Below are 230,686 nucleotides of genomic sequence, written 5' to 3' on the forward strand. Positions count from 1 at the left end.
CGGTACTGAAAACAATTTTACTTGTGTCTTCATTAAGCCATCTTCTATGAGTGATATGAAGATATACTTTATAACCACGGATAGGGAAATCCTGGACTGTTATTTCATCAAAGAATCCTTTTGAACTTAATTTGTTTTGACGATATTCTTTTGGTAGTGAATTAATCTGTTTTGGATAAAGATGGAGAGCTTCATTTTCCTTTTTATAAGAAGTAAGTTCAAAATAGTTTATTATGATCTCAGGTAGTAATAATTTTAGGATCTCATTAAAAGATTCTTGCATTGGGATAAGATTTTAAAATACAAATATCCTTATTTAAATATTTCCCCACAACAATATGTCTTGATCCATAATACCCTTCTCTGCTAACAGATTTATCTCTGCGAGTACTAACTTTTCTCAGGCAATAACCATTAGCATAATCTATTGTGTTCTCTTGCTTCTACAAATGGCGCTCACTTTTCATAAACACGTTATGAGTCATTTGCATGAGTAAATTTGTGTCGTTTTCAGAATTTGCAATCTTCAATAATAATTCCGAAATTTAATTGTGTTTAAGGTTCATAAGCTTATAATTTTATTGATAGTAATTTAAAAACACAACTTTTTTACTTTGCATACTTTTTTAGGACAGTATCCTGCTTCCTCTTTGAAATCAACAATATCAAAATGAAATAATAAATCTTCGGGTAGAAAATATGAAAATATTGAAAAATCCATTTGATTTTTCTTTAATTATAGGACTTATTCCCAATTTTTATTTGAGCCAAAAAAAGACCTCTTTTAATGGAGGTCTTTTCAAATTATAGTAAGCATTAATTTTATTATTCCTCAGTAGATTCTGGATACATTATAGAGATAATTACAGAAAGCACAAGAATTCCACCCACAATTCCTAATGAAATTGGAGAAGGAATATGAAACCATGGAGAAATTAGCATTTTGAATCCAATGAAACTTAAAATTATGGCCAAACCATAAGGTAATTTACTGAACATATGTATAAAATTCGCAAGCAAGAAATATAATGATCTTAACCCTAATATCGCAAAAATATTTGACGTGTAAAGGATAAATGGATCTTTAGATATGGCAAAAATTGCAGGAATGCTATCTACTGCAAATAATACATCTGTAAATTCAATTACCGCTACAACAACCAGTAACGGTGTTGCCATCTTCATTCCATTCTGCAAAGTAAAGAATTTGTCACCGTCGTAATTATCTGAAACTTTATAAAATTTTTGCACAAGTTTTGCACCCGCAGTATCACTAAAATCCTCATCCTCATCACCTTCTCCGCTACCCCAAGATTGTATTCCTGCATATATCAAGAACAAACCAAATATTGTCATTACCAAATTAATTGGAGGTAAATCAAGCTGATTTACGTCAAGAAAATATTTAGCATTAACTCCTCCTAAAATAAATAATCCGAAAATTATTGCTAGAATTAAAAATGCTTTTTCATCCTTTAGGAACTTTATAGCTAATCCAATTAAAGAAAGTGCGATTAAACTCCACACCGCATAAAATGTAGTGCTATCATTCTTTAAAAATGATTCCAAATAAGTTAGATTAATAATACCTACTCCAGCAAATATAAATATGGCTCTAAATAGTAAAGCACCTATAATACCCCAAAATAACACTTTATGATGCAGGTGTTTAGGAACTTTAAAAAATCCAAAAACTAAAATAAAAACAAAGAGATTATCTACTGAAAGTGCTTTTTCAATCCAATATGCTAATTGAAACTGTGTGAATTTTTCTACGGCAACCTCATGTCCACCAGCATCTTGGTTAAAGATATAATATACTACTCCAGAAAACACCATTGAAAGTGAAATCCAAATAACGCTCCAAGTTAACGCTTCTTTTGAAGATACTTCATGTGCTTTTTTGTTAAAGATACCTAAATCTAATAACAGCATTATAAAAATTACTACTGCGAATCCGACTACTAGTCCAGGATGTAAATCGATAATGTTTGTTTCCATTTGTTTAATTAAAGTTATTTAAATTATTTATTTATTTATTGGCCATTGTAATCACTACTACACGTCCACCTTCTTCTTTTGAGAGTAACAATTTTTTTCCATCTGTTAATTCTACCATGCTACCTATAGGGATTTCTTTGTCTTCAGTTACATCTCTTAAAGAGGTCATTTTTTGATTTACTAATACCCATTTATTATTGTGAAAAGTAAAATACCCTACAGGAACCTTTTGCTCAGTACTTAATTTTTCATTTCGAGTGGTATTTCGATTAATATGCCACTGAAAAAGATATTGATTATCATAAACCATTAAACGATGATTCTCTGGTTTCCAAACAGCGTCTTTAAATTGATAATAAAGGTCTAAGATAGGTAATGTTCCTTTATGAGGTGTACCACAAAAGGGACATTTTGGTAAATTTGTGTTATCAAAAACATACCACTTTTGTTCACAAGAACTATTGTAGCATTTTTGCATTAAATCAGTTGTTTTTAATAATCCTATTTCCCATTCCTCAGCAGTTGGTCTTTGCATGGGGTTGTGTAAACCATCTATAAAAACTTTATCAAATAAAGCTTTTAGATAGGGACCTGTAAGTGTGTAAGGCAGTTTATTAACATCGGCCCAAGGTAGATCCCATTTAGAAACTTGGTCTAGTTTGGGTCTATTCATTGCATTGGTAGGGTGTTCAATAAATAGTGCCTTTTCTCCCATTGACAATAAATCATCTTTCTCCGTATCTAAATCGTGCACTTTCCCACCTTTTAAAGGATGTCTATGCAATAAAAACATGTAAATAAGAATAGGCAAAGCGTGCAAGTCCGTTAATCTATTTGGCAGTTTTCTGTTTGGATCGTTTTTATCTAAATGTTTAGATGCTAATACTTCTGGAGCAATAAACTCAGCTGTACCTATTACTTCTGCAGGAAACATACCAGGAACGACCAAACCATCTAAATCAATCATACATGCTGATTTTTCAACTGGGTCAATAAGTACATTATTGTATGATAAATCAGAATGTGCTAATCCCATAGCATGCATTTTTTTTACTCCACGAGTCAAGTTAACACATACTTGAAAATAACTCAACCAGTCACCTAATTCTGATTTTGCAACTTTTAAAGGGAATTTAGGGTTTCTAAATTTTGCACCAGCAAACCATTTACCATTTTTTTCTTTACCTTGGATTAGATCACTTGTTTCATATCCTTTTTTAAAGAAAAATTTAGAATTGTAAATAGGTACAATAATTCCAATTAGACCATTATACTCTACAATATCTGTAGGCCATCTATATACTTCATTTAAATAATAATCACCAGCCTCTTTACTTTGAATTTGAGGCAAATAGTAATTTGTGATTTTTTGAAGGCGTTCTTTTTGATTAAAATCTAATTTGTCTCTAAAAATAGCAACAACATATTTCTTATCAGGACTAAAATATACATCTTTGACACCGCCTCGCATAGGCTCTCCATTATCAACGAATTGATATGATTTAGATTTATCATTAATTGATTGTACCGTAATTGTCTTCATAGCCTAATAGATTATTGCAAGAGTTCTGTCATCATGATTTCCCGGATTCCAAAAATCCATCCAATTGGAAAGTTGGTCTGCTATTTCAGCATTTTCATAGTTAAAATCTACTTTAAGACCCTCTTCATTCTCGCCTTGTAAATCTACTAGAAATTCATTCCATTTTTCTATTTTTTCTAAATTTGCTTCAACTACAAATTTTGGATCATAAATACCGTCAGTCATTAGCATTAAATAAGAGAAATCATCAACTAGCTTAAACCCAAATCTTGTTTGAAATTGTTCACTCTGAAATATTTCAGGCATGGTTATAAAACGTGTTCCACCACCAAACTCGCCTACATCTAACCAGTTCATGAGTTTGATTTCAGTCATATCTTTATTAATTAGTCCAATAGGGCAGTCCCCAACTCCAAAACTTAAAATGGCATAACCAAAATCATATTTTTTTACTAGAGTAAAAATTAAAGTAGCATGAAAATCCTTTAATGGTCTTTCTAGTTTAGTAGCAGTTTTTTCTAATTCTTTATTTACAAACCATGCTGCTTTAGAAAGGTTTTCGTAGACAAAACGGCTTATTTTTTTTGAGGTATTTTCTCCTGTTTTATTGTGATGATTAAACAATGTCTCATCAAATTCTTTTAAGTTTTCTGGCGTAAAATGTTCTTCAAAATAACTAACTATCAAATCACAAGAGATCTTTGAGCCTTCTCTTGATAAACTTGCAGAACCTGCACCGTCCGAAACTGCCACAACGCTCCAGCCACTATCATTAATATTTTTGTACGTAAAATGATCATCTCTAAAAGAACCCACATTAGCATGACTTCTACCTCTTTTTGAAGCAATGACTATTTTCTTGTCTAAAAAATTATCTGAAACTTTTATATTGTCTTCTTTCCAAAAAGGGTCATCTTGATCACTTTTAATATTTTTCCACAATGATTTTGGATCGGGATTTATAATTAAAGTGATTGTTTTTACATTAGGAATAATATTGTCATCTTCTCCTTTAACACGAAATAAAATTTGTATTTTTAGATCACCACTTATTTTTGGGTTTCCAAAAAGTATTTTGTCTTCGGTGTTGAATTCTAAACCAATTTGTTCTAGACCTTGAATTTCAAAAGATATGAAGTCGCTCCAACCAAGTTTGTCAAAGTCAATTTTTGTTTCATAATTTTTATTTACTGTTCCATTAGGTAATGAAATAGATTGCGAAATGATATCATCAATTCTTGTTTTTAATTTCCAATTGACCATAATCTTTCTCTGATTTTCTTGAATTATTTTTACGGAATTAATATTCTCTTCATTTTCAATAAAGGATTTAAAGAGCGCAGCTTTATTAGCCGTAATATCGATCTTATTTTGCGATAAAAATGCTTTGATGTATTTTTCTATCTCTTCCATAGATTAGCCTTGTGTCCTATTAACATCAAAACCACCGCCGCCAGTACCGTATCTACCTTGATTATCACACCAAGGACAGCTACTTATTTCTTCTTCACCAATACAATGTATTTTACCGCAAGTACAAACTGCAAATGCAATTTGATTCCCGCAGCAAGGACAAGTGGGACCACCTATCAACTCATCACTATTGACGGTATTGTTGAAACTAGTATTATCAGCTAATTCAAAATAGGAATTGTCAATTTGATAAGCTCCAACTAATTTATAGCTTTTAGTGCTTAATTCAACACCAGCAAATTGTGAGGGTACGATTGTTTTTCGGTATTTCATTAAATAAGGTCTTTTAGTATTTTGACACTTACCATTAAGAACAACAAAATTATCATCGACCGACTGATTGTTAGTATTTAATTTTTCTAAATTAATTTTAGAAAGCGTTTCACCATCTAATTTTGCTAATTCAAATCCTGTAGTATTATTTTCAACACTAATACTGCTTGTTTTGATAGAATCAGTCACCCATTTAAAAAACTCTTTGTAAGATTGAACATTGGTGTTTTTAAATTCTAATACTGTATCAGTTAATTCAGATAATAATTTAGCATCTGTATTATTTCCAAATGATATAGCGATTAAATTGGCTGCTTTACTCCAGTTTTGTTTCCATTCATTGATAGCTGCTTTACTATCATCAGTAGGCACTCCGTCAGTAAATAGAAAAATAATAGGTTTCCAGTCACCCTTAACTTCATAGGTCGTTTTGACAATGTTAGTTCTTAGTTCATGCATTAAATGTCCTAAACCTTTACTTAAAGAAGTACCACTACCGATAGGGAATTTAGGAGGGTAGAAACTCACAATTTCTTGTAAAGGAACTAAAGTTTTAGGCTGTCCTGCAAAAACTATTATAGATACAAAAACGGTTTCTAAAGCATGGGGATCCGTCTTTAATGCTTGGATAATAGTGGCCAATCCTTCTTCAACTTGTTGAATAGGTTCCCCAACCATTGACTCTGAAATATCAATTAAGAAATATATAGGTAATCTTCTCATTTTAGAAAAATATTAGGAGAGTTAATAAAATAATCAGCAACACTATTTGTGACATATCAATTGATAAACCGTATCCCACTTGGAAAGGTTTTATCATGTTTTTAAAAAAAATAAATATCGGTGAAAAAATGCTATTAAAAAAATCAAAGATTTTCTTGTACTGAGGATTTAATTTGTTTTTGTAGGGTAATAATTTTGAATATAAAAACAGCCCTATAATCAAAATACTTATTAAAATTTTTGCTATCATATTACAACAGTTATTTCACTTGGAGGCGGAGGCAACGTAGTACTTTCTCCTGTTCCTTGGCTTTTATTACCTTGCTCAATAGTTTCAGATACCCACTTGAAAAACTGTTTTAATGTAGCACTATCAGCAGAGTCTAGGTGCACCACATTTTCAGTCAATTCTTTTAAAATTTGATCGTCAGCTTTTGGGCCAGCAGCACAACCAACAACGGCACCAAAGTTTAATTTTTTGATTTCGATAATTTTTTCTCTGTAAAGAGGCATATCGGAGGGTTTACCATCGGTGAAAACAAAAAGTAGTGGTTTCCAATCTCCTTTTTGCGTAGGCGAACTTTTTATTACATTAGTTGTCACTTTTTCAATTACAAATTCTAAACCTGCTCCTGTATTTGTTGGGCCACTTTGAGGACATATTATTTCTGGAAGTTGAAAACTAACTAATTCAGTTAACGGAGCAACTTCAATTACTTCACGGTCGTAAGTTATAATGCTAATCCATAGCGAATCTAATGCCTGAGCATCTGACCGTAATGTATTTATCATGCCACTTAAAGCATTGTTTAATGCTTGTATTGGCTCACCACGCATTGAACCTGATGTATCTAATAAAAAATAAACGGGTAATCTTCTCATGTGTTTTTTTAGATAATAAATTAATTAAAGACTTCCTAAAGTAATTTTTACTGTTATTAAGAACATAAAACCTTCGATTTTCACAAAGGTTTTATGTTTTGTATTCTATATAAGTCACTTTACTGACATTTAAAGCAATGTTTTAAAGAATCATAATCGTTAAACAACAATATTTAATTCCGAGGGTGGTGGAGGCAATTCATCTAATCCAATTACTTCTTTTCCAGATTCCTCCACCTTTGTAGAACTCACTCCAATTGAAGCGGTCACCCATTGAAAGAATTTACCAATACTTGCACTATCAGCAGTATCTAAACTAACTACATTGTCTGTAATTTGTTTTAATATATTTGTATCTGCACCATTTCCTGCTGCACAAGCTACAGTAAACGCCACTTTAGTTTTCTTGAATTCATTTAAACCGCTTTGCCAATCATCAGTAGGTATTCCATCAGTCATTATAAAAACTAATGGTTTCCAATCTCCTTTTTGCTCCGTGGTTGTTTTTTGAACTTCAGTATTAATTTTATTACTGACTAGTTTTAAAGCTTCTCCTAAAGCAGTAACTCCGGTAGCTTTAATATCTACCATTTGGAAAGAAGCTAAATCAGTTAGCGGAATTATTTGCTGTGCCGTAGTATCAAAAGTGATAACGCTTAAAAAAGCAGTTTCAATAGCTTGAGGATTTTGTCTTAATGAACTAATCATTATTTGTACCCCATTTTTTACAGCTTCTATTGGTTCTCCTGACATGGAACCAGAGGTGTCTAATAATAAATATACGGGTAGTCTTCTCATGTTATAAATATTGATTGGTTACAGTATTGACTGTTTGCTCTAATTTTTTATCCTTAGTAGGTTCTCCAATAGCATTGAATTTCCATTCTCCGTTTTTCTTATAAAAAACGCCCATAACCATAGAAACGTGACCAGCAAAACCGGAACCATTTGCAATATCAAATGTTGCGAAAACTTCATTAACTCTTGTTGGTGTTCCTTCATAAATTCTTATTGAAGCAAAAGGAATGGTACCAAAGTCATGTCCTTGAAAGCTATTTAATACAAATGCTACATAACTACAAGAAGCGCTTAATCTTGAAAAATCTACAGTTATAATTTCATTGTCTAATCCATCATCACCCCCCATATCTCCAGTCAAATCATCACCACTATGAGCAATTGAACCGTCTTTAGATCTTAGCTGACCGAAATATATAATGTCTATTAAATTTTTATTATCATCATATAAAGCACATGATGCATCTAAATCTACTGCCTCCTTTGATTTTCCACCGAACCAACCTTTTTTCTCGATTGCCCCCCAGTTTATTCCAACACAAATATTTTGTAATTTATTACCATTACTTTTTTCTAGGTTTATTCTTTGTCCTTTAGTTAAGTTAATTGCCATTTTTTATTGTTTTTTTTAGTTATACTTATTTAAATAATCTTGTAACCCGCCTTTCATACCAATTCCTACGGCTTCAAATTTCCACTCGTCGTTTCTTTTGTAAATTCTACCAAATTCAACCGCTGTCTCAATAGAAAAATCTTCATCTAATTCGTATTTGACTAACTCTGTATTGGTTTGGTCAACAATTCGAATAAAAGAGTTACGAACTTGTCCAAAATTTTGTCTCCTAGTATCAGCATGGTGGATTGTTACCACAAAACAAATTTCTTTGATATCTGCCGCTATTTTAGATAAATCGATTACAACTTGTTCATCATCGCCATCTCCCGCACCAGAAAGGTTGTCTCCAGAATGCGTAACAGCACCATCAGGTGACTTTAAATTATTATAATAGACAAAATGATTTTCATTACTGATTTTACCATTTTCTCCAACAAGAAATACGCTTGCATCTAAATCAAAATCTTCACCAGTACTACTGGAATTACTATCCCAACCAAGTCCTACAGTGAATTTGGGTGCATCGATAGATTGTCTTTGTCCTTTTTCTAAATTAATAGCCATAATTCTAATTAATATTAATGTTTAACATTGCCTTTAAAATATTTGTTTGCTCATCTACATTTTGTAAATCATCTAAGAAATCTACTGATGAAATTTTTTGTAAATATTCATTTAATACTATTTGGACATCATCTGTTAAATCAGTTTTTACTGTTTTTAGTTTTTTATTTAATGCTTTATTCTTTGTTTTTAAATCTTCTACAATTTCATTTTTACCAGAATAATTTTTAGAAATATCAAGACCTTCTCTGTCTTCTTCATTTAAAAAGAAAAAGGATTTATTGTTCATTATGTAAATAAACAAATCATTAGAATCTCTAAACTGGTATACTTCAATTACTTCATTTTTACAAACTAACCCACATAAGTACTTAACTTTGAAGTTTAAAATATTTAAGCGCCCTAAAAGTTTTTTTTCTACAATAGCACTTTTATTCTCATAAGTTTTTCTATCAAAACAAACTAATTCCTGATACTTTTCCAAGGATATTTCTCTATAGTAATCAGATTTGAAATCATTTGAAAAATTTGTAATCTCGTTCCAGTTAAAAGCTTTGTCATCATCAGTTACAAACATTTTATAAAGCTCCTCTAATTTTAGAGACATTGTTTGTGAATGCAACCTTATGCGTTGAGAAATTCTTTTACTATCAATCTCTGAATTTATTTTAGAGATGTAATCATCATTTATATAAATCTCATCAGACAATAATAAATACTGCTGTTCCTTATTTTTCTTTATTTTTTGAAATAAATTGATAAGGGTATCGGTGTACTGAATATGAAAAAGTTCGAGCTTATTGGTGTCGAGATCCTTGTTTTTTTCAAAAAGATTGTGAATGATTTTTGTTCGAATTATTATGCTAATAAAATCCTGATGGTTAAAAAAGTTGGACAACAACTTTAAAACCAACAGTCTTTTTTTACTATCACTAATTATTTGAGCAAAAAACTCTTCGTCATTTTGCATTATTGTCCTTATTGATGTTGTTAACTAACAACAGATTTTTTTAATTCACTTTCAAGACTTTGCAAACCAGCATCAAGTTGTCTTCGCGTTTCAGTACCTTGTTCGTGAATTTGTTTTACCTCTGTTAAGGTATCAATTAATGATTTTGTTGTCATTTTTAAAGTTTCAAGAGATACAATTGTATTTTCATTTTCTCTAGCTACTTCAATACTATTTTGTTTTAGCATTTCTGCATTTTTCTGTAAAATAGTATTTGTTGTTTCTGAAACTCTACGTTGTACTTCAATATTTTGCTTTTGTCTTTGTAAAGCAACAGCAAGCGTTAATTGGTTTTTCCAAACCGGCATTGTTGTCGTTAAAATTGATTGTGCTTTTTCAGCAATAGATACATTATTATTTTGTACAACTCTAATTTGCGCTAAAGACTGCAACATGATAAAACGTACAATTTTCATATCAGCAAGACGTTTGTCTAATCTATTGATGTAAGTTTTCTTGTCAGAGATCTGGTAGTCTTGATACTGGGCACTATTAGCTTCCATTTGAACAAGCTCTTCATTTAATTCAGCAAATCTTATTTGCCCACCAATAATGTGTTTCTCCATCTCTTTAATAAGATTCACATTGCCATCAAACATTGTTTGTAATGAAGTATTGTCTTTAACAGAATTGATCATTCCTGCTTTTACTTTATTACTTATTTTGTCAACATTTACGGTGATTTTATCATATTGCTGAAACAATTTTTTTACGTCTATAACTAATTTATTCAAAATAGGAATTTTAGACATAAACCTTTTCACGGGTCCTTGATCTAATTCATCTACATCTACATAATTAAGTTCAGTCAATAAATCATTGATCAATGTTCCTACTTCTCCAGAATTGTATGTTCTAACATTGTGTAAAAAAGTATCACTTTGTTTTGAAATCGAATTTTGAATTTCAGATCCATAATTTAAAATGGAATTGACATCATTCTCATTTAATTGACTCGTTATTGATTTATAGTTGCCTTTTTCTGATTCAGAAATAGTTTCTAAATTTACATTTCCGTCTTTATCAATCAATTTTTGATTGTCTGAAATTGTTGGTAAATTGTCCATATATTGCTTTTATAGGTGATCTTGTTGAATTGTAATAATGGTTTCTTCTAATTTTCTGTCGGTCGTAGAAACACCGATTGCATTAAATTTCCAGTCGTTATTTTTTTTATAAAAAACACCTAGTACCATTGATACTTTTCCTGAAAATGTAGCATCGTTTGCAATGTCATAGCGAGCAAATTCCTCAGTTACTCTTTTTGGAGTTCCTTCATAAATCCTAATTGACGCAAACGGAATATCTTTAAAATCTTGCCCTCTAAAGCTATTGACATAAAAAGCAACATAACTAGCATTAGGAGATAATTTTGAAAAATCTAATGTTATTACTTCATTATCTAATCCATCATCACCGTTTAAATCTCCAGTTAAGTCATCACCACTATGCAGAATTGCGCGATCGTTTGATTTTAATTTTTGAAAATTTACAGAATCTATATGATTTTTATTTTCATCATAAATGGCACAGCTTGCGTCTAGATCTACAGCCTCTTTCTTTTTACCAAAAAGACCTTTTTTTTCTATTGCTCCCCAATTAATACCAACACAAATATTTTGTAATTTAGTTCCGTTGTTCTTTTCTAAATTAATTCTTTGTCCTTTTTCTAAATTGATTGCCATTCTATTAATTGTATTTGTTTAAATAATCTTCTAATCCACCTTTCATTCCTGCACCAATAGCTTCAAATTTCCATTGACCGTCTTTGTTGTAAATTCTTCCAAATTCAACAGCCGTTTCTATAGAAAAATCTTCTTCTAACTCATAGTTAACTAACTCTACATTATTACTGTCATCAACAATTCTAATGAAAGAATTACGAACCTGACCAAAGTTTTGTTTTCTATTCTCAGCATCATGTATTGTTACTACAATACAAATTTCTTTAACAGATCCGTCTATTTTGCTTAAATCAATTTTAACTTGCTCATCATCACCATCACCATCACCAGTTAAATTATCACCAGTATGAATAACTGATCCATCTGGAGACTTTAAGTTGTTGTAAAATATAAAATGTGCATCAGAAATAATTTTTTTATTATCTCCTAAAATGAATACTGAAGCATCTAAATCAAAATCTACACCTGTCGTGCTACTATTAGTATCCCAACCTAAACCTATTGTAAATTTTGGTGCGTTAATGTTTTCTCTTTGTCCTTTTTGTAAATTGATTGCCATTTTTAAGTTGATTTTATTGTTTTTAAATTATTTAAATACTCGCTAATCTGATGATAATTATTACTTATTGCTAATAGAAAAAGTTCTTCTCGAACCTTAAATGTAATACTTTCTAAAAAGAGGTGTAAATCCTTTTCGTTAAAGTTTAAGATGTACTTTATGATTCGGGTGTTAAATTGAAAATCATCTCGATTAACTACAGTTATTATTTCATTAACACCTTTTACTGAAAAATAGTTCAAATAATTTTCAATATTAGGATGAATTTCTTTATTTGTTAATTCAGCAAAGTAGACAAATAAAAACTTTCCATCAACATTATATTGACTTAAGATTTTATTAATGGTGAATTCATGACTTCCAGTAATTTTAATATCATCAACAAATACACAAAACTTATCGTTTATAAATTCTTTATCAATGTAATATGTATCATTAGAAATTAACTTTACACGCTCTTCAAAATCTAAATTTCCATAATCAGTGACATAGGTTTGGTTTCTAAATATTTTAGATTCGATTGCTGCCTTTCTATCATTTTCAAATAAAAAAATGTTTAAATATTCTTTAAAATAAAAACATAAAAAGTTTGAAGCCGTAGGAATTGATAAATAGGGACTCGGTAAAATGATGATTTCCTCTTGTTTTAAAATTGTATCACCGTGGATGATTATAAAATCATCAAAAAGTTTTTTTGCAAAAGACTTTGCGTAAAATTTATCACCAAATTTAAACCAACTGTAATCTGATGGGTTAAAACTAAAGGCATCTGCCGCGGCTATTTTATGTAAACTGTAACTCTGATTCACGTTCTATATTTATATTAATAATGCACTAAACCCAAATTTTAAAGCACCATCACGGTCTGCTATTGGGTTATCTCCTAAATGTAAAACTCTTTTTTTCTCTACAAATTCTTTTTTACAAACTTGATCATAAACTAGCTTAAACATGTCTTGATTGGGTTTTGAAATTCCAGTTTCGTCTGAATACAATTGGAATGAAAAATAATCATTTAAATCATAATGAGTTAAAAGTTTTCTTAATGTAAACCCTTTTATAAACCCCGTATTGCTTAAAATGTTAATTGTTTTTCCTTTTTCAGTAACCTCTTTAAATAATAAGCCTATGTTAGGGTCAATTAAGTTGGGCTTATACTGCATAAACAATAATTCAGTTTCAGTGTAAAACGCCTCTAATTTGATTGCATCAATTACTTCTATCTTAACATTTAGGGAGTTTAAAATTAAATAATAAATTTCAAACGTATTAAAGTTGAGCCCTGTTTTTTCATTAATACTGTTGCACAATACATCATAATACCGTACTACTTCATTCACTTTTTCTATCGAGTCTTCAATTTCAAAGTAATCTTTAAATAATTTGTTTCTCTTACTTTTAAACTCTGGATTTGACTTTATTAAAGTGAGCCAAAGATCAAAGGAAAGATGGTTGTAATTTGCGTAATCTAATTTCAATTGATTGTATTTAATTAATATATTTTTTTAAAACATCGACAAAATTGTCTGTATGTAGTGGCTCTCCAATTGCTCTAAATTTCCAGCCGTTATTATGACGGTAGGTTTCCCCAAAAACTAAAGAATGTTTGTTTTCTAATTCAGGACTGTTTGAAAGGGTGTATTTCGCAATTTCCTTATTATTACTATCACATGCTCTTATAAAAGCATTTTCTACTTTACCAAATTGTTGGTTTTTTTGAATACCTTGATAAATACACACTAAAAATACTATTTTTTCAATTCTAGCAGGAAGTGATTCTAATTTAATAATAATTTGTTCATCATCACCGTCACCTTCTCCAGTCAAATTATCACCTGTATGAACGATAAGTTCACCATTGCTTAGTAGTTGATTGATTTTTTGTTGTATAGTATATTTTGGTGTTCCTTCAGGAAAAAGCGTATTAGATGTACCTGTTCCAGACGGAAAAGTCATACTGTTAAAAAACACAACGTCTCCACCATGCAGTCCTACTTTTTGACCATTAGAAAACACTAATTCTTTCCCTAAGTTGGCTACTTTCCCATTTGAATCTAATAAAAATGCGATGACATCTAAGTCAAATTCTTCTTCTTTATTTGTTCCAAATAATTTACCTAAAAAACTGCCCTCTTTTTGTTTAACGTCCCAACCTAATCCAATGGTCACTTTCGATAAATCGAATGATTCTCCTTTATCATTTTTACGCAGGTCAATTGTTTGTCCTTTTTGAAGATTTATTGCCATATATTTATTTAATTATTTGTCCACTATAATATTTTTCAAGGAAGAAGCTTAAATCTGCTTTGTAACCAATACCAGAAGCTTCAAATTTCCAGTTTCCATTTCGTTTATACAATCTTCCAAACTCAACACCCGTTTCAATAGAAAAGTCTTCATCTAATTCATATTTTGCTATTTCTTCACCACTGGCATCATCAACAATTCTAATATACGAATTTCTAACCTGACCAAAATTTTGCTTTCTTCTTTCAAAATCTTCAATCGTTACCACAAAAAGTACCTCTTGAACATTACTGTCAATTTTATTTAAGTCAACTCTTATTGCTTCATCATCATCACCATCACTATTTCCACCTGTAGGGTCATCTCCTGTGTGCTCTAAAGCACCATCAGGTGAGTTAAGGTTATTATAAAATATAAAGTAATCTTCCCCTAACAATTTTCTTTCGGAATTAATCATAATTGCTGATGCGTCGAGGTCAAAATCATTGCCTGTTCCTTCATTAGGATCCCAACCTAATCCTACAGTTATTTTGGATAAACCAATATCAATTTTTTGTCCTTTTTGTAAATTTATTGCCATAATCAATTTAAGTTAAGTTTCACACATTTAGCAATGAAACAGGTGTGTTTTTAATAATATTAATTTTTTCACAGCATAAAACTATCAATTTTAATTTTACTGCTTGTATATTTCATCAAATTTATTTTTAATTTAATAATTTTTTTAAGAATATACCGTCAGTTATTTTTATAATTGATTTTGTAAAAATGCTTGGATTAGCTGATTTTAAAGAGATGCTCTTCAAATTTGTCCTTTTGCTGATTGTAAATAAATAGCTATTATTTTAAAATAGCAATACCCACTTTTAGTGATATTATAAAAAGGAGAATTTCTAATGGAAAACTTTATCCAATTCAAAAGTAAATCTTTAAATATCGATTCACTTTAATGAAGTTTTTTAAATCCTCTGTCTATTAGAAGAGTTTCGAATTAAAAGTTGGGCTTCGAGGATGATTTTGTTTAAGGAAACAACTTTTTTAGGGTGCTTGATTCTGTCTAGAAAAGCTAGGGCAGCTTGTTTTCCTATTTCGGCACTAAATTGGTTTATTGTAGAGATTTCAGGTTTGATAATAGTCCCAAAAGGTTCATTACCAAAACCTACTAACGCTATTTCATCGGGAACACGTATGCCTTCTTCTAATAAAACTTGCAAAGCACCTAAGGCAGCGTTGTCACTTGCAGCATAAACACCGTCAGGTCTGTTTTTTGAATCTAATAAGGATTTCATGATGCGCCTGCCGTCTTCAATTTGCAAGTTACTTTCGATAATTAAATCATTTTGTATAGGCAAGCCAAATTTTTCTAATGCATCTTTAAAACCTCGAATTCTGTTTTTAAAAATTCGGGTGTGGCTGAATCCGGTGATGTGAGCAATGCGTTGGCATTTTTGTGCTACTAAATGTTCAACGATCAAATGGCTGCAGTTGTAATCATCAATACCTATATAATCTACCTCTAAATCATTTTCTCCACGGTCAAATAGAATGAGCGGAACGCCTTTGTCTTTAATTTTTTTGTAGAAGTCAAAATCAACGGTTTCATTAGCAATGGAAGCAATGATACCGTCTACTTGAATATTGAGTAAGTTATCAATGCTTTCACATTCTTTTTTGTAGGTATCGTTACTTTGCGCCATAATCACACTGTAACCATTTTCATTTAAAACAGCTTCAATATTCTCAATAACCGATGCGTAGAAATTAGTGTTGATGCGAGGCACAATTAATCCTACTAAATTACTTTTTCCTTTGCGTAAAGCACTCGATAAAAAATTAGGTTGGTATTGCAGTTTAATTGCTGCTTCTTGTACAGCCGCTTTGGTTTTATCACTAATTCTAGGGTGATTGTTTAAAGCTTTAGAAACTGCCGAAGGGGTTAGTCCTAAAGTAGCTGCAATATCTTTTAGGGTTGTTTTTTTCTTTATTTCCAATTTTTTTCTACATTTGTTCCATCGATTGAACAAATGTACTTTCTTTTTCCAAAATAACATAATTTAGGAACAAAGAATATAAAGTACCAGATAAAGTAGGATAAAGGATAGTAATATTCTTTTATTTTTATCGAAAAGTTCAATCGATTGAACTAATCAAAAAACAACTAAAAAAATAGTAAGAAATGGAAAAAATAGTCACTTTTGGCGAAATTCTATTGCGTCTTTCTACCGAAAGGCATTTGCGATTCTCCCAGTCTGAATCCTATAAAGCTACGTATGGCGGTGGAGAATTTAATGTTGCAGTTTCCTTAGCAAACTACGGAATGAATACCGAGTATGTTACCCGTTTACCGGATAATGAATTAGGGATTTGCGCTGTAAAAGAAATGCGAAAACTAAATGTTGGTAATCAAAACGTATTGCTAGATGGAGAACGCATTGGAATCTATTTTTTAGAAACAGGAGCAGGTACACGTGCGAGTAATATAGTTTATGATAGAGCGCACAGTGCGATGGCAACTTTACAAAAAGGAATGTTCAACTGGAGAGAAATTCTAAAAGATGCTACTTGGTTTCATTGGAGTGGTATAACTCCTGCGTTATCCGCATCTGCTGCTGAGGCTTGTTTAGAAGCTATTGAAATTGCCCACGAAATGGGAATTACAATTTCAACCGATTTGAATTACCGTTCTAAACTATGGAAATATGGAAAAGCTCCTAAAGAGATCATGCCAAAAATGTTGCAATACAGCAATATTATCTTGGGTGATATTGATACAGCAAATTTTATGTTAGGAACACCAGATGTAAACCCTAATTATGACGATTTAGAAGCCTTACCTGCTTTGTATGACAAATTATTTAAAGTATGTCCTAATTTAAAATATGCAGCTACAACTTTGCGTTATTCCATAAGTGCTTCGCATCAACGTATTGGCGGAATTTTATATGATGGTGAAACCGTTTATAAAGCATCGGTGCAAGATGTAACTCCTGTAGTGGATCGTGTAGGTAGTGGGGATGCTTTTATGGGTGGTTTAATTTATGGATTAAACGAAAAACCATTTGATAAACAACGCGCTCTTAACTTTTCAGTAGCGGCTTGTTGCCTGAAACATACTATTTCAGGAGATTATAATTTAGTAACGAAGGCAGAAATTGAAAAATTAATTGAAGGTGATTTTTCAGGAAAAGTATCACGATAAAAAATAGCAATATGGCACAATTTACACGAATAGAAGTAGCGCAAGCAATGAATGATACGGGAATGATTCCGTTATTTTTTAGTAATGATATAGAATTGAGTAAAGAGATCTTAAAAGCTTGTTACGATGGAGGGGCTAGGCTAATGGAGTTTACTTCAAGAGGAGATTTTGCACATGAAATTTTTGGGGAACTTACTAAATATGCTATCAAAGAATTGCCTGGAATGATCATGGGAGTAGGGTCTGTTACGGATGCAGCGGCAGCTTCTTTATACATGCAATTAGGAGCTAATTTTATAGTTACTCCAGTATTAAGAGAAGATATTGCTATTGTTTGTAATCGTAGAAAAGTATTGTGGTCACCAGGATGTGGAACTCTTACAGAAATTACCAGAGCAGAAGAACTAGGTTGTGAAGTTGTAAAACTTTTTCCTGGAGATTTATATGGTCCAGAATTCATAAAAGCAATAAAAGGACCGCAACCATGGACTACAATTATGCCTACAGGAGGTGTGAACTTAAGCGAAGAAAATTTGAAAGGATGGTTTGACGTAGGAGTACACTGTGTAGGAATGGGATCGCAATTGATTAGTAAAGATATTATTGCAAACAAAGATTATGCAGGATTAACGCAACGCGTGAAAGAGGTATATGCAATTATTGCAAAACTGAGAGCTTAATTTTGTGTTTTAGAAAATAGAATAGAGATTTTCTCAAATTACTGTGTAAAAAAGGCGATTCAATTAATTTGAATCGCCTTTTTATTATATGTTATGCTTTAGGTTCAGTTAATTGAAACTATGAGCATGAAAATTTAGTTATTTAAACAAATAGTTAAGATACAGTTAGTTTTGTTTTTTTTAGTACAATAATTATTCATAAAAAATATATTTTAATCGCTTTTTTCTTATATTAGCATTATTTTAAATAATTGAACCCCATCTATAAAATGAGTAAAATATTTTACAATGTTCAGCATTCCGTGGCACTTACGCTCAATAATAAAGCTGACACTACTGCTGTTTCATATACTATTTCTATAGAAAAAAATCAAGAATTTGATCATTTGTATAAACTTAATCGTGATGATTTTAAAATAAATGATAAAATAATAGATACTAAATTTAATGAAGTTGCAAATGCTTATTTTGCCTTATTATTTCCTATTATTTTTTTTCATGATGGTAAAAATTGTGCTATTCGTAATCACAAACAAATTTTAGAAAAAATCTATGAAGGGGATAAATATCTTTGTGATCAATACGATGGAGAAGGTATAAAATATATAAGGGAACAGTTTTTAGAACAAGTTAATACTGAAGAAAAAATGGAGCACTTTATTTTTTCTCTGCCACTCTTTCAGCTTTTACAATTAGCAATGCAAACAAAGGAAGACGACTCCTCTTTTTCTCATAAGTGGCAAATAATGCCCGTAGGAGAGGCGCTGTGGGAAGGAGTTAAAAAACATATTCCTATAAACTCTCTTGTAGAATGGGAACTAGAATTAGTTGATAAGTTAGCATTTAAAAGTGACTTAACTCGCTATTTGCAAGATAATAATATAGAAAAAACAGTTGATCCTACAGCCATTGTAAGCTCAAAAATAAGTTCAAGTATGAATTACAATGACACTTATGATAATATAGAAGCAATAAATAGTGAACTGACGGTTTCATGCGAGCCTTATTTTACTTACAAAGAACATTTTTACTTAACCCAATTTTAATATTATGGCAAGTCCAATTCCTTATCTTATACAACAAGGTGATACTTTGAGTAGTGTTGCTCTCAAATTGGGTATCAAAGATGAGTATTACTTAAAAAGGTACCACAATAATAATTGTGAATTAAAAAATCAAACAGGGGGTACGCTAAAAGCGGGTGAAATACTGCTAACACCACCTCCAGATGAGATTGAAGAAATGAACCGGAAAATAGCCATAAGTCAACAGGAAGACGTTGAAGAGAAAGCTAAGAAGGAAGGAGAGTGTACAATAGAAGAAGAAAAAAAAGAAGAAGAAGCTAAGAAGGAAGAGGAAACTAAAAAGGGAGAGCATGAGGGTAAATACTTTGTGGTTCATGGAGCTACTTGTATTTGCGATAAAGCCGAAGACCCCTCAAAAACAGCAAAATTAAAAGTAACAAGTCATGAAAAAGTAGTTTTTAATGATGAAGATGGTAAATATGTAGCAACAGCAGATGATACAACTTTAGATCCTCCTGCAGCTACCTTTGGTAAATGTACTTTAAAGCCCTCTTCTAGTGGGAATCAGCCTTGCGCTTTTTCGCCAGCTGGGAAGTGGCAAAAATTCTATGAAAAAACTAAAATAGCTGATAAGCCTTTGCTTACTGAAATTTCTATTTTACAGTGTACCATAGGTGGAAAAGTTACAATAAAAAAACACGGACAAACTAATACAGTAACTAAAGAACATGCCGAGAATACTACTCCAGTAGAATTAGCCATGATCAATCCAGCTGTAAAAATGCCACTTCAACAGCCTAGTTATCCTGACGTATCCTACATTACCTTAAAAAGTATTGAGAATAGACCGGATTTTAAAGCGCGTAGTTCTAATGAAGCAAAGACAGTTGAAAAGATTTTAGTACGCCCTAATGAAATGTGTAGGTTTGAGGCAAAACTAGGTAAAGGTAATAAGGATTTAACATCATGGTTGGTTTATGATGGAAGTTCAGGGGATAAAGAAAATCGTTTAATGATTAAGGAACAGCACGGTATTGTTCTTGAAGAAGCATTTGGTACGGTAGGAAATTACCGAATCGAAGGGTATGGTAAACCCAAACAAGGAGTTCATGACAAGAATTATGCGTCCTGTTCATTAGATATTGACGTTGTACCTAACACATTAGAAGGTGTTGCACTTGAAACATTAGAAGGTGAAAATTTTGCTAGAAAAAAAGGAAATAAAATGCAATTGCGACAAAATTTTCCAGCAAATTTTGCAGCCAAATTTGTATTGCCACCAACCGATCAAGAGCTAGAGCATTTGCAAATGCAAGTTACCGATGCATCAGGCAATACGGTAGAATCGACCACAGTAAATAGCATCTTGACGTTTATCCCGCTAAACTCAAAAGCCCAATATACCGTTACTGCCCAATACACCTTAGCGACAGGAGCGATCGCGCTACAAACTTTTACAGGCGAAACAGTGGGTAATGCCGTTACAGGGATAACGCACAATGCCGAGAAAATACGTCCAGGAACACCGATGACTTTTGAAATAAAAACGGGTGTGTTTAGCTATTTTATCCCCAATGAAGAATCTGTTAATGAGGAAATAAGTCAGGTAAAGTGGAATTTAAATGGTCGCTTAATGGGCACTGGCAAGAGTATAACCTTACCAGGCCATCAATTCATGACGAAGCAAAAATACGTCGTTGAAGCCTATTCAAAAACGGCAAATGCCTTTGGTACAACGGCCAAAGATGAAGAAGATGACTGGAGATTTGAGGTAGTCGATAATGATGTAGTATCTTTTAAGTGCTTAGGTGTTCCAAAAGTAGGCAAGACGACACGCTTACAAGTTTCGGCTTTTATAATCGATCCGCTTATAGCTACCGAGCAAGTAGTTTGGAGTTTACCAATAAAGCATGCAACTATAGATAAAAAAACCATAGCCATCACACCCACTGTTGCTGGAAAGCAAAGTGTAAAATGCGGTATAAACAACCAACCCGGTAAAATAAGTACTATTGATGTAAAACAAGCCAAAATACACGGTATGCTTTTTACAGACAGCAACGGTATAGAAATACAACGAGCCAGTTGGGGACAAAAAGTAAATATTTGGCTCAAGCAAGAGCATCTTGTTGATGAAGAAATTACGGTTGAAATTTGGGACAAAGATTACTTTTCTTTTAATGATCACGGAGGCTATATTAACAATAAAAGTTATGATGGCAATTTGTTGTCTTTCTCACTTAACAAAGCAATGAAAGACGAAACAGGCAGTTATGCCAAATTGTATATCAAAGTAGTTGCCCCAAAACTTACATTGGCGAATGGGGATAATAAATATGAAAGCAACACTTATCTTGAAGTAGAGGACGAACGAGAAATTTATGGTGCACATATAGGCAGTCAAGATGGCAAAGACAGGCACTATCATGTAGATTATGATAAGATAAGTTATTTTTATGCCAAGTCAAGAGGCATAAAACCCGATGAACAATTAAATTTAAAGATTTACGAAAAAGGCAAAGCTATTCTAGAAGCCAAAAACGTCTATGCAGACGAAAGTGGTATGATAAAAATAAAGCTGGAGTGGAATTTATTAAATCCAAAAACTGCTATGCGTATCGTTTATGCCGTTATAAAAGATAAAGACGAAAATATTTTGTATAACGGAGCTAAAGTTGCCACAGGCCCTCTTGTTATCACCAAAAAAAGCGCTATACTCAAACTTGCTGAATATAAAAGTGCTGTGATGGTGGGGAAAGGAAGTGGTGGTTCTGGGGGCGGAAATGGAGTTTGTGTATGTAAAGAATATGATTTGTTATGGGGTAATAAACTAACTTGCGATGAACGTAAAAAAGTTGTTCAAATTTGTAAAAAATTATGGCCTCAAAAAAATTCTATTGAAATGGCAAATCATTTAATGGTTTGCATCGCAGTTGAAACTGGAGGAACATTTGACCCAGCTGAGGGTCATCCAGCAGCTACTGGATTAATTCAGTGGACAGGTTCTGCAATTAATGGAATGAATGCGAATAACAAATATAATAAAGGTGAAAAATTAACAAAATTAAAATTATCTAAGATGAAAATTTTAGAGCAATTAGATTATGTTGAATTGTACTTTAAAATGTGGATTGATTCAAAAAAGGTAATTAGCGATTCTTTGGATATGTATATGTGCATTTGGTGTCCAGCTGCAGTAGGTAAAAGAGATGATTATATTTGTTATAGTATAGAAAAAGATAAAAAAATAAAAGAAAATGACCCTACAACAAATTATCAGCCTTATAATGCAAACAAAAGTATTGATGGAGAATTTTATCAAGAAAAAGGCAATCTGTCACTATCGGGAAATAAGAATGGAGAACTAAGTAAAGGAGAACTAAGACCTAGATTAAGTGTGAAAAAAGTTGAAGGATTAAATTATAAGGCAAAAATTACTACATGTAAATCTTTGGTTAATGATAATTCAAATGAAGATGGTGTTTTAGCTGAAATGAAAAAACTAGTTGATAAACATATTCCTTATAGTATGGAAGGTATTAGAAATTCACTTTCTGAGGATGGTTTAAAGAATTTAGATTGTTCAGAAACTGTTGGAATTTATTTGTATAAATTAGGAGTTATGCCTAATTTAAAATCTATAGATACTGGAATTATGACTACTGAAACTGCATTTAGAAATACAATTGGCAGTCAGAATATTGACTTAGTGGCTAATAGTGATAAGAAAGATTTTAAACCTCAAAGAGGAGATATTTTTGTTTGGAGAAGAAATAAAAAAGAACATGGTAAAAATGATGGACATACGGGTATTGTATATGAATATGATGAAGCAACCGATATTGTTACTATACTTGAAGCAATAGGTGATACAGGAGCAGTAAGTGAAAAAGATCAAGCAAAAAATGGTGGATATTCTGAAACTGGGTGTTCGAGAACTGCAAAATATAAAAGATTAAAAGGAGCAATGTATGGGCATGATGGCTGGAAAGGTTTTTTTAGACCAAAAAATTATACTAAAAAATTATAAAAAATGAGAAATGTAATCTATTTAATACTATTTATTTTTATTTCATGTAAAGAACATAAAGAAAGCAATGTTATTCAAGACATAAATAGCCCGAAAGAGCAAATAGAAACAAAAGAATATTTATCAAAAGAATTAGATAAATTATTGTTTTGCGGAAAATTTGACATTAGAGAAGAATATTATAGAGTTCCTGATAACGGTTGTCTATATGACTCAGTAAATAATAATTTAGGCAATTCTGATGTAATAATAATACCAAAAACTGAGAGGTTTTCTACGACTTTAATAGATTCAATTTGTTCTGATGACATAGATTGTATTAATAAAACATATAATGAAATAAGTAGTTTATCTCTTAAAGATTTTAAAAACAATTTCAATGCTTTAATATTTATAGTAAATAAAAAATATTTAAAACATACATCTCATTTAGATCAGTCATATAATCCTCAAATTCCATATACTATAACCTCATATGTTTTAAATGATTATATATGGATAGAAAGTTCAAAATTTGATGTAAATAATGAAGACAATATTGGTAGAATAAATGATTGGAAAATGAAGATTATTGAGGATGTAATAAAAACGTCTTCGATAAAAAAAACAATTCCAAATTCAATAAAATCTAATAATAAAATAGAACAAAAATGGATTGGTAATTATGAAAGAGTTTTTAGTGAAAAATTTACAGATGGAACGACTACTTTTTGGAAATATATTTTTTTAATAAATAATGAAAAAATTATTTTTAAAAGTGATGCATATCCTTCAGAAGAAATATACTTAGCAGTAGAAAAAGATAATTTACTTGAATTATATGATAATGTAGCTAATTCAAAAAAGTCAAATCCCAACTTTATTCTTAAAAAAGAAAATGATAAAATTTATATAAAGGGCAGTTCTTTTCAAAATGAAGATAAATGGTTGCTTTTTGAAAAAGAAAAATAATGGCGCCTTCTCATAAAGTCACAATTTTAATAAATACTTTTTAAATGTTATTTTTTGATAATAGATAAATTTATTATCTAACAATGATTTTTTTTGAAAGACACAGTTTGTATCGAATTGGTTAAGTTTATTTTTACGCTAAATCAAGTGGTAAGTAGTCATTACTTAAAAACTCATTTTTTTGATTTATATTAAAAACCGCTTTTTCAAAAATCCGGATCCAAAATTCGAACCAAAGAATAATTTGCTTTTTAATTTGGTTGAATCCTGCAGCGAGAGCATAGCAAATCATGAGATATACTTGGTGGTGGCTTAATGGAGAAAAGTTAAGACAATTGGCAGATAAAAGTTTTGTAAAAGCTAGAGTTTATGAAAGCTATCATGATTATGTAAAGCAGTATAACATTCCTGATTATAGCCCAAAATCTCAAGATATGTTGTGTTTATTAAATATGGAATTTAATAAAAAAGGATTAATACAATTAATAATTGATGGTAAAATAGAGCAAGCAGCTCTTATATCTAGTTTAAGTTGGGCTAGTATGCCAAATAGCCCTTATGGTCAACCTATAAAGTTAAAAACATATGCCGATGTTAAAGCAAAATTTGACGAATATCTTAAAGATGAATTAAATAGAAAATCTGATTTATATATTAAAGATGGATTTTTAAAAGAGTTTGGTTATGATTGTTGTAATGAAGAATCTTCCATAGGTTGTGAAGGTAAAGAAAACATAGATTTAAGAAATGATAATAGTAAATGGCAAACACAGTATGATTCCAAATATGGAACTAAAGTTCAACAAGATGTTGCATGTTGGAAAGCTTGTAAAGATGTTTTATCAAATTTCAATGTAGAAGGAGGAGATTTAGAAAATAATAAGGCATTATATCAAATTGCAAGTGAAAGTAATAATAATTTAGTAATTGACTCTGAAATTGCCAAAAAAGGTATAAAGTATTTGGATGAACAGTTAGAAAATGATAAGCCAATTTTAGTTGGTGTTGATCACACATATAAATATAAGGGAGGATTTAACAATGATCTAACAACAGACCACTTTATTGTAATTATTGGGAGGGGATGTGATAATAATAAACCGTATTATTTATTTTATGATGTTGGTACTTCATATATAAATAAGGGTAGTAGTGATGAAAATAGGTTATATGTTAAAGATGACTACTCATTACATGGCTCTACTAAATATACATCAAAACATACCTATACACTTTCACAAATAAGGAAAAACAAATAGAAAAATATCATGAAAACTATACAAAAAGCAATATTATTTTTAATTATTTTATCTTTATTTCTTGTTTCATGTAAACAAATTAAATCAGAACAATTAAAAGAAGTTAAAAAAGAAATTAGTTTAACACTTAATAATGATAGCATAGTTCTATTAAATAATAATATTAAACAAAGTGAATGGCTAGAAATTGAAAAAAAAGAAGAAGAATATAATTTCCCTTGCTCAGAATGGAATAGAAAAATTATAATAAATGATGATAAGATTTCATTAGATTTAATGGAACCAACTCAATACGAAATATCAAAAATTGAAAAAGTTAATTATGGATATAACATATATATAAAAAATGCCGAATGGTTTTATAGATTTAAGTGGATTGATAAGTCAAAAGGAATTTCAAAATGGGAATACATTTTTAAAAATAAAGTTGATGAAAGTTTTTCATATTTAACTGTAAGAAATACTCAGGAAAACATTGCTTTAATACCCAAAATTGATTGTAATAATGCAAAAAAATCTTTATCCAAATTCAATTTAGATGGCAATTGGGCTTATGATAAAGAATCTTCCTTTGCAAGTATAAAAATTGAAAATAATAAAGGCCTTTTTGTTGTGATGTCTAATCAAATTTATATTAACGTAAAAATAATAGTGGATGATTTGGACAAAAATATTTATAATATTTTTTATGACAATACCAATGACTTAGGAGCTGGTGGAATGAGAATGAGTTGGGATGATTATTCAAAAGACCAACCAATTGCAACCATTAAAAAAATAGTTAATAATTATAATATAGAATTCTTATGGATTGGCTTTTATAATAAAAAAACTAAAATTTTGGAATTTGAAAAATGTGAATTTAATTTACAATCCAATACAAACCCTGTTATTTTACAAAAAATATAAAATAAACAATCTTTTAAAATGTTGAAAAAAAATAGCAGAACCTCGATCAAACAGATATGTAATAGGTCCTCACAAAGAGAATAAACACAGACAATATGTAAAGGATTCTAAAACAAAAAAAGTTTATTCACATATTGAAAAGCAGTGTCCAAGTTAACAAAAATGGCATATTTCTTAGTTAAGGAAATTTTATAAATTATATTTGCGTATATGACAAAAAACTAAAAAGGCTGTGTTCTAAACTATAAAAGTTTGTTAAAAGGAATTTTGACAAATGATCTAATCCATATTTGAAGGTAATGTCTCTTAAAGTTTATAAGTAAAGAAAAGAATTTAGGTTGATATAAATTCGATAGTAATGGTGAAAAATATAGTAATATGAAACAAATGACAAAAACACTATTATTCTGCTTATTAATTATTTCCTGTAATGAGCAAGTTATAAATAAAAATAAGCAGTACATAAAAGAGTATGAAAAACAAATTCAGAATACAAATTCAGAACAACCTCCTGTTAATTTTTTTGATAAAAAATTTGCTACAGAATATAAAATTTCTTTTGGAGATGAGGATATTTCTGAGTACCCTTATAGCATATACTATAATTACAATGATAAAAATGTTCAATGGTTCTCTATAAGCTATATACCTAAGGAAATTATACTTCAAGATTATTGGAAAGATTACCTTCAAGGTAAATCTGATTTAGAATCATTAATGAAAACTTCGGTTATTGGAAAAGCATTAAATAGGGATTTAAGTAAATACAATATATTTGCTACAAAATTAAATCGAATATACTTTGAAAAAAACGAGAGTAATATTGGAGAAGATATTTATTTTAAAAAGAAAAATGAAGCATCGATTTATTATTATAATCAAAATGAAAAAAAATGGGAGTTTAAGAAAAAAATAAATAAAGAAGAATATTATATGGGTTCAAATTTGTTTTTTCTAAAAAATTTCCCAGCATTATTTTCTGAAAAGCTAGCAACTTTAGAATCGTTACAACTACAGTTTAAAAGTTATAAGATACAAAAAGAAGTAAAATGCGATTTAAATAAAGATGGTCTTGAGGATTTAGTAATTGTATTTGAACCACAAAACAACAAAAAAGCTAATGAAAATGATAGACATATAGTTAATTCCCCTTTTTGCGTAATGATAAATCAAGGAAATGGTAAATATTTACAATTTGAAAATAAAAAAATTATTTATACCTCCACGTTTAACTGTCCTGATTTTGTTGTTGATAAATTAGAAGTGAAAGATAATTATGTCATATTACAACAAGGAACTTGTGATGAATTTGATAGAATAATTAAGGACAACATGACTTTTAAATTTAATAGTGAGACAAACGAAATAACTTTAGATAAATATAAACGAAGTTTATTTGAACGATTAGACAAATCTGAGTTCCTTCCTCTTAGTAAAACATTAATTGCTAAAGATTTTGGAAAAGTTTTATTTGAAAATTATGATTCAAAAATTGAATATGATAAAATAAATAGTCAAAATTAATTCTTTTAGATACATTTTTGTATTACTAACATTTATATTAAATCCACTAATTTGGCTACTTTTGATTCTACGGGTTGTTCATTATAGAAAACTACGCAAATGTCTCTGACTTTGCGTATTTTTTTTAGGTTCTAAGAAAAAAGCATTATTACAATCAAAAAAGTTATTTGTATGTAAAATTGTTAGGTATCATAATCGATAATTAGCTGTGTTTAGAGATTTAAAAAAATGATAAAAATGACACACTAATGAAATTGGTACGATAAAAATAAAGCTGGAGTGGAATTTAATAAATCCAAAAACTGCTATGCATATCGTTTATGTCGTTGTAAAAGATAAACACAAGAATATCTTGTACAACGGAGCTAAAATTGCCACAGGCCCTCTTGTTATCACCAAAAAAAGTGCTATACTCAAACTTGCTGAATATAAAAGTGCGGTGATGGTGGGTAGCGCTGCTACGGGTAAGGGGAATAGCAAAGTTAATAAAAATGGAGTTTGTGAAGGAGAGGCAAGGGTTAGAGCATTTATGAGGATGTTGAGGGTTGGAGAAGGTACTGGTGAGTTAGATAAAAACGGAATTAAAAAAGATCCACAAATAGAGTATTCTACTGCTTTTGGAGGGAATAAAATAAATGATTTAAGTACGCATCCAATGAAAGTTTATGGTTGGTCTTCCGCAGCTGGGGCTTATCAAATTATGCAATATACTTACGCTTGGTTGGGAGGAAGTAAATTGGAATGGACAGGAGAATATTTTAAAATTTTAAATATTTACGAAGTAGAACATGATTACCGAAAAAAATATAAAATTTATGATTATAAACCTGAATCTCAAGATAAATTATGTATTTGTTTGATGAAAGACAAGAAAGGCTTTATTGAAATGATAATTGAAGGTCAAATTGAAGGTTCTATAAGAAATTATGGTAGCTTTATTTGGGCAAGTTTACCACATACAGGAGATAATAGTCGTTATAAAAATAATAAAGGAGAACTTCAGCCCGCAACACCGATGAAAACATGTATTGAACATTATAATATTTTTTTAGAAGAAGAATTAAGAGCAGTGAGTAATTTGCATCTTAAAAAAGGATTTCTAAGCGAATTTGGTTATAAATGTTGTAGTGAGAATAATTTAATTCAGGGAGAGATATGTAAACAATGTAAAGATTATCATTATGATGTAGCAAAAAATAAGAATTGGGTTCATCAGAAGCCATCTGAATGTTGGCAAACAAGTATTGATATATTAACAAATTATGGATTAAAGAATAATAGTGGTTATGCTGAAAATCGTATTATTATGGCAGATCAAACAGGGAGCACTTTGATTCCAAAAGATACTAAAATAGCTTTAGATTATTTAGATAAACAATTAAAATTAGGCAATCCAGTTATTGTTGGACTAGATGATAACCTAAGGAGGCAACTTATAATACTCATAAAGCCACAGAACATTTTTTTGTTATAGTGGGTAAAGGGTGTGAAAATAATAAAGTTTTTTATCGCTTTTTTGATGTTGGATCAAAAACTGTAGAAGAAGGTACTGCAATAAAAAACAAATTATATTTATTAGATAATAAATTATTACAAGGTAAGAGTTATGGAGGAACCCATAATTACACAGTAACTGAGGTGAGAAGAAATAAGTAAAGTAAAGTAAAATGAAAAAGAAAATTATATGTATATTAATCCTTATGATCGTCTCTTGTAAAGAGAATAATAAAATTGATATAGAAAAAAATATAGAAGAAGGTTATGCACTAGATTTTAAAGGTCATACTTTTTTTAAAGTTACAGAAACTGATTCTGGAAAAGTATTATACAAACCTTGTGGAGCAAATATAGAGAAATATATAATTTATGATGATAGCATATTTCATAATTTAGGGCAAGAACATTATATGTTTAAAATTTCTTCTAAAGAAACTTTAAAAAATCAAATTAACATTAAATTAATTTATAAGAATAATCTTGAAGTTCCGCAAACTGCTGATAGTCTTGTTAAGATAACTCCTTTAGATAAAACTCACAAATATTTAAAGATTAACAAAGATATATTTATTGATAGTGTTTTTGCTAATACTCTTCCAATTATAAATGAATTACCTTGTGATGAAGATTGTTATGATTGCCCAAAACAAGAAACTATCAAAGAAGAATGCTCTTTAAATAATTTATCAAAAAAACTTAATTTCAAGTTATTAACTGAATATGATAAATTAAATGATGATGATGCAAAAAAATGGAAGGCAAATATAATAATTATGCTTAAAGATAATAATTCAGTCATAGACAATATAGAATTCATTCCTAATTCATGGGCTTTTTTTTCTAATATTCAGTGTGATATCATTTCTGTATCAGATTATAATTTTGATGGTTTAGAAGATTTTACTATCATGCTTGATGTAGGTGGGAATTCAGGGCCTATATTTTCGTATTTTTTTCAAAATAAAAATAATAAGTTTATAAAAGACCAAACATTTAAATTTCAAGACGGCTCTCTTCCTAATAAAATCGATGCTGAAAATAAAACTTTAACATTTGGGTCTATTATATTTCAATTAAAGGACAATAATTGGCAACAGATTAATTAAAATCTTTTTGATAGATAATTATTTATTCATGATGAATCAATTATATTTTTATATTGGAAAATAAATGCGATAAAACTATAGTAAGGATCAAGGTAAAAATGGCAGTATTTATTCATTACAATCCTTACTTAAGGTCAAAGTTATAAATATGTCAAATAAACTACTTCAAATATATCTGTGGCATTAACAAGAGTTTTTTAATAAATTATGCGAATTTCTCAAACTTTGCGTATTTTTTTTACATTTATATTATTTAATAAAGTTGTTTTTATGCTAAGTCAAGAGGGATTAAAAACGATGAGCAGCTGAATCTATGTATTTATGAAAATGGAAAAATAGTACTTAAAGCCAAAAATGTTTATACCGATGAAAGCGGTATGATAAAGATAAAGATCGATTGGGGTTTGATAAATCCCAAATTACCCAACAAAATTGTCTACACAGTAGTTTCTGATAAAGAAGAGAAAATTTTTATAACGGTGCTAAAACGGGTGGTGCTCTAGTAATAAGTAAAAAAAGTGCTTTGCTAGGATTAACTGAGTATAAAAGTGCTGTTTTGGTTGGAAAAGGGGCTCTAAATACTCGTTCTAAAAAAGAAAATAAAAATATTGCTTGTGAGTGTGAGGCTAGAGTGAGAGCTTTTCTGAGGATGTTGAGAGTTGGGGAAGGAACTGGGGAATTAATAAAATCGTATGATTATAATAAAAAAGAAACGATTTATATACATCATGATTTCCAAAAAGGCTATACTATTGCATTTGGAGGTAATAAAATAACAGATTTAAGTAAACATCCAGAAGTAAATTATGGTGGTTCTACTGCTGAAGGTGCATATCAAATAATGAGGTATGTTTGGTGGGAATTAAATGGGAATCAAGTTGTTAAAAATTCAGAGAATGATTATATAAAAACTGGAATTCGCGAGGAATACCATAATTATGTTAAGAAATATAAGATTCCTGATTATAGGCATGAATCTCAAGATAAGTTGTGTGTAATAATAATGAAACACTATTGCAAAAAACTTATAGATACAATTATTGATAATAATATTGAAAAAGCTATTAGAGATTATGCATCGTTAAAATGGGCAAGTCTTCCTCACAAAGGAGACAATAGTTATCATGAATATAAGGGAAAACCACAACCCGCAACACCAATGAAAATATGCATTGAGCATTATGAAATTTTTTTAAAAGATGAATTAAATGAAGTGAGCTGTTTACATTTAAAAAAAGGTTTTTTAAAGGAATTTGAATATGCTTGTCGTTGTAGTAATAATAATAAAGGTTTAACAAAGTGGCAAAACCCTTTAAAAAAGAATCAAATAACAATACATACCTATGGAGGTATAGTAAGACCTTGGCGTTCTGCATTTGGAAGAGTTAGAACAGACATGTCTGGCTCCGATAACGGAGCAAGACCTCATCATGGATTAGATTTATTTGCTGAAATTGGGACAGAAGTATTTGCTTGCTTACCTGGCGAAGTAGTTTCCTTGACACCTGGCAATGGTTATGGCAATGGAATTGTATTTAAAATTGATGATAATTATTTAAGCGAATTTAAAAAACAAAGAAGAAATTATTCACCTTATTACATTAAATCTAATAGAACTTATGATTCTAATAAATATAATATTGATGGTTATGGTGATTTTGAAGAGTATGAAGGTATTAATGAAAGCGTAAGTGTTTATTTAATGTACGCACATCTAAGTGAGATCTCAGTAAAATTAAATGATAAAATAACTGAATCAAATATGAACACAGTATTAGGAAAGACAGGAACTAGTGGTGCAACCAATACAAAAGGACCTCATTTGCATTTTGAAATTAGGAGCAAGCAAAATCCGAGTGGATATGCCGAAAGGTATAACCCAGCCTATTACATAGATTATAAAAATGAAGAACAAATGACTGCCTCTGAAAGAAAAATTCAAGATGATACAGCAGGTAAATAAATTTAAATTTATGAAAAATATTAAATACATCTTATTATTTTTATTGTTATTCTCTTGTAAAGAGAAACAATCAGATTTAACATTGAGTCAACCAGAAATTGAAATCAATTCAACAAAAGACTCATTAATTAATATTAATTATACTCAAATTCCTATAAACTGCGAAGGAAAACAGTTTGCACCTACAAATTGTGAAAATAAAGAAAAATCATTTTTTTGTAAATTTACATTAGACAACAATAAATCATCAGTTGAATTTAATTATAAAAGCAAAATCTTTATACACTCATTTACTGAAACTCCATTTGAACTAGGGTTTAATAGTTATTTATTTGAAAACAAATCAAATATGATTTTAATATTAGATTCTTTTTTAGAATATGGACATACTTTTTATGTTTACCAATTGGATAATGATAAAGACATTGTAAAATTTATTGGGAGTAAAAATTTTGATGCGAAAATTGATAAAAATGAAATTGAATTAAAATATAATTTTGATATATCAGAAAATGATGAAACACTAATTTTAAAGTTAGGTAGTGGATACGATGAGATGAATTTCAATTTAAGTAATTCTTCTGTATTGCCCATAAAAGACATTAATTTATCAAATGTTGATTCAAAAATAGAAAGTAAATGGATTGGAATATATAAAGGGTCTTTTTTACAATTTAAAGAAGAATATAATGACCCAAGAAGTTGGGCAACTGTTTATATAAATTTAAATAAAGACTCTTTAACTTATGAATTGCATAGTTTAAAAGAAGAAAATTCAATATTAGAAATAATTGACAGAGAAACAAATTCACTAACTTTAAAAATGGAGAATGGAAATACTTTAAAAATATCTAATAATAATAATAGTGGAAAATATACATTAGAAGGTTCACAAATAGCTATATTAATTGATAAAAAATCAATTCTCGATTTAACCAAAGAATAAAATCTTAGATTCAATTTATAAATGATAAAATAATAGATACTAAATTTAATGAAGTTGCAAATGCTTATTTTGCCTTATTATTTCCTATTATTCTTTTTCATGATGGTAAAAATTGTGCTATTCGCAATCACACACAAATTTTAGAAAAAATCTATGGAGTAGATAAATATCTTTGTGATCAATACGATGGAGAAGGTATTGAATATATAAGGGAACAATTTTTAGAACAATTTAATACTGAAGAGAAAATGAAGTGCTTTATTTTTTCTCTGCCACTCTTTCAGCTTTTACAATTAACAATGCAAACAAAGGAAGACGACACACTTACAAGTTTCGGCTTTTATAATCGATCCGCTTATAGCTACCGAGCAAGTAGTTTGGAGTTTACCAATAAAGCATGCATCCATAGATGAAAAAAACATAGCCATCACGCCCATTGTTGCTGGAAAGCAAAGTGTAAAGCGGTATAAACAACCAACCCGGTAAAACAGGTACTATTGATGTAAAACAAGCCAAAATAAACGGTATGCTTTTTACAGACAGCAACGGTATAGAAATACAACGAGCCAGTTGGGGACAAAAAGTAAATATTTGGCTCAAGCAAGAGCATCTTGTTGATGAAGAAATTAAGGTTGAAATTTGGGACAAAGATTACTTTTCTTTTAATGATCACGGAGGCTATATTAACAATAAAAGTTATGATGGCAATTTGTTATCTTTCTCACTTAACAAAGCAATGAAAGACGAAACGGGCAGTTATGCCAAATTGTATTGGTTTAGATATATTTATTTGTTTGCTCTTTTACGATCTCTGTAAGATTTCCAAGCACCAGATGACCACAGTGTCCAAATGATAAGTACAGGTTGAAAAAACAATCTTGCTAAACGAGCTCCATCTGAATCTAAAGCGCCAAAAGCATCTTTTTTATCCATATATTGAGCTATATTCCCAGGGAAAACAAGAATAAAAAATACAGCTAAAAACCACCCAATAGTTACGCTTTGTTGTTTCCAGAAAAGGAGAATAAGACCCAATCCTATTTCTACAGCCCCAGATAATAGTACAACTAAATCTTTACTTAATGGAACCCAATCAGGTACTTGAGCCTGAAAATCTATTCGATAAAAAGTTAAGTGACTATAACCAGCAAAAATCATAAATAAAGCCAGTAAGACACGAAATATATTTTGTACTAATGTTGTTTTTACTGTTGCTTTCATTATTTAGTTTTTTAATTAAAGATTTACTTGAATTTAGTGTCAATCCATTCAAATGTTTTTTCATAGACCTTGTCTCTGACTACTTTTTTCGAGAGTATTAAATCATGCAACCCGTTTTCTATTTCGCGTGTTGTAACGTCTCCATTAATAGTATCAGCATAGGATTTAATTTGCTCCACGCTTAAAACAGCATCTCCATTATGTAATTTAATAGACCAATGCTTTTCATAAATTGATTTATCACTAAACAACACCAGTATGGGGACATCAATAGTATTGTGTTTCCTAATATTTTGTTGTGCTTTGTAAATTGCTCTTATAAAACCTAAGTTTATTTTAGGTATAAGCAGTGGTTTCCAAACTAAAGAATAATCCCATTCGCCATGATAGTTTTTATGTAGGCTTTGACCATATAGGGCTGAAAAACCTGCTGGGATTAAAGTCTTTGGAAAATAATGACCTAAAAAAGATAATATTGGAATGCCTATTTTACGTTCAACAAAATTTAAATTATAGTCATAAAATGGACTGTTACCTATCAAACCATTAAATAAACCGCTGTTTAAATGATTTACAGCATAATTAGTTATTATCAATCCTCCTGTCGAGTGGCCTTTTAATAGCACATGATCGTTATGTTCAGACTTAATAATTTGTAAGGCTAGATTTATTTCTTCATCATATTCTATAAGTGAACGAACATTATTCAGTTTTTGATGGGGTAAATAGGAGCGACCGTATTTTCTTAAATCAAGAGCATAAAAATTATAACCATGCTGATTAAGTTTTAGAGCCATTTCTTCCTGAAAGAAATAATCATTAAAACCATGAATGTACAATACCGCTTTATGTGATTCATTATTAGCTTTTCGGCGTATTAACGTAGCGATTACTTTACCTTCATAATCATCGGCCATTGTTAATGTTAATTTTTCAAAACTATTACCAAGAATATCAGAAGTATAATTATTGTAACTCCCGCTTGTGTTTTTTTGATCTTGCATTATTTGTTGTTATATTATTTTGAAAATTGGTTAAAATTAATGTTTCTCAACCATTTGTAAAAAATCACCATCCCCATTAAATACTAAATCATAAAAAAGTGTGCCTCTTATTATCCCAACTTCATAAATAACTTTAGTTTTATTATTAATTGTTTTAGAAACTGATCTTATGGGATTTTTAGGGTAATTAGCACTCATATATTTTTGAATACTAATTGGTAATTGGCTTGTAGTAATACTTGTTTCTAGCGCTTGAAAAATTCCTTCTTTATCATAAATAACAGCATTTTGAATACTATTAATTTTAAATGTTCCAATAAAAACTAATTGTTCATCATCATTGCCTTGATAATTTGAACGCCATTCAGCAGTTGAGTTAGGGAATTGGTTTTGAAAAGCAAAGGAAACTTCGACAGGGATAGTCTCAAGAGTTACGTTTTTAATATCTTGAGCAAATACATTCATTCCTAGAATAAATGCAATTGATAAAATCAAATTTCTCATTTTTTTAGAATTTAGATATTTGATTAAAAGTACAAAAAAATAGCTTTTAAATCTTAAACAGAATTGGATATTTTGTAATACAATATTTTAATTATCGAAAAGTATACTTAGATAAATTAAGAGGCAATTATTAGAGATAATTTTTAAATGATACTAATTCATTTTTTGGCTTTAGCCAAAGTGATTTTTATTGTATTTAAGTTACTACTTAATTGATTTTTGCCAAGGAAATTTTCCTTCTAATTCAACTTGAAGCGAAAGACTTAAAAACGTTCTAATAATTACAATTAAACCCAATATTGAAACAGATAATAATGTAGGTTCAGTTACTACAGTAGCCATAATATCGGCAGCGATCAAGAGTTCAAGTCCTATAAGAATTGATTTTCCTACAGCTTGTCGAAGTTCAATATAGCTCATTCCGTTTTTATTTTTTAGCAAAAAAATAAATTTTGCAAGTGCTATAATTGAGCCTACAAAAATCGTGAGGACACCTATAACTTCCATTATTTTAGCAACATAATCAATGTATTCGTTTATATTTTCCATTTTTTAATCATTTGAATTTTGTAATAAAACTTGTAAAGGAGTTGTTTTCTGAATTTCCTTCGTGAGATTTTTTACTATAATTTTATCGCTAGGTAAATCATTAATCGTGATAATCACTTCTGTTCCAGTTATTGTAACTTCTTTGATAATTAATACATTTTTTTTATCATTTAATATCGTGGACGCTTTTTCAAAAATAGCAGTTTGACTTTGAGACTGAGAAGAAGCTAAATTGTAATTAATCGATAACGGAATTAAAATTAATAAACTAATTAAAAACACGACAACTGTTCCTGAATAAAACCATTTTGTATTGGCGGTATGCTTTGCTCCTAAGAAGAAAAAAACCGTAATAGCTGCTAATGCAATGCCTATAAAGTTAGTAAAAAATAGGAGTAAGGCACCTTTAGCAAGGATAAAATGTTGCGCTTCAAGCATCATTCCGCACGCACATAATGGAGGTACAAGGGCAACTGCTATCGCTACACCTGCAAGTACGCTAGAATATTCACTTCTAAAATAACCATAAGCACCAGCGGCGCCGGCAAAAATGGCGATTCCTAAATCTCTTATATCGGGAGCAGTTCTAGCCAGAATTTGATCATTAGGATTGGCCTCATTTAAGATAAATCCAAACAAAAAACCAACGAGAATTACGGTTGCCGCTCCTAGAAGTATCAATCCTAACATTTTAACACTTTCATTACGCCACCCTAACGCTACAGTACCGCCTAAAGCAACAATAGGTTGCCCTAGAGGAGCAACAATCATAGCACCAATTACTGTGGCAGAGGCGTTCTCTGAAAGACCTAAAGTGGCAATTCCTGATGCAAGGATAAGCATGAACCAAAAAGACATTTTCCAATGTTCTTTGTAATTAAAAAACAAATCTGACATTGCGGATTCTCTTGACTCCTCTGGAATTTCCTTCTTAAAGAAGTTTTTTTCAATATAAATATCGTTATCTGTTGGTTGTAATTTCATTTTATAATTGGTTGTTTATAATAATATCACTTATACTAAATTTTACTTATGATTTAAATTATCTAAGTTTGATAAGGTGTAAAACTGCATGTCATTTTGTTTAATATATTTACATACAAACTCCAATGTTGCTATTGTAGTTTGATAATTCGCAGTTAGATTCTTCACCGGTTTATGACTGCTTAAAATTAAAATTTTATTGTTTTTTTTAGCATCTTCAAGTAATTTTAAAAGATACGGAACAGAAAAATGAATATGATTGTTATCAATATCAAACGCATACAAAAATTTAGAATTTCGATAATAACAGCCTTCTTTTTCAGGAGCGATATCTTCAAAATCTCTTCCTCTAATCATTTTGAACTTGTGGGATAAAGCACTGTCTAATTCACTAGAGCGCTCACCATAAGGATAAGCAAAAGAGGTAACATTAAAATTTTGTTGTTTCATAGATGCCATCATAGGGTTAATTTCTTGTTTAAGATAGGCATCAATTCCATTTTGTTTGACGAATTTTACCGCATTATAATGATGGTATCCATGACCAGCAATTTCATGACCTTCGTCCTGCAGTTGATGTAGTTTTATTAATTGTGGTTGACCTATAGAGTCAATCCGGCACACACAAAATGTTGCTTTCCAATCATATTTATTTAATATTTTATCAGCATCAAGCCATTCATCAACATATGCATCATCAAAGGATATAACAACACCCGCTTTATAGTTATTTGTTTTTTTATCCTGACAAGAAAATAAGCTCAACATTGTTAAAATAAATACTGATTTATAAATAAATATTCTCATTAATAAAAAGGGTTATTAGTTAACCAAATGTAAATATTTTTTAAGAAGTATTGAGAGAAAGAGGCAATTATGAATTAAAAAGTATGGTTTTTGTAAAAAGTAAAATAAATTTGTCTACTCAAAATTATTATTCCATCATGACTTAGTTTCCAGACTCCGTTAAAATCTTTTTTCTTTAGAAAAGAAATTGTAGGAATAGATATTTTTGAAAAAGAATCATTTATAAGTAATTACGCTCGGTTTTTATAGCTGTTGGATATAAGAGATACCAACAGGTTGAAAGTATTAGTTATTTTTAAGCTCAATTTATATCAATAAAATAAAAGAGAGCAATCTTTTTGTTGATTTATATTTTTGGAGAGGAGTGTACTGATTAGCTTAAAAAAACAGAGTAACTAAAAAAAGCAAAACCTAAAGTAAAATTTTACTTTAGGTTTTGCTTTTAAATTCTATAGTGAACAATTATTAGGTTTTATAATACTATTAAAAATTAGTTTTGTTGATTATATTTCAACTGTTTCAGAAATGATATCTTTAATCCATTTTACTTCTTCATTTTCAATAATTACGATCATTTTATCACCATCCTTTACCTCTCCAGAGATAATTTTTTTGGCTAAGGGTCTTCTTAAATGACTTCTAATAATACTCTTTATTGGTCTTGCTCCGTACTTAGCATTATATCCATTTTCAGCAAGGTACAATTTCGCTTCCATTGGAATTTCAACGGTTATATTGATGTTTTTCAATAAATCCATAAACTCTTTTTTGAGATGTATCTCAAATATTTTTAAGGCATTATCTTTGCTAATTGGGGCAAAGGGAACAATTTCAGTTAACCTACCTAGAAATTCAGGTCTAAAATAGTTTCCCATAATCTCCATTAAATTAGACGAAGTAGGAATTTGACCTTTATTAAAAGTGTCTACTATATGATCTGCACCAATATTTGATGTAAATAGAATAATAGCATTAGAGAAATCCCCCTCTTTACCTAATCTATCATGTAACTTTCCTTCATCCATTATTTGTAAAAACACATCATAAACCGAGGCATGAGCCTTTTCTATTTCATCAAATAATACAATAGAATAGGGCTTTTGACGTATTTTGTTTACTAATAAACCTCCTTCTTCATAGCCTACATATCCAGGAGGCGCTCCATAAAGCAAGGCTGCGGAATGTTCCTCTTTAAATTCAGACATGTCAAACCTAATAATAGCATTTTCATCTTGAAAAAGGAATTCGGCTAAACTTTTCGCTAATTCTGTTTTTCCAGTTCCTGTTGGCCCTAAAAAAAAGAAGGATGCAATGGGTTGTCCCGCTTTACTCAAACCTGATCTTGACTCTAATATTGAACCTGCTACAGTAGCAATACAGTGATCTTGACCAATTACTCGTTGGCTCAAAACTTCTTCTATATTATTTAATTTTTGTTTTTCTTCTTCTTTTAATTTTCCAGCAGGAATACCTGTTTTTTTAGCAATGATAAGTGATAAATCAAAAGCCTCAATGTGAACGCGCTTGTCTAATGCTTTATTTTCGATTGCTTTTATCAAGTCTTCAATATGTGTAATTAACGACTCAGATGTTTCGTAAACATAGTTTTCATTTTGTTCATCAACTACCATTAAAAAGGTAGTTTTGTTAATCAAATCAGTAAGGAACCAGTTACATTCTTTAATTAACTGTTCTTCAGGTAAATTGACGTCATTTAGTTTTAAAACCATTAATTTATCAAGAATAGCTTGTTTTTCTTTTAAGAAAGTTTCGCCAGATGTTTTTAATACTGACATGGTATGATCAATAAGATTAATTGCTGATTCAGGTAAACTTTTTTCTTTTAAATACCTTCTAGACAATCGAATAGATTCGGATATGGTTTCATCATCTATTTGGATTTTATGGTGTTCTTGATAGGTTTTTATTGATTCCCGAATCATTCTAAACAAAGTCACATCATCTGATTCTTCAAGTTTTACAATTTCAAACATACCTGAAAGACCTTGTTCTTTTTCAATCCTTTTGGTATATTCATCTATTGTAGATGTGGCTATAATATTCAATCCTTTGGCTAATTCTCCTTTTAAAACATTAGAAACACCAGAGTCTCCACCATTTTTATCTAATAAAGTATGAATTTCTTCAATAATAAGGATTGCTTTAGGGTATTGTCTTAATTCTTGGATACAGTTTTTTAATCGGTCTTCAATTTCGCCTTTGTAGGAAGCACCAGCGATTAAAGTTGATAGATCTAGTTCAAATAACTGTACTTTGTTTAATACGTCAGGAACTTGATTTGAAATCACGTTTTGAACCAGAGTATCAATTAATATTGATTTACCAATACCTCGATCACCAATAAGCAAAACATTAGGTTTAGAAAAGCGACAAAGAATTTCTTTAATAGTATTTAATTCTGTTTCACGTCCTACGGCAATAATTCGCTTCGCTTTTTTCTCAATGTTTTTATGGATGCAATACTTTCCTAAAAAACCTTTTTTAACCTCTTGTTTGCCTATACTTTCATTTTGCGGAATTGTTTCTACATCGAGTAATTCGTTTCGTGAAATAGGAAAAGTTTTCATTTGATCAAAATTAAAACCTACTCCAGGCGAACTTATTGCTATAATTATAGCATAAAGACTAATTTCATCTTCATTTAATAATATTCTAACAGACTCCGCTTCTTTAATAATTTCGTCAACAACATCACTAGGGTCAGCATCTAATACATGAGTAGTTTTTGGTTCTTCTTCAATTCTTACTTCTGCCCATTCGTCAAGAAAATAAACATCTTTTCCCATAGCTTCTAGACGTTTTAAAAGAGATAAATCTCGGTTTAAAATTGCTTTTAGTAGGTGCGATGCTGAGTAATATTTATTTGAATTGGCCTTAGCAATTTTTTTAGCAATTTCTAGAGCACTTAATAATTCTATACTGAATATGTTTTTTTCTTCTTCCATATATTTTTAATCTTTAATCCAGATCATGTATTTTTTTACTTTATAACTGATATTTAACCCTTTAACACAGTTGTTTTGTTTGTCTTTATTAAGTCGTATAGACTCTATTTTTATTTTTTGACCTTTAAGAGCAGTACACAATTCAGAGAATGTTAATAATTTAGTATCGTTTTTCACAACAGGTATGTTAAGATCGTCACATAAGAGATCAGTAAAATCATCTTTTACCTTACTACCCTCAGCTACCTTATTAAGCAATATTTCAAATTGATCTTCAGATATTTTAGGCGCTTTTTTGATTGCTACTACACTGTCCTTGATAGCTTTAGATTTAGGAACAACAGGAACATATTGTAGCATTTCTTCTAATGGGTCTTTTTTTGCACTCCCTCTTGGAAGAGAAAAATCAGCGACATCTTTCTCGTATTCATATGATGTTACATCAAGTGGATTTGTTTTTTTCAATGCTTTAGGATGTACATAAATAACTTTTTTTGCAACAGTACTGAAGTCTCCGTTTATTACAAGTGTAATCGTTTTTTCACCTGGGGATGAAAATGTATATACAGGATCAGGTGAAGTTTCATCAATACCTCTGTTTTCACCAAAAGCCCACTCCCATGTTCTGGCAGTTTTAGACACAGATCTAAAGTAAGTTGGTTGTCCTTCGGTAATTACTTTAGGGATTATAATTTCAGGTGCTCCTAATCTTTCCGAAGCATATTTGTCAGCTACATTAATTTCCTTTGTATGGCTACAATCTCCATTTATTGTTAAGGTTATATAGTACTTCCCAGGGTTTTTGTAGACATGAAAAGTATGTCTTCTTTTGTCAGAATCAGAGCCATCTCCAAAATCCCATTTCCATGATTTGGCATTATCGGTCTTGTCATAGAATTCAATTGCTTCTTCACTTTGTGCATGATCAGCAAAGACATAATACTTTACATCTTCACACTCTACATGATTGAAAAATTGAATTATAAATAACACTATTCCAATTAATAACACTATGGCAAAAAAGAATATAACCCTAATGTCGATGTTTTTTTTATTCATTTTGGTTTTTTAAAATATTTTGGTTAGTCAGATATATTGTATAAAAAATGTAAACAAAAATAGTTTTATTATTTTAAAATCATCAAAAATATTCCGATAAATTTTACAAAAAAAAAATGTCTTTTGTAAGAAATAAATTCATACGTTTGTAACCGTTATATTTTAAATATTGAAAAATAAGATAAAATAGACAGATCAAAACTAACAATACCACTTCAGTTAGTTTTACATTTTATAGGAGCCAATTTTTTGGTTTCCTGTAGCGCTATGCATATTTATATAGAGCAGAACAATTAACAATATTTTTTATGAGGCAGATAGTTTTATTCGCGTTAACACTACTATTACATGCAGAATGTAGTGGTCAAAAATACATAGCTCAAATCCCTTTTAAGTACGACTATTCTTTAGATATATTAATAAAAGACTCACAAATGGAAGCGATTGGACTAAAGAATAAGATAGTTGTAAATGATAATTCTGAGAATTTAAGCGATGTTCAATTGGCTTTTAAAGAGAAGTATTCAATAGTCTTAGGAGTTATGCCTAATAAAGTTACAAATTACAAGCTGTATGCCTTCATAGATCCTTGGTTAAACACACCTTACAAAGAAAAAAGTTTTTCTAGAGACGGAATTGATTGTGCTTATTTTTTGCAGTCCTTATATAGTGAAGTTTACAAAGTTACCTTGTCAAAAGTACCAGCGGGTATGTGGAAGTCTAAATCTATTCAAATTTTTACAGGAAGAAACTTTTTACAAGAAGGGGATTTAGTGTTTTTTAGATATGATAAAGATCATCCTATATCTGATGTAGGTTTGTATTTACAAAATGATAGGATTTTGGCTTGTACAGATAAAGGACTAGCTATATATAATTTTAATGATGAATATTTTCAATTGCGATACATAGGAGCAGGAAGAATCACAGAAGATGCAAAGAAAAAATAAAAAATCACTGGAAGACCTTGCTAATGAAATTAGGGATATTACTAATGATATTAGAGCTGAGGTTATTGCTAATGAGCTTATTGAATGCCATTCAATTGTTCAAGATGAAATTACAATTTCAAACTTAGGACAATTTTCTAGAGCCTACAGGAGTGATGTTTTAGGAGTAACAATTCAGGATGATAATTATGATAAACAGCAATATCTCAATATCCTTTTGTCAAGGGATAGCATTTATGATTCTTTACCAGAGGGATATGTTCACAGTTTAAGTGATAATAATGCCGATAAATCAGTTCGGCAAATGATTAGGGAACACAAGCATCAAAAAAAGCAAGAAGGAGAAGCGCGTAATTTTTTTAAACCTTTTGAAAACGAGATTTTTCATTATAGAACAAAAATTGAAAATGTAGAGCGCGATTTTTTATATAAGTTGAATGGTAGTAAACCATTAGCTTTTTTTTATGATTTTTGGGGTTTATCAACAGTTTTTCCAGCTGTATTGGTATCAAAGTTCATTCAGCTTTTACCTTATGCATATAAAATAGTTGGTGATATTGATTTAGCTTGCCGTTGTTTATCAAATATTATTGAAGAGAAGGTGCATTATACAACAACAACCTCTAAAGAGTACAGTGATGAGGGAGAGCAAATTAAATTAGGCGAGAATAGATTAGGTGTTGATTTTATAAGTGGTAAAAATTATATGGATTATTCTATGAATCTTACCCTTCAAATAGGACCTATAGCAAACAGCCCATTTTATCATTATGTAAATGATGGAGAAATAAAAAATTTTATAGATTGTTTTTGCGAACATTTTTTTCCTATGGAAGTTGAAGTGAAAATAATCTTATTAATGAATAAAGAAACTGAGGAATTTAATTTTAGTAAACAACCTGTGTTAGGGTATACAACACGAATTTAGAAAAGATGAAAAAATATTTTGGAGCACTTGTTGACATTAGGCTTATTGTAGTTTTAGTTGTAATTATAGCGGTAAGCGTTATTCTTACAATGGTATTTAGTGATAAAGTAAAAGAATTTTCTGTAAAGTATAAAAAGAAATTCTACATCTATATTTTTTCGTTTGTTCTTGTTTATGCCTTAGTTGGTTTCTTAGGATACAATAAGTTATTTACTGAATTATCTGATGAATTTCTCTTTTATCAAATAGCATCTGTATTTTTTGGAATGCTTAATGTGTATTTGTATCGTTGGTATTTTGAAGAATTCAAATCAAAATCGTTTGGTATAGAACTTTTGTTTTCTTTTTTGATAATACTTTATTCAAGTGTATTATTTATCATTATTTATACGGCTTTAAACGGACTAGGTCTTACTTATTTAATGTGTTCTCATTTTGTAGCCTTTATTGTTCCTACAGGAGTTTATGCCGCATTTGATTTCATGATGAAAATACCGCCAAAAGAATATGTAACATGGAAAATTCCTGAGAAAAAGAACCCTTTCCCAGAAATTGATAATGTAGAAATGAAAGATTTATTACTCGTTACATTATTAATTCAAAAAAAATCAGATAGTACAAACTATACAACCATTCGATCTAAAGGTCCAGTAAGAATTGATTTTGGGGCATTGTTTTATCATACCGTTACGGGATTTAATGAACACAACGCCGAGAGTAAAATAGAACTGAAACAAAATGGAGAGAATTGCAATTGGGTATTTTTTCTGCAACCTAAGTGGTATCAAACAGCTAAATATGTTGATGCTGACTATACGCTAGGTATGAATGGTATTACTGAGAATTCAGTAATTATTTGTAAAAGACAGAAAGAAAAGGTAGTTAAGTTAAGTAAAAAGAAACAAAAAGAAGCAGAGGGATTTGTTTACGAGCCCAATGTTGATAATAAATAAAACAGCCGACTAAAGTTATAATCTAATAAGTTAAAATTTATCGTAAGTTATGTATTATACTGATAAACCGGAGAAACCATCCTACAACACACACCGTATTTACAATATAAAAAAAGGAGATACGCTAGAAAGTGTTGCTTTTGATCTTGGTATAGATGCGCGTGAATTAAGAAGGTATCACAATACTTATTGTATTATTGCTGATTTAATAGAAGCGGATTTTAAAAGTCATCTAGAAACACTAATTCTAGCTCCAGATAAAAGTGAAAGGACAAACAGCGTAAAGAAAACATTAATAAAAGTTAATTTAAATGATGACTACACACTACCTTTTTTACCTAGTGGGCTCAATAATAATTATAAAGTACATTATACTACCCAAGTAGGAGATCAGCTTGATACTATTACTTTAAAAATAAATGTAAAGTGGCTTGCGGTTGACAAAAACAAGTTCCATCTTTTTGAAATAAATAGAGATCCTAGTATTTATATTAATGGGAAAGCACCTGATACTATGATGGAAGAGTTGGCTGCAAAAACAGCCAAGGTTATCTATCCCTTAGAAATCATTGTAGATGCCACAGGCAAATGGATTGATATTTATAATTATGAAGAAATTATAAGCCGATGGGAAAATATAAAAAAAGAAATTTTAGATTATTATGAAGGAGAGACAATCCACAGATATATTGATCATATAGATATTGGATTAGAGAGCTCAAACAATTTGTTAAAAACTTTAGCCTCGGACTATTTTTTAAGAACCTTTTTTAGTGGTTTGCATTTAAGTTATACTGCAAATAATTCCTTTAGAAACACCATTTATTTTCCTTTAGAAAAAAATGAGGAATCTGAATTTAAAGTTATACAAGAATTAAGTACCTATTTAGACGATTCTGATTTCATAAAAGTGAATCAAAAAGGAGAATATGAAGATACAATTTTTAATGTTGAATTCGGATTTGCACCTTGTATCGGTAATTATAATGCTAACTATTTACTTAATTCAGACACTAATTGTATTGACAGTGTACAATTAGAATGTAGTATTGAATATGATGCTTCTGTTAAAGTAACAATTACAATTGATCTTGAGGAATAATTAGGAATACATATTAAATTTAAACAGCTATTTAAGTAAAATTTATAAATTAAAGAGTTTACAAGAGTCGTTAATTAGCAATAAAAGGGGAAGCCATGAGTGAAAAACATATAGTAGTACAGGGAGCAACAGTAAAATGCAAATTTAGTGTAGAACCTAAGTTAGATATACTTAAAGTAAAAACACAAAGTAAGCATTATGCTAATGACAAAGACGCTGCTGATAAACTTATCGCTACTGATAAAGATATTGGGCAAACACTAGAGAAAAACACATTTGGTAAATGTAAGATGCAACCCAATGGTAGTGGTGATTACCTACCTTGTCAAGCTGTAATAAATAAATGGAGTAATTTTTATGAAAAAGTAACGCTTTCCAATGATGGTAAGGTTTTATTAGAAGATAGTAAAGCAACCTGCCCCATTGGTGGTCCTGATTGTATATCAATTGATAATCACGGACAAAAAGCAGAAGTCAGTGAGCAAAATGTGAAAAATGCAAATCCACAAGTAAACAATCAAATAAATCCTTTAGTTGATGTAAAGGAATTATATGAGATACCATTTACAGATGAAGGAATCATTTACAGTTAGAAAAAGTTTCATAATTTTATAATAGCATATAAATGGAAAAGGGAGTTAAAAAAATAAAATGGATTGTTAATGGCGGTGCTTTAACCGAGTACAGTAGTCCAGATAAGATACTTTGTATTGTACCAAATAAAGAAGCTCAATTTATAGTAGGAGAATGGTACAATGATACAACCGAAGAGGAAAAAAGGCGAGAGCTTACTTGGCTATTGATGGATCAGAAAAAAAGAAACATTTTAAAAAAAACAAGAAAACCGGTATCTGAACCTTATGGTGTAACTTTTCCTAAAAAATTATGCGGTTCCTATGCTTTTTATATAGAAGCTAGTTTGTATGGTGCGCATGACCGAAGCAACACAGGTTTACATGTTTACGGGAAATGTGAAGAAAAAATTACGAAAGCATCTTGGAGCAAAAGTAGTGGAGCTGTAGATACTAGTGAAATAAATTATGGTCACAATTTATTTTTCACAATAGAGACCGAAGGATTAAACGGGGATATCCTTACAGTAGAATTATACAGTGAAAAAAAATCAGATAGTATCAAAACAGTAAAAGCAAAATGTATTAACGGTACAATAGTGGATGCCAAATTTTCTACGATAGGCATTAATTTTTCCATTCCTTTTGGAGTTGGACTCTTACCAGGAGAATTACTAATTGCTGATTTAGAGAGTTTCTATATAAAAATATCTGATATAACGGGGAAACACATTACTGATGCAAGTGGAAAGGAAAATATTCTTTCTTTTACCATAAAAAACAAACAGGTAATACCGGTGTTTGAAAGACCAACTAACACTACTCCTTTAAGAGTTGGTACTGTTACTGTTGAAGAAGTTACTGTTGAAGAAGTTGTGAAAATAGAAGGGATTCTTGAAGCTTATTTTGCTAAAGAAGAATTTACAAAACAAACAATAGAGTTAGATGGCAACTATGAGTATAAATTTGCCAGTGATAACATAGAATACGATAAGAATAAAATTGCAGGGATCATTAAGAGTAAGGTTGATATACAAGTAAAAGCAAATAAGAAATATGCCAAACTGGATGATATTAAAAGTGCACTTACTGCAGAATCGTATGCAAAAGATACTACGATAACCTTTAATTTGTACAAATTAGGAGCTGAATACAAAAAAATTAATAGTGCTCCCCTAGAAGAAGAAGTATTTGTAGTAGCCAAAACCTATTTATTGGATGGTAAAGAAGTATCGATTACAATAAAAGAAAAAGAAGCTATTGTAGTCGATGCCGATGCCGATGTAAACGTTGTAGAAGCTAAAGAAAACGGCGCTGAACTCACCACACTAAAAGCTACGGTTGAAAATGACATAGCTAAAATTAAGATCAAATTGCGCCCAAAAGCCGATGAGGATTTAACAAAATGGAAAGAGAAACTCCTCAAAGGAAAAAAAGAAGGTACGTATAGTTATACTTTTAAAAGTGAAAGAACAACTATTACTGATAACAACAAAAAGGAATTAGCCAGAATTATACTAAAAAATGCAAAAGAAGGCAAACAAGGCAATACAAAAATTGCAGACGGAAAAACAGCTTTTGCTGACGATGTAGAAAAAGTTTTACAAAGTAAAACTTATAGCAGTGGTGACATCATTAGTTTTGACACTTACAAAATCCAAGCCGAAAACCTTTGGCTCAAAGCCGAATGCCAAGGCGATAGTCAGAAATATGAAGAGGAATTCATGAAAAGAGATGGAGAGTATTTTGTGATTGGTAAAGGAAAATGCCCTAGATGTGGAATATTAACAATGGTAGAATTAGACAAAATATTTACAAATGCCACAAGAGAGAAGAAAGAACAATTAATGAATACTTTTAATTTAGCGAATAGCAAATTTGGATTAAATACCTGTCAACAAAAAGCTCATTTCTTTGCTCAAGTTCTAGAAGAGGTTGGGACAAGTATTAATATAAAAGATGGAGAAGGGCTAAATTATGCCGTTGAAAAACTTACTGAACATTATTCACGATTTAGCACAACAGGATTACAAAATGGCCCTCCTAATGATCTAGCTTTTAGTTACGGTAGAATTGATAGTAACAATATTTCTTTTTTAAGAAGTACATATAATAGACATAATTTAACGCAGCATTCTGCAAATGTGCAAATGATTGCAAATATCGCGTATGCGCACAAAGAGGATAATGGAGATGTAACAAGTGGAGATGGCTGGAAATATAGAGGAAGAGGAATTATACAAATCACATATAAAAGAAAATACACAAATATTAATAGAAGAATTACGAGTGATTATCCAGAATACGGAAAAATTATAGATGCAAACAATATCAACAATCTTGATGAAGGAACAGTAGCTAGTATGGCATATTGGAAGGAGTATCGTTGTCAAAAAAAAGCAGAAGATGGGGTATTAAGACCAAATCTAGATGCTATTGTTGACATAATAAATAGTGGAACAAATACTAGAGATTCAAGGTGGGGGCATCTACAAAATATGGTACCTATTTTTAAGGTAACTGATTGTCAAAAAGATGCAGGTAGTTGTACAGATGATAGTTCACAATGCTTTAATTATGCTGATGTATGGGATAATCCAGAAATAAGTAGTGATAATGGAGGAAAAAACAATAACAGATACGGCTATAACACTACTCGTGGTCATAAAGGGGTAGACATATTATCTGGCCCAGAATATAAAGATGTGCATTCTCTAATGTGTGGTACAGTTGGTAAAATTGTAGATACATTTGAAACAAATGAATATAGAGCTAGCAGTCTTGGAAATACTTTGATGATAAAATCTAAAGACAAAGATGGCAAAGAGATTTTTATTTTATATTGTCACTTAGACGAAATTTATGTAATTGAAGGAGCTAAAGTGAAACATGGACAAAAAGTAGCTAAATCAGGTAGTACAGGTAATGCCTCTTATAGTGGACTACCAAATGGAGTTGCTGGGCGTGGAATTGAAAAAGAAAACTGGCATTGTCATATAGAAGCGGCAACAAAAGGAGAAGGCTCAAACAATTTTTATTATTTAGGAAGTTATAGATTAAAAGCGGAAGATTATATGAAGACAAAATTTGATGATAATGGTAATAAAATTTAATAAGATGAAATTAATTTTTAAAATATTAATATTTAGTCTAGTTCTAAGCTCTTGCAATGGGCAAAACAAAACTAAAGTAGCCAAAGAAATAAAAAAGGATAGTAATGATTTGCAAAATGTTGATTATCTAAATGAAAAATATAAAACAGGTTATCAACTAAATATTGACGGCTCTAATTTATCAGACCATCCAATTATAAATTACCTTGATTGTGTAAGCGAGGGATATTTCACTTTACATTTTATACCTAAAAAAGATACGCTAAGAGTTTTCTGGACTGATAAATATTTAAAAATATACAAGTATGAATATGATGATATGGATACAGAAAACAAACATATTGTTAAACTTTTAAAGAATAATTATAATTTATATAATATTTTTAGATACCAAATTAACAAAGAATATTTAGAACTAAATGGAGCTTGTTCGCAAGAGAGTTTATACACTAAAGATAATAGTATTGCAAATATTTACCTATTAGATCAAACTAATAATGAATGGAGTTTAATAAAACGAATAAAAGTAGATACGCTTCCTCCATATCATGATAATAATTATTTTTTAAAACTATTTCCAGAATTATTTTCTTTTGATAAAGTTTTGAAATTTAACGAGAATAAAAATATAGTATGTTTCTATGACTATGATCTAGATCAAGACGGGATAAAAGATAAAATCATACTTTATACAAATAATGAAGAGAAAGGAGAGTTTGAAAAAAAACATTTTGGTCTTTCAATGGAAATAAAAAGAGGATTTCCTAATAATATTTACCAAAATTGGAGTGCCAATGATTTGATAATACCCAAAAATAATTTCAACTGTGCTACTGAGGGATTCAATACAATAGTATTTAAGGACAACTATTTCACAATTGAAAATCAAATCTGTTCCGATTACATTGAAATATCAACTTATACCACTTTTAAAGTAATTGGAAACAAAATAGTACTCCATAAGTACGGGGAAACGTACTTTGATAAAGCGGAACACGAAAGAGTAATACCTTCAAAAACTTGGGGAATTAAGGATTTTAGTATTTTAAATTTTGTAGATGTTACTGATGATTTTTTAAATAAATTAAGACAAACAAAACCAAAAGGCTAAAAGTTAATTAAGATATGGAATGATGATTATAGAAAAAAAAAAGAATGGTTGGGCAAAAATTAATATTAAAAGAAATTTAATATGAAACATTTTTTATATCTGCTTTTTTTAATTCAATTTCAAAATTGCAAATCAGACACCGTCTCAATTCCAACTATTTCATCCAATAAAGAAATAAAGGTAGCAGACACCATTCAAGATAATTATTTGATCAATTCCGTAGATAAAATTGCTATTGGGGAAAAAATTGAAGACAAAAATAAGATATTACAATTAAAAACCACATTGAAGAATGCTCTTAGCAGAGAAGTTATGAAACCTTATATGTGGGATATTTTCGATTCTGACAATGATACTTTATTGCAATTTTATAATTATAAAAAATTCATAATCAATCGCATGGAGTTTAAATCTTATTTTATAAATATAGATTATGAAGATGGTAATTATGAAAGTATTCTCTTGGTTAATGAATCGTTGGATATTGAATATAATAGTTTGTTAGTCTACGAACAACTACGATCTGAAGAAAATCAATCAAGAAACGCCCAAATTATGGGAGATAGAGTTAAAATTACCTTTAAAAGTCCCACTTCATCCGAAAATTTAGATTTTCAGGTGAAGGATGGGATGTTTTTAGATTATTTTGACTCTGTCAGTGTTGATAGAAAATGGGGGGATAAAAAAATATTGATGGGAAATTTGTTTTATGAGTATGAACTTAAGGGAAAAACAACTGATCATCTTAAAATTGGCCCTTGGGTAGAAGTAAGATACTCATCAGAGTACGATAAAATTATAATTGAAAATGGTAATTATATTAATGGATTAAAGGATGGTGATTGGTATTTTTCTCCTGAAGGTCCAGTAGATGTAATAAAGAAGTTTGATAAAGGAAAATTTATTTCAAAATCATATCGTTAATAGAAACTATTGGATGGCTACAATACAGTATTACTTAATGGATAGCTTAAATTTTAATATATAGTAAAATAGACTATATAAAACAACCCGCAAAGGATTTTAAAAATAAAGCAGAGTTCATTGACATATTGATAAAAAAGTTTTAAAAGCAAACAATAGCGTGTCATTTATGAACGATGCGCTATGAGTTTTGAAAAAGATAAAATATAAAGCTAAAAGAGATATATAAATGTAAATTATTTAAATCATTTGAGCTTGCTGCAAAGAAAAAAGCATAAAGATTTTAAATTTAATGAAAATGAAAAACACAATAATTATAGTAGCGCTTTTAGTTATGTTGATTTCTTGTAATAATAAAGCAGATAAAAAAAATATTGAAAGTAGTACTATTGATAATAGTCATGAACAGTATTTTGAAAACACTAAAATGGTAACGAATTTAGATGAAGCGCCTTATAATAAAAGGCATATTAGTAACGGTAGTCAATATAAGTATGATACGCTTTCTTCAAATTATATAAGTGATGTAAAAACAATTCTTCAAACTAAAAATTTTAAATTTCCTGAAGAGCAAAAGTTTAAAGATAAATTGATGCAAGTTTTTAATATAAATGTATATGACTTTAAAAATAAAGTTGTTGTTCTGAGACCGGCTATGTTTACTGAAATTGCAATAAAAGACGAGAAATTTGTTTTAATAGAAGATCCTAAAACTGAACATAGAATTATAAATGATGATTTAGAATTCTATTATAATTCTTATGTATTTTATGGAGACAGAGAAGCATTTAGGTGGTTGCAGATAAAGAATAAAAAACAATTAATAGATTTGGTTTTACTATATGGCTATAATTCAGACAAAGAATTAGTAAAGTTAGTTTTTAAAAATTTCGATTTCAATAATAGCGATTTATTTCATGATTTAATTTTTACAAATGATATTAAATTAAAAAAGTTTGTATTACGGAAAAGCATTTTAGATGATATCGAACAATTAATTTATGAAGGAGCAACAGATGGATTTACTGATATAAAAAAAGCTAATGGTTATAATAGTTTTTCTAATATAATTCAGAAAATTAGAGATGAGCCAAAAAATTATAATGATCCAGAAAAATACATCGCTTTCCTTTATGAAAAAGAGTTAAGAATAGGTATTGTTAGTCATGTTAAATCTAACGTAATTAACGATCCTAATTATAAATCATTTTTGAAAGAGAATAATTATTTTAATTTTAAAAAGTTAAAAAATTATATAGAGAAAGTGTATGTGGGTGGAACTAATTCAGAAGAATAATCTAATTCTTTTTTATTTAAAATTAAGAATAAAAGATTATGTAATAGGGTAATTAAGGACAAAAATAAAAATATTAATAGCTCTTAAAAAGCCACTATTCAAACTAAAATAATACAATTATATAACGTTACTAAGTTTCAAAGGACGGTAAAGTCTTTTATTTTTGGATTAAAATTTTTAACAAGCTAACTAGGATTAATTTAAATTATAATAACAATGAGAATACAATTTTTAATGCTTTTTTTGTTTTTATCAGTAATACAAAATTCTAATGGACAAAATATTTCCATTCAAGTATTATCTGCAGTAGAGAAAGACAAAGTAATTGATAATGCCGAGGTTATGGTGCAACGTAATGGGCAATCATCTACTAAAGTTAAAACGAATAACCAAGGTAAAGTAACAATCAACGGTGGGTTCCAAGATGACTCAAATACGTTATTAATTATTAAAAAACTAAATTATTCCAGTTTAGTTGTCAAATGTCCTTGTAATGATTTGACCTATGCTTTGAGTCCAGTTATGAAAAATTTAGACGGAATGAGAATTGTTTTGAACTGGGGTAAATATCCAAGTGATTTAGATTCCCATTTGAAATTCCCAAATAACCATGTTTTTTTTCAGAGCAAAAAAGGTTCTTCGTCAAATCTAGATGTCGATGATACGGATAGTTATGGTCCTGAAACAATTACCATTGATAAGAAAAAATTTGGAGAAACATACCACTATTTTGTACATGATTATTCAAATAAAGAAAATTTAAGTTCCAATAAATTATCAGCAAGTGGAGCCAAAGTTTTTGTGTATGTGGGACAATCATTAGTAAAAACGTATTACATACCTAAAAATAAAATAGGTAATGTGTGGAATTTATTTAAAATAAATGAAAATGGTGAAATAATAGATATAAACAATGTTATTTCTAAAACTGTCGAGGAGGTAGGAATAGAAACTTCTAATGAAGATAATGAAGAAGATGTTTATGTTAGTAATGAAGATAAAAAAACAGCACTTCTTTTAAATAAAAAAGGTGATTTAGCTTACCAAGCTAAAGATATTGATGGCGCTTTAAATTACTATAAGCAAGCTATAGATTACAATCCAATATTTGGACAAGCTTATGGTAATTTAGGATTAATGTATATAAAGAAAGGGTATAAAGCCGAAGCTATTTATTCAAATAGAAAAGCGATAACCTACGCTTCTGGAAATTCAATAAACACAACTAAAGCTAGCGCTTACTACAATATCGCTAAAATTTTTGAGAATGATAATGACTTAGAAGAGGCGCTAAATTATTATAAATTGGCAAAAGAATATAAGGAAAACACAGTATATGATAATGCCATAAGCCGCGTTAAAAACAAAATGTAATACATACAATTAAAACCTCATTTGAAATAAAATAATTAAATATGATAGAAAAATTAAATCATTTTCCCGTGAACTGGATTGATGGGATGAAGATAAATAAAACTCATTTTTTATCGATGCAGGATAATGTATCTGAATTAGTGAATGATGCTATAGGGATTCATACCACTCCTATGAGTTATGGGTTATTAGACTCTGGTAATAAAAATAAGGGAGCTACAAAAATTACCCTAGGAATTGATAATCATAAATTACTTCGTGTAAGGGTAGAAGAATGTCATGCAATTACTCCCAATGGTTCAAGAATTGAAATTAGTAAGAGTAATACTGATACATTAGATCTTCAAGTAGCCTATCCTGAAGAGGTTTATGAGATAAAAGAAGGAGAGGAATTGGTTTTATTAGCTTGTATATCAGTTAATTCTAAAAAAAGGATCCCTTTTGGAGAGCCAGATCCAGATGAAGTTCCACCAAGATATCCTTACACACAACCAGAATATAAATTGCACTTAATTAAAGCTGAAGAATTTCGTTCAGGAATAGGGTATGGCGGCTTTTACTTAGCAATAGGTAAAGTACGAATAGGAGACACAACTGTTCTTGATGAGGATTACATTCCTTCGTCTATTACGGTCGCTTGTCATCCTAAATTAGTAGACATGCAGGCGCAAATTGCACGTTCTTTTGGTCAAATAGAGATTTATTCAGTACAGATTTCTCAAAAAATAAACCGAATTCAACAATCTGGTTTATTAGCCCATACCGTAATGCAATTAGCAGATAATACTGGATATTATTTAGGAAGTATTCTTACCCAGTTCCGTTGGTTTTCATTGCACCAGCATCCAGCGGCAATGTTGAGTACTGTAGTTTCATTTGCTAGAGTGATGAAAAACTTTATCGATTCAAAATCTGGAGCAGGTAAAGAGGAGTTGTTAAATTATTTTGCTGAATGGTGTGATATTTCACAAGGGGATTTTGAAACGCTGTTTACATCTTTAATCAATACAGGTTATGATCATGTACATATAGATAAAACGGCTACTCTTACCATGAATGCATTAGATAGAATCGAAAGGTTATTTGAGACATTAAGCAAACTAGATTACATAGGTAAGAAAAAAGAAAACATAGAGCTATTTGTTGCTGAAACTGATAAAAAAGATATTGTACATAACCCGAAACGTCATGGTTTCTTTATAAAAGATTAATAAAAATAGAGTAATAAAATTATGGAAGTATTAAACAAACAAGAACGTCAGAAAGCATTTGTAGCTTTTCTTATTGCATTTATCCTCACATTTTCAGTTATGTTAATTGCAGTATCTTTTAATTTTTATATGCCAATGGCAGAAAACAAAATGTTAAAGGCAGAGAATCAAAGAATGAAACGTGAATATGATTATCAAACTAGTTTTTCAGTAAAAATTGATAGTATTAGAACTACTATTGACTCTATTAACTCACCAAAAGTAGATAATGATTTTCAACAACGTCTAGCGAATGTGATGATCGCTAATATGTATCAAAAAATACCAAAAGATACAACGGATAATAAAAAATTATATAACAATGTAATATTAGCATACAAGAATATTATTGATTACAAGAAGCAAATTAGAAGTCTTACTCATAATTCCCATTTGATTGATAGTTTGAATCAATCTGCAAAGACTTATAAAGAAGAGTTAGGAAAAGTAAGTAGGGATTTAGATATCTGTCGTCAGATTTATCAAAATCAATAATGTAAAATAAGAATACAAAACAATTAAAATAATAAAAACCATTTAAATTTAAAATTATGTTATCAAATTATGGAATTGGAGGTAATGAAGTAAAATTAGATGCAGATGAAGCAATCTCTGCAATCCCTCAAAACAGAACACTTATTGCTCAAAAATTGACTGTTGATGCACCTGTAAAACCGGAACTAGTAGAAGGAATTACAAGTATCGAAAAAGCTTTTGAACATTTTAAACCAGTAGTCAAAGTAAACTTTGAAAATGTTGATGGAGCGACTAAAGTAGAAGCTTTAAATTTTAAAAATTTAGGAGATTTTGGAATTAAAGGAATTACTTCACAAAGTAGTTTTTTATCAGATCTAGAAACAGAAAAAGATCAGTATCAAAAAATTATTCGTCAATTAAAATCGAATAAAATTTTAAAAGCTGCACTAGAAGACGGCGAAGCTAAAAAAGCTTTATTAGAAAGTCTAGGTACGCTAATCAATGAGTTAAAAGATAATAAATAAGAAATTTAAAGATATATAATATGTCAAATAAAGAAGCATATAAGAGTAATGAGGTCGATACTGCTGTAGTAGATCGTAAAGTTGCCGGAGGGTCAATTGAAAAAAATATTGAAAAACTAGCTAAGTATGGTGGGTTTGATTTATTAGAAATGTCAATTGAAGGAATTCAAAATCTTAATCCTGATAGAAAAGCAAGAAGAAAAATTTTCCTTGGTGAAGTAAACAAAGCCAAAGAAAGAGAAATTCTAAAAAAGACATTAGAACTTTGGGTTGCTGTATTAAGCAATAATGAGGCTTTGACTGATATGGTTGCTGTAAGTGAAGATAAATGCAAAGAGTCTGAAGCTTTATTAAAAAAGAACTTAATTAAAGCAGTTGAAGATACAAGAGAAATAGAAGCAGCATATAGAACTGTAGCTTTGTTTTTCAAAAACACCGAAACGGATAAAGTTAAAAATGTTACGATAGTAAATGCAGATTTAGAGCAATTAAAAGACCTTGATAATACTCGTTTTATTGATACAATTCACTCAGAATTGGTAAATAATTACGACCGTTTAGATCTTAAAAACAACTACGGTATTCTTGTAATTCCAGGGTATTTGGGTTCTAATAAGGTAATCGAGAAATGGGCTAAAATTGCTCACGAAAACAAAGTCATGTTAGTTACTGATTTTGAACACCTTGATGAGCCAGATGATGTTATGGAAATGTTTGATGCAGCTGCATTAACAGGTGGTGAAATACACCGTTCTAACGTTATCATGACGTGTAACTGGTTAGTAGGTCGTGGTAGATTTGATCAAATAGGGGAGAGTGATGATTTACACATTGCACCATCTGCAGCACTTGCTGGAAAAATCTACAAAACATTAATGTCTCAAGTTACTGCGGGTAAAAAGTTTGGTGGTATAAATGAAGTTGACGGTGTAAAATTTGACCTTAAGAAAAGTGAAATTGCAAATCTTGAAAACTTAGGATTAGTTCCTATGGTAAACGAGTATGGAAAAGTAATGGCCTTTTCAGCAAAAACATTATTTAGTGGAGATAACCTAGGATTACAAACATATTCAGTAGTACGTGTTTTTGACTATGTTACTAAAGTATTAATGGATTTCCTTAACCGTCGTGCATTTGAAAACTTTACTGCAAAAACACGTAAAGATATCATGAACCAGATCGTTAGTTTCCTTGATGGTATTACAGGTCCGGATAAATTGATTGAAAATTTTGAAATTCGTAGATTCGAACAAGATCCAATTCAGAAAGATAGAATATATATGGATATCCATATGAAGCCTTATTTTCCAGCTAAAAACTTCCTTATAAAAATGGATGGTCACAAAGGTGACGATGGAACAGAATGGGATACAGATTACGAACAAAAATAATAATTATAGAGTAATTTAAAAAGGAAGCACATTAACCTGTGTTTCCTTTTTTACACAAAACATTGATCTTTTGAATGATCAAACCAAATAATTCAAATCCCATGAACGCACTTAAAATAGTAGTTTTAATTATATTATTTTCAATTACAAATAATATAAATGCTCAAAAAGTTAATCCTGTTGATACTTTAAATTGTTCTATTTCACAAAGTGAATTATTACTATCAGGAAAACCTTTTGCTAGTGCAGCACCACTTTTATTTCGCGTTTTTAACGAAGATTATGAATATGCTGTTTTTCAACTTGGTAAAAGAAAAAGAAAACTCTTTCTATATTTTAAAATTTTCTCAGAAAACGTTTGTGTAAAACAAAAACAACCGCTTGAACTTTATTTTAAAAATGGAGATAAGTATGTTTTAAAAAATTCATTTGCAGTAAACTGTGACGGAACTGCTGCCTTACAACTTAGAAGAAGAGACATTAAGAAATTAATGAATAACGATATCAACACGATTAGATTTTACACCTTCAATAAAGATTATGAATTTAATCCAAATGAAATTGATAATCAGAATATTAAAGTGTATTTACAATGTCTAAAATTATATAAAATAAAGAAAAAAAAGTAATAGGTACTTTAAAAGTATTTATAAACGTATAAAAATCGAAACTTAATTTATTTAAAAATCTAAATATGCCATTTCCCGAATTAAATTTATCATTAGGACTCACTGACAATGATGGCTCTGTATTCTACTCAGGAAGTGGAGAAGGTAAGATTATTGTTCGCACAGATACTGCTTTAAAAAAGCACACCATTACCATAACTATTTCTGAACAACAAGTTGGATCAGTTAATTTAAAAACTCATTTTGAAGGAGCAGAGATACCAGCTGAAATTGAAGTGCCTACTTATCAAATGATTATTACTGATGATAGGAGCAATGAAAAAGAAGTGTATAAGGTAACACGTGACACCTTCTTTTACAGGGAACAAACAACTAAAAAAGGATTGTGGAGTTTTTTAGGATTAAAGTTCTTAGCGCCCAAAAATTTTCTATTTGATAACATCCCTTTTGAGCCATTATATGAGAATATTGAAACATTTGATATTTCTAAATACCGAACGTTAAATCAGGAACAGCTTACTTACACTTTTCAAAAGGAAGGACAAAATATTCAAATCTTTGCTGGGGATATCAATACACTTAAAGTAAAAAAAGGAACTAGTTATTTTATTATTGTTGACGAAAAAAAAGGACAACGGTTTATAGGTGATATTTTATATCGAGAAAAATTTTTAAAACTGACTCCAAAAGTCACATTAAACATAATTAAGAGAAAACAAGTTTCTAGAAGTATGGAAACAAACAAAGAAGGCCATATAGACAGGTTAATTTATATTTAAAAAACTAACGAATGAAAGGAGCTTTTTATAAACTGCCCATAGATTTTAATAGCGTAATTCAAAAAAAAGAATTAGAAAAAACTTCTATTGAGCACTCTATTGCACAACAAGTAATTTTATTGGCAACTACAACCTTTGGCGAATGTAAATTTGACGAAACTTTTGGCTCTAAAATATGGGAAATCGATTTTGATTTACTAATGAATGAAAATACATTAAAAGAAATTATTTCTAAAACAATGAGGCAAGCGTTACTTTTTCATGAAAAAAGAATTAAGCTAAATGAACTTAAAGTAGAATTATCTGAAAAAATGTATTTGGTAGATGATGTTAGTAGGTCTAAAAAAAAGGTTGATATTATTATAGAAGCCACTATAAAAAGTACCAACAGGGCTTTTGATTTTAGAGGATATTTTTTTGTAGGTCCCTTATCTTATAAGTAATTGATTATAATTAAATTGGCGTCAGGGCTGATGTTTAAAGGGATTACAGTTTAAGTTTAAATTAATAAGTAAAATTTGGTTAAAAAAAAGGTGTTTGTATTGTTTTTATAATTACATTTACGGTATAAATAAATAAATTAATAATTAAAATTTTACAATTATGTCGTTTTTAACATCATTAACAGTTGCAGGAAAAGATTACAAAGTATTAAACGTGAGTTATGATTTAGCTCAAGAGACAGACGCTTCAGGACGTCCATCTACGGTTACACGTGGAGGAAGAGTAATGATTGAAGTAGAGTCTACAGGTGGTACAGAATTGTTCGAATGGATGACAAACAATTTCGAAAGAAAAGACGGGTCAGTAAAATTCATCAAGCGTGATTCTAATGCTACTTTAAAAGAACTAAAGTTTACAGAAGCTTACATGGTTAAGTACAAAGAAAACTTTGATCACAACAGTGCAACTCCGTTAACGGAAACATTTATGATCTCTGCACGTAAAATCTCGATGGGTGGAGGAGAATTTGATAATGCTTGGGTATAATCCTTTGGACTTTATCAAACTTTATTAAGCTTGAAACTAGTAAGGAAGTCCAGTAATTGGGCTTCCTTTTTTTGTTTTAAATAAGCTTAAATTTTCATAAGATAGTTGCAAAGCTGCACTGTTTTTATTTTTTTAACAATCTAATATTTTTACCATGAGTTTTTTATCAAAATTACATATAGACGGAGAAGAATTTAATGTTTTAGAATTTAACATCAATTTTAAACAAGAAGTAGACACTACAAGCAAGCCTACAGGAAATGCCAAAGGTGGCGTTGTGAAAATGATAATAGAAGCGAGTCAAAACAGCCATTTTTTAGCATGGATGCTTAATGGGGATTTGACAAAAGACGGAAAAATTGTTTTTTATAGACGCGATGCTTTAAGCAAAATGAAAGAGCTTACGTTTACCAAAGCATTTTGTATTAGTTATGATGAGCAATTTACGAGCACTACTGATATACCGATGAAGATCACCATGGAGTTAGTAGCTAAGGAAATCACATTTGGAGACGCAACGTTCTCTAATAACTGGATCGCTTTAGACTAAATTGTAAAGTTTACTTAAAAACACGTATGTAATTATGGGACATTTTTCAGACCAAGTACAAATAACTATCGGGAGTTTTACCCAGAATGTTGTATATTATGATTTAGAGCTATCGCAAAAAATGGCTGATCATCATCATTTTTCATTCGTTTGGCAATACACTGGTAAAGCAATCATCAAACCTGCAGATCAAGCCAAAGCTTTACGAAGCTATCTAGGGGATGAAGTAATTTTTACCTTCAAGAGTCTTACTGGCATTAAGTTAATGAGCAAAGGGATCATTACGGAACTTTCCTCTGTAGATCTACATGGTAGCCCTGTAGGATTACATGTAAAAGGAATAAGTCACAGTATCGTTCTAGACGACATGAAAAAATCAAGAACCTTCTTAGAACGCGGAATGGACGATATTGCTTTGGGGATTTTTGCCGAAGGTCCAGGGGAATTTTATCAAAGAGATTCAATAAAAGCTACCTATCTCAAGGAGTTCAAATACATGGCTCAATATAATGAGACCAGTTTTGATTTCTTAAAAAGATTAGCAACTCGTTACGGCCAATGGTTTTATTTTGATGGAATGCGCATGCAGTTTGGACAGACTAAAACCAGTAATATAAAACTCATCAACGGGGCATCATTACATAGTTTTAAGATCCAGACAAACATGTCAGCACATAAAATTTCGTTGGCAGGATATGATTATAATAGTGCAGCCAATACCCGCAGCTCAGCAGCAAGAACCGCCACAGGAAGTAAGGATAGTTTTGCCTCTATTGTAGGCTATAATCAAGGAACAGTAGCGCAATCAGACTTAACAGTAGGTGCTTACACGACCAATGCTCAAAATAAAGAGGAGATAGATGAAATGACCACCTTACAAACAGCAGGTAGTGATGCTAACAGTGTGTATTATAGTGGGATTTCGTATTTTCCGTTAGGAATAGGACAGGTATTTACAATAACAAACCAAACGGTAGAGCATGAACTGATTGTTATAGAAGCCACCCACCACTCTAAAGTACATGGGAATTATGCATGTGAGTTCAAGGCCATCCCAGCAGATGTAGCCGCACCGCATTACACTAATGTGCATGTTTACGCCAAAGCAGATACGCAACCCGCCAAAGTAAAAGACAACAACGATCCAGAAGGATTAGGACGCGTAAAAGTATCCTTCAACTGGGCAAGTGGCAGCACCACTAGCGAGTGGATGCGCATGATACAGCCGCACTCAGGTGCTGGAAAAGGATTTTATTTCATCCCCGAAATAGGCGAAGAAGTTTTAGTAGGATTTGAAGGCAATAATGCCCAGAACCCTTACGTTTTAGGTAGTCAATACAACGGTAGTGAATCTAGTGGGTATGCTGATGGTGAGAACAATGTAAAAGCCATTCACACCCGATCAGGAACTAAAATTATCATGAACGACAGTGAGGGTAGTATTTTAATCGAGGATCCTTCTGGAAATACTTGGCAAATGGACGGTCAAGGAAATATAAGTGTGAATGCGCCTAAGAATTTTACTTTGAATGCTGGAGAGGATGTAAATATTACCGCAGGGAAGAATGTTTCGGTAAGTGCTGGGGAAAGCGTGATTAACTCAGCCAATAAAGATATTACTCAAACAGCGGGACAAGATATTACTCAAACGGCGGTAGGTGATTTTACGGAAAGTGCTAATAATAAGTCGGAAATAGTAGAGAATAATTACAATAGAGGGGCAGGAGAAACGGCAGATTTATTCTCTAAAAAATTTACCGCACATAGCTCCGAAGAAGATATGCTTTTAAAGAGTAAAACAATGGTACAATTGAATAGTGGTGAAAAATCAGTGAATCATTAAAACGAAAAAATAGTATGGCTATTAATAAACAAGCTAAAAACATACACGTAATAATAAAAAAAGCCGATGTTATTTTTGCAGGAAACTTTACAGTGACTGCCAAGAAAGTAATTATCGAAGCTACAAACGATGAGTTAGTGTTTAACGGTATAAAAAAAATTAAAGTAGATGGGAATTAGCTATAATGATTATGAACCAACAGAAAGAAAAGAGAGAGAGGTTGAAGAAACTACCTCTTCTGGAGAAGAATTAGTTTTATTTTTTAGATCAGAAACACAAGCACAAGGTTTCCCGAAAAGAGATAAAAGAGATAAAATTAAAATAAACGGTGTAGAACAATTTAAGCCATTAGAAGATTTAAAATATGCACAATCATTTGGTTTTGATTATTATAGACCAGATTTATATGGAAGTGACACAAAAATATACGAAGGAGGAGTTGCAACAGGGCATAAATTAGAAGATAATTTTGAAATTGACAATCAACTATCTTTAGAATTAAAAAATAAAAAAGGAAAAAGTAAATTTATTGATAATGAGTTTACTCTTGTAAATAGTAGTTCTTCAACAAATTATAAGTATTTCATTCCTAATTTATTGGTTATAAAAGGTAAAACAATAACTTTTTATGCAAAATATTTATGTCCAGATAATACGGGCGTTTCTGCAAAAATAACACTATCTGATGCAACAGGAATTGATAACTACACTCAAGACGTATCATTTAATAAATCAGAAGAAATTAAACCAATAACAATTACAACAAGTGCATCTGTAAATATTGCAATCGCAACCATATTATCAATAACCATTGAAAAAGAAGGTGTTACAACTGTTATAGGGAAATGTAATATTTTGCCAAATAAACAATATGAACCAAATTTTATTTTTATAGATGTAATTTATAATTCTACAATAGCATCTTCAACCGACTATTCAAAATTTGTAAAAAATTTGAATGAAAAAGCATTTAATCAGGCAGGTATTAATATTGTAAAAAGTAAAAATCAATACACCTTACATCTAAAACCAAATGATGCATTAAGAGTAACAGATAGCAAAGAGCCTATTGTTAACTCTAATATAGTATCTAACAGTATAAATGCTACAAACCAAATAACTAATTTTGATAACGTTCTTGAAATTGCCAGTTATAAATTTTATGAGGGAATTGCATTAAAATTAATGAATGAAATTGAAGTTGAACTAAAAAAAATAAAAGTAAAAGACAAATCAAAAAAAGACTATCCACTAATAAAAACAACAGAAAGTTTAGAAGAAATTATCAAAACAAAGGATGGTACAAATGATGAAAAACAAAAAAGATACAATAGATTAATAAACAACATCATTGGTTTTATTAAAGAATCTAAAATAAATTACCTTATTGGATTTATGTGTAGTAACTTAGAAAGTGTAGATGATTCTATTGCATTAGGTTATCTTAATACTAGGGGTTTTATCGTTTCAAAATCTGGAACAAGTGATTTTATGACTTGCGCCCATGAAATAGGACATAATTTTAATCTTGGGCATACCTTTTTAAAAGCAGGGCAAGTAAATGATTTACAAATTCCAATGACAGAGACTTTAGAAAATATCATGGATTATTTATCTGGAAATCCTCCTCCAAGAAAAAGTTTTATGGCTTTTCAATGGTTTAAAATGCAAAAATCTTTAGATAGATATGCAATAAGTGATAAGGATATAGATACTACTAGCACTGGAATACTAAATGGATTTAATTGTTTGAAAGATAATACTTCAAATTATTTAGGTTCTCTAAATTTATATTTAAAATTTTTCACTTACGAAATCATTAGAAGCATTTTTTTAAATATAGAAGATAGTAATAAAATAACCTTACTGCATAGCGATAAAGACGAAAATGATGCCTTGAATATTATCTCTGAAATTATTAAAAATACTATTAAAGAATTACAATCATGAGGTTTAAAAATATCATAATAATACTACTCATTTTTATATCTAGTTGTAGTCCAAAAATAAATTATATCGATGGCCATAAAATTATTAGATATGGGACAAAAGAATTTGAGAATTTTGAGAAAAATGCAACTATAAAAAAAGAAGAAGCTTGGGCTATACAAAAAGAAATTACGAGTAAACATCAAGTCCCTGTTACTCATTGGTTATTTTTCATAATTGATAAAAAATATATTTTTACAACAAGTTTTTCATCAAAAAGAGAAACAGAGTTAAAAGGAATAAGCGTTGATTCAGATACTGGAGAAGTAAAAAATATAGATTATAAAACTCATGTTAAATATGAAAATTTTTATAATGGAGATAACGAAACATTTTCTACTTAATTAAATAGAAAATATAAAAAAAATGAAACTTTATTGGTCACAGCTTGGGGTTTAAAACCCTGCAATTTATTTCAGAACTTTAGTATTGCGAAAAAATCTTTATTTTTAGTTTATAAGTAGAGATTTAAGAAAAGGTTCTCACACAGTAAGTAGCTTAACGTGTCATGTTGTTTGGTTTACTAAATATAGGTTCAAAGTTTTGAAGTGAGATGTTCAAAAGCGATTACGTGAACTTTTGATTCAGATATGTGAAGCTGAAGGAATTGATATTTTAAAAGAAGTTGTGAGTTCGGACCATGTTCATATGCATATAGAGTATGCTGCAATACAAAATGTTAATTCAATTTTGAAAAGTTTCAAAGGAAGAACTTCAAGAAAACTTCAAATGGAATTTCCAGAAATCAAAGCACGATATTGGGGGCAACACTTTTGGGCAAGTGGTTATGGAGTTTGGAGTACAGGAAACTTTACAGATAAGATGGTAAATGAATATTTGGAATATCATCGAAAAAAAGATGGAGATGATGATTCCAATTTCATTCTCGAATGAAAAGATGAGGGACTTTCAGTCCCTCGTAAAACAAACCTCTGCACTTTCAGTGCAGAGTGGTTTAGTTTAAAAACTTTAGTGTTGGTACAAGTTCTGGTGGAACAGGTATAGATAGAATTAAAAAAGCAATTACCTCAATAGATATTGATGTAATTGCTTGCAATATGGAAGAATTTTTAGCTGGTTTGCACGAAATGTATGCAAATGAAAATACAGAAGAAATAGGCATTACAGTTTTTCTTTTACCAATAATTATTAGATACTCAAATCCTCCTGCGGGTATAGCTGTCGATTATTTGGATGATTTTTCGGATGATGTTTTTAGTACAGGTAGATATATAATGATGACAAAGTTTTCTAAATTATTGAGAAAAGAAACTTTAGTTCATGAAGCAGCTCACACTTTAGGGTTATTTCATTCATTTCAAAATATTTCAACAGATCATGGTCGACCTGTTATTCCTGTTCATTCTTTTGAATATGCTACAACTGAAAATTTAATGGACTATAGCCAAAATGTTGTAACATTTTGGAAGTGGCAATGGAAAAAAATGAGAGAAGACAATATAGATCTAGAATTAATACTATGAAAAAATCAATAATAATTTTATTATTTTCAATTTCCAATTTTACTTTTAGTCAAGTAGAAAAGGATACTATTATTCTCAATCAACATGATATTGTTGAAAAAACTGACACTATTTTTAATGTTAAAACTAAACCAATAATTAATATTTTAAGTGTCAATAAAAAAAACGGAGATTTTTTAGATGGTTTATATAGAATCAATATTGATGATAATAATTATTTTATAACCAACTATAGAAATGGAATAGAGGATAATGCTATTTTTAATATAAATAAATTTTATCATAATGGACAATTAAAACAGTTGAATATTAAAGGATACCAAATAATTGGTTCTAAATATATTTCGATTAAAGATTATAATTGTCATAAAAGGAAATTAGAAGGAAATTACATTGACATGCAGAATAATCATATTATTGAGAAGATAAAAATCAATCAAAAAATTAGAAATAAAAATATTATATTAATAATTAAGAGTAAATCAAGCACTTCCAGAATTATACTTGAAAGAAATTTAATATGTATTTGTGAATAGAAATTTATTAAAAATCTAGCTGATGGAGCTGCATTCTATTCAAAGCTTTAAACGCATACGTCAAAGCCGATACCTCTACCTCTATGCCAAATACGGACGGAAATACATGAACAAAATTTTTTAAATCCGACCCCAAACCTACAAAATTTGTTGCTTATGATAAAATTAAAGCTTTAAAAAACCTTTATGGTATTTTAGAGTATGGTGGATTCAATTAACAAATGCAACCTCATGCACATTGTTTAAGTTTTTGCTCAAAAATTTCATTTGGACTTTTAAAACCAAATCTTTTTCTGGGTCTGTTATTTAATTTATTTGTTACTCTTAAAACCTCTTCTTCTGTTATTAAATCAAAGTTATATTTTTTTGGAAAATATTGTCTTACTAGACCATTTAAATTTTCATTAGCACCTCTTTCCCAACTACAATATGGGTTGGCAAAAAAGTATGAGATTTCTAGTATTTCAGATACTTTTTTATGGTTTGCAAACTCTTTCCCATTATCAGATGTGATGGTGTGCAAAATGGGTTTCCAATCCATTAATAATTCAATTAATTTCTCCTGAATTTCTTGTGATTCCTTACTGTTTATTTTAGCCATTTTAAGCACACCTGATGCTCTATCATTTATTGTTAACAAAGCTCCTTTGTGATTTTTACCTATTACCAAATCAATTTCTAAATCCCCAATTCTTTGCTTTTCTTCTACAACCAACGGCCTGTTTTCAATACCAACTCTATCTTTAATAATACCTCTTGAGCCTTTTAAAGCCCCTCTTTTAGCATATCGCTTTCCTTTTGTGCGTAGGTGCTTATAATGTTGTCCGCCTTTCTTTTTGTCGCTCCAAATGAATTGATAAATTGTTTCAATCGAAACACATTCAAAGTTTTTATCACTGCAATATCCTACTATTTGTTCAGGACTGAAATCTTCTTCTAAAAGATGAATAACATGTGCTTTTATCTGTTCAGTAAAGCGTATTTTCTTAGCTTTTTCATGCTGTCGAATACTGGCTTTACTTTGGGCTAATTTAGCTTTATAAACTTTATTTCTTTGATCGGAATTTCTGGATAGCTCTCTTGAAATTACAGATTTATCTCTACCTATAACCTCTCCAATTTTACTCATTGAAAATCCTTGTGAACGAAGTGTAGCAATTTCGTATCTTTGTTCAATCGTTAAATGTGACATCTTTTTTTTGTGCTTAGTAACCCAAAAATAAGAGAAATTTTTTTCGTAGCCTACTGATAAGTCTTGAAGATCTAGATCTTCAAGACTTATCAGTAGGCTTTATTTAAACAAATAAGGAGTGTTGCATTTATCACTTGAATCTAAGTATTCATTAGAAAACGATATTTCTGGTATACCAATTATTAAACAATATTACCAACCAGTTATAGCGTTATATCCCACAGAGCCCGATCCAGAAAATGCACGCAAGTTTATTGAAACAGGAAAAGCAAAGCTAAAACTTTATTTAAAATTTGAAGAAAAGGACGGTAAAAAAATAAAACCAGACAAGCTTATTTTCGAAATGGACAATATCTTAATGGATGATAAACATCCATTCGTTAGTATTGACACCCATACGATAGAGAAAAAAAAGATAAATGATGATATAGACATTGAAATTACATGTAAAGCAGAGTTTGCTACTGATAAAGAAATAAAAGTCTACGCAATCTCATTAGATGCCTCTGGTAACCAAACTGCAAAATTGCAGGCTGGTGTATTAAAAATGATTGCACCTGCCAAAAAAACTATGAAAGATATTGTTGTGGTACTGGTAAGAACATCATCTGGAGAAGGCAATCCAAAAGATTTGGCTATTTTTAAACGAAACTTAAAACAAGCTTTGATTAAAACAAATATAACTAGAAAAGCAATAAAGGGAGGTATAAATGCCGATGTAAAAATAGATTTGAGCAATCCTACAAACAATTTGTACAGTACTGATTTTAACCTCAAATTTAGTGTTGATACAGCAAGTGGTAAGAAAAATATAACCAGTACATCAGGGATCGACAATCTTCTTATAAGAACCCTAGAAAGAGATTATCCTGGTCAGTTTGACAATCATTTCAAACTTTTTTTTCTAGCCAATACCCTTAATGCGGTTTTTGATCCAAACGATACCAATACACCACCTACCCCTATTGGCGGAACAGCTGGCTATTCTCGCCTAGATGAAAACTATCATTATGGCGTTATGTTTTCACAACATAATGAGTTTACCATAGCCCACGAGTGTTTGCACGGTTTGGGCTTGCCTCACTCATTTTTTGGAGATTCCTTTGTGTACCAAGCTTTAAAAACCGATAATATAATGGATTATTCTCATCTTCCTATAGATAAAGTAACGGGATTGCCTAGCCCTAGACTAGATAGAATAGCCACTTGGTACTGGCAATGGCAAATAATAAATAACTTATGAGAAAATTACTAATTACAGCATCACTGGTATTACTATGTGGGTGCAAACCAAGCTTTATAGCAAAAGAATTGAAAGGAAACTTGTTTGATAAATTTGATTATGAACTATGGAATAATGATTATGAAGGATTTGAAAAAGGACATCAATATGGTGGATCTTATATTTATAAAGGGGTGGAATTTTATCCTACTATATTTGATAACGCATGTATATATATATATATATATATATATATATATCCACAAAAGCAACAATTTTATACTATTTATAACGAATACAATATAAGTAATTTCAACTTAAAACAAAGAGGTAAAATTTTTGGTACAAATCAAAAATCTTGCTTTTTAGATAAAACTTCTGTAGTTCTTAAAATAGGGATTTGGTATGACTATGACGAAAACGGAAAACTGATAAAACAAACAGATGAAGACAAAAAGTTTGGCAAATTTGGGTACAACGAATTACTTAAATTTCTGGATAAAGAAAAACAAATTAACTTGCGCAAAGGGGTCTCCAGACGTAGCAACGGCGACCCTGATTTTGATATAACTTTTGCATATTCACATAAATCTGATAAAAAACTATGGATTGTTAGTACAAAAATAGTATTGTCAGATTTGGGTGGTAATGAAAATGGAGCTCAATTTGGACAAAAATTTAATTCTTTTTGTATAGATGGCAATACAGGAAGGGTAATAAAAAATTTGAAAGCAGAAAAAGAGTATTATAAAGATATTTGGTTTTAATTATTGCAATGAATAATGGCATTGGCAAATTGTCAACAATAGGGTAAGAAAAGATTTTACAAAAATTCTTAGGGGATGAAAAAATAATGGTCTTGATAAGTTTACTATTACTATACAGTTACAAAATAGGAACTATAATAGAGTAAGAAAAAAAAGGAGACACTACTTTTGAAATATTTGATTTTGAAAAAATAAAAAAAGAGTATAAAAAGCTTAAGGATGTGGAAAATTAAAAGTGTTGCATTAAGTTGTTGAATCTTGGCTTCATACCCCATTTATACATACCACTTTGACGCAATCTTTCATTACGGTGTCATGTTTAGCAATCATAGTGACTTTACAATAGCACACGAGTGCTTGCACGGACTGGGTTTACCACATTCATTTTTTGGAGATTCATTTTTGTACAAAGCTTTAAAAACCGATAACATAATGGATTATTCTCATCTTCCTATAGACAAGGTAACGGGATTGCCTAGCCCTAAAATTGATAGAATAGCCACATGGTACTGGTAATGGAAAATAATAAATAACTTATGAGAAAAGTACTAATTATAGCAACACTGGTATTGTTATGCAGTTGTAAAACGGGCTATATTGAAAAAGAATTAAAAGGAAATCTATTTGATAGGTTTCCAAATGATTTTTGGGATAATGATAATGAAAAATATAAAGAAGGTATTCAATCTAGTGCTTATATTTATAAAAATTTAGAATTTTATCCAAATTCTGGTGATTATTGGCTTATATATATATATATATATATATCCTCAAAAAAAACAATTTTATACTATTTATAACGAATATTATAGGAGTACTCTTAATTTAAGCCAAAGAGGTAAAATTTTTGGAAATGGACACGATTGTTGTATTAACGGAACAGTAAAAACACTCAAAATAGGCATTTGGTATCATTATGATGAGCAAGGAAATCTCATTAAAGAAACAGATGAAGACAAAAAATTTGGTAAGTTTGGCTATAACGAGTTGCTTAAATTTCTTGATAAAGAAAAACAAATTAATTTACGTAAAGGAGTTTCCAGAAATAGTAGTGGAGATGCTCGTTTTGAAATAATTTTCTTTTATTCAGAACAATCAGATAAAAAATTATGGCATGTTTTTGTACATACAGGATTACGAGAAACATTAATAACCCCACGAGGGGAAATAGGAGAAAGAGCTTTTCAGCCTGGAAAAGGGTACTATATAGATGGAAATACAGGACGAGTTATCAAAAATTTTAAAGTAGAAAAAGATTATTATAAAGAAATTATGAATTGAATTTTTTAGCAATATAATTTTTCGAGTGAGATACTGGAAGCAATACACTTTTTTTTTTAGTGATTCCTTTGTCTACAAAGCCCAGCGTACACATAATATTATGTTTTATTCCCCCGCTGCCGCAAGAATCCTTTCGTGTGGTTCGTGATTAAACAGCAAAATTTGAGGATTAAAAAATTATATTTAGAATTTGCCATTAGTTCTGGTGCGTTAAGATATTCATTTTAAATTATCAAAGATATTATATTGTTGTTCATTGACATTTTGATTGTTTTGAATGTCGTTTAATAGCGTTTTATTAAAAGCCGATATGCTTAAAATTTTCATAATCTGATAGATTGACAATTTACTTTTCACAGATTTTTTCACATACGCAACAATTAAGTAGGTGCAAATGGCAAATCTATAGCTCGGATTTGCAATCCGTGCCCACACAGTATATCAAGAATCTAAAACAAATCTAAGACCAAAACATCTAATTCACTTTCTAAGCCCTCATAATTTCTAGCAGAGCTAAAATAATAGTCCTCGGGTAAGTTGTTACTTTGTATTTATTTTGTTGTTATGCTTTTTTTATTAAAAATACAACAAAAGCTACAAATACAACAATTTAATTTTTTAGTTTTACTCTTGTAGATTTGCTAGTAGCCATTATCGCCCGCTGCGCAAAGTCTCCTGACTTTGCGTTTTGTGTTATTATAAACTTAATGCACTTTTTCGTATTCATTTTATTCAAAAAAATTATTGTAAAACCGAAGGATTAGGACGCGTAAAAGTATCCTTCAACTGGGCTAGTGGTAGCACCACTAGCGAGTTGATGCGTATGATATAGCCGCACTCAGGGGCTGGAAAAGGATTTTATTTTATTCCCGAAATAGGCGAAGAAGTTTTAGTAGGTTTTGAAGGCAATAATGCACAAAATCCTTACGTTTTAGGTAGTCAGTACAATTGTAGAGAATCCAGCGGGTATGCTGATGGCGAGAATAACGTAAAAGCCATTCATACCCGCTCAGGAACCAAAATTATCATGAATGACAGCGAAGGAAGTATTTTGATTGAAGATCCATCAGGAAATACTTGGCAAATGGATGGTCAAGGGAATATTAGTGTGAATGCGCCGAATGATATGAATTTTACTGTTGGTAAAAATTTAAATGTAAACGTTGGGGGAAATATGACCACAAATATAGCAAGGACTAAATCGGACACTATAGGTGCAAATAATATTGAAACTGTTAGTGGAATGAAAATCACATCTGTGGTGGGGGATTTTTTAGCAAATGTTGATGGAAGTTTATTTGAAAATATTAAAGGTAATAGAGAATCAGAAAGTAAAGATCGAAAAGAACTTGCAAAATCGGTTACATTGAATAGTACGGAAGCAGCCATTAATATAAAAAGTGCTAAAAATGTCAATTCGCATAGTGGTGAAAAATCTAAAAATGCTTAGCTATGAGTATTACTAGAATTATTGGTGGAGAAATGAAGAATACCACCACGGGAATAATGGATTTACACTCATCGGAGAGTGATTATAATATTTTTGCAACTGCGCAAAACAATTGGCAAGGAGAAGAAGGTGGAATTATTCACAAAGAATATGAATCCCCACACCCTGCAGATACACTTTCAAATAGGCTCGAATTAACCTTGAATATATTTTTTGATGGTACAACAAATAACAAGAAAAATACTGAAGCTAGAGAGAAAAAGAATAGTTCCTATCAAAATAACTCCAATAAAAAAGATGATAGTTATGAGAACGATTTTACTAATGTGGCAAGGGCTTATGATGTAGTTTCAGTAAGTGAAATTGTACAGAAATCAGTGTATGTGGAAGGAGTGGGGACGAATGATTTGGATTCAGATGATACCTTACCAGTAGGGTTAGCACAAAGTGCTGGATTTTGGCATTCAGGTTTAAGCGACAAGGTTAAAGTAGGTTGCGAAAAAGGTGCTATAGAGGTTAAAAAAGCATCTGACGGTAAACCTATTGATTTATTGAAAATAAACGTTTACGGTTTTAGCCGTGGAGCTGCAACAGCTAGACATTTTATACATTTGATGGATAAGTCTTGTACGGTTTTTGTTAATCCAAACGGAAGGTTTTTTCTTCCGGATTTTAATAAAACTCAATACTCGCTTCCAATTGATAAATCTAAGCCTAAAGGTTCGCATCCAAGACATCTGGATATAAAGCATGGTCTTTTTGGGCAGTGTTTAGTTGCTAATGGAGTGTACGATGATGTAAAAGAAATATATTTTAATTTTGTAGGATTATATGACACGGTATCTTCGCATGGATTCTATCATGGTAATGATGTAACAGATTTAGGGCTAGATGCAGTTAAAAAAGCGTTTATGGTTTTTCAGCTTTCGGCAGAAGATGAATATCGAGAGAATTTTGATTTAACGGATATTCGTAGTGCGGGTCTACGCGGTCTTGAACTAACTTATCCAGGTGTACATTCTGATATCGGGGGGTCGTACAGGCAAAATGAGAAGGAGCGTTCAGCTGTTTACAGCGAAACCTATACAGAAACTTACATAAACAACATGACGGTTCCTTATATTAAAAAAGTTAATGAATTAAAAAAAATACTAGTAGACGAAGGTTGGTATTTACCTGAAGAACTCACTTTTGAATTTGACTACGAAAAAAAGAAAACCTATCTTGTAGGGACACGCATTTTACAAAATACGTATGATAAGATACCGTTGAATAAAATGATAATGGTCTCAAAGCAATTTGATGTGAAATATGATGGAGAACTTGAAAAAAAGAAAACAAATATTTCAGATCCTTTTATTGCAAATGTCTTCAACCAATTAACGCAGTACAGTAAGGCGGTTATGGCACATAGGAATGATGCTATTAAAGAAAATAAGAATGCACAACAGTATATTGCCGAGTCAGCAAAAATAAGTTATCTTGACTATATTGATGCTGAAGATTTAAAAAGACTGCGTCACGAATACCTACACTGGTCAGTAAAGGCGGATAAATTTGGTTTAGGACCAAGATTTGATGGAGTGTTGCCTGTAGAAAAACGAAATAGAGAAATACATCATGGATAGATATTATAAAATAGTACTCTTAATAATTATTAGTTTAAATGCGAGTTGCCAAATGAAAAATAAAAACAAATACGAGTGGAATACTTACACTTGCCAGCCATCAGTAGATAAAATAAATGGTAATGAAAATATATACAGAGTAGAATTTGTCCGTGGCGATATCATTACGCTCGAAGACATTCCGGCTTCTTTGCCTTTTGGAGGGTCGTCGGGTCGTTGGGGAGATTCTGGAAAAAGTTGGACTTATCAGCATGGTACGCCTATTGGAGCCGATGTTATTTATTATGCTGGTTATGAAGATAAATTTTATCATCTTAAAGTAGATTTTCCTATTGAAGAGATGAAGAAGGCATTAGATACTACCTATCAGTATAATGATCACACTAAAGAAAAATTCACAGGCTTAATTTTTGGTTTCGCCCCCCAAGGAATGGTAGTGGTTTGGAAAGAGTATTCTGTTTTTAGAATTGAATTAGGCCGTTACCAAGCAGAAGTAATTACTGATGATAAGGCACTAGAGAAACAACTTTTTAGAGATTGGTCTATGAATCGTGAAGAGGTAAGAGAAAGAGATTTTATGCCAAATGCTTCCTCTACATTGTGGGACATGTATAGAAACCGTTATACCTTTAAAATCGTGATGCAAAATGAAAACCCTAATTTAAGATTATTTAGGTATTGTTTTACCAATTATAACGGTGAGAAAAAAATAATTTTTATGCCTTCACTGCCAGCAACAAATTATGAGAATCGAGCTTTACCGCAAATATTTGAGTTGGATTGGGAAACAAGCGCGGATGAACGCTTTCGAGGCAATATCTTTTTAAATGAGAAAATAATTTTCGAAAAATTCAAAAATTTTAAACCTGAGGATAAGCAGGAGTTTGAGGTGAAAGTTAGCAAAGACAATAGAAAGCTAGAATTATTTTTAAATAATGAACCAGTAGAAGTGGATAGTGTGCGTATTTACAGAGGATCTGTTATGTATGAAGGGTCTTATTAATTGCAATCCTTATTATTTAATATATTCATCTTCAATATCAAATAAAAATTACGTTCGCAGCGCAAAGTCTCATCACTTTGCGTTTTTTTATACTTAAGAGTCACAACGATCCCGCAGGATTAGGACGCGTAAAAGTATCCTTCAACTGAGGGCTAGTGGCAGCACCACTAGCGAGTGGATGTGCATGATACAACCGCACTCAGGGGCTGGAAAAGGATTTTATTTTATTCCCGAAATAGGCGAAGAAGTATTAGTAGGATTTGAAGGCAATAATGCACAAAATCCTTACGTTTTAGGTAGTCAGTATAACGGTAGTGAATCCAGCGGTTATGCTGATGGCGAGAACAACTTAAAAGCCATTCACACCCGCTCAGGAACTAAAATAGCCTTTAACGATAGCGAAGGAAGTATTTTGATTGAAGATCCTAGCGGCAATACGTGGATGATGGATGGTCAGGGGAATATTAGTGTGAATGCGCCAAACACATTTTCTATAAATGCTACTGATATAAACTTGACGGCTAGTAAAAATATATCAACAAGTGCAGGAATGAATATAGTAGAAAGCGCAGGAGGTGATAAAACAACAATGGTTGGCATGATGCATTCTTTATCAGTTGGAGTTGATTATATGATAAATGTAACAGGCAAATTATTTGAAATCGTAACAGGAGAAAGAAAATCACAAGCAAAGAAGGTTATAAACAACCACGAAAGTCATGAAATGAATATTGAGAAAGATAAAAAGATCCACACGGAAGGTAAATTTGAAGTTAATTCTACTGATAAATCTAATATGTTTTAATTATGACAATAGAGCGATCATCAGGAAAAAATATTGAAATTTTTGAAGAGTATGAATTATATACTAGAGATTATAAAGAGAACGTACAAGGTAAGTCTAGTTTTATTGCAAAAGGCGGCACACTATACGGAGATAGTCCAGAAGCAGCAAAACCGTTAGAAATAACCAACTTGTATGTAAAAGTTAGACTAGCTGGCGCATACAATGGCGAATTTGGCTTTGATTGGGTTGATGTAAATCCTGAAACTAATGAGATAGAAAAGATACAAGATGTGCCTTTTGCTGATGTAGAATATTTTTATAAAAAAGGAGCGACTACAGATGATTTAGGCGATATTGTCGAAAGTTCAGATAAAATGGGCGCTAAGCATGCTATCCAAGACCATTATAAAATTAATTCTATAAGTAAATTTATAGACCTTCCTTATGTTTTAATAAAGCCTGGACAAGAGATAACGCTGAGTGCAGAAATTATTCTTTGGCAAGGAGAAATAAACAACGATGTTATTGCCATAACAGGGGATGAGTTTTATAATTTGGAACTAAATGGAGTGGAAAATGAGGGTAAAACTGCAAAGCTAACATTAACTAAAGCGGGTAAAATTAAGTTTAAAATAAAATGCTTGAAAGCAGGCGGAGGACAAAAATATGAATTTGAACATACTAATGCTCAAGGGATATGTAATTTAGTAGGCGGCGTTTATATGATGGAGAACAAAGTATTAAACCTAAAATTTAGAGTTATTGCTTTGGTTTCGTCAGAAGATGATCCTAATGAGAAAGCAAAAGTTTTATTTAAAAAATTTAAAGATGCAGGAATTAAAGATTATCTAAACAAAAACTCGCTTAACCAAGCAGGATATGAAGTAGAGATTGAGAATTTTAATGAAATGGATAATGCTGATGTAGACGATTATTTTTATGCTTTTGATAAAGAAGATTGGACAAATAGAAAGTTTTTTTCTGTTGATAATGGACGATTAAGATATTTTGTAAAAAAAAACAAAGATGGGGTTCTGGACACATTTAATGAGGTTCAAGAAGGGCAGATTGGTGATTTTATTGAAGAGGATGGATTGGACAAAAATGGAAATAAAAAATACAAAATTTCACAAAAAAATGAAATAGATAAAATAGTAATCAATGAATATAAAAACAAACTAAAAGGAAAATCAAAGTCATATGAAAATGGAGGGATAATAATTTTATCCGATCTAGAGTGTACAGATCCTTCCACAGATGCTTTTAGTAAAATAAACCCAATAGATTATTATTCACTATTTTGTTTTTCAAATGTAATTAATTCTAAAGATACTTATGCACATGAAATAGGACACATGTTGGGATTAGAGCATACTTTTTGCGATGAGAACATAACAAATAAGAAATCGAAAATAGATATTTATGCAAAAGATCCAATACAAAAATGCATGGAAAATATTGATCAAGAAAAGTCTGAAAATCAGATTAGTACAGTAAATAAAAATCTAAAACCCAAAAAAGATCAAATTAAAAAAATAACAACTTTTTCATCTTATACCGTACTGAAAAGTACTTTGCTAAAATGTATTGCTAATTCTAATGAATTCTTAATAGAGAGAGAGAAATTTTATAGTAATAAAGTTTTATATTACACAAATATAGCGAATGATAAATCGCCCAAAAGTCAATATAAAATAGGCAATGATGTAGTATCTAGAAGTAAATTTGACAAAGTTGTTCAAGATGAATTAAACACTAGTCAAAATGAGAAAAAAAGATTTGAAAATTATAGATTAGAGAACAACAATGCAGTAAGTCAGTTAAATAAGATAACATCTAATGCGATTTTTAATTTTGAATTCAAATTTAATCTTATTTATGAAGACAGCTTGTCGATATACAATGACAATTGGAACTCTAAATTGGAAGACTGGAGAAATACAATTAAAAATTATTTGTATTTCTATGAAAAAAGCACAAAAAATACAATGGATTACGGACAAATAATAAATTCTAATGGAGATACTGTTAAAAAGTTAAATTTTTTAAGTCATCAAATAATTATAATGCGAAATGATTATGAAAACTATAAATAGAATTCCCCTGCTTATTTTTTTTTATATTATTAGTTGTAAATCAAAATATGTAGATGTCGTACTTGACAACATGAAATCATCCTGTGCAGTTTTACAATTGGCTCCTAATTATCAAGAATATATATTTTACAACTGGTACAAAACAGACACTTACACATGTGAAGTTAATAGTTTTTCTCTTAAAAATAATTTTGGTTATAGAAGTGGATATTTCAAGAAAGGAGTACAGCATGGTAAATGGAAATCTAATAGATATTTTTACAATGATTCTTTGGGAAAGAAAGTTATTAAAAATTATATTTTTAGAGAAGAATATTTCAAGAATGGTTTAAGAGATAGTATTTATAAAATATACAACAAAGAAGGTAAAGTGATTTATTCAACCTATTTTAAAAAAGGAAATGGCATTGAAAAAGACTTCTATGAAAATGGTCAATTGTATTATGAAATCGAAACAAAAGACGGCTATTTTACAGATACCATAAGGCTTCATAACGATAAAGGTAAATTAATGGAAAAACTTTTATACAAAAATGATTCTTTAATTTTTAAACAAAATATGATTATTGATGGTTTTCCTACTGATAACAAGTAATTGGGTATTCACTTTACGTTAAGTTTTACTCCAAAAAATTTAAAGATAGTCATATTAAAGATTATCTAAACAAAAACTCGCTTAACAAAGCAGGATATGAAGTGGAGATTGAGAATTATGACGCGATGGATGACGCTGATGTAGACGATTATTTTTATGCATTTGATAGAGAGAATTGGACAGAACAAAAATTATTTAAAGCAAATCACGTTAAAACCAGAAAACATATCCTAATTTCACGCACCCCTGATGGAAAAGAAATTAGAACAGAAAGCGAAATAAATGAGGTCAAAGACGTAGTTAGTGAAGGAACGATTGATTATAAAACTGTTGATTTTTATAAACAAAAACTGAAGTTGAAAACAAAAAGTTATAATGGAGGAATTATTATTTTATCTGATTATGAGTCCCTAAGTCAAGCAGCGGCATTTAATAGAATATCTCCGTTAAACCATTCGTTTTTATTTGTCTATTCTGATTCAGTTGAAAAGAAAGAAAATTACGCTCATGAAATCGGGCACATGTTGGGATTACCACACCTGTTTTATAATCAAAAAGAGAAAAAATCATATAAGATTGCTAGAGAAAATATTTTGGGTGATGGATAAATTGATAATGTAGCTATAAAAACACGTATAGATGATATTAAAAAAAACAAAAAATTACATTATGGTTATAGCAGTATGATAGCAATTAAATCTGATATAATTTCAAAATTAGATAATTATAATATATCAAGATTAAGTGAGGTTTATAAGGAGAAAAAAGAGCGAGATGCAAAAAAAGCATATTTTATTAATTATAAAGATTCTGATAAAGTAAATAGTACTCAGACCAAAAAAGTATATTTTGATATTTGGAATGCTAATATAAAAGGGATTGAAGATTATATTGATGATAACAAAAAAGCCATTTTACAGCTAGAAAATAGAAAAGGAAATAAATATGAAAAAACTGAATTACAAAAATGGTTTATTAGGACAGATTTGATTACTCTTTTAAATCAACAATATGAATATTTCAAAATGGTAATTAATCAAGTACATTCTAATTATATAACATTTGAACAAGGAAGTACAAAAAATATGATGGACTATAATACTAAAGGAGTTTATTTTTTAAGTAATCAAATTAATATTATGAGAAGTGATATACAAAATTACATTGATATTTTGCCTTCTAAACAAGCAACCAAAAAGAAATGAGATATTTAAAATTTATAATTTCCCTCTTTTTATTTACATCACTTATTTCTTGCAGTATAATTCATGGTTTTTTTTGCAATAAAAATGTCGCATGTATAAAGCATCCTATTTTTTTAGAAGATATAAAAAGAGAATTCATAAATAATTACAACAATGCTAATAATTATAGATATGAAGATTTTCCTAATGAAGATGTTCACTATGGAAATATTTTAAATGAAGATGTTTTTACTGATGGAGGACAACATAGAATAGGAAAAATTATCGACGGTTACAAAGAGGGGAAATGGCTTAGTGGTAATGCAGAATTCGATAAAAATGAGAATGTTGTTCAAAAGAGGAGTACTTGGCGTGAAGAATATTTCAAAAAAGGCTTACGTGATAGTATTTTTAAACAATTTGATAATAATGGTAAAGTAATTTACGAAACAACTTTTAAAATGGGAACAGGTTTATGGAAAGAATTCCATGGAAATGGAAAGCTTTATTTTGAAGCTTATACTCAAGATGGTTATTTCACAGATACCTTAAAATTGTATAATGATAAAGGGAAACTAATGGAAAAACTTTTATATAAAAAAGATTCTTTAATCTTTAACCAAAATATGATTATTGATGATTTTCCTACTGATAACAAGTAATTGGGTATTCACTTTACGTTAAATTTTACTCCAAAAAATTAAAGATAGCTATATTAAAGATTATCTAAACAAAAACTCGCTTAACCAAGCAGGTTATGAAGTAGAGATTGAGAATTTTGATGCGATGGATGACGCTGATGTAGACGATTATTTTTATGCATTTGATAAAGAAGATTGGACGAGTAAGAAATATTTTGAGAATATTAGCAAACAAAAACCAGATGTTATCCCAGGCACTAATACCTGTAAAGAAGGTAGTTGGGATTACGCTAAAAATAAATGCGCAACTATAGCTGTATCTACAGATGTAATAAACGGAGACCTAGAAATAGACCTTAAAACAATTGATTTTTATAAACAAAAACTGAAGTCAAAATATCAAAATTACAATGAAGGAATTATTATATTATCCGATTATGAGTCCCCAAGTCAAACAGCGGCATTTAGTAGAACCTCACCATTAGATCATTATGCTTTGTTTGTTTATTCTAATGGAATAGAAAAGAAAGAGAATTATGCCCATGAAATTGGGCATATGTTAGGCTTACCCCATTCTTTTTATACTGATAAGGAAAAAGAAGCGTATAAAAATGCTAAAGAAAGTATTTTGGGGAATGGATTGCCTGAAAAGGATTCTGATGACAAAAATAATGATAAATACAGAGCAGGGATTAACAAAAGTATTCAAAAAGTAAAAAATGAAGCAAAAGTTGCAAATCTATCAGAGGTTTATAGTCCAACATCTTTGACTGCAATAAAAAATGATGTCATAATATATCTTAATAATTTTAATGAAAAATATGTAGCTAAATTACGTCTAGAAAAGATAGATAAAAAGCGCATTGAAACTACATATGTCAATTATAAAGATAATGATATGTTAAATAAAACTCAAACAAAAGGAGAGTATATTGGTATATGCAATAAAAACATTAAGAAATGGAGTAACTATATAGAAGAGAATAAGAAAGCTATAATTGAGTTAAAAAAATATCAAGGTAATAAGTTTGAAACAGTTGAAACTAATATGAATTTTATAAGACCTGATTACATAAAAATTTTAGAACAAACTAAAATCTATTTTCTAAACGTTATAGCACAAGTGCAATCAAATTATATATTATTTGAAAAATCTACTACAGAAAATATAATGGACTATGATAATGACAAAAAGAGATATTTACATAATCAGATAAGAATTATGCGCAGTGACATAATAAATTATTAAGTTTTTAAAACACTTTAGTAAACAGTTCGAATATGAGAAATTTAATAATCCAATTCATAGTCATAATATGTACATTCACTAGTTGTACTACAATAAATTATCCAAATCACCCGCAATGGCTTTGTAATAAAAAAATTGCTTGTAAAAATCATCCTCCTTCAATGACTGAAGAAAAAAAAATGATTATGGATATATTAATCAAAAATTCCGATGATAATTATAGATATTTAGATTTTCCAAATGAAGACACAATTAATATATATACCTATAATGAAGATGAATTTAATGAAGGAGGACAACGTTTCGGTAAAATAATAGACGGTTATAAAGAAGGTAAATGGCTCAGCGGTAATGCAGATTTGGATTCATTAGGCAATGTATATGCAAAAGGGAAGATATGGAGAGAAGAATATTTTAAAAAGGGACTCCGGGATAGTATTTTCAGGCAATTTGATAGAGAGGGTAAAGTAATTTACGAAACCACATTCAAAATGGGAACTGGTTTGTGGAAAGACTTTCATAGTAATGGTAAACTTTATTTTGAAGCGTATACTAAAGATGGTTATTTTACAGATACCTTAAAATTGTATAATGATAAAGGGAAACTAATGGAAAAACTTTTATATAAAAAAGATTCTTTAATCTTTAACCAAAATATGATTATTGATGATTTCCCTACTGATAACAAGTAATTGGGTATTCACTTTACGTTAAATTTTACTCCAAAAAATTAAAGATAGCTATATTAAAGATTATCTAAACAAAAACTCGCTTAACCAAGCAGGTTATGAAGTAGAGATTGAGAATTTTGATGCGATGGATGACGCTGATGTAGACGATTATTTTTATGCATTTGATAAAGAAGATTGGACGAGTAAGAAATATTTTGAGAATATTAGCAAACAAAAACCAGATGTTATCCCAGGCACTAATACCTGTAAAGAAGGTAGTTGGGATTACGCTAAAAATAAATGCGCAACTAGTCCCTAAGTCAAGAAGTGGCATTTAGTAGAACATCTCCGTTAAACCATTCGTTTTTATTTGTCTATTCTGATTCTGTTGAAAAGAAAGAAAATTACGCTCATGAAATCGGGCATATGTTAGGCTTACCCCATTCTTTTTATACTGATAAGGAAAAGAAAGCGTATAAAAATACTAAAGAAAGCATTTTAGGTAATGATGAATCTGAATTTATTTATGAAAATGGTAAAAATGTTGATAATCCTAAATATAAATCAGGTATTAATAAAGATATTAGTACTGCAAATAATTACGACTATTTTAATATGACTGTTTTTTATTCCTTAGATTCAAGTGATAAATGCAACACTCCTTATTTGTTTAAATAAAGCCTACTGATAAGTCTTGAAGATCTAGATCTTCAAGACTTATCAGTAGGCTACGAAAAAAATTTCTCTTATTTTTGGGTTACTAAGCACAAAAAAAAGATGTCACATTTAACGATTGAACAAAGATACGAAATTGCTACACTTCGTTCACAAGGATTTTCAATGAGTAAAATTGGAGAGGTTATAGGTAGAGATAAATCTGTAATTTCAAGAGAGCTATCCAGAAATTCCGATCAAAGAAATAAAGTTTATAAAGCTAAATTAGCCCAAAGTAAAGCCAGTATTCGACAGCATGAAAAAGCTAAGAAAATACGCTTTACTGAACAGATAAAAGCACATGTTATTCATCTTTTAGAAGAAGATTTCAGTCCTGAACAAATAGTAGGATATTGCAGTGATAAAAACTTTGAATGTGTTTCGATTGAAACAATTTATCAATTCATTTGGAGCGACAAAAAGAAAGGCGGACAACATTATAAGCACCTACGCACAAAAGGAAAGCGATATGCTAAAAGAGGGGCTTTAAAAGGCTCAAGAGGTATTATTAAAGATAGAGTTGGTATTGAAAACAGGCCGTTGGTTGTAGAAGAAAAGCAAAGAATTGGGGATTTAGAAATTGATTTGGTAATAGGTAAAAATCACAAAGGAGCTTTGTTAACAATAAATGATAGAGCATCAGGTGTGCTTAAAATGGCTAAAATAAACAGTAAGGAATCACAAGAAATTCAGGAGAAATTAATTGAATTATTAATGGATTGGAAACCCATTTTGCACACCATCACATCTGATAATGGGAAAGAGTTTGCAAACCATAAAAAAGTATCTGAAATACTAGAAATCTCATACTTTTTTGCCAACCTATATTGTAGTTGGGAAAGAGGTGCTAATGAAAATTTAAATGGTCTAGTAAGACAATATTTTCCAAAAAAATATAACTTTGATTTAATAACAGAAGAAGAGGTTTTAAGAGTAACAAATAAATTAAATAACAGACCCAGAAAAAGATTTGGTTTTAAAAGTCCAAATGAAATTTTTGAGCAAAAACTTAAACAATGTGCATGAGGTTGCATTTGTTAATTGAATCCACCTTCTGAAAAGAATACATTAACAAAATATTTAAATAATTTTATTAATGTATATCAAATAAAATTGAGAACCCTTAATTATTCACAATCTGTTCAAACGACTTTGAGAAATTATATACTTGAAAATAAAAATGCATTAAAAACTATAGAAAGCATTACAGATATTACTTATAGAGAATATAATTTAGTCTGTTATTTTGCAACAACTGATTTTGTACTTCATTCAAAAAGATACAAAATGTATCTTACCGATGTAATTGAACAGATTAAATCTAATTATATAAGTTTTAATCAATCAAGTACTAAAAACATAATGGATTACGATAATAAAAAATTATACTATTTGCATAACCAAATAAAAATAATGAGAGATGACTCGAAGAATTATCCGTCAGATATTTTGTCTATGTAACCATTTAAAAAGCAATAAATAATGAAAAAAACAATAATTTATATAGTCTTATGCCTGTCTTTTATTTCTTGTCATTTATTTAAAAAAATTGAAGAAACTCCAAGAGGAGCTCAAGGAAGGGGACTTACGGAGACATCTAATGACACCTATGTATTTGAAGATTTTCCTAATGAGAATCTTGAGTCGGGAACAAATTACGTTGAAGAAAATTTTATAGGACGCACTGTACATAAAAGATATGGAAGAGTATATAGCAGTGAGAAAGGGAATTTTAAAGAAGGAAAATGGTTAAGTGGGTACGCAGGCTTCGATAAAAAAGGGAAAATATATGCAAAAGGAGCTATTCGCAAAGAAGAGCATTTTAAAAGAGGGCTACGAGATGGTATTTTTAAATTATTTGATACAGACCAAAAAGTTATTTACAAAACAAATTTTAAAATGGGAACTGGTTTATGGAAAGAGATTCATACTAATGGTAAACTTTATTTTGAAGCATATACGAAAGATGGGTATTTTACAGATACATTAAGGTTATATAACCCAAAAGGAGAGTTAACCCAAAAAAGATTGTATAAAAAAGACACTCTAATTTATATTATAGATACCATTTGGTGTTTAAAATTTAGATATAAACCAAGTAAAGTAAAATATCTAGAAATTGATACTTATAAAACTAGTGGTTTAAAACAAGGTGAATTAATAGGTACTATAGACTACAAAACCAAAGAGGAATATGAAAATGATGTTTTTACAAGATATACTTTGAAAAACCTTTAAATGCGATATTTTACAGTAAATTCAAAAAATGATAAAAAACAAGAATAATATTACAATTGTATGTATGTTTCTACTTGTAGGATGTAAGGTTCTCGTTCCTCTCCCTCTTACAACCGCTGGATATAACAATTCTCCTAATAATCATAGATATCTTGATTTTCCTGATGATGATAAGGTACTTGCGGCTGATTATTATCGTGACCAATTTGTAGAAGGTGGTATGAGAGTAGGAAAGTTCAATAATGATGGTCATAAAGAAGGTAAATGGTTAACTGGTGATGTAGATTTAGAAGATAAAGGAAATGTATATGCAAAAGGAAGAATATGGAGAGAAGAATATTTTAAAGATGGTTTAAGAGATAGTATTTTCAGGCAATTTGATAGAGAGGGTAAAGTAATTTACGAAACCACATTCAAAATGGGAACTGGTTTGTGGAAAGACTTTCATAGTAATGGTAAACTTTATTTTGAAGCGTATACTAAAGATGGTTATTTTACAGATACCTTAAAGCTTTATAACGATAAAGGTGAATTAATGGAAAAACTTTTATATAAAAAAGATTCTTTAATCTTTAAACAAAATATGATTATTGATGATTTTCCTAATTGTAACCCTAGTATTGATGATGATTAATTTAAAGTACCAAAAATTAAAAATTTGCTAAACAAAAACTCGCTTAACCCAGCAGGATATGAAGTAGAAATTGAGAATTATGACGCGATGGATGGTACTAATGTAGACGATTATTTTTATGCATTTGATAAAGAAGATTGGACAAAAAATGAATTGTTCAAACAAAATCAAGTTAAAACCAAAAAACACATATTAATTTCATACCCCCCCGCTGCGCAAAGTCTCATGACTTTGCGTTTTGTGTTATTATAAACTTAATGAATTTAATACACTTTTTCGTATTCATTTTATTCAAAAAAACTATTGTAAAACCGAAAGTTTATGAGGCGTAAAAGTAGCCCTCAACTGGGCAAGTGGCAGCACCACTAGCGAGTGGATGCGCATGATACAGCCGCACTCCGGTGCTGGAAAAGGATTTTATTTCATCCCCGAAATAGGCGAAGAAGTATTAGTAGGATTTGAAGGCAATAATGCACAAAATCCTTACGTTTTAGAAAGTCAGTACAACGGCAGTGAATCCAGTGGGTATAACTCAGATGGGAACGACCAAAAAGTAATACACACCCGCTCTGGAACTAAAATAGCCTTTAACGATAGCGAAGGCAGTATTTTAATCGAAGATCCTTCTGGGAATACTTGGCAAATGGATGGGCAAGGGAATATTAGTGTGAATGCGCCTAAGAACTTTACTTTGAATGCTGGGGAAAACATCACATTTACTGCAGGAAAAAATATCAATTCATCTGCAGCCGTAAATATGTCGGAAAGTGCAGGAGTGGATAAAATAATTACTGTTGGAGCGATCCTTAATACGAATGTAGGGGGAGATCATATGCTAAATGTGACAGGTGATTTTATGGAACATATCGAGGGTAATTTAGAATCACATACCGCAAAAGAGCGACAAGAAAGTAGTGTTAAAGGTATTCAAGTTAGTAGTGATGATGTTATTAATAAACATTCAAAGAAAGAAGTACAGAATAATAGTGCTGAAAAAACTAAATCACATTAATTATGAGTAGAATTAGAATTGTTGGTGGTACAATCACTAAAACATCTAAAGGAGCATATAATATGTACTCTGATGAAAATATTGTCCATAGTTCTGGAAAATCTATTTCTGAAGTTGGTGAAGAGAATGGCATTACGTTTGGGGAGCCTAAAAGCCCACCAAAGAAAGAAATCATTGAGAGCAAATATAAATTTGAAAGTACCTATGTACACGATCATCTTTTAGATGTGGCTAAGGAAATGATGCCAAAATTTAATACAGATGATTCAAGTATAATTTACAAATTTTATAAGGCTTTAAACGATGGGGAAATAAAAAATCTTCCAATTGAGGTTTCTAAGAACTTACTTTCTGGTAAAGTTTTTTTGGATTTAGAAAAGAAAAAAATTATTATTTGGGAAACAAGTCTAATTGATTTAGAAAAAAACGATCTTCAAAAAATTAAATTACTTCAAGATCTCACACACTCTTACAGTACTTACCTAAAAGAATTTTTGAAAGATTTAAATTCTGGAGACAAATTTGAATCTTATGATTATGATTTATTTAGATTTGATGCAATTGGTACTGAGTCTGTCATTATTGGAAAATTAGAAACACCTACTTTTAATGGAAATCTAGAACTTTCGTTTGTAGAAAATAAAAGCAAAGTATCTGTAAAATACAATTGGAGGCCAGAGAAAAATTCTCGCGCTCATGGGCCAAACGCCGGTGAGGGAGGTGATTTTTATGAAGGTCCAGACGACCCACCTACCAAAAGCCCTAATATAGGTTTTAAATTTAGTTACAGCCTCAAAGGTGGGTTTACTGCAAGTGTATATATCGGAATTTCAAAGGGTATGAATTCAGGGGATTTTGGAGCTATGGGCGCTCTTAATACCGCCCTGACTTACTATGGGAGAGGGGCTATTGGAACATCAAGTATGAGTCCTACACTAGTTACTCTGAGCGCGACACCTTCAGTTACTTTAGGATATAAAACAGGTAATGCATTACAGATGAACCTTTTTAATAACGCATCTGGATCTGGAGTCTGGAACCCTTATGAGTATGCTTTTACCCTTGGTCCAACAGCTATCCTGAGCTCAGGAAAAGTATCTGATGAGTTTAACCCAGAAACAAGTCAATTTGGTAAAAACCCTTACAACTCACATGATGTATTTAGAGGAGAAGAAAATGTTCAAGGTAAACGAAAACATGAAGATCATACACGTAACCAGTTTTTGGGTGGAGCTGCAATAAAAGTAGGCAACTTTATGATAGCCTCTTTTAATGATATTTATCTGCCACCTTTGTTTTTTGGAATGAATTCAGACCAATATTGGTCGGCGGGTGTAAATGTACAGGCAAAATTATCGGAAGATATTAAGATTGCCTATGCTGTAGACATGTATTACGGAAAATCTAATAACAAAAACACATTGAATCAAGACAAAATGATTGGCAACCAAAATTATGATTATCAACAGTTGTTTGATGTATTGCTCAACCGCGGCCAAGAAATGTTCTCGGTTACAGATGCCTTAGGAAACATAACCACCAAAACTAAATTGGGGTATGGTACTTTTTGGCCTACCAATGCGATGCACGACAGTATTGATTTTCCTGAAAAACCAAAAGAACCCAAAAAACCTATAAGATCACAATACCAAAATAACTCAATATTTGATGAAGATGTAAAAAAATATAATGAAGATTTAGAAATATTCAAAAGAAATAAAATGAATTATGATATTAGTATGCAATTAAAACCGAAGCCAACTTTTCATCATTTGTATGTAGTATATGATACAGAAAACGAAGTTGATCTTGAAAGACTAAAAAAGTACCTCTATGCGGGACAATCAGAACAGGGAAAATTACTGAAAGAATATTATTTATTAGAAGATAAAAATAAAAAATGATAGTACAAAAAACTAAAATAATTATCGTTCTATTCTCATTGTTATTTCTATTAGCGTGTAAGACTTCAAAAAAAGTTGGAGAAGGAGAATATGATATTGCTTTTAAGAATTATCTAGAAACATGGAAAATTGATATTAAAAATCTCAATGATGGTAATTATACTGATTATTATCTAGAATTTTTAAACGATAAAAAAAAGAAAATTATATCTGATAATCATTATCTAAAAGTAGATAAGGTATATGTTTATCAAGGTGGTAAAAATAAAATCACATTTTGTGTTTTTTCGGATGACGGAAATGAATACATGTCCCGACTATACAAAGCTGATCGTGACTTTCTGACAGAACCAGAAAATGGCATCATAAAACTAAAACAAGAATTTAAATTAGAATTTCTAGGTAATTTCGAATTAAATGATAAGTTTATTAAAATTAGCCGAAATATAAGAGAATTATCAGGAAAAGAATTCAATGAAGGTGATTTAGGTCGTTTAGAAAATGATACTATAAGATTGATTGAAAACTATGATACTAAAAAGTATGAATACAAAAAGAAATGGCTTGCAAAAACATATAAAACAGATTACAAATTTGTTTATCAACCAAATCTGAAAGTTACTAAACATGAGGCTGATAAAACACATAATGCATACTATCTTATAGAGGGGACCTTTAATGTAGAAAGAAATTTAGAAGAGGAAAAAATGCTTGATACTCTTGAAAAAGGAAAGTATCAGGAAAAGTAACTTATAATTAGTACAAAAGAATAGACGATCAAGATTATAACTATCAATAATTATTTGATGTTTTGCTCAATTGCGGTTAGTTAAGCTATCCCGCTCAGGAACTAAAATTATAATGAACGATAGTGAGGGAAGTATTTTAATAGAAGATCCTTCTGGAAATACTTGGCAAATGGATGGGCAAGGAAATATTAGTGTGAATGCGCCTAAGAATTTTACTTTGAATGCTGGGGAGGATGTAAATATTACCGCAGGGAAGAATGTTTCTGTGAGTGCTGGGGAAAGCATGACTAACTCAGCCAATAAAGATATTTCGCAAACAGCGGGTAATGATCTTACTCAAACGGCGGTAGGTGATTTTACGGAAAGTGCTAATAATAAGTCGGAAATAGTAGAGAATGATTACAATAGAGGGGCAGGAGAAACGGCAGATTTGTTCTCTAAAAAATTTACTGCACATAGCTCTGAAGAAGATATGCTTTTGAAGAGTAAAACAACGGTACAATTGAATAGTGGTGAAAAATCCGTGAATCATTAAAACCAAAAAATAGTATGGCTATTAATAAACAAGCTAAAAATATACACGTAATAATAAAAAAAGCTGATATTATTTTTGCAGGAAACTTCACAGTGACTGCCAAGAAAGTAATTATCGAAGCCTCAAACGATGAGTTAGTGTTTAACGGTACCAAAAAAATAAATATAGATGGGAATTAGCTATAATGATTATGAACCAACAGAAAGAAAAAAGATACCTGAGAAAGAAGAAGAAAAAAATGCAGTTCTTTATGAAACAGATGGTCATTATAGTACAGTATATTTAGTATGTTTGATGTTGGGAATGAGTGAAGCGGAGGCTGAAGAATTGGCAATTGCTACCGAAGATCCAGATACTGATGTTCATAGTAAAACTGATTATGAAATCGATCAGACTTGGTCAGATGCTGAAGATCAAGAAGATATACATTAGTTAACAGGAGCGTTTCACGGAGAGGAAGAACTTTTAACTGCCTTGAAGTTTATCAAATTAGGAGAAGTTGGCGGCAGTCATGAAAAAACAATTAAAAGAATGGGTGAATTACTCCATAGATTTGGAGATACTTATGCTCATACTAAATTCGATAATTTATTGCCGAAAGATTTAAAATCTTATAAGTTGAGTGAGAATCCTGAGAAATCGGGAAAAGCGGAAAAAGCGAGAAAAGAATGGAAATATGAAACAGGAGAGATGCTAGCCGAAAAAATACCAGATTGGATAATTTTTATAAATTATAATGTAGATAAGTATGGGTATAGTTTTTTTACAAATCTCTTCATACAAAGAAAAGTATTTCAAGGGAAAACTTTTTCGGAATACTTAAGAGAAGTTTACCTCTTAAAATCTTCTGATAAATTTATTTTATATGGAGGAAAAAAGAAAACAGTAATGTGGATAAGTACAGGGATAACTGGAGATCATTTCGAAACAGATGCAGGTTATCCTGATATGATATATATGAGGCCGGAGTGGTATTTAAACTACGTAAAAAATTTAACGTGGATATTAGCATATAGATTTAAGCTTAACTTAAAAAAATTTGACATTTCAGTTTTTAATGAAATGGTTCGTTTTTCTGTCGAAAACAAATGTTCTCTTAAAGGAATTATCGATTTTGAAATTGCAAAAAAAAGAAACAAAAACGAAGTTTTTATACCTGTTTTCTACTCTAAAATTAATCGAGGCTGGGCTTCAATTGATGCTGTATATAATACAGATTATTTAGATACAGCCAATTCTGTATTAAGTAATACAAAAAAATACATTAAAAGATCCAAGGCATTGATAATAAACGAAGGAAATGAAACCCACTATGGTAAAGTGAAAATTCAATTAAAGAAAGAAGGTAGTTGGTATAACTATGGCGATTATAAAGAATACGCACAAGATTATTTTGTAATTAAGTTCAATCTATTATGAAAAGTATATTAAAGTATAACATACTAATGCTTTTAGCAGGTATAATATTATCAACTATTATTTATTCTTTAAGTCCTTTTAAAATAGGTAATCGTGCTGATATTATTGAATTTATGGGCATAATATTTTTTTTTAGCACTCTATCTTTAATAAATATTATTGGGTATTTGCTATTACATTATATTTTTAAAATAGACATTAAGATAATTTTTAAAGTAACTAACATTTTGATTTTACTTTTAATTCTGTTCAATCATTCTCGAGAATGGAAAAATACTTATTTATTAATTTGCACACCTATTTATTTTTTATTGCAATTTTTAATTTTCCTCTATTATAAGAAAAGAATAAAAATGTAAATTATATATTTTTTTAAAAATAATGAAATACCACAGCTTTGCTCATTGCGTAATATAAGGATTTCATGGTATTGAAGAGTTCATTACAGCGATTAAATTCTTATGGCTAAAAATTGATATCGATAATCGGAAAGATTCAATACGTGAGTTAGGTGAATTATTACATCGATTTGGAGATACTTATGCAAATTCTAAATTGGATAATATAAAACCTGATCATCTTCACGAATATTCTTATTAGATTAGAAATTTTTTATGAATAATAAAATATGGATTTACAAACAAAATTAGATGCTAATTTAAGGATATTTATTCTACTTTATTTCAAAAGTTGTAGTAGCATTTGAAAGGCATAATGCGCAAAACCTTTAGGTTTTGAGTATATAAAGTTAGTGAGTTTAATGGGTACAACTCAGATAGCAAGGACCAAAAAGTAATCCCCACTACGCAAAGTCTCATGACTTTGCGTTTTTTTATATTCTTAAAAGTCGTAAACGAAATGAAAGTCTCCCGACTTTCTAACCAATTATTGAATAGCCCATAACACATCCGCAGGATTAGGACGCGTAAAAGTATCCTTCAACTGGGCAAGTGGCAGCAACACTAGCGAGTGGATGCGTATGATACAACCGCACTCAGGGGCTGGAAAAGGATTTTATTTCATACCCGAGATAGGCGAAGAAGTATTAGTAGGTTTTGAAGGCAATAATACACAAAATCCTTACGTTTTAGGTAGTCAATACAACGGCAGTGAATCTAGTGGATATGCTGATGGCGAGAACAACGTAAAAGCCATTCACACCCGCTCAGGAACCAAAATAATTATGAACGACAGCGAAGGAAGTATTTTGATTGAAGATCCTTCTGGAAATACTTGGCAAATGGATGGTCAAGGAAATATTAGCGTGAATGCGCCTAAGAATTTTACTTTGAATGCTGGGGAAAACATCACATTTACTGCAGGAAAAAATATCAATTCATCTGCAGCCGTAAATATGTCGGAAAGTGCAGGAGTGGATAAAATAATTACTGTTGGAGCGATCCTTAATACGAATGTAGGGGGAGATCATATGCTAAGTGTTACAGGTAATTTTATGGAACATATTGAAGGTAATTTAGAATCGCACTCTGAGAAAGAAAGACAGGAATCGAGTACTAAAGGAATTCAAATAAATAGTGAAGATACTATTAACAAACATTCTAAAAAGGAAGTGCAAAATAATAGTGGTGAAAAATCTAAATCTCATTAGTTATGAGTAGAATTAGAATTGTTGGAGGTACAATAACCAAAACTACCATAGGTGCACATCATATGTATTCTGATGAGAATATTGTTTTTAGCTCTAGTAAAATGGTAACCGAGATAGGAGATGAAAATGGAGTTGTATTTGGCGAGCCAAAGGATGCACCTGAAATTAAATCACAATTAATACAAACAGAAACTCCTGAATATGTAGTTTTGTTTAGGAGATTGCCAAGTCCAAGTTACACAGGAGAATTTGGATGGGATTATATGCGGGACGACTATCTTACGGGTACTTGTATTGAAGGATTGGAAGATTTGAAAAAGGAATATAAACCTTTTGAAATTAAAACTATTAACGCAACAACTTCAAAACCTTACGGGACATATTACTCACCATGGCTTTCCATGTTTGTAGATCATAAAACTATTATTGGCAAAGATGTAGAATTGTATATTGAAGCTCCTATTGATTTTATTTCTGATAGTGTAGATTTCGGAAATGAAGAAATGATATTTGTCCCTAGCAGTCCCTTTTTAAGAGTGGTACCGGACAAAATACCAATTACCAATGCAATAAATGGTGTTAGAATAAAAATATTTTGCGATGCCACATTAGATAAAGATGCTACAATAGAAATAAAATCATCTAAAGGAGATATTGTAGGTAGGATGAATGTGCTAAAAAATAAAGATGTAGATGAATTGACTATAAATGTATATGTTATAAAAGCATTTGTGAGTGATAATCCATTATTTTCAGAAGCAGTTATTGATGGCGAAATGGCAAAAATAGGTGGATTGATAGGTTTAGAAAATTATTTAAATAAACAAAGTTTGAATCAAGGATTAATTCAAGTAAAATTAATAGATGTGGATACAAGTGGAAAAGTTTTAAAGATGCCTTTGAGTACAAATACATTTAATCTTGCTAATAAGGGTTATAATACTATGACTTCCAAACCAGATGATGAATACGTCAATTTAAAAGGAATTATTACAAAACAGAGTATTTTTGAAGTTGATTCAGGAAAAAGTGTTAACTTATTTAATAAGCAAGCTAACAAATTATATGGACTTGATAGAGAAAAATGCATATTACTCTATCTGTGTCCTTTAAACACAAAAGATGCTGGAGGCTCTTCTTACACAATACCACTAAATAATAAACATTGTATTATCTTTAAAACAAATTTACATCATCTAACTTCATATGCTCATGAGATAGCTCATACACTAGGTTTAGATCATACTTTTTTAGCTAAAGATTCATCTTGCAACTTAATAAATTTAACTACTGAAAAAAGTAATATTGATAATGAAGTCGTTAATTTTAGAGAAAAAATCATAGTAGGTAAAACAAATATTGATAATCAATGGAGTGTTTTTAGAAATGCTCGTGAAAACAAAGGATATTTTGATAGTATAAGTGTAAATAGTGAAGAATATACAAAGTATAAAAAGCCATTTGATAATGCAAAAAATGAATTAGATAAAACACTGCAAGAATATACTAAAAATAAAAATGATGAGAAAAATTTAATTGTTAAAAATAATATCAGATTTACTAGGGCGTTAACAGAAAACATTATGGATTATAGTAGTGACGATGTCAATTGTGATGGAATTAGAGATGTTACTGGAATAACTATTAAAAAATCATTTAATAAATATCAATGGAAAATTATTCAAGAAGAAACAAAATTATATTATCATTAGTTGGTACATTAATATTTTTATATAGTAGTTGTAATACTTATAAAATTGTAACACCTTCAATACCTATACCAATTTTAAAAGAAGACAAACAATTATATAATTACAGTAAAAAATCAGAAATAATAGTAACAATTGTAAAAAACTACAATTTGAGTAATTCTGATGAAACAAAGTTTTTAGACAATTCCTATGAAGAAGATTTGGATAGTTTAATTATAAAAAAAGATAAAAGGAAAATTACAAAAGATAAATACTTCGTTATTTCCTTAAAAGATTTTATTACAAATTATCGAATTAAAGAAAACATATTATTAGATAAGAATAAAAGCACTAAATCTATAATAAATATTTTAAGGTTTAAAAATCATAACGAACTAAAAATTTCATCAATAAACAAAGGCATTTTTACTGCTGTAAATATTATAGAAGATGGATATCCATTAGATTCAGAGGGTTATGATTTTGATGGAAAAGGAAATATTGATTATTTATATAATAATTTATCCAACATATATATAAAAACTAATAATCAAAATATAAATTATGAAAAGCTTGATTTTTCTTACTATCCTTTAAAAAATAAATTTTATTCTGGAAATGGTAATTGGGAAAGGTTTTATTATGTACAAGATAAAAATTTAGAGTATCTAGTAACTCATGTAAAGGAAAATGGAGAAGTAAAAAATAATTACAAGTTTGGAGAATGGAAATACTACAACAAAAGCGGAGTAATAGATAGTACCAAAATATATACTTTAAAAGACTCTATAGATGTTCGTTTTCCATATTGTATTTTTAATAAAAAAGAACCTTGTTTTTGTGAAAATAAATAATCAAATAAAATTTTTGGACACTATCCTAAAATCTGTGTAAGTTTAAAATTTCAGGGTTAAATTTTTTATAGTTTAATCCTGTTTTCAAATATAGCTAAAAATTGATTGAGTATAACCCCGCTGGGCAAAGTCTCCTGACTTTGCGTTTTGTGTTATTATAAACTTAATGAATTTAATGCACTTTTTCGTATTCATTTTATTCAAAAAAACTATTGTAAAACCGAAGGATTAGGACGCGTAAAAGTATCCTTCAACTGGGCAAGTGGTAGCACCACTAGCGAGTTGATGCGTATGATATAGCCGCACTCAGGGGCTGGAAAAGGATTTTATTTCATCCCTGAAATAGGCGAAGAAGTATTAGTAGGTTTTGAAGGCAATAATGCACAAAATCCTTACGTTTTGGGTAGTCAGTACAATGGTAGTGAATCCAGTGGGTATAACTCAGATGGGAACGACCAAAAAGTAATACATACCCGCTCAGGAACTAAAATAGCCTTTAACGATAGCGAAGGCAGTATTTTGATTGAAGATCCTTCTGGAAATACTTGGCAAATGGATGGTCAAGGGAATATTAGTGTGAATGCACCTAAGAATTTTACTTTGAATGCTGGGGAAAATGTAAATATTACAGCTGGTAAAAATGTTTCTGTGAGTGCAGGAGAAGATATGGATAATTCTGCAAATAATGATATTAATCAAACAGCGGGTAATGACTTAACTCAATCTGCAGCTGGAGATATAATTGAAAATTCAGATAACAGAACAGAGATTGTCGAAAAAGATTTTGTACGCCAAGCCTATAGTTCAAGTGAAATTGCATCAGAAGTTACTATTTTTAGTCAAAAAGAAAATATGACGTTACAAAGTGGAAAAACTATAGAGATGAATAGTACCGAAAAATCAAACATGTTTTAATTTAAAAAAAGTTATGGCAATTACCAAACGCGCAAAAAATATTAAGATCAAAGTACTAGACGCATTTCAATTAATAGTTGGTGGTAAACTTGTAAAGAATGCCAATAAATTAAATTTCGAATCAACAAAAGGAAATTTGAATTTACTTAGCGGAAAAAAAATAATAGCGCATAGTGCAGTAAAGTAGAGATGAAAAAAAATAGTATTTTATTGCTTTGTGCAATAATAATAAGTTCGTGCATGGAAAAAAAATATGAATGGTCAGCGAATGTATCTGCACCAAGAGAATATCCTATAGAAGTATATACAGGAGCTGCAGGGGGGTATTTTTTTAGCCAAATGGGAGGATTTAGTAATGCTGGTTGGGGTGCTGGCAGTAGTGTAAATTATATAACGGCACCACTGCCTGATAGACTTGATATGACATGGTTATCTTATGTAGATAATAAATTTTATACAGGCGATTGGAAGCTCCCTACTGAAAAAATACAACAACTGTTTGATAAAGGATTTTATTCGATAACTGGATCAGAAGCAGTAGTCGAGCCATATACATCTATAAACATAGGTCTTGCTCCAAAAGGAATGGTTGTTGTATGGGTCGCTGGAGCTGGTAAGCAAGTAGAAATAGTTAGGTTTCAGGCTCATGAAACTACAATAGACCCTAAACTTATTACAGAAAGTGAAAAATACATGTTTAAAGATGGTTATAGTGAACTAAGCCTTGAAAGTAATTTTGTTATCTCTCAAGAAGTTAGAGAGCAGCTTCAGCTATATGGTTATCCAGCACCAGAGATGTATGAGGCATACAGAGAGAAATACAACTGGAAGCCCAAAATTATCTTGCCGGATGGTTGCAAAATAAGTTCGATATATATTAAAATGTGCAACGGAGAAATCGAAGATCCTTATGATAGACCAATAGATCAAAAAAGTAGAGCAATTCCTTTTACATTTGAAATTTTTTGGTCAGTAGCTAATGGTAAAAAGGAGCAAAAGTTTGTTTCAAGGATCGCATTTACTAAAGATGATAAATTTTGGGCAAAATATCTTAAGGAAGGTGGCGGACAAGATGAAATGCCAATAGATTTTGGTAAAACCGAAATTAGAACATTATTTAAAGAGTTAATTGATAAAAATAAGACTGCTGAGATGGTTATTAAAATTGATTCTGACCAAAAAGAGGATGACGCATGGATAACCAGTTTATGTATAAAACAAGGAGAGAAAAAATATAATCTAACTCAATTCTGTCAAGATTCAGGCAAACTTAATTAATATGAGTATAGTATATGGAGATTATACACCTCCCAAAAAAATAGTAAAATCTACAGATCTAACCATCGGTATTTTTTTTGATGGCACTAATAATAATATGAATAATAGTAATGCTAAAGAGTATTATAATAAACGGAATAGAGGTAAAAAATTAACAGACAAAGAAGCCGTCTCAGCAAGCGCATATGATAGGAATGGACGATTGAAGGAGAGTAGCAGTTATCATAATGATTGGTCGAATGTAGCACGACTTTATGATGTTTATCCTGTAGAATTAGCTGTATATGTGGATGGAGTTGGTACAGAGACAGAAAAAGGAGATGCGGTATTGGGTGCTGGATTCGGCACAGGCAATACCGGAATTATAGGTAAGGTAGAGGAAGGTTGCGAAAAGTTAGCAAATACAATATTGAGACAAAACCAAAAAAACAAAGTAATACCAATACTGTACTTGGATGTTTTTGGTTTTAGTCGTGGGGCGGCAGCTGCCAGAGTTTTTCTAGATGAAATTAGTAAAAAGCCCAATCTAGGTTCTGTAAATTTTAAAAACAAAGCAGGCTATTTGGGGTATTATTTAGCAAAGAAGAATATAAAAGTGGGCTCAGTACAAGTACGCTTTTTAGGACTCTTTGATACAGTATCTTCTTACTCTAAGTACGCTACTGCACTTCCTAATTTTGATAATGATGCTACCGAAATACCGTTGCATACATTATCTAAAGCAAAATCAGTAATGCACTTTACTGCTGAAAATGAGCACCGTAATAATTTTTCGCTTACTGAAACTAGAGTAGGTAAAACTAGAGAATTTCCAGGTGTGCACTCAGATGTTGGAGGGAGTTATAATGATGGAATTGAGGTAGTTAAAATTATTGAAAAAGATTTTATGGATAAAATAAATGAACTTGTAACTAAATTAATTAATGAGTCTTGGTATTTAGAAAAACAATTAGAAATTTCTATGTTTAGTCCTAATGAGCTTAAAGGTACTCGAAAATTAAAAAAAACATATAGTTATATTCCATTACATTTAATGTCAGAATGGGCAATTTCGGCTCAAAAAGTACCTTTTAATAATGCCAAGTTGGAAAAGACTAAATACAGTATTACTGGTGATGCGCTGTTAATGAGGGTAAAAAAACGTTTGCGAGAATATGTTTTACATAATGGTAAACCGTATAAATTTGCATGGTATGGTGCAATTCATGAAAAGTACAAAGGTGTAAAGGAAGGGGATAAGTTACTTGCAGCATATAAGCAAGAGATACAAGAGCAAAAAGATTTAAGAATACTTCGTAATGAATATTTACACTGGTCAGCGGATAATGATTCTATTGGTATGGAACCCACAAAAGATAGGAAACGTAAAAAGTTTTAAAATTTTTGTCTTAATCCCGCAGCGCAAAGTCTCAAGACTTTGCGTTTTTTTTTATCTTTAAAGTTTACAAAGAACCGGAAGGATTGGGACGTGGAAAAGTACAGTTTAATTGGGCAGGAGCAAGCGCCAAAAGCGACTGGATGCGCATGATACAACCACACTCTGGTGGCGGCAAAGGATTTTATTTCATCCCCGAAATAGGCGAAGAAATTCTAGTAGGATTTGAAGGCAATAATGCACAAAATCCTTACGTTTTAGGTAGTCAGTACAATGGTAGTAAATCCAGTGGGTATGCTGATGGAGAGAACAACGTAAAAGCCATTCACACCCGCTCAGGAACAAAAATTATCATGAAGGACAGTGAGGGAAGTATTTTGATTGAAGATCCTTCTGGAAATACTTGGCAAATGGATGGGCAAGGAAATATTAGTGTGAATGCGCCGAATGACATTACGATGAATGCTGGAGGAAGTATTTCGATGACTGCAGGTAAAAATATCAATTCATCTGCAACCATGAATATTTCTGAAAGTGCTGGGGTCAATCATAGCGTTGTTGCAGGAGCAATCATGATACAAAATGCAGGAGGAGATTATCGTTTAATGGCAGCGAATATTTTTGAAGAGGCAAAAGGAGAAAGGAAATCTAAAGCAAAAGAGGTAAGTGATGAATCTAAAGATAAGAAAGTTACTTCAAAAAATAAGAATGAAATTCATACCAAAGGAGATTTTGAAAATAATGGTGGCGAAAGTACCAGAATGCATTAATTATGGAAGGTGGAAAAATTATACGAATAGTTGGGGAGACCAATAGTATTGAATGTGAGACATGGACCGTATATACTGATAAATTTACTTCTAATGCAGGAAATGGAAGCTATTTTACTGCAGATGGTGTAAGTACTTTTGGGGAACCTAAAGATGCACCTCTTTTTGGAAAATATTTTGAAAAAGGCTGGTGGAGTTCTGACTATGAAGGAAATAAAAAAATAACAAAAGCTAAGCTTGGAGATACTGTTTATTTTCAAGTAGAAATGACTACAAAATTTCCTGAAACTACTCTTCCTGATGACAAACAGAAAATGATTTCCTTTAAATTATATGAATTTGATGGAAATGAATATTTTATAGGTAGAATTATGTTGATACCTGTACCAGGAAAATATCCAAAAAAAAATAAAGAGATTAAATATATTACTTGGAATGATATAAATAAAAATAACAAATTAGATCCGGAAGAAGAATATACCTCAAAACCATATACTGAGGTATTAGCAACAGGAAATAAAGCAGTTATATCTTTTCAATTAAGCGAAGGTTTAGCAAAATATTTTAATGAATTTGCTGAATTAAAATTATTTATGTCTGTTACTTATAATTATGAAAATGTGGACTTACCTATAAGTGAAGGAACTTATTTAGATGTAGAGCCCAAACTTCCTGCAATAAAAGAAATCTATGTGAAATTATTAAATTATCAAGTTTCACAGGAAGTAATTGGTAAGTTAAGTGAAGTTGATGGGAGTATTCAATACTTAAAAGGCAATGATGATATTATGAGTGAAAAGGTAAATATGGATTACTTTTCTGTTAGAATAAATAAATTACCAAAGTTTGCAGATGATAATATAGTCGTTTTATACAAAAAAATTAGAAAAAACTTCTTAACTCTTGTTAAAGGTGATGTTACTTTTGATTCTCATTCTGAACCATTTCATAATGAGGTAAATGGTAGGTGGGAGTTAAACCTTATATAAAGGAAGATGATCCTGCGTATGCTAAAGAACAATTGAGAAGATGGGAACATGAAGTTGGAAGTACAGTTTTTTTTATCGAAGCAGGCGGTGGCACTGTAGAAGATATTATAGGTGACCATGGTGCTGTTCTCGAAAGTGAATGCAAACCATTTGAAATGTGTTGGATATTTACTACTATTGTTACTAAGGAAAGTGAAACCCAACCCTTTTCAGGACATAGGCAATTTGGCATCCACAAAGATGAAGAAGGAAATTACAGATTCTTCGCTCGTGCTATTGATAGAATATGGCCAACATCTACAATAGTAAATTTAAGTTTGGGGAGAAAAGATTTTGCAGTAAAAGATTATTTAACAATTGCAGATTCTACATGGAATAAATTAATTAAAAATGTGTCAGATTTTATCGAAAAAAACGGAGGTGATACAACTATAATGAAACCGGAATTTGTAAGAACGGATTTCAATAAATTTCTAGCTAAATATGAAACTAAGCCAGTTACCTACATAGGTAATATCCCTCAGTATAATAAAATACAAGAAAATGAAAAATAAACAGCTGATAATAAATATACTATCTTATTTTTTTATATATCATTTAGTGTTTGAATATTTAGTTAATTATTATGATTTCGATAAAAGATCCAGAATACTTACACCTCTTGGTCGTGTTCTTAGAAAATTATTAATGAATCAGCACGTACATGGAATATATTCTACAGGTGATTTTCTAGTTTTTTTATTTAATTTATTTATAAGTGCTATTTTATTTTATATTGCATATCGATGGTTTGGAAGGGAGCACATTCTTAAAACATTCAGTAGAGTAATTATTGCTTTTATAATAATTAATTTAATTATCATAACATATATTGTAATTGATGGTTTTGGTCAAGGACCAACTTTTGTTTATGTTGTTTATTTTTTAATTCCTATGTCTATTTTAGTTGTTTTATTGCTGCCACTTTTCTGGATAAATAAGAAAATTAACGATGTTTTAAAAAAAAGACTATAGAACACTAACAAATAATAATTGCCCCCGCTGCGCAAAGGTGTGCTGTGAATGACGAGTAGTTGACAACCTTAGTCAATGTTGTGTAAGAGATGGAAGTAGGTTTTCCACAATCGCTATAAATTCAAAGCCACCCCATCTGATGTTGCCGCACCGCCTTACACCGATGTTGCTAGTTACGCCAAAGCAGACCCCCGCTGCGCAAAGTCTCCTGACTTTGCGTTTTGTGTTATTATAAACTTAATGAATTTAATGCACTTTTTCGTATTCATTTTATTCAAAAAAATTATTGTAAAACCGAAGGTTTAGGTCGTGTAAAAGTAAAACTTTACTGGGCAGTTGGTAGCACCAAGAGTAATTGGATGCGCAAGCTCCAACCGCACCCCGCTGCGCAAAGTCTCATGACTTTGCACTTTTTTTGATATTATTTAAAGTCATGAACTGAAAGTAAATTTCCCAATTTTTAATTAGGAAAGTGGCAGCTCCACTAGCGAGTGGATGCGTATGATACAGCCGCACTCAGGGCCTGGAAAAGGATTTTATTTCATCCCCGAAATAGGCGAATAAGTTCTAGTAGGATTTGAAGGCAATAATGCACAAAATCCTTATGTTTTAGGAAGTCAGTACAATGGTAGCGAATCCAGTGGGTATGCCGATGGCGAGAACAACGTAAAAGCCATTCACACCCGCTCAGGAACTAAAATTATCATGAACGATAGTGAGGGAAGTATTTTGATTGAAGATCCTTCTGGAAATACTTGGCAGATGGATGGTCAAGGGAATATTAGTGTGAATACGCCTAAGAAATTTACTTGGAATGCGGGAGAGAATATTACATTTACCGTAGGAAAAAATATTAGTACTTCTGCAACCATGAATATTTCTAAAAGTGCTGGAGTGGATAAAATGACTAATGTTGGAGCTATTTTTAAATATAATTCTAGGTGGAAACTCAATATATGACTATTTATAAAAAATGCAAAAAATTCATAATTTAAAATTTATATTTTTTTACTATCATTAGTATTAACAATTTCATGTAACGATATGCAAGAAAAATTTGATTGGTTACCCACTGAGAGTGCGCCAGAGTTGTACCCTATGAATATTCATAGTGGTAATTTGTATTTTGAAGATGGAGAAAGTGTTTACATCCCATGTTCTGGCAGCGCTAACAATGGTTGGGGTAAAACGGGGTCGATACATTTACAAGGAAATAAATTACGACCAGTACCCGTGAAATTAGAGGTGACTTGGGCATCCTTTAAAGAAAATAAATTTTATACAGGTGCTTGGGATTTACCAAAGGAAAAGATTCTTAAGTTATTTATAGAAGGTTTTGTTCATTATGATACACGTAAAAAAATAACTTATTCTCAGATAAACGTAGGCTGTGCTCCTGGAGGGATAGTTGTAGTCTGGTTATCTGGAGTAGGGAATCAAGTTGAAATAGGAAGGTATCAAGCACATGATACTTTAATTGCTATGAGCGATTATTTACCAGGGAATCCAACAGCAATTCAAAAAGTGGCTTTTGCTAATTTAGGAAAACTAGATGATCTATTAGAAAAAAATTATGAGAAAAAAGGAGGTATTCAGTTTGGACTTTGGGATACATATCGTAAAAAATACAATTGGAAAGCAAAAATTGAAATTGCAGGTCATAAGTTTGAAAAAATTGGGTTAAAAATGTTTAATGGTGAAGCAGAGAATTTATTTGACGAGGTACTTTTAAAAAATGAATTTAAAGAAAGAGCTGTACCAAGTTATATGTCATTCATGATAGCAAATGTTAAAGGAGTTAAAACTGTTTTTGAATTTAAAGAAATTGATGAAGAGGAAATTTTCGATTTATTCAAAAAAAGTGATACTTCGCAACCCATAGAAATTATATTGCGCATGAATGAAGACTTAACAAATCGCCGTCTTATTTTTAAACAAGGAAGCAAAGAGTTAACAATTGATAAAATCGATGTGAACAATACGTGGGAGTACGACAGATAGTAAATATTTAAGATTTTGAGTTTGTTTTAAAACAAAGCTAAATTTAAAGAGAAGAGTAAAGTCTCATGAATTTGCGCTTCTTTTATATTCCTGAAAGTGTTATTTAAGAAAAGTCTCATCGATTTTACTTGAATGTTTCTTAAATTTTTTCTATTTAAAGAGTCATAAACTATAAATTAACGAATCTACTATTTTGTGGTTTTTTATTAATCCTATAAATAATTAAAAGTTATACATTTTGCTTCTGAAATATACTTTTATATCCTGATTTTCAAATGATTAATGGGGTATTTAGCCTTAATATTAACGATTCATATAGTTAGTTCTACAAAATATAGATATGTAGTTTTACAAGAAGAAATAAAATTAGATGTAACAGTATATTGATACAAATGCGTGAAGTGGTAGATAGCTAAATATTAAAAGTTGTTTATCAGGATTATATCACCACGTATATTAAATGCTGTCCTCATCGAGGTTTCACTAACTTGGTTAACTTAATCAAAGGTTGTTATTTAGGGAAATTGCAAGTTGAATTTATAGAGTTGAAAAGGTGATATTGTGGATCGTCATTTTGTGCTACAGGTTTTGGATGTTAGTTTACAGGAAATATTACCAATGAAATGTTAAATCAGTATCGGAAACATCACAGAAACCAAATCAAGATAACAATCATAATTTCATAAACGAATATAGCAAATTTGCAAACTTTAAGGCTGTCAACAATTATATGGAATTTCAATCTATGATGGTGAGTTTTTCTAAAAAAGTTTTTATAAAGTCTAAATATCGTATTACCCTCAAAATACTGATAGTAATGTCATAAAATGTGTTTTTTTCTAATGTTAGAAAAAACATGGTGATTTTTACTTATTTATTGAATGAAAATTATATCTTAGTCCAAGAATAAACTTATAAATTGTAGTATAGCAAAACAAATTAATTTTTTTAGAATTGCTATTAAAAAAGACAATAAACCTTTGAGTTTTGATCAAATAAGCTATGAGACAAGAACGAATTAAAGACAGAGTATTAAAGAGGGCGGCTAGATCTTGGGGCTTTTCAGATGTTGAAATGGAAACCTCATTTGATCCTGTGGTATCAATGATGCTTAATGCTTTATCCTACGAATTAGAAAAGGTAGCACATGAACTAGAAGATTCTAAAACCCGCGTAGTTGAAAGGGTTCTTGAAATTATGTTTCCTGAAGTTACTGCTGGAGCTAAACCTGCAAGAGCAATCATGCATGCATTACCCATTGATAATAATATGCGTGTTTCATTGCAAAATCAAATGTCGGTAAATAGAAGAATTCATAATATTTATAACCCATTAGCGCCAATCACTAAAGAAATAGCACTTTCCCCTACATTAGAAGTAAAATTAGCTTCTGCAGAGGTAAAATATATTGCTTATGAAAGAAACTTATTCGAAGTTTCTAATCTTTTTTACAAAGATGCAGTTAGGAATTATTCTAATACATTACCGTCAGGAATAGTATTTTTAGGTATCGAGCTAAAAAACGCCAATGTATTTGAACTCGATGATTTAATGCTATATATTGATATTAAAAACACGCATCAAAAAGAAATGTTTCATTATTATTTGAAGCAAATGAAATGTTTTCATGATGATAAACAAATCAATGTTGAAGTAGGTTATAATGTGCCGGTTAATAATCTCGATATAGAAGGTATTATTAATAGAAATTATACACATCTTAATGAAGTAATGCAAGAGGTGAATGAATACTATTTCGATAATTTTTATACATTAAAAGGAGCGTTAAAATACAAACCATTTAACGAATATAGTGCAGAATATAGTTTTTTTGAAGAAATAACAAATAATAACGATAGCACTATCATTTGGGTTAAAATGGTATTTCCTGAATCTTTAATTCCACAAATAATAGATAATGTGTCTTTTACAACAAATTGCTTTCCAGTAATTAATAAAAAAAGACATACAATAAACAAGACACTCGGGAATTTTCTATCATATGTAGCACTCGAAACGGATAACAATATATACCTAGATGTTGATACAGTTTTAGATGGTTATAATAATCATTATGAGATTAAAGAATTTAAAGATGGAGTTATAGAAGAGGGGAATGCTGTACTAAGAACAGGTGGGGTTTCAAGATTTGATTCTAGAAGTGCTTCAGAGTTATTACAAAATGTATTGGATTTACTAAAGGACGAGAGTTCCTCTTTTGCCGGTTTGGGTAAAGATTTTATGAATAGTTCTTTAGTTGAAATTAATCAACTGTTGGCTTCCGTAGAACAACAAGCTAAAGAAAGTAGTTTTTCTAAAAATAATGCTCCATATTTAATGATCAAGCCTAAATTTGATGAGTCAATTGGAAAATCTTTTGCAATAAACTATTGGTCAACTTGTGCGGAAGAGGGTAATGATATTAAAGCAGGGACATTTTTAGAATCTAAAGAAGATTTATCATTTGTTAGTAAGGAAGCAACATTGATGACAAATACTGTGGGAGGTATGAATAAGCAAAATAATAAAGATCGAATTTTAGCTTATCGTAATGCTTTATTGACACGTGGTAGAATTGTTACATTTGCTGATATAAAAGCATTTGGATTTAATCACTTTAAGAGTAGTATTAGTGATCTTAAGATTGAGAAAGGTACTCGAAAAGAGATTTCTGTAAAAGCAGGTTTTAGTCGTACGGTTGATGTTTATTTAAAAGTAAATAGGGAAGAAAAAGAGCATATTTCTGAAACCGAGTGGGATTACTTATGTGAGAGTTTTATGAAACAATTGAAAAACACTTCATCAAACGTATTTCCTTATCGTTTATTTATAGAAAATTAATCTAAATCTTTTTGTTTTTATTGTTCTAAACCAGTGTTTAAGCTATATTTTTTTTGTGGATATAACTTCAGTTTTTAAAAAAAACTTATTGACATAGAATAATATGATTTAAGCAGTGTAGATCATTTTTAATTATTATCAAGTTTTTTTTTGGTTATTAGTATTGCAGATTTTAATACTTTATAGTCAAATTTATGTGATTTTCATTCCATAGTTTTTAGTATATAAAATTATAATTAATCCCTTTAGGTTCTTCGTATGAAAGAACTTAAAGGAATTTTTAATTTTAGGGTATAAAAAATAACAACATCTATTGGGGTTTTATGATCTTGACTTGAAAATTTACGAACCATTTTATGAAAGATTTACTGAAATTGGATATATTGAATTCTTATTAGAAAGTACAAATCTTTTTTTAATTTTAAGTAAAGTTATTCCAATGTTTTCAGAGTATCCATATTATATTTTGGCGGAGGGTAGCTCGTTTATTTAATGTGGAGAGAAAATTTTAGATTATTTTTTTCTAAACTATATCTCGATATTTTACTAGAGTATTTACTTTTCATGTTCAATTTATGGAGAAAAAGTTTAGCAATAGAAATTGATAGTTTTATAAATCATCTTAATTCAAAACTAGAATCCAAGCCTATTAAAAATTTTACTAAAAGTGCTTTTGTTCAGAAAAGACAAAAGATAAATCCAGAGGTTTTTAAATATTTATCGAAAGTAATTATGGAAAACACTTATGTTGAAATAAATATAAATGTCCAACTATTTTATGGTTATAGACTCCTTGCAGTTGATGGTTCTATGGTTATTCTACCCTATACAGAGAATTTAAAAAATGTATTTGGAGTATCAAAAAACAACACTAAAACAGTTCTAGTGCAAGGAAGAGCTTCTGTTTTGTATGACGTACTGAATCGTCTCGCATTGGATTCTTCGTTGAATAATTCAGCATTGGGAGAAAGACAATTGGCATTGAAACATTCTGATTATTGGACCAAGAACGATTTGATTATATATGATAGAGGCTACGCGGGTTATGATTTTCAGTATGAACATTTTTAAAAGAATATAGATTATTTAATCAGAACAAGTGTTACCCTTAGTGACCTAATAAAAGATTTTGTAACAAGCAAGAAACAATCAGCCATAGTTGATTTATTTCCAAATCAAAAACACGCTATAGTTGATAAGCAATACACAAAAGAGACATCGCTAAAAGTTCGATTAATTAGAATCGTTTTGTCTAATGGAGAAATTGAAGTTTTGATGACATCTTTATTGGATAGTCAAACTTTTCCAGCCAATATGTTTAAAGAATTATTCTTTTTGAGATAGGACAGGGGCATTGAGACATTTTACGACGAGTTGAAAAACAAACTCAAATTGGAATACTTCACGGGTTATCCCAAAGCAAGTATAGAACAGGACTTTTTATGCACGATATTAATAAGTAATTTGCAATCAACCATTGTAAATGACTTACAAGATGACTTAAAATTAAAGAACAAAAACACAAACTTGTCTTACGGTTTTTTAAAAAATAGAATACTAGAGTTGCTTTTTAAAAAAACACCTTTGGATGAAGTATTCGAAGAATTAGAAAATCTATTTCTTAAAAATACAATTCCAATTAGATTAAATCGGAATAACAAACGAGAAGCAGGTAAATATCTCAATCGAAAAAGACTTTTAGTGCTTAAAAATCAGAAAGATGCAATATGAAAATTACTTAACTTAATGACATTGCGCTCGAACTGACAATTGGACTTTTTTATAAATAGTATTATTATCACTACTCCTTACTGTTCATATTTTAAATATGCGACGTGAATGATACGAATATTTAATTGTTAATTTTAGTTTACAGCGAGATATGATTTTAAAATAGTTTTGTGATTCAAAATATAATTTTTTTTTTGAAAAAATACCATTTTGCTAAGAAAGCGTTGATGTTTAATCACCAGCTCTGCGATCAATAATGCTATAATTGAGTTTTTTACCGCTCACTTTTTCGAATGCATGAATAACTTCTAGAACAGAACTTCCTACACCAGTACCTAAATTAAATGTTTCTACTTTCTCACTATTTTTCTTGTCGAGTAAGCGCTCTAGCGCAACTAAATGAGCTTTAGCTAGATCTACTACATGAATGTAATCACGTATGCATGTTCCGTCAGTAGTAGGGTAATCATCACCGTACACTAATAGTTCGTTTCTTAAACCAACTGCAGTTTGCGTAATAAACGGTACTAGATTTTGTGGTACACCTAGCGGTAATTCCCCAATTTCTGCTGTGGGATGCGCTCCAATAGGATTAAAATAACGCAACAGTATAGCGTTGATACCACTTATTTTTGCTACATCTGATATAATTTCTTCACCTATTTGCTTGGTATTACCATATGGAGACAGCGCGGTTTGAACGGCCGTGTTCTCATCAATTGGCATCACTTTGGCTTGACCATAAACGGTACAAGAAGAACTAAAGATAAAATGAGCATCTTCTTTTTTCTCTAATTCTTGAAGTAAATATACTAATGTATTGATGTTGTTTTCCTAATAAAGCAATAGATTACCCACGCTTTCTCCTACTGCTTTTGAAGCGGCAAAATGAATAACTCATTTAATATCCTGATGTCTTTTAAATAAGTCTTGAACCACCGCCTTTTCACGTAAATCTAATTTTTCAAATAGGGGAGTCGTTCCCGTTATTGCCGTGATTCCTTGTAAAACGGCTTCGGTAGCATTTGATAAATTATCAATAACAATAACTTCATAGCCTTTGCTTTGCAATTCGACTACGGTATGCGAACCTATAAATCCCAAACCTCCAGTAACTACAATTTTCATAATTATTTGTTTTTATAGTGAACGTCAGAAAGGTCTCTAAGCATTTGAGCACTTTTTTCAGCAGTGATGTCTCTTTGTGATTCTCCCATCATCTCATAACCTACCATAAATTTCTTTACAGTTGCAGAACGCAATAATGGCGGATAAAAATGCATGTGGAATTGCCATTCAGGATGTTCCTCACCATCTGTAGGCGCTTGATGAATTCCTGAAGAATAGGGAAATGAAGTTTCAAAAAGGTTGTCGTAACGTGTTGTCAATTGCTTCAAAATACTAGCAAAAGCCGTTGCTTCGTCAGTAGTGAATTCGGTTATTTTAGTAATGTGTCTTTTACTGATAATCATGGTTTCAAATGGCCACACAGCCCAGAAAGGTACTAGTGCAGCAAAATGATCGTTTTCGACAACCACGCGCTCTTTAAGTTTTAATTCTTCGTGCAAGTAATCTTGAAGCAAGTTTGTACCCTGCTTTTTATAGTATGCTAGTAAGTTGGCTTGCGTTTTTTCTACCTCTGTTGGCAGTGAAGATTGCGCCCAAATTTGACCATGAGGATGCGGGTTACTACAACCCATAACACTACCTTTATTTTCAAATATTTGTACGTGATTGATGTAATCGATGCTTCCTAAATCAGTATATTCTTTTTGCCAAGTAGCAATAATATCACTAATCGCATCTACAGTCATTTCTGGTAAGGTCAAATTGTGTTCTGGTGAGAAACAAACAACCTTAGAAATACCTCTTTCTGGTTGTGCTTTAAAAAACAAGTTGTTTTTATCTTCTTGAAAATCAATAGGTTCTTGTTTTAGGGCAGCAAAGTCATTTTCGAAAACAAAACTCTGTTTATAATCTGGATTTACTTCACCATTAGCACGTACATTTCCTGCACACAAGTAGCAAGTAGGATCATAAGCAGGTAATTCCTCCTTAGAAATACTTTCATTTTGTCCTTGCCATGGGCGTTTAGAACGGTGCGGAGATACCAGAACCCACTCGTTTATTAATGGATTGTACCTTCTATGTGGATCTTCGTTTATGTCAAATTTTTTCATGATAATTATTTTTTATAAAGTGATGTTCCGTTTCCAATGGTAACATCATAAATTTTTAATTCTATGTTAAAGGCATCAAAATAAGCTTTTGAAAATTTTGCTTTTACTTCATCTTCAAATCCTTTTTTGACTAAATTAATAGTGCAACCGCCAAAACCGCCACCCATTAATCGAGACCCTATAACTGCTTCTTCTGCTTTAGCTAAATCTACTAGAACGTCTAGCTCCTCACAACTTACTTCATAATTTTTAGACAAACCTTCATGCGTTGCAAACATTAATTCGCCTAAAAGGGCGATGTTACCATTGTCTAAGGCTTTGCAAGCTTCAATAACTCTATTAATCTCTTTTACTACAAACAGCGAACGCTTGTACACATCGGCACTCATTTTTTCCTTTAGATCAATAATAGTTTGTTCAGTACAATCTCTAAAACTTTTTATTTCGGGAAAATTACGCTGTACAATGGCAATGCCTTCTTCACATTGCTCTCTTCTTTCGTTATAGGCTGATGTCATTAACGAATGTTTTACATTCGAATCAAATAAAATTAACGAATAATCACTAAAATTAGCTTCATGGTAGGTATATTCTAATGTTCGGCAGTCAATCTTTACAACTTGGTTTTTCTTGCCCATTACGCTAGAGAATTGATCCATGATACCACAATGAATTCCCACCCAATGCTCTGCTTTTTGACCTAATAAAGCAATGTCGATTGGTTTTATATTCAAATTAAATAATTCGTTTATTCCAAATAAGAAACCGCATTCTAAAGCAGCCGATGAAGATAATCCGGAACCCACCGGAATATCACTACTAAAAACACAGTTGACACCTTCAAATTGAAATCCACCATTTTTTAATTGTTGGATAACACCTCTTATGTAATTTGTCCAAACCTTTTCGTCATGTTGAACCTCGGCCGTAAGATCAATTTCAAATTCATCGTCAAGATCCAAAGCGATTATTCTGGACGTATTTGAATTGTTTTTTTCGAAAGCAAAACAAATGATCTTGTCAATAGCCGCTGGCAAAACATAGCCATCATTGTAGTCTATATGTTCCCCTATGATATTTATTCGTCCTGGTGAAAGAACTATTTTTTCTGGTTTTGAATTAAAGTTTTCTTGAAAACTACTAATCGTCTTGTTTATTAAAATGTCATTCATAGTAGTATAGACTTAAAAAGATTGAAATTTATAGCTAGTTTTGTGGTGGTACACTTCTCCTTTTTTCAAAACTGCAGTAGGGAAATGATCATGATTTGGAGCGTCCGGAAAATTTTGAGTTTCAAAGCAAATACCACTCAAGGGATGGTAATCTGCATTATTCTTCCCTTTTAAAACCTTTGCACAATCACCGCCAACATATATATGCACTCCTGGCTGGTTTGTGTAAACGGTCATTTTTAAATTATTGTTTTTATTGAAAAGGGAGGCTACAAATTCATTTGTTGACTCTAAAACAAAAGTATTGTCAATTTTAGAGGGACATTTTTTAGGAGTACTAAAATCAAATATTCCTTTGGATACATCTAGAACAGTACCTGTTGGGATATTATCTTCTGTAGTCTCTAACATTTTAGTAGAGTTGATGATTAACTCCTGTTCTGAAATAGATGAATTATGGCCATTTAAATTGAAATAACTATGATGCGTTAAATTAATGATGGTATCTTCTGTGGTAGTTGCTTGATATTCGATAATTAATTCATTTTCCTCAGATACTGTGTAGGTAAGTTCAACTACTAGTTCTCCTGGAAAATTTTCATCGTTGTTTGGACTTATCAATCTTAATTTTATGGATGGGTCACCGTTTTCCGTTGCTTCAACAATTTCCCAAATTTTTTGACTGAAGCCATTAGGACCGCCATGAAGGGAATGCTCTCCGTTGTTTATCTTTAATTGTGTTTGTTTGCCATTCAAAACAAATCGGCCTTTATTAATGCGGCCTGCAAACCGTCCTACAGTAGCACCAAAGTAAGGTGCGCTTTGTAAATTATAAGATTCTACATAATCATCTAATGTGTCAAATCCCAAAACGACATCAATAACTTCTCCATTCTTTAAAGGTATTTTTAATGATGTAACTGCAGCGCCTAAATCAATTAGCTGCAGAGACATTCCTTTTTTATTTGTTAATTCACAAGAGTGAACGCTATCTCCGTTAGCTAATAAACCGAAGAATTTCACTAAATAATTAGATATTAAATGTGATATGTGTTTTGTTTTCATTCTTTTTTTATTAAATGCTGAAAATCAAAAGTAAAACAAAAGACTTATTTGGCATACTAGTACCTACCGGTTTTTGTATCTTGCAAAAAAATAAACTATTTTATGAAAATAATTTCTATTCAAAGCAATCTTGGTATTCCAAAATACAAGCAAATTATTTACTCTGTAGAAAAGGCAATTGAGGAAGAAAATCTTAAAAAAGGAGAAAAATTACCATCAGTAAACAAGGTGTGTATGGAACAGTGCTTGTCTAGAGACACTGTGCTTCAGGCGTATGACGAATTAAAAAAAAGAGGAATTATCTACGCTATTCCTGGTAAGGGATATTATGTAAAAAGCACTGAAACTACTATAAAACAAAAGATTTTTCTATTATTTGATGAATTAAACATCTTTAAAGAGGATCTTTATAATTCCTTTTTAAAAAGTGTAGGTAAGGGAGTGCAGGTGGATATTTTTTTTCATCATTTTAATATTCAAGTTTTTAATAAACTGATAAATGATGCAAATGGAAATTATACCAAATATATCGTCATGCCAACAAACTTAAAGGAGGCAACCGCAATTATAAAAACCCTACCAGTTAATGAGGTATATATATTAGACCAAACAAATCCTGAATTGAGAATGTACCCTGCTGTTTATCAGAATCATAGGAAAGATATTTATGATGCGCTACTTAAAGGGAAGGGGAAGCTAAAGAAATACAAGAAATTGATTATGATTTTTCCAGGTTTTAGAGAACCAAATGGAATGAAAGAAGGGTTTGAAAAGTTTTGCAATGATTTCTCATTGCAGTACGAGGTGATCACCAAGTTTTCTAATAGAGTAATTATGCGTGGAGAGGCTTATATTATTCCTAATGACAGGGATTTAGTGCATGTTATTGAAACTTCAAAAGGACAAAAACTACAATTAGGTATTGATTACGGAATCATCTCTTATAATGATACGCCGCTCAAAAAAGTCGTTGAAAACGGAATTACCACTATTTCGACCAATTTTGAAGCTATGGGAAAAATATTGGCTCAAATGATTCTGAAGAATAAAAAAGAGCAAATAGAGAATAAATGCGCCTTAATTCTCCGTAATTCATTATAGCATAATATAATGGCTCTGTCGCGTCTGTTTAATAACTATTATCTTTAAAGCTTCAAAATATATTAAATGAACACCAAAGGTTATTGTTATCCCAAAGCTATTATTCGTCAGGCCGTTTATTTCAAATTGAGATTTACATTGAGTTACAGGGGAGTTGAGGAAATAATGAGGAGTACTAGTATAATTGCAAATTACATTTTAAATGGATTTGAAGACAAGGTGGTTTTGTTATTGTAAGGGTGAAAACTACAGTGCGCTCAACTGTGCATTAAACTGTGCATTGGAAGCTATGTAGTATTTTGATGTTTTTTTGCTATATTAGGGATCAAGTCTAAAAGTTGTGGGGAAATATTAAAAAAGGGATATTTGTGTTTTTAAAAATAAGATACAAATGCAAGATTCTTTTACCGAACTTCTCAAATTATTACTACCCGAAATTATTGTTGACTATTTTGAGTTAACCTCATACAAGAAAGCAGATGAAGTTTTGCATTTATACTTAAAAGAGATTAATTCCCCCCCTAAAGAATATCGTAATGAGAAACTAAGTTCCAAGGGATTCTTTGATGAAATAACAGTTCAAGATTTTCCCATTCGAGGACATCAGGTTTATCTTCATATCACACGCAGAAGATGGCTTAATGAAGACACTAGTAAAGTTGTATTTAGAGATTGGAATTTAGTAGCAGACGGAACTCGAGTAACACAAGAGTTTGCGTCTTTTTTAAAAGAGATCAATAGATTCCAAGGCTAATGACTGTAATGCCATAGCCTCTTTTTATGGAGTTAAAGGAAAAAATCTACAACATCAATACAAGGATTTTTAAGTAATTTTAAAATTTGGGATCAAAAACCACATGCTAAACAATGGCTTCTATTTGCCCAAAATATTGGCAAACGTTTGTCTATAGACGAAACTTCACTATCCAATGGTGAACTCTATACTATTTTGACAAACAAAACTGCAAAAGGAAGAAAAGGAGCTATAGTAGCTATGATTGCTGGCACTAAAGCTGAAACAGTAATTTCAATCATTGAAAAAATCCCAATTAAGCGACGAAATTTAGTCACTGAAATCACTTTAGATATGGCAGGAAATATGGGTCTAATCGCCAAGAAATGCTTCCCAAATGCAACACGAGTTACTGATAGATTTCATGTACAAAAACTAGCTACAGAGGCTTTACAAGAAATAAGAATAAAATACCGTTGGCAAGCAATAGACCACGAAAACGAGGCTATAGAAAAAGCTAAGAAAAACAAGAAAAAATTCGAACCTACAATTTTATCAAATGGAGATACCATTAAGCAATTACTAGCCCGAAGTCGATACATCTTGTATAAAAACAAATCAAAATGGTCAGAAAAACAAACGGAAAGAGCCAAATTGCTATTCGAATTATACCCCGATATTGAAAAAGCGTACGGATTAGCTCAAGATTTACGAAATGTTTTTGAAAACACAACTGATAAAATATACGCACTAACCAGATTAGCTAAATGGCATGAAAAAGTAAATCAAGCAGAATTTAAATCCTTTAATACAATATCTAGAACGATACAGAATCATTATCAAACAATACTAAACTACTTTGATAACAGAAGTACAAATGCGTCTGCAGAATCTTTTAACGCAAAGATAAAAGCTTTTAGGTCTCAATTTAGAGGAGTAAGAAACATCGAGTTCTTCCTTTTTAGGCTAACAAATATATATGCCTAATTTTTACTTCCCCACAGGTTTTCGTTATGATCCTATATTAGCTCTAATTAGTTGATTTTAGGCTACTTTTGACTGTAAAACATAAAAAAACCCCAACATCTGTTGGGGTTTTGTGACCTTGACTGGACAATTTACAAACCATTTTATGAATGATTTAAAGAAGTTAGCTATGTGGAATTCATGGTAGTAGCCAGTGCTAATCTGTATGTAGTTGTAAGTAAAGTTATGCCGTTATTTTTGTAATATCAAGGTCGTAATCTAGCTAGTGAGAATTTGTTTTTACTAACTTCGAGAAATGGACTCCGTTACCTATAAAGATTCCGTAGTAATTAAATGTTTTATTATACATTATTAAAGAAGATAGCGACCGATTGTAAATTTCAAAGTTTTTATTAATTGATTAAACCAGAGTATTCTTCTTCCTGTTTTAATTTTAAAATATGGGTAATGAAGACAACCCGAAAATAAAAATTAGACAAAATTCATCTGATGTAGAAAAAACTGTAGATTTTGAAAATAAACAATAACACTTATAACCACCGTATTTACAGTATTTATACTAAATTTGTACACCATTTGAATTTCCTATTTTATATTTATGCTTTTCAGAAAAAAGTCTATTCAGTTTTTATATTTCCGCGAGTTATTTTACATAAGTTCTATTTTACTTTTCCTATTCATGTGTCCTAATTTAATTTATGGTCAACAAAAAAAGTTTGATAGTGTTTTTTATAATACTGCCGTAAATATTTCTGGTACTGACACACAAAAAGCATTGCGTATTGCCGATTCGCTTTATCGGAAAACACCTGAAAAGAGAAACAAGCTTCGTGCTTTGATGTTAACTGCTGATATTTATACCAAAAAAGGTCAGATCAATAAAGCGATTGAGTATGCCTTAAAAGCCAATTTATTAGCCGAGGAAACCAATAATTACGAATGGATTGCTCGAATTTCAGGGTTTCTTTCGACACAATATCGATCTACGGGTTTAAAAAGTGCTGGAAAACGGTTTCTTTCAAAAGGAATGAATGCAGCACAAAAGATCAGCGATACAAATATGGCCTATCTTTTTCTAGCCACCGCTTATCAAGAAAATGCGTACTATGAAATGGAGGACAAAGCGTTTCAAAAAGCTATTGAAAGTCTAAAAAAAGCAGATTCCTTATTTAAAAAATTACCAGAAAATCCAACCAAATATTTTATGCTAGCTACAAATGCAGAAATGTTAGGGAAAAATAATTTTTTTGATTTCAATTTTAACATAGCACAAAAGCACTATTCAGAAGGGCTTCTTTACTTAGAAAAAGCTTCGGCAGAAGACTCTCCGTTAAAAGGGTTTATTTATGACGGATTAGGAAAAGTTTTTTTTAGTCAAAAAAATTACGACAAAGCCCATAACTATTTTTTAAAAGCAGCAGCTATAGCAGAAAAAGTAGATTTCACAACTTTGAAAACGGAAGTATATCAAGATCTTTCTAATTATTATGATCTGGTCAAAGACATGCCAAATTACAAACATTACAACAAATTGTATAATATAATTGTGCAAAGTCAAATTAAGGAAAACAAGCAAAGTGCTGACAAAATTGTGTCCTCAATCAATAAAGAAGCACAAAGATCTTCCAAGAGTAAAGAAAACTATTTATACCTTTTGGGTTTCATCCTTTTCATACTGTCCTTTACTTTTATACTTTATGTTATTCACAAAAAAAGAGAAAAGAAAAAATTTCAACAAATCCTAAAATTGCTAAAAGAAAGAAATTTACAATCCAATGCATCAGAAATTTCAAAGGCTTTATCTGAAAACAAAAAATTACAAACTGAAGAAAAACAATCCACATTAATGATGTCTCCAGCCGTTGAAGAACTGCTTGTTGACAAACTAAGGAAATTTGAATTGGGGAATAAATTTACCAATAATTCAATTTCACTTTCCTCGTTGTCTACATTATTGGAAACGAATTCTAAATATCTCTCGTATGTAATCAATCTACATAAAGGCAAGGATTTTAATTCTTACATCAATGAACTTCGGATTTTTTACATTATCAATAAAATTGAAAATGACACCATCTATGCCAATTATAAAATAAGTTATTTGGCACAAGAATCGGGTTTTTCATCACATAGTAAATTTTCGGCGGTATTCAAAAAGGTGACTGGACTCCCTCCAACTGTTTTTTTAGAACAATATAAATCTTCAAAATCAAAAAAGAATTAAAGCTGAAAGATGTGGTTTAAGTAACTGAAATAAAATACTTTGATTTTTATTCAGCAAAGAATAACTGATTATTTAATCTATTAGGATTCCTGAATATGAATAGCCAAAACTTATTTTGGCAGTATTTTATTGATACTTTTACGGATTAATAAAATGCTTCAACAAATATTCGTTTTTATTTTAGAATTTAGAAAACTGCACTAAAACACATTAATTTTTTTTTATATAATATGCACGAATCAACTAAATATATTAAATTTTGCTTTGTATTTTTACTAACGCATTTTTTAAGCTTTTATTTTAAAATATTACCGCTAGGACTTATTTATGGACCACTAATTTATGCCATTGCTTATGGTATTCCCATAAAGACTTTTATTTCCCATTTGATTATCCCTGTACTCTTTTTTTGTTACGGATTGCTAATTGCCTTAAGGGTTTTTAATTGGGATAATTCTTTACCACTCTCCTTTGTTTCGGTTTATTACCTTCTTATTTCTATTTCTATGGTGGGTTATTATTTAGTTGTATTTTTTAGAAAATCACAACAACGGACTCACTATTCAAAAATAAAAAAGGAACTCTTGCACTTATTGAAGTTTTTTTATGTTATGGGTTGCCTATTTACAATCGTTTTGTTTTTCAACAGCATGGGTATCATTAAAAACTGGGGATTCAATTGCCAATATTTAATCAATTTACTAATTGGTTCAGCTATTTTTGTTGTAGTGTATTATTTATTCGAAAACCATAAAGAAATTAAAAATCTCAATAGAACTTTTCCTTATATAGTAGAAAATTCTAAGATGATGGAAGAATTAGAAGAAAAGTTAACTATTTTTTTTCAAGAAACCCAATTGTTTCTAAAATCGGATATCACTCTTGAAATGCTTTCTGAAGAATCCAAAATACCAAAACATCATTTAACAAGATTGTTTAATTTGCATATGAGTAAGAATTTTTATTTAGTAATTGGAGAATATAGAATACAATATGCAAAAAAGCGTCTCGAAGAAGACAACAATTTGACAATTGAGTCTCTTTCTTTTGAATGTGGCTTTAGCAGTAAATCAACATTTAATAAATATTTTAAGGAACAAATAGGTTCTTCACCATCAGAATATCGTTTAAATTTTTCATAAGAAAGTATTGTAATGATTATTAAAGCTATTCTTCTTCTAATATTATTTTTTTGTGTCATTAGTTTTTTTCAACTTCTTAAAAGCAAAGAGGCTTTTTACACTACTATAAAGATTAATCTTGCATTAATTTTTATCCATATTTTTCACATTTTTCTTTGTGAATGGTTAATTCCTGAGCAACCCTATCTAAGCACTGCCGCGCCATATGCACTATTGTATGGTCCAATTTTTTACTATACAAATTCTAAACTACAAAATATAAATTTCAATCGATATATTTGGTTTTTCCACTTGGTGCCCTTTTTAGCTTTTGCCATTTCTTATATCTTGATTTTTTTTCCAGATTTATCAAGCATTATCACAATCAATAGAAATCTAAAAATTCTAAACACAATAATACCTATTTCTTTTTTGTGCTATGTCTTAGCTTCCATTCTACAAAAGAAAAGGGTCAACAGCCCTGATTTTTTACCTGAAGTCAAGGAATTTATTTTCACTATAGGAATGTTTTTAGTTTTCATTGCCATTTTCTCCTATGTAGCGTTTGTGCATGAAAAACAAAATACTAACAATCTCTATATTAATCGTTTGATACTCTATTCTAGCATATTGGCAATAGTTATTTATATGTATTGTTTTCTCTACAAAATTAATAGGGATAGAGGTGAAATCACTACACAATCCCTAAATAGCAAGGGAGTCACAAAACCAGATAAATATACTAAAGTAAAAATTACGGAAAAACAACTGGATGAATATGAAGAAAAACTATACTTTTTTATGAGTGAAAGTAAAATTTTCTTAGATATCGATTTATCATTAGGCAAGCTTTCTAAAGAACTCAAGATTCCAAAATACCATTTAACACAATTGCTTAGTCTTCGTTTAGGTACAAACTTCAATCAATTTATCAATTCCTATCGAATAAAGTACGCTTGTAACATACTTTTAAAAGATAAAGACATTCGATTAGAAACGCTTATTTTTCAATCAGGATTCAATTCGAAATCGTCATTTAATCGCAACTTCAAAACGATAACAGGCAAAACTCCTACTGAATATTCTTTTCAGGAAATACAATAGCAAATCAGAGATAAATACATCCCAAAATATGTTGTTAATCATTTATTTTCTACAAATAAAAATAAAATAGCACAATCAGCTGAAAACGAAGATAATAGATAGGTGTCAATTTTTTAGCAAGGCGTACAGCCTAATTATTTGGCACTGTTTTTTTTGCATTGGCGACTAATTTTGGCGGCAATCTAAATCTTAAACAATGAGAATGAAACTAAAAATGATTGTGTTGATTTTATTTGCTCTTGTATTCCATAAAGCAAACGCACAATATGCAACCACGCATTATATAGCCCCTTCACCATGGCAATATTGGAGCAATGCAAATGAAATTATACTTACAACCGAGTCTATCACACCGGTCACCGTCACTTTAAAGAAAAGTGATGGAACATTGCTAGACACAAGAACAGTAACCTCCGCATCACCAGATATATCACGTTTTGCAGGCTTGCCTTGGAATTTACCTAATAATAAAGTTAGCAAGATTGAAAATGATCTTGGTTTAATTATCGAAGCTGTAGGAGGAAAAGTATCTGTAAATCTTAGAAATGTTGCTTCAGATCAAGCTAGTAGTTCTGGAGGAGACACAAATGGAGGTACAATAAAAGGAAATGCCTCATTAGTCAGTTTTGGTAACGAAGGCCGAGGAACCTCTTTTCGTTTGGGCTATTATAGAAGTGATTTTAATGGAATATTAGGTTTTAACGGAACTGCTCAAAGACCTATTTATGCTATTATGGCCATCGATAATGCTACACAAGTAAAGCTAAACGGATCTAATCTTGTTCTCTTAAATAAAGGCCAAAGTTATTTAATCCAACCTAATGGGATTGGAGATTTACTAGAGGCAAACAAACCTATCGTTGCAAATACAGGTGCTTACACAGATGCTCCTGGAGGCTGCGGTGACGGAACAGTAGACCAAATGGCTCCCATAAGTATATTGGGAAGTGACTATATTGTAATTAGAGGAAGTGGTACTGCAGGAAAAGGAACAAATCTGCCAGAACAGACTACTATAATTGCTACGGAGCCCAACACCACAGTTGTAGTTAAAAATTATGATACTTTAGGTGTTTCAATTTCTTCTCAAACCTATACACTTGCCTTGGGTGGTAGCTTTCAGTCTATTCATCATGGAGATGCTGCAAATCGTTATTCTTCTTCTGAAATCAAATCAAATCATCCAGTTGCTGTTTATTCTGGAACTGCCCAAGGCTGCGAAGTTGATATTGCAACTTCACTTCCTGTGGGGGGATGTTCTGGCTCAAAATGGACTTCTACAAGTAAATATAGAGAATATGTAGGAGGTTTATCAGCCAATTTACTACCTTATTTTGGATTTATATTAGTAGAGTCACCTACAGATATTGTTTATGTAAATGGCGATAACCTTGAGACAAAAACAGGCAAGCCTCGTTTTCAAATTGGTACAACAGGGTTTTACCAAATACAGTTTGACAATATTTTAATTGGAAACCCAGACAATCTTATTATCAATTCTACAGCCAGAATGAATGTAGGCGTTGTTCAACAAGGAGGAGGATTTTCGATGTCAGGATTCTTTTCTTCTTTCAATGAAACACCAGCTTTACCAGAAGTTACAAAAGACAGTAATGGCTGCGCCATCAATATTTTAACCGCAGATGGGGGTTTAGAACCCTATCAATGGTATTTAGACGGCGTACTCCTACCAGGAGCAAATAGTCAATCTCTAGTCCCAATATTAACTGGAAACTATTCTATTACAGGAACACGTGATTGTGGTGTTACAGGAAAATCTGCTGCTGTTTATGTTAGCGTTTGTGGTGACCGCGGAGTTACAAAGACAGTATCTGATGGACCTGGTGAGAATGAAGTTATCTTTTCAGTTGTCGTGGCTAACAATGGACCAAATGCAGATAGTAATGTTGTAGTAACAGATGTTTTGCCGTCTGGATATACTCTTAATTCATCAACACCTACTGTAGGCAGTTATGCACCAGCTACCGGAATATGGACCGTTGGAAATTTAGCGGTTAATGCAACTGCTACGCTAACAATTAATGCTACTATAAAAGCTACTGGTGCTGTTACAAATACAGCAATCGTAACAGGTGATAACAATGATATTATTATTACTAACAATAAAGAATCCGCTACTCCTTTAGCAAAATTAACACTTGTAAAAACAGCCAGAGTTGGTGTTAAAAATAAGGTAGGAGATATTATTATTTATGATCTTGTACTTACTAATACTGGTAAAGTTCCAGTTATAAACATTGCTATTACAGATATTAATGCAGATAACGGAAGTATTTCTCCCGCATCAGTTAGCTCACTAGCGCCTGGAGCATCTGTAAACATAACAGCAAATCATACTGTAACACAAGCCGATCTTATTGCTTCAAAAGTAACAAATACTGCTAAAGCTGAAGGAACTGACGGAAGTAATAATCCGGTATCGGATATATCTGGAACAGATGAAAATAATGATACCCCAACAATAACGGAAACTAAATATCCAATCATTGCCCAAGATGATAGCATAAACGGAATTAACGGAACAGTTGGTGCGACTAATGTTTTTAACATCTATTCTAATGACCAAATAAATAATTCGACTGTAGTTACCCCAGCAGATGTCAATATAACTATTGGAACCACTGGGATTCCTACTGGATTAGTCCTAAATTCAAATGGAAGTGTCGATGTTGAGGCAGGAACCCTCGCTGGAACCTATACTTTTGATTACACAATCTGTGAGGTTGCTTTTCCATTAAATTGTGCTACTGCCAAAGCTACAGTTGTGGTTACAACTATCGATGCTACGAATGACACAGCTACTCCAATCAACGGAATAACTGGTGGAAAAACTCCAACTATTTTTGATAATGATACTTTAAATGGAGTGGATTTTATACCAGCTGACGTAGTAGTTTCAACTTCAACTCCTCTTCCAACAGGATTAACGTTGAATGTTGATGGAACTATTACAGTTGCGCCAAATACAACTCTAGGAAACTATCCTATTACTTATACTATTTGTCAAGTGGCTAATTCAGGAATCTGTGATACGGCTATCGCTACTGTTGTGGTTACAACTATCGATGCTATGAATGACACATCTGCTCCAATCAACGGAACAACTGGTGGAGAAACTCCAACTATTTTTGATAATGACACTTTAAATGGAGTAGATTTTATACCAGCTGACGTGGTAGTTTCAACTTCAACTCCTCTTCCAACAGGATTAACGTTGAATGTTGATGGAACTATTACAGTTGCACCAAATACAACTCCAGGAACATATCCTATCACTTATACTATTTGTCAAGTGGCTAATTCAGGAATATGTGATACAGCTATCGCTACGGTTGTGGTTACAACTATCGATGCTACGAATGACACAGCTACTCCAATCAACGGAACAACTGGTGGAGAAACTCCAAGTATTTATGCTAATGACACTTTAAATGGAGTAGATTTTGTACCAGCTGACGTGGTAGTTTCAACTTCAACTCCTCTTCCAACAGGATTAACGTTGAATGTTGATGGAACTATTACAGTTGCACCAAATACAACTCCAGGAACATATCCTATCACTTATACTATTTGTCAAGTGGCTAATTCAGGAATCTGCGATACGGCTATCGCTACAGTTGTGGTTACAACTATCGATGCTACGAATGACACAGCTACTCCAATCAACGGAACAACTGGTGGAAAAACTCCAACTATTTTTGAGAATGATACTTTAAATGGAGTAGATTTTATACCAGCTGACGTAGTAGTTTCAACTTCAACTCCTCTTCCAACAGGATTAACGTTGAATGTTGATGGAACTATTACAGTTGCGCCAAATACAGCTCCAGGAACGTATCCTATCACTTATATTATTTGTCAAGTGGCTAATTCAGGAATCTGTGATACGGCAACAGTAACCGTTTTGGTTCAAACACCAGGTATTGAAATTATCAAGAAGGCAACTTTCAATGATATTAATGGAGATGGTTTTGCTCAATCAGGAGAAACAATTACTTATAATTTTGATGTTAGAAATACAGGAACAATGTCCTTAACAAATGTTGTTGTAACTGATCCAATGGTAACAGTAACTGGCGGTCCAATTGCATTAGATATCAATAATGAAGATACTACAACATTTAAAGCAGTATATGTGCTTAAGCAAAATGATGTAGATGCTGGAATAGTAAATAATCAGGCTTTGGTTACTGCTAGTCCACTTGTTGGCAATCCCATATCAAATACATCGGATAGTAACAACCCTATGTTGATTGGTAAAAATGACCCAACTACTACACTATTAACCCAGAATCCAAAATTGCGACTTATGAAATCAGGAAAATATACTGATTTTAATAATGATGGAAAAGTAAGTGTGGGTGACGTAATCGATTACAGTTTTAAAGTAATCAATACAGGAAATGTAACCATTAAAAACATTGTGATAACAGATCCAATGGTTACTGTTTTAGGTGGACCAATTGCATCTTTAGAACCTTCAAAAACTGATGAAATAACATTTACAGCAAAATATATTATTACACAAGCTGACATAGATTTGGGAGCCGTTTACAATTTAGCTTTAGCTGAAGGAGATGATCCTAAAGGAAATAAAATTTTAGAAGATTCCGAAGATGTATCACCATTATCTGTAAATGACCCATTTTATATGAGTGTTTGCCCAACTTGTACCGTTACAATTTTAGAACAAAAATCAAGTATAAGTTTAATTAAAACGGCAACTTTTAATGATGCTAATAATAATGGAAATGCAGAAGCAGGTGAAACAATTACGTATAATTTCACAATAACAAATACTGGAAACGTAGGATTAACAAATGTGACTATTACTGATCCTCTTCCAGGAATTGTGATGACAGGGAGCGCTATCAATTTAGCAGTTGGTCAAAGTGATACTTCTACATTCAAAGGGATTTATACCATTAAACAAAGTGATATTAATGCCGGTAAAGTATCAAATCAAGCTTTCGTGACTGCTAAAAATCCATTAGGAATTGAGGTGAAAGACAGCTCTGACAATTCTGATCCAAATGGAGATAGCCCAACAGTCCTTTCAATTCAAGGGTGTATTATAAAAGTATTCAATGCCCTGTCATTAAATGGAGACAATCAAAACGAACGTTTTTATGTTCAAGGTCTAGAATGTTATCCTGATAATACGGTTGAAATTTATAACCGTTGGGGAGTTTTAGTCTTTGATCGTGATCATTATAACAATGAAGAGCGTGCTTTTAGAGGAAAGTCTGAGGGACGCACAACCATTAAACAATCCGATGGACTACCTGTAGGAACTTATTTCTATGTAATCAAATACAAGGATAGCGATTCTAATATGCATCAGCAAGCTGGTTATTTATTTCTTAATAAGTAATCATTAAAACAATTTGAAATGGCTTAGTGAATTAAGCTAAGCCATTTTTTTAAAAATAAAAATTATGAAAAAAATCATTCTATTTTTTCTGTTTTCCTCAAGCACATTATTTGCGCAACAAGACGCGCAGTTTACACAATATATGTACAATACAATAAATATCAATCCTGCTTATGCCGGCTCTCGTGGAGCTTTGAGTATCTTCGGATTGTATCGTACACAATGGGTTGGATTAGATGGTGCACCAGAAACCAGCTCTTTTTCAATAAACACACCCATATCCAATAGCAATCTTGGACTAGGTTTATCTTTGATAAATGATAAAATTGGCCCCACTAACGAAAATACTTTTTCAGCCGATTTATCTTACTCTGTTCCAACTTCAGAAGATTTTAAACTTTCTTTTGGTATAAAAGCTACAGCGAACTTATTCAATCTGGATGTTAACAAATTAAATCCGGAAAACCAAGGAGATCCAAGTTTACAAGATTTCGGAAATAAATTTACGCCTAATATTGGTGCTGGAATTTTTTGGCATTCTGACAAAGCATATATTGGTTTATCCGTCCCAAATTTCATAGAAACTAGTCGATACAGTGATAATGATGTTACCATATACAAGGACAAAATCAATTACTATTTAATGGCTGGTTATGTCTTCAACTTAGATAGATATGAATACGTGAAATTTAAACCTGCAATTTTAACTAAAATGGTTGAAGGTGCTCCTTTACAAGTAGATCTTTCTGCTAATTTTCTATTTAATGATAAATTTACAGTGGGAATTGCTTATCGATGGAGTGCTGCATTAAGTGCAATGGTTGGCTTTCAGATAACTGATGGAATGTTTTTGGGTTATGCTTACGATCGTGAAACTACCAATTTAAGCAATTACAATTCAGGATCCCACGAAATATTTCTACGTTTCGAAATTTTAAATAAATATAGCCGCATAACTTCACCTCGATTCTTCTAATCCTTCTATTATGAAAATTAAAAAAATACTTTATACAGGTTTGATTATCCTACTGGCATTAAATGCAAGCGCACAAAAGGCAGCATTAACCAAGGCTGATAATAATTACAATAAATATGCTTATATCGATGCAATAGCTACTTACGAAAAAGTGGCCGAAAAAGGATATAAAGACGAAGAAATGTTCCAAAAGCTAGGAAACGCGTACTATTTCAATGGTGAACTAACTAAAGCTTTAATATGGTATGATGCCCTTTTTGCTATGAATACAAAGCAAGAACCTGAATATTATTATAGATATGCACAAACCTTGAAAGCATCTGGAAATTATACCAAAGCAGATCAAACCCTAGAAACCTTCACTAAGCTTTTAATAGCAGATAAAAGAGGACTTTTATTTGAAAGCAATAAGGATTATCTAGAACAAATTAAATTAAATTCAGGTCGTTTTGAAGTAACAGATGCAGGAATTAATTCAAAGTATTCTGATTATGGAAGTGCTTTTTATAATAATAAACTAGTTTTCGCCTCGGCAAGAGATACTGGAGGAATCGCCAAAAAGACTCAAAAATGGACGAATCAATCGTTTACCAATTTATATGCAGCTGAATTAAAATCAGATGGAACAATTGGAGAACCCGAACGTTTTGACAGAAAAATCAATTCTAAATTCAACGAATCTACACCTATTTTTACAAAAGATGGTCAAACTATGTACTTTACTAGAAACAATTTCTTGGAAGGTAAAAGAGGAAAAGATGATAAAAGAATTACTTTGTTAAAATTGTACAAAGCTGATTATGTAAATAAAAAATGGACAAACATTACCGAATTACCATTCAATAGCGACCTATATAGCGTGGCTCATCCCGCTCTTAGTTTAAATGAAAAAACATTGTATTTTGCTTCCGATATGCCAGGAACTTTAGGACTATCGGATTTATTCCGCGTAACCATTAATAATGATGGAAGCTTCGGAAAACCTGAAAATCTTGGCGCAGGAATTAATACCGAAGGGAGAGAAACATTTCCATTTATTTCAGGAGACAATGAACTTTATTTTTCTAGCGACGGAAGACCGGGTTTAGGCGGACTTGATGTTTATGTAACGAAACTAAATGGCTACAATAGTTTTGGAGCGGTTCTAAACATAGGAGCACCGATTAACACTGGACAAGATGACTTTGCTTTTATCATTAATTACGAAACCAGAAAAGGCTTTTTCACTTCTAATAGAGAAGGTGGAAATGGTTACGATGATATTTATCAATTTTCTGAAAACAAAAAACTTGTTTGTGAACAATCTCTAACTGGGACTATTGTTGATGTAGAGACTAATATCGTTTTAGCAAATACAAAAGTAACCTTGTTGGATAGGTCCTTCAAAATACTAGCTGAAATCACGACAGGCGCTGCTGGTAATTTTACATTTCAAGTAAATTGTGGCAAGAGCTATTATGTGAGAGCCGAAAAACAAGAGTACGAAACCAAAGAAACGCCTATTACAATTGAATCAAAAACAGGAAAAGAAAATCTAAAAATCGCTTTAGAAAAAAGAATTAAAACCATACAATCTGGAACTGACTTAGCCAAAACACTTGCTATTCCGTTGATTTATTTTGATTTAGACAAATCTTTTATCACCAAAGCAGCAGCATTCCAGCTAGAGAAAATTGTAGCTGTAATGAACCAATATCCTAATATGAAAATTGATGTTCGTTCGCATACTGACAGTCGCCAAACGGCAAAATACAATATGGCTTTATCAGACCGAAGAGCAAAATCGACCATTCAATGGCTTGTTCAAAATGGCATTAACAAAAGTAGATTGACCGGAAAAGGATATGGAGAATCACAGCTCGTAAATCAATGTTCAGATGGCGTTGCATGTTCTGAGGCAGAACATCAACTAAATAGGCGAAGTGAATTTATTATCATGTCAATAGAATAGTGTATTAGAATCTTTATTTAATTATATTCAAGGTGATTAGCTAATTTAGTTTTATCAAATGCAAATAGAATTTGAACAATGTGCGAATAGGTTTGAAATTATCGAAGAATGATATTAAATATTAGATTTTAGCCACTGACAAGACACAAGAAGACAAACAACGCCAATGTAAGATATTGGCGTTGTTTTTTTTATAATTTATATTATTTTAGATTTTTAAAAAAAGTCAAAACAGGTGTAAGGTATTTGATTGTAAACCCTGACAGCCCACAATACTTCCAATAAACATGTAATAATTGTTTTTGTTAAAATGGTATATGATCAAATTCAATGAAACTTTCTAGAGGAAAGGATGCATGTTGTAGGGGAAGAATTTTAACAGCCTTAAATAGTAGCGAAAAGATAGAATTCGGACAACCGATATTTTGATAACTCAAATTTTGTTTGTGACAGATATAATAAATAGGTGCTTCAGTTTGAATTCGAATTAAAGGCATGCAAGGAGCAAATTGGAATAAGTAAAAAAAAGCTATCTAACAACAAAAAAAGGATATTGAAAAAGTTAAAGATATTGGTGACCGTTTGGTTAGACTTTTAGATTGATTCTGGATCAAGAGCAAAACCTGTGGAGGAATTGTAAAAAAAAAATTAGAAATTTGTCGAACTACAATTTGAGATGACTTCTATAGACCTTTTAAAATTCATGCTGCCGGATTTTTTAGTTGAACACTTTGAAGTTGTTTCTGCTGAAAACACAGAGGAAATATTACACCTATATTTTGAGGAGAAAATTACGCCTCCGAAAGAGTTTAATACACTTAAATTACTCTCGAAAGGATTTCAGGATGAAATTATCATTCAAGATTTTCCTCTAAGAGGAAAATTAGTGTATTTGCATATTAAAAGACTCCGTTGGACTAATAAATCTAAAGGAGGAATTATTAAAAGAGACTGGGTTTTAGTTGCTAAAGGAACTCGCATGACTGAAGAGTTTTCGGCTTTTTTAAAAGAAATTAATAGATAATAGCGCTACAGACTGTCACACCATTGGTAGATTTTTTGGGCTGAACGGAAAAAAACTTCAAAGACATTATAAAAAACACCTAAGTTCCTTCAATACGTGGGTTCCACGAGAACACTAATTTCTCACTCTTAATATTTTGAAATGCTTTTTTACTTGATTGAGAGCATAAATAAACCATTAAACAGTTGTTGTTTAATAGTTTGTGTGTAGCGAGAACGAGATTTTACCCCATGACCTCAGGGGTATGAAAATTGAAATTTTACTTTTGGGAATTTGTAAAGTACTGATTGTTAGGCATTGTTTTTTTTAGAATAAATTGATTTATTCTGTAATTTTTATTTTTCCTCACTCTTTTTTCCTCACTTTACCGAATCGAGCCCAAAGAGCTTTTATACATTCAGTTTGACCTTTCTTTTAAAAATAGATGAAACTATTCTAAATTCCCGAAATTACAAAAGGAATCATTTTAAATTAGTAATCTTTTGGTAACTAAATCTTAAACTTAATGGTTCCTTTCTTTCTATATGATTGTTTTCATTTGTAAAAATCCACAAAAAAATGAAAACCACACTTTCAAATTTATGCGACAGTGAACTGCAACAACATGTAAAAGAAGGCAGTAATCAAGCCTTTGAAGTGATTTTTGATCGCTATTGGAAGAGGCTTTTTGCCTATGCTTTTAAGATATATAATGATGAAAAAATAGCGGAGGACATTGTTCAGGAAATTTTTATTAGTTTATGGGAGAAATCTAAGGAGGCCAATATTCTAAATCTAGAGGCTTACCTAATAAAGTCAGTGAAATATAAAATAGCAAATCACATAAGGGATTTGAAATTCACCCCTGTGCTTATAGAAATCCTTCACAATATGCCCAACACTTTTAAGACCGAAAAAGATTTGGAATACAAGGAGTTTGAAAAAGATATTTTTGATGAGATAAAAAAACTTCCTCCCAAATGTCAAGAGGTTTTTATACTCAGCCGTTTTGAGGATTATTCCAGTGCTGAAATCGCCGAACAATTAGGTATCTCCGTCCGTACTGTAGAAAAGCACATTAGTAATGCTTTGAAACATTTAAAAGCAACCATTGGCGTCTATCATCTGGCGATTCTTATTACGGGAATGTTTCTTTAATGTAAATAGAGATCTGCAATATTACCAAAACGTTATGACTCAGTTTTAGGCTACGTAAATGCTTTAAAAAATGTGACTATCTGTTAAAAGAAATCTAGTGCAAAAAGAAGAGTTTATACAGTTAGCAAAAAAATACGCCCAAAACAAATGTTCTAGAGGAGAGAAAAGGGTGGTGGAAGAATTCTTCAAAAAACTTCAGGACAGTGATCAAGATATTCCTTATGTTTTTACCGAGGAAAAAAGGGATTTGCTCTTAAAAAAAATAAGCTCTAAAATCGGCAAGCCCAAAAAGAGAATATTAGATCTGTATTCCACAGCCTTAAAAATAGCAGCTATAGTACTCATCTTAATAGGGATTCCATTTTTAGGAAACAGTCTAATAAAAAATGAAAATATATCGGTAGTTGCTGTCAAAGGAGAAAAGAAGACCATTCATTTACCTGATGGAAGCCTTGTTTTCCTTAACTCGAACAGTAGTATCAGCTATTTAAAAAACTTCAAAAATAATAGAGAACTGCAACTTACGGGCGAGGCGTATTTTGAGGTTGTAAAAAACCCAGAAAAACCATTTTTAGTCAAAACAGACAAAATCACAACCAGGGTTTTGGGAACTTCATTTAATATTGAAGCTTATAAAAACAGCAAAACCAAGGTAAGTGTGAACACTGGTAAAGTGGAAGTGGATATTAAAGAAATTTCAGAAAAAACATTTCTAACAAAAAACCAACAACTCAGTTTTGAGACAGGAAGTCAAGCTGTGCTTTCAAAAGACAACAGCGAAGATTTTAACGCCTGGACTAGAAACTCAATTGTGCTCAACAATACCAGTTTGGGAGATGCCGCAATAATCCTTGAAAACTGGTATGATATCAAAATCAATTTTTCTAATAAGAAATTAAAGGAAATGACAATAACTGGAAAATTTGAAGACGAAAAATTAAGCAATGTTCTTAATAGCATTGCTATTGTTAAGGAACTTGAAATAGATTTTTTAACTAAAAACCAAATCCTTATAAGAGAAAAACAAAAAAAATGAATTGCCGATTATAGAACAAAAAGCCCAGTTCTGCTGGAACAGAAATGGGCGGATTTAAAAACAGACTACTAATAAATAATTTATAGCCAATTATAATGAATATAAAAGTACAACAATATTTGAGCTTCAAGTCAAAAAAGTTTATTTTCCGATTATGCTGCTTCTTTTTAGCCTCTGGAGCATTTGCTTCGCCACTGAATAATCCGATTTCAAAGGAGCCAAGCCTTTCTTTTGATCTAAAGAATGTCTTGATCACAGAAGTATTTGTTTCGATTGAAGATAAAACTGACGTTACCTTTGTTTTCGATGATAAAATTTCATCTTCAAAACAACATTTAACTTTAGTTGTAAAAAACCAAAACCTTACAGCTGTTTTAAGCAAAATAAGTGCATTAACTGGTTTTCAATTTAAAAAGTTAAATAACACCATTTCAGTAATTAAAATGGATGAAGCATAGCAAATTTCAAGAGGTGTCGTATTGGATCAAGAAGGATTGCCTTTGCCTGGTGCGGTGGTAAAGGAAAAAGGAACTAATAACGGTACTCTTACCGATTTTGATGGTAAGTTTAGTTTAAAGCTTTCTGGGACATCTACTACATTGATTGTTTCCTTTATGGGATTTGAAGATAAAGAGGTAGTAGCCAATAGTTCTGGATTTCAGGAAATCACATTGACGGAAGACACTAATAAACTCGATGAAGTAGTTGTAACGGCTCTGGGAATTAAAAGAGAAGAAAAGAGACTGGGTTTTTCACAAGCCACTATTGGGTCAGATATTTTGAATCAAGCGGTTCCCAATAACTGGTCTTCTGGTTTAAAAGGAAAAGTTGCTGGGCTTAATATCATATCTTCAGGATCGGGTCCGATTAATTCCCAACAAATAACACTAAGAGGGAACAATTCTCTTAATCCGAATGGAAACAATGCTTTAATTGTAATTGATGGCGTTCCTATAAATAATGAAATGACAACTTCGGGGTCTTCAAGTGCTTATACTGGGGACGATTCTCCAATAGATTATGGGAATGGTATTTCAGATATAAATGCAAATGACATAGAAAATGTTACTGTGTTAAAAGGACCTGGAGCAACTGCTCTTTATGGAAGTCGTGCTGCCAATGGAGCATTGATTATCACTACAAAATCAGGAAAGAAAACAAAAGGATTGGGGGTTACTTACAATTCCAGCGTTAGCTTAGATATTATTCAAAGATGGCCTGATTATCAATATGAATATGGACAAGGAACGGGGAAATCTTTTGACAGTAATGGCGATCCTTATTATTCCTACGGGAGTTCTGCAGACGGTGGAAATACAGGCAGTACAAGTAGTGCTTGGGGACCTAAGTTTGAAGGGCAATTTTTCTACCAATATGACCCTGAACTACAAGGTCAATCTAAAGAAAAACAATTATGGCAGCCTTATAAAAACAATAGAAAGGATTTTTGGCGTACAGGAATTACGACCAACAACAATATTACGCTACAAGGCGGTGATAAAAATGGTTCTATGAGAGCTTCTATAGGCTATCAAAAAAACGAATGGATTATGCCTAATACTGGGTTCGAAAGAATCACTGCTTCTATTAATGCCAACTATCAAATTTCTAAAAAAATAAAAATTGGATCAGTCATTAATTACAACAATAGGAATAGCCAAAATTTACCTGGAACTGGATATAATAACGGTTCAGCGGCGTATTTTATGATCTTTCAAAACCCAAATGTCGATTTGGACTGGTACCGCCCAATATGGTTAGACGGACAAAAGGATATTCAAAAAATAGCACCTTTTAGTTCTTATATAGATAATCCATACCTGATAGCATATGAAGCAACAAATCCATTGCTGAGTGATCAAATTGTTGGAAATGTTTTTGCCAATATAGATCTCTCTACCAATTTAAAGTTAATGTTAAGGACTTCTTTAAATACGTATAGTCAGGATAGGGAACAAAAAAGACCGTATAGTATCAACCGATATGCTAAGGGATATTATCAATCTCAAGACATCAACAAAGTTGAGGTTAATTCGGATTTCTTACTTAGTTATAACAAAGATTTAACCAAGAAATTAGGTTTGTCATTTTCAGCAGGAGGAAATGCCATGACTTATAAGTACCGCCGCACAGATGCTTCTGTTGAGGGGCTAGTTGTGCCTGGAGTTTATAAATTGGCAAATGGAGTAAGCAATCCTATTATTACAACTCACGACAGGAATAATAAAGTGAACAGTTTGTATGGTTTATTTTCCCTGTCTTTTGACAAAAAAATATTCCTAGATCTAACAGGAAGGAATGATTGGTCGAGCACACTTCCATTAGATAATAAATCCTTTTTTTATCCGTCGATAAATACAAGTTTTATTCTTTCTGAAATACTTAATTTACCTTCAGCCGTAAATTATCTAAAATATAGGTTCTCCTATGCTCAAGTTGGGAATGATACAGATCCGTATAAGACAAGTAAATATTATAGTCAAAATGCTTTTCCTAGTTCTGCGACAGTGCCCACCACATTATATAATGCGAATTTTAAACCGGAAATCACTACTAGTTATGAAACTGGTTTGGAATCAAAGTTGTTTAATAACAGGCTATATTTTGATGCTACAGTATACCGAACTCTTACCAAAAATCAAATTATTTCCGTACCACTTGATATTACGACGGGTTACAGTTCGGGAGTTTTAAATTCTGGAGTTGTTAAAAATCAGGGGTTAGAATTAACGATGACTGGAAAAATAATTAAAGCAAATAATTTTAGCTGGAGTTCTACTTTAACTTGGTCTAAAAACTGGAATAAAGTTTTAGAATTGGCCGATGGGATTAATGGGCAACAGGAAATTGGTTCAGGAGGAACAGCAACTCTTATTGCAAAAGTAGGAGGTACAACAACTGCTATTTATGGCTACGGTTTTGTTCGATCTCCGGAGGGTGAAATTGTCTATGATAGTAGAGGATTACCCGCATATCCTGATGAAATACAACTGATTGGTGATGCGAGTCCAGACTGGAAAGCGGGTCTTTTAAATAGTTTTAAATTGGGGAATGTCACTTTGAATGTAATGATAGATGGACAATATGGGGGAATAATATATTCTCAAACGCATCATAAGTTGACCGAACAAGGAAAGTTAAACTCCACTTTAAAAGGACGCGAAGAAGGCCTAATAATTGGCGAAGGAGTAGTGCTAAATGCGGATGGAAGTTATTCTTCAAATACCACAGCAGCGATCACGCCCGACTGGTATTCTCGTTACTACAGAAGGGCTAATATTGAATCGAATTCGTTTGCCGCGTCTTTTCTTAAATTAAGGGAAGTAAGTGTGAAATACAGTTTGCCAAAGCGGTTTTTAGGAAAGTCGGGAGTATTAGGTATGGACATTTCTATATTCGGATCAAATTTGGCTATAATTTCAGATTTTCCAATTTATGATCCAGAAACTGCTGCCTTAAATGGAGATACTATTTTACCTGGTATTGAAATGGGACAAATGCCTTCTCCTGCATCATACGGAATGAGCTTAAAAGTGAACTTTTAAAAAACATAAAGATGAAAAATATTAAAATTTTATCCCTTAGTCTGACGCTCCTTTTTATGAGTCTTGCTTGTACTAAGGATTTCGAAGAAATCAACGAAGACCCAAACCGAATTGCTCAAATTAGTCCTGGCACCTTGCTTAATCCTATTATTTATGGATTAGCGACTCATAATGCCGACAGAAGCGCAAGTATTACTTTCGACTTAATGCAAGTTTCCCTTCCTTTTCCAAGTGTTTCAGGAGGATTACATAGATATGATGTCAGTCAAAGTATTGGGAATTCCTCTTGGTACTGGTATTACCGTTGGTTAAACAATATAAAGGAAATGCGATTAGCATCTGTTAAAGCTGAGGACTCTAATTACGAAGCAATTGCTCTCACTTTGCAAGCATTGGCATACGCCAATTTAACTGATATATTTGGGCCTGTTCCTATGACAGAGGCGGTAAATGGTGAAGAAGGAAATTTTTATCCGAAATTTGATTCACAGGAATTCATTTATCAAACTATTCTTGCCGATTTAGAAAGAGCAAATGGTCTCTATAATTCTAAGATTTCAATGATCTATGCCGATGATATTCTTTTTAAAAACGATGTTAAAAAGTGGCAGAAATTCACGAATTCATTACATCTAAGATTATTATTAAGAATCTCGAATAGAACGGAAACGAATGCTTTTCAAAAACTTGCCAGCATGATTCAGAATCCGACCCAATATCCTGTTTTTGAAAATACTCAAGAATCGGCAATACTTCAGGTAACTGGTGTTACACCAAATGTATCTCCTTGGGGAAGGCCGCAGGATTTCAGGTTGAGTGTAAAAATAGGGGAGTTCTTTATTGACAACCTGAACCTTCTAGAAGATCCACGAAGACCTATTATTGCTACTACTGCCAGTGATTTTAATAGTAAACCAATTGGTTACAAAGGAATTCCTAGCGCTTATGAAGGAGCCGAATCTCAATTTAAATATGATGCTTCGACTTTCAATATAGAGCAAGTCACAAATCCAATGAAAATAGTTATTTTACCCTATTCTGAAGTGGAATTTATTAAAGCAGAAGTCGCTCAAAAAGGATTTATTGCAAACCCAGAAGAGCATTACATCAAAGGTGTAAAAGCGGCAATGGAGCAATTGGATGCGGTAGTGCCCGCAAATTATTTTGATAACCCAATGGCATCTTATAATGGAACTTTAGAAAGAATAATGGTTCAGAAGTATTATGCTCTTTATTTTGTTGATTATCAGCAATGGTTTGAATACAGACGAACTGGATTTCCAGTCCTTCCCAAAACAGTGGCTATGGAAAACAACGGTGAAATGCCTTCAAGGTTTACCTATAATACGGATGTTCAAATAAATAATACTCAAAATTATCGCAAAGCGCTGGAACTCTTGGGGGGCAGTGACGATATTAATACCAAAGTTTGGTGGGATAACTAATATTTTAAAAATAAGTAAATGAAGAAATCAATAGTATCAATTTGTGTTTTGCTATTTTCAATAGGAACTGTAGCGCAATCAAATGTTCAGGGTTATGTTTTTGAGGATGTTAATCAAAACGCAAAAAAGGATCGTAAGGAAAATGGAATTCCCAATGTAGCTGTTACCAATGGTATCGAGGTCGTTCTTACAGATAAAAAAGGTAAATATGAATTACCTCTTGCGGACGATCAAATTATTTCGGTAATAAAACCATCGAATTATAGAATTAATGTGAGTGAAAACAATTTACCCCAATTCTTTTACAATTATAAACCTAAGGGTTCTCCCGAATTAAAATTTAAGGGCATTGTACCTACTGGAAAACTTCCAAAGTCAGTAGATTTTGGTTTAATAAAACAGGAAGAGAAGGAGGAGTTTACGGCACTTGTTTTCGGAGATCCTCAGCCTTATACAAAAGAGGAAGTGGCTTTTTTTGCAAAAGGAATTGTAGCCGAGGTAGAAGGGATTAAAAATGTTCCTTTCGGATTAAGTTTGGGAGATTTAGTTGGAAATGACCTGAACTTGTTCGATCCTTATATTCAAACAGTAAAAAAAATAGGGATTCCTTGGTATAATGTCATTGGAAATCACGACTTGAATTTTGATGCAAAAAATGATAAAATGGCCGATGAAACTTTCGAGGCTCATTTTGGACCTGCAAATTATGCCTTTAATTATGCGAAAACTCATTTTATAATTCTAGACGATATTCTGTATCCTGATCCTCGAGACGGAAAAGGGTATTGGGGCGGATTCACGGAAGATCAACTAAAGTTTATTGAGAATGATCTTAACAAGGTACCTAAAGATTACCTGATTGTTTTGGCTTTCCATATTCCGTTAACAGAGCCTACCGAAGAAGATACGTTCAGAGATGAAGACCGTGCACGATTATTTGAAATTTTGAAAGATTTTCCTAACACTCTTTCGCTATCGGCACATACTCATATTCAGCGTCAGGATTTTTTCAACAAAAAAGAAGGATGGCAACGGGATAAACAGCATCATGAGTACAATGTTGGCACAACTTCAGGGGATTGGTATTCCGGAAAACTCAATGAAGCAGGAATTCCTGTTTCGACCATGCGAGATGGTACCCCAAAAGGCTATGCTTTTGTTCATTTCAGTGGTAATAGCTACAGTCTTGATTACAAAGTAGCAGGGAAGCCGAAAGAGTACCAGATGGATGTTTTTGCGCCAAAAGTAATGGCTAAAGGTAGAGGAACCAAAGCGGGTATTTATGTAAATTTCTTTATGGGAAGCAAGGATGATACTGTAAAATATCGTATAGACCAAGGCGAATGGAAAATGATGGAATATGTAGAAGAAATAGATCCAACCTATGCGATTGATGTTTATGAATGGGATCTTTCTGAAGAGTTAATTCCAGGAAAACGCTCCTCTAATCCTATAGCAAGCAAGCATCTTTGGAGAGGGAAAATTCCAACTAATCTAGAAACTGGTGAACATCGTATCGAAATAAAAGCCACGAATATGTTCGGAAAAACATTCCAAGGAAACAGTAGTTATAGGTTAGAAAACGAGAAATAAAGAGTATTATTTTTTATTTAAAGCATTTTTAATAGTCAACCTGAGCCTGTTTAATTTAAGATCAAGTTCAGGTTGATAAATTAATAATAAAATCAATAAAATCAAAAAAATGAAATTTTATAATTTTTTTTTAGTCTGTATCATTTTTGCAGGCACATCCTGCAAATCAATTACTGAAGACAAAAAAGCAGTCAGCGAAAAGAGAGTAGATTCTTTTAAAATTGAAGTTCAAGGCCATCGCGGTCAACGCGGACATTCCCCAGAAAATAGTATTTCGGCTTTTTTAAAGGCAATAGAAAAAGGGGTGGATGTTATCGAAATGGATGTAGTGATTTCGAAAGATGGAAAAGTAGTCGTTTCGCATGAGCCTTATATGTCTTCACTATATGTACTAACCCCTTCGGGAAAATCTATTTCTAAAGCAGAAGAGAACAACTTTAATCTTTATGAAATGACTTATGATAGGATCAGGATGTTTGATATTGGGTCTAAAGGAAACAGAAACTTTCCGGAACAAGAAAAAATCAAAAGTTATAAGCCCTTACTTTCTGAAGTGATTAATAGCGTTGAAACTTATGTAAAATCACATAATATTCCACCGGTAAAATACAATATTGAAATAAAATCAATCGTATCGGAGTATGACAAATCGCAACCGAAGCCTTTAAAATTTATTAAAATGGTGATGGATGTTATTCAGGAAAAGGGAATTGTGAATAAAATCAATATTCAATCCTTTGATGAAAACATTCTAAATGAAATGAACCGAATTTATCCAAAAGTGGAATTGGCGTATTTAGTTTCTGATGAAGGGATTTCCAAGAATATAGCTAAACTAAAATTTACACCAGAGATTTACAGCCCCAATTTTAAATTGGTCAAAAACAAAGCGTTTGTAGATTCCGTAAAACAAAAGAAGATGAGGTTAATCCCATGGACGGTAAACGAAAAAGCTAACATTGATGAGATGATCAACCTTAAAGTTGATGGGATTATCACAGATTATCCAGAACGGATCAGATGATTCTATTCTTCATGATCAAAAGATGCTGTGTCCTACTTTGTTTGTGAAGTGTTTTATTGACGGCGATTATCGCCGTTATTTTTTTTATATTTCTATTTTAGTACTGTTTTTAATTCAGTTTTTTATACCATATTACAATACTTTTTTCTTGATATAAAAATGAAAATTAAAAAAGGATTAGTGTGATTGAACCTGAGGTCTGGTTAGGTATTGTTCACATTATTAGTGTGATATCTTAATGTCTTATTTGATTTCCTCACTAAGTGAAGAATTATTTTAAATGAAAAAACCCTTAATCAATTGCTGTTTAAGGGTTTATTTTTGTAGCGAGAACGAGATTTGAACTCGTGACCTCAGGGTTATGAATTCGATTAAATTTCATAAAAAATCATCGAAAACATCCCCGCTTTACTAGACTTATATCAAAAGTGTGTACGGTATCGTGTACTGATAATATTAAAGTTTTAAGCTAAATTAATCAAATTTAATTGGAATTAATAAGTTTATAAACGGATAGTTTTTCAGTTACTACTTTATCATATTTAAAAATGTTTTTTATTTTTATAGAGTAAAGATATAGCTGTTTATTGATTATAGACTTTATCAAACAGAATGAAATCAAAAGTATTTAGTTTAGTAAGTTGTTCCTATTTTAAAATTATATAGATAGAATCAGAAATTTTAATAGTTTTTAAAAAGCATATATCTAAACTTAGATAATCATCTTAAAATCTACCTACTAATCCAATTCCTGTTTGCTTCCCATTATAAAAAGGAGCAACCATGACCGCCGCTTTTGTTTCTTTTTTGAAAAGTAGTTTTTGTAATTTAGGATACAACCAATACGCAGTTTTGGTACATAATATTCCAATTCCTGCACCAGCTGCTACATCAGTTAACCAATGACGGTCATTATACATTCTGAAGAAGCCCGTACCTGTAGCAACTATATAACCTGAAACACCATACCAAATAGATACATCTTTGTATTCTTGCCAAAGAAATTCGGCACCTGCAAACGCCGTTGCTGTATGACCAGATGGGAAGGAATTATATGATGAACCATCTGGGCGTTGTATTTGAGTAATGCTTTTTAATGGTAATGTTGTGGCCACAACTAATAGATAGGATGTAGCTAAAATTAGAGTTCTGTCTTTAAAATTACTTTTACCTTTTATCCCCATTACGTTTAAACCATAAACTGAAGCTGCCGGTAGGTATTGTGTAAAATCGTCGATCGTTATTTTGTGATCAATATTTTCATTTACCTCTTCTTTTATTTCGGTATTTAAATTTTTAAGAGCATCACTCTCAATGCCAATTACGCCATAACCAATGAGCACTGATGGAATAATCAATTCTTTGTAAGAGATTCTTTTGGTGGATATAGAATCCTGTTTAACTTCCTGAGCACAGATTGACTGACAGGATATTAGTACTGATAAGAGGAATTTATAATTCATTTTTTAAAGGAAGACAGTTAGATTTTTCATGTAAAGATCAATTTGAATTCTGTAGTAAATCTGTATTTTTGAAAAACGATAGATTTAGAATAGATTTACGTGCTACTTTTACTTTCGAATTATTTATTTAAACTCAATTTATGAAAATCTTACTTGTTGAAGATGAAATAGAAATGCAAAAAAGTATCACTCGATACTTAGAGCTTGAAAAGAACATAGTTGAGATAGCGAACAATTTTAACTCTGCCAACGAAAAAATACAAGTATATGAATATGATTGTGTTTTACTAGATATCACTTTACCTAATGGCAATGGGCTAGACTTAATAAAAACCATTAAAAGTAGCAGACCGAAAACTGGTATTATTATTATTTCTGCCAAAAATTCATTTGACGATAAAATAGAGGGATTGAATTTAGGAGCGGATGATTATTTGCCCAAACCCTTCCATTTACCCGAACTAAATGCTCGGATAAAAGCGTTGATTAGACGCAATAATTTTGATGGAGTTGATGTAATTGTTATTAATGAAATCACTTTATATCCGGATGAAAGAAAAGTCTTGATTAATAATGGTCCGATTAATTTAACTTCAAAGGAGTTTGATTTATTAGTTTATTTTATTGCTAATAAAAATAGAGTTATTCAAAAAAATGCCTTGGTAGAGCATCTGTGGGGAGATAGTGCGGATCAATTTGATAATTTTGATTTTATCTATAATCACGTAAAAAACCTTAGAAAGAAACTGCTCGCGGCCCATTGTAATGACTACATTCAATCCATATATGGCATTGGTTATACATTTAAAACGGAACTATGAAGCTACTAACAAAAACAAGTCGATATTATATCCTTTATACCATTCCGGTAATTTTATTTTCTGCCATTTTTATCTATTTTTTTCTTCTAAATGAAATTGGAGAAAGCAATGAATCCATTTTGTTGACAAGGGTTAAGGTAATTCAAAACTACATCGCAAAAGGAAATACGACTGTTTTAAATGTATTTGAAGTTAATAATGAAGTTTACATAAAAGAAATAGCAAAGGATCGCATTATTCCACAAACGATAAAAGATACTTTGATGTATTCTGAGATTGAAAAAGAATACATTTCTAGTAAAATGATAGAAAAAAACGCTATTGTAAAGGGGAAGAATTATCAGATTAAAGTTTGGAAGAGTACCATAGAATATGATGAATTAGTAGAAGTAGTCTCGGTCGTGTTTATTGTTATGTTGCTTGTGCTTTTTTTAGTGACAGCATATATAAATAGTAGAATTTCTAAGCTCATTTGGACACCATTTAAGAATACCTTAGATTATATAAAGGATTTTAGTGTACATACAACGCCATATAAAAAATTAGAATCAAATGAAATTACTGAATTCAGCGAACTAAATTCTTCGATTAATCACATGACTTCAAAAATAATTAGTGATTACAAAAACCAGAAAAAATTTGCAGAAAATGCTTCGCATGAATTTCAAACTCCATTAGCTATAATAAAAGGTAAGATAGATTTATTACTTCAAGAAAACACGTTGAATGAAGAATCATTGACGTTGTTAGTTTCTATTGAAGAGGCAACAAGCCGGTTGAGTAGAATTAATAAGTCATTGCTATTGCTTTCTAAAATAGAAAACCAACAATACGAAAAAACAGATACGGTTGCGCTACTCCCTATAATTGAAAAAGTTAGAATGGTAAATGAAGATTTTATTTTAGATAAAAACATGCAGTTTGTTTGTGAAACGACTATGGATTTGTCTTTTAGAATTAATTCAGAATTGTGTTTTATTTTAATTAATAATTTAATTCAAAATGCTATAAGGCATAATGTTAATAATGGACAAATTACAATTTTGATAAAAGAGGAAACGCTATATATAAGAAATACGGGTGTTTTAGAACCTTTAAATGAAGTTAGTATTTTTGAACGTTTTGAAAAAAAATCTTCTAATGCCAATTCTATAGGTTTAGGATTAGCGATAGTGAAAGAAATCTCAGAAGCAAATTCGATTGCAGTTTTGTATAAATATGAAAACAATGAACATGTTTTTTCTTTAAGTCAGTTTAAAAGATAGATTTGAAATAGATTCATGATAGATATTTGTTTAATAATTTAAAAAACAGCAATCATGAAAAATGTAATTTTATTTGCCGCTATTGCAATAAGTGCGATAGGTTGTGCACAATCCAAAGGTAACAAAGAAGTACCTAAAGTGGTACAGGAAGCTTTCCAAAAAGAATATCCAAATACAAAAGTAGATTGGGATGTTGAAAAGGACGGTTTTGAAGCAGAGTTTAAAATGAATGGAAAGGACGCTTCTGCAAACTATGATAAAGCAGGGCATAAGCTAGCTACCGAAATTGAAATCAAAGAATCAGAAATGCCTGCCAAAGCGCTAGCTTACGTTTCAACTACTTATCCTAATAAAAAAATTAAAGAAACAGCTAAAATAACAGATGACAAAAAGGTAGTTACCTACGAAGCGGAAGTTACAATTGATGGAAAAATTTGTGATCTGATTTTTGATGCTTCAGGGAAATTCTTAAAACTACATAAAGACTAATAATCAAAAATATTTACTTGTGTTTATTATTAGAACATCTTTTCATTAAGATGTTCTAACTTTTATCTTTTACTGTATGCGATGTTTTTTACTCTTCATAACGATACTTATTTCAATTGCTTCTTTTTCACAAAAAAGAGAGGTGAATTTTTTTATCGAAAAAGCACTTTTGAACACAGCTTTATTAGACGATTTGAACAATCAATCCAATTCTTTGTCAATAGATAGCTTATTGTACAAAGCCAATTTAAAGCCACAATTAAACGCAAACCTATTTGCTAATTATGCACCAGTAATAAATAATTATGGGTATGATACTGCGATTAGTAACGGACAAAATGTTACTGGGTTAGTTAGCTTTTCGCAAAAGATATTTGGCAAAAGCCAAAAAAACAATCAGCTTGGTGCTATCTCTTTATTAAAAGATAAAGTGGATGTTAATAAGAAAATCACCAAAAATGATATTGCGAAAGCGATTCGTTTGCAATATATCGTTGCCTTTTCTGATAATAATCAATTTTTAAACCTTCAAAAGCAGTTTGGTTTATTGAATTCTGAATTAGAAATTCTTAAAGATTTCACTCAGAAATCCATCTACAAACAAACCGATTATCTGCTGTTTTTATCCACAGTAAAACAGCAAGAGTTAATCCTGCTTCAGATGAAATACCAATTTGAAAATGATTTAGGAATACTAAATTATTTATCTGGGACGAACGAAAAATCGAACATTGTATTAATCGAACCCCAAATTGAATTGAAGCAACTCATCAATTCAGCCCATTCTATTTACAATCAGCAATTTGAAATTGATAGTTTGAGCATAGAGAATCAAAAACATAATATTGCAAATAATTACAAACCATCCTTACTATTATTAGCAGATGCCGGTTACAATTCTACTTTAACGGGTCAATATTATAAGAATTTTGGAAATAGTGTTGGTGTTAATCTTTCGATTCCTATTTATGATGGAAATCAAAGAAAACTCCAAATCACTAAAAACAAGTTAGCTTCAGAAACCAATTCTGCCTATAAAAAGCAATTTGAAAGACAGTTTAAACAACAGCAAGAACAGTTAGTGTTGAAATTAAGTCAAAACGAAATGATTAATGAGCAACTGCAAACTCAGTTAAAAATTAACAAAACGCTACTCGACGCTTTTAATAAATTATTGGTCACTGGAAATGCAATTATTCCAGACTTTGTTATTGCATTGGGAAATTCACTGTCAATTACAAATGCTATTGCTCAAAATAATACAGAACGCCTGCTGTTAATTAATGAACTTAATTATTGGAATACAAATGAAAAATAAGATAACGATACCCTTTATAATTGTATTATTTGTATTGCTTTTACAGTCTTGTAAAAAAGAAGAAACTGCAATAACAGAAACCGAAACTATTGTTCCAGTAACGGTAACAACTATTGACACGACGGGGATTGATGATTATGAAGAAGTTTCTGGAACGGTTTCTTATATAGTTAAAACACCTATAAAATCAATCATTACGGGTTATATAACAGCGGTTACTGCAAAAACGAATGACAAAGTTGCAAAAGGAAAGCGTTTGTTTTCGATAAAAACAAAAGAAGCAATTGCACTGGGAAATGATGTAAACAAATTAGATCCTAAATTAAATTTTGGAAGTGCAGTTTCAATTCCCGCAAGTTCCACTGGGTTTATTACTGCGGTTAATGTAGAAAACGGTAACTATGTTCAAGAAGGAGATGTATTGGCCATTATCAATGACTCTAATAATTATGGAGTTGTAATAAATGTTCCTTTCGAATTAAAAAAACATATTTCTATAAATCAACAGCTATCGATTTACTTACCCGATGGAACCTCTATTTTAGCTACAATAAAGCAATTTATTCCTGCTGTAGATGCCGCTTCGCAAATGCAAAGTGTATTTTTAAAAATGAATTCAAATGACGTTTTACCTGAAAATTTGATCGTTTCGGTTCGTATTCCAAAATCGAATAAATCGAATATAATCACGTTGCCAAAGACCGCTATTTTAAGTAATGAAATAGAAACGGAGTATTGGGTTATGTTGCTTAAAAATGATTCTACAGCTATTAAAGTTCCAGTTCAAATTGGGTTAAAAAACCAAGAAAGAACAGAAATAATTTCCCCGAAATTTAAGATAGCAGATAAAATAGTCAATTCTGGAAACTATGGAGTAGGAGATACTATCAAAGTGAAAATTATAAAAAGTGCCAAATAATGAATAATTTTTTTGTAAAATATAAAAGCGGTTTAAGCACTTTAATTTTCTTGGTATTATTGGGAGGTATTTTTGCGTACTCTAAAATGCAAACCAGTTTATTTCCAGAAATTACTTTTCCTAAAATAAAAGTCATTGCCGATGCAGGGCAGCAACCGGTAGATAAAATGATGGTTACCGTTACCAAACCATTAGAAAATGCGATAAAGAAAATACCCAATCTAAAAACGGTTCGTAGTACAACCAGTAGAGGAAGTTGCGAAATTTCAGCTTTTGTAGATTGGAAAGCTGATTTGGATGTTAGTAAACAACAAATTGAATCTAGAATTAATCAGATTAGAACTGATTTGCCGGCAGGTATTCAAATAACAGTAGAAAAGATGAATCCATCTATTCTTCCTGTTATAGGTTACGCACTGGAAAGCGCGAATAGATCGCCTATTGAATTAAAAAAAATAGCCAATTTCACGATAAAACCTTTTCTCTCGCAAGTAGATGGAGTAAGCGAAGTTAGAGTGATAGGTGGAAAAGAAAAAGAATATTGGATTGAACTCAATCAGAGTAAAATGGTTGCTTATGGCATTACTCCAGAGGCCGTTTCTCAGGTTTTAAGCCAAACCAATTTTATTACTTCTAATGGATATTTGTCAGACAATCGCTTTTTATATTTAACCTTAACGGATGCTCAGATTACTACCAAATCAGATTTAGAGAATCTAGTAGTTATAAACAACGGGAAAGGGATCATAACACTAAAAGATATTGCTACGGTAGCCATTGAAGAAGCTAAAGAATATATTAAGGTAAATGCTAACGGAAAAGAAAGTGTCTTAATTGCGATTATTAAGCAACCAGGTGCCAATTTAATTACCATGTCAACGGACATGGATGCAAAGCTGAAAGAACTGGAAAAAATAATTCCAAAGGATATAAAAATCAATCCCTATTATGAGCAATCCAGTTTTGTGGGCGACGCCGTAAAAAGCGTTACAGATAGTTTATTAATTGGATTATTTTTAGCAATCATTGTGGCTATTTTATTTTTAAAATCGGTTAAAGCAAGTGCTACTATTTTGATTGTTATTCCGGTAACACTTTGTGCTACTTTGCTAGTTTTATATTTTACGGGACAAACCTTTAACATCATGACGCTGGGCGCAATCGCTGCCGCTTTAGGTCTTATTATTGATGATGCGATCGTGGTTGTAGAGCAAATTCACAGAACCCATGAGGAACATCCTGATGAACCCACGACAGCATTATTACAAAAAGCAATTCACTATCTCTTTCCTGCCATGGTAGGTTCGTCTTTGTGTACCATTGTTATTTTTCTTCCTTTTGCATTAATGAGCGGAGTTGCCGGTGCTTATTTTAAAGTGCTAACGGATACAATGATTATCACATTAATCTGTTCGTTTTTTGTGACGTGGATACTATTACCAGTTGTTTATTTGTTGCTTACGAAGAAAGAGAGCAACTCTTCTGAAGTAAAATCAACAACGGAACATCACGAAGTTAAAAGTCAAAATTGGGTGACTTATTTTATCGAAAAACCGCTACTGAGTTTTGCTTTTTGTGCACTATTAATTATTTCAATAATTTTAATTTTGCCCCGATTAGAAACTGGCTTTTTACCAGAGATGGATGAAGGAAGTATCGTTTTAGATTATGAATCGCCACCAGGAACTTCATTAGAAGAAACGGATCGAATGTTAATTGAGGTAGAGAAAATCATACATACTATTCCAGAAGTAGAAGCGTATAGCAGAAGGACGGGGACACAAATGGGCTTTTTTATTACGGAACCCAACAGAGGCGATTATTTAGTTCAGCTTAAGAAAGACCGATCTAAAACTAGTAATGATGTTATTGACGAAATTAGATTAAAAGTAGAAACTTCACAGCCTGCACTTCGAATCGATTTTGGTCAAGTGATTGGTGATATGTTGGGAGATTTAATGAGTTCTGTTTCGCCTATTGAGGTAAAAGTTTTTGGAAACAATCAACAAGAATTGCAAAAAATAGCAAAACAAGTAGCTCAAATTGTCGAAAAAACAGAAGGAACCGCTGATGTATTTGATGGAATTGTTTACGCCGGTCCATCGATAAGTATTACGCCTAATTACAATCAATTATCTCAATACGGGATTACTCCAGCTAATTTGCAATTTCAATTACAAACGTTGTTAGAAGGGAATGTGATTGGTTCTATTTTAGAATTAGATAAGGCGGTACCCATACGAATGATTTATCCCAATACTCAAAATAGAAATTTAGAAGAAATTAGAAAGATTTTTATTTTTTTACCAAATGGAAAATCAATTCCCATTACTAATCTAGTTACTATTTCGATTTCAAAAGGAATTGCTGAAATAGAACGCGAAAATTTGCAGATGATGTGCGTTGTTACCGGAAGGCTAGACAATAAAGATTTAGGTACGGTGATGCAAAATATTAAAAAAGAAGTATCTAGCAAAGTTACTCTCCCGAGTGGCTATTATATTGATTATGCTGGAACATACAAAGACCAACAACAATCGTTTAAGGAATTATTGCTTATTTTGATGGCTTCGTGTTTATTAGTTTTTGGCGTTTTGTTATTTCTGTTTCGAAATCTAAAAGTGGCTTTCATCCTGCTTTTTATTTCAGTTCTGGGTATTGCTGGAAGTTATTTATTATTGTTTTTGACACACACACCATTAAATGTTGGTAGCTATACAGGATTGATTATGATTGTTGGAATTATTAGTGAAAATGCTATTTTTACTTATTTACAATTTAAAGAAACCTTTATTAGTTCGAAGAATAAAAAGCAATCTTTGGTCTATGCGATTTCAACACGTTTGCGACCAAAATTAATGACTGCTTTAGGAGCCATTATTGCTTTATTGCCTTTGGCGATTGGTATAGGTACAGGTTCAGAATTGCATCAACCTTTAGCAATTGCAGTAATAGGTGGTTTTCTAATCGCGATGCCTTTACTTTTAATAGTATTACCAAGTTTATTGTTTTATATCAAAGTCGATGATGAGATTCTCTAATGATTTTTTTAAGTATACAATTGTCTTTACGTATTATTCGCATGGAACGTAGTCTATAGATCACTGTTGAGTTCCATCTTATTAATTATTTTATGTTTTAATAATTAAAATCAAAAACAATTATGGATTCAATTTCAAAATCTTTTACACATTATAAAAATGGAGCGGGCATTGAAAAAGATATTAGTTTGAAAAGTTTAAGGAAAACATACATTACATGGGGGCATCAAGTAATGCAAAAAGAAACAGGGTTACTAACTTCACATTCGACTGCAAAAGTATTGGAATCATATTATATAGATCCTCAAATTTTATCGGTAGTTGAAAGAGGGGCTGTCGAAATAAAGATATTTGGACAAAATTCCTCACTCCTAATATTTTGAAATGCTTTTTTACTTGATTGAAAGTATAAAAAAAAACTTAAACAATTGCTGTTTAAGAGTTTGCTTGTGTAGCGAGAATGAGATTTGAACTCATGAACTCAGGGTTATGAAAATTGCTATTTTTTTTATATTTACCCTAACTTTTCCATTTTATAGAACTTTATCGAATCTTGAATGCTTAGATTTTTGTTTTTTTTTCTGACCATTCCTCACTCTTTTTTTTATGGATATATTAACATTATGAAGATAGTTAATGCTTGTTTTATTTAGTGCTATGCGTCACCGCTCGGGTTTCTCAGATGTAGGAGTTAGATTAGACCGATGGAAAGTTACAAAAGCCTACGACGGACCGTGGAAATTATATAATATTAATGAGGATATAAGTGAAAAGAATGACATAAGTAAGCAACATCCTGAGCAACTTAATATTATGGTAGCCGGAGCTAAAAAATGGAGCGAAGGTCACGAAGAGCCACTATGGTTTGATCCTGTTGAATTAAAACAAGATTGGAAAGACAAAAACATTGCTCAGTTTCCAAATACCTTTAAAATTGATTAATCGTAGTTTGAAATAATTAGTGAATAGGCTTGATTTATTTATCAGGTTTTAAAAGTTAATTGTAGGTTGTTTAAATAGCCTGGTTCTAAAAGAGAGAAAAATTACTTACTGTAATATGTTCTCTCTTTTTTTTGCCAATTATTTAGCGATAGTTCTTGTTTATAAACGGTTATTAATTACCAGGTATATAACAATGTTACTAAACTGTTATTTTTATTCATCTATTTAATTAATTGAATGTCAGCAGTTTGACTATTATGTATTTAGGTGTATTTAGTTTATTTATTAAGAAAGACATTTTATTTACCCTTAGAAACATCTTGCGGAAATAATATTTGAACTTTTACAACATCGAAAATAAATGCGAATATTGCAAAATATATTAGGAAAATTTATTCAGATGTAAATTATATTATTGGTTGATTACGGTATTCGTAAGTTTGTCATTTGTTTGATAATTAATTACCTTGAAACTGATTGATTTTGCAGCTGAAACTAATTGTCTTTTAAATATTTTAAAAAAGGATAATAGAATATAAAAGGTAATTAAAAATTTCGTAAAATTTCAAAATGATATAAAAGTATATAGGGATTTTATGGTCATTTTCATTTCACTTATTCTATTAGTTCAGATTGTCAACTTTATCTGAAGAACTGACATTTTTTTTTCGTACTATGTGAAGTCCAAGGATTCCTAATGCTTAAATCGCGCTCGTTTTTATAAGTGATATTTTATTTTCAACATACTCATAAAATTCTGTCTGAGTATGAACATTCGCAATCATTCAATAAACTTTTCAAGGAAAAAATAAACTTTCACATTTGGAGTTTAGACAATAATTAATTAATACATTTAAAAGAATTCAGGAAAGTCTCTTTAGAAATACAAGCAAAAGTACCAGCTTGTCTAAAAATCGCTTTTTGTGACTTGAAAAAATTGTTTTAAAGCGCCTCAATATTTAAAGACTACAACTTAAAACAAAAAACAAACCTCGCTTAAATGTACTTAAATGAGGTTATTTTTTTTAATTTCACTTATTTAAAAGAGTTGCGCAACAGCTACGTCTGTTAACGGTTTGGGCTAATGTCAAGGATTAGTAAACACTTAACAGTTAAAATTTCGGCGTTTAATTTGTCACTTTTTTTATTTATGAGTTAGTTTGTTTGATCAATTTCAATATCCATTCTTCTTAACAAATCGTCTTCTAACGTGTAGATGTGTTTTACATTACTATCAAAGATTAGATTTCCTTCCAAGTCATTTACAATTTGGTGAACCGTTACTTCAAATGTTCCGTTTAGTCTTTGGTTAAATCCGATTGGTTCAACTGTTGGATTTATTTCTGTCCATTGTCTTGTCCAGTAGGTTCTTATTTCATCGTGTCCTGTGACATAACCACCTTCAAAAGCTTTCGGCCATTGAACATTTGAGTGAAACGTCAAAAGTGCTGTATCAATGTCTCTTGAATTAAAAGCTGGATATGCCTTTTTGATTAAATTTTCAAAATGAGTTAACATAAGTATTATTTTAAAATTATTGTTTTTTGAATTATTTCAGTGTAGTATTCGTTTGTTTATTTGTCGTTAGTTAGTGAATAATACTGATTTCCTTTTAGATAAATGAGGTATTAATTCTTGTAATATAAAATAAGCGCCTTTTACGTTGGTATTGAATTGTGCATCAAAACCTGCTTCCGTTGCAAGTGCAATTGGCACAAATGTAGCAATACCTAAATTCAAAAATAAAACATCAAGTTTATTACTACTTTCTGCAAATGCTTTTTCTAAAACTGTAATACCTTCCATGGCTGAAGTGTCTGAAACCATCGTTTTCAAATTCGGATTATTTATCTCTTTAGATGTCTTGTGAAATTTATCCTTATTTCTACCTGTAATCCAAACGATTGCGCCTGCATTGATGAATGATTTTGCAGTTGCTATTCCAATTCTAGCATGCAGGTCATATTCTTTACGAGGTTGGACAGACATTATTCTATAACAATGCTTTCTATCCCTTTTCGTAAAGATTCATCACGTCCATAGATCGCTTGTCCTTCTGCTCTGAAAATATTAATAACTTCAATTCCTATTAATTCAAGAAAAAACTTAACATAGCTCGTGGTAAAATCATATTTTTTCAATTTTCCTTCAGAATAAATACCGCCTGAAGAAGTTACAATATATGCTTTTTTGTTTTTTAATAGTCCGGTAGGTAATAAGCTGTCTCCTTTATATTCATATTTGAAAGTAAATCCAGCCCTTGCTATCTGGTCAAAATATGCCTTTAAAGTTGATGGAATGTTCCAGTTGTACATTGGCACTTCAACAACGAGGATATCAGCTATCATTAAGTCAGACAGTGCTTTGTCAGAAGTAGATATTTCCGCATTTTCAGCTTGAGTTCTATCTTCTGCAGGGGTAAAAAATGCATTAATGTGTGATTCTGTTAAATGAGGCATATGGATTTTTGAAAGATCATATTCCGTAATATTTGCTTGTGGGTGTTTCTCCTTTAAACTTTGGATAACTTTTTTCCCTAGAACTCTACTCATAGAAGCCTCATTTTTTGGACTTGAAATTATATGCAATACTTGTTTCATTTTTTTATGTTTAAAAATTTAGTTATACAAACTTAAGTACATTAGCTAATTATTTTATAGTAGTTACCAAAAGGTTAGCAGTAACTTTTAGGTTAGTTAATGAGTAAAAACAGAAAGATGGCTACAAAAAAACCGCGTATTCTTAACCCGCAATGCACCAGTCATTTATTAGCGACTGAGTACGCTATATACGTTTTTGGCTGTCGTGTCTATTATTTTTTAAAATTAGTTCTATATTCTAATGGTGATAATTTCCTTTTATTTTTAAATACCTTGTGAAGTGATTGTGGATGTTCAATACCTAAATGATAGGCTATTTGTGAAACATTGAGTTCTGTATTAGTAAGTAATTCTTTAACACAATCAATTAATTTTTGTTGAATATGTTGTTGTGCACTTTGCTTCAAAAGTAACTTATAAATTGGACCGTCATTTAAAATGAATTGCTGTTAACCGAGAAAGTCTTGACATATTATCTGTGTATGCCATAACATTGAAGTTTGATTGAATTTTAGATTTTTAAAATTGGAACTTCATCTGGTAAAATTTCAATATAAAAATTATTTTCACGGAATATTTCTATGATGGTGTTATTGTCTAATATTCCACAACGAGTATCTACCCTCATAATATGATCACAATCCTCAAGGTCAAAATTAATTTTATAATTTGAAAACAATGCTTTGATTTTTTTTGTTATTTCTTTCGCTTGTTTCTTTTTTAGAACGTTGGTCTTGTATATTTCTATCATTTGTAAAAACCATTACTTATTGTTCTATGAGGAAAATTAAAAGTTGTGGGAGACCCTTTAATAATAGATTTTAAAATAAAAACATTTTTTTTTGTGTCAGGTTTTATTTTGGTGCCTTCATTCATTTTATTTGTGTTTTGGTTGTTTGAAAAGCCAGAATATTGACTTGGATTTAACCTTGGGTTGGTAATGGTTACCAATATGTTTCTTTAGTTTGTATTAATTACCTTTAGATTGAAAAAGAGGAGAACTACAACGTGTTTTAGAATAGTGATCCAGTGTGCGTACGTGTTTATATTATTTTCAATACACCTGAATCAGCTCTTATTGATGCTCCATTTGTTGCAATTGACAACGGACTAGATAAATAAGTGGCTAAATTTGCTATTTCTGTAGGCTTAATAAAGCGTTGTAGTAATATGTGTGAATTTGATTGTTGTAAAATTACATTTTTCATTTGTTCAAGTTCAAGGTTTTGAGTTATTGCAATTTGTTCAATGACTTCTGCAACCCCATCAGAATAAGTCGGTCCTCCCAAAATCGTATTAACCGTAATTTCTGTTCCTTTTGTAAGTTTGGAAAGTCCATTGGCAATAGCCGACATTGCAGCCTTTGTCATTCCGTAATGAATCATATTTTCAGGTACATTCACACCCGATTCACTACTGATAAAAATAATCCTTCCCCAATTCTTATTTTGCATTAGGGGAAATAGTTTTCTAGATAATCGAACACTGCTCATTACGTTTACCTCAAAATATGTATACCAATCCTTATCTGTTATACTTTTAAACTCTTCAACTTCAAAAACCCCAACATTATTAACTAAAATATCTATATCGGTCAATTCTAACAGTAAATTTTCAACTTCATTTTTCTTTGAAAAATCTGCGGATATTGCCGAAATATTTGAACCTGGAAATTGTTGTTGTAGTTTTTCTTTTGCTTGTTCTGTTTTTAATTTGTGTCGTCCGTTAATTACTACGGAAACCCCTTCATTTAAAAGTTGTTGTGCAATTGCTAAACCAATTCCTTGTGTTGAGCCACTAATGAATGCTCTTTTTCCTTTTAGTTGTAAATCCATTATTATATCTGTAATGATTGTTAAAAAAATAATTAAATTTTTTTAATTGATTATTTGTAGTTGTAATTCAATTTGTTGTTTAAGAATCACCTTATCTGGATAAATTCTTCGCAACGAGTTAATTCCACACCATAGGGTAATTAGAAATTTGCCTAAATTATCTGCTGGAATTGTAGATTTGATATTTCCTTTTTGTTGTTCTAAGAGGATAGTAGATGTGTATAGCTTTTCCGTTTCTTTTAAAATTTCAATTGCATCATTTTCTAGTTCTTTGTCTATAAAACTCATCTCAACAATTGTGTTTGCAACAATGCAGCCTTTAAAGTGCGATTCTTCAGAAGCAATTGCTACACTTAAAAAAAAATCTTTAATTAATTTAATTGGATTGTCACTGTTTGCTAATTTAATCTTGAAATTATTAAGATCTTCTTTTCGTTGTTGAAGAGATTTTTTAAAAAGTTCCTTTTTACCTCCCTTAAATGTGTTATACAAACTACCTGCTCCTGCTCCTGTTGCTTTACTTAGGTCGGATAAGGACGTAGCATTGTATCCTTTTCTCCAAAATATTTCTTGGGCTTTCAAAATTATTTCTTTGTCATTAAAAGTATTTGGTCTTCCTCTCATTTATTATTGTAATGTTTGATACAAATATAATGAAAACGAATTTATGTTTTAAGTTTATCAGTGTTTTTTTTTGCATTACCTCTAACGGTTTCTGTATGAGGATCTGGGCATTTAAAAACATTTCATTCTCGATTTATCTATTAGTTTATTTACAACACTAACTTTGTTTTAATCACTTATTGCCATATGATTTATCCATTTTCCAACAGTTGGTGCTTTGTAATTTTGCCTCATATTTATCAATTCATCTATATCATCACTAATCAGTAATATTTCTTGATTAATACTTTTAGAAATCCTTTATCAACCATTGTTTCAGTTAAGAGTTTCAATTCATTATAAAAACAATTTATATTTAAAATTGCATTCGTTTTTTTAATTCAAAACTTGTTTGCCTTAATTAAATACTATTTTACTACAGTTGCTTCTAATTCTATTTTTAATGTTTCAAAAAGACTTGTTATTTCCAATACTGTACTTGCTTGTTTTATCTGATGTTTAGTTATCCAATTCTGGAAAATATTAAAACAATTAAAAAATTCCGCTGATGAAGTTGTATAAATGTTTAACCTCACAATATTTTTACTTTCATATCCTGCTTCCTTTATAACTTTCTCCAGATTTTGTATAGACTGGATTAATTGACTTTTCATATCTTCTGTACTTTGGGAATTAACTATTATAATAGTATTGCGTAAGACCATTAGTAGTACTTCTAAGCATATCAGAAACAAGGACCATGGTAGTCATCACCAAATATTAGCCTAATTTAATTATCAGTCGTGATTTTAGTTTTATGCTTTTCTCCCCATTGAGCCAAAGCTGAAATTATGTCTTTTAATGATTGACTATATTCGGTAGGAATATATTCTACAATTACAGGGATTTGATCTGTAAATACTGTTCTTTCGACCAATAAATTCACTTCTAATTTCTTCAATTCACTTGATAACATTTTTGCGGAGATACCTTTTACGGCACGTTGTAACTCATTGAATCTTCTATGTCCGCCTAAAATTGCAATCATAACCCTTATAGTCCATCTACCTCCGAGAACGTATATAGCGTCCTCTGTTGCTGATAGACGGTTTGTACATTGTACAGGGGAATACTCTAATTTATTCTTATTCATTATTCTTTTTTTAGATTCACTAACCAAAAGGTTACTACTTACATTTTGGTAACTACTGTGGTTTAGTTAGTAAATATACATAATTTTGTAATATTAAATTTTAAAAAAAAAAAAATGAAAGCAACAAAAATCACCTATTACATTACGACAGGAATTATTTCCGCTATGATGGTATATATTGCGTTTGAGACCCTAGGCAAACCTGAAGTAAAAGTATCAATGGCACATTTAGGGTTTCCGGATTATTTCCGGATTGAATTAGGAATTACAAAACTTATCGGTGCAGTTTTACTTTGGCTGCCAGTTAGATTATTAAAAGAGACTGCTTACATCGGTTTCGCAATAATGTTCCTATCGGCTTCTATAGCACATTATGCAGTAGGCGACCCTGCGGATAAGGTTGTTGCAGGAATTGTTTTTCTTGCAATTTTAATTACTTCATATGTAAGCCACAAAAAACTTCAGAACAAATAAAAATTATAGTTTGAACTAATTTTTTACACACATTTAAATAAAAAGAAATATGATATTAGTAACAGGAGCTACCGGTCAATTTGGTGCAAAAGCAGTTGAACATTTATTAAAAAAAGGAGTAAATCCTAAAGGAATTTCAGTTTTAGTGAGAGATGCTACCAAAGCAATTAGTTTAAAAGAAAAAGGAATACATATTAAGGAAGGCGATTATACCGACCACGGTTCAATGGTGGAGGCTTTTATAGGAGTAGATAAATTATTGTTGGTATCCAGCAACAATAGAGAAGCTATTGAAAACCGTACATTACATCACAAAAATGTAATAAAAGCGGCCAAGGAAGCAAAAGTCAATCACATTGTATATACTTCCTTTGTTAGGAAAGCAGGTTTTGAGAATTCAGCCATAGCAGATTTCCAAAATTCCCACGTCGAGACTGAAAACTGTTTAAAAGAAAGTGGTATTGATTATACCATTCTTCAAAATGGTATTTATGCTGAAATGATACTCGCTTTTGTGGGCGATAAAGTGGCCGAGAACGAAAGCATTTTGTTTCCTGCAGAAGAAGGAAAAGCAAGCTGGGTACTTCGTGAAGAGTTGGCCGAAGCTGCTGCCTACGTTTTAACAACAGAGGATCATAAAAATAAAACCTATTCATTAACCAATACCGAATCCATTGGCTTTAATACAATAGCTCAAGATATTTCTGAAGTATTGAATAAAAAAGTCAAGTACACATCTCCAGATATTAATGAGTTCAAAGCTATTATGGAAAAAGCTGGCGTACCAGAAATGTATATTGGCATGTTCACTATGTGGGGTACAGCTCTAGCGGAACAAACAATGGATAAAGAAGACGATACCTTGTCTAATTTCTTAAATAGGAAACCAACTTCTGTACGTCAATTTATAACGAAGGTTTACAGTTAAAAGCCTACATTCCATTTAAGTGCTAGTAGAATGATTTAGCCTAAAGCTTAACGAAGCTAAGTAGCACATAGAAAAATAGCTATTTATAGATTGAATAAACTAAAGAAATCACATTGCGCTATGAAAGAAAAATATACAATTCCCAAAAATACAAGGATAGGACACGTGCATCTAAAGGTAGCCGACCTTGATCGTTCACTAAGTTTTTATAAAGATTTATTAGGTTTTGAACTGACTTCTACCTACGGGAAACAGGCGGCTTTTCTATCAGCGGGTGGTTATCATCATCATATAGGTCTCAATACTTGGCATAGTGCAGGATTGCCACCCGCACCCGTGAAGGGCGTCGGGCTTTACCACACCGCTATTCTTTATCCTACAAGGAAAGAACTCGCCAAAATCTATCATCGAATTCGAATAGCAAATTATCCTATGACTGGTGCGAGTGACCACGGAGTTTCTCAAGCCCTTTACCTGAATGATCCGGACGGTAATGGTGTAGAACTTTATTGGGATAGACCAAAGGAACTTTGGTCGTACGACTCCGACGGATCCATTAACATGTTAGTTAAAGAACTCGACCTTGGTGATTTACTTCAGGAACTTGACTAATGCGGGGGGAAATTGAATTAAAAATATTTAATGATAATGTCTGTTCTTTTCAAGATACGTTAATTGACGAAAACACTTTGCCATAAGGTATTTAAAGACTCAAACAGAATAAATTTATAAACTAGAAATAGAAATCACGAAGATACTGTAGCCGAACTATTTTGCCATATTTGAGACATTAATATCCACTATTTAGTAAAAATCGTCCAGTTTTAATTTTACTGAAATTATAACCTTATTCAATAACTTAACAATATATAGTAATGGAGATTAATAATAAGATAATAGATATTTATACAGTAAAAAAACAGGAATTAATAACACCACATTACCTTAGAATTACTTTTCATATTCCCGAAAGTTTAGTTGAACAACTTAAAAGTGTAAAAGAAGGTTCTAATAATAAGCTGTTCATACCATCACAAGGGACGCATAACATTCATCTTCCCAATGAAGAAAAAAGTAGTAGCGTTGAAGAATCAATTGAGCAGGTAAGAACTTATACCAACCGAAAGATAGATTTATTCAACCGCGAGCTAAAGATTGATTTTGTCTTGCATGAAGATTATGGACCTGCGTCAAGCTGGGCTTCAAAAGCGAAACCAGGTGACAAATTAAAAGTTGCGATGAAACAAGGTATAAAACCACTTGTCCCAAAATATGACCGATACATACTTATAGGTGATCATACAGCACTTCCGGTCATTAGCTGCATTTTAGAACAACTACCCGATGGTGTGAAAGCGGAGGTCCTCCTAGAAGTCTACGGTGCAAAAGATGAAATCCCACTACTTTCTAAAACAGAAACTCAAATTAGATGGTTGCATAACCCGCATCCTGAAAAAGGAAGTTATCTAGCGAGTATTTCAAAAACTCTGCTGAGAGATAAAAAAGAAAATGAAACTTACATCTACATAGCTGCTGAATATGAAACTGTTAATAAATTGAGGGATTATTTGAAAAATAGATTAATGTGGGACAGTGTAAATTACGCTGCTGTATCCTATTGGACAACGACTGAATCAAGTTTAGCAAATTGAACTATATTTTGTCCAATATCATGTGAGTTCAAACCAGTTTGTAATGAATAAAAAACACAAAATAAAACTTCTGATTATGTTCACATAGCTATCATATCAATACAAACAGCAGGAATTCGAAAAAACACCTTAATCGTATCTCCTAAGGTAGAATCAGTTCAAAAAAACACTGTCTGAAAGCAATTTTTAGAAACATAACGTATTGCATCGATATAGTCGAAGACCCATTTAAGCTTTGCAATCCAGAAAGTTAAAATTTTTAAACCAAAAAAACAACTATGATTACATTGAAATTAGCCTCAAATATTCAAAAAACATTTCATCAAGAGTCGGTTTCTATCCAAGATGTAGCAGAGTCTATAAGTACTTCTTTAGCCAAAGAAGTACTTGTGGCAAATGTAAACGGCCAAATTATTGACTTAAATTATGCTATTCCAAATGAAGCTAAAGTTAACTTACTGACTTGGAAAGATGACGAAGGCAAAAATGCTTTTTGGCACACTTCTGCGCATTTGTTGGGAGCAGCTTTGCAAGAATTATATCCAGGCGTTCAACTCGGGACGGGTCCAGCAATAGATAACGGATTTTATTATGATGTTGATTTTGGCGAATGCAAATTTACCAATGCTGATTTTAATAAAGTCGAAAACAAAATGCTGGAATTAGCCCAGAAAAAATCATTAAACAATAGAAGAGAAGTCGCAAAAACATTGGCTATTGATTTTTTTAAGCAACATTACAACCCTTATAAATTAGAATTAATTGAAGGTTTATCTACCGGGTCAATTACATTTTACGAAACAGGGAACTTTACAGATTTGTGTGCAGGTCCTCATATACCAAACACTTCCTTTATTAAAGCAGTAAAGCTTACTGCTATTTCTGGAGCGTATTGGCGTGCCAACGAAAAAAATAAAATGCTAACGCGTGTCTATGGGATTTCGTTTCCTAAAAAAGCGGAACTTGATTTGTATCTAGAATCTTTAGAAAAAGCAAAACAACGAGACCACCGCAAATTAGGTAAAGAATTAGAACTGTTCTATTTTGACGAACAAGTAGGAATGGGGTTGCCATTATGGGCTCCAAAAGGCGAAGCTTTACGACAAAATCTAATTGGCTTTCTTAAAAAAATACAAATGAGGGCAGGCTACCAGCATGTGGCAAGCCCACATATAGGTAAAAAAGAGCTATATGTTACTTCTGGACATTATGATAAATATGGTCATGATGCATTTCAGCCTATAAAAACACCAGCTGAGAACGAGGAGTTTTTTCTGAAACCAATGAATTGCCCACATCATTGCAAAATATATACTACCAAACAAAGAAGCTACAAGGAAATGCCTATAAAATATGCAGAGTTTGGTACGGTATATCGCTATGAAAAAAGTGGTGAATTGCACGGATTGACTCGGGTTCGTGGTTTTACCCAAGATGATGCACATATTTACTGTAGACCAGATCAACTCAAAGAAGAGTTTTTGAAGGTTATTGATTTGGTGAATTTAGTTTATGGAAAATTGGAATTTACTGATTTTCAAACCCAAATTTCTTTACGAGACAGTACTGATAAAGAAAAATATTTAGGCACAGACGAAATGTGGAGTCTAGCGGAGAATGCTATTATTGAAGCTACCCAAGAGCGAGGAATGAAAACCACCACCAAGGCAGGCGAAGCAGCATTTTATGGTCCAAAATTAGATTTTATGATACGAGATGCTATAGGAAGAAAATGGCAAATTGGCACAATACAGGTGGATTATATGATGCCCGAAAATTTTGATTTGACTTATACGGGAATAGACAATGTGCAGCACAGACCCGTAATGATTCATCGTGCATTGTTTGGCTCTATGGAACGCTTTATTGCTCTTTTAATTGAACATACTGGTGGAAATTTCCCCGTTTGGCTCGCACCAACCAAAATAATTTTGTTGCCTATTGCATCAAAATACATATCGTACTGTAAAAAAATTGCTACTCAAATTAACGAGGAATTCGACTTACAAATTGAAGTCGATGAACGGGAGGAAAAAATTGGTCGAAAAATAAGAGATGCCGAAACTCAGAAAATTCCCTTTATGCTTATCGCGGGCGAAAAAGAAAGCCAAGAAAATAAAGTTTCGATTCGAGTACATGGAGAAGGTGATAAAGGAGCCATTTTGGTTTCAGAATTTATAGAGAACTTTAGAAAACAAATTAAAATAATCTAAATGATTTTAGTATTTAAAACAAATATAGACACTATTCATAAGATAGATATTGTTGAACCTATGTTGAACAGCATTTTCCATAAAACTAACTGGAATTTTGATTTAGAAGACTGCGATAATATTCTAAGAATTGATACTAAGAAAAATAGTACTCATTTAATTATCGAAAAGATAACAGCAATAGGTTTTTACTGCGAAGAACTTTTATAATTATTTTAAAATAAAAAAATTATAAAATTAACTTCCTAAAACTCAATTTTTTTTATAATGATTAGATTGTCTCACTTCTAGAATAAAAATAATTAAATGGCAATATAACCAGATATGAATAAAAGAACAGACGAGATAACGAAAATATTTTTAGATGAACTTGAGATGCATTTAGAAGATATTACTTCTGCTAAAACGGACACTTATTTTAAAATATAAGATTTAGCTAAAATTTTGAATATTCATCCGACATATTTGAATAACTCGATCAAATAAAACCAAAGGAATAGCTCTTTGTGAGTTTTGTAATGAGAAAACTATTATAATTGCGAAAAAGCTTTTAGGTAGTATAGCTATTACCATTTCTGAAGTAGTTTGTAAGGATTCTGTCGCGTCTGTTTAATAACTATTATCTTTAGAGCTTCAAAAGATATTAAATGAATACCAAAGATCATTGTTATTCCTAAGCTATTATTCTTCAGGCCGTTTGTTTAAAATTGAGATTTACATCAAGTTATAAGGAAGTTGAAGAAATAGTGAAAATGCGTGGAATAGCAGTTGATCATGCTACGGTTCAGCGTTGGGTTGTTAAATTTGCACTTTTGATTGAATCACAAATCAAAAAGAGAAAGAATAGAGTAGGCGCCAGCTGGCGAATTGATGAAACTTATATAAAGGAAAAATTTGTCTGGCATTACTTATATCGGGCTTTTGATAAGTTGGGTAATAAGGTATATTTTCTTCTGAGTCAAAGAAGACAAAGAATGAGTGCGCAGTGACACCTAATTAAAGCAATAAATAATAACTGCCGTCCAAAGGTAATAAATATAGACAAAAGCGGCTCTAACATCAGCGTAATAGGGGTTACAACAAACGATCATTTTCGAATATAAACATTAGGCAATTTAAATATCTCAATACTATTGTTGAGCAGGATCATCGTTTTATACTATGGCGGATACAAAACGGTTTTGATTTTAAAAATTTTGAGTCCTCCAAAAGAACCTTAGGGGGAATTGAAGAGGTACACATGTTGAGAAAGAATCAGATGCTTAAGCTAGGTACAAGTATGTTCAAATCATTTTGGAAATTGACTGCATAATTTTCGGGGCGCTGATTTCCCTGGGATTTATAGGAAAGCTACGGCAGAACCGTTTAGCCCCAATGATATGAATTACACTAATGAGATTTAGTGGCGTTTTGTTAATTGAAATATAGTAGTTTACTGATTTAATAGCCCAATTCGTGAATTTTCATATATCTAGATAATTCTTTTAATAGCGACTTTTTCATTAGAGGTAATTTTCTTACTTAGTACTCAGGTAAAAAAAATCAAGAACTTATATCTGTTTTGTAAAGTACCGATAATGAATATATGATTTACGGTAAGTTTAATATAAAAAATAAAAATATCACAGTAATTCAAAATATAATTTCTTAATTTTAATTAGTACTATCATCATTACAATGTTAGTAGCATTATCGTTATTTTAGGTATTTCTTATAATAGGTTTTAAAAAAAAATAATTATGCGAAAACTTTTACTTGCTGATGACGATATGGATGATTGTCTGTTTTTTCAAGAAGCGATCGATGAATTAGAACTTTCAATTAATGTAACAGTTGTTAAGGACGGTGTAGTGTTAATGGATTTTTTAAAGTGTGAATCAGTAGACTTGCCAGATGTCTTATTTTTAGATTTAAATATGCCGCGTAAATCGGGTTTTGAGTGTTTGTCAGAAATCAAGCAACTTGACTCTTTAAAAGAAATGCCCGTTATAATATTTTCCACCTCTTTCGATCTGGATGTAATAAACAAGTTATATGATAATGGAGCACACTACTACATTCGCAAACCAGGTGATTTTGAAATTTTAAAAAAAATCATTTTCGAGGCCAGTAAACTTTTGGCAAACAATAAAATAGAACAACCAGAACGAAAAGATTTTATAGTTGATTGTCGATAACTCTTATAATCTGTGTATGTCATATAATCAGTTTTATTTCCTTCAAAGATGTGGTTAAATGAGTGAACGAATGCGCACGGTAAACTACATTAGAAGTTCCTGGAAACTGGCCTCAAAGCCTGTATATTATAATGTCCGTTTTACTTAGTTATTCATTTGGGATGTAATTGTTCTGGGGTAAAGGAGTACTCTCAAATTTATAATGACGGATATCGCCGGAATTTAAGTGAACTAATACATCCAGTTGCAATAGGAGTTAAAACTCCTGATTATTAAGGGGGGTAGGCCAGTCGCAAATATGGCATATCTCGATCGGAGACATGTATTGATTATCACCTTAATTCAGGGTGATAAAATATTTAATGTGTTTCAGCGCTTACAAGGTAAAGAAAAATATGACGGCACAGGTATTGGTCTAGCAATTGTAAAAAAATGTAGATAATCAGCACGGTTTTATCATTGCAAATGTAGTTTTGAACGAAGGTGCTTTTTTTGATGTTTACTTGCCTATTCCAGTAGAATAAGATAGTGCGGATAACATTAAAACAAGTTTGTTAAAAGAAAATACCCGCCGTAAATACGACGAGTATTTTTTGATTTTTTTAAGCTTATCTTATCTGTAAATATCTTGACCACGATTAGATCTCCAATTTTGCTCTAAAAAATCTGCGTCTTCATCATTTCTAGGTTGTACTCCCATAACTACGTGACCGTCGTTGATTCCAGATTCATAAATTTTAGCGCGATCCTCAGGAATACCTGATCCAACAAGTGCTCCTATAAGTCCCCCCGTGATTCCGCCTGCACCTGCACCTGCAAGTCCTGCAGCTAATGGGCCTGCAACAATTAGACCCAATCCTGGAATAACTACGCTGGTTCCAATAGCAGCTATCACACCTACGATAGCGCCAATTGTTCCTCCAATAGCAGATCCAGTTCCTGCTGTCTCTGCAGCTTTTGTTCCGAGCTCTGAAGTATCATTCTCATCAGAATAATGTTTCTTACGCGTTTCATCTGACATTACTAAATTAATGTCGTCTTTTGAGTACCCTCGCTCGTGAAGGGCATTATATGCGTTTTCTGTACTTTCGCGATCAGCGAACATTCCGGTAAGCATTGGTCTTCTACCAGTGTCACTACCATAATTTTCATTGTTTTCCATAGTGCTTAATTTTAAAAAGTGAAACATTTAATTTTACTTTTACAAAGTTGCTAAACAATGTAATACAGCTTGTTATAGAAATTCCTCGAAAAATTATAAAATTTTAAGAAATGAGTATTTTAATAAACCTGTTAGCTCAATTAGAATTTAAATTCGATTTTATCGATGAATCATGAAGTCGCGATTAAGGGAGCTTCTTTAAATGCCATCGATGCAGTGCGCACGTTAGCTCGTCATAATGGTTTATTTAAAAAGTGTGAAAATGGTAGCGTAAAATATGTTTTGAATGAGGAAAGTAAAAATTTAAAATTAGTCTTGCATTCTAGAGGCGGATTTCTCCCTGCGGTACGTTTTAACTTAGAAGACTCTCGTCTTAAAGAAGACTATTTAGTAACTGAGGAGCAAATTGAAAGAAATAAGAAAGAAAATGATGGGTTTCTTTCATTGGATTTTCTCTTTAGAAACAATTTTATCGAAAGTTTTCGAGAGAAAGATCCAAAGCTTTATTCCAGAATAAAAGAGATGATACTTGAGGAATTTGTTGCTGATATGATGGAGATGTGACTTCGCGTAGACCCTTTCAAGTTGTTAAAGGCAGAATTTTTGGAGGCAGAAAAATCCATTAAAAGGCAGCAATCAATTTATTGGAAGGAGATGTTGGCAACTTTAAGTTTTGCCATGAATCACCCTGCAAAATATTTTTCGGCTGAGGATATGCAACGCCTACAAACGGTGTTGATGCCGTTGATTTATATTGTGATTGCTTTTGTCCCTTAAAAATCATGCGTGGAATTAATGGCTCTCTATCAATCTGGAGTTCTTTCTATTGTCGCAGTCGGAAATGATAGTAGTGTAATGCCATAAGTCGATGAAGGTATAATTTATTCCTATTTCGACGAAAACACGGATTGTCAGTCTACGTACTATAATACTTTTATCGACTGTATAGGTCAGCCCCATCTATCTTATAACGATTTTTCATTCAATAGTTTAATGAGCCAAAAGGCAATTAGCCCCGCACGCTTAAAGTTTCAGTCTGCGGCCGTAGGTACCGAGAATTTCAAAAAGGGCAATAATCTAATAGAAGAGGATAATCAGGGGAATTATTACCTCAATGTTTCTGTTATAAGTGTTAATGATAGTTATCGAGTTGTTAACTAATATGGTGCTAGTAACCACAATATCTATGTAATGGCAGTTCCCTATATGGGTGGTTTCAACCCAGATTATTCCAGTTTAGATTTTTGCGAAGCTTCTTCAGAACATATTGTTAAAGGTATATTTAAGACCTAGCTATTGAATGACAATTATTTTATGTTTTACAGTTCACCATTAAAAAATACTTTTCGAGGATATTTGGTAATGTAACTATTGATTAATTGCATGAGGTAATGATTGCTACGATATGGAGTGACATAGTTCTTTATTTCTTGCGGATCATTAAACCCTATATCCACAGGTAAATAACCCATACCATAAAAGTGCCCGTTTTCAACCCAAATACAACTTCGTTCTTCCAGTGAACGTCCCTTATCAATTATCGCATAACTGGTATTATTGTTCATTATAAAGTCAAGTGCTTTGTCGATCTGCATATTACTAGTGGTCACTTCTGGTAATTGCTCCTCAACATGGTGGTAGGGGACTTCATCGTCTTCTCCTCTAGTAAATTTGCAAAAGCGATAATCAATTTCAAATTTCTCAGCTAATGTTCTCAATAAGTTTATTCCATCGTATTCATTGTTAAAGGTCTGGATACTGCTCTGGGTATTAATTTGTTTTCCAATGGTTAGATACTTATATCCATTTCGTGCTTCATAGTGATAGAGGGCAAATTTTGGTTCGAAGCGTTTTAAGGCTCTATTATAGGTCGGCCAAAGGTTTTTAATCTCGATGCACTCGAGCATCAAAGCCATGAATTCGTTTGCACATTCCTCAAATGAAATAGAGTAAATATCACGTAGAAAATTTTGTCGTTGTTTTGTAGTGCTATTCCCGCTGAAGTGCGATGCCACACGTTTTTTTATATTTACCGCCTTTCCTACATAAATCACCTTATTACTTTGATTATAAAAGTAATAGACACCAGGTTTTTCTGGTAATTTTTGAAAATCTTCAGAGGGCAAATTTGGAGGCAGCCGCTGGTCTGCAGCTGTGTTTTTAATCATTTTTGATAAAATGCCCTCTTCATCCCATTCCAGCAATTTAGTGAACAGAATAGTAGTTGCATCAGCATCACCGCCCGCACGATGTCGATTGTTTAAAGGGATGTCTAATGAATTACAAAGTCTTCCTAGACTGTATGAAACCAATCCAGGACATATTTTTCTTGCTGCACGAACAGTACAAAGTTTTCTAGCAGCCCATTTTAAACCTGAGGATTCAAGTTCGTGACGGATAAAAGAATAGTCGAAGTTAACATTATGTGCAACAAATATGCGCCCGGATAACATTTCACAAATTTTATCAGAAATATCGTCAAAAATAGGTGCGTCTTTGACGAGTTCATTATTAATACCGGTGAGAGCAAAAATAGGTAGCGGTATTTCCTTCTGCGGATTTACGAGTGTTTCATACCGATCAATTATTTTTGATCCATCATGGATTATTATGGCAATTTCGGTAATTCGACTTCCATGCGCATATCCACCGGTTGTTTCTATATCAACGATGGCATATTCTGTATTTTTTAATCGGGACATTTTCTATAAAGCGTTTATAATAATCATTTTAACAGAGTGCAAAAATAGTACAGATTGTATCAATAAAAGTAAATTTAGTTGTTATAATTTATAACAACATTGTATTGCTATTGGATAAAAGGCCTACAAGTCTAACTTTTATACAATTTAATATTTAAGATCCATTATCTGAAGTTGTAAATTTCAGGTAATAAAATCTCAAAGACTTAATCATCAAAATTATTTGTAACGTAAATTATTTAGTAACAAATGTCACATTAAGAACTTTATAATCTGTAATAATGAATCACAACGGTGAATTAAGTGAATTTACTACTGTTCAAGACGATTTATCATTTCTTTCATCTGTTTAATTTCTCTTTCTTGAGCTTTTATTATGTCCTCTGCTAATTTTTTAGCCTCGGCATCCTCAAATCTTACATTGCTGCTGGTTAAAATAGCTGATGAGTGATGTGGAATCATTGCTTTCATATATTGTACGTCACCGATTGGAGTTTGCGTTCTCAGTAGAAATAAGGTACCAAAAAATGTAATAGCTCCAAATACAATAATTCCATAATTAATTGTCTTGTCAGGATACATTTTCCACATAAATAAAAGCATACTTATTGCCATTGCTGAAATCATTAATGTGGTCATGTAGAAACGTGTTAAACTATGATAAATGTGATCAATTTCAGCAACATTTAAGAACATAATGAAATACATTATAATAAATGAAACTGCCATTATCAAAGCAAATTTCGGATACGGATTATTTTTAGTATGTGAGTCCATAGATTATTTTTTTTAAGTTGTTATTCAATACTACTCGTAAATTCCAGATGTTATGCCCGAGTGGTGATAAAGTGAGCTGAATGGAAAACGGTTAGAAAAGTTCTGAGGATATTATTTTGATAAATCAATAATAATATAAATGATTTTTATAATAAAATTTTCTCTTTACTGAAAAGCTATCAGCGTAAACTCTTCCGGTTTATGATTTATCAAATAGAATTTTATCAAATTAGGATAAAATAACATGAGAACTTTCTTTACAATACTTTGCTGCGTTCTAAATTAGTTTTATTATAATAAAAAATGTCCCAAAGATATCTTTAGGACATTTTAAAAAAATTACTTTGGCTCCTCATTAGTCAATTTATCATCCCAATCTGGTTTTTCACCTTTAAATTTTTGAGTATCCACGTCATAATTTTCATCGTTTGTTAAAACTTCATCATGGTCTTTATATTGATGCTTTCTCATGTCGCTTCGATTATCTGATCCATTTTTTTTGTTGTTCTGCGGAGTTTGATTATTCGTTCCCATAATTATATGTTTTAAGTTTTTGTAAAATTACTTAATGAATTGAAATGTAGTCTTTTGTAATTATTTTTAAATGTTATGAAATTTTATGATAAAGAAACAATTGCAGTTGTGAGTAGATAATCTTGTTTTAAAAAACGTTATTAATTATAAAATTAACCGCATAATTAATAATCGAAATTTAGAATAATACTCTTGTTTTATAGGGGTCAAAACATGGTGTACCTCCAAAAAACTGAATTGTATTCTCTACAGAAGTCACAAAATTTTCTTTTGTTGGCTCATCGAAGCTGTAGCATGTGTAGTGACTGGCTCCTAAAATCGCTACAAGAACTTTAATTCTTTAATTTCACCAGAATCTTGATCTATTGTTGAAAGTGTTTTTCCTGCATAATCCACATACATTTTATCGCCCGCCTTGTAGTTCATGTGCATGACGGGATTTACCCGCTTGCTCTAATTTTTAAAGTGATACCTAAATTTAGAGTTTTTTAAACCATTTAGTTTTTTTTTATAATATCCTTCCTAAAGATGTTTCACTGTTACGCCAACTTTTTTCAAGTCGCGTTCCATTTTGGGAAAATAGGAATGGAGTTTTTCCAGATTAGGATTGGTAGATTCCATTGTAGATTGTTAAAATGAATCTTCTAAATCAGTATCGGTTTTCTTTTCAAGATCGTCTGAATTTAATCGCAAAGCATCAAATAAGACAATATATTTTCGGGAAAGCGAGAGATAATTGCTAATAACGAGCTTACTCTTACCGCTGCAATGGAACTTTAATGCTTTTCTAATTTCAATCATCTCTGTTAATTTATTGGATATAAATGCGTCTTTTTTTTAACGAATTTAAGGGATAACAACATGAAAAGAGTAGTCGTTTTTTAGGTGGTCAATTTGACCTTTTTCCCCAGTTTTGTAACTGTTTTTATTTCTACTCGTGGAAAGAGATGGTAAATTAATATAGAGGATATCGTAGCAGAAAAGATGGAGATGATAATTCAAATTTTATCGTCGAATGAAATGGGAAAAATGAACTTTCAGTCTGCGGTAAAACAAATCTCTGCACTTGTCGTGCAGAGTAGTTTGTCTAAAAAGATTAGAATTTATTTTAATAAATTTTTATAAAATGCTGTTGAGAAATTCTTTTGTAATAGTTTTTACTTGGAACGCGATAACATTACAATCTTCATTTGCACGTTTAATATCATTTTCATCAATAGAGGAAGAAATGATATAGACTTTACATAGTTTTTTAAAATCGGAAGATAGTTTGTCATACTCGACCATAAATTCAAATCCTGTCATTAGGGGCATATAAATATCTACAAAAATCACTTCAGGTAATAAAGCATAGTTATCCTGGTTTTCTTGTAAAAAAAGTAAGGCTTTTATAGCAGAAGTATATTTGTCAATTTTCTCTGCAAAATTATTATTTGTAATTATTCTAGAAGCGATATAGAGGTCAATAGTATCATCGTCGATTAACATTACTCTTTTAAATTTAATTTTTTGGTCTATCATGAAGTGAAATTTTTTAAAGTTATATAAAATGTTGTACCAACATTGATTTGTGAATGGAAACGTATAGATCCCTGCAATTTTTCTATAGTGTCTTTAACAATATATAAACCAATACCAGAACCTTGTGATTTACTTGATATGCGAAAGAACATATCGAATATTTTCTCTTGGTACTTTGTTTCGATTCCAATCCCGTTATCAGATATTTTAAGTTCAAGTATTTTGTCTGTTACAGTTCCTATAACTTTAATAAATCGCTGAGAATCGATAGGTTTGTGATATTTAATTGCATTCGATATAACATTTTCTATTATGGTATTGAAACGTTGTAAATCTGTGTGAAAAGTCGAGTGTTCACGCATTTCAATTTCGAAATGAATTTCCTTGGCCTGTGCCATATTTTGAAGCAAATCGACAATATCTAGAATGGTTTTTTTAACTGGGATTGTTTCAATTTCTAGAGCAGTACGTTTGTTTTGAGAATAACTTAAAATTTTTCTGATGAATTCATCAAGACGGTTAATACTACTCTTTATCATCAGGGCATGTTCTAGTGTTTCAGGTTCGTTCGTTTCGTCCTCGATAATTGAAACAAGACCTTGAATAGAAGTTAATGGGCTGCGCAAATCATGGGAAACACTGTATACAAATCTGTCTAATTCATTATTAATTTTGAGAAGCTCTTTATTTTGCATTTCAAGATTCAATTCTGCGTTTTTACGTTCCGTGATGTCAAATCTGGTGGTAACATACTGGTATGGCTTGCCTCTATCATTAAGAAAAGGAGTAATGGTTGTATCGACCCAATAATAACTACCATCCTTTGCTTTGTTTTTAAATTCTCCTTTCCAAGTTTTACCATGAGTTATTGTTTCCCAAAGATTACTTATGTATTCTTTAGAGTGATGGCCGGAATTGAAGATTTTGTAATCTAGTCCGATTAATTCTTCTCGGCTGTATTTAGATATTCTACAGAAATTATCATTTACATGTATGATTATTCCCTTTTCATCAGTAATTCCTACAATACTTGATTGATCTAACGCATATTTATAATCAGCCAATTCCTGGTTACGCTGTTCTAATATCTTTTGAGCCGCTTTGCTTTCAGTTATATCTGTCAGCATATTCACAGCACCTGTAATTTTGCCAGATTTGTCAATATACGGTACTATGTAAGGAATAACAAAGCGCTTCTCCCCATTTTGTCGCTCAATAATGATCTCCGTATTAGATATTATTGTGCCTTCTTTTAATGCAATTGCCATAGGGTATAAATTAGAAGGTATCAGTTCCCCATGAGCGTTTAAAATTTTCCAGGCACCTGACCATAGATCGGATTCTATTTCTGGCTCTCTACCCCAAAGTTCAACTGCTGCTTTATTAAAAATTGTTATTTTTCCGTCGGAATTGCAAGAGTAGGTCGCCACTGGCAATTCTCTAATTAGTTGTCGGTATAGTTTTTCACTTTCTTCAATTTTCATACGGGATAATACCTGTTCAGTTACGTCTATTATAAAAAATAAAACACCATTAATTTTGTTGTTATTGTCTCGGTGCGCCTGAAATAAAAAATTCAGATAATTATCTTCTAGATTTCCATCGCCTTGTAAATCTAATTTGAAAAGCATTTCGTTAGCAATGAGTGGTTCACCTGTAGTGTATACGGCATTTAAAAGTTCAAAAGTACCTTGAGATTTTAATTCAGGCAAGACTTCCATTATTGTTTTACCGATGATGTCTTTTTTGTTAATTAATTTTAAATATGGTGGATTGGCCATCTGAAAAACTTGATCAGCTCCATTTAGAATTCCCATACATGATGGTGATAAATTATATAGATCCAAAAACCTTTGCCTTTCAATTTCATATGCTTTCTCTAGGTTTTTTTTATTGGAGATATCCTTGGCGGTACAATAAATCAATTTGTCATCTTCACGCCATTGAGCAGTTAACTGCAAGTACACAATAGTCCCGTTTTTATGGATAATTCGGGTTTCGAATATCTTCACAGGATTGCCATTCCTGAAATTTTCATCAGTATTAAATGTTATTTCTATATCTTCTGGATGAATAAAGTCATAATATTTTTCACCTACTAATTCATACGGTTCATATCCCCAAATACCTTTGCAAGCTGCGTTTATCTGGATAATCCTTTTTTCTGAATCGATAAAACATATTATATCCGTGGAAGCATCCATAATTTTATAGAGGCTATTTCGGGCTTCTTGTAGTTCTTGCTTGCCTCTAGTTAATTCATGTTGCACCTTTTTATATTCAGTTAAATCTTTAATTGCCGTGAAAGTCATTTCATTACCTTCTAAGCTTTTAAATACTACAGAGGTTATTTCGCAAGGAAAGGAACTACCATCTTTGCGTTTGAATTTTAGTTCACCATTTGCACGTCCCGTAATATTGCGCTCTTCTAAATATAGTTGTAAACGTGGGTCCGTATGGTCAACAAGTCTGAATCCTCCTAATTTGTACATCTCTTCTTGTGTCATTTCAAAAATTACACAAGCAGCTGCATTGACTTTAAGTATTAGTCCGTCCTTTATTGTAATAATTATAGCATCCATGCAATTTTCGATGAAAGTATGGTATTTTAAGTCATTTTGCCAAAACTTATCCTTTTCAAATTGTTCAATCGGACTTTTACATTTTATTGAGACTGTTTCTTTTAGAGCTCTCGAAATTTTCTGCGCTAGAGAAGAGTTCATCTGTTTCAATACAATGTCGTTCACCCCTTGTTTGAGTAGTTGAACACAATCTTCGATCGTAATTTTTTCTGCAATAAGTATAAAAATGATTGAGGGATATAATTTATTTCTAATTAGTAGTGCCTCTATTCCATTTCTATCCAACAAAGAATAGCCTGAGAGTATAACATCAGGTTGATAACTATTTAACTCATTTTTATAATCATCAATTAATTTGACACTTTTAAGTAATTAGAATAAAATAATGTCGTATTTTGTTGTTAATATATAAATTAATTGTACATTTATCTCATTATGAGATATGTAACACTAAAAAAAGAAGAGATTGAGGTATTAGAACACCTTCATCAAAATAGCCCTAATAATACCGTTAGAAAACGTAGTCAATGCCTTGTTTTATCACATCAAAGACACAAGATTAAAGACTTGGCTTCTATTTTTAAAGTCAGTCGCAGAACGATTGAACGTTGGTTTGATAGTTGGGCTAAAATCGGGGTTGATTCTCTTGCTATTTCAGAGGGAAGAGGAGCGAAAACTCTTTTAAAAGACTATGCTGAAGATGTTTCCAAGCAATTAGAACTTCACAATAGAAATTTAAAAAATGTATTAATTTATTTTGAGGAGCAACACAATATCATAATCTGCAAAAAGACATTGCAGAATTTTTTAAAAGTTACTGGGCTATAAATGGAAAAGAGCTAGGCTCTCTTTAAAAGGCAAACGAAACGAAGAGCAATTTCGATTTAAACAAGAGCAAATAGAAACGTTAAAGAGTTTGGAAGATAGCGGTTACATTGATTTATATTTTGGAGACCAAAGTCATTTTGTACTCTCTCCTAATGTGCCTTATGCTTGGCAAACAAAGGATAACCCGATTTTGTTACCCGCTGCTAAAGGCAAATATCAGAATGTAGTTGGATTAATGACACGTAAAAATAAACTCTATTTCGAAATACTTGAAACAACCTTTGATTCAGATAGAGTCATCAGTTTTATGAATGGATTTGTGGAACAAACCAATAAAAAAACCATTGTAATTCTTGACAATTCTCCCATACACAAATCAAAGAAGTTTATGGCTAAAATAGAACAATGGAAAGAAAAAGATGTTTTAATTTACTTTTTGCCACCTTATTCTCCAGAGTTAAATCTGATTGAAATTCTATGGCGAAGAATAAAATATCAATGGTTAGTTTTTGATGCTTATAAGTCATTCGAAAACCTCAAAGAAAAATTAAATTTTGTCCTCACAAATTTCGGAACAAAATACGACATTAAATTTTAACCATTACTTAGTTGTGTAGTTGCAGTTAGTATTTGTTAATTCCTGACCTATCCAGCCACGTTCAATTGGAGGATTTTCTAATATTAAAACTTTGGTATTCATTTAAAAGGATTTGGGGGTATACTGTGTTTTTTTTCTTTATCAGAACGCTTTTTAACAAATATAAATATATTATTATTAATTATATTTTAACAAATTAATATGTTAAAATATAATGATTAGCCGTTATAAAGCTATTTTTTTAGATAATCACTGACTTATAGTACTTTAGTGATTATTTGTTTTTTAATTACTTGGGTTATGACGATATAAAGTCGTTTTTAAAAATTGAAGTTATTGATGAGTTAGAATTAGAAAAACAATTTTCCCTAATACAAGCAACACACTCAAACGAAGACTTTTATTATTGTGCATATTACTTTGGAGAAGATCAAAAGATGACCAAAGGAAAATTAATTATCTACAATAACTGGAGTAATATAGAATTACGATTTGTTTATTTTGATGAGAAAAATAGCAAATCTGAATATATTTTCTTCGGAGCAATTAAAATAAGCGAAGATTTTATGTTTATACATACTAAATTCATTGTAAACAACACTAAAAAAGAAGGGGCTAATTTTACTTTTTTTATAGGAAAATCAACACCAACAGAACGAAATTATTTAGTTGGTACTTATTCAGGTTTTGATAAATATAATAGAGCGATTGCAGGAAAAATGATTCTAAAGAAGTTTCAAGACAAACAGGCTATGGAAAACGAATTTGCGACCCGTCAAGTAAACCCCTTAATTACTCAGGAGTTTAGGAGAGAGAGAATTATAGTTGAAAGTCATGTCCCAAATCATTCTTCTAAAATTTCAAATAAAAGTCCCTTTGCTTCATTATTTTCAAATTTATCTGGACAGTATCTATTAACATTTTATGATAATAACGAAAAAAATATATATTCTTTAGAAATCTCGATTGACCCACATAATTATAATATTTTAGTTAGAGATCCTAATATAATAATTGAAAATGACATTGTGAAGTTATTAAATAGAGGCCAAAATGTATATTTAGATTTTGAAGTGTTAGGTGTATCCTATATACAAAAGACTAGCATATACATAGAAACATATTATTTAATGAATCCTGAAAATGAAGTTTTTGGAGTATATAGTGGTATTAATTTGAATAATAATACAATTAAGGGAAAAGTTAAAATTGAAATTAAAAAATAGTTATCTCGGCAAAAAAAGCATGCCGTCTATTGGATATTTAAATAAAAACTGTACATTAATGTAAGCTATATTTTTGTAATTAATTTGATTAGTAAATTCTATAATAGTTGCATAATTTAAAGCAGAATATTTTCTTTTTCTGTTGTACCAAATTTCAATATATTCAAAGACTTTAAGTTTCATTTGTGCTCTAGAAATCATTTTGTTTCCATAAATCATCTCAGTTTTAAAATATATAAAGAAGTTATAAGGCAAAACTTAATTTTCTTTTTCCACTTAAAAAAAATCAGCTGTCATTAACTATATTATTTAGGTTCTTCGTTGATTTTTTCTAAAAAAGCGGTAAAGTTTTCTTCATGTAAAATATTTAATTTCTTCCTTACTTTATATCGTGCAGTTTCAACTCCTCTTGTAGAGATGTTAAGTAGTGGCGAAATCTCTTTGTTGGTTAAATTCATTTTTATAAAAGCACAAAGTCGCAATTCTCGTTTAGTTATTGTGGGATCTAATTGTTTTAATTTGTTAAAGAAATCATGATTGATTTTTTCAAAATTAACATCAAAAATTTCCATGTATTCTTCTCCTATTCGATATTGATTGAGTTTTTGAAAAATCTCGGTTATTTTACGTCTGGAATCTTCACTTTTAAGAAGCTCTCTTAATTGTTTTAAATCATCCTGCAAATCATTAAAGGCATTCTTTTTTTGGCTCAATAGCAAGGTGTAATTGGCTAATTCCTTGCTTTTACCAATAATATCTCCTTCCAGAGATAATTTATCCTTGTAAATTTCTTCTTTATCTTGTTTTAATTTTAATCTTTCAATTTCTAATTCTAAAAGTTGTTGTGTTTTTTTGGCTTCGATTTTTGATTTTAATCTTTCCAAAGTGATTTTCTTTCTAACGGATCGTATTATGTAATAGGTAAAAGAAATTCCGAATATTAAATAGCATAAGTAGGCTAAATTGGTTTCGTACCATTTAGGTAAAATTGTAAATTTAAAAGTGGTTTTTTCTCCTACAAGTCCTGCTAGACTTCTACTTTTTACAATAAAAGTATATTTTCCGGGTCAAAACAGTTTTTGATTCGTTCACATTTACCCATAGAGTCGCAAAGTTTGACTATTGTACTATCAATTTGAATTTGCTGAAACTCGTTGACTATATTTCTGTTTCTTTCATCTGTCAATGCTTGGGAATGTTTTAATAGAATTGCATTTGGGATGTTTTGGTCAGTGCTACCTTCAAATTTGAGATAGCTGGACACATTGGTCGAAAACCGAATGTTTCTTAATGATTCGCCAAGTGCATAGCACCATACGATTTGGCGGTTAGCCATTTCGCTTACAAAAAATTTTTATTGAAGATCTGACTTATCATAAAATGAAATGGTCTGTCTTACAAGGGTGCGTGAATCGTTGACTATAGCACCCCAAGTGATACGAGCCTCCCACCAGCGATCATAGGCCTGATTGGTACGAAAACCTAAAAGGAGTGCTACGGCCGTACCAAAGACACCTGTTAGCCCAATAGGGATTGAAATTTTGGACAGAAAGCCATATTGATCCATAAAGCCAACTAAAATAGCATAACAAGCTATAAATAGTATGTCAAACTTAATGGTATTCATAAAATCAAATATTGAAATACGTTTATTTAAAAGCATAATTAAAATTATTATAATTGTTTTTTTAATCATAAAATCATCAAGAAAAAAAGTATTTTTCATCTAGGGTATGTAATTCAAATTCATTTCCTATTTTTTGAATAATAGCATAAATAAATATAACTCCATCCTAACTAAAATATAGTTTCAATAAAATCTGATTCCTATAAGTTAAGCTCATGAATGTGAATAAAGTTAGATCTTTTTTAGATATCTATTTTTCAGTACCACAGCTTGAGCAAAATTTAGCATCCCCTCCTAATACATGTTTTAAAAACCTTTAAATATTTCGTTTTTACTTATTTCTGTTTTTTTAATTTTAAAGCACTATCGATGATTCCATTTTTATTAACTTTCAATCCATTTTTGCGCTATACTTTTTTGTTTTATGTCAAAGTATTTTATCTCGGCATTGGTAAAAGGCTCCATAAACCGTGCTATCCATTCCTGCCACTTTTCTTTACAAACTATTGCAATTTTCTCATACTCTTTTTCGTGGGCTGCATCCATTTTTAAGTCTTCCCAAAAGCCATTGATACTCCAGTCCTCAAAATCTTGCATCTCAAAATACCACCGGATTTTTAATCCTTTATCAAGAATTGTATGTATAATAGGGTAGACTTTTTCAATATCTTTTTGATGTAATTTCCCAGTTGCTATTGTTGTAATTACATTCTCTTTTTTAATATTTATTATTTGTAACATTTCTATAAAATTAAATATATTATGTATGCAACGGAAGTGCAATAATTACCCACTACACTTGTCACAAATACCCTTAACAACTAGGTTTACATCTTCTGCAATAAAGCCCTCTGGTAAATTTACATGTGGAATTTTATGTTCTGTTAAACAAACGGTCTCATTACAGGTATTACAATGGAAATGTAAATGCAGGTCTTGTTCCAATTCACAATTGCAATTTTCTTCACACATAGCATATTTAGTTGTACCTGTGCCATCGTCTATTTTATGGACAATACCATTTATTTCAAAGGTCTTTAGTGTTCTATACAAAGTGGTTCTTTCAGAATTGTCGAAATATTCCTCGATGTGCGTAAGGCTTACTGCTACTTTCTTTTGAAAGAGAAATTTTAAGACTAACAACCGCATTGCTGTTGGTCTTACATTTTTAATTTCTAATAATTTATCTAAATTATCCATTTTTCAAAAAGTATTGCGTTTCAAGGATTCGCCCGTTTTAATTTGGAAGGCATCTTCAATGTTGATAACGTATAGGATTCCATCTCCAGGCTCAGTGGTTTTACCATTCTCCAAAATTAGCTCAATTGCGCCTTGGGCTTCTTCGTTTTGACAGACTAGTTCCAATTTTATTATGGGACTGTCCGTAACATGAAAGTCCAATGAAGGTCGCGCTCCTGTTGCCTTAAATGCACCGGTACCTTCAGATCGTGATAGGGTCATGCTTTTAAACCCATCAGTGATAAGGGCATCGATTACTTTTTGTATTCTGTTTGGTTTTATGAATGCTTTTATTTCTTTCATCTGTTAGAATTTTATTGTTTTTTATCTGTAGCTGTAATTCGCCATTCTATAATCTTTTCTGGTGTTAAGATTTATTTGGCTCATTTCATATTATAAGAATTTAGATTGGTGCTGTTTATTTTAGTTTTGAACCGAGCTCGGCTTGTAACTTTTAATTAATATTAAGAACGTTGTCAAACTCGGCTTCAAAATTGCTATTATTCATTAATGACCGTGTTCTAATTCGCCTTTTACCATTTCTGATGAAAGGGTATAGGCTCCTTTGGTAACCACTTTAGCGGCCTGACTAACATCCGCAGGAAGATTGACTTCCACAAATCCCAAATCGGTCAGGCCAACAGTTACAGGTATCATTTTAAATTTCATTTTTTTTTCTTGCTTTTCTTCATCTTCATCCAAAATGAAAATAAAGGACTGTTCACCGTTTTGGATAATGGCTGCTTGGGGAACTGCAAATGCGGATTTTTCTCCCTGTACGATTCTGCCTTGCACATACATTCCGGGAAGAAGATTTTTATCCTTATTCTTTATATCGGCAAGAACCTCTATCGCTTTTGGGTCTGTCTCGAATGTTTTACCTACTGAACGCACAGTAGCTTTCAACAATTCATCAGGTTGGGAAGCTGTGGAAAAATAAATTTTCTGTCCTTTCTGAATTTGTCTAATGTCTTTTTCATATACTTTAAAGTTGAGATAGATCTTAGAATTGTCGCTTATCGAGAACATCTTTGATTGTGTACCCACATAATCTCCCAAGCTAATCATTACTTCATCCACATAACCACTTATTGGCGTTGTGATAGCCACCGCCGAATATATCTTCCCCTCTGCAACTTTTGTGGGATTAATGCCTAATAAACGCAGTTTAGCTATTAAACCATTGACACTAGACGTGGTGGAACGGAATTTTGATTGCGCCATTTGGAAATCTTTTCCTGAAGAAACCCCTTTATCGTATAGGGTTTGCTTGCGCTCAAAATCCTGTTTCAAAAAGACAAGTTCATTATTCTTTTCTTGAAATTCCTGTTGCATAGCAATGATATCGGGATGTTCAATATATGCCAAAACTTGGCCTTTGCTCACATTGTTACCCGGTATCACCTTAATTGAGCTAACGTTACCCCCTACAAAAGGACTTATGTTTGCTTTGTCCTGCGGGAATAATTCTAAGGTTCCAGTCACTTTTATACTGTTGCCTAAATTCCGTTTTTGTAGCGTTTTCACCTCGAGGCCAATTATTTCGGCCTGTTGCTGCGTGATTTCCGCGACATCTTTTTCACCTTTGTGTCCGCTATTTTCTTCAACGTGGGAATCCTCTGCTTTTTCAGTGTTTTTAGAATTTGTTTCCTTATATCCCAATTCTCCCTTAGACTTTTCATTGCAGGAAGCTAACACCAAAGTCAAGGCTAAAAATATTATTATTGCTATTGCTTTATTTTTCATTTCTATTTTTTTTATATTATAAATTGCCTAATTGGTATTGTACCTCAATGGTCTGTTGGTTGTATTGATTGATATATTGTAAATGTGTTTGTTTAATCTTAATTGCACTATTGAGGATTGTGATATAGTTTACATAATCTATTTCACCTTCCTTGGACGCTAACTGTGCAGTGGTTATCTGCTCCTCAGCCAAACGCAAGGCACCTTCTTCGTAATATCGTAATATCTTCTGCGTCTTTTCAATGGATTTGAGTAACTGCGAAATACGGCTTGCAGTAATTGCCTTTTGTTCTAAATACTGGTTTTCTACAACCATCGCATCTGCCTTGGCTGCCTTTACTCTTGCTTTTTGTGGAAATAACCAGAGTGGAATCGTGATGCCAGCCTGATAAGCAGAAAATCCAGAAACGTCATTGTACTTTAGATTATCATAGCTAAGGCTAAATTTGGGTAAAAACTGTGATTTCTCTACACTAATATTTGCTTTGCTAACTTCCACATTTTGAAGAGAATATTGTAATATGGGATTTTCTGCTAAAGAAGTTGAATCTATCAATGCACTAGTATATAGTGGTTTATAAGTATCTGAAATAGTTTCAATGTAGCCGTCCGTTCCTAAATATTGTTTTAGGGCACGCTTGGCAATTTCAATATCGTCGTTTGCCTGTTGTCGAAGTACCTGAATTTGCTGGTATTCCGTAGAAGCGGAAATGAATTCCAACTTACCTGTTTCTCCCGTAGTATAGCGTAGTTGTGCAGCGGTCTTAAAATTGGCATACACACTATCCAATTGTTCCGCAAAAAGCAGTTGAGCTTTGTTGTAATTTATCTGGTCGTAAGCTTGCATCACATTTCGAACGAGTTGTTGTTCATTTAAGGCATAGAATTTTTCGCCTAAAGCAATACGTTGATTGTAAAACTTCGATTTTGAAAAACCCGAAAGTAAATCAATATTTCCCTGTTGTATCCCAAAGGTACGCAGTGTTCCCTGTTGCAGGCCTTGTTCTTCAATACCAGTATATAGAGAGGTACTACCCAAGTCAAAACTTGTGCCTTTCATAGCCTGTTCTCGTTCTATGAACGCTTGACTTTCTTTAAGAGAGGGATAATTTTGCTTTGCCATTGCAATAGCTTCTTCCAATGTAGTAGTCGTTGAAAGTGCATTGCCCTGCTTTATTTCCTGTGCAAAGCTGTTTCCAGAAGTGAACACACCTCCTAACAAAAAAAGTATAGTAACTACTGTAGTGCTTTTATTGATGTAGCTCACATCTCCACCATTACCTTTTTTCTCTTTACGTGCTTCTAGCAAATAATAAAGAACCGGAAGAATAACTAAGGTTAAAAATGTTGCGGTAAGCAGTCCACCAATGACTACCGTTGCCAAAGGCCGTTGTACTTCGGCGCCCCCAGAGGTCGAAACCGCCATTGGTATAAAGCCCATGATAGCTGCTGTTGCCGTAAGTAAAATTGGTCGCAAACGTTCGTGTGTAGCTTCGTATATTCTGTCTTTTAGATTAGTCATTCCACTTTCCTTTAGTTCGTTGAATTTATTTATGAGGACCAATCCATTCAGTACTGCAACGCCAAAGAGGACAATAAACCCGACGCCCGCAGAAATACTGAAAGGCATACCACGTATCCATAAAGCGAATACTCCACCTATGGCTGCCAATGGTACTGCCATATAAATCATTATGGACTGTGAAAATGAATTGAGTGCGAAGTAGAGTAATATAAATATTAAGAACAATGCTATTGGTACCACAATCATTAGGCGGTCTGTAGCTCGTTGTAAATTTTCAAATGAACCACCGTAAGTTACGTAGTAACCAGGGGGTAATTTAACTTCGGTTTCCAGTTTTTGCTGAATCTCTTCAACCATCGACTTGACATCACGTCCACGTACATTCACACCAACCGAAATGCGACGGTAGGTATTGTCCCTTGAAATTTGCATTGGACCAGGTTTGTAACTAATGTCAGCTACTTCCTTTAAAGGCACTTGTGCGCCATTTGGTAAATCGATATATAGATTTTTAAGGCTGTTAATATCTGTTCTAAATTCCTTTGCCAAACGCATCACCACATCAAAGCGTTTTTCACCTTCAAAAATTACACTTGCCTTTTCTCCTGCAAAGGCTGCACTCACATAATCATTTAGTTTGTCAACGGTTACGCCGTATTGTGCCATCTTTGCACGGTTGTATACTACGGTCATTTGTGGTAAGCCACCGGTGGCTTCTACATTTAAGTCTGTTGCACCGGGAACGGTTCTGATGACTGCTGCAATTTCCTGAATCTTAGCTGCTAGAACCTCCAAGTCTTCTCCGTATAATTTTATGGCAACATCTGACCTAACGCCCGTTAACAACTCATTAAAACGAAGTTCTACAGGTTGAGAAAATACAAAGTTGACCCCAGGAACAACAGCAATTTTTCCCTGAATTTTTTCTATGAGTTCTGCTTTACTATCAGCCGAAGTCCATTTACTTTTATCTTTTTCCAAAATGATATAGCTGTCGGCAATATCCATTGGCATAGGGTCTGTGGGGATTTCCGCAACCCCAATTCTCGAAACTACTGTTTTAACCTCTGGAAATTTATTAATGATATTTTGAAGTTTTTTTGAAGCCTCGATTGATTCTGTAAGGCTGCTTCCCGGTTTTATCAACGCTTGAAAGGCAATATCGCCCTCATCAAATTTTGGAATAAATTCTCCGCCCAAAGTGCTAAAAATAAAACCGGCAATCAATAATAGGGCAACAGCACCAATAATGACAGCTGCCTTAAAACGAAGCGCAAAATTGAGCAAGGGTACATACGCACGATTTAAGCCACTCATTATTTTATCGCTGAACCTGTCAATTTTGTTTTCAAATTTGGCGAACCAACTATTTTGGTTTTTAGCAGGTTTTAAAAATAATGCCGAAATCATTGGTACATAAGTAAGACAAAGGATAATAGCCCCTAAAACTGCAAAACCGAAAGTAAACGCCATTGGACGGAACATTTTTCCTTCAACCCCTGTTAAGAATAAAATGGGGGTAAAAACTATTAAAATGATTAATTGTCCGAAAAAGGCCGAATTCATCATTGTACTTGCAGAATCATAAGCGATTTCGTCCATTTCCTTTTGGTTAATGACTGCTGTGGTTTTTTTCATCCGTTGATGAATATGGAAAACCATTCCTTCCACAATAATTACCGCACCATCCACAATAATCCCGAAGTCAATCGCACCCAAGGACATCAAGTTTGCCCAAACTCCAAATTGTTTCATTAAGATAAAGGCAAACAATAGGGATAATGGAATTACTGAAGCTGTTATTAATCCGCCACGGAAACTTCCTAAAAGAAGTACTAGAACAAATATTACAATCAATGACCCTTCAACAAGGTTTTTCTCAACGGTACTTGTGGTTCTACTAATAAGCTCGCTTCTACTTAAAAAAGTATCGATATATACACCTTCCGGTAAAGATTTTTGAATTTCCTTGATACGTATTTCTACATTTTTAACCACGTCGCCGGGGCTTTCTCCTTTCAACATCAAAATTTGTCCACCAACGGATTCGTGACCATCTTGTGTAAAAGCACCATAACGCACGGAGTTACCATAACCTACTTTTTCGGCCACATCACTTATCAATACAGGACTACCATTTTCTGTAGTAACCACTGTATTTTCCAAATCTTCGATACTACGTGCCAAACCCTCGCCACGGATAAAATTGGCTTGACTGTTTTTCTCAATATAAGCTCCACCTGTGTTGGCATTGTTCATTTGTAGGGCTTCAAATACCTGATTCATTGTAATACCAAAACTTTTGAGTTTATTAGGATTTATGGCTACTTCATATTGCTTCACATAGCCTCCAAAGGCATTGACCTCCACAACTCCAGGCACTAATGCCATTTGACGTTTTACAATCCAATCCTGGATGGTACGAAGCTCCATTGCGTCATATTTACCTTCGTAGCCTTTCTTTACTTTTAATGAGTATTGGTAAATTTCGCCCAATCCTGTAGTGATGGGTGCCATAAAGGGTTTTCCAAATCCATTAGGAATCTCTTCACTAACTTCCGCAAGTTTTTCTTGCACCAGTTGTCTCGGTAGATAAGTTCCAGCTTCGTCTTTAAAAACAATGGTAACTACGGAAAGACCAAAACGTGAAACGGAACGCAGCTCAATAACATCGGGCAAATTTGCCATTGCTAATTCCACAGGATAGGTCACGAATTGCTCAATATCTTCCGTTCCTAAATTAGGGGCAGTAGTTATTACTTGTACTTGGTTGTTTGTTATATCGGGCACAGAACCCAAGTTTATAGTGAACATAGAGTAAATACCTGTGCCGATAAGTGCCACTATAAAGAGGCCAATAATAAATTTATTATTAATGGAAAATGAAATGATTTTGTTAATCATATAATGTGATTTAATTCAGTTTAAATGATGAGTTTACGCAAGAGCGCAAACTAAAATTGAAGCGATGCTTATTTTTAAAAGCATGACTTTAGGATATAGTTATCCATTAAAAAAAAAACTGAATTAAACCTTTGGTGGTTGAAAAGAGGATTCCAGATATCTGGAATTGAAATTGAGAAAATATAGAGTAAATTTTTTATCATTTACAAACTTTAATTGATCAATTAGATCTGTATTGAGGTTTGCGCTAAATAATACAGCACGACAACATTGATGATGAGAGTGAACAGGCATATTCTCTTTATCTGGATTGTTATGATGACCTGTCTTCGTTCCATCGTTATCGATATAATCTTCTACTACATACTCAAAAAAAGAGTCACCATATATCTTATGATCTTGATAATGGGTAATAAAGTTTGAAATTTCCTGAATTGGCTTACATAGATCCATATCTGCACTAATTCCTTGAAAAAGGAATAAAACAGACATTGATATGGAAATAAGTGCTTTCATAATAGAGCACAAATATAGAATAATTTTTGTGCAACACTGTTGCAAAGTTCTAGTTTAGTATGTCCATCGAAATACTATTCGATGGACATACTAAGTTAACCCGCAGATTAAATTGAGAATAAAATCTACTATAGGTTGGTATTGTTTCTGGTCTTTAAATAATTCGCTTAATTGTGGCTCTGTCGCGTCTTTTTAATAACTATTATCTTTAAAGCTTCAAAATATATTAAATGAATACCAAAGGACATTGTTATCCCAAAGCTATTATTCTTCAGGCCGTTTATTTCAAATTGAGATTTGCATTGAGTTACAGTAATGTTGAGGAAATAATGAAAATGCGTGAAATAGCAGTTGATCATGCTACGATTCAGCGTTGGGTGTTTAAATTTGCACCTTTGATTGAATCACAAATCAAAAAGCGAAAGAACAGAGTAGGCGCCAGCTGGCGAATGGATGAAACTTCTATAAAGTTAAAAGGTATCTGGTGTTACTTATATCGGGCTGTTGATAAGTTGGGTAATACGGTGAATTTTCTTCTGACCAAAAGAAGACAAAGAATGAGTGCGCAGTCATTCCTAATTAAAGCAATAAATAAAAATTGCCGGTCAACGGTAATCAATATAGACAAGAGCGGCTTTAACATCAGCGCAATACGGGTTTACAACAAACGATCATTTTCGAATATAAAGATTAGGCAGTGTAAATATCTCAATAATATTGTTGAGCAGGATCATCTTTTTATAAAGTGGCGGATACAAAACGGTTTGGGTTTTAAAAGTTTTGAGTTCGCCAAAAGAACTTTAGGAGGAATTCAAGGGGTACACATGTTGAGAAAGAATCAGATGCTTAAGCCAGGCACACGTATGTTCAAATCATTTTGCAAATTGATTGCATAACTTTCGGGTCGCTAATTTCTCTTGGATTTATATGGCAGATGCGACAGAACCACTATTTTAAACAATTATTCTTTAAAAGTTACTAAAAAAAACTTTTATCGCGAAAATAATAGTGTAATTTGCTATTGAATGTATATTGGATTAGGACAAAAAACAATTCCGTGGTTAATTTGCCATTCCATTTTTATTCTAGTCAAATTACCGATTATAAATGGTGCTAATTGCATAAATCATTAAGAGTCGAGGATACAATCAAATGATCTATTTCTATTCCCATATCTACCGAAAGCAGGTATCTTGTTTTTAGTGTAAAAAAGGGGCTATAAAGCCCCTTCATCAGTAAATGAATAATAGTTCTCTGGAGTAATAATTAAATGATCTAATAATTGGATATCAAGAATTTTACTGGCTGCTTTAACCTTGGCTGTGATTTGTTTATCAGCTTCAGAAGCGATTAGTTTACCTGAGGGATGGTTGTGAATCATAATGATCCCAGTAGCATTGGCTTTTAGAGCTGCAGCAAATATCAATCTTATATCTACTACAGTTCCAGTGATACCACCTGATGATATTTCATAGGCACCTAGTACTTTATTGCTGTTGTTCAGTAGTAAGATTTTAAATTCCTCAAAGAATTCAATTGTATTGGGATTCCAAATCTGTAAAGCAATTTGATAAGCAGATTTAGAGGATGTGATTAGAGGACGTTCTGCTGCTTTTACTCTTGATTTGTAATGCAATTGGATTTCTGAAACGGTACCCCAATTTGGATTTTTAGCATGATTTTCCATGATTTCTAAAATTAAAGATTAATAATAGAACTCGAAAGGTCATGGGCGAGCGAGTGCAAAAAGCAACGCAATAAAGGGAGGGGAACCCGAGTATTTATGGGGGAATTTTTTGCTAGCGAACCGAAGCCCATTACCTAACTTTGTTGTAGTATTTCTCGAAGGTTAGTCTCTTAGAACTGTACCTATCAACTCAGGGGGGCCTTATATTGTAAATTCCATTTTAAGGTGACAACTGAATCTAAGATGTTTAATGGATTCATAATGTTTGTAATGACCTGATTAAAAGCTGTTTATTTAGAGGTGTGTTAATGATTCGTTCGCACTAATCCCAAGAATCTGAAAAGAAGTAGTCAGTCTCCACATTTTTTATAAAATATCTTTAATAAACCTGATGGGTTATTGGTACAAACTTTAAAAATATCACCAAAACTAGGTATTGCCTAACGCTACAAAAATGCGTTTATTTACAAGTCAACTAAGAAATAAAAATAAGACGTGGTAGAGCATTTTAAATTTAGCCTTTTTACAAGCGTTACCTTTTCAATTATACTACCTTAGAACTCTTAAACAAATTTGATTAATTACAATTAATGGCAGCCGAACAAAAACAAAAATTAGAACAACAACTCTGGAACATCGCAAACACCCTACGTGGCAAAATGGACGCTGACGATTTCCGTGATTATATATTAGGATTCATTTTTTATAAATACCTAAGCACCAAGATGGATTTGTATGCCAATACCATCTTACAACCTGATGGATTGACCTTTTCACAAGTTGAAGGCCATCCAGACGAAGCGCTGTTGATGCAAGAACTCAAGCAACTCGCCATTGATAAACTTGGTTTCTTCCTAGAGCCGTCAGAGCTATTTTCTGAACTGGCACGTCGTGGTAACGCAGGCGGAAAAAACAATTTTATCCTAGGTGACCTTGCCAAAGTGCTTACCCACATTGAGCAAAGCACCATGGGCTACGAGAGCGAAGAAGATTTCGGAAATTTATTTTCTGATTTGGATTTAACCTCTCACAAACTCGGAAAGTCTGAAAACGACAAAAACGAATTGATTGTAAAAGTCCTTACGCACTTAGACGAAATAGATTTCGATCTAGAAAATACCGACTCCGATGTTCTGGGTGATGCCTACGAATACCTCATTGGGCAATTTGCCAGTGGCGCAGGAAAAAAAGCAGGCGAGTTCTACACCCCACAACAAGTTAGTAGCGTATTGGCGCAACTGGTAACCGTGGGCAAAGACAAACTGAAAAGCGTGTACGATCCTACTTGTGGTTCAGGCTCGCTATTGTTGCGTGTCGCCAAAGAAGTCAAAGACGTAAGCGAATTTTACGGTCAAGAAATGAATCCTACGACCTACAACCTTTGTCGTATGAACATGATCATGCACGACGTACACTACAAACGCTTCGATATCAAGAATGAAGATACCTTGGAGCGTCCGCAACACATCGATCAGCGTTTTGAAGCCATTGTTGCCAATCCGCCTTTCTCGGCCAACTGGAGCGCAAGCCCTTTGTTTATGACCGACGAGCGTTTCTCGTCCTACGGAAAACTAGCGCCAAGTTCTAAAGCCGATTTTGCCTTTGTACAACACATGGTGCATCAATTGGCCGACAACGGAACCATGGCTATCGTTTTGCCCCACGGCGTTTTGTTTCGTGGCGGTGCCGAAGGTCACATTCGTAAATACCTAATCGAAGACAAAAATTACCTCGATGCCGTGATTGGCCTTCCCGCCAATATTTTTTACGGAACCTCGATTCCGACCTGTATTTTGGTGCTCAAAAAAACACGCCAAAACCCCGATGATGTCTTGTTTATAGATGCCAGCCAACATTTCGAAAAGGTAAAAACTCAAAACGTACTGCTAGACGAACACATTGCTAAAATAATCACCACCTATAAAAACCGCACGCCCGAGGATAAATATTCGCATATCGCCAATTTGGCAATGATTGCCGAAAATGATTATAATTTAAATATCCCGCGCTACGTAGACACCTTCGAGGCCGAAGCCCGTATAGACATCAACGCCATCGCTAAGGAGATTCAAACCCTAGACCAACAAATAAGTACCACCGACAAAACCATTGCCGATTTTTGTGCCGAATTGAATATTGTAACTCCTTTTTAATATGGAAAGTCAAATACTATTATACCAAACGGAGGATGGTGAGACTAAAATTCAAACTCGCCTCGAAAATGAAACGGTTTGGCTTACACAAGCACAAATGGCAGAACTTTTTGGAAAAGACAGGACTGTAATTACAAAGCACATAAGCAATATTTTTTCGGAAAATGAATTGGACGAAAAAAGCAATGTGCAAAATTTGCACATTGCAAATTCTGACAAACCTGTAAAATTTTACAATCTTGATGTTATTATTTCTGTAGGCTATCGCGTAAAAAGTTTACAGGGTACCAAATTCCGTCAATGGGCTACGGCTAGACTTCGTGAATATATAGTAAAGGGTTTTACTATGAACGATGATATGCTAAAGCAAACTGGAGGTGGCAACTATTTTGAGGAGTTATTAGCTCGAATTAGAGATATCCGTTCGTCAGAAAAAGTGTTTTGGCGCAAAGTGTTGGATATTTATGCAAGCAGCATAGATTATGATCCAAAAGCCGAAAGTTCTATTTTGTTTTTTCAAACGATACAAAATAAAATGCATTGGGCGGCACACGGACACACTGCAGCCGAAATAATTTACAAACGTATTGATGCTTCCAAAACCAATTTGGGTTTAACTAGCTTTAAAGGTAATAAACCTAACAAACAAGAAACAGAAATTGCTAAAAACTATCTGAATGAAGAGGAACTAAATATTTTGAATAGAATTGTCACTGCTTATTTAGATATAGCAGAACTGCAAGCACTAAATCAAAAACCAATGTATATGACCAATTGGATTGAAAAACTAGATGAGTTTATACAACTTACTGGCAATCAAATACTACTGCATTCAGGTACAATAAGTCATAAACAAGCTATTGAAAAAGCCAATGGTGAATATGAAAAATACAAATTACAAACCAGAGACGGCTTGAGTCAGGTTGAAAAACATTTTATTGAAAATTTAGAAAAAGTGAACAAAATCATCAAACCCAAAAACTAACCATGAAAAATTTGATACCAGAAGTACGTTTTCCTGAGTTTACGGGGGAATGGGGAGAGAAGAAGTTTGGAGAATTATATTCTTTCCATACCACAAATTCTCTTTCAAGAGATAAATTAAATTATGAAAATGGAAAAGTTTATAATATTCATTACGGCGATATCCATACAAAGTTTAAATCTCATTTTTATCTTCAAAGTGAAAATGTGCCTTTTGTAAATGAGGATGTGGACTTAACAAGAATAAAAAAAGATTCATTTTGTAAAAATGGAGATTTAATTATTGCTGATGCGTCTGAAGATTACGAAGATATTGGAAAATCAATTGAATTGATTGATATAAATGAAGTTAATTTATTAGCTGGATTACACACCTTTTTGGCAAGACCAACATCAAATTATACAGCTTTAGGCTTTATTAGTTGTTTGTTAAAATCTTGGAAATTAAGAAAGCAAATAATGACTATTGCTCAAGGTACAAAAGTTTTAAGTTTATCAACAACAAGAGTTTCTGAATTAGATTTAAATCTTCCATCCCTTTCCGAGCAAACCAAAATTGCGAGTTTCCTAACCGCAGTCGACGAAAAACTCACCGCCCTAAACCAAAAGAAGACCCTTTTGGAGCATTACAAAAAAGGCGTGATGCAGCAAATTTTTTCGCAAGAACTTAGGTTTAAAGATGATAAAGGCAATGATTATGCGGATTGGGAGGAGAAAAAGTTGGGGGAGGTTGCTGAAAAAAGAATTGTAAAGAATAAAGACAATAAAATTAGTTTAGTTTTTACTAATTCTGCTGTGCAAGGAATTGTAAATCAGAGAGACTTTTTTGATAAAGATATCGCCAATAAAAATAATTTGACTGGTTATTATGTAATTGAAAACAATGATTTTATCTACAACCCTAGAATTTCTAGTACAGCACCAGTTGGACCAATATCAAGAAATCATTTAGAGACAGGAATTATGTCACCTTTATATTCTGTCTTTAGATTTAAAACTGGAAATCTGGATTTTATTGAAAAATTCTTTGCATCATCTATGTGGTTTAAACATATGGAAGATATTTCAAATTATGGTGCAAGAGATGATAGAATGAGCTTCTCAACGGGTGATTTTTACAAAATGCCAATCCCATTTCCTTCATTGCCCGAACAAACGAAAATCGCAAATTTTCTATCGGCGATTGATGTCAAAGTCAATCATTGCCAAGAACAAATAGACCAAAGCACGATTTGGAAAAAAGGGTTGTTGCAACAAATGTTTGTTTAAAAAAAGTATTATGACAGTATTACAGAAACTACAATACGATTTTATTCAAAATGAAATTTGGATCTTAACTTTTGGCGGCGCTTTTCAAAGATCAAATATTTATAGATCGAAGGATCAGGAAGAACAAAAAAAAGGAGTTTTCAAAAAAAGTATTAGATCTTTTATAGAAGACACGATCTTAGATAGTTATAAAACAATAATGGTCAGTGATACTGAGCATATTGAAAATATTAAAAGAGTAAGTGATTATAGTTCTAATTTTTCGGAACTGTTTAATAATGAGAAAATCAATTTTGGCATAGCGCAAAAAATGCTAAATCTCTATCTAAAGTACATGTGGTCATTGGGACATATCCAATCTCCACCGCATTTTCCAGTAGATCGAATCATTCAAGAACTGTTGAATAAAGAACTGAAAGCTTTAGGGATTAAAGGACTGGAATTAAAAGCTTGGACACAATTTACAGATGAAAATCATTATTTGAAGGTAATGAATAGTGCACGTGAATTAATAAGTAAAAAAGAATTATTTGCTAATCACAGTCTAGCAGAATTAGAATTATCATTATTTCAAAGGAGATAACTATGGCACATCAATCCGAGTTACAATTAGAAAACAACCTAATCCAGCAATTGCAGGGTTTAGGCTTTTAAAACTAACATTTAAAATACCTGTTTTTACAAATAAACGCAAATAAATACCTGTTTTTCCATATAAATACCTATTTTTCCTATATAATCTAAAAAGTACCTCATGTTACACCAGCAGTATTCACATAAGATAAGCGTTTTTCAAGGTAAAACAACACCCGAAGAAGGTTTGCTTGTGGGTTATGGGGCAATTCTTAATGGTGTAGATCTGGCAGTCCCTTTTCCAGAACAACTAGCACTTATTAGTTTTAAAAGAAGAAATTATAGTACCAAAAACTGGAAGGTCTTTTCCTTTCGAAATGCCTTTGAAGATACTTTATATAAGCATCTAGTTTTTGCCTTAAAATACGAAGGGATTAATTTGTTGTTCTTCAAGAAATTATTCGAAAAAATAACAACAGAAGAGCTCTTAGCACTCTTAAAAATAGAGCCAACAGGAATTTACAGTCGCAAAATATGGTTTCTGTACGAATGGTTGCAGGGCGAAAAATTAGACATTCCTGATTTGACCATTAAAAAAGCGATTCCGTTAATCGACGAAAAATTACAATACGCCATTGCAGGCATCAGTTCGCCACGCCACCGAATTATCAATAATTTGCCTGGGACGGTTCTATTTTGTCCTATCATTCGAAAAACAGAAAAGTTAGAACACTACATCCAGTCGAACATTGGAAAACAAAAAAATGCCTACTTAGAACGAATGCACAAAGACGTGCTCCAACGAGCATCGGCTTATTTATTACTAAAAGATTCCAAAGCCTCTTTTACCATAGAAGGAGAAACGCCTAGAAACAATCGGGCTGCACGCTGGGGAAATGCTATAGGGCAAGCGGGTGTAAATACCTTAACGATAGAGGAATTAATCCGATTGCAACAATTGGTGATAGAGAGCAAGCGCTTTACAATAATGGGCATTCGAACACAACAAGGATTTGTAGGCGATCGTGATCGTGAAACGGGCGAACCTATTCCAGACCATATTTCGGCAAAACAAGAAGATCTAGAAGAACTATTAAGCGGATTATTCGCCACCAAAGAAATTCTTATCCACTCGGAACTAGACCCTGTTCTTGTTGCCACTAAAATTGCCTTTGGATTTGTTTTTATGCATCCCTTTGTAGACGGAAATGGTCGATTGCACCGCTATATTATTCACCACATATTGGCAAAGATGCACTATACTGAGCAAGGAATGATTTTTCCTGTTTCGGCGTCCATCTTATCACATATCAATGATTACAGCAAAACATTAGAATCTTACTCGCATCCAGTTTTGGAGCAAATAGATTGGAAAACTTCGCCTGACAAAAATATAGCAGTACATAGTAATACCATAGACTATTACCGATATTTTGATGCTACAGATCAAGCCGAATTTCTATATGATTGCGTACATGACACCGTAGTAAATATCATTCCTGCCGAGATTGATTATTTTCGAAAATACGATGCGTTTAAGCGGTTTATTGATGATAGATACGAAATGCCAGATGATATGGTGGGGTTATTGGTTCGTTTTCTAGAACAAGAAGAAGGTAAAATATCAAATCGTGCCTTGAATAAAGAGTTTTCGGCTCTGGAAGAAGCAGAAGTAAAGCATATAGAACGTACTTATTATAAAATATTTATAGAAGAATAACTATGGCACACCAATCCGAGTTACAATTAGAAAACAACCTGATCCAGCAATTGCAGGGTTTAGGCTATGTGTCTGTAAAAATTCAAGACGGAGACGCTTTAGTTTCTAATCTTAAAAGTCAGTTGGAGCTTTTCAACCAAACAACTTTTACCGCCAAGGAGTTTGATGCTATTTTGAATCACCTTGCCAAAGGCAGTGTTTTCGAAAAAGCAAAAACATTGCGCGACCGTTTTCAGTTAACCAAAGAAGATGGTACTTCGTTTTATGTTCGTTTTTTTAATAGCGAAAATACGGGAGCCAATGTATACCAGGTTACAAATCAAATTTCATTAGAAGGAAGTTATAAAAACCGTTATGATGTCACGCTTTTGGTCAATGGCGTGCCATTGGTACAAATAGAACTGAAACGTTCGGGTACGGAGATCAAAGAAGCCTTTAACCAAATCAATCGCTACCAATTGCATTCGTTTTGGAGCAATAGCGGGCTGTTTCAGTACGTACAATTGTTTGTGATTAGTAATGGTGTAAATACCAAATATTTGGCTAATAACGAACTGCAATCGGTTAAGCAAACCTTCTTTTGGGCAGATGCCAATAATAAAAATATCACCGAATTAATGCCTTTCGCCAAAGCGTTTTTAAACCCTACGCAACTTGGTAAAATGATTGCTCATTATATTGTGATCAACGAAACCCACAAAATTATGATGGTGTTGCGTCCGTACCAATATTATGCGACTGAGGCGATAATCAAGCAAGTCAGGCACACGAGTGACAACGCATACATATGGCACACCACGGGATCAGGTAAGACACTTACCTCGTTCAAAGCCAGTCAAATTTTGATGGATTTGCCTGATGTGTACAAAGTCGTTTTTGTGGTCGATAGAAAGGATTTGGATTTCCAGACGATGAACGAATTCAACGCCTTCAAAGAGGGTAGTGTAAGTGGAACAGAGGATACTACCAGTTTGATTAAACAATTTTTAGGAACTTATAAGGACAAGAAAAATGTGCTACTAGATTCTAAGTTAATTATCACGACCATTCAGAAACTGAATAATGCTATTTCTGATCGAAACAAAATGCAAATCAGTCATTTACAAGATAAAAAAATAGTTTTCATTTTTGATGAATGCCACCGTTCGCAATTTGGAGAAACCCATGAAAGGATCACCAAATTTTTTGATAAAAGCCAGCTGATTGGTTTTACAGGAACACCCATTTTTGCCGAGAACGCTTCTAAAAATGACAAGGGAAAGCGCACCACCAAGGATTTATTTGGCGACTGCCTGCACAAATACGTAATCACCGATGCTATTCATGATGAAAACGTACTCCGTTTTGGGATCGAATACGTGGGGAAATACAAGAACAAAAGCAAATCGTTTATTGATATAGAAGTCGAAGATATCGACAAACAAGAAGTATTGGATTCGCCTATGCGTATCGATAAAATTGTGGATTACATTATAGCACATCACGATCAAAAAACGTTCAACAAGCAATATTCGGCTTTGTTAACAGTGAGTAGTATTGATAATGCCGTGCGGTATTATGATTTATTCCAACAAAAGAAAGAAGCAGGCGAACATGATTTGCGCATTGCTACAATTTTTACTTTTGGCGCCAATGAAGATTCAGATCAAGCACAGGACTATCTTCCAGATGATGAAGATTCTGAATTTGATATGGCTGCAGAAGGACCAACGGCTTATATATCCAGCCACAGTCGCGACAAACTAGAAACCTACATTGGTCATTACAACCAAATGTACGATACGAGTTTTACAACCAAGAGTTCAGAATTATTTGAAGGATATTTTAAAAACATCAGCAAACGATTGAAAGATCGAGAGAAGAAAAACTTCAATGATGCCAAAGATCGTTTGGATATTGTGATTGTCGTGAACATGATGCTTACGGGTTTTGATGCTAAAAAGGTAAATACCTTGTACGTAGATAAAAACTTGAAACAGCATGGCTTAATTCAAGCGTATTCGAGAACAAACAGAATTCTAGGCGAACAAAAATCGCAAGGAAATATTCTTTCTTTTAGAAATCTAAAAAAAGCGACAGACGAAGCCATTACGTTGTTTTCGAACAAAGATGCTATTGAGGTGGTAACCATGCCGGACTATGAAAAAATCGCCGAAAAGTTTGAAGAAGCTTTAAAAACAATGCGAGAGATCACGCCAACTTATCAAAGTGTTGACGACTTAGAAACCGAAGATGCAGAAGCCTTGTTTGTGCAAGCCTTCAGGAAATTGTTGCGCGCCATGAACGTATTGCAATCCTACACCGATTTTGATTGGGAAGACATTGCCATAGACGAGCAAGAATTTGAGGATTACAAAAGTAAATACCTTGACTTGTACGAAAAAGTAAAGCGAGACACCAAGAAAGAGAAAACATCAATCTTAGACGATATCGATTTTGAGTTGGAATTGATCCACCGTGATCAAATCAATGTGGCGTACATATTGAAATTGATATCACAGCTAAAAGGCACGAACACTTCTGAGGCCAAAGCACAGCGCAAAGCCATATTGGATTTATTGGGTGGAGACATTCAGTTGCGAAGCAAGCGAGAGCTGATTCAGAAATTCATAGACGAGAATATGCCGAACATCAAAGACGGCGACAACATTGAGGAAGAATTTGAGAAATTCTGGCAAGAACAAAAAGTACTGGCTTTAGGAAAGCTCTGTGAAGAAGAACACCTAGACAAAGCCCAATTCAAAGCCTTAATCGATGCCTACATTTATAGCGGCCGTGAACCCATCAAAGACGAGGTTTTCCAATGCTTAGACAATAGACCAAGCATATTGCAAGCAAGAGTTATTGGGGATAGGATTATTGCAAAGATGAAGGAGTTTGTAGAGTTGTTTGAGAAAGGGATGGTGGCTTAAAAACAGAAGAAAATTAAATTATGTATATATCAAAAATTGAAATAAAAGGTTTTAGAAATTTTAAAGAGAAACAAATTTTATTTAATGAGGGAGTAAATGTCATTATTGGGCACAATAATGCAGGAAAAACAAATTTAATTAAAGCATTATCATTAGTTATTGATACACAAGCATCAAAACGGTTAGAGGTAGATGATTTTAATAAATATAATTCTCTTAAAGAACTAAAATTAAATCCACCTAAGATTAGCATTACTGTAACTATTAACAAGGGAACTAATGAAGAGCCTGATGACCTAGTAACAATTGCAAATTGGCTTACCAAGTTAGATTCTGAATATGAAGCTATACTTACATATGAATTTTTTCTGCCTGAAAATGAAATTTCAAACTATTTAAAAGCTGTAGATGAAATCTTGGACACTGATTCAATGGCAATTGATAAAGTATGGAAATTAATAAAACACGATTTTATTAGGCTATATGTACATAAAATATGGGGAGGTAATATTGTAAATCAATCTGTAGCTGATAGTGATTCTTTACAAAGATTTGACTTTCAATTCTTAGATGCGATACGTGACGTCGAAAGGGATATGCTTACAGGTAGAAATACACTTTTAAGAGATGTATTTAATTTTTTTATGGACTATGAAATAAAGTCAGACTCTACCAAATCAGAGGTAGAAAAATTTAAAGAAATTAGACAAAAAAGAATTACTTTTTCTGCTAAGTCGGATGAACTAATTATATTACTTCAGCAAAGAATGAAAGAAGGAAAAGAACAGATTTTGTCATATGCAAAAGAAACTGGAGCAGCTTTTAATAATGCAGAGCCTAACTTTGAAGGAAGTATTTCAGATGTAGAGATGTTTTCTGTTTTGAAACTTATAGTTGAATATAGTACTGGCATTAAAGTCCCAGCCACACATAATGGATTAGGATATAACAACCTTATATACATGTCATTGTTACTTGCAAAGATGCAGGTTAATTCAGATGGAAATTATATGGGAAGTAACTCCAAAGTTTTTGCAACTTTGGCTATTGAAGAGCCAGAAGCACATTTGCATCCTGCTATGCAATATAAATTTTTGAAATTTTTACAAGAAAACAAGAATAAGAAAAAAGTTAGACAAATTTTTGTTACAACGCATTCCACACATATTACTTCTGCAGTATCCTTAGACGAAATAATTTGCTTACATAACGAAAATGGAATTACTACAGTTGGCTATCCCGGAAAAGTATTTCCAGCTGACGGCAAGAGTAAGAAATATGTTCAACGATTTCTAGATGCTACTAAATCAGATATGCTTTTTGCTCAAAAAGTAATTTTAGTTGAAGGACTTGCAGAACAATTACTAATGTCAATATTTGCTAAATATGAAAATGAATCTTTGGAAGACAATCACGTAGCAGTAATAAATGTAGGTGGTCGTTTTTTCGATCATTTCCTTTATTTATTTGATAGTACACAACCAAATACTATTCATAAAAAGATTATCTGTATTACAGATAGAGATCCCGAAAGTAAGAAAAAAACAGAAGGTAAATTCAAAAGATGTTATCCTTACGAGTATGATGTTGACCGTGCAACATATGAATATCAAATAAATCCAAGTGCAACTAAATACCCCATTACCTCACATCCTAATATTGCATTTTTTAGCCAAGATGAAATTAAAGGCAAAACATTAGAATATGATTTGATTTTGCATAACCCAAATCTGGAATTGTTAATTACAGACTCTATGAGTAGTCAACAAGAAATAAAAGATTTGATGAAATTTTATACTGATAAAAAACCACTTACTGATTATATAACCAAGCTAAGGAATAGCAAAGAAAACACAAGAATAGCTGAAAGTATCGTTGTGAATACTACATGGGATGAAGAAGATAAAAAAATTGCAATAATTGCATCTAGATATCTTAATTCAGTAGGTAAAGGAGAAAACGCTTTAGAATTATCGTATAATTTAAAAGAAAATCTAGAAAAGAAAGGCACAGCTGATTATAAGGATTTTATAGTTCCCGATTATATTAAACAAGTAATTGACTTGATATGTCAGTAAATCATATTACTTCGGATTATTTATTAGATGATATTGAACATCATTTTAGAGTATCAGCAGGGCCAGGAGCAGGGAAAACTCATTGGTTAGTAGAACATATAAAAAATGTATTATACAATTCTGACAGGTTAGCTAAAACTAGAAAAATTGCTTGTATTACATATACCAATATTGCTGTCGAAACTATTTTGGGACGATTGGGAACCTCCGCTGATAGGGTTGAAGTGTCAACTATTCATAGTTTTTTATATAAAAACATTTTGAAGCCTTATGCACCTTTAATAGCATCAGATTTTGGGCTAAATGTTGAAGAAATTGATGGACACGATGAACATTTTGCAAGTATAAAGAAAATGGTGTCATGGGTCGAAGCACATCCTAATGTCAGGCAACTAAAACATCCTTATTCAGTAAATCAATTAACTAGATTAGAAAACAATAAAAAAGCTCTTTTAAATTGGTTAGGTTCTTTAACATATAAACTTGATAACCAAGGTGTAATTGAAATTATTAGTGATAGATCTAAAGCTTATTATTTTGATGTTAAAAGAATGCAACTTAATCGAAATTGCCTAAATGTCCTTGAATCAGATTTTTTAAATTATAAAAAGCTGTATTGGTCAGAAGGTAAAATTTCTCATGATGATGTGCTTTTTTTAAGTTACCAGATAATTAAAAAATTTCCATTTGTTTTAGAAGTTTTAAGAGCGAAGTTTCCTTACTTTTTTGTGGATGAATTTCAAGATTCCAATCCAATCCAAGTTGAAATATTAAAATTAATTGGAGAGAAAGAGACAGTAATTGGAATTATAGGTGACAAAGCTCAGTCTATCTATGGGTTTCAAGGTGCAATGCCCTCTCAATTTCATACTTTCAACTTAGGACATGTGATAGATTATGTTATGTCAGATAACAGAAGGAGCTCCAATGAAATAATTGAAATACTCAATTTTTTGCGAGGCGATATTACTCAAAATTCGTTTAGAAATGAATCATCAATGCAGCCAACTATACTTGTGGGAGAAATGAGTTTGGCTTTACAATACGCAAAATCAATTTGTAAAAACGAAAATGTAACTTCATTGTCAAGACAAAATATTACGTCAAATGCAATGAAAATCGAAATTGGAGGAGTATCATTAAATGGTAAGTTATTTAACGACCTAAGCGATAAGGATTCCAATAGAGATAGGCGCGTTTTAATTACTGCTTGTATTAAAGCGGTAGAGTTTGCTCGAGAAAAAAAATTTAAAGATTCTATTAAAGAATTAGAAAAAATATATAGATATAAAAATGATAAACAAAAGGGTAAAAGAAAAGCATTAATGCAGATAACAACTTTACTTGAAAAATATGATGAATTTAAAAATGGCTCATTATATGATTTCTCAGTGTTTGTAAAAAGGGAAATAAATCCTGAAATAGCTAAAGTTTCAGGTGGTGCAATTAGGCCATTTTATGATGGTCATACTTATCTACAAATAGCCTTATGCGTTTCAATTACTGAAGATATGAGTTTACACAAAACCATACATAAATCTAAAGGAGATGAATTTGATAATGTTTTATTAGTTTTAAAAAAAGAGATAGACTTGAGTTTTATACTTGCCCCTAATATTAATGATGATACTAATGCAGCCGAAGAACAAAGGGTTAATTATGTAGCTGTTAGTAGAGCCAGGAATAGGTTATTTATTTCAGTGCCGACTTTAAGTGCTGTAAATGAAGAGTTTTTGAAAACAAAATTCACTATGGTGATCTTGTAAAAGTAAATTTTCAAATAAATTATACGGTGAATATTCAAATTATTCACCGCATTTTTCTGATGAGATTATTGAAATATAGTAACTCTACCATCCAACAATTGCAAATACTTCTCTTTCATTTCATCAGTAAGAAAAGAAATTTCAAGCAGCTCCTTCAATTTAGGAGTTGCTTTTTTCATTTGGTCTAGAATTGTAGTTATTGTTTTTTCGTTGAGTTATAATTTATCTTTGGCGTGCTAATTCTGAAATGCGGTGAATAAACAATCTATTCACCGCATTTTTTGCGGAGAATAAACACTATATTTACCGTATCAAAATAATACAGTTATGGCAATCTACATACACCAACTTAAAAGGTGGCCCATATTTTCATGGGAAGAGCAGGAATTTATTTCGCTATTAAGTGAGGTGAGAAACTTGCAGGGCAAACTTATGGGTAAAGTGGAGCTATTAGGCTTTGAGCTAAAAGGGGAAGCCAATTTAGAGACTTTAATTCAAGACGTCTTGCAAACTTCTGAAATAGAAGGAGAGATTTTAAATCCTGAATTAGTGCGCTCCTCAATTGCAACGAGGTTGGGTTTAGAATTCTCTGGACTAGAAAACTCAGATCGAAATGTAGATGGGATTGTAGAATTGATGATCGATGCTACTCAAAACGACGATAAAGTACTTACTGAAGATCGATTGTTTGGTTGGCATGCCGCTTTATTTCCAACAGCTAGAAGTGGGATGCATAAAATTGAGGTAGCAAAATGGCGCTCAGCTACTATGCAAGTTGTTTCCGGTGGAATGGGAAGAGAGGTCGTTCACTATGAAGCTCCAAAAGCAGAACTCTTAACTAACGAAATGAAGCAGTTCGTAGATTGGTATAATAACGAACAAGAATTAGAATCGCTACTTAAAGCGGCTGTAGCTCATTTGTGGTTTATAACGATACATCCATTTGATGATGGTAACGGTAGAATAGCCAGAGCAATTACAGATATGCAACTTTCAAAATCAGATGGTGTTAACCAAAGATTCTATAGTATGTCTACTGAAATAAATAAACAAAAGAAAAGTTATTATAGCATTCTTGAACGAACTCAAAAGGACGACTTAGATATTACGGAATGGATCATTTGGTTTTTAGACTGTCTTAAAAACAGTATACTCCATTCAAGTGTCATAGTTGACAAAGTAGTTAGAAAACATCATTTTTGGGTCAAATTTGCGGGTAAAATCAGTAATGACCGCCAGAAATCTATGCTTGACAAACTCATGGATAATTTTGAAGGCAATTTGAATACAAGCAAGTGGGCTAAAATAAACAAAACTTCTCCAGACACCGCATTAAGAGATATCACTGACTTGGTGAATAAAGGTATTTTAATCAAAGCCAATTCAGGTGGTAGAAGTACGCATTATATACTAAAAGACATTTGTTAAAATAAAAAATGCGGTGAATAATCAACTTATTCACCGCATTTTTTTGTGGAGTTTATTGAAATATCATAATTCTACCTTCCAACAACTCCAAATACTTCTCTTTCATTTCATCAGAAAGGAAAGAAATCTCAAGCAACTCCTTCCATTTAGGAGTTGCTTTTTTCATTTGTTCGAGAATGTTAGTTATCGTTTTTTCGTTGAGTTGTAATCTGTCTTTGGCGTAATAATCTATAAAATCAGAAGCTTTCAGGTTGCTCTTTTTTCCTTTCAAGGGGAGTGCCATTTCTTCATCAGGATTTTTAATCGCTATGGTAGAATTTAGAAAGTCATAAATAGGAGCGAGGGTTGTTTTGCCATTTTTGGTAATCAAAGAAAAGTTTTTCAAGTGCATATCTTCATTGCCAGTTAAAAAACAAAAAAGTATTCTTTTAAAAAAATCTGCTTTTTCAATGGCAGGAAAGGAGCAATATTCATCCAATACCGGAATCAATTTTTCCATGGTAAAACGGTACTTGGTATCTCTTGTATTTCCCGTTAATTGTGCAAAATCTTCGGTTGCCCATTTTTTCCCTTTACCGTGACGATCAAAACGTTTAATGAAATAAGATAAACTTCCATCTTTACCGTACAACATCCCATGAAAAGGAACTTCCAAGCCGAATGCTTTTGCCATGCGCATGGTTACATCCTCATTTTCGGGCAATTGCGGGAATAAATCATTTTGCGGTTTTATAATATAGGTACCAAACTGATCTACAATTTTAAACTCTTGATCTATTACAGAAACAGCTGCACTAAGTTTTGGTTGTACACCTTGAATGGATAGTTTTTTGGCTCTATTAGCCGCTTCTTGACGAAGTTCTACAGCAGTGTAGGGCAAATCATTTAAGTGCGTCAATTTCGGGGCGATAAGACGCATTCCTTTTACGCTGTATTTATCCGTTCCGCACAGTTCATAAGTAATGGGACATCTATTCATTTTCTAATGCTTTAACCGTTACACATCCCACTAAATCATTTCCTGTAGTAATGAGTTGAGAGAAGTAATCTTTTTTGTCAATTTTGCCAATGCGCAACAATCCTTCTAGCATAACACCTTCGGGTAATAATCCTTCAAAAAATGAAGGAAAGGAGTTGTAACTGTATTTGTTATGTGTTGTAGGCATAGTCAAAGAAACTGCCTCACCATTATAATCAAGATCATATTCAAAATGATACTCTTTATTCGTAATCTCAGATAAGATTCCAGCTCTATTGCCGTGAACCAATACTATTGCTTGTCTCATGTTTATTTATTTAGAGGGCTGATGAATTCTACTTTTATATTCAATACCTTAAGTACTGCAAGCAGATTATTAAAGCGTATCGTTTCTTTGTTCTTTTCAATATCAAAAACAGTAGTTTTTCCTACTCCTGCAAGGTTTGCCAACTCCAGTTGGGTAAGTCCAGCTTCTTTTCGATGGTCTTTTATCAAAGTTCCTAAATTGAAATCATTCATTTTATACTGTTTAGGCGGTAAAAATACGCAATTTAACTATTAAGTAATATATTTTATTACTTAATAGCTTTTTATTACTGTTATAGCGGTAAATTAATGTATTTAATGTAGTTTTTAAAGTTGAAAAATCAAAAAAACTATCTAATCACTGCTATGGCGGTAAAAACAATTTAAGTTTTTAATTTTAGAAATATTTAGAATTCTCAAATACATCATCGATAATTTTATCAAGTTTCTTATTTGGTAATTTATTAAGGTAGGCCTGTGTAGTTCTAATGTCCGTATGACCTAGCATTTCACTAATAGCTTCAATAGCAATGTTTTCAAATTTTAGAAATGTTGCAAACGTATTTCGCGCAGTGTAAAAAGTGATATGCTTGCTAATTTTTAAAACTTCCATCATTTCTTTCAGTGCTGGATTTATTTTTCCGAGTAATTTATGACTACGGTATTTAATCTGTTTTATAGTCATATTTTCATTTAGTAAAAGAGGAAACAGATAAGAGTTCATCGATTTTTGATTATAAACTTCCAGTATTTTAAGGGAATGATTTTGTAGTTTAAAATCCAAGTGTACTCCAGTTTTAGTTCTTATTGAGGATAGTCTACCATCGTACAAATTTGAGTTGTTTAATTTTAGCAAGTCTATAAAATTCATTCCTCTATAATAAAAACTAAATAGATACATGTCTTTTGCAAATTGATGATCTTTATTTGAGCTAAAATCTTTCTTTGGCGTAATAGTCAATACAATCGACTACTTCTTCAGCACCAAGTAAGCCAGTCCAGGATCATTCAGCAAACGTTCCATCTCAGAATGAATAATGTCCTGCACATCCTGCTTAATTTGAAGATAATTACGCTGCACCATGGCATTGTCTAACTTTCGAATAATTGGAATTTCTTTATAGTTATCCTGTTCTTTTTTAAGTGCTTGATGGTCATTTATAATTTCGCAATGAAAAGTCTTCAATTCAATTTTGCAATCAGGATCATCAGCTACCATGCCTACGAACTCACCAGAACTTAGAGAAGAAATATTGGAGGGTGGCACAGCAGACTCTAATTGCTTAGACCGGCTTATAGAAGTATCTCCGCTATTGATGGAGAGGCTTTCTCTGTCCTGCATAATTTTTCCAAATCGTTCCGAAAGTTGCTTGGCAGTATCACCAGTAACCTGACCGCTAACAATATTTCCAGTGATATTCATAATCACATCAGCCTGTTCGCGGCCATACTCTTTACGGAGCTGACTGAAGTCCTGAATCCCTAAACAAGTAGCTACTTTATTAGATCGTGCAGTAGCGATAAGGCTATCCATATTGTTGAGATAGATCGTTGGGAATTCATCAAAAATTAAACTGCTTTTCTGTTTGCCTTTTTGATTTACTTGCTTGATCAGCCTACTTACATAGAGTGATAAAACAGCGCCGTATATTTGTATTTTCTGTGGATTATTTCCCATGCAGACAATCTTTGGTTCTTCTGGATTATTGATATCTAACGTAAAATCGTTTCCAGATAAAACATAATACAGTTGGGGAGAGGAGAGACGTGCCATTGCTACTTTCGCGGAAGCGATCTGACCTTCTAATTGTTCCATAACATCGTTGAGGTAGGCATTGACAAAAGGATTTATTAACACTTCGACTTCCTTCTCTGTTCGCAATAGGGTAAAGAGACTGTCATAGTCCGCTTGCATAAGTTCAATTACATGTGGAAGCGTACAAAATTGTCCCTCCTTATATTTTTTTAGATACCAGATAATAGCGGTTAGAAAATTGATAGGAGATTCCACAAAGAAATCACCCTGACGTTTGATCCATTCTCGGTTGAGTCCCATAAGTATGGTACGGGCTGATTCGGCTGCATCTGTAATATCCGTCATGGCTGAAGGGTCTAAAGGATTGCATCGATGGGTTCGGGTTAAATCATCAAAATTGATGATGTAAAATTTAGGAGCTATAGGATATTCGTGTTTGTGATTCAGCCAAGTATTATAAGCTATTCTGGAAAGATCATCAAATTTAAAATCATAGACGAACATGGTAAATCCTTTACGGATATGCTGGGTGATCACATGCCGAATTACAAAATACGATTTTCCAGATCCTGGAGATCCTAAAACCATCAAAGCCCGGAAAGGATTGATAATATTAATCCAGCTATTTCGTACTTTATCTTTCAAATGATAACGCGCTGGAAGATTGATTGAAAATTCATTTTCAAGTAGCCGTTCTTCCTGTGGGAAAGTCTCATTTTCTTTATTGAAGATATCTTTGCTATTCAGTCTGTTTTTAATGATTCGCGAAAGAATAGTACCTCCAGAAAGTATCAATAGAAAACCAATCGAAGAAATCGAAATATATACAATCGTTACTTCCGTTATCTTAATTTTCAGTAGCAAGCAGAGCGAACTTAAAAAGTAGATTAGTAGTCCAGTACTACTATAAGCAAAAGCTGTTTTATAATTTAGTTTCTCTTGTTTTCTACCTTTTGCACCCAATAAAGAAATGAAAAGAAATCCTACGGCAAATAACTTTGATTTATGAAAATTACTAAACAAACCAGCCTTATAAATATTGCCTAAGATCTGGTCGCTAAATGCACTACTGAATCCCCAGAATTTGAAAGAGGAGTAACAGTAATAGTAAAAATGCAATCCTAAAAGTAGGATGCTGATAAGCCGAGTCATATCTAATATTTTCCTCAAGGCTTGGTCGTTTTCTCCAGTTTGCATAGCCATAATTTAATAGTTTACTGATTATCAGATTGTCCTTTTCTTTTCTTCTTTTTGCGCTTTCCTTTTAACTGCTTCGGTAAATAATCGGATGCTTGTTCTGGCTGTAGTAACTGATCCAATACTTTTGCTAAATCGCTAATAGGGAGTACGGTCGAAGTCTCTTTTAAAATAGAATCTTGAGAATCCCATTGACGCTGACCCTCCCTAGAATTTTTAATTCTAAAAGTTGTTTTATTTTGACTAGCAGATTCTGCTCGGCAACGCTCTTGAATTGCTTTAGCACTGTATTGTTTTCCCAAAGCGCTACCATTAAAAACACATTTAGTTCTATGGTCAACATAGGTGATACCATAAAGTAAACCATCGGTATTCTGACGAAGTACAGCCTTGATGCCCTCTTTCTCTAATCTTTTTATTAGTTCTGGAAGTCTGACCGTTTTCTTACTCAGTAATAGAAGATCAATCGTGTTTTTGACCCTTAGCTTATGAGGCTTTCGACGCTGTTCGTTCTGAATGAATTTCTCTTCTAGAAATTTAAGCGTTGGCTTACTGTAAAAGTCACTCGCTTTAATGGGTACTCCAACCTTATTTCCATTTTGATCCAGAATGCGATATAATAAACCCTTGTTGGCAAACACCCTCGAATTTTCGCTGCCCCGATCAGCCAGTATATTGTATTGTTGCAAGACTGCATTAAGCTCTGGAAGACTCGTGTATTTATATTGATTTAGCACTACATCGAGCACATTCGTAATAGCTCTTTTAGTGGGAGTACGACCGTATAACACTTTGCTAGTTGCAACTGGCGTTAGTTCATAATCTTGTTTTCTTTTATGGCGTTCAGCGGGAACTAAGCCAAAGGAAATTTCTATTTCTTTTCTGGCTATTTCTGACTGGTTTTGACCAATGTTTTGGGTATCAATTCTGCTTCCATCTTCCCTCACTTTTATGGAGACGATGTGAATGTGAGGATGCCCAGCATCATGATGTTGATAGACCAAATAAGGTTGTTGGCCAAAGCCAATTTTCTCCATATAAGTATGAGCAATTGCCATTAGTTTTTCTTTAGATAAAGATGTTTCTGAAGGGTCAAAATTCAGAGAAATATGTACGCTATTTCGAGTTACATTTTCGTTTAAGGCAGTTTGTTTCAACATCCGATTCAGCTTTATATTTATTGCCAAATTAGCATCGTCAATAGGGTAATTTCCTGCTCCCATAAATACTGCCACTCCTTCCTTGATTTTGTTTTCGTTGTAGTTTAAAATACGATGAATAGAGTGTCCTGTTTTGATTACCGTAACCATAATTCTGCAAATTTTTGAATGGATTTTTTAACTTCATCAATCTTATTAAAAAGAATTTTACTTTCTAGTTCATAGCGAATCAACCAACTTTTAAATTCAGGAATCTGCTGTAGAATATGAAGCTTTTTTACAGCCTGATTAAAGTTATTACCTATTGCATTTAGCTCGTTCCGCAGCTGAATCATTTGCAACATAAATTGATCCAACGAAGCGTCTCGGTAGGTAGTTACAATAGGCTTGTCAAAAAGACTTCTACGCACATAATCACTTAACTTTCTACAGGTACTGGCTTTCCATTTTCGCTCTATTTTTGCATACTCGGCGGTTGTTAGACGCAGCCCAATTATGCGTGTTCGGTTTGAATTTCCTTTTTCCATCATCTTTCATTTTACTCATTAATTCAATATTTCAACTTGTCCTTGTGGAGCAGCAATACTTCCTTTCATTGTGTTTAGGCCTTTTTTTGATTTTCAGTTTCACTGCCCACGAGTCCCGAGTGATAGGCAGCCAGACTCGGTTGTTTAACAACCGGACATCTGGCCGATTGCAGGAACGTGGCAATCTTTTAACTACTTGTAATGGCCTTCGATCATTAAAGTTGTTTTTAGGGGATTGCATGCGGTAGTACTAATTCCCTATGAGAAGTGGGATAGTAGCTAACTGTTTTTATGCCTCAAATTATTCTTTTTCGATTTTCCGAAATTCACTGACCAATCGTTGAGGTCTTTGTAGTTTCGATAAAGCGTACTTTCATCCTTGTATTTAGTACTCAGAGAAAGTGCACGCTTGGTATAACTTTGACCTGTTTCATCCTGGTCAAAATATAGCCGAATGGATTCATGATTTTCCATAAAAAGACGTGCTCTTTCGAAAAAAGAAACAGAGTTTAGAATGACAAAATCCTGACTATTTTCAGGAAGGTTTTTGGTCATCGCTTTAAAGGATAAATAGTCAAAAAAGCCTTCAAAAACGACTACCTCATTACTACCATTTTCGAATGTGGTTATTCCCTTTGGTGAAGCTGTTGTTTTGAAATAGGGATTGCGAATTTCATAGCCTCCCAAATCATTTTTGAAACCAATTCCGTAGTAGGTTTTATCATTTAAACTATAGTGAACTTCCTTGCAAAACTGTTGAGCAAGTGCAACTGGTATAGTACGCTGTTCGAGATAGCGTAATAGCGAATACGAAGTCAGTGTATTTACTTCCACAATCTTAATTTTAGGTTCTTGCTGAACACTATTTTCTAAAGAGGAAAGTAATGGCTGTTGAAGGGAAAGATTACCACTTAAGTTGCGTAGTAATTCAGGAAGGCTGCACTTGTAAAATTCGATGCCAAAATCAATCAAGTTTCCGCCTTTGCCAAGGCCGTGGTCGTACCAACGATTTAATCTGCGATTGATTTTAAAAGACGCTTCTTTTTCATCTCTAAATGGCGAAAGGTACCAGTAGTCGTTGTGCCTAATTTTTTCAGGTTCAAAACCCAAGGACTTTAAGTAATTAATTAGATCTATGGCTTTGGCTTGCTCTATAGAAAAGCTATTGTTGCTGAAATTCATAACATACATTTTATCAGGTTCATAATTCAGATTCCGCTTACTAAAGTAAAAAAGCTAAATCCCTTGACCAATCCTCATCATATTTTGACTGGGATAAATTGGAGTAAGCTTCTTATTTTTGGAGTACTGAAATATTAATTTAAAACGAGAAGATTATGCTAACAACAAATGATGTAGCCCAGGTTTTTGATACTATCCTTAGTATCCCTGGCATGAATGAGCTGGTGAAGATTGACTTGAAAATCTCCCGTAAAAATGTATTGTTATTAAACCATGTTATCGAACGTGGATTATTGATTAAAGTAGATGATAAAGCATCAAACTTATTGACCAGTGTTCCAGAAGAAAATTTGGAAGAGTTGCGGTCGTTAGGAGGGGAGTGCTTATTAAAAGCCGGACTGATAGAACTAAGTGAAAAACTAAATGCGTTGAGTGCAACCACGAAGTAGAATGTTTTATTACGAACAAACCAATAGAATGCCCAATAAGCGGAGACTGCTTACTGGGCATTCATTGGTTTTAATCAGTTGCGTTTCTAATAGTAATAGTTGTTTCTGTTCTTTTTCGAAAATTGGCTTGATTTTTAAATATTTTGGCTTGATTTTCAAAGCATGTAATAAAAAAAAGGAGTGTAATTTTGGTAAGTAATTAAGAATGATTGTTTTAAATAAGCGTCAAGACTTTGAATCTTTAAAATATTTATCCAGAGAAACTTCAAAGTGATGGACATTTAAACTTCATTCAGTTTAACCCAAAAAAGAACAGCAATGAAATTAAGCGCACCAATAAAGAATGGAATCATTGAGATAATTTGTCTGTTGTACATACTGCTATTTGTGTATGCTGCAGTAAGTAAATTATTGGATTTTGAGAACTTTCAAGTGCAGCTGGGACAGTCTCCATTGTTAAGTGCTTTTGCAGGATGGGTGTCTTGGGGAGTTCCAATTGTGGAACTAATCATAGCCTTATTTTTACTTGTCCCAAGATTTCGTCTTGTGGGTCTTTTTGCTGCTTTTAGTTTGATGGTTATGTTTACTACATACATTATTATTATCTTGAATTATAGTTCTTCTATTCCTTGCTCTTGTGGAGGAATACTTGAAAATTTAGATTGGACTGAGCATTTGGTGTTTAATATTTTATTCGTTCTACTGGCATTTACGGGTATAATGCTGTTACTATTTAACCCAAAATATGTTGGTAGTAAGAATCAGTATAATAGAACTTTTAGAACGGTCTCTATCACCTTATTGAGCAGTATTGCTGTTGTAGTTTTACTTTTTATATTATCGGAAGATATTATTCATCATCGCAACAACTTTACTCGTCGTTTTCCGCATCATCCAATTACAAAAATTAATGAATTAGATTTAAAACATCCGTCCTTCTATATTGCCGGAATCGAGAAGAACAAAGTTTATCTAGGTAATTATGAGGCACCACTTCATGTCATAGTAATCGACATTGGGTTACAAACGAAAAAAAGTTATGTTATAAGACTTTCCAAATCTAACCTTCCTTTTCGTTCTGTACAAGTACGTGTCCAACCACCGTATTTTTATTTGATGGACGGTACGGTTCCTTGCATCTTTAGAGGTAATCTTACCGATTGGAAAGCCAGTTTATGGATGTACGATAAAGTTTATTTTGTTAAAGGAGAGCCAATAAATAAGGAGTCTTTTGCTATTCGTTCAGTAAGTAGTAAAAATCATGAAAATGTTTTAGGAACTATAACAATTAATGATGTGATTAAAGTAAGATTAGCACCGCAGCTATTGGAAAAGCAAATTGATGGTGTTTTTGATACCGATGGTAATTTAATTTATAATGAGCAATTAAAAAAAGTCCTTTATACTTACTATTATCGCAATGAGTATCTCGTATGTGATGATAGCTTAAATTTAGTACATCGAGGTCATACTATTGATACAATTAGTCGAGCGCAAATTAAAGTAACTACTATTCATTCAAAAAATCAAAGTAAGCTAAGTGCTCCTCCAATCATAGTAAATAAAAGAACAGCAACTTTTGGTAATTATCTTTTTGTTCAAGCCGGTCTAATGGGGCGTTATGAAACAGAAGAGATGTGGGACAAATCATCCATAATTGATGTTTATGATTTTTTGAAAAAAACTTATTTATTTAGTTTTTATGTTCCTAATCTTTTAAATCAAAAAATGACTGATTTTAGGGTAGTTGAGGATGTTTTTGTAGCCCTATACGATTATTCTATCGTTACATATAAGATACGGACTAATGCTTATCAACCAAGGGAATCGAAGATTGTAGACGCACCTTGATCTTTATTAAAAAGAAATTAAAATATACTGCGCAGTATCAGGATTGCGATCGAAAACCTGTAAAAAAGAGTAGATCATTAACTTTTAATTTTAGTATTATGAAAACAAATTTTTTAAAAATGGGATTTCCCATTGCAGTAGTTGTTTTTGCGATTGCGGGAGCTTTCGCTAACAATGTTTCAAGTTCTAATTTAAGTAGCACAATTGATATTAATGGACGTCTTCCTATTTCCTGTCAGGAAACAAACGTAAAGTGCTCAACAGTTCCAAATCCGCAAATGTGTACCTCTAGTGGTCAGCAGCTTTACCGTCTGAATGCTGAGGGAACCGATTGTCCGGATGCGCTATTTAAAAAAATTTAATAACCGTTCTTAAGCCAATATTTATTGGTAATACAATGCTGGATTTTAAAAAAATCCAGCATTGTTGTTTTTAATTGCTACTCAAATTATCTCTAAAGGGTTTCTCCTTAAGATAATGATCGAACCATTGTTTGGTACGTTGTGTCAAGTCATTTTTTGTCTCCCGTTTTAAAAAGGAGTGGTTTTCTCCTGGATATACTAAAAATTGGTTTGGCTTTTGCAGCCTACGCAAGGCTAAGTGTAGTTCGAGTCCTTGCGTCCAACTTACCATTGTATCCTCAAGGCCAGACCATATTAATAAAGGGGTGTTGATTTTTGCAGCCTGTGCTACAACTGAGTTTTCAATGTATCCCTGATAATCTTCAAAGAGGGATACTCCCATGCGTTGTTGCTGCGATTCGTATCTCCACATCCTAGTAGTACCGCCGGTACCATCCAGACTAAGGTATTGGCTAACAAAGTCGGTAAGTGGACAACCTGCTACCGCTGCAGCAAAAATATTGGTTTGCGACACAATATAGGCTGTTTCATAACCGCCAAATGAAGCTCCTGTCAATCCGATGTGTTGCTCTTCTACAATTCCTTTTGCAATCACTTTTTTTACTGCTGCTACTACACAATCCGCAGCTGATTTACCGGGTTCACCTACTTGATACGCTATATCAGGATATAAAACAAGATAACCGTCCAAAGTGTAATTGGTAAGAGGAAATGCATCTATTGCATTTTCTGCTGGATTGAAATAATGATGTAGAATATTCGATTGTTTTTCGTAAATATGTACGATCATGGGGTACTGTTTGCCTTTTTGAAAATTGGACGGATAGTATAACACTCCCTGTAGTGGAGTCCCTCTAGAGTCGGTATACGAAATCAGTTCGTTATGCCCCCAATCAAAATGGTTCTGTTGTAAGTTGGTTTGTATCAAAATTTTTGGCTGTTTCTCTTTCTCAGTCTTAAACATCAATCTTGGGGATAATTTAAAAGACTGTTCTCTGTATATGTAGCTTGCGGATTGTTCTGCCTTTATCAAGTGATCTATCATTCGGTCTTTATACACCATTTTTTTTATATTTCCTTCTGGATACCAATAAAAATAGCCTGAAGATTTGTCTTCTCCAATAGCTTCCACAAATAACCCTTTAGACAGGTCAAATTTATTCCCAGTCAAAACAGCATTTCCTAACAACAGTGAATCCGTATAGCTGTCCTCTGCGATTCTGTATTGAATACGTTTTTCACGGCCTTGTGTTATTCTTTTTTGTGATTTTCCATCGGCAGACAATAACCAAATATCATATTGATCATAAACAATCAGGTATTTTTCATCCGCTGACCATCCCGGACTTCCGTAAGGCGGGGCAGTGCCTCCACAATCATAATCCACCTCATCTATGGGGATTCCCAAAGGCAATGTCAGATTGATATGGCTATCCTCCTTAATATTGTACACCCACCAATGCTTTTCTTTAAAATAGTTGATGAAATTTCCGGACCCGGAACTCTTGATAAAATCATATTTTCGGATCTGTTTTTCCAGTATTTTTTTGCTTTGTCCAGTACGCACATCTGTTAGTACATAATCAACAGGACTGGCAATTTCATACTGTGGTTCATATTGCAGCGGATTATGGTTTAAAGCATAATTTCCATCTGCCATTAACTGCGTTTTTGGAAACTCATCGGTTCCTATATTAAATAATTTGTTTTCCTCGGGCGACCACACTACCATTTTGGAATTGTATTGCCAGCTTTCTGAATTCTTTTGGCTAGGGTAGGTCCATGGTGTTGCACCATCCCATACCTGTACGATTTCCTTGTCCTTGCTTTCCAATTTCGGAGCGGTTGTATAAAAGAAAACCTTTTTGCCATCCGTTGCCATCTCCAAAGGATTTTTTGCTGGCGGTGTTACAATTTTCAGCCCCTTAAGTATATCTTCAGCAAGTAAGGGGTCCAGAATATGCAGGTTGGGAACCCCATCCATATGATTGACGAAATACAGTTTGTGATTGGTTCCTTGGTATTGATCCTGCGGGAGTTCCTGTAAAAAAGCCAGTGCATTTGCCTCTTTATTCCAAATCAAGTTTTTAAAGCGTTTTGCGGAACTCTGAATTATTTCCGAAGTACGAAAGTAGTCGTCAATCCAAATTAATTTTACCGCGTTTTGTTGCTTTGTTATAAAAGCCGCGATTTTCCCATTAGGACTAGAACGATATTCCGCAATGTCTTTTGCATTATATTTTTGTCCAGTTCCCAAATTCAGAATACAGAGTTCCTGTTCCAGTCCTGTTTTTTTAAGGAAAACCAAATATTTACCATTTGCTAGAAATTCATACGATTCAACATCTGCAGTCCATTGGCATTTTCCAGTTTTTAAATTCAATATCCCAAGTCCTTTTTCGGGTGCTATTGCAGCCCACCATTTTCCATCTCGACTGAAATTTTCGTCTGTTGCTAAAGGAAAAGTATATTTTTTGCTACCATAAGTTTGCTGTACAATAATAGTATCCTTTCCTGAATCATACGACAATTTATAACTCACCCACTTACCATCAGCAGCTAATTTCTCGGAGTTAAGTGTACTCCATTGGCTGTAATCAGCAGGAGAAACTTTTCTTTTTACTGAAATCTGTCCCCATATAGTTACAGATCCCAATAAAAAAAGAAGTAAAATCATATGCTTTTTGATTAATAATATAGTGTCTTTCATAATTTAGTATCCTTGATTTTGAGGTAGTAAATGACTGTTTGCTAACAGTTCAGATGCAGGTAGTGGAAGTAAATTATCTCTATCTTTCCATGCTGGTTTAATTACACTCAAAACAGTACCAGCTTTTCCAGTACGTTTTAAGTCAAACCAACGGTGCCCGAATTCAGTAAACAATTCCACTCTTCGCTCCTGTAAGACAGCTTGTGATAGTTCCTCTGGAGTACTAGAACTCGTATTTGTTAAAGTTGCTCTTTGTCTTATCTTATTGATATCGTTTTTGGCTTCAGCTAGTTTTCCTAAATGTACTCTAGCTTCAGCTCGAATTAAGTATTGCTCGTCTAATCTAAAAATAATGGAATACTCCTGAGATGTTCCTGAATTCGTATCGAGCTTGTATTTAAAAGGGAAATAATAGGTATCTGTTCCATCATTCACACTACCCAACCACTGATTTTTTCTTTGATCTCCTGTTTCAAAGGCATTGAGTAATTCGGGACTTATAGCTTGAATGTTTGGGGGCGCACTAGTAAAAATAAAAGTTCGACCTTCTATTGTATTTAAGCCCGCAACACCAGGATGCAATTGCCAAATCGTGGAAGGACTGTTTTTCAAGAAAACTAAATCTAAATTATCCTGCCACTGGTAAAGAGCTGTTTTATTAATAATTGCATTCGATTCATTCTCTGCTAACTGCCAGTTTTCTGTATATAAAAATACTCTAGCCAGTAAGGCCGAAACGGTATATTTATTGGGACGGATTCGTTGAGCGGAAGTATACGACTCGGGTAATAGCTCTTTTGCTTCTAGTAAGTCTGCTATAATTTGGTTGTAGACGTCTGCTTGGGTCTGCTTTGAAATCATAGTGTTTATTTTATAATCGGTACTGGTGATATAGGGAATATCTCCAAACAAGTTTACCAAATTAAAGTGTATAAAAGCGCGGATAAATAGCGCTTCTCCCTTCAAGCGGTTTCGATTATCTCCTGTAATCGCTGTTGAATTATCTACACCTTCTACTATAGCGTTTGCAGCGTAAATTTGATTGTAGCTAGAATTCCATAAAACGGAAACCCCACTATTGGAAGGTAACAGTGTATGGGAATAAAAGTTTTGTAAGGGGGAGTCACTAACCCCGTAGTAGGTTAATTCATCCGCATAATTTCCTAACAGACTGGAAAGTCCATCAGAATTTCCCGTTATCATGCTGTAATCTCGCATTTGTGCATAGCAGTCGGAAAGAGCTGCGGTAGCTGTTTTTACATCTTGAAAAACCGCAGTTTTGATTAGTTGCGTCTTCGGGAGATCCGTTTCAGTAAAACTATCGCAACTAGAAAGCCAAAGGCATATAATAACTATTAAAGCAGCTATTAATGCAACTTGTATTTGTCTGTAATATTTCATCTTGTTAATTTTTATGTTATAAACCCAGTTGCACACCCAATGAGATCTGACGCAATGGTGCTATGAAAAAGGAAGATTGGTTTTCAGGATCTGCTCCTTTGTAGTTCGTAAAAGTCAATAGATTTTGTGCCTGTAAATACACTCTAGCCGTACTGATAGCCGATCCTTTGGTAGGAATTGTGTACGATAGACTAACACTTTTTAAACGGATGTAAGAGGCATCGCTGATGGTTGCACTACTATTGCTATAAGAAGACCAAGCATCGAGCGCTTCTCCGTTTTCACCGGTAGTATACAATTGCGTTTGAGAGTTTAATCCATCCACTGGCCAATGGTTTCCTATAGCTACAGGTTGATTGACCATATCTCCAGCCCAAGAAGTATTGTACAAATAATTTCTTGCTTTTTGTTTTACAAATTGGAATAAGAAATCCATGGACCAATTTTTATAGCTTAATTGATTTGCAAAACCTCCAAACCATTTGGGAGCAGTGTCTTCAATCCATTGCTGATCGTTAGGGCTACTAATTTGTCCATCACTATCATAATCTTCGAAAGAATACAGTCCGGTTTGTGGATTGATTCCTGTATAGTGATATACTTTTTGAATACTAATAGATTGTCCAATTAGGTATCTATTAGCATAGGGAGAGCTTTCTAGATTAGGAAATTCCAACAACTTGTTTTTGGGAAGACTCAGATTGACATCCGAAGTCCAATTAAAATTTTTAGAACGGAATGGTTCGACTCGTAATTCCAGTTCTAATCCCGAATTTTGAACTGTTGCATTTAGATTGGCTTGTAAAGAGGAAAACCCTGTAGTACCTGCTAACGGAATGCCTACTAATTGGTTAGAAGATCGGTTGCGGTAATAAGCTGTACTTAAAAAAACACGATCGTTGACAAATCCTAATTCTATAGCAATTTCTAATTTTTTATTCGTTTCCCAAGCAAAATTAGGATTGAATAGTCTCGAAGGCTGGAGTCCGATGATACCATTATAATTGTTTCCTGTAACATCATAGGTGTCTAAGAACTGGTAATCGCCAATTTGATCGTTTCCAGAGGTTCCATAGCTAGCTCTAAGTTTTCCAAAGCTAAGAAAGGTACTAGTATCAAGGAAGGATTCTTTTGATAATACCCAAGCGGCACCAACAGCGGCAAAATTAGCAAAGCGGTTACCAGGTCCAAATCGGCTAGAACCATCGCGTCTGCCCGTTGCATTTAGGATGTATTTACTTTTATAATTGAAATTAATTCGGCCAAAAAAAGCTTGGTATTTATATTCAGAAAAGGTGTTGCTTGAAATATTTAAGCGCGATGCGGCAGCAAGATTATATATCAAACCGTTACTAGGAAATCCGGAACCTGTTTGTGCTAACTGACTGGACTTTTGATCCTGAAAAGTAGCTCCTGCAAGGATATTAATTTCGCTATTCCCTATTTTTTTAAGCCAGTTTAGTTGTGGTTCAATAGTCCATGAATGGCTAGATGCATTGTTCAGGTAGAGAGTCGAACGTTCACTACCAATTCCAAACGCAGGATTATACATTGTGGAAGGATTGATGCGACTTTCCTCTACGCGGTTATCCGTATAACTTAGACTCGTTTTTAATTCTAAACCCGCTAAAACTTGATACGATAGCAATGTATTGGCAATTAGCGCAGCGGTAGTAGCAGTATATCGTCCATTTAAGGTAGCTAGAGGATTGGTCCAGGAATTATTTTCCCAGTTGAGATTTGCGTTTGCATCGTACAAAGCGGGTGCATTAGGAGCCAAAACCGCTGCCTTGTAGGTAAAGTCAGATGGGGGAAGTATGTTTTTATCGGCAGTATAAGTTGCTGAAAAGTTTATTTTGAAACGGCCGTCTTCAGTACTGTGAGTCAGGCTAGTATGTACCGCCCCTTTACCGTACTTTGCATCTCCTGGAAAAACGGTGGTTTCCTTGTGCATAGTACCGCTTATTAAGTATTGGGTTCCAGAATTGCCTCCAGATAAGCTAGCCTGTAGATTATTGGTTGTTGCAGTCCCTCCAATTAGTTCTTTTTGCCAATTGGTATACCTTGTTTGATCCCATTTTCCATTGACATCATAGGCATAACTAGGATAAGTTGTGATACCATCATTTGAGAAAGCTTCACGGCGCATAGACAAGTATTGGTCCGTATGCATTAAATCGAGTGTACGGGTTAGTGTTCCAAAGCTGCTGTAGGCATTTAAGTTAAATTTTGTTTTTCCTGCTTTGCCTTTTTTGGTAGTAATCAGGACAACACCATTAGCACCACGAGATCCATAAATAGCGGTTGCATCTGCATCTTTGAGTACTTCTATACTTTCTAAGTCAGATGGATTAATACCGTTTAATGGACTGGTAGTACCCGCAAGTATACCTGAAGAAGCGGAACTGAAACCCAGCGATTGCGAGCTGTAAGGTACACCATCCACGATGTATAGGGGTGAATTTCCCTCGGTACGGATGCTATTAATTCCCCTAATTTGAATATCAAATCCCCCACCCGGCACACCTGTGGCTTGGGTAATATTCACGCCAGACATACGTCCTTGCATGGCTGCTAGCGGATTAGTCACGGGTTGTTTTTCAATATCCTTTGCCGTGATTTTTGCAATACTTCCCGTGCGTTCACTTTCTTTTACGGAATAGTAGCCTGCATTAATTTTGACTTCCTGTAGTGAAGTAGCATCTTGATGCATTTCAATATTAATTATAGTACGGCCAGCAACAGGAATAGTTAGGGTTTTGTAACCCATAAAACTAAAAATAAGCATATCGTTGGGAGATACCGTGATAGTAAATTCCCCATCAAAGTCAGAGATAGTAGTTTTTTGTTGCCCTTTTATAGTTATGGTCACACCAGCTAAAGGGCCGGTACCATCAGTGATGATCCCACTTATTTGGTTTTGTTGGGTGGAAAAGGGCAGGGACGGAAGTGCCGTGTTTGATAAAGCAGGGGTGTAGGAGATTAGGAGCCCGAAAACAATCAGGTACCAAAAAGCCAATCTCCCCTTGTAAAATGAATTATTTTTCATAATATTGGGTTAGTTAATAGAAACATTAGTTTTGTTAGCAATGGTCCTCTAGTCAACCGCCAAGAAGAGTTAGAGGGCCATTTTTTTTGTTTTAAGAGCCTGTACTGCATTTTTACTAATTCAAAATAAAGAACAAGACAATACAGGCGTTTAATAGAGATTCTTTGTTTTAAATCATAGGCAAGCGAAAGTTTATACGGTTAAACAGTAAGGGTCAATGCGAGACTCTAAAAAGGAGGAAGCAGTGCTAAGAATGGTAGTTGAGTTTGGCCTAAATAATAGGCATAAAAAATGGCATGGAACTCAGCTTATCGTTATCGGGGTACTGGCGGTACCTTACCACGAATAAGTGAGCCCACGCCATGGGACGTGAGCATCTTACTTATCATCTCGTGGTTATTTAAACGCCAGTTTTCGATAACGAGATTCAAAGCGAATGCTTCAAATATTTTAAATGAAGAATCGCAAAATTATTTAATTAAATACTCAAAGCAAATATTACTTGATAAAAATTTAAATAATAAACAAATATAACAAAAAATACTTATTTGTTATAAGTTCTTATAACATTTTTTAAAATAAATATGACGCCTTTTGTTTAAAAGCTACAAAATGGATAAACTTAAGGAAGAACAGTTAAAAAAATTTGGTTTGCATATTAAGAAGCTTCGTACTGAATTAAATTTGAGTCAAGATAATGTAGCATTAAATAGTGATAAACTTATTAAAGCCACAATAAGCGACATTGAAAATGGTAAAAGAAATTTATCTTTTACTACGCTTTTAGATTTAGCGAAAGGATTAGGCAAACATCCAAGGGAGTTATTAGAGTACAGTCAATATAAATGAATTTAGTTAACAGTATATAATTTAAAGATGCCTAAGCAACTTTTTTTGATTTATAACGATAATGATCACTTGTCAATTCGGGATTAAAACTTGTTGAAAATGGAGTTTATATTTTATACTAAAAGTTGAATTCTTATACCTTCTATATTTGAGGTATGGAATGGTATGAAATAATAGGGCTGGTTGTTATGGCTGTAATTGGTGTCTGGATTAGAGGTGCCATTTATGAATTTAGGAAAAATTATTTTTATAATGATAGTTTGAGGAGTAGGGATAGGAAATAAAGATGCTGTGATGGTGTCTTTTTTTATGCGTTTTATTTTTTGATAGTGTGGGAAACCGTAAAGGATTGAAATTATAATGGATTACTTTTACTTTATAGTAATGTATCAATATCACTAAAAGTGGGTATTATAAGAATAATTAGAAAAGCTTTTATTTACTAGCTAGGATAAATAGTATAAATTGTGTTGAAATTTGAAAAGGGTGTGGCTTATTGACCTCATTTACTAGTCTGTGGTAAAAGTACCGCACAGAATACAATAGGTTAAAAAAAAATACAAGAATTATGATATTTGAAAGAGGACATTTTAAAACGAATAGCTTTACGAATCTGAATGAATCTCTAAAAGAGACCCGAATGTTTAGTAGCACAAAATCTGAGTCTAAACCAACAGTTTTCATATCTCACAAGCACAGTGATATAGAAGATGTCGAAGAATTGAAAGGTGTAATGGAGTTATTTAAAGATATGGGAGCTAAGATTTATATTGACAGTATGGATAATAGAATGCCTGATGATACGTCTGGAGAAACAGCACTAAGGATAAAAGAAGTGATTAAACATTGTAAAAAATTCGTACTAATAGCAACAGAAAAGGCAATTGAATCCTATTGGTGTAATTGGGAACTTGGGATTGGTGATACTCATAAATATATTGCACATATTGCTATTTTACCTATTAAGGAAAAAGGTGAACACGACTTTCAATTTAAAGGAAATGAATACCTTCAGATTTATCCTAGTATTAGTTTTGAAGATGGAAATGAAAGATATATTAGATCAAATAAAATTATAGAAAGCGGATATTATGTTTGCAAACCAAGAAATAAAGAAGGAGTTAGGTATATCACTCCATTGAAAAAGTGGTTAAATCAATAAAATATGAAATATAAATATCAAGTTATAATACTCGGAACTTTAAATGAATCTACAGAAAGTATTATTAATTTATTTTTTCAAGAGTTAGATCATTTAAGACTTCCGAACGAATTTTATAAAATTATTCGTAAAAAAGAAATCGAAAAGGAGTACGTAGGAAATCAGCCTACGTATGTTTTGTATTTTGGAAATTCGGAAGGTAAACATGAAGACGTTCATTACTTAGAAAATCTTTTAAAGGATGGTAATACAATCTTACCAATATTTTATAATTCTTTTAAAAATGAAATTCCAAAATTACTTGAAAATCAAAATGGATTGATTTATGATCAAACAAAAGATATTAAGATAGTTAACCTTATTCTCGAGTCATTTGGAAGGTTAAGAAACTCAAGAAAAGTATTTGTTAGTTATAAGAGAGATGAATCTACATCTGTTGTAATTCAATTGTATGAAGCTTTAGAAAAAAATAATTTTGATGTGTTTTTAGACACACATTCAATAAAGCAAGGAGAACCATTTCAAGAAGAACTTTGGCATCGCATGACAGACTGCGATGTAATAGTTTTATTGAATACTTCAAAGTTTCTAGAAAGCGAATGGTGTGAAAAAGAAATTGCTGAATCTGGCGCAAAAAAAATTGGCGTTATTCAGCTTATATGGCCAGATCATAAATTGGAAAGAATGGCAGAGATTTGCTTTCCAAGACAATTATTTTCCTGCGATTTCAACAATCATATTTTTAATGATAAAAACTTTTCCAAATTAGTAGACTGTACAGTAAAGGAAATCGTTCAACAAGTTGAATCAGTTAGAGCTAGAAATCTTGCATCTAGACAAGATGAATTAATTACTAATTTCTTAAACATAGCTCGGAAGTACAATAAGAAAGTAAACCTACAACCCGAAAGATTTATAACTGAAGAACTCGGAGAAAACAAAAGAAGAATTTTTATACCGACTGTTGGGATTCCTCAATCTACAAACTGTGAGGTTTCTTCAGATCTTAAAAAGGAGATAAATGAATACTCAGTTGATGAAGTTTATTTGATTTATGATGATTTAAGAATAAGAGAAAAATGGTTAACGCATTTAGATTATTTAAATCTACATTTAGATGTAAAAACAATTAAAAAACAAGAATTTGAGTCATGGCTACAAAAGAATTAAAAAATATATTTTTATCAGCAAGTGTACCACTACCTGACAGAGACTCTAAATATTTTGAAACTGCAGACATAATTGCTATTAGAGATGCTGTTATTGCTTTAACTACTGTTATTCTTCCATATCATCGAATAATCTGGGGCGGACATCCATCAATAACTCCTTTGATTTATTATGTAATGGAAAAAATGAATTTGAATATTCAAGATCATGTAAAGTTGTACCAATCTTTATTTTTTGAACAATATTTTCCAGATGATAATAATAAATTTCGAAACATTGAATTTACAGAAAACATCGGTGATATTCATTCAAGTATCCAAAGAATGCGTGAAAGAATGTTCGGTGAAAATAAATTCGATGCAGCCATTTTTATCGGAGGAATGGACGGAATAGAAGTTGAATACAATATGTTTAAAGTATACCACCCCGATGCTTTGTTATTACCAATAGCTAGTACAGGTGCCGCTACTAAAATTGTTTATGATAATTTTTTACCAGAAGAATTGAAAAATGAAAGATTACTAAAAGATTACGGTTATATGAGTTTGTTTCAAAAATTTTTAATGGATAAAATATAGATAAAATGGCTAAAAGACAAGTGTTTTACAGTTTTTACTATGTGCCTGATAATTGGAGAGTATCACAAGTGCGTAATATTGGTCAAATAGAGGTTAACAAATCTGTATCTGATAATAAATGGGAAGAAGTTAAAAAGAAGGGGCAAGAAGCAATACAAGATTGGATTGATGAAAATCTTAAATATAGATCTTGCACAGTTATTTTAGTTGGTGAAGATACAGCAAAAAGAAAGTGGATTGATTATGAAATTGAAAAGTCTTGGAATGATGGAAAAGGTCTTGTTGGAATTCACATTCATAATTTAAAAAACAGCAAAAGTGAGCAATCAAGTAAGGGGACAAATCCGTTTGAACATTTTACTTTAGGTGATAGCATCAAATTGTCCTCCATTGTAAAATGCTATAATCCGCCATATTCAGTAAGCACTAACGTTTATAATCATATTAAAGATAATCTAGAAGACTGGGTAGAGGAAGCAATTAAAATAAGAAATAAACACTAATAGGCTCTGTCGTTAACAGCTAGAGTTCGTTTTGTGAGCAGCACAATCAATAAAAAAGATGTTTTTAATTCAAAATAAAGGGACTCATAACAGAATCTGGAATTATAGCAAATTATAGATATTTTATATAAAAAACAGCTAAAATTAAGCGTCTTGACCGAGAAATATTATTCCCTTTAATATTAGAACAATGAATAATAAAAAGAATATTTTCATTAGCCATTATGGTAAAGATGATGCACATGTGCAATCATTAAAAAAAAGACTAAACGATCAAGGTTATAGTGTTAGAAACTTTTCCGTAGATAGCACAAATCATAAAGATGGTCGTAGGCCTACCGATGCTGTCATTAAAAGACTATTAGATATAAGGATTAAATCATCAAGTACTTTTATTTGCCTTTTGGGATCAGATACACATACAAGAAAGTGGGTTAATTACGAGATAAGAAAAGCATTTCTTGAAGGAAAAAAAATAATTGGGATATACACACATGGAAACAAGGATAAAGTTGAATTGCCTGAAGCTTTTAAAAAATACGGAACCTCAACTTTAGGTTGGAATTCAATAGATGCAATTGGCGAAATTATTTCAGGAAAGAAATCTAATTTTGAAAAACCAGATGGATCAAAAGCAAATAATATGTATCAAATTGTACGGATTAAATGTTAAAAGTTTATATATGAAAGTTTACTCTTATTTGCTTGATCATGATTATGGATTAGCTCCAAATCCCTTTGGAAAATATTGCACATTAGCATTATGTAAACCTAAGATACGAAATAGTGGCAATTTAGACATTGGAGATTGGGTAATAGGCACTGGTTCTAGAGCTTTGGAAGATTTTACAGGTAGAATTCTTGTTCATCATCTAGTATATGCAATGAAAGTAGAGGAAATATTAACATTTGATGAGTATTGGGCAGATATTAGATTTGAATATAAAAAGCCTGTATTAAATGGTTCTCTAGCTACAATGTATGGAGATAATATTTATCATAAAGATAATAATGGAGATTGGATTCAGGAAGATTCTGCTCACTCTCTGCCTAATGGAGAAACAAATATTGGACATTTGAAGAAGGATGTTAGCGGTAAAAATGTTTTGATTGGTCAAGAATTCTACTATTTTGGAGATAACGCTCCGCTCTTACCAACAGATATTCATAGTATCTGTCATACTGGAGTGGGAGAAAAGCTAATTGCTGTAGATGATCAAGTTGGTTTATTCAAGTGGTTACAATCAAACTATATTTATGGAATTCATGGAGATCCAATTAATTGGTTAAAATATAATCAATTAAATTTATTTTAATATATTTACTGTTAATTCTAATTCACAATAAATGTCATTTTTAGGCCCCTCTGATTTAAAAACTCTTTTGTTTAGCAAAAATATTATCACAAAAGATGATGGGACAAATGCATACAATGAAGGAAGAGTTGAACAAGCTGCCTATGCATTGTCTTTAGGTAATGAAGCTTATAGAACCGACAATAAAGATAGAAAAATTGAAATTTTAGATAATAAAAACAAGAATATCGAGATAAATCCAGGTCAGTTTACTCTATTAATGACTGATGAAATTATAAGTATTCCTAAAGATAAATTAGCCTTCATTTCTATTAAAGCAAAGCAAAAATTAAAGGGACTAGTAAATGTTTCTGGTTTTCATGTAGATCCAGGATTTAAAGGTAAATTGTTATTCTCTGTTTATAATGCAGGGCCTTCAACAATCACATTAGAAACTAAGAAACCTTATTTTCTAATCTGGTTTGCAAATTTGGAAAATGAAACTAATGTTGAAGATCTTTATAATGAAACAAAAAATCATCATCAAGGTCAAAAATCAATACCTTTAGATTATATAGATGCTTTGAAAAGAGGTGAAATTGCATCACCCAATGTGTTACTTGAGAAGATTAACGAAAATAAGAATGTCTTAGAGAGGGTACTTTGGATTGCTGGCATAATTGTAGGTTTATGTATTGCTATAACCTTAAAAAGTTATTCAGATAATAATTCATTTAAAGAAGGTTATGAAAAAGGTAAAACAGATAAAGTTTTAGAGGAAGAAATAAAATCGAAATCTAGTATATATTTGTCAGATAGTTTATCTTTGCAAAAGATTGATAGTCTAATAGATAAAAAAATTAATCAGAAGCATGCCAAGGACTAAGAAGTATATTGATCTCTATAATTCAGAATATGGCACTAATGAACAGTTGCCAAGTGAACTTGTGGTTAGATTTGAGGAAATTAATAATGAAACGTATCCTCAAGTTAGAGTAACTTTAAATAGTGAACAAGTTGGTGATATTATTGATGATAATTCATATTCTAACGATGGTTATCGCTATCATGATGTTTTTCATTATACTTTTGCTACATTACTTGGATGGTCGCCTTGTGCGAGAGCAATGTTAAAAAGAAAAAGAAAGAGTAATGATGATTTAGATCGAATTGAAGATGGCGCGAGAGCGGCAATTACAGAAGAGGCTATATCATTAATAATTTTTAATAATGCTAGAAACAACGACTACTTTAATAAGCGAACTAAAGTTGATGACACAATTTTGACTATTATTAAAAATATGACTGAACCATTTGAAGTTAGACTAAGATCCAAGACTGAATGGGAAAAAGCAATATTAAAAAGTTATGAAATGTTTAGATGTCTGATAGAAAATGGAGGTGGTATTATTAATTTTAACCTTGAAAATAAAAATATTATTTATCAAAAATTAAATTAAAAATTATAACATATTTTAATAAAGCTGGTAGATCCAGCTTTTTTTAGTTTTAAAAATAAATGGAAATATTAATAAAAAAATCAAAACCTAAAAAAAGCATTGTTTTAGATACTTATTGGGAGTTTGCAAATGAAAGACAAAATATATTCTTTAATAAAATTTCAAATAGTGAAATATTAACTTTAGATCCAATTTTAACGAAGCACAAATTTACAAATGCATACAGGGCTTCTGATCGTGTAAGTCAGTATTTAATCAAAAATGTAATTTATGGAGATTCAATTCATTCTGAAGAAGATGTCCTTTTTAGAATTTTGTTATTTAAAATATTTAATAAAATAGATACTTGGGAATTATTAGAATCTGAATTTGGAAATATATCAGCCTCAAATTTTGATTTTACAACATTTATTACAGTTCTTCAAGATGCTATGGATGCAAATGAATCTATTTACTCAGGTGCATATATCATGGCTTCAGGAAAAAGCATTTTTGGATTTGACAGAAAACATGAAAATCATTTAAAATTATTAGAGAAGAAAATACTAAATGAAAAGTTTATTGATAAGGTCAAATCTTCAAAATCACTTGAACAATTATATTATTATTTATTGGAATTACCTACATTGGGGTCGTTTTTAGCTTATCAATTCGCTATTGATATAAACTATAGTGAATTAGTGAATTTTGACGAAATGGAATTCGTTGTTCCTGGACCAGGAGCAAAGGATGGGATAAGAAAATGCTTTACAGACTGCGGTAGTTATAATGATACGGATATTATAAAATATGTTACAGATATACAGGAAAAAGAATTTGATAGGCTAGGACTAGATTTTCAGGAGTTATGGGGTAGAAGATTACAATTAATTGATTGCCAAAATCTTTTTTGCGAAACAGATAAATATGCAAGAGTTGCACATCCAGAAATAGATGGAATTTCTAATAGGAAAAGAATAAAGCAAATTTATAAGCCCAAAAAGGAAGCAATTAAATTATTTTACCCGCCAAAATGGGATATCAATGATAAAATTTGAGGAATTGCTTGTAACTTAGTTTAAATATTTTTTACACTATCGGTGTAAGAAAAGTTTTAGATATTGACTGAATTTTATTTGCTATATTTTTTCATTTTGAAAATCACCTGCTGGCACAAGCGTCTCGCTTGTGCGCAAAATTTAAATCAATTAATCTAAATGATACGGAGTTGTATTATTTGTTATGATAGTCGTATTAATATATCTTAAAAAATACTGGGAAAAAAGATACTGAGAGGTATCTTTTTTTATGAAAATACTGAAATTATAGTATTCAATTCCAGAATTACACACTGTACTATTTGTTACTTACTCTATAAAAAGATAGGTTTGAGACTAATTAAATTTTATATTAAAGATGGAATGGTTTAAAATAATAGAGCTGTTTATATTGGTAGGAGCTAGAGGATAGTCCATTTCACTAGAGTTGCTTGTACAGTTTGGGTCTGAAAGACAAAACTTATTTGTTTACATCATGCCAGATGCCTTCAAAGGATTTTGAGTCTATTTTTTTTAAATTTTTAATATTGATGTTGTAATTTTTATGATTTAGATTGATTGAATTAAAATTTAGTCTCAAATTATTTTCCCTATTAGATATGTAAAATGGTGAAGATGGAACATTTCCAACATGCATTTTATAAGGAAAACCAAAATGATATCTAATCGTAACTTTGGAGTTAATAAAATCTTCAAGAGAAGGTGATTTGTAATTAGTAGTTATTTCATTAGATTTCAAAGAAATGGTATTAAATTTAATTTTGGATTCTTCAGATGAATAAGACAGTATAAACGAATTTATTGTGTAAGCAGTATTATAACCGTATAAACTCAAAGGGCCTCTTTTAAAGTTAATGTTCATTTTTTTTCCGTTTTTATCGAAAGTAACATCAAGACTAAAATATATATTTTTAAAACTATCTATATTCTCAAATTCTTGATTAATTAATTTAGAATCAAAAGGTAAAAGATTGCTTAGATTTGGGTTTGAAACAAAAGTTTTTTTTAATTTTTCAAACTCTTTATCTGGTATTTCTAAAGTCGAATTGAACACTAAGTCTATGAATTCTGGGATAGGACTATTCATTCTATCCATTAATTCTAGCTGTGTGTTATTCTTTTCCTGGAGTAAATTTTGTAGTCTTATGATTTCGTCGGACTTATTCTTTAATTCGTTAGAATGAGTATTCTGCAAATTAATTAACATATCTTGCTTACTAATTAGGTCTGTTTGAACTTTTTTTAATTTTAACTCTTTATCTGAATTTTCGATAATATTTTTAATAGATAAACCAATAGTAATTAATCCTGCAATTCCGAGTAATATTATTTCGAACATTATTTTTTTATTAATCATTTTGTTAATTAAATATTTTTTGTTGAAAATACAAAAAAAGCTACAAATTATTACAAATGTAGCTTTTAGTTTTTTTACTTGTCTTAAAAGGTTTTAAACAAGATATATGTGTTGGTTTGTTGAAAAAAAAAAATGATAGTTTTAAATTAATTATCCCTCGATCTTCGCTCTCAGTTCAAACCAGTGTTCTTCTTTGTCTTCAATTTTATTATTGATATTTTCCAGTTCTTTGGCTATGGTCAAAACATTACTTTCTTCTACTTTTCCATCTACAAATAATTACTCAATGGCTACTTTCGGAGTCTCCAAATCCTTGATTTCACTTTCCAGTTAGTGGTATTCTTTTTGTTCGTTAAACGTCAGATTTCCTGTTGGATTATTTTGTTTCCAGTCTCTCTTTTCGGCTTTGATTTCCCCTCTTTGAGCTGCATCCGTACTGTCTTAATAGAATCTAAAATAAGAATAGTTTCATTCCAAACATGCCGATTTAATTTATAAAAATAAGGTCAGAATTGAAAATAATTATGAAATTTACCGCCGTCGCCAAGCCATCGTCTAGCATTCATATGGCGCGATTAAACGCCAATGGGACTTCTATTACATCATGACCAAAAAATCAATCAAACACGCCAGTGCTGATGTGGGGTTGATTTTTATCGCCTACAATCTCAAGTGCATTTTTAATCTCGTTGACCTAAATATGTTGAAAATGTACTTAAAACGTACGGCTTTGTTATATTGGCTCAATAATACTCATTTAAAAGCTTTTTACACCGTTGTAAATTTTGAAAAAAATGTGAGTGTATTTTTTAAAAGTCGAAATTATTGTTCGGGAAATGGGTTATATTTACCTCAAAATCAAGTTTAGATAGGAACTTTGAAGGGTTTTTAGACGAACTGACGTTGGCAAAAATATTTGACCAAAACCGGAAAAAATCATATCTTTGAATAAAACAACACGAAAATGACTTTTACTGACAAAAATATTATAGAAAATTACTTCGGATTATTCGAGAGTTTAAACTCTATGAGTAAACTTGAGTTGATTGAAAAGTTAACGAAATCCTTAAAAGCAGAAAATAAAAGTAAAGAAAATAATTTTTATAAATCTTTTGGTGCATTTTCTAGCGAAAAAACCTCTGATGAAATAAATACAGAAATAAAATCAAGTAGAAAATTTAGAACTAAAGAAATTAAATTCTAATGAAATATTTACTTGACACCAATATCTGTATACATTTTCTACGTGGAAAATTCGAAGTTGATAAAATACTAAAAGCAAAGGGTGTCGAAAATTGCTATATTTCTGAAATAACTGTTTTAGAATTACGATTTGGTGCTGAAAATAGTCTTGATAAAGTTAAATCACATAAAGCTATAGATATTTTTTTAAAAGGAATTGTTATAATTCCAATTTTTGGATCTATAAAAAAATACGCAGAAGAAAAAGTTCGCTTAAATAAACTTGGCAAACCTCAAAATGATGAATTTGATTTATTAATTGGTGTTACAGCAGTAGAAAATAAATTAATTTTAGTAACTGAAAACATCAAAGATTTCGAAAGATTAAATGGAATTGAAATCGAAAATTGGATTGTGCGCAAATAATACTTTTGCCAACAGCGGTTTACATAAATGGCGAAATATGTGGTAAATTCACGTTTATCTTTCGCAAGAAATTTTATCTTAGCCGAAAAATCTCGGTCACGAAGTTCGCCAGTTCTACAAGCCGCGACACGTCAAACTGTCTAAAAACCTCCTTTCTTTTTATTCAATGTCTAGTCCTAAATAAACGATACAGATTATTAGGTGCTTAAGTATTTTTAAAAAGTGATTTATGAGTAAATTTATCATTGGAAGCGATAGAAGTCAAATTCCCCTTTTTGCTTATTCCATGGAACAGGCAATCGCGCAAGACAATCAAGTTAGACTCATTGACTTGTTTGTGGATAGGTTAGAATTAGCTGATTTTGGTTTTGATTTTACCTTTGTTGAAAACGGTCGGCCGGCTTATCATCCCGCGGATTTACTCAAAAATTTTATTTACGGATATCTCAATCGGATGCGTTGTTCAGGGTTTGGAGAAAGAATGCGTTCGGAATATCGAACTTATTTGGCTCATGAAAAGCTTGGTTCCAGATCACAATACCATTGCCAATTTCAGAAAAGACAATCCTAAAGCTATTGCCCGTGTTTTTCGTGCTACGGTAAATCTTGCTTCG

At 31.9% G+C, this 230,686-nt stretch carries 216 protein-coding genes and 6 pseudogenes (2 of these 222 running past the window's edge); 151 read left to right on the forward strand and 71 right to left on the reverse strand.

The window, feature by feature from the left end; genetic code table 11:
* The 19 genes from ACVEGE_RS14665 to ACVEGE_RS14755 form a co-directional block, all read right to left on the reverse strand.
* Positions 1-283 carry the 5' portion of an ISAon1 family transposase N-terminal region protein gene (locus ACVEGE_RS14665; protein WP_225738116.1) on the reverse strand. 80 nt of this gene lie to the left of the window's left edge, so the window shows 283 of its 363 coding nt (coding positions 1-283); its start codon is at positions 281-283; its stop codon lies off the left edge, out of view.
* Positions 284-592: 309 nt separating this feature from the next.
* Positions 593-721, reverse strand: a complete 129-nt coding sequence (locus ACVEGE_RS14670) for a hypothetical protein (RefSeq protein WP_255505360.1) — start codon at positions 719-721, stop codon at positions 593-595.
* A gap of 104 nt (positions 722-825) precedes the next feature.
* The gene (locus ACVEGE_RS14675) at positions 826-2,001 is read right to left on the reverse strand and encodes a TerC family protein (RefSeq protein ID WP_192500975.1); all 1,176 of its coding nucleotides are present in this window, start codon (positions 1,999-2,001) and stop codon (positions 826-828) included.
* A 31-nt stretch (positions 2,002-2,032) separates the two neighbouring features.
* Positions 2,033-3,544 (reverse strand): helix-hairpin-helix domain-containing protein, encoded by a 1,512-nt coding sequence (locus ACVEGE_RS14680; protein ID WP_192500976.1) that lies wholly within the window; start codon positions 3,542-3,544, stop codon positions 2,033-2,035.
* A gap of 3 nt (positions 3,545-3,547) precedes the next feature.
* A complete protein-coding gene (locus ACVEGE_RS14685) occupies positions 3,548-4,957 on the reverse strand; it encodes a PP2C family serine/threonine-protein phosphatase (RefSeq protein WP_192500977.1) in 1,410 nt (469 codons plus the stop codon).
* Positions 4,958-4,960: 3 nt separating this feature from the next.
* Positions 4,961-6,013 carry a TerY-C metal binding domain-containing protein gene (locus tag ACVEGE_RS14690; RefSeq protein WP_192500978.1) on the reverse strand — a complete coding sequence of 351 codons (1,053 nt, stop codon included), beginning with the start codon at positions 6,011-6,013 and terminating at the stop codon, positions 4,961-4,963.
* A gap of 246 nt (positions 6,014-6,259) precedes the next feature.
* Positions 6,260-6,895: a vWA domain-containing protein gene (locus ACVEGE_RS14695; RefSeq protein WP_192500979.1), complete on the reverse strand. Its 636-nt coding sequence runs from the start codon at positions 6,893-6,895 to the stop codon at positions 6,260-6,262.
* Positions 6,896-7,054: 159 nt separating this feature from the next.
* Positions 7,055-7,693: a vWA domain-containing protein gene (locus ACVEGE_RS14700; RefSeq protein WP_192500980.1), complete on the reverse strand. Its 639-nt coding sequence runs from the start codon at positions 7,691-7,693 to the stop codon at positions 7,055-7,057.
* Position 7,694: 1 nt separating this feature from the next.
* Positions 7,695-8,306, reverse strand: coding sequence for a TerD family protein (locus ACVEGE_RS14705; protein WP_173854566.1), 612 nt, complete (start codon positions 8,304-8,306; stop codon positions 7,695-7,697).
* A gap of 15 nt (positions 8,307-8,321) precedes the next feature.
* Positions 8,322-8,873, reverse strand: a complete 552-nt coding sequence (locus tag ACVEGE_RS14710) for a TerD family protein (protein ID WP_173854567.1) — start codon at positions 8,871-8,873, stop codon at positions 8,322-8,324.
* A gap of 4 nt (positions 8,874-8,877) precedes the next feature.
* Positions 8,878-9,843, reverse strand: a complete 966-nt coding sequence (locus tag ACVEGE_RS14715) for a hypothetical protein (RefSeq protein WP_192500981.1) — start codon at positions 9,841-9,843, stop codon at positions 8,878-8,880.
* 20 nt (positions 9,844-9,863) lie between these two features.
* Positions 9,864-10,949 (reverse strand): toxic anion resistance protein, encoded by a 1,086-nt coding sequence (locus tag ACVEGE_RS14720; protein WP_173854569.1) that lies wholly within the window; start codon positions 10,947-10,949, stop codon positions 9,864-9,866.
* 9 nt (positions 10,950-10,958) lie between these two features.
* The gene (locus tag ACVEGE_RS14725; RefSeq protein ID WP_173854570.1) at positions 10,959-11,567 is read right to left on the reverse strand and encodes a TerD family protein; all 609 of its coding nucleotides are present in this window, start codon (positions 11,565-11,567) and stop codon (positions 10,959-10,961) included.
* A 4-nt stretch (positions 11,568-11,571) separates the two neighbouring features.
* Entirely contained in the window at positions 11,572-12,126 is a 555-nt protein-coding gene (locus tag ACVEGE_RS14730; protein ID WP_173854571.1) for a TerD family protein, read from the reverse strand.
* Positions 12,127-12,128: 2 nt separating this feature from the next.
* A complete protein-coding gene (locus tag ACVEGE_RS14735) occupies positions 12,129-12,935 on the reverse strand; it encodes a phosphoribosyltransferase family protein (RefSeq protein ID WP_173854572.1) in 807 nt (268 codons plus the stop codon).
* A gap of 9 nt (positions 12,936-12,944) precedes the next feature.
* The gene (locus ACVEGE_RS14740; protein ID WP_192500982.1) at positions 12,945-13,604 is read right to left on the reverse strand and encodes an HAD family hydrolase; all 660 of its coding nucleotides are present in this window, start codon (positions 13,602-13,604) and stop codon (positions 12,945-12,947) included.
* Positions 13,605-13,614: 10 nt separating this feature from the next.
* A complete protein-coding gene (locus tag ACVEGE_RS14745; RefSeq protein ID WP_192500983.1) occupies positions 13,615-14,373 on the reverse strand; it encodes a TerD family protein in 759 nt (252 codons plus the stop codon).
* A 4-nt stretch (positions 14,374-14,377) separates the two neighbouring features.
* Positions 14,378-14,953 (reverse strand): TerD family protein, encoded by a 576-nt coding sequence (locus ACVEGE_RS14750; protein WP_173854575.1) that lies wholly within the window; start codon positions 14,951-14,953, stop codon positions 14,378-14,380.
* A gap of 379 nt (positions 14,954-15,332) precedes the next feature.
* Positions 15,333-16,364, reverse strand: coding sequence for a LacI family DNA-binding transcriptional regulator (locus ACVEGE_RS14755; protein WP_225738117.1), 1,032 nt, complete (start codon positions 16,362-16,364; stop codon positions 15,333-15,335).
* 185 nt (positions 16,365-16,549) lie between these two features.
* On the opposite strand from ACVEGE_RS14755, the gene ACVEGE_RS14760 reads away from it, so the two are divergent.
* The 13 genes from ACVEGE_RS14760 to ACVEGE_RS14820 all read left to right on the forward strand — a co-directional run bounded on the left by ACVEGE_RS14760 (position 16,550) and on the right by ACVEGE_RS14820 (position 34,279).
* Positions 16,550-17,572, forward strand: a complete 1,023-nt coding sequence (locus ACVEGE_RS14760) for a sugar kinase (RefSeq protein WP_192500985.1) — start codon at positions 16,550-16,552, stop codon at positions 17,570-17,572.
* 11 nt (positions 17,573-17,583) lie between these two features.
* Positions 17,584-18,252 (forward strand): bifunctional 4-hydroxy-2-oxoglutarate aldolase/2-dehydro-3-deoxy-phosphogluconate aldolase, encoded by a 669-nt coding sequence (locus tag ACVEGE_RS14765; protein WP_173854578.1) that lies wholly within the window; start codon positions 17,584-17,586, stop codon positions 18,250-18,252.
* A gap of 269 nt (positions 18,253-18,521) precedes the next feature.
* Positions 18,522-19,298, forward strand: coding sequence for a hypothetical protein (locus ACVEGE_RS14770; RefSeq protein WP_173856832.1), 777 nt, complete (start codon positions 18,522-18,524; stop codon positions 19,296-19,298).
* A gap of 4 nt (positions 19,299-19,302) precedes the next feature.
* A complete protein-coding gene (locus ACVEGE_RS14775; RefSeq protein ID WP_192500986.1) occupies positions 19,303-23,307 on the forward strand; it encodes a PAAR-like protein in 4,005 nt (1,334 codons plus the stop codon).
* Positions 23,308-23,310: 3 nt separating this feature from the next.
* Positions 23,311-24,258, forward strand: a complete 948-nt coding sequence (locus ACVEGE_RS14780; RefSeq protein ID WP_173856834.1) for a hypothetical protein — start codon at positions 23,311-23,313, stop codon at positions 24,256-24,258.
* A 290-nt stretch (positions 24,259-24,548) separates the two neighbouring features.
* On the forward strand, positions 24,549-25,517 hold the full coding sequence (locus ACVEGE_RS14785) for a lysozyme family protein (RefSeq protein ID WP_173856835.1): 969 nt from the start codon (positions 24,549-24,551) through the stop codon (positions 25,515-25,517).
* 9 nt (positions 25,518-25,526) lie between these two features.
* A complete protein-coding gene (locus ACVEGE_RS14790; protein ID WP_173856836.1) occupies positions 25,527-26,426 on the forward strand; it encodes a hypothetical protein in 900 nt (299 codons plus the stop codon).
* 378 nt (positions 26,427-26,804) lie between these two features.
* Complete coding sequence (locus ACVEGE_RS14795; RefSeq protein ID WP_192501925.1) at positions 26,805-27,950, forward strand: hypothetical protein; 1,146 nt, start codon at positions 26,805-26,807, stop codon at positions 27,948-27,950.
* Between the two features lie 307 nt (positions 27,951-28,257).
* Entirely contained in the window at positions 28,258-29,424 is a 1,167-nt protein-coding gene (locus tag ACVEGE_RS14800; protein WP_192501926.1) for a glycoside hydrolase family 24 protein, read from the forward strand.
* A gap of 193 nt (positions 29,425-29,617) precedes the next feature.
* Positions 29,618-30,553, forward strand: a complete 936-nt coding sequence (locus ACVEGE_RS14805) for an XAC2610-related protein (protein WP_192501927.1) — start codon at positions 29,618-29,620, stop codon at positions 30,551-30,553.
* Positions 30,554-31,076: 523 nt separating this feature from the next.
* Positions 31,077-32,516 (forward strand): M23 family metallopeptidase, encoded by a 1,440-nt coding sequence (locus ACVEGE_RS14810; protein ID WP_192501928.1) that lies wholly within the window; start codon positions 31,077-31,079, stop codon positions 32,514-32,516.
* Positions 32,517-32,526: 10 nt separating this feature from the next.
* Complete coding sequence (locus tag ACVEGE_RS14815; RefSeq protein WP_192501929.1) at positions 32,527-33,462, forward strand: hypothetical protein; 936 nt, start codon at positions 32,527-32,529, stop codon at positions 33,460-33,462.
* A gap of 526 nt (positions 33,463-33,988) precedes the next feature.
* A complete protein-coding gene (locus tag ACVEGE_RS14820; protein WP_192501930.1) occupies positions 33,989-34,279 on the forward strand; it encodes a hypothetical protein in 291 nt (96 codons plus the stop codon).
* On the opposite strand, the gene ACVEGE_RS14825 is transcribed toward ACVEGE_RS14820, so the two are convergent.
* From ACVEGE_RS14825 to ACVEGE_RS14860, 8 genes are all read right to left on the reverse strand, one after another.
* The gene (locus tag ACVEGE_RS14825; RefSeq protein ID WP_192501931.1) at positions 34,249-34,683 is read right to left on the reverse strand and encodes a DoxX family protein; all 435 of its coding nucleotides are present in this window, start codon (positions 34,681-34,683) and stop codon (positions 34,249-34,251) included. The two genes, ACVEGE_RS14820 and ACVEGE_RS14825, sit on opposite strands and share 31 nt — an antisense overlap.
* A gap of 23 nt (positions 34,684-34,706) precedes the next feature.
* Positions 34,707-35,687, reverse strand: coding sequence for an alpha/beta hydrolase (locus ACVEGE_RS14830; protein ID WP_192501932.1), 981 nt, complete (start codon positions 35,685-35,687; stop codon positions 34,707-34,709).
* Positions 35,688-35,723: 36 nt separating this feature from the next.
* Positions 35,724-36,191 carry a PepSY-like domain-containing protein gene (locus tag ACVEGE_RS14835; protein WP_192501933.1) on the reverse strand — a complete coding sequence of 156 codons (468 nt, stop codon included), beginning with the start codon at positions 36,189-36,191 and terminating at the stop codon, positions 35,724-35,726.
* A gap of 204 nt (positions 36,192-36,395) precedes the next feature.
* Positions 36,396-36,740, reverse strand: coding sequence for a DUF1622 domain-containing protein (locus ACVEGE_RS14840; RefSeq protein WP_173856851.1), 345 nt, complete (start codon positions 36,738-36,740; stop codon positions 36,396-36,398).
* Between the two features lie 3 nt (positions 36,741-36,743).
* Positions 36,744-37,724, reverse strand: coding sequence for a DUF389 domain-containing protein (locus tag ACVEGE_RS14845; protein WP_192501934.1), 981 nt, complete (start codon positions 37,722-37,724; stop codon positions 36,744-36,746).
* A 42-nt stretch (positions 37,725-37,766) separates the two neighbouring features.
* Complete coding sequence (locus tag ACVEGE_RS14850; protein ID WP_192501935.1) at positions 37,767-38,531, reverse strand: polysaccharide deacetylase family protein; 765 nt, start codon at positions 38,529-38,531, stop codon at positions 37,767-37,769.
* Between the two features lie 503 nt (positions 38,532-39,034).
* Positions 39,035-41,497, reverse strand: coding sequence for an AAA family ATPase (locus ACVEGE_RS14855; protein ID WP_173856854.1), 2,463 nt, complete (start codon positions 41,495-41,497; stop codon positions 39,035-39,037).
* Positions 41,498-41,503: 6 nt separating this feature from the next.
* Positions 41,504-42,556, reverse strand: coding sequence for a PKD domain-containing protein (locus ACVEGE_RS14860; protein ID WP_192501936.1), 1,053 nt, complete (start codon positions 42,554-42,556; stop codon positions 41,504-41,506).
* Between the two features lie 308 nt (positions 42,557-42,864).
* Between ACVEGE_RS14860 and ACVEGE_RS14865 the strand changes: the two genes are divergently transcribed.
* The 26 genes and pseudogenes from ACVEGE_RS14865 to ACVEGE_RS14990 all read left to right on the forward strand — a co-directional run bounded on the left by ACVEGE_RS14865 (position 42,865) and on the right by ACVEGE_RS14990 (position 67,322).
* Positions 42,865-43,506, forward strand: a complete 642-nt coding sequence (locus ACVEGE_RS14865) for a C40 family peptidase (RefSeq protein ID WP_173856856.1) — start codon at positions 42,865-42,867, stop codon at positions 43,504-43,506.
* Positions 43,490-44,434, forward strand: coding sequence for a hypothetical protein (locus ACVEGE_RS14870; protein WP_173856857.1), 945 nt, complete (start codon positions 43,490-43,492; stop codon positions 44,432-44,434). Before ACVEGE_RS14865 ends, ACVEGE_RS14870 begins: the two co-directional genes overlap by 17 nt.
* 5 nt (positions 44,435-44,439) lie before the next feature.
* Positions 44,440-45,387 carry a TssN family type VI secretion system protein gene (locus ACVEGE_RS14875; protein WP_192501937.1) on the forward strand — a complete coding sequence of 316 codons (948 nt, stop codon included), beginning with the start codon at positions 44,440-44,442 and terminating at the stop codon, positions 45,385-45,387.
* A gap of 49 nt (positions 45,388-45,436) precedes the next feature.
* Positions 45,437-46,489 (forward strand): peptidoglycan-binding protein LysM, encoded by a 1,053-nt coding sequence (locus tag ACVEGE_RS14880; RefSeq protein ID WP_192501938.1) that lies wholly within the window; start codon positions 45,437-45,439, stop codon positions 46,487-46,489.
* Between the two features lie 95 nt (positions 46,490-46,584).
* Positions 46,585-47,082: a DUF4280 domain-containing protein gene (locus ACVEGE_RS14885; protein WP_192501939.1), complete on the forward strand. Its 498-nt coding sequence runs from the start codon at positions 46,585-46,587 to the stop codon at positions 47,080-47,082.
* Between the two features lie 32 nt (positions 47,083-47,114).
* Positions 47,115-50,174 carry a peptidoglycan DD-metalloendopeptidase family protein gene (locus tag ACVEGE_RS14890; protein WP_192501940.1) on the forward strand — a complete coding sequence of 1,020 codons (3,060 nt, stop codon included), beginning with the start codon at positions 47,115-47,117 and terminating at the stop codon, positions 50,172-50,174.
* 4 nt (positions 50,175-50,178) lie between these two features.
* Positions 50,179-51,285: a hypothetical protein gene (locus ACVEGE_RS14895; RefSeq protein WP_192501941.1), complete on the forward strand. Its 1,107-nt coding sequence runs from the start codon at positions 50,179-50,181 to the stop codon at positions 51,283-51,285.
* An 81-nt stretch (positions 51,286-51,366) separates the two neighbouring features.
* Positions 51,367-52,209, forward strand: coding sequence for a hypothetical protein (locus ACVEGE_RS14900; RefSeq protein ID WP_192501942.1), 843 nt, complete (start codon positions 51,367-51,369; stop codon positions 52,207-52,209).
* Between the two features lie 298 nt (positions 52,210-52,507).
* The gene (locus tag ACVEGE_RS14905; RefSeq protein ID WP_192501943.1) at positions 52,508-53,506 is read left to right on the forward strand and encodes a hypothetical protein; all 999 of its coding nucleotides are present in this window, start codon (positions 52,508-52,510) and stop codon (positions 53,504-53,506) included.
* Positions 53,507-53,722: 216 nt separating this feature from the next.
* Complete coding sequence (locus ACVEGE_RS14910; protein WP_192501944.1) at positions 53,723-54,880, forward strand: tetratricopeptide repeat protein; 1,158 nt, start codon at positions 53,723-53,725, stop codon at positions 54,878-54,880.
* 41 nt (positions 54,881-54,921) lie between these two features.
* Positions 54,922-56,091 (forward strand): hypothetical protein, encoded by a 1,170-nt coding sequence (locus ACVEGE_RS14915; RefSeq protein ID WP_192501945.1) that lies wholly within the window; start codon positions 54,922-54,924, stop codon positions 56,089-56,091.
* Between the two features lie 21 nt (positions 56,092-56,112).
* The gene (gene tssO, locus ACVEGE_RS14920) at positions 56,113-56,625 is read left to right on the forward strand and encodes a type VI secretion system TssO (protein ID WP_173856866.1); all 513 of its coding nucleotides are present in this window, start codon (positions 56,113-56,115) and stop codon (positions 56,623-56,625) included.
* A 56-nt stretch (positions 56,626-56,681) separates the two neighbouring features.
* Positions 56,682-57,131 (forward strand): hypothetical protein, encoded by a 450-nt coding sequence (locus ACVEGE_RS14925; RefSeq protein ID WP_173856867.1) that lies wholly within the window; start codon positions 56,682-56,684, stop codon positions 57,129-57,131.
* Positions 57,132-57,151: 20 nt separating this feature from the next.
* Positions 57,152-58,522 carry a DUF5458 family protein gene (locus ACVEGE_RS14930; protein ID WP_173856868.1) on the forward strand — a complete coding sequence of 457 codons (1,371 nt, stop codon included), beginning with the start codon at positions 57,152-57,154 and terminating at the stop codon, positions 58,520-58,522.
* A gap of 74 nt (positions 58,523-58,596) precedes the next feature.
* Positions 58,597-59,151, forward strand: a complete 555-nt coding sequence (locus ACVEGE_RS14935) for a hypothetical protein (protein ID WP_458008563.1) — start codon at positions 58,597-58,599, stop codon at positions 59,149-59,151.
* A 65-nt stretch (positions 59,152-59,216) separates the two neighbouring features.
* A complete protein-coding gene (locus ACVEGE_RS14940; protein WP_192501946.1) occupies positions 59,217-59,930 on the forward strand; it encodes a hypothetical protein in 714 nt (237 codons plus the stop codon).
* Positions 59,931-59,941: 11 nt separating this feature from the next.
* The gene (locus tag ACVEGE_RS14945) at positions 59,942-60,373 is read left to right on the forward strand and encodes a GPW/gp25 family protein (RefSeq protein WP_173856871.1); all 432 of its coding nucleotides are present in this window, start codon (positions 59,942-59,944) and stop codon (positions 60,371-60,373) included.
* A 160-nt stretch (positions 60,374-60,533) separates the two neighbouring features.
* Positions 60,534-60,920, forward strand: a complete 387-nt coding sequence (gene tssD, locus ACVEGE_RS14950; protein ID WP_173856872.1) for a type VI secretion system tube protein TssD — start codon at positions 60,534-60,536, stop codon at positions 60,918-60,920.
* Positions 60,921-61,074: 154 nt separating this feature from the next.
* A complete protein-coding gene (tssD, locus tag ACVEGE_RS14955; protein ID WP_458008564.1) occupies positions 61,075-61,470 on the forward strand; it encodes a type VI secretion system tube protein TssD in 396 nt (131 codons plus the stop codon).
* Between the two features lie 34 nt (positions 61,471-61,504).
* Positions 61,505-63,313 carry a type VI secretion system Vgr family protein gene (locus ACVEGE_RS14960; protein ID WP_192501888.1) on the forward strand — a complete coding sequence of 603 codons (1,809 nt, stop codon included), beginning with the start codon at positions 61,505-61,507 and terminating at the stop codon, positions 63,311-63,313.
* Between the two features lie 14 nt (positions 63,314-63,327).
* On the forward strand, positions 63,328-63,492 hold the full coding sequence (locus tag ACVEGE_RS14965) for a hypothetical protein (RefSeq protein WP_192501889.1): 165 nt from the start codon (positions 63,328-63,330) through the stop codon (positions 63,490-63,492).
* Positions 63,482-65,263, forward strand: a complete 1,782-nt coding sequence (locus tag ACVEGE_RS14970) for a reprolysin-like metallopeptidase (RefSeq protein WP_192501890.1) — start codon at positions 63,482-63,484, stop codon at positions 65,261-65,263. The genes ACVEGE_RS14965 and ACVEGE_RS14970 overlap by 11 nt, the downstream gene beginning before the upstream one ends.
* A complete protein-coding gene (locus tag ACVEGE_RS14975; protein ID WP_192501891.1) occupies positions 65,260-65,646 on the forward strand; it encodes a hypothetical protein in 387 nt (128 codons plus the stop codon). Before ACVEGE_RS14970 ends, ACVEGE_RS14975 begins: the two co-directional genes overlap by 4 nt.
* A gap of 112 nt (positions 65,647-65,758) precedes the next feature.
* Positions 65,759-66,196, forward strand: a pseudogene (gene tnpA, locus ACVEGE_RS14980) (IS200/IS605 family transposase).
* 164 nt (positions 66,197-66,360) lie between these two features.
* Entirely contained in the window at positions 66,361-66,786 is a 426-nt protein-coding gene (locus ACVEGE_RS14985) for a zinc metalloprotease (RefSeq protein WP_192501892.1), read from the forward strand.
* The gene (locus ACVEGE_RS14990; protein WP_192501893.1) at positions 66,783-67,322 is read left to right on the forward strand and encodes a hypothetical protein; all 540 of its coding nucleotides are present in this window, start codon (positions 66,783-66,785) and stop codon (positions 67,320-67,322) included. The genes ACVEGE_RS14985 and ACVEGE_RS14990 overlap by 4 nt, the downstream gene beginning before the upstream one ends.
* Positions 67,323-67,551: 229 nt before the next feature.
* Here ACVEGE_RS14990 and ACVEGE_RS14995 read toward each other — a convergent pair whose 3' ends face one another.
* Positions 67,552-68,514, reverse strand: coding sequence for an IS30 family transposase (locus ACVEGE_RS14995; protein ID WP_173857104.1), 963 nt, complete (start codon positions 68,512-68,514; stop codon positions 67,552-67,554).
* A 118-nt stretch (positions 68,515-68,632) separates the two neighbouring features.
* Between ACVEGE_RS14995 and ACVEGE_RS15000 the strand changes: the two genes are divergently transcribed.
* From ACVEGE_RS15000 to ACVEGE_RS15230, 47 genes and pseudogenes are all read left to right on the forward strand, one after another.
* Positions 68,633-69,757 (forward strand): hypothetical protein, encoded by a 1,125-nt coding sequence (locus tag ACVEGE_RS15000; RefSeq protein ID WP_458008565.1) that lies wholly within the window; start codon positions 68,633-68,635, stop codon positions 69,755-69,757.
* Positions 69,754-70,503: a hypothetical protein gene (locus ACVEGE_RS15005; protein ID WP_458008566.1), complete on the forward strand. Its 750-nt coding sequence runs from the start codon at positions 69,754-69,756 to the stop codon at positions 70,501-70,503. The genes ACVEGE_RS15000 and ACVEGE_RS15005 overlap by 4 nt, the downstream gene beginning before the upstream one ends.
* 315 nt (positions 70,504-70,818) lie before the next feature.
* Positions 70,819-71,019, forward strand: a complete 201-nt coding sequence (locus ACVEGE_RS15010) for a zinc metalloprotease (protein ID WP_173855879.1) — start codon at positions 70,819-70,821, stop codon at positions 71,017-71,019.
* Between the two features lie 216 nt (positions 71,020-71,235).
* On the forward strand, positions 71,236-71,784 hold the full coding sequence (locus ACVEGE_RS15015) for a hypothetical protein (protein ID WP_458008567.1): 549 nt from the start codon (positions 71,236-71,238) through the stop codon (positions 71,782-71,784).
* A gap of 844 nt (positions 71,785-72,628) precedes the next feature.
* Positions 72,629-72,718: pseudogene (locus ACVEGE_RS15020) on the forward strand (phage baseplate assembly protein V); the annotation flags it as partial.
* Between the two features lie 93 nt (positions 72,719-72,811).
* The gene (locus ACVEGE_RS15025; protein WP_192501874.1) at positions 72,812-73,234 is read left to right on the forward strand and encodes a bacteriophage T4 gp5 trimerisation domain-containing protein; all 423 of its coding nucleotides are present in this window, start codon (positions 72,812-72,814) and stop codon (positions 73,232-73,234) included.
* Positions 73,235-73,236: 2 nt separating this feature from the next.
* A complete protein-coding gene (locus tag ACVEGE_RS15030) occupies positions 73,237-74,862 on the forward strand; it encodes a phospholipase effector Tle1 domain-containing protein (protein WP_192501875.1) in 1,626 nt (541 codons plus the stop codon).
* A gap of 52 nt (positions 74,863-74,914) precedes the next feature.
* Complete coding sequence (locus tag ACVEGE_RS15035; RefSeq protein WP_225738186.1) at positions 74,915-75,865, forward strand: DUF2931 family protein; 951 nt, start codon at positions 74,915-74,917, stop codon at positions 75,863-75,865.
* Between the two features lie 178 nt (positions 75,866-76,043).
* The gene (locus ACVEGE_RS15040) at positions 76,044-76,670 is read left to right on the forward strand and encodes a phage baseplate assembly protein V (protein WP_192501877.1); all 627 of its coding nucleotides are present in this window, start codon (positions 76,044-76,046) and stop codon (positions 76,668-76,670) included.
* A 2-nt stretch (positions 76,671-76,672) separates the two neighbouring features.
* Complete coding sequence (locus ACVEGE_RS15045) at positions 76,673-78,748, forward strand: hypothetical protein (RefSeq protein WP_192501878.1); 2,076 nt, start codon at positions 76,673-76,675, stop codon at positions 78,746-78,748.
* A gap of 70 nt (positions 78,749-78,818) precedes the next feature.
* Positions 78,819-79,343 (forward strand): toxin-antitoxin system YwqK family antitoxin, encoded by a 525-nt coding sequence (locus ACVEGE_RS15050; protein ID WP_192501879.1) that lies wholly within the window; start codon positions 78,819-78,821, stop codon positions 79,341-79,343.
* 101 nt (positions 79,344-79,444) lie between these two features.
* Positions 79,445-79,951, forward strand: coding sequence for a hypothetical protein (locus ACVEGE_RS15055; RefSeq protein WP_192501880.1), 507 nt, complete (start codon positions 79,445-79,447; stop codon positions 79,949-79,951).
* 75 nt (positions 79,952-80,026) lie between these two features.
* Positions 80,027-80,548, forward strand: a complete 522-nt coding sequence (locus tag ACVEGE_RS15060) for a hypothetical protein (RefSeq protein ID WP_192501881.1) — start codon at positions 80,027-80,029, stop codon at positions 80,546-80,548.
* The gene (locus ACVEGE_RS15065; RefSeq protein ID WP_192501882.1) at positions 80,545-81,189 is read left to right on the forward strand and encodes a toxin-antitoxin system YwqK family antitoxin; all 645 of its coding nucleotides are present in this window, start codon (positions 80,545-80,547) and stop codon (positions 81,187-81,189) included. Before ACVEGE_RS15060 ends, ACVEGE_RS15065 begins: the two co-directional genes overlap by 4 nt.
* A gap of 124 nt (positions 81,190-81,313) precedes the next feature.
* Positions 81,314-82,417 (forward strand): hypothetical protein, encoded by a 1,104-nt coding sequence (locus tag ACVEGE_RS15070; protein WP_192501883.1) that lies wholly within the window; start codon positions 81,314-81,316, stop codon positions 82,415-82,417.
* A 185-nt stretch (positions 82,418-82,602) separates the two neighbouring features.
* Positions 82,603-83,109: a toxin-antitoxin system YwqK family antitoxin gene (locus tag ACVEGE_RS15075; RefSeq protein ID WP_192501884.1), complete on the forward strand. Its 507-nt coding sequence runs from the start codon at positions 82,603-82,605 to the stop codon at positions 83,107-83,109.
* A gap of 124 nt (positions 83,110-83,233) precedes the next feature.
* Complete coding sequence (locus tag ACVEGE_RS15080) at positions 83,234-83,407, forward strand: hypothetical protein (protein WP_192501885.1); 174 nt, start codon at positions 83,234-83,236, stop codon at positions 83,405-83,407.
* 8 nt (positions 83,408-83,415) lie between these two features.
* Positions 83,416-83,766 (forward strand): M43 family zinc metalloprotease, encoded by a 351-nt coding sequence (locus ACVEGE_RS15085; RefSeq protein ID WP_458008568.1) that lies wholly within the window; start codon positions 83,416-83,418, stop codon positions 83,764-83,766.
* Positions 83,767-83,865: 99 nt separating this feature from the next.
* A complete protein-coding gene (locus ACVEGE_RS15090) occupies positions 83,866-84,828 on the forward strand; it encodes an IS30 family transposase (RefSeq protein WP_458008569.1) in 963 nt (320 codons plus the stop codon).
* A gap of 126 nt (positions 84,829-84,954) precedes the next feature.
* The gene (locus tag ACVEGE_RS15095) at positions 84,955-85,263 is read left to right on the forward strand and encodes a hypothetical protein (RefSeq protein WP_192501456.1); all 309 of its coding nucleotides are present in this window, start codon (positions 84,955-84,957) and stop codon (positions 85,261-85,263) included.
* A gap of 21 nt (positions 85,264-85,284) precedes the next feature.
* A complete protein-coding gene (locus ACVEGE_RS15100; protein WP_192501457.1) occupies positions 85,285-86,040 on the forward strand; it encodes a toxin-antitoxin system YwqK family antitoxin in 756 nt (251 codons plus the stop codon).
* A gap of 28 nt (positions 86,041-86,068) precedes the next feature.
* A complete protein-coding gene (locus ACVEGE_RS15105) occupies positions 86,069-86,674 on the forward strand; it encodes a toxin-antitoxin system YwqK family antitoxin (protein WP_192501458.1) in 606 nt (201 codons plus the stop codon).
* Positions 86,675-86,698: 24 nt separating this feature from the next.
* On the forward strand, positions 86,699-86,926 hold the full coding sequence (locus ACVEGE_RS15110; protein WP_192501459.1) for a hypothetical protein: 228 nt from the start codon (positions 86,699-86,701) through the stop codon (positions 86,924-86,926).
* A gap of 124 nt (positions 86,927-87,050) precedes the next feature.
* Complete coding sequence (locus ACVEGE_RS15115) at positions 87,051-87,686, forward strand: phage baseplate assembly protein V (RefSeq protein ID WP_192501460.1); 636 nt, start codon at positions 87,051-87,053, stop codon at positions 87,684-87,686.
* Between the two features lie 2 nt (positions 87,687-87,688).
* A complete protein-coding gene (locus ACVEGE_RS15120) occupies positions 87,689-89,590 on the forward strand; it encodes a hypothetical protein (protein ID WP_192501461.1) in 1,902 nt (633 codons plus the stop codon).
* The gene (locus ACVEGE_RS15125; protein ID WP_192501462.1) at positions 89,587-90,339 is read left to right on the forward strand and encodes a hypothetical protein; all 753 of its coding nucleotides are present in this window, start codon (positions 89,587-89,589) and stop codon (positions 90,337-90,339) included. The genes ACVEGE_RS15120 and ACVEGE_RS15125 overlap by 4 nt, the downstream gene beginning before the upstream one ends.
* Positions 90,340-90,451: 112 nt before the next feature.
* Complete coding sequence (locus ACVEGE_RS15130; protein WP_192501463.1) at positions 90,452-90,874, forward strand: DUF2345 domain-containing protein; 423 nt, start codon at positions 90,452-90,454, stop codon at positions 90,872-90,874.
* A gap of 14 nt (positions 90,875-90,888) precedes the next feature.
* On the forward strand, positions 90,889-91,053 hold the full coding sequence (locus ACVEGE_RS15135; RefSeq protein WP_192501464.1) for a hypothetical protein: 165 nt from the start codon (positions 90,889-90,891) through the stop codon (positions 91,051-91,053).
* Positions 91,043-91,306, forward strand: coding sequence for a hypothetical protein (locus ACVEGE_RS15140; RefSeq protein ID WP_192501465.1), 264 nt, complete (start codon positions 91,043-91,045; stop codon positions 91,304-91,306). The genes ACVEGE_RS15135 and ACVEGE_RS15140 overlap by 11 nt, the downstream gene beginning before the upstream one ends.
* Positions 91,307-91,348: 42 nt before the next feature.
* Positions 91,349-92,293: a hypothetical protein gene (locus ACVEGE_RS15145; protein ID WP_192501466.1), complete on the forward strand. Its 945-nt coding sequence runs from the start codon at positions 91,349-91,351 to the stop codon at positions 92,291-92,293.
* 892 nt (positions 92,294-93,185) lie between these two features.
* Positions 93,186-93,902, forward strand: a complete 717-nt coding sequence (locus tag ACVEGE_RS15150) for a phage baseplate assembly protein V (RefSeq protein WP_370567003.1) — start codon at positions 93,186-93,188, stop codon at positions 93,900-93,902.
* A 2-nt stretch (positions 93,903-93,904) separates the two neighbouring features.
* Complete coding sequence (locus tag ACVEGE_RS15155; RefSeq protein WP_458008570.1) at positions 93,905-95,614, forward strand: hypothetical protein; 1,710 nt, start codon at positions 93,905-93,907, stop codon at positions 95,612-95,614.
* Complete coding sequence (locus ACVEGE_RS15160) at positions 95,572-96,447, forward strand: hypothetical protein (RefSeq protein ID WP_458008571.1); 876 nt, start codon at positions 95,572-95,574, stop codon at positions 96,445-96,447. Before ACVEGE_RS15155 ends, ACVEGE_RS15160 begins: the two co-directional genes overlap by 43 nt.
* A 399-nt stretch (positions 96,448-96,846) precedes the next feature.
* Positions 96,847-97,362 (forward strand): DUF2345 domain-containing protein, encoded by a 516-nt coding sequence (locus ACVEGE_RS15165; protein ID WP_192501525.1) that lies wholly within the window; start codon positions 96,847-96,849, stop codon positions 97,360-97,362.
* A gap of 13 nt (positions 97,363-97,375) precedes the next feature.
* On the forward strand, positions 97,376-97,549 hold the full coding sequence (locus ACVEGE_RS15170; protein WP_192501526.1) for a hypothetical protein: 174 nt from the start codon (positions 97,376-97,378) through the stop codon (positions 97,547-97,549).
* Positions 97,550-97,602: 53 nt separating this feature from the next.
* On the forward strand, positions 97,603-98,640 hold the full coding sequence (locus ACVEGE_RS15175; protein ID WP_192501527.1) for a DUF2931 family protein: 1,038 nt from the start codon (positions 97,603-97,605) through the stop codon (positions 98,638-98,640).
* A 1-nt stretch (position 98,641) separates the two neighbouring features.
* Positions 98,642-100,018, forward strand: a complete 1,377-nt coding sequence (locus tag ACVEGE_RS15180; RefSeq protein WP_192501528.1) for a T6SS phospholipase effector Tle1-like catalytic domain-containing protein — start codon at positions 98,642-98,644, stop codon at positions 100,016-100,018.
* Positions 100,019-100,101: 83 nt separating this feature from the next.
* On the forward strand, positions 100,102-100,785 hold the full coding sequence (locus tag ACVEGE_RS15185) for a phage baseplate assembly protein V (RefSeq protein ID WP_192501529.1): 684 nt from the start codon (positions 100,102-100,104) through the stop codon (positions 100,783-100,785).
* Positions 100,786-100,787: 2 nt separating this feature from the next.
* Entirely contained in the window at positions 100,788-101,774 is a 987-nt protein-coding gene (locus tag ACVEGE_RS15190; protein WP_192501530.1) for a hypothetical protein, read from the forward strand.
* Positions 101,753-102,328 carry a hypothetical protein gene (locus tag ACVEGE_RS15195; protein ID WP_192501531.1) on the forward strand — a complete coding sequence of 192 codons (576 nt, stop codon included), beginning with the start codon at positions 101,753-101,755 and terminating at the stop codon, positions 102,326-102,328. Before ACVEGE_RS15190 ends, ACVEGE_RS15195 begins: the two co-directional genes overlap by 22 nt.
* Positions 102,318-102,788, forward strand: a complete 471-nt coding sequence (locus tag ACVEGE_RS15200; protein ID WP_192501532.1) for a hypothetical protein — start codon at positions 102,318-102,320, stop codon at positions 102,786-102,788. The genes ACVEGE_RS15195 and ACVEGE_RS15200 overlap by 11 nt, the downstream gene beginning before the upstream one ends.
* 501 nt (positions 102,789-103,289) lie before the next feature.
* Positions 103,290-103,352, forward strand: coding sequence for a hypothetical protein (locus ACVEGE_RS15205; RefSeq protein ID WP_370566995.1), 63 nt, complete (start codon positions 103,290-103,292; stop codon positions 103,350-103,352).
* Between the two features lie 141 nt (positions 103,353-103,493).
* On the forward strand, positions 103,494-103,748 hold the full coding sequence (locus ACVEGE_RS15210; protein ID WP_192501533.1) for a hypothetical protein: 255 nt from the start codon (positions 103,494-103,496) through the stop codon (positions 103,746-103,748).
* 84 nt (positions 103,749-103,832) lie between these two features.
* Positions 103,833-104,789 (forward strand): DUF2931 family protein, encoded by a 957-nt coding sequence (locus ACVEGE_RS15215; RefSeq protein ID WP_192501538.1) that lies wholly within the window; start codon positions 103,833-103,835, stop codon positions 104,787-104,789.
* Positions 104,790-105,791: 1,002 nt separating this feature from the next.
* Complete coding sequence (locus tag ACVEGE_RS15220) at positions 105,792-107,630, forward strand: type VI secretion system baseplate subunit TssF (RefSeq protein ID WP_192501534.1); 1,839 nt, start codon at positions 105,792-105,794, stop codon at positions 107,628-107,630.
* 564 nt (positions 107,631-108,194) lie between these two features.
* Positions 108,195-108,701 (forward strand): hypothetical protein, encoded by a 507-nt coding sequence (locus ACVEGE_RS15225; RefSeq protein WP_192501535.1) that lies wholly within the window; start codon positions 108,195-108,197, stop codon positions 108,699-108,701.
* 321 nt (positions 108,702-109,022) lie between these two features.
* Positions 109,023-109,361, forward strand: coding sequence for a hypothetical protein (locus ACVEGE_RS15230; protein ID WP_458008572.1), 339 nt, complete (start codon positions 109,023-109,025; stop codon positions 109,359-109,361).
* A gap of 234 nt (positions 109,362-109,595) precedes the next feature.
* Here ACVEGE_RS15230 and galE read toward each other — a convergent pair.
* The 4 genes and pseudogenes from galE to ACVEGE_RS15250 form a co-directional block, all read right to left on the reverse strand.
* A pseudogene (galE, locus tag ACVEGE_RS15235) lies at positions 109,596-110,489 on the reverse strand (UDP-glucose 4-epimerase GalE); the annotation flags it as partial.
* 2 nt (positions 110,490-110,491) lie between these two features.
* Positions 110,492-111,541 (reverse strand): UDP-glucose--hexose-1-phosphate uridylyltransferase, encoded by a 1,050-nt coding sequence (locus ACVEGE_RS15240; RefSeq protein ID WP_173857369.1) that lies wholly within the window; start codon positions 111,539-111,541, stop codon positions 110,492-110,494.
* Positions 111,542-111,546: 5 nt separating this feature from the next.
* Positions 111,547-112,713 carry a galactokinase gene (galK, locus tag ACVEGE_RS15245; protein WP_192501536.1) on the reverse strand — a complete coding sequence of 389 codons (1,167 nt, stop codon included), beginning with the start codon at positions 112,711-112,713 and terminating at the stop codon, positions 111,547-111,549.
* A gap of 12 nt (positions 112,714-112,725) precedes the next feature.
* Complete coding sequence (locus ACVEGE_RS15250; protein ID WP_192501537.1) at positions 112,726-113,778, reverse strand: aldose epimerase family protein; 1,053 nt, start codon at positions 113,776-113,778, stop codon at positions 112,726-112,728.
* Between the two features lie 102 nt (positions 113,779-113,880).
* On the opposite strand from ACVEGE_RS15250, the gene ACVEGE_RS15255 reads away from it, so the two are divergent.
* The 17 genes from ACVEGE_RS15255 to ACVEGE_RS15335 all read left to right on the forward strand — a co-directional run bounded on the left by ACVEGE_RS15255 (position 113,881) and on the right by ACVEGE_RS15335 (position 140,174).
* Positions 113,881-114,879 carry a GntR family transcriptional regulator gene (locus tag ACVEGE_RS15255; RefSeq protein WP_173857366.1) on the forward strand — a complete coding sequence of 333 codons (999 nt, stop codon included), beginning with the start codon at positions 113,881-113,883 and terminating at the stop codon, positions 114,877-114,879.
* 391 nt (positions 114,880-115,270) lie between these two features.
* Positions 115,271-115,633, forward strand: a complete 363-nt coding sequence (locus ACVEGE_RS15260; RefSeq protein WP_458008540.1) for an ISAon1 family transposase N-terminal region protein — start codon at positions 115,271-115,273, stop codon at positions 115,631-115,633.
* Positions 115,634-115,717: 84 nt separating this feature from the next.
* Entirely contained in the window at positions 115,718-116,599 is an 882-nt protein-coding gene (locus ACVEGE_RS15265; RefSeq protein WP_458008653.1) for an ISAon1 family transposase, read from the forward strand.
* 679 nt (positions 116,600-117,278) lie between these two features.
* Complete coding sequence (locus ACVEGE_RS15270) at positions 117,279-118,823, forward strand: AraC family transcriptional regulator (protein WP_192501675.1); 1,545 nt, start codon at positions 117,279-117,281, stop codon at positions 118,821-118,823.
* Between the two features lie 650 nt (positions 118,824-119,473).
* Positions 119,474-119,965, forward strand: coding sequence for a helix-turn-helix domain-containing protein (locus ACVEGE_RS15275; RefSeq protein ID WP_458008573.1), 492 nt, complete (start codon positions 119,474-119,476; stop codon positions 119,963-119,965).
* Between the two features lie 12 nt (positions 119,966-119,977).
* Complete coding sequence (locus tag ACVEGE_RS15280; protein ID WP_192501677.1) at positions 119,978-121,048, forward strand: helix-turn-helix domain-containing protein; 1,071 nt, start codon at positions 119,978-119,980, stop codon at positions 121,046-121,048.
* Between the two features lie 196 nt (positions 121,049-121,244).
* Positions 121,245-126,443 (forward strand): DUF7507 domain-containing protein, encoded by a 5,199-nt coding sequence (locus ACVEGE_RS15285; RefSeq protein WP_192501678.1) that lies wholly within the window; start codon positions 121,245-121,247, stop codon positions 126,441-126,443.
* A 64-nt stretch (positions 126,444-126,507) separates the two neighbouring features.
* Entirely contained in the window at positions 126,508-127,419 is a 912-nt protein-coding gene (locus tag ACVEGE_RS15290) for a PorP/SprF family type IX secretion system membrane protein (protein ID WP_192501679.1), read from the forward strand.
* 10 nt (positions 127,420-127,429) lie between these two features.
* Positions 127,430-129,370: an OmpA family protein gene (locus ACVEGE_RS15295; protein WP_192501680.1), complete on the forward strand. Its 1,941-nt coding sequence runs from the start codon at positions 127,430-127,432 to the stop codon at positions 129,368-129,370.
* Between the two features lie 676 nt (positions 129,371-130,046).
* Positions 130,047-130,394 (forward strand): ISAon1 family transposase N-terminal region protein, encoded by a 348-nt coding sequence (locus ACVEGE_RS15300; RefSeq protein WP_192502004.1) that lies wholly within the window; start codon positions 130,047-130,049, stop codon positions 130,392-130,394.
* A 558-nt stretch (positions 130,395-130,952) separates the two neighbouring features.
* Positions 130,953-131,531 carry an RNA polymerase sigma factor gene (locus ACVEGE_RS15305; RefSeq protein WP_192502003.1) on the forward strand — a complete coding sequence of 193 codons (579 nt, stop codon included), beginning with the start codon at positions 130,953-130,955 and terminating at the stop codon, positions 131,529-131,531.
* Positions 131,532-131,628: 97 nt separating this feature from the next.
* Positions 131,629-132,567: a FecR family protein gene (locus ACVEGE_RS15310; protein ID WP_192502002.1), complete on the forward strand. Its 939-nt coding sequence runs from the start codon at positions 131,629-131,631 to the stop codon at positions 132,565-132,567.
* 95 nt (positions 132,568-132,662) lie between these two features.
* Positions 132,663-133,025 carry an STN domain-containing protein gene (locus ACVEGE_RS15315; RefSeq protein ID WP_225738201.1) on the forward strand — a complete coding sequence of 121 codons (363 nt, stop codon included), beginning with the start codon at positions 132,663-132,665 and terminating at the stop codon, positions 133,023-133,025.
* A gap of 21 nt (positions 133,026-133,046) precedes the next feature.
* Entirely contained in the window at positions 133,047-136,112 is a 3,066-nt protein-coding gene (locus ACVEGE_RS15320) for a SusC/RagA family TonB-linked outer membrane protein (protein WP_225738200.1), read from the forward strand.
* An 11-nt stretch (positions 136,113-136,123) separates the two neighbouring features.
* Positions 136,124-137,557, forward strand: a complete 1,434-nt coding sequence (locus ACVEGE_RS15325; protein ID WP_192502001.1) for a SusD/RagB family nutrient-binding outer membrane lipoprotein — start codon at positions 136,124-136,126, stop codon at positions 137,555-137,557.
* Positions 137,558-137,575: 18 nt separating this feature from the next.
* Positions 137,576-139,150 carry a calcineurin-like phosphoesterase C-terminal domain-containing protein gene (locus ACVEGE_RS15330; RefSeq protein ID WP_192502000.1) on the forward strand — a complete coding sequence of 525 codons (1,575 nt, stop codon included), beginning with the start codon at positions 137,576-137,578 and terminating at the stop codon, positions 139,148-139,150.
* A gap of 109 nt (positions 139,151-139,259) precedes the next feature.
* Positions 139,260-140,174, forward strand: a complete 915-nt coding sequence (locus ACVEGE_RS15335; RefSeq protein ID WP_192501999.1) for a glycerophosphodiester phosphodiesterase family protein — start codon at positions 139,260-139,262, stop codon at positions 140,172-140,174.
* A 725-nt stretch (positions 140,175-140,899) separates the two neighbouring features.
* Here ACVEGE_RS15335 and ACVEGE_RS15340 read toward each other — a convergent pair.
* Positions 140,900-141,637, reverse strand: a complete 738-nt coding sequence (locus ACVEGE_RS15340; protein WP_192500989.1) for a phosphatase PAP2 family protein — start codon at positions 141,635-141,637, stop codon at positions 140,900-140,902.
* Positions 141,638-141,777: 140 nt separating this feature from the next.
* On the opposite strand from ACVEGE_RS15340, the gene ACVEGE_RS15345 reads away from it, so the two are divergent.
* The 8 genes from ACVEGE_RS15345 (at position 141,778) to ACVEGE_RS15380 (ending at position 150,432) form a co-directional block, all read left to right on the forward strand.
* Positions 141,778-142,458: a response regulator transcription factor gene (locus tag ACVEGE_RS15345; protein WP_192500990.1), complete on the forward strand. Its 681-nt coding sequence runs from the start codon at positions 141,778-141,780 to the stop codon at positions 142,456-142,458.
* Positions 142,455-143,723 carry a sensor histidine kinase gene (locus tag ACVEGE_RS15350; RefSeq protein ID WP_192500991.1) on the forward strand — a complete coding sequence of 423 codons (1,269 nt, stop codon included), beginning with the start codon at positions 142,455-142,457 and terminating at the stop codon, positions 143,721-143,723. The genes ACVEGE_RS15345 and ACVEGE_RS15350 overlap by 4 nt, the downstream gene beginning before the upstream one ends.
* 54 nt (positions 143,724-143,777) lie before the next feature.
* Entirely contained in the window at positions 143,778-144,212 is a 435-nt protein-coding gene (locus ACVEGE_RS15355) for a PepSY-like domain-containing protein (protein WP_192500992.1), read from the forward strand.
* Between the two features lie 142 nt (positions 144,213-144,354).
* Positions 144,355-145,530, forward strand: a complete 1,176-nt coding sequence (locus tag ACVEGE_RS15360) for a TolC family protein (RefSeq protein WP_192500993.1) — start codon at positions 144,355-144,357, stop codon at positions 145,528-145,530.
* The gene (locus ACVEGE_RS15365; RefSeq protein ID WP_192500994.1) at positions 145,520-146,449 is read left to right on the forward strand and encodes an efflux RND transporter periplasmic adaptor subunit; all 930 of its coding nucleotides are present in this window, start codon (positions 145,520-145,522) and stop codon (positions 146,447-146,449) included. Before ACVEGE_RS15360 ends, ACVEGE_RS15365 begins: the two co-directional genes overlap by 11 nt.
* Positions 146,449-149,490, forward strand: coding sequence for an efflux RND transporter permease subunit (locus ACVEGE_RS15370; RefSeq protein ID WP_192500995.1), 3,042 nt, complete (start codon positions 146,449-146,451; stop codon positions 149,488-149,490). Before ACVEGE_RS15365 ends, ACVEGE_RS15370 begins: the two co-directional genes overlap by 1 nt.
* Positions 149,491-149,612: 122 nt before the next feature.
* A complete protein-coding gene (locus tag ACVEGE_RS15375) occupies positions 149,613-149,873 on the forward strand; it encodes a hypothetical protein (protein ID WP_192500996.1) in 261 nt (86 codons plus the stop codon).
* A 253-nt stretch (positions 149,874-150,126) separates the two neighbouring features.
* Positions 150,127-150,432 carry a hypothetical protein gene (locus ACVEGE_RS15380; RefSeq protein ID WP_192500997.1) on the forward strand — a complete coding sequence of 102 codons (306 nt, stop codon included), beginning with the start codon at positions 150,127-150,129 and terminating at the stop codon, positions 150,430-150,432.
* A 1,155-nt stretch (positions 150,433-151,587) separates the two neighbouring features.
* Here the strand turns inward: ACVEGE_RS15380 and ACVEGE_RS15385 are convergent.
* From ACVEGE_RS15385 to ACVEGE_RS15425, 9 genes and pseudogenes are all read right to left on the reverse strand, one after another.
* Positions 151,588-151,950, reverse strand: a complete 363-nt coding sequence (locus ACVEGE_RS15385) for a ketosteroid isomerase (RefSeq protein WP_192500998.1) — start codon at positions 151,948-151,950, stop codon at positions 151,588-151,590.
* 66 nt (positions 151,951-152,016) lie between these two features.
* Positions 152,017-152,421: an SDR family NAD(P)-dependent oxidoreductase gene (locus ACVEGE_RS15390; RefSeq protein WP_192500999.1), complete on the reverse strand. Its 405-nt coding sequence runs from the start codon at positions 152,419-152,421 to the stop codon at positions 152,017-152,019.
* Positions 152,421-153,032 (reverse strand): FMN-dependent NADH-azoreductase, encoded by a 612-nt coding sequence (locus ACVEGE_RS15395; RefSeq protein ID WP_192501000.1) that lies wholly within the window; start codon positions 153,030-153,032, stop codon positions 152,421-152,423. The genes ACVEGE_RS15390 and ACVEGE_RS15395 overlap by 1 nt, the downstream gene beginning before the upstream one ends.
* 212 nt (positions 153,033-153,244) lie before the next feature.
* Entirely contained in the window at positions 153,245-153,439 is a 195-nt protein-coding gene (locus tag ACVEGE_RS15400) for a helix-turn-helix domain-containing protein (protein WP_225738119.1), read from the reverse strand.
* A 104-nt stretch (positions 153,440-153,543) separates the two neighbouring features.
* Positions 153,544-153,783, reverse strand: coding sequence for a hypothetical protein (locus tag ACVEGE_RS15405; RefSeq protein ID WP_192501001.1), 240 nt, complete (start codon positions 153,781-153,783; stop codon positions 153,544-153,546).
* 292 nt (positions 153,784-154,075) lie between these two features.
* Positions 154,076-154,867: an SDR family NAD(P)-dependent oxidoreductase gene (locus tag ACVEGE_RS15410; protein ID WP_192501002.1), complete on the reverse strand. Its 792-nt coding sequence runs from the start codon at positions 154,865-154,867 to the stop codon at positions 154,076-154,078.
* A 42-nt stretch (positions 154,868-154,909) separates the two neighbouring features.
* Positions 154,910-155,491 carry a TetR/AcrR family transcriptional regulator gene (locus ACVEGE_RS15415; RefSeq protein WP_192501003.1) on the reverse strand — a complete coding sequence of 194 codons (582 nt, stop codon included), beginning with the start codon at positions 155,489-155,491 and terminating at the stop codon, positions 154,910-154,912.
* Positions 155,492-155,898: 407 nt separating this feature from the next.
* Positions 155,899-156,156: pseudogene (locus ACVEGE_RS15420) on the reverse strand (RidA family protein); the annotation flags it as partial.
* Between the two features lie 104 nt (positions 156,157-156,260).
* Complete coding sequence (locus tag ACVEGE_RS15425) at positions 156,261-156,518, reverse strand: winged helix-turn-helix transcriptional regulator (RefSeq protein ID WP_225738120.1); 258 nt, start codon at positions 156,516-156,518, stop codon at positions 156,261-156,263.
* Between the two features lie 219 nt (positions 156,519-156,737).
* On the opposite strand from ACVEGE_RS15425, the gene ACVEGE_RS15430 reads away from it, so the two are divergent.
* From ACVEGE_RS15430 to ACVEGE_RS15470, 9 genes are all read left to right on the forward strand, one after another.
* Positions 156,738-157,097, forward strand: a complete 360-nt coding sequence (locus tag ACVEGE_RS15430; protein WP_192501005.1) for a DoxX family protein — start codon at positions 156,738-156,740, stop codon at positions 157,095-157,097.
* A gap of 49 nt (positions 157,098-157,146) precedes the next feature.
* Positions 157,147-158,025, forward strand: a complete 879-nt coding sequence (locus tag ACVEGE_RS15435) for an SDR family oxidoreductase (RefSeq protein ID WP_192501006.1) — start codon at positions 157,147-157,149, stop codon at positions 158,023-158,025.
* Between the two features lie 120 nt (positions 158,026-158,145).
* A complete protein-coding gene (locus ACVEGE_RS15440) occupies positions 158,146-158,637 on the forward strand; it encodes a VOC family protein (protein ID WP_192501007.1) in 492 nt (163 codons plus the stop codon).
* A gap of 263 nt (positions 158,638-158,900) precedes the next feature.
* Entirely contained in the window at positions 158,901-159,677 is a 777-nt protein-coding gene (locus ACVEGE_RS15445; RefSeq protein ID WP_192501008.1) for a siderophore-interacting protein, read from the forward strand.
* A 278-nt stretch (positions 159,678-159,955) separates the two neighbouring features.
* A complete protein-coding gene (gene thrS / locus ACVEGE_RS15450) occupies positions 159,956-161,890 on the forward strand; it encodes a threonine--tRNA ligase (RefSeq protein ID WP_192501009.1) in 1,935 nt (644 codons plus the stop codon).
* The gene (locus ACVEGE_RS15455; protein WP_108735523.1) at positions 161,891-162,100 is read left to right on the forward strand and encodes a hypothetical protein; all 210 of its coding nucleotides are present in this window, start codon (positions 161,891-161,893) and stop codon (positions 162,098-162,100) included.
* A 497-nt stretch (positions 162,101-162,597) separates the two neighbouring features.
* Positions 162,598-162,879 (forward strand): DDE-type integrase/transposase/recombinase, encoded by a 282-nt coding sequence (locus ACVEGE_RS15460; RefSeq protein WP_370566982.1) that lies wholly within the window; start codon positions 162,598-162,600, stop codon positions 162,877-162,879.
* 116 nt (positions 162,880-162,995) lie between these two features.
* A complete protein-coding gene (locus ACVEGE_RS15465; RefSeq protein WP_458008654.1) occupies positions 162,996-163,202 on the forward strand; it encodes a DDE-type integrase/transposase/recombinase in 207 nt (68 codons plus the stop codon).
* A 427-nt stretch (positions 163,203-163,629) separates the two neighbouring features.
* Positions 163,630-164,067 (forward strand): response regulator, encoded by a 438-nt coding sequence (locus ACVEGE_RS15470; protein ID WP_192501010.1) that lies wholly within the window; start codon positions 163,630-163,632, stop codon positions 164,065-164,067.
* 613 nt (positions 164,068-164,680) lie between these two features.
* On the opposite strand, the gene ACVEGE_RS15475 is transcribed toward ACVEGE_RS15470, so the two are convergent.
* Positions 164,681-165,229: a hypothetical protein gene (locus ACVEGE_RS15475; RefSeq protein ID WP_225738121.1), complete on the reverse strand. Its 549-nt coding sequence runs from the start codon at positions 165,227-165,229 to the stop codon at positions 164,681-164,683.
* Positions 165,230-165,394: 165 nt separating this feature from the next.
* Between ACVEGE_RS15475 and ACVEGE_RS15480 the strand changes: the two genes are divergently transcribed.
* Both ACVEGE_RS15480 and ACVEGE_RS15485 read left to right on the forward strand, forming a co-directional pair.
* Positions 165,395-165,793 (forward strand): hypothetical protein, encoded by a 399-nt coding sequence (locus tag ACVEGE_RS15480; RefSeq protein ID WP_192501011.1) that lies wholly within the window; start codon positions 165,395-165,397, stop codon positions 165,791-165,793.
* Between the two features lie 39 nt (positions 165,794-165,832).
* A complete protein-coding gene (locus tag ACVEGE_RS15485; RefSeq protein WP_192501012.1) occupies positions 165,833-166,006 on the forward strand; it encodes a hypothetical protein in 174 nt (57 codons plus the stop codon).
* Between the two features lie 542 nt (positions 166,007-166,548).
* On the opposite strand, the gene ACVEGE_RS15490 is transcribed toward ACVEGE_RS15485, so the two are convergent.
* From ACVEGE_RS15490 to ACVEGE_RS15515, 6 genes are all read right to left on the reverse strand, one after another.
* A complete protein-coding gene (locus ACVEGE_RS15490; RefSeq protein ID WP_192501013.1) occupies positions 166,549-167,931 on the reverse strand; it encodes an exonuclease domain-containing protein in 1,383 nt (460 codons plus the stop codon).
* A gap of 312 nt (positions 167,932-168,243) precedes the next feature.
* Entirely contained in the window at positions 168,244-168,708 is a 465-nt protein-coding gene (locus ACVEGE_RS15495) for a DUF305 domain-containing protein (RefSeq protein WP_192501014.1), read from the reverse strand.
* Positions 168,709-169,047: 339 nt separating this feature from the next.
* Positions 169,048-169,242, reverse strand: coding sequence for a hypothetical protein (locus tag ACVEGE_RS15500; protein WP_192501015.1), 195 nt, complete (start codon positions 169,240-169,242; stop codon positions 169,048-169,050).
* Between the two features lie 630 nt (positions 169,243-169,872).
* Entirely contained in the window at positions 169,873-170,043 is a 171-nt protein-coding gene (locus ACVEGE_RS15505; RefSeq protein ID WP_192501016.1) for a hypothetical protein, read from the reverse strand.
* A gap of 318 nt (positions 170,044-170,361) precedes the next feature.
* Positions 170,362-170,763, reverse strand: coding sequence for a response regulator (locus ACVEGE_RS15510; protein ID WP_192501017.1), 402 nt, complete (start codon positions 170,761-170,763; stop codon positions 170,362-170,364).
* Complete coding sequence (locus ACVEGE_RS15515; RefSeq protein ID WP_192501018.1) at positions 170,760-173,633, reverse strand: PAS domain S-box protein; 2,874 nt, start codon at positions 173,631-173,633, stop codon at positions 170,760-170,762. Before ACVEGE_RS15515 ends, ACVEGE_RS15510 begins: the two co-directional genes overlap by 4 nt.
* A 147-nt stretch (positions 173,634-173,780) precedes the next feature.
* Here ACVEGE_RS15515 and ACVEGE_RS15520 point away from each other — a divergent pair, with 147 nt between their 5' ends.
* From ACVEGE_RS15520 to ACVEGE_RS15530, 3 genes are all read left to right on the forward strand, one after another.
* A complete protein-coding gene (locus ACVEGE_RS15520; protein WP_173857669.1) occupies positions 173,781-174,173 on the forward strand; it encodes a helix-turn-helix domain-containing protein in 393 nt (130 codons plus the stop codon).
* Positions 174,163-174,771, forward strand: a complete 609-nt coding sequence (locus tag ACVEGE_RS15525) for an IS630 family transposase (RefSeq protein ID WP_192501062.1) — start codon at positions 174,163-174,165, stop codon at positions 174,769-174,771. The genes ACVEGE_RS15520 and ACVEGE_RS15525 overlap by 11 nt, the downstream gene beginning before the upstream one ends.
* A 293-nt stretch (positions 174,772-175,064) precedes the next feature.
* A complete protein-coding gene (locus ACVEGE_RS15530) occupies positions 175,065-175,997 on the forward strand; it encodes a hypothetical protein (RefSeq protein WP_192501019.1) in 933 nt (310 codons plus the stop codon).
* Here ACVEGE_RS15530 and ACVEGE_RS15535 read toward each other — a convergent pair whose 3' ends face one another.
* The 9 genes and pseudogenes from ACVEGE_RS15535 to ACVEGE_RS15575 all read right to left on the reverse strand — a co-directional run bounded on the left by ACVEGE_RS15535 (position 175,998) and on the right by ACVEGE_RS15575 (position 185,554).
* On the reverse strand, positions 175,998-176,252 hold the full coding sequence (locus ACVEGE_RS15535; protein WP_225738123.1) for an IS3 family transposase: 255 nt from the start codon (positions 176,250-176,252) through the stop codon (positions 175,998-176,000).
* Between the two features lie 50 nt (positions 176,253-176,302).
* Positions 176,303-176,881 carry a helix-turn-helix transcriptional regulator gene (locus ACVEGE_RS15540; protein ID WP_192501021.1) on the reverse strand — a complete coding sequence of 193 codons (579 nt, stop codon included), beginning with the start codon at positions 176,879-176,881 and terminating at the stop codon, positions 176,303-176,305.
* Between the two features lie 158 nt (positions 176,882-177,039).
* Positions 177,040-177,723, reverse strand: a pseudogene (locus tag ACVEGE_RS15545) (hypothetical protein).
* A gap of 285 nt (positions 177,724-178,008) precedes the next feature.
* Positions 178,009-178,365 carry a SpoIIAA family protein gene (locus ACVEGE_RS15550; protein WP_192501022.1) on the reverse strand — a complete coding sequence of 119 codons (357 nt, stop codon included), beginning with the start codon at positions 178,363-178,365 and terminating at the stop codon, positions 178,009-178,011.
* 45 nt (positions 178,366-178,410) lie between these two features.
* Entirely contained in the window at positions 178,411-178,824 is a 414-nt protein-coding gene (locus tag ACVEGE_RS15555) for a Fur family transcriptional regulator (RefSeq protein ID WP_192501023.1), read from the reverse strand.
* Between the two features lie 3 nt (positions 178,825-178,827).
* Positions 178,828-179,166 (reverse strand): P-II family nitrogen regulator, encoded by a 339-nt coding sequence (locus ACVEGE_RS15560; protein ID WP_192501024.1) that lies wholly within the window; start codon positions 179,164-179,166, stop codon positions 178,828-178,830.
* Between the two features lie 204 nt (positions 179,167-179,370).
* A complete protein-coding gene (locus tag ACVEGE_RS15565) occupies positions 179,371-180,609 on the reverse strand; it encodes an efflux RND transporter periplasmic adaptor subunit (protein WP_192501025.1) in 1,239 nt (412 codons plus the stop codon).
* Positions 180,610-180,625: 16 nt separating this feature from the next.
* Positions 180,626-185,038, reverse strand: a complete 4,413-nt coding sequence (locus ACVEGE_RS15570) for a CusA/CzcA family heavy metal efflux RND transporter (RefSeq protein ID WP_192501026.1) — start codon at positions 185,036-185,038, stop codon at positions 180,626-180,628.
* 123 nt (positions 185,039-185,161) lie between these two features.
* A complete protein-coding gene (locus tag ACVEGE_RS15575; RefSeq protein ID WP_225738126.1) occupies positions 185,162-185,554 on the reverse strand; it encodes a hypothetical protein in 393 nt (130 codons plus the stop codon).
* 230 nt (positions 185,555-185,784) lie between these two features.
* Between ACVEGE_RS15575 and ACVEGE_RS15580 the strand changes: the two genes are divergently transcribed.
* Complete coding sequence (locus tag ACVEGE_RS15580) at positions 185,785-186,450, forward strand: IS6 family transposase (protein WP_192501027.1); 666 nt, start codon at positions 185,785-185,787, stop codon at positions 186,448-186,450.
* A gap of 320 nt (positions 186,451-186,770) precedes the next feature.
* On the opposite strand, the gene ACVEGE_RS15585 is transcribed toward ACVEGE_RS15580, so the two are convergent.
* Entirely contained in the window at positions 186,771-187,241 is a 471-nt protein-coding gene (locus ACVEGE_RS15585; RefSeq protein WP_108741781.1) for a JAB domain-containing protein, read from the reverse strand.
* 590 nt (positions 187,242-187,831) lie between these two features.
* On the opposite strand from ACVEGE_RS15585, the gene ACVEGE_RS15590 reads away from it, so the two are divergent.
* The 9 genes from ACVEGE_RS15590 (at position 187,832) to ACVEGE_RS15630 (ending at position 202,124) form a co-directional block, all read left to right on the forward strand.
* Entirely contained in the window at positions 187,832-189,394 is a 1,563-nt protein-coding gene (locus tag ACVEGE_RS15590) for a type I restriction-modification system subunit M (RefSeq protein WP_192501028.1), read from the forward strand.
* Position 189,395: 1 nt separating this feature from the next.
* Positions 189,396-190,379 carry a virulence RhuM family protein gene (gene rhuM, locus ACVEGE_RS15595; protein WP_192501029.1) on the forward strand — a complete coding sequence of 328 codons (984 nt, stop codon included), beginning with the start codon at positions 189,396-189,398 and terminating at the stop codon, positions 190,377-190,379.
* Between the two features lie 2 nt (positions 190,380-190,381).
* Positions 190,382-191,647 (forward strand): restriction endonuclease subunit S, encoded by a 1,266-nt coding sequence (locus tag ACVEGE_RS15600; RefSeq protein WP_192501030.1) that lies wholly within the window; start codon positions 190,382-190,384, stop codon positions 191,645-191,647.
* Between the two features lie 10 nt (positions 191,648-191,657).
* Complete coding sequence (locus ACVEGE_RS15605) at positions 191,658-192,230, forward strand: hypothetical protein (RefSeq protein WP_159086053.1); 573 nt, start codon at positions 191,658-191,660, stop codon at positions 192,228-192,230.
* A gap of 171 nt (positions 192,231-192,401) precedes the next feature.
* Positions 192,402-193,940 carry a Fic family protein gene (locus ACVEGE_RS15610; protein ID WP_192501031.1) on the forward strand — a complete coding sequence of 513 codons (1,539 nt, stop codon included), beginning with the start codon at positions 192,402-192,404 and terminating at the stop codon, positions 193,938-193,940.
* Between the two features lie 2 nt (positions 193,941-193,942).
* Positions 193,943-196,852 carry a type I restriction endonuclease subunit R gene (locus ACVEGE_RS15615; protein WP_192501032.1) on the forward strand — a complete coding sequence of 970 codons (2,910 nt, stop codon included), beginning with the start codon at positions 193,943-193,945 and terminating at the stop codon, positions 196,850-196,852.
* A 20-nt stretch (positions 196,853-196,872) separates the two neighbouring features.
* Positions 196,873-198,930: an ATP-dependent nuclease gene (locus ACVEGE_RS15620; RefSeq protein ID WP_192501033.1), complete on the forward strand. Its 2,058-nt coding sequence runs from the start codon at positions 196,873-196,875 to the stop codon at positions 198,928-198,930.
* The gene (locus tag ACVEGE_RS15625; protein WP_192501034.1) at positions 198,921-200,696 is read left to right on the forward strand and encodes a UvrD-helicase domain-containing protein; all 1,776 of its coding nucleotides are present in this window, start codon (positions 198,921-198,923) and stop codon (positions 200,694-200,696) included. The genes ACVEGE_RS15620 and ACVEGE_RS15625 overlap by 10 nt, the downstream gene beginning before the upstream one ends.
* 327 nt (positions 200,697-201,023) lie before the next feature.
* Positions 201,024-202,124, forward strand: coding sequence for a Fic family protein (locus ACVEGE_RS15630; protein ID WP_192501035.1), 1,101 nt, complete (start codon positions 201,024-201,026; stop codon positions 202,122-202,124).
* 52 nt (positions 202,125-202,176) lie between these two features.
* Here ACVEGE_RS15630 and ACVEGE_RS15635 read toward each other — a convergent pair whose 3' ends face one another.
* The 8 genes from ACVEGE_RS15635 to ACVEGE_RS15670 form a co-directional block, all read right to left on the reverse strand.
* Positions 202,177-203,103 (reverse strand): HipA domain-containing protein, encoded by a 927-nt coding sequence (locus tag ACVEGE_RS15635; RefSeq protein WP_192501036.1) that lies wholly within the window; start codon positions 203,101-203,103, stop codon positions 202,177-202,179.
* Positions 203,096-203,410 (reverse strand): HipA N-terminal domain-containing protein, encoded by a 315-nt coding sequence (locus tag ACVEGE_RS15640; protein WP_192501037.1) that lies wholly within the window; start codon positions 203,408-203,410, stop codon positions 203,096-203,098. Before ACVEGE_RS15640 ends, ACVEGE_RS15635 begins: the two co-directional genes overlap by 8 nt.
* A 2-nt stretch (positions 203,411-203,412) precedes the next feature.
* Positions 203,413-203,622, reverse strand: a complete 210-nt coding sequence (locus tag ACVEGE_RS15645) for a type II toxin-antitoxin system Y4mF family antitoxin (RefSeq protein ID WP_016989164.1) — start codon at positions 203,620-203,622, stop codon at positions 203,413-203,415.
* A 184-nt stretch (positions 203,623-203,806) separates the two neighbouring features.
* Complete coding sequence (locus ACVEGE_RS15650) at positions 203,807-204,280, reverse strand: tyrosine-type recombinase/integrase (RefSeq protein WP_192501038.1); 474 nt, start codon at positions 204,278-204,280, stop codon at positions 203,807-203,809.
* A gap of 99 nt (positions 204,281-204,379) precedes the next feature.
* Positions 204,380-206,362, reverse strand: coding sequence for a conjugal transfer protein MobC (gene mobC / locus ACVEGE_RS15655; protein ID WP_192501039.1), 1,983 nt, complete (start codon positions 206,360-206,362; stop codon positions 204,380-204,382).
* Positions 206,363-206,379: 17 nt separating this feature from the next.
* Positions 206,380-207,672, reverse strand: coding sequence for a relaxase/mobilization nuclease domain-containing protein (locus ACVEGE_RS15660; protein WP_192501040.1), 1,293 nt, complete (start codon positions 207,670-207,672; stop codon positions 206,380-206,382).
* Positions 207,660-208,052 carry a plasmid mobilization protein gene (locus ACVEGE_RS15665; RefSeq protein ID WP_192501041.1) on the reverse strand — a complete coding sequence of 131 codons (393 nt, stop codon included), beginning with the start codon at positions 208,050-208,052 and terminating at the stop codon, positions 207,660-207,662. The genes ACVEGE_RS15660 and ACVEGE_RS15665 overlap by 13 nt, the downstream gene beginning before the upstream one ends.
* A 276-nt stretch (positions 208,053-208,328) precedes the next feature.
* Positions 208,329-209,231, reverse strand: coding sequence for a toprim domain-containing protein (locus ACVEGE_RS15670; RefSeq protein WP_192501042.1), 903 nt, complete (start codon positions 209,229-209,231; stop codon positions 208,329-208,331).
* A gap of 155 nt (positions 209,232-209,386) precedes the next feature.
* Between ACVEGE_RS15670 and ACVEGE_RS15675 the strand changes: the two genes are divergently transcribed.
* The 3 genes from ACVEGE_RS15675 to ACVEGE_RS15685 all read left to right on the forward strand — a co-directional run bounded on the left by ACVEGE_RS15675 (position 209,387) and on the right by ACVEGE_RS15685 (position 211,893).
* Positions 209,387-209,680, forward strand: a complete 294-nt coding sequence (locus ACVEGE_RS15675; protein ID WP_192501043.1) for a hypothetical protein — start codon at positions 209,387-209,389, stop codon at positions 209,678-209,680.
* A 318-nt stretch (positions 209,681-209,998) separates the two neighbouring features.
* On the forward strand, positions 209,999-211,531 hold the full coding sequence (locus tag ACVEGE_RS15680) for a DoxX family protein (RefSeq protein ID WP_192501044.1): 1,533 nt from the start codon (positions 209,999-210,001) through the stop codon (positions 211,529-211,531).
* A gap of 98 nt (positions 211,532-211,629) precedes the next feature.
* Complete coding sequence (locus ACVEGE_RS15685; RefSeq protein WP_192501045.1) at positions 211,630-211,893, forward strand: DUF6520 family protein; 264 nt, start codon at positions 211,630-211,632, stop codon at positions 211,891-211,893.
* A 70-nt stretch (positions 211,894-211,963) separates the two neighbouring features.
* On the opposite strand, the gene ACVEGE_RS15690 is transcribed toward ACVEGE_RS15685, so the two are convergent.
* From ACVEGE_RS15690 to ACVEGE_RS15700, 3 genes are read right to left on the reverse strand one after another with little or no spacing between them, the layout of a single operon-like run.
* Positions 211,964-214,603, reverse strand: coding sequence for a S9 family peptidase (locus ACVEGE_RS15690; protein WP_192501046.1), 2,640 nt, complete (start codon positions 214,601-214,603; stop codon positions 211,964-211,966).
* A gap of 3 nt (positions 214,604-214,606) precedes the next feature.
* Positions 214,607-216,004, reverse strand: coding sequence for a RagB/SusD family nutrient uptake outer membrane protein (locus tag ACVEGE_RS15695; protein WP_192501047.1), 1,398 nt, complete (start codon positions 216,002-216,004; stop codon positions 214,607-214,609).
* A gap of 16 nt (positions 216,005-216,020) precedes the next feature.
* Positions 216,021-219,053, reverse strand: a complete 3,033-nt coding sequence (locus tag ACVEGE_RS15700) for a SusC/RagA family TonB-linked outer membrane protein (RefSeq protein WP_192501048.1) — start codon at positions 219,051-219,053, stop codon at positions 216,021-216,023.
* Between the two features lie 612 nt (positions 219,054-219,665).
* Here ACVEGE_RS15700 and ACVEGE_RS15705 point away from each other — a divergent pair.
* The 10 genes from ACVEGE_RS15705 to ACVEGE_RS15750 all read left to right on the forward strand — a co-directional run bounded on the left by ACVEGE_RS15705 (position 219,666) and on the right by ACVEGE_RS15750 (position 227,107).
* Positions 219,666-219,902 (forward strand): helix-turn-helix domain-containing protein, encoded by a 237-nt coding sequence (locus ACVEGE_RS15705; RefSeq protein ID WP_192501050.1) that lies wholly within the window; start codon positions 219,666-219,668, stop codon positions 219,900-219,902.
* Positions 219,903-220,470: 568 nt separating this feature from the next.
* The gene (locus ACVEGE_RS15710; protein ID WP_192501051.1) at positions 220,471-221,064 is read left to right on the forward strand and encodes a toll/interleukin-1 receptor domain-containing protein; all 594 of its coding nucleotides are present in this window, start codon (positions 220,471-220,473) and stop codon (positions 221,062-221,064) included.
* A gap of 3 nt (positions 221,065-221,067) precedes the next feature.
* On the forward strand, positions 221,068-222,234 hold the full coding sequence (locus tag ACVEGE_RS15715; protein ID WP_192501052.1) for a toll/interleukin-1 receptor domain-containing protein: 1,167 nt from the start codon (positions 221,068-221,070) through the stop codon (positions 222,232-222,234).
* On the forward strand, positions 222,216-222,812 hold the full coding sequence (locus ACVEGE_RS15720) for an SLOG domain-containing protein (RefSeq protein ID WP_192501053.1): 597 nt from the start codon (positions 222,216-222,218) through the stop codon (positions 222,810-222,812). Before ACVEGE_RS15715 ends, ACVEGE_RS15720 begins: the two co-directional genes overlap by 19 nt.
* 5 nt (positions 222,813-222,817) lie before the next feature.
* Positions 222,818-223,315: a TIR domain-containing protein gene (locus ACVEGE_RS15725; protein ID WP_192501054.1), complete on the forward strand. Its 498-nt coding sequence runs from the start codon at positions 222,818-222,820 to the stop codon at positions 223,313-223,315.
* A 190-nt stretch (positions 223,316-223,505) separates the two neighbouring features.
* Positions 223,506-223,988 carry a TIR domain-containing protein gene (locus ACVEGE_RS15730; RefSeq protein WP_192501055.1) on the forward strand — a complete coding sequence of 161 codons (483 nt, stop codon included), beginning with the start codon at positions 223,506-223,508 and terminating at the stop codon, positions 223,986-223,988.
* Between the two features lie 10 nt (positions 223,989-223,998).
* The gene (locus ACVEGE_RS15735) at positions 223,999-224,631 is read left to right on the forward strand and encodes an Nmad2 family putative nucleotide modification protein (RefSeq protein WP_192501056.1); all 633 of its coding nucleotides are present in this window, start codon (positions 223,999-224,001) and stop codon (positions 224,629-224,631) included.
* A 31-nt stretch (positions 224,632-224,662) separates the two neighbouring features.
* The gene (locus tag ACVEGE_RS15740) at positions 224,663-225,496 is read left to right on the forward strand and encodes a dCTP deaminase domain-containing protein (RefSeq protein ID WP_192501057.1); all 834 of its coding nucleotides are present in this window, start codon (positions 224,663-224,665) and stop codon (positions 225,494-225,496) included.
* Positions 225,483-226,070 (forward strand): nucleotide pyrophosphohydrolase, encoded by a 588-nt coding sequence (locus tag ACVEGE_RS15745; RefSeq protein ID WP_192501058.1) that lies wholly within the window; start codon positions 225,483-225,485, stop codon positions 226,068-226,070. The genes ACVEGE_RS15740 and ACVEGE_RS15745 overlap by 14 nt, the downstream gene beginning before the upstream one ends.
* A gap of 59 nt (positions 226,071-226,129) precedes the next feature.
* Complete coding sequence (locus tag ACVEGE_RS15750; protein WP_458008574.1) at positions 226,130-227,107, forward strand: nucleotide kinase domain-containing protein; 978 nt, start codon at positions 226,130-226,132, stop codon at positions 227,105-227,107.
* Positions 227,108-227,567: 460 nt separating this feature from the next.
* Here ACVEGE_RS15750 and ACVEGE_RS15755 read toward each other — a convergent pair whose 3' ends face one another.
* Complete coding sequence (locus tag ACVEGE_RS15755; RefSeq protein ID WP_192501560.1) at positions 227,568-228,446, reverse strand: hypothetical protein; 879 nt, start codon at positions 228,444-228,446, stop codon at positions 227,568-227,570.
* A gap of 982 nt (positions 228,447-229,428) precedes the next feature.
* Between ACVEGE_RS15755 and ACVEGE_RS15760 the strand changes: the two genes are divergently transcribed.
* The 3 genes and pseudogenes from ACVEGE_RS15760 to ACVEGE_RS15770 form a co-directional block, all read left to right on the forward strand.
* Entirely contained in the window at positions 229,429-229,668 is a 240-nt protein-coding gene (locus ACVEGE_RS15760; protein ID WP_108741750.1) for a hypothetical protein, read from the forward strand.
* Positions 229,668-230,072 carry a PIN domain-containing protein gene (locus ACVEGE_RS15765; RefSeq protein ID WP_192501561.1) on the forward strand — a complete coding sequence of 135 codons (405 nt, stop codon included), beginning with the start codon at positions 229,668-229,670 and terminating at the stop codon, positions 230,070-230,072. The genes ACVEGE_RS15760 and ACVEGE_RS15765 overlap by 1 nt, the downstream gene beginning before the upstream one ends.
* Positions 230,073-230,301: 229 nt before the next feature.
* Positions 230,302-230,686 (forward strand): annotated as a pseudogene (locus ACVEGE_RS15770) (transposase) (its annotated part continues 84 nt past the right edge of the window); the annotation flags it as partial.

This window comes from Flavobacterium sp. PL002 (genome assembly GCF_054165825.1).

What these genes read in the sequence shown, in the direction of transcription:
- ACVEGE_RS14670 (WP_255505360.1), bottom strand. Translation starts at nt 721, where the DNA reads ATGGATTTTTCAATATTTTCATATTTTCTACCCGAAGATTTATTATTT.
- ACVEGE_RS14675 (WP_192500975.1), bottom strand. Translation starts at nt 2,001, where the DNA reads ATGGAAACAAACATTATCGATTTACATCCTGGACTAGTAGTCGGATTC.
- ACVEGE_RS14680 (WP_192500976.1), bottom strand. Translation starts at nt 3,544, where the DNA reads ATGAAGACAATTACGGTACAATCAATTAATGATAAATCTAAATCATAT.
- ACVEGE_RS14685 (WP_192500977.1), bottom strand. Translation starts at nt 4,957, where the DNA reads ATGGAAGAGATAGAAAAATACATCAAAGCATTTTTATCGCAAAATAAG.
- ACVEGE_RS14690 (WP_192500978.1), bottom strand. Translation starts at nt 6,013, where the DNA reads ATGAGAAGATTACCTATATATTTCTTAATTGATATTTCAGAGTCAATG.
- ACVEGE_RS14695 (WP_192500979.1), bottom strand. Translation starts at nt 6,895, where the DNA reads ATGAGAAGATTACCCGTTTATTTTTTATTAGATACATCAGGTTCAATG.
- ACVEGE_RS14700 (WP_192500980.1), bottom strand. Translation starts at nt 7,693, where the DNA reads ATGAGAAGACTACCCGTATATTTATTATTAGACACCTCTGGTTCCATG.
- ACVEGE_RS14705 (WP_173854566.1), bottom strand. Translation starts at nt 8,306, where the DNA reads ATGGCAATTAACTTAACTAAAGGACAAAGAATAAACCTAGAAAAAAGT.
- ACVEGE_RS14710 (WP_173854567.1), bottom strand. Translation starts at nt 8,873, where the DNA reads ATGGCTATTAATTTAGAAAAAGGACAAAGACAATCTATCGATGCACCC.
- ACVEGE_RS14715 (WP_192500981.1), bottom strand. Translation starts at nt 9,843, where the DNA reads ATGCAAAATGACGAAGAGTTTTTTGCTCAAATAATTAGTGATAGTAAA.
- ACVEGE_RS14720 (WP_173854569.1), bottom strand. Translation starts at nt 10,949, where the DNA reads ATGGACAATTTACCAACAATTTCAGACAATCAAAAATTGATTGATAAA.
- ACVEGE_RS14725 (WP_173854570.1), bottom strand. Translation starts at nt 11,567, where the DNA reads ATGGCAATCAATTTAGAAAAAGGACAAAGAATTAATTTAGAAAAGAAC.
- ACVEGE_RS14730 (WP_173854571.1), bottom strand. Translation starts at nt 12,126, where the DNA reads ATGGCAATCAATTTACAAAAAGGACAAAGAGAAAACATTAACGCACCA.
- ACVEGE_RS14745 (WP_192500983.1), bottom strand. Translation starts at nt 14,373, where the DNA reads ATGGCAATAAATCTTCAAAAAGGACAAACAATTGACCTGCGTAAAAAT.
- ACVEGE_RS14750 (WP_173854575.1), bottom strand. Translation starts at nt 14,953, where the DNA reads ATGGCAATAAATTTACAAAAAGGACAAAAAATTGATATTGGTTTATCC.
- ACVEGE_RS14760 (WP_192500985.1), top strand. Translation starts at nt 16,550, where the DNA reads ATGGAAAAAATAGTCACTTTTGGCGAAATTCTATTGCGTCTTTCTACC.
- ACVEGE_RS14765 (WP_173854578.1), top strand. Translation starts at nt 17,584, where the DNA reads ATGGCACAATTTACACGAATAGAAGTAGCGCAAGCAATGAATGATACG.
- ACVEGE_RS14770 (WP_173856832.1), top strand. Translation starts at nt 18,522, where the DNA reads ATGAGTAAAATATTTTACAATGTTCAGCATTCCGTGGCACTTACGCTC.
- ACVEGE_RS14775 (WP_192500986.1), top strand. Translation starts at nt 19,303, where the DNA reads ATGGCAAGTCCAATTCCTTATCTTATACAACAAGGTGATACTTTGAGT.
- ACVEGE_RS14780 (WP_173856834.1), top strand. Translation starts at nt 23,311, where the DNA reads ATGAGAAATGTAATCTATTTAATACTATTTATTTTTATTTCATGTAAA.
- ACVEGE_RS14785 (WP_173856835.1), top strand. Translation starts at nt 24,549, where the DNA reads ATGAGATATACTTGGTGGTGGCTTAATGGAGAAAAGTTAAGACAATTG.
- ACVEGE_RS14790 (WP_173856836.1), top strand. Translation starts at nt 25,527, where the DNA reads ATGAAAACTATACAAAAAGCAATATTATTTTTAATTATTTTATCTTTA.
- ACVEGE_RS14795 (WP_192501925.1), top strand. Translation starts at nt 26,805, where the DNA reads ATGAAACAAATGACAAAAACACTATTATTCTGCTTATTAATTATTTCC.
- ACVEGE_RS14800 (WP_192501926.1), top strand. Translation starts at nt 28,258, where the DNA reads ATGCATATCGTTTATGTCGTTGTAAAAGATAAACACAAGAATATCTTG.
- ACVEGE_RS14805 (WP_192501927.1), top strand. Translation starts at nt 29,618, where the DNA reads ATGAAAAAGAAAATTATATGTATATTAATCCTTATGATCGTCTCTTGT.
- ACVEGE_RS14815 (WP_192501929.1), top strand. Translation starts at nt 32,527, where the DNA reads ATGAAAAATATTAAATACATCTTATTATTTTTATTGTTATTCTCTTGT.
- ACVEGE_RS14820 (WP_192501930.1), top strand. Translation starts at nt 33,989, where the DNA reads ATGCTTTTTACAGACAGCAACGGTATAGAAATACAACGAGCCAGTTGG.
- ACVEGE_RS14825 (WP_192501931.1), bottom strand. Translation starts at nt 34,683, where the DNA reads ATGAAAGCAACAGTAAAAACAACATTAGTACAAAATATATTTCGTGTC.
- ACVEGE_RS14830 (WP_192501932.1), bottom strand. Translation starts at nt 35,687, where the DNA reads ATGCAAGATCAAAAAAACACAAGCGGGAGTTACAATAATTATACTTCT.
- ACVEGE_RS14835 (WP_192501933.1), bottom strand. Translation starts at nt 36,191, where the DNA reads ATGAGAAATTTGATTTTATCAATTGCATTTATTCTAGGAATGAATGTA.
- ACVEGE_RS14840 (WP_173856851.1), bottom strand. Translation starts at nt 36,740, where the DNA reads ATGGAAAATATAAACGAATACATTGATTATGTTGCTAAAATAATGGAA.
- ACVEGE_RS14845 (WP_192501934.1), bottom strand. Translation starts at nt 37,724, where the DNA reads ATGAAATTACAACCAACAGATAACGATATTTATATTGAAAAAAACTTC.
- ACVEGE_RS14850 (WP_192501935.1), bottom strand. Translation starts at nt 38,531, where the DNA reads ATGAGAATATTTATTTATAAATCAGTATTTATTTTAACAATGTTGAGC.
- ACVEGE_RS14855 (WP_173856854.1), bottom strand. Translation starts at nt 41,497, where the DNA reads ATGGAAGAAGAAAAAAACATATTCAGTATAGAATTATTAAGTGCTCTA.
- ACVEGE_RS14860 (WP_192501936.1), bottom strand. Translation starts at nt 42,556, where the DNA reads ATGAATAAAAAAAACATCGACATTAGGGTTATATTCTTTTTTGCCATA.
- ACVEGE_RS14865 (WP_173856856.1), top strand. Translation starts at nt 42,865, where the DNA reads ATGAGGCAGATAGTTTTATTCGCGTTAACACTACTATTACATGCAGAA.
- ACVEGE_RS14870 (WP_173856857.1), top strand. Translation starts at nt 43,490, where the DNA reads ATGCAAAGAAAAAATAAAAAATCACTGGAAGACCTTGCTAATGAAATT.
- ACVEGE_RS14875 (WP_192501937.1), top strand. Translation starts at nt 44,440, where the DNA reads ATGAAAAAATATTTTGGAGCACTTGTTGACATTAGGCTTATTGTAGTT.
- ACVEGE_RS14880 (WP_192501938.1), top strand. Translation starts at nt 45,437, where the DNA reads ATGTATTATACTGATAAACCGGAGAAACCATCCTACAACACACACCGT.
- ACVEGE_RS14885 (WP_192501939.1), top strand. Translation starts at nt 46,585, where the DNA reads ATGAGTGAAAAACATATAGTAGTACAGGGAGCAACAGTAAAATGCAAA.
- ACVEGE_RS14890 (WP_192501940.1), top strand. Translation starts at nt 47,115, where the DNA reads ATGGAAAAGGGAGTTAAAAAAATAAAATGGATTGTTAATGGCGGTGCT.
- ACVEGE_RS14895 (WP_192501941.1), top strand. Translation starts at nt 50,179, where the DNA reads ATGAAATTAATTTTTAAAATATTAATATTTAGTCTAGTTCTAAGCTCT.
- ACVEGE_RS14900 (WP_192501942.1), top strand. Translation starts at nt 51,367, where the DNA reads ATGAAACATTTTTTATATCTGCTTTTTTTAATTCAATTTCAAAATTGC.
- ACVEGE_RS14905 (WP_192501943.1), top strand. Translation starts at nt 52,508, where the DNA reads ATGAAAAACACAATAATTATAGTAGCGCTTTTAGTTATGTTGATTTCT.
- ACVEGE_RS14910 (WP_192501944.1), top strand. Translation starts at nt 53,723, where the DNA reads ATGAGAATACAATTTTTAATGCTTTTTTTGTTTTTATCAGTAATACAA.
- ACVEGE_RS14915 (WP_192501945.1), top strand. Translation starts at nt 54,922, where the DNA reads ATGATAGAAAAATTAAATCATTTTCCCGTGAACTGGATTGATGGGATG.
- tssO (WP_173856866.1), top strand. Translation starts at nt 56,113, where the DNA reads ATGGAAGTATTAAACAAACAAGAACGTCAGAAAGCATTTGTAGCTTTT.
- ACVEGE_RS14925 (WP_173856867.1), top strand. Translation starts at nt 56,682, where the DNA reads ATGTTATCAAATTATGGAATTGGAGGTAATGAAGTAAAATTAGATGCA.
- ACVEGE_RS14930 (WP_173856868.1), top strand. Translation starts at nt 57,152, where the DNA reads ATGTCAAATAAAGAAGCATATAAGAGTAATGAGGTCGATACTGCTGTA.
- ACVEGE_RS14935 (WP_458008563.1), top strand. Translation starts at nt 58,597, where the DNA reads ATGATCAAACCAAATAATTCAAATCCCATGAACGCACTTAAAATAGTA.
- ACVEGE_RS14940 (WP_192501946.1), top strand. Translation starts at nt 59,217, where the DNA reads ATGCCATTTCCCGAATTAAATTTATCATTAGGACTCACTGACAATGAT.
- ACVEGE_RS14945 (WP_173856871.1), top strand. Translation starts at nt 59,942, where the DNA reads ATGAAAGGAGCTTTTTATAAACTGCCCATAGATTTTAATAGCGTAATT.
- tssD (WP_173856872.1), top strand. Translation starts at nt 60,534, where the DNA reads ATGTCGTTTTTAACATCATTAACAGTTGCAGGAAAAGATTACAAAGTA.
- tssD (WP_458008564.1), top strand. Translation starts at nt 61,075, where the DNA reads ATGAGTTTTTTATCAAAATTACATATAGACGGAGAAGAATTTAATGTT.
- ACVEGE_RS14960 (WP_192501888.1), top strand. Translation starts at nt 61,505, where the DNA reads ATGGGACATTTTTCAGACCAAGTACAAATAACTATCGGGAGTTTTACC.
- ACVEGE_RS14965 (WP_192501889.1), top strand. Translation starts at nt 63,328, where the DNA reads ATGGCTATTAATAAACAAGCTAAAAACATACACGTAATAATAAAAAAA.
- ACVEGE_RS14970 (WP_192501890.1), top strand. Translation starts at nt 63,482, where the DNA reads ATGGGAATTAGCTATAATGATTATGAACCAACAGAAAGAAAAGAGAGA.
- ACVEGE_RS14975 (WP_192501891.1), top strand. Translation starts at nt 65,260, where the DNA reads ATGAGGTTTAAAAATATCATAATAATACTACTCATTTTTATATCTAGT.
- ACVEGE_RS14985 (WP_192501892.1), top strand. Translation starts at nt 66,361, where the DNA reads ATGGAAGAATTTTTAGCTGGTTTGCACGAAATGTATGCAAATGAAAAT.
- ACVEGE_RS14990 (WP_192501893.1), top strand. Translation starts at nt 66,783, where the DNA reads ATGAAAAAATCAATAATAATTTTATTATTTTCAATTTCCAATTTTACT.
- ACVEGE_RS14995 (WP_173857104.1), bottom strand. Translation starts at nt 68,514, where the DNA reads ATGTCACATTTAACGATTGAACAAAGATACGAAATTGCTACACTTCGT.
- ACVEGE_RS15005 (WP_458008566.1), top strand. Translation starts at nt 69,754, where the DNA reads ATGAGAAAATTACTAATTACAGCATCACTGGTATTACTATGTGGGTGC.
- ACVEGE_RS15010 (WP_173855879.1), top strand. Translation starts at nt 70,819, where the DNA reads ATGTTTAGCAATCATAGTGACTTTACAATAGCACACGAGTGCTTGCAC.
- ACVEGE_RS15025 (WP_192501874.1), top strand. Translation starts at nt 72,812, where the DNA reads ATGAATGACAGCGAAGGAAGTATTTTGATTGAAGATCCATCAGGAAAT.
- ACVEGE_RS15030 (WP_192501875.1), top strand. Translation starts at nt 73,237, where the DNA reads ATGAGTATTACTAGAATTATTGGTGGAGAAATGAAGAATACCACCACG.
- ACVEGE_RS15035 (WP_225738186.1), top strand. Translation starts at nt 74,915, where the DNA reads ATGAAAAATAAAAACAAATACGAGTGGAATACTTACACTTGCCAGCCA.
- ACVEGE_RS15040 (WP_192501877.1), top strand. Translation starts at nt 76,044, where the DNA reads ATGTGCATGATACAACCGCACTCAGGGGCTGGAAAAGGATTTTATTTT.
- ACVEGE_RS15045 (WP_192501878.1), top strand. Translation starts at nt 76,673, where the DNA reads ATGACAATAGAGCGATCATCAGGAAAAAATATTGAAATTTTTGAAGAG.
- ACVEGE_RS15050 (WP_192501879.1), top strand. Translation starts at nt 78,819, where the DNA reads ATGAAATCATCCTGTGCAGTTTTACAATTGGCTCCTAATTATCAAGAA.
- ACVEGE_RS15060 (WP_192501881.1), top strand. Translation starts at nt 80,027, where the DNA reads ATGATAGCAATTAAATCTGATATAATTTCAAAATTAGATAATTATAAT.
- ACVEGE_RS15065 (WP_192501882.1), top strand. Translation starts at nt 80,545, where the DNA reads ATGAGATATTTAAAATTTATAATTTCCCTCTTTTTATTTACATCACTT.
- ACVEGE_RS15070 (WP_192501883.1), top strand. Translation starts at nt 81,314, where the DNA reads ATGGATGACGCTGATGTAGACGATTATTTTTATGCATTTGATAAAGAA.
- ACVEGE_RS15075 (WP_192501884.1), top strand. Translation starts at nt 82,603, where the DNA reads ATGGATATATTAATCAAAAATTCCGATGATAATTATAGATATTTAGAT.
- ACVEGE_RS15080 (WP_192501885.1), top strand. Translation starts at nt 83,234, where the DNA reads ATGGATGACGCTGATGTAGACGATTATTTTTATGCATTTGATAAAGAA.
- ACVEGE_RS15090 (WP_458008569.1), top strand. Translation starts at nt 83,866, where the DNA reads ATGTCACATTTAACGATTGAACAAAGATACGAAATTGCTACACTTCGT.
- ACVEGE_RS15100 (WP_192501457.1), top strand. Translation starts at nt 85,285, where the DNA reads ATGAAAAAAACAATAATTTATATAGTCTTATGCCTGTCTTTTATTTCT.
- ACVEGE_RS15105 (WP_192501458.1), top strand. Translation starts at nt 86,069, where the DNA reads ATGATAAAAAACAAGAATAATATTACAATTGTATGTATGTTTCTACTT.
- ACVEGE_RS15115 (WP_192501460.1), top strand. Translation starts at nt 87,051, where the DNA reads ATGCGCATGATACAGCCGCACTCCGGTGCTGGAAAAGGATTTTATTTC.
- ACVEGE_RS15120 (WP_192501461.1), top strand. Translation starts at nt 87,689, where the DNA reads ATGAGTAGAATTAGAATTGTTGGTGGTACAATCACTAAAACATCTAAA.
- ACVEGE_RS15125 (WP_192501462.1), top strand. Translation starts at nt 89,587, where the DNA reads ATGATAGTACAAAAAACTAAAATAATTATCGTTCTATTCTCATTGTTA.
- ACVEGE_RS15130 (WP_192501463.1), top strand. Translation starts at nt 90,452, where the DNA reads ATGAACGATAGTGAGGGAAGTATTTTAATAGAAGATCCTTCTGGAAAT.
- ACVEGE_RS15135 (WP_192501464.1), top strand. Translation starts at nt 90,889, where the DNA reads ATGGCTATTAATAAACAAGCTAAAAATATACACGTAATAATAAAAAAA.
- ACVEGE_RS15140 (WP_192501465.1), top strand. Translation starts at nt 91,043, where the DNA reads ATGGGAATTAGCTATAATGATTATGAACCAACAGAAAGAAAAAAGATA.
- ACVEGE_RS15155 (WP_458008570.1), top strand. Translation starts at nt 93,905, where the DNA reads ATGAGTAGAATTAGAATTGTTGGAGGTACAATAACCAAAACTACCATA.
- ACVEGE_RS15160 (WP_458008571.1), top strand. Translation starts at nt 95,572, where the DNA reads ATGGAAAATTATTCAAGAAGAAACAAAATTATATTATCATTAGTTGGT.
- ACVEGE_RS15170 (WP_192501526.1), top strand. Translation starts at nt 97,376, where the DNA reads ATGGCAATTACCAAACGCGCAAAAAATATTAAGATCAAAGTACTAGAC.
- ACVEGE_RS15175 (WP_192501527.1), top strand. Translation starts at nt 97,603, where the DNA reads ATGGAAAAAAAATATGAATGGTCAGCGAATGTATCTGCACCAAGAGAA.
- ACVEGE_RS15180 (WP_192501528.1), top strand. Translation starts at nt 98,642, where the DNA reads ATGAGTATAGTATATGGAGATTATACACCTCCCAAAAAAATAGTAAAA.
- ACVEGE_RS15190 (WP_192501530.1), top strand. Translation starts at nt 100,788, where the DNA reads ATGGAAGGTGGAAAAATTATACGAATAGTTGGGGAGACCAATAGTATT.
- ACVEGE_RS15200 (WP_192501532.1), top strand. Translation starts at nt 102,318, where the DNA reads ATGAAAAATAAACAGCTGATAATAAATATACTATCTTATTTTTTTATA.
- ACVEGE_RS15210 (WP_192501533.1), top strand. Translation starts at nt 103,494, where the DNA reads ATGAACGATAGTGAGGGAAGTATTTTGATTGAAGATCCTTCTGGAAAT.
- ACVEGE_RS15215 (WP_192501538.1), top strand. Translation starts at nt 103,833, where the DNA reads ATGCAAGAAAAATTTGATTGGTTACCCACTGAGAGTGCGCCAGAGTTG.
- ACVEGE_RS15220 (WP_192501534.1), top strand. Translation starts at nt 105,792, where the DNA reads ATGAGACAAGAACGAATTAAAGACAGAGTATTAAAGAGGGCGGCTAGA.
- ACVEGE_RS15225 (WP_192501535.1), top strand. Translation starts at nt 108,195, where the DNA reads ATGTTCAATTTATGGAGAAAAAGTTTAGCAATAGAAATTGATAGTTTT.
- ACVEGE_RS15240 (WP_173857369.1), bottom strand. Translation starts at nt 111,541, where the DNA reads ATGAAAAAATTTGACATAAACGAAGATCCACATAGAAGGTACAATCCA.
- galK (WP_192501536.1), bottom strand. Translation starts at nt 112,713, where the DNA reads ATGAATGACATTTTAATAAACAAGACGATTAGTAGTTTTCAAGAAAAC.
- ACVEGE_RS15250 (WP_192501537.1), bottom strand. Translation starts at nt 113,778, where the DNA reads ATGAAAACAAAACACATATCACATTTAATATCTAATTATTTAGTGAAA.
- ACVEGE_RS15255 (WP_173857366.1), top strand. Translation starts at nt 113,881, where the DNA reads ATGAAAATAATTTCTATTCAAAGCAATCTTGGTATTCCAAAATACAAG.
- ACVEGE_RS15260 (WP_458008540.1), top strand. Translation starts at nt 115,271, where the DNA reads ATGCAAGATTCTTTTACCGAACTTCTCAAATTATTACTACCCGAAATT.
- ACVEGE_RS15270 (WP_192501675.1), top strand. Translation starts at nt 117,279, where the DNA reads ATGTGTCCTAATTTAATTTATGGTCAACAAAAAAAGTTTGATAGTGTT.
- ACVEGE_RS15275 (WP_458008573.1), top strand. Translation starts at nt 119,474, where the DNA reads ATGGGTATCATTAAAAACTGGGGATTCAATTGCCAATATTTAATCAAT.
- ACVEGE_RS15280 (WP_192501677.1), top strand. Translation starts at nt 119,978, where the DNA reads ATGATTATTAAAGCTATTCTTCTTCTAATATTATTTTTTTGTGTCATT.
- ACVEGE_RS15285 (WP_192501678.1), top strand. Translation starts at nt 121,245, where the DNA reads ATGAGAATGAAACTAAAAATGATTGTGTTGATTTTATTTGCTCTTGTA.
- ACVEGE_RS15290 (WP_192501679.1), top strand. Translation starts at nt 126,508, where the DNA reads ATGAAAAAAATCATTCTATTTTTTCTGTTTTCCTCAAGCACATTATTT.
- ACVEGE_RS15295 (WP_192501680.1), top strand. Translation starts at nt 127,430, where the DNA reads ATGAAAATTAAAAAAATACTTTATACAGGTTTGATTATCCTACTGGCA.
- ACVEGE_RS15300 (WP_192502004.1), top strand. Translation starts at nt 130,047, where the DNA reads ATGACTTCTATAGACCTTTTAAAATTCATGCTGCCGGATTTTTTAGTT.
- ACVEGE_RS15305 (WP_192502003.1), top strand. Translation starts at nt 130,953, where the DNA reads ATGAAAACCACACTTTCAAATTTATGCGACAGTGAACTGCAACAACAT.
- ACVEGE_RS15315 (WP_225738201.1), top strand. Translation starts at nt 132,663, where the DNA reads ATGAATATAAAAGTACAACAATATTTGAGCTTCAAGTCAAAAAAGTTT.
- ACVEGE_RS15325 (WP_192502001.1), top strand. Translation starts at nt 136,124, where the DNA reads ATGAAAAATATTAAAATTTTATCCCTTAGTCTGACGCTCCTTTTTATG.
- ACVEGE_RS15330 (WP_192502000.1), top strand. Translation starts at nt 137,576, where the DNA reads ATGAAGAAATCAATAGTATCAATTTGTGTTTTGCTATTTTCAATAGGA.
- ACVEGE_RS15335 (WP_192501999.1), top strand. Translation starts at nt 139,260, where the DNA reads ATGAAATTTTATAATTTTTTTTTAGTCTGTATCATTTTTGCAGGCACA.
- ACVEGE_RS15340 (WP_192500989.1), bottom strand. Translation starts at nt 141,637, where the DNA reads ATGAATTATAAATTCCTCTTATCAGTACTAATATCCTGTCAGTCAATC.
- ACVEGE_RS15345 (WP_192500990.1), top strand. Translation starts at nt 141,778, where the DNA reads ATGAAAATCTTACTTGTTGAAGATGAAATAGAAATGCAAAAAAGTATC.
- ACVEGE_RS15350 (WP_192500991.1), top strand. Translation starts at nt 142,455, where the DNA reads ATGAAGCTACTAACAAAAACAAGTCGATATTATATCCTTTATACCATT.
- ACVEGE_RS15355 (WP_192500992.1), top strand. Translation starts at nt 143,778, where the DNA reads ATGAAAAATGTAATTTTATTTGCCGCTATTGCAATAAGTGCGATAGGT.
- ACVEGE_RS15365 (WP_192500994.1), top strand. Translation starts at nt 145,520, where the DNA reads ATGAAAAATAAGATAACGATACCCTTTATAATTGTATTATTTGTATTG.
- ACVEGE_RS15370 (WP_192500995.1), top strand. Translation starts at nt 146,449, where the DNA reads ATGAATAATTTTTTTGTAAAATATAAAAGCGGTTTAAGCACTTTAATT.
- ACVEGE_RS15375 (WP_192500996.1), top strand. Translation starts at nt 149,613, where the DNA reads ATGGATTCAATTTCAAAATCTTTTACACATTATAAAAATGGAGCGGGC.
- ACVEGE_RS15380 (WP_192500997.1), top strand. Translation starts at nt 150,127, where the DNA reads ATGCTTGTTTTATTTAGTGCTATGCGTCACCGCTCGGGTTTCTCAGAT.
- ACVEGE_RS15385 (WP_192500998.1), bottom strand. Translation starts at nt 151,950, where the DNA reads ATGTTAACTCATTTTGAAAATTTAATCAAAAAGGCATATCCAGCTTTT.
- ACVEGE_RS15390 (WP_192500999.1), bottom strand. Translation starts at nt 152,421, where the DNA reads ATGTCTGTCCAACCTCGTAAAGAATATGACCTGCATGCTAGAATTGGA.
- ACVEGE_RS15395 (WP_192501000.1), bottom strand. Translation starts at nt 153,032, where the DNA reads ATGAAACAAGTATTGCATATAATTTCAAGTCCAAAAAATGAGGCTTCT.
- ACVEGE_RS15405 (WP_192501001.1), bottom strand. Translation starts at nt 153,783, where the DNA reads ATGATAGAAATATACAAGACCAACGTTCTAAAAAAGAAACAAGCGAAA.
- ACVEGE_RS15410 (WP_192501002.1), bottom strand. Translation starts at nt 154,867, where the DNA reads ATGGATTTACAACTAAAAGGAAAAAGAGCATTCATTAGTGGCTCAACA.
- ACVEGE_RS15415 (WP_192501003.1), bottom strand. Translation starts at nt 155,491, where the DNA reads ATGAGAGGAAGACCAAATACTTTTAATGACAAAGAAATAATTTTGAAA.
- ACVEGE_RS15425 (WP_225738120.1), bottom strand. Translation starts at nt 156,518, where the DNA reads ATGATTGCAATTTTAGGCGGACATAGAAGATTCAATGAGTTACAACGT.
- ACVEGE_RS15430 (WP_192501005.1), top strand. Translation starts at nt 156,738, where the DNA reads ATGAAAGCAACAAAAATCACCTATTACATTACGACAGGAATTATTTCC.
- ACVEGE_RS15435 (WP_192501006.1), top strand. Translation starts at nt 157,147, where the DNA reads ATGATATTAGTAACAGGAGCTACCGGTCAATTTGGTGCAAAAGCAGTT.
- ACVEGE_RS15440 (WP_192501007.1), top strand. Translation starts at nt 158,146, where the DNA reads ATGAAAGAAAAATATACAATTCCCAAAAATACAAGGATAGGACACGTG.
- ACVEGE_RS15445 (WP_192501008.1), top strand. Translation starts at nt 158,901, where the DNA reads ATGGAGATTAATAATAAGATAATAGATATTTATACAGTAAAAAAACAG.
- thrS (WP_192501009.1), top strand. Translation starts at nt 159,956, where the DNA reads ATGATTACATTGAAATTAGCCTCAAATATTCAAAAAACATTTCATCAA.
- ACVEGE_RS15455 (WP_108735523.1), top strand. Translation starts at nt 161,891, where the DNA reads ATGATTTTAGTATTTAAAACAAATATAGACACTATTCATAAGATAGAT.
- ACVEGE_RS15470 (WP_192501010.1), top strand. Translation starts at nt 163,630, where the DNA reads ATGCGAAAACTTTTACTTGCTGATGACGATATGGATGATTGTCTGTTT.
- ACVEGE_RS15475 (WP_225738121.1), bottom strand. Translation starts at nt 165,229, where the DNA reads ATGGAAAACAATGAAAATTATGGTAGTGACACTGGTAGAAGACCAATG.
- ACVEGE_RS15480 (WP_192501011.1), top strand. Translation starts at nt 165,395, where the DNA reads ATGAATCATGAAGTCGCGATTAAGGGAGCTTCTTTAAATGCCATCGAT.
- ACVEGE_RS15490 (WP_192501013.1), bottom strand. Translation starts at nt 167,931, where the DNA reads ATGTCCCGATTAAAAAATACAGAATATGCCATCGTTGATATAGAAACA.
- ACVEGE_RS15495 (WP_192501014.1), bottom strand. Translation starts at nt 168,708, where the DNA reads ATGGACTCACATACTAAAAATAATCCGTATCCGAAATTTGCTTTGATA.
- ACVEGE_RS15500 (WP_192501015.1), bottom strand. Translation starts at nt 169,242, where the DNA reads ATGGGAACGAATAATCAAACTCCGCAGAACAACAAAAAAAATGGATCA.
- ACVEGE_RS15505 (WP_192501016.1), bottom strand. Translation starts at nt 170,043, where the DNA reads ATGATTGAAATTAGAAAAGCATTAAAGTTCCATTGCAGCGGTAAGAGT.
- ACVEGE_RS15510 (WP_192501017.1), bottom strand. Translation starts at nt 170,763, where the DNA reads ATGATAGACCAAAAAATTAAATTTAAAAGAGTAATGTTAATCGACGAT.
- ACVEGE_RS15520 (WP_173857669.1), top strand. Translation starts at nt 173,781, where the DNA reads ATGAGATATGTAACACTAAAAAAAGAAGAGATTGAGGTATTAGAACAC.
- ACVEGE_RS15550 (WP_192501022.1), bottom strand. Translation starts at nt 178,365, where the DNA reads ATGTTACAAATAATAAATATTAAAAAAGAGAATGTAATTACAACAATA.
- ACVEGE_RS15555 (WP_192501023.1), bottom strand. Translation starts at nt 178,824, where the DNA reads ATGGATAATTTAGATAAATTATTAGAAATTAAAAATGTAAGACCAACA.
- ACVEGE_RS15560 (WP_192501024.1), bottom strand. Translation starts at nt 179,166, where the DNA reads ATGAAAGAAATAAAAGCATTCATAAAACCAAACAGAATACAAAAAGTA.
- ACVEGE_RS15565 (WP_192501025.1), bottom strand. Translation starts at nt 180,609, where the DNA reads ATGAAAAATAAAGCAATAGCAATAATAATATTTTTAGCCTTGACTTTG.
- ACVEGE_RS15570 (WP_192501026.1), bottom strand. Translation starts at nt 185,038, where the DNA reads ATGATTAACAAAATCATTTCATTTTCCATTAATAATAAATTTATTATT.
- ACVEGE_RS15575 (WP_225738126.1), bottom strand. Translation starts at nt 185,554, where the DNA reads ATGAAAGCACTTATTTCCATATCAATGTCTGTTTTATTCCTTTTTCAA.
- ACVEGE_RS15580 (WP_192501027.1), top strand. Translation starts at nt 185,785, where the DNA reads ATGAATACCAAAGGACATTGTTATCCCAAAGCTATTATTCTTCAGGCC.
- ACVEGE_RS15585 (WP_108741781.1), bottom strand. Translation starts at nt 187,241, where the DNA reads ATGGAAAATCATGCTAAAAATCCAAATTGGGGTACCGTTTCAGAAATC.
- ACVEGE_RS15590 (WP_192501028.1), top strand. Translation starts at nt 187,832, where the DNA reads ATGGCAGCCGAACAAAAACAAAAATTAGAACAACAACTCTGGAACATC.
- rhuM (WP_192501029.1), top strand. Translation starts at nt 189,396, where the DNA reads ATGGAAAGTCAAATACTATTATACCAAACGGAGGATGGTGAGACTAAA.
- ACVEGE_RS15600 (WP_192501030.1), top strand. Translation starts at nt 190,382, where the DNA reads ATGAAAAATTTGATACCAGAAGTACGTTTTCCTGAGTTTACGGGGGAA.
- ACVEGE_RS15605 (WP_159086053.1), top strand. Translation starts at nt 191,658, where the DNA reads ATGACAGTATTACAGAAACTACAATACGATTTTATTCAAAATGAAATT.
- ACVEGE_RS15610 (WP_192501031.1), top strand. Translation starts at nt 192,402, where the DNA reads ATGTTACACCAGCAGTATTCACATAAGATAAGCGTTTTTCAAGGTAAA.
- ACVEGE_RS15615 (WP_192501032.1), top strand. Translation starts at nt 193,943, where the DNA reads ATGGCACACCAATCCGAGTTACAATTAGAAAACAACCTGATCCAGCAA.
- ACVEGE_RS15620 (WP_192501033.1), top strand. Translation starts at nt 196,873, where the DNA reads ATGTATATATCAAAAATTGAAATAAAAGGTTTTAGAAATTTTAAAGAG.
- ACVEGE_RS15625 (WP_192501034.1), top strand. Translation starts at nt 198,921, where the DNA reads ATGTCAGTAAATCATATTACTTCGGATTATTTATTAGATGATATTGAA.
- ACVEGE_RS15630 (WP_192501035.1), top strand. Translation starts at nt 201,024, where the DNA reads ATGGCAATCTACATACACCAACTTAAAAGGTGGCCCATATTTTCATGG.
- ACVEGE_RS15635 (WP_192501036.1), bottom strand. Translation starts at nt 203,103, where the DNA reads ATGAATAGATGTCCCATTACTTATGAACTGTGCGGAACGGATAAATAC.
- ACVEGE_RS15640 (WP_192501037.1), bottom strand. Translation starts at nt 203,410, where the DNA reads ATGAGACAAGCAATAGTATTGGTTCACGGCAATAGAGCTGGAATCTTA.
- ACVEGE_RS15645 (WP_016989164.1), bottom strand. Translation starts at nt 203,622, where the DNA reads ATGAATGATTTCAATTTAGGAACTTTGATAAAAGACCATCGAAAAGAA.
- ACVEGE_RS15650 (WP_192501038.1), bottom strand. Translation starts at nt 204,280, where the DNA reads ATGAATTTTATAGACTTGCTAAAATTAAACAACTCAAATTTGTACGAT.
- mobC (WP_192501039.1), bottom strand. Translation starts at nt 206,362, where the DNA reads ATGCAAACTGGAGAAAACGACCAAGCCTTGAGGAAAATATTAGATATG.
- ACVEGE_RS15660 (WP_192501040.1), bottom strand. Translation starts at nt 207,672, where the DNA reads ATGGTTACGGTAATCAAAACAGGACACTCTATTCATCGTATTTTAAAC.
- ACVEGE_RS15665 (WP_192501041.1), bottom strand. Translation starts at nt 208,052, where the DNA reads ATGATGGAAAAAGGAAATTCAAACCGAACACGCATAATTGGGCTGCGT.
- ACVEGE_RS15670 (WP_192501042.1), bottom strand. Translation starts at nt 209,231, where the DNA reads ATGAATTTCAGCAACAATAGCTTTTCTATAGAGCAAGCCAAAGCCATA.
- ACVEGE_RS15675 (WP_192501043.1), top strand. Translation starts at nt 209,387, where the DNA reads ATGCTAACAACAAATGATGTAGCCCAGGTTTTTGATACTATCCTTAGT.
- ACVEGE_RS15680 (WP_192501044.1), top strand. Translation starts at nt 209,999, where the DNA reads ATGAAATTAAGCGCACCAATAAAGAATGGAATCATTGAGATAATTTGT.
- ACVEGE_RS15685 (WP_192501045.1), top strand. Translation starts at nt 211,630, where the DNA reads ATGAAAACAAATTTTTTAAAAATGGGATTTCCCATTGCAGTAGTTGTT.
- ACVEGE_RS15690 (WP_192501046.1), bottom strand. Translation starts at nt 214,603, where the DNA reads ATGAAAGACACTATATTATTAATCAAAAAGCATATGATTTTACTTCTT.
- ACVEGE_RS15695 (WP_192501047.1), bottom strand. Translation starts at nt 216,004, where the DNA reads ATGAAATATTACAGACAAATACAAGTTGCATTAATAGCTGCTTTAATA.
- ACVEGE_RS15700 (WP_192501048.1), bottom strand. Translation starts at nt 219,053, where the DNA reads ATGAAAAATAATTCATTTTACAAGGGGAGATTGGCTTTTTGGTACCTG.
- ACVEGE_RS15705 (WP_192501050.1), top strand. Translation starts at nt 219,666, where the DNA reads ATGGATAAACTTAAGGAAGAACAGTTAAAAAAATTTGGTTTGCATATT.
- ACVEGE_RS15710 (WP_192501051.1), top strand. Translation starts at nt 220,471, where the DNA reads ATGATATTTGAAAGAGGACATTTTAAAACGAATAGCTTTACGAATCTG.
- ACVEGE_RS15715 (WP_192501052.1), top strand. Translation starts at nt 221,068, where the DNA reads ATGAAATATAAATATCAAGTTATAATACTCGGAACTTTAAATGAATCT.
- ACVEGE_RS15720 (WP_192501053.1), top strand. Translation starts at nt 222,216, where the DNA reads ATGGCTACAAAAGAATTAAAAAATATATTTTTATCAGCAAGTGTACCA.
- ACVEGE_RS15725 (WP_192501054.1), top strand. Translation starts at nt 222,818, where the DNA reads ATGGCTAAAAGACAAGTGTTTTACAGTTTTTACTATGTGCCTGATAAT.
- ACVEGE_RS15730 (WP_192501055.1), top strand. Translation starts at nt 223,506, where the DNA reads ATGAATAATAAAAAGAATATTTTCATTAGCCATTATGGTAAAGATGAT.
- ACVEGE_RS15735 (WP_192501056.1), top strand. Translation starts at nt 223,999, where the DNA reads ATGAAAGTTTACTCTTATTTGCTTGATCATGATTATGGATTAGCTCCA.
- ACVEGE_RS15740 (WP_192501057.1), top strand. Translation starts at nt 224,663, where the DNA reads ATGTCATTTTTAGGCCCCTCTGATTTAAAAACTCTTTTGTTTAGCAAA.
- ACVEGE_RS15745 (WP_192501058.1), top strand. Translation starts at nt 225,483, where the DNA reads ATGCCAAGGACTAAGAAGTATATTGATCTCTATAATTCAGAATATGGC.
- ACVEGE_RS15750 (WP_458008574.1), top strand. Translation starts at nt 226,130, where the DNA reads ATGGAAATATTAATAAAAAAATCAAAACCTAAAAAAAGCATTGTTTTA.
- ACVEGE_RS15755 (WP_192501560.1), bottom strand. Translation starts at nt 228,446, where the DNA reads ATGTTCGAAATAATATTACTCGGAATTGCAGGATTAATTACTATTGGT.
- ACVEGE_RS15760 (WP_108741750.1), top strand. Translation starts at nt 229,429, where the DNA reads ATGACTTTTACTGACAAAAATATTATAGAAAATTACTTCGGATTATTC.
- ACVEGE_RS15765 (WP_192501561.1), top strand. Translation starts at nt 229,668, where the DNA reads ATGAAATATTTACTTGACACCAATATCTGTATACATTTTCTACGTGGA.